The sequence below is a fragment of the Streptomyces sp. NPDC091209 genome, from assembly GCF_044757755.1.
GTDB lineage: Bacteria > Actinomycetota > Actinomycetes > Streptomycetales > Streptomycetaceae > Streptomyces.
In genome coordinates this window covers 118,550-349,235 of sequence record NZ_JBIVVR010000005.1, presented here as the reverse complement: position 1 = coordinate 349,235, position 230,686 = coordinate 118,550, and the positions used below count along the sequence as shown (strand labels likewise).

Below are 230,686 nucleotides of genomic sequence, written 5' to 3'. Positions count from 1 at the left end.
CCCGCAGGGCGACGGGCTCGTCCGGCGCGGCGATCACACTGCGGTTGAAGGTCATGTGCGGTGCGATCGGGGTGAAGACGACCGCGTCCATGTGCGGGGAGAGCACGGGACCGCCGGCGGCGAAACTGTAGGCGGTCGATCCGGTGGGGGTGGCGACGGCGAAGGCGTCCGCCGAGTAGGAGGCCAGCCGCCGTCCGGCGATGTAGACGCCGACGCTGACCTGACGGTCCCGGGCCAGTTTCTCCAGGACGACGTCGTTCAGGGCCGTGACGTCCAGGGCCACCCCCCAGCCGTCTCCCTCCGTCGTCTCGGCTCTGACCTGCGGCGGCGGCAGGGCGGGACCCCGGCCGTAGTGGAGCAGGGCCTCCATTCCCCAGGGAATCTCCAGGGCCCGGGAGGCGCGCATGGTCAGCGTCATCCGTTCCTCGACCGTCACCTTCCCGTCGTGGACCGCCTGCAACGCCCGGGTGACGTCGGCCGCCGGCACCTCGGTGAGGAACCCGACCTTGCCGAGGTCGACGCCCAGCACGGTCGCGCCGCTCTTGACGGCGATCCGGGCGCCGCGCAGGAAGGTGCCGTCGCCGCCGAGCGTGACGACGAGGTCCGGGTTGCCGGCGGCCTCCGCTTCCGCCCGCCCGCCCCGACGCTGCTGGTCCTTGGCCCAGACATCGATCTCGGTGCACCGGATGCCCTGCGCGTCGCACCACACGTGCACGGCGCGGGAGACGTCGCGGGCCGCCGTCCGCCCCTGGTGGACGACCAGGCCGACGCGGTGTACGGACACAGCAACCTCCACGTCCACGTGAACAGGTACCGCAGGACCGGGGCCTGCCACGGACGGACCATGGCACCGCCACGGACGGACCATGGCGGGCCGCTGCCGGACTCGGACCCAGGACTGGACACGATCCTTCCATGAATACGACATTTCGGTACGGAGGGACAGGCCCGCCCGGACACGCCTGGACGGTCGTCACCGTCGGGACCGAGAGAGACCCGTCGCGCCGGGAGACAGCCGCCGAGCTGCCGGTCACCGACGCGTACGAGGCCGCATCACCGGCGAGCACGCCGCCTCCGCCCACGGAGAGCCGACTCCGCCATGCCCCGATCGCGGGGGGAGTTGTCGCCGCGCCCCGTTCCGGCCAACCGTGTCCGCCGGACGGATTCCGGCCGTGTCAGCGCCGCCTCGGGGGCCCCAACATCCGTGCGGGCAAGGCGAGTTCGACTGCGACGGACAGCCGGACACGCGGAGTCCGGGCCGTCCCGCCGACCGAGCAATTTCGGACACTATGGCATCCAGCCGAACACTGAACGACTATCGTCTCGAATTGACGTCTCCTGAGCGACCGACAAGGCTCGGAGATCCCGTCACGGCCGCTTTCATCCGAATTTTGGACTACTCCGATAGCCCCCATGAAAGGTTCCTTTCGTGATCAACAGCAATCACGGGACTGATTACGAGAGCATCCGGCTCGACCGCAGAGGCCAGGCCGAAGCCTTCGACGCCATCGGCGACCGCTACGAGGAAGCCTTCCCGCACAAGGAGGGCCAGGTCACCGCGGGCGAGTGGCTGATCGGATCGCTGGGCGGGGGATCACGGGTTCTGGATCTCGGCTGCGGCACGGGCGTGCCGACCTCGCGCCAGATGACGGAGGCCGGATTCGAGGTCGTGGGGGTGGACCTCTCCGGCGGCATGGTGAAGCTCGCGAGCACTTATGTCCCCGACGCGACGTTCCACCAGTTGGACCTCGCCGACCTGCGGCCGGGGGGCCCGCGCGACCTCGGCCGCTTCGACGCCGTCGCCGCCTTCTTCTCGCTGCTGATGCTGCCGCGCGCGGAGATTCCCCTCGCTCTGCTGACCATCCGTCATCTCCTCGTTCCCCGTGGCCTGTTCGTCCTGTCGATGGTCGAGGCCGATGTGGACGACTTCTCGATCCCCTTCCTCGGGAACACGATCAGGGTCTCGGGCTATCTGCGGGAGGACCTGCACAAGGTCATCGAGGAGGCGGGCTTCGAGATCGTCAAGGAGACCTCGTACACGTACGCCCCCGCGGTGGCGGACGTCCCGCCCGAGGAGCAGGTGTTCCTCTGCTGCAGACGGGCGGACTGAGGAGGCGGAGTCCGAGCCGCGGACCGCGCCACCCACTGGACGGGACAGAACGCGTGACCGAGCACCACACCCCCCACGAGGGCACCGCCCCGCCACAGGGCCTCCCCTCACCAGCCGCGGTGACGGACGGCCGCGTGCCGCAGACCGACCGCCTGCGGTATCTCGATGTGGCGACGCGGCGGATCGCCCGCGGGATGGATCTGGACGAGACACTCCGGGAGCTGCGGCAGGCGGCCGTGCCCGCGTTCGCGGACGCGATATTCATCCACCTCGACGACCCGCTGCCGGTGGGCACGGAACAGTCGGCGGCACCCGTCGTGCTTCAACTGCACAGCTCCGACCGGGCGTTGCCGACACCCCTGCCCACCGACGGATCCCCGCCACCGCCCGCGGTCCCCGAGGTCGCCGAGCGGGTGGAGCCGGCCGGCAGCGGACGGCTCGCGGAACTGCTGCGGGACGGGCGTCCCGCGTTCGGTGACGCGCCGGGCAACGCGCCCGCCGTCGCCGAACTGCTGGTGGCGGGGGCGAACCCACCGGGGACGCTGCCGCCGGGCCACCGCCTGATCATCGCCCCGCTGCACGGCAGCCATCACGTCATGGGCATGGTCGTCCTGCTCCGGGGCGCGGACCGCCCCGTCTTCACCGGCGACGACCTGCTCGTCGCCTCGCAGCTCGCCACGCACACGGCCCTCGGGGTCCAGAAGGCGGTGATGTACGGCCACGAGGCCGCCGTGGCGGACACGCTCCAGCACACCATGCTCCCGTCGTCGCTGCCCGAACCCACCGGCGTCCGGCTGGCCAGCCGCTATCTCCCCGCCTCGAAGACCGCCCAGGTCGGCGGCGACTGGTACGACGCGATCCCGCTTCCCGGCAACCGCGTCGCCCTGATCGTCGGCGATGTCATGGGCCACTCCATGACCTCCGCCGCGATCATGGGCCAGCTCCGCACCATCGTGCAGACCCTCGCCGGTCTCGATCTGCCGCCCGACGAGGTCCTGCACCACCTCGACGAGCAGGCCCAGCGGCTGGGCAGCGACCACATCGCGACCTGCCTCTACGCCATCTACGACCCGATCTCGCACCGCCTGCTGATGGCGAACGCCGGGCACCCGCCCGCGGTACTGCTCCACGAGGACGGCCGCGCCGAGGTCCTCGGGGTCCCGCCCGGTGCTCCGATCGGGGTCGGCGGCGTCGTGTTCGAGTCGGTGGAGATGGCCGCGCCCACCGGGGCGACCCTGGTGCTGTACACCGACGGACTCGTCGAGTCCCGCGACACGGACATCGGAAGCGGCGTCGAGGCGCTCCGGGTCCGTCTCCAGGGCACGGCGAAGGGGCTCGCCTCGCTGGAAGTGCTCTGCGATCACGTCCTGGGCACCCTGAGCCCGGGGACCCGGGACGACGACATCGCCCTGCTCACCGCCCGGTTCGAGGGCTTTCCGCCGGACAGCGTCGGCTACTGGTACCTGGCCCCGCACCCGATGACCGCGGGACAGGCGCGTCGGCTGACCCGCAGGGCCCTGCGCCGCTGGGGTCTCGAATCACTGATCGATCCGACCGAGCTCATGGTCAGCGAGGTCGTGACGAACGCCGTGCGCTTCGCCTCGCGGCCGCTGTCGCTGCGGCTGCTGCGCACCGATGTCCTCCGCTGCGAGGTGACCGACGACTCGCCCCAGGTGCCCAGGATGCGGCACGCCGACCTCGGGGACGAGAGCGGCCGCGGCCTCTTCCTGGTCAATCAACTCGCCCTGCGCTGGGGCGCGACGAGACTGAGCAGCGGCAAGGTCGTCTGGTTCGAGCAGAAGATCCCGGCGAAGTAGCGGCCGCCGGCCGCTCCGCCCGGTGGGGCCGCGCGCGCTACGGGCACGGCAGGACGGACGCCCGGGGTCGACGTCTGCCGCGATGGAGCCGTCGGCGGGAGGCAGCGCGGCCGTACGAGGGGACGGACCGACACGGCGGAGGCTCCCCGACACACCGACGGCACCGCCCGTCCACCGCGTCATCCCGGACTGCACGGGCACGCCCCTCCACCCAGGGTCCGCATCCGGCTGATTCTTGATCGACGGCTACGGGGTACGCATACCCGTACAGGGTATGGTGGCGGTCCTAGCTCGCAGGAAGTGCGGACGCCCCTGATGACGGTACGAGAGTTGCCCTGGGCCCGGTTCGGTGGCGCCGCCCGCCGGGTTCGCGGTCTGGTCGCGACGCTGTGCCCCGTGGTCGCCGTACTGGTTCACCACGAGCTCCCCGACCCGGCCGTCAGCACGACGTCGGCGACTCCCCCGCGCGACGGGTCGGATTCCGTCTCCCGACCTGCCGTCCCTCTCTCGACCGCGCACATAGGCCACGCCCCACGGCTTCCCGCGTCCCTCGACTGCGCCCAGCCGTGTGTGGACCGTTCCCAATGCCTGTCGCGCATCGAGAAGAGGACCTTTCGTGAACAGCATCAACCGCCGCTCCGTCCTCGCCGGACTGGGAGCGGCAGGTGCCGGCCTGCTCGCCGCCTGCGGCAACGACGGCTCCAACAGCCCCTCCCTCCTCAGCCCTTCCGGTTCCCAGGTCGCCCGTGCCCAGAGGAAGCGGAGCGGTACGGGCAGGGTTCAGAGCCTCAACGTCACCGCCGTGCCCGCCACGCTCGACCTGGGCGGCGGTGTCCTGGCCAAGTCCTGGGCCTTCGGCGGCCAGGTTCCCGGCAAGGAGATCCGCGTCTCCACGGGCGACACGCTCGCCGCTGAGCTGTCCAACCAGTTGCCCAGCGGCACCACGACGTCCGTCCACTGGCACGGCATCTCGCTGCGCAGCGACATGGACGGTGTACCGCCGGTCACCCAGACCCCGGTGCGCGCCGGATCCAGCTTCACGTACCGCTTCATCGCCAACACACCCGGCACGTACTTCTTCCACCCGCATGTGGGTGTCCAGGTCGACCGCGGCCTGTACGCGCCGCTGATCGTCGAGGACCCCAGGGAGCCGCTGTCGTACGACGACGAGTGGGTCGTCGTCCTCGACGACTGGCTCGACGGTGTGACCGGTACGCCCGACGACGTCTTCGCCGAACTCAGCCATCAGATGCCCGGCATGGACACGAAGAGGACCGGCCCGACCGGCTCGACCGGCTCGAAGGGGGCCATGTCCTCGCCGTCCCCTTCCTCGTCCGCGCCCTCCGGCGACGGCACGCCGACGAAGTTCAGGCTCAGCGGCGCCTCCAGTCCCTTGCTCGGCAGCGACGCCGGGGACGTCAAGTACCCGTACCACCTGGTCAACGGGCGGGTGCCGACCGACCCGGTCGTCTACGCCGGCAAGCCTGGCAGGCGCGTCCGCCTCCGGATCATCAACGCGGGCGCCGACACCGCGTACCGGGTGGCGCTCGGCGGCCACAAACTGACCGTCACGCACACCGACGGTTTCCCCGTCGAGCACCAGGAGGTCGACGCCGTGCTGATCGCCATGGGCGAGCGGTACGACGTCCTGGTCACCCTTGACGACGGCGTCTTCCCGCTCGTCGCGCTCGCCGAGGGCAAGGACGTCGCAGGTATGGCTCTGGTGCGCACCGGGTCGGGAAGCGCGCCGGAGCCGACCGTGCGGCCGGCCGAACTGGACGGCCTGTTGGTGACCGCCGCACAACTGCGCGCGAGCGACGGCGTACGACTGGAGGCGAAGGACCCCGACCTGGTTCACCGCGTCAACCTGAGCGGCAACATGGACGCGTACAACTGGGCCATCAACGGCAGGCAGTTCGACATGGCCGACCCGACCGCGAACCCGCTGCTCGTCCAGGAGGGTCAGCGTGTCCAGATCGACTTCTTCAACTCCACGAGGATGTGGCACCCGATGCACCTGCACGGCCACACCTACCAGCTCACCGACGGCGGCCCGCGCAAGGACACCACCATCGTGCTGCCCAGGTCGAAGGTGTCCGTCGTCTTCGACGCCGACAATCCCGGACAGTGGATGCTGCACTGCCACAACGCGTATCACAGCGAGGCAGGGATGATGGCGCTCCTGGCCTACGGAACCTGACCCTCCGGAGCCTCGGCGCTCGGTTCCCGGCCGGGTTCGGAGCCGAGGCCACTCGCTCTCCCGGCCGTACGGGCCGTCGGGCCACCGGGCGCACCCTGGTGGCCCGTCCGCTCGCGCAGCCGGCTCTCGAACTCGACGGGTCGGCGCAAATAAATGCGTCGACAGGGCCCGCCGCGCCCGCCAAAGTGGCCTCCCATGACGAGCAGCGAGTTGTGGAGCCGTGCGACCGCCGACCGCTACGACGCCGAGGAGAGCGAGAACTCCTCGGCCGTCGCTCTCGGTCCGGCTCTCACCTTTCTCTCCGAACTCGCCGGAGAAGGCCGGGCACTTGAGTTCGCCATCGGAACCGGACGCGTGGGCGTCCCGCTGCGGGAACGCGGCGTGCCGGTCGCGGGCATCGAACTGTCCGAGCACATGGCGGCGGTCCTGCGGCACAAGGCCGACGAGGACACGCTCCCGGTCGTCATCGGGGACATGGCCACGACCGTCGTCCCCGGCGAGTTCACCTTGGTCTATCTCGTCTACAACACGATCACGAACCTGCTGACGCAGGACGAACAGGTCGAGTGCTTCCGCAACGCCGCGCGTCATCTCACGCCTGGCGGCCGGTTCGTCGTCGAGCTGGGTGTTCCGCCGCTGCGATTCCTGCCTCCCGGGCAGGTCGCGGTGCCGTTCGACGTCTCCGAACGGCACCTCGGCTTCGACACGTTCGACCTCGTCGAGCAGATCCTCGTCTCGCACCACCTCACCCGCGACGGCGACGACGGCCGCTATCGCCGCGACGCCTCCCGGCACCGGTACGCGTGGCCGGCGGAACTCGACCTGATGGCACGGATCGCGGGCCTCGAGCTGGAACGGCGCGTCGCGGACTGGGACGGTACGCCCTTCGCCCAGGACTCCGCGAAGCACATCTCCGTGTGGCGCAAGCCGGCCTGAGGCCGGGAACCGGCCTCGCGGTCCCGGCCGCGCATTCCTGACCCAACAGCCCTGACCCAACAGTCCTGGCCGCGCGGTCCTGGCCGCGCGGTCCACCGACTGGCCGCGCCCAGCTATCCGAGAATCGACAAGCGAACCTCACGGTCGGGATTGTCCCGGTTCGTGTCCGCCAAACTCCGTCAGGGCAACTCCCAGCACAGCCAGGACATTTGGGGCGCGTCGGGGGATCCACGTTCAGGTGCCCTTGACCGGGGCCCCGGAATCGCCACGCACTCCACATGCTTGATCAGGTCAGCCGCGTCCTGTCGAGATCGGTGAAGCGCAACTGGGCGCCGGGGTGCGGTTGTTCCCTACGGACGATCAGCCGCATGGCCTTCGGCCGCGTGCCCAGGTCGGGGATGCCGGTCACCGCGACCCAGGCGCCAGGACGCTCGGTGCCGCCCGGATCGTAGGCCGGTGGCCGCCTTCTTCGGGATCTTCAGCACGGCCCGGGGGATGGCGGCTGTGATGGTCATTCCGACGGAATACGACAGCCACCGGCCCGGCGGGAGAGCCGGTCGAGGAAGGCGTGGGCGCCGTCGGCGGAGCCGGTGCGGATCAGCTGTCCCGCGGGACCTCGCCTCCGGCGGGCCGGGAGGTGTGAGTGGCACGGCCCGTGTACCGAAGTGCCGCTCAAAGTGCCTCTGACAGTGCCGTTTTGGCTGTCACGGCGCACTTAGTGTGACCACACCGATCGATGATCGCCCCCGCCCGGACCGCGCACCCAGCTCGCACACACCCTCCCCCTCCCCTCCCTCCCGGACGTCCGTCCACGTCTGCCCGCAACCGCCGAAGCAGGGCAACCGCGACGACGGACCGGCCACCGGCCGACCACCGGCCGGCCCCCGGTCATCGCCCGCTCCAAGGTCACCGCCCGTCCGTCACCGCCCTCATGGAGAATTCCGTGACACCAGCAGATCCCGGACACTTCCTCGACACCTTCCTGCGCCAGGCAGCCGCGACCCCCGACCTCCCCGCGGCAGAACTCGGCGACCACCACCTGACCTACGCCGAACTCACCGCCCGCGCCACCGCCACCGCCGCCCGCCTGCACTCCCTTGGCGCGGGCCCGGGAACAACGGTCGGCGTGCTTCTGGAACCCTCCCTCGACCTCGTGACCTCGCTCCTGGCCGTCGCCCGCACCGGCGCCGCCTGGCTGCCACTGGACCCCTCCTACCCGGCCGCCCGGCTCTCCCACATGATCCGCGACTCCCACACCACCCTGGTCATCACCGACCTGCCCGCACCCCCGTGGCTGCACGAACTCGGCATCTCCCTGGCAGAGCCCGCCGCCGACACCGCGCCCACCGAAGACCTCCCCATGCCCCGGCTGCACCCGGATTCCGCGGCATACGTGATCTACACCTCCGGCTCCACCGGACGCCCCAAGGGCGTCACCCTCACCCAGCACGGCCTCGCCAACCTGGCCGCCGCACAACGCACCGCGTTCACCGTGCACCCCGGCCACCGCGTCCTGCAGTTCGCCTCACCGAGCTTCGACGCATCCGTCTTCGAACTGACCATGGCCCTGTGCTCGGGCGCCACACTGGTCCTGCCGCCCCGCCGCGACGTCCTCTACGGGCCCGGCCTCGGCGACTTCCTCGCCGACACCCGCATCACCCACATCACCCTGCCCCCCAGCGTCCTCGCGATGCTGCCGCCCCGGGAACTGCCCCATCTGGAGACGATCATCTGTGCCGGGGAAGCCCTGCCCCAGCACCTCGTCGACCGATGGGCCCCCGGCCGTACCATGTTCAACGCCTACGGCCCCACCGAAACCACCGTATGGGCCTCGCTGTCCCGTACCGGGCAGGGAGCCGGCAAACCGAGCATCGGCCACGCCATCGACGGCGTGCGCCTCCACGTCCTCGACGACTCACTGCGCCCGGTAGCACCCGGCCAACCCGGCGAACTGGTCATCGCCGGCGACGGCGTGGCCCGCGGATACATCCGCCGCCCGGCCCTGACCGCCGACCGCTTCGTGCCCGACCCCCACACCCCCGGCCAACGCGCCTACCGCACCGGGGACCTCGTACGGACCACTTCCGACGGCCAGCTCGACTTCCTGGGCCGCATCGACCAACAGATCAAGCTCAACGGCTTCCGCATCGAACCCGACGAGATCGCCAGTGTGCTGCGCGAACATCCCGCCGTCCACGACGTCGCCATCACCATGGACCACCACGGCGACGACAACCGACTCACCGCCTACGTCGCGGCACCCCACACCAGCCCACTGACACTGCGCGAATTCGCCACCGAACACCTCCCACACTTCATGGTCCCCACCATCACCGTCGTCGATCGACTCCCCCTGCTGCCCAACGGAAAACTCGACCGAGCCGCGCTGCCCACCCTCAGCCGCACATCACTGGGCCTCGGCAGCAGCGAAACCCGAGCCCGCACCGCAACCGAACGCCGACTCGCCGAGATCGCCGCCGAGTTCCTCGGTATCGACGGTGTCGGCGTCGACGACGACTTCTTCCTGCTGGGCGGTCACTCGTTGCTCGCGGGGCGCCTCGCGGCGCGGGTGCGTTCGGAGTTCGGCACCGAGTTGCCGATATCGAGCATCTACGAGGAGCGCACGGTGGCCAGGATGGCCGCCGAGCTGGACCGGCTGGGCCGCAGCGCGCCGCCGCTGCCGCCGGTGGTCCGCGTCCCCCGGGACCGTCCGCTGCCACTGTCCTTCCCGCAGGAGCGGATCTGGTTCCTGGAGCAGCTCTCCCCGGGCAACCTCGCCTACAACGCGCAGGCCACCATACGGCTGCGCGGACCGCTCGACGCGCAGGCCCTGAGTGCCACGATCACCGAAGTGGTCCGCCGGCACGAGATCTTCCGTACGGCGTTCTCCACGGTCGACGGCGCCCCGGTGCAGGAGATCCGTCCCCCGATGGCGGTCCGGGTGCCCGTGGTCGACCTCCAGGACGTGCCGGAGGAGGACCGGGAGCGCCGTACCGAGGAGGTCGTACGGGATACGATCCGCCGTCCCTTCGAGCTGACGGACCCACCACTGGCCCGCTGGCTGCTGATCCGGCACGCGCCCGACGACCACACCCTCGTCCAGGTGGAGCACCACTTCGTGCACGACGGTTGGTCGTTCGGCGTGCTCCTCGACGAGATCCGCGCGATCTACCCGGAGCTGGCGGCCGGCCGGCCGTCGCCGCTGCCCGAACCGCCCATCCAGTACGCCGACTTCGCCGCCTGGCAGCGCGCGTGGATGCGCGACGAGGTGCTGGACCGTCATCTGGACTATTGGCAGGGGCATTTGAAGGATGCCCCGCTGGTCCTCGACCTGCCGACGGACCGGCCGCGGCCGCGCGTCCCGTCCTTCCAGGGCGCGGCCCTGCGGGTGGAGCTGCCGGCCGAACTGAGCCGTGCGCTCAGGGAGTCCAGCGAGCGGTCGGGGGTGACGCTGTTCGCCTCCATGCTGTCGGGCTTCGCCGCCCTGCTGAGCCGCTACTCGGGGCAGAGCGACCTGGTGGTGGGCACGGGTGCCGCCAACCGCCGGCTCGCGGAGACGGAGCGCATGCTGGGCATGGTGGTGAACACCCTGCCGTTGCGGCTGGACACCTCGGGTTCCCCGGACTTCGCCGGGCTGCGGCAGCGGGTGCACGAGGTGCTGGTGGAGACCTCGGACTGGCAGGACGTGCCGCTGGACCGACTGGTGGAGGCCGTGGCGCCGCCCCGGGTGCCGTCGATCAACCCGCTGTTCCAGGTGATGTTCAGCTTCCACAACGCCATCGTCCCGGAGCTGGAGTTCGGGGGCGTGCGGGGCACCGTCCTGGAGCGTCACAACGGTTCGTCCAAGATGGACCTCAACATCGTGGTGGTACCACGGGCCCAGCAGCGCGCGGGCCGTGAGGATCACCCGGACCGCGACCGGATCACGTTGATCTGGGAGTACGCCACCTCCCTGTTCGACGAGGACACGATGCGGCGGATGGTCGACCAGTACGTCGCCCTGCTGCAGTCGGCGGTCGCCGAGCCGGACCGGCCGATGGACCGGATCGCGCTGGTGTCCGGGGACACGGCGGACCGCGAGCCTCCGGCGCTCGGCGGTGGGCTCGGCGAACGCGTCGAGTTCTCCGGCGGGCTGCTGACCGATCTGGTGGACGCCGTGGCCGCGGGCACCCCGCAGGCGCCGGCCGTTACCGACTCCGAAGGGACCCTGTCCTACGCCGAGTTGACGGGACGCGCCAACCACCTGGCCGCACGGCTGCGGGCGGTGGGGGTCGGGGCCGACACCCCGGTCGGCCTGTGGATGGACCGGTCCGCGGAGATGGTGGTGACCCTGCTGGCGATCGTGAAGGCGGGCGGTGCGTTCCTGCCGCTGGACCCCGACCTTCCGGTGGGCCGTGTCGTGACGCTCCTGACAGATGCGGGAGCGCCCCTGATCTGTGCGGACGGACAGCGGGCCGAGTCGCTCGCGGGCGGCACTCTCACGGTCCTGGACTGCGGTCCGGGAACGCTGACCGAGTCAGCACCCACCGCGCCCGACAGCGGCGCTTCCGGGGACAACCTGATCTCCGTCTACTACACGTCCGGCTCCACCGGCACCCCCAAGGGCGTCGCCTCCACCCACACCGGCTGGACCAACCGTATCCAGTGGATGCAAGCCCAGTACCCTCTCACCCCCGGCGAGAACGTCCTGCACAAAACCGTCCTCAGCTTCGACGACTCCGCCGTCGAGATCCTCTGGCCCCTCATCGCCGGCGCCACCGTCGTCATGCTGCCGCCCGGACTGCACCGCGACCCCCGCGCCATCGCCGACTGGAGCGCCCGCCACGACATCGTGGCCCTCCACTTCGTCCCCTCCATGCTCACCCTCTTCCTCGACGAGATCACCCCCACCCGACAACCCCTCACCCACCTCCGCCACGTCATCTCCAGCGGCGAAGCCCTCCGCCCCGACCTCGTCACCAAATTCCACCAACACCTCGCCCCCACCCGAGCCCGCCTCCACAACCAATGGGGCGCCACCGAAGTCTCCATCGACTCCACCAGCCACACCTGTGCCACGGAGGACGAGTGGGCGGGTGACGTGTCCCTCGGTGAAGCGATCGCCAACAACCAGGTCCTGGTGCTCGACGAGCACCTCAACCCGGTACCCGACGGTGTCCCCGGCGAGCTCTACCTGGGCGGTGCCGGCCTCGCCCGCGGCTACCTCGGCGACGCCCGCAAGACCGCCGCAGCCTTCGTGCCGCACCCCTTCACCCACAGCGGACGCCTCTACCGGACCGGCGACCGCGGCATACGGCGCCCGGACGGCAGGCTGACATTCCTGGGACGCGCGGACAGCCAGGTCAAGATCCGCGGCATCCGCATCGAACCCGCCGAGATCGAACACACCCTCCGCCGCCACCCCCACATCCACGACGCCGTCGTCACCAAATGGGAACCCACCCCCGGCGACCACCGCCTCGCCGCCTACATCACCACCCACCACGACATCACCGAAGACAACCTCCTCGCCGACCTCAACACCCACCTCAGCGACCAACTCCCCCTCTACATGATCCCCTCCAGCATCACCCTGCTGGACCACATCCCCGTCAACGCCAACGGCAAGACCGACCACCGCGCCCTGCCCCAGCCGCGGTACGAGGCGGACGCGGTCGCGGTGCGGCCGGCCACGGAGGCCGAGCAGCTGATCGACGGCATCTGGGCGGAGGTGCTGGACCGGTCCGAGCTGGACATCCACGCCAACTTCTTCGCCCTGGGCGGGCATTCGCTGCTGGCCACCCGGATCGTCTCCCGACTGCGCTCGGCGCTGTCGGTCGACGTCCCGCTCGCCCTCATCTTCGACAACCCCACCGTCCACACCATGGCCACCGCCCTGGAGAACCTGCTGTTCGACGCGGTAGGCGAGCAGGACGCGCACGCGGCTTCGGCCACCGTCGGGGACGCAACGGCCGAGAGGACCCGATCATGACCACGACCCGGATTCCCGAGGCCGGCCCCGAGGCCGATCCGCAGGCGGCGCGGGGGGCCCAGGTCAGGTCGCTGCTCCAGGGTGCCCGTGCCGCGCAGCGCGGCGACGCGGCGACGACGGCCATCCCGGCGGCCGAGCCGGGCGCGCCCGTGGCGTCGTACTCGCAGGAGCGGATGTGGTTCCTGGAGCAGATGATGCCGGGCTACAACACGTCCACCGTGATCAGGCTCCGGGGCGCCCTCGACGTCGACGTGCTGGCCCGGAGCTTCACGGTGGTCGCCGGGCGGCACGAGGTGCTGCGGACGGTCTTCGACGAGCGGGACGGCGCCCCCGTCCCCCGGGTGCTGCCGGCCGCGCCGGTCCCGGTCCTGGTCCATGAAGCGGCCGGGGACAACGCCGGTGAACGGCACGCGGCGGGCCTGGAGTCGGCGCGTGAACTGATGCGCGAGCCGCTCTCGCTGGCCGCCGGTCCGGTCTTCCGCGTCGCTGTGGTGCGGTTGGCCGAGGACGACGCACTGCTCGTGCTGGTGATCCATCACATCGCGATCGACGGCACATCGATGCGGGTGCTGTGGTCGGAGTTGTCCCGGGCCTACGAGGCTCTGGCGGCCGGCCGGGAGCCGGAACTTCCACCGCTGCCCCTCCAGTACGGGGACTACGCGGCGTGGAGCCGGGTCCACCAGACGCCGGAGCGGCTGCGGCACCAACTGGACCACTGGCGGGAGCGGCTGGCGGGAGCGAGCGCCGACGAACTGCCCACGGACCGGCCCCGGCCGGCCGTACGGACCGGGAACGGCGCGCAGTTCTCCTTCACCGTCGACGGCGAGCTGGGGGCGGCCGTCAACCGCTTCTCGCGGGAGCACAACGCAACCGCGTTCATGACGTTGACCGCCGCGTTCAGCGTGGTCCTCGCCCGGCACTGCGCAACCCGGGAAGTCACCCTGGGCACACCGATCGCCGGCCGGGTGCGTCCCGAACTCGACGGGTTGATCGGCTACTTCGTCAACACCCTGCTGATCCGCACCCAGTTGGCCGACGACCCGTCGTTCGAGGCGCTGCTGGCCCGGACCCGGGCGAACACCATCGCCTCCTACGAGCATCAGGAGCTCCCCTTCGAGGCACTGCTCGAGGAGCTCCAGCCGGAGCGGGACCCCAGCCGCAACCCGCTGTTCCAGGTGCTGTTCTCCCTGGGCGACGAAGAGACGGACGACCTGGTGCTGCCCGGTCTGGCGACCGAGCGGGTGGAACTGATCGACGGCAAGTCGCGGTTCGACCTGACCGTGGCCCTCACCCGGGCCGGTGACACGTTCACAGGTGTCGCGTACTACGAGTCCGACCTCTTCGAGCCCGTGACGATCAGCCGGCTGATGCGGCACTTCGTCACCTTCCTGCGCAACGCGCTGGCCGATCCCGCCCGGCCCGTCTCCCGTGTCGGCATGGTCGACGAGGGCGAACGCGACCGGCTCCTGGCAGCCGGGCTGGGTGAGTCCGTGGTGTTCCCGGAGGGTTCGCTGGGCGATCTGGTGGACGGCGTCGCTGCGGCGGCCCCGAATGCCGCGGCTGTCACAGACTCCGAAACCACCCTGTCCTATGCGGAGTTGACAGGCCGCGCCAATCACCTGGCGGCACAGTTGCAGGCTGCCGGGGTCGCCCCGGACACCCCGGTCGGCCTGTGGATGGACCGGTCCGCGGAGATGGTGGTGACACTCCTGGCGATCGTGAAGGCGGGGGGCGCCTTCCTGCCACTGGACCCCGACCTTCCGGTGGGCCGTGCCATGAGGCTCCTGACAGATGCGGGAGCACCCGTGGTCTGCGCGGACCACCAGCGCGCCCATGCGCTCGAGATCACCGGTGGGAGCGGCACTCTCAGGGTCCTGGACTGCGGTCCGGGAACGCTGACCGAGTCCTCACCGACCGCGCCCGACAGCGGCGCCTCCGGGGACAACCTGATCTCCGTCTACTACACGTCCGGCTCCACCGGCACCCCCAAGGGCGTCGCCTCCACCCACACCGGCTGGACCAACCGTATCCAGTGGATGCAAGCCCAGTACCCTCTCACCCCCGGCGAGAACGTCCTGCACAAAACCGTCCTCAGCTTCGACGACTCCGCCGTCGAGATCCTCTGGCCCCTCATCGCCGGCGCCACCGTCGTCATGCTGCCGCCCGGACTGCACCGCGACCCCCGCGCCATCGCCGACTGGAGCGCCCGCCACGACATCGTGGCCCTCCACTTCGTCCCCTCCATGCTCACCCTCTTCCTCGACGAGATCACCCCCACCCGACAACCCCTCACCCACCTCCGCCACGTCATCTCCAGCGGCGAAGCCCTCCGCCCCGACCTCGTCACCAAATTCCACCAACACCTCGCCCCCACCCGAGCCCGCCTCCACAACCAATGGGGCGCCACCGAAGTCTCCATCGACTCCACCAGCCACACCTGTGCCACGGAGGACGAGTGGGCGGGTGACGTGTCCCTCGGTGAAGCGATCGCCAACAACCAGGTCCTGGTGCTCGACGAGCACCTCAACCCGGTACCCGACGGTGTCCCCGGCGAGCTCTACCTGGGCGGTGCCGGCCTCGCCCGCGGCTACCTCGGCGACGCCCGCAAGACCGCCGCAGCCTTCGTGCCGCACCCCTTCACCCACAGCGGACGCCTCTACCGGACCGGCGACCGCGGCATACGGCGCCCGGACGGCAGGCTGACATTCCTGGGACGCGCGGACAGCCAGGTCAAGATCCGCGGCATCCGCATCGAACCCGCCGAGATCGAACACACCCTCCGCCGCCACCCCCACATCCACGACGCCGTCGTCACCAAATGGGAACCCACCCCCGGCGACCACCGCCTCGCCGCCTACATCACCACCCACCACGACATCACCGAAGACAACCTCCTCGCCGACCTCAACACCCACCTCAGCGACCAACTCCCCCTCTACATGATCCCCTCCAGCATCACCCTGCTGGACCACATCCCCGTCAACGCCAACGGCAAGACCGACCACCGCGCCCTGCCCCAGCCCAAGGCCACCACCCAGAACACCAGCACCCGGGCAAGCGGAGCAGCCGAGCAACTGGTCGCCGGCATCTGGACGGAAGTACTCGACCAACCCGATCTCGACGTCCACGCCAACTTCTTCGCCCTGGGCGGCCATTCACTCCTCGCCACCCGGATCATCTCCCGACTGCGCACAGCGCTCTCCCCCGACATCCCCCTCGCGCTCATCTTCGACAACCCCACCATCCACACCATGGCCGAAGCAGTCGGACACCTCCTGCCCGCGTCCGGTACGGCCGACGGGAGGACGCCCCGATGACGACAAGTCCGATCGTGGAACGCGCGGTGGACACCGTGCGGCGGCAGACCGACTCGGATCCTGCTCTGGACGCGCCGCTCTCCGCGGCGCAGCGACGGGTGTGGCTGCTCGAACACCTCCGTCCCGAACTCGTCGAATACAACATGGCGCAGGTCTTCGAGCTGACCGGACTGCTCGACGCGAACGCGCTCGACGCGGCGCTGGGGCTGGTCGTGGAGCGGCACACCGTCCTGCGGTCCAGGGTGGTGCAGGACGCGACCGGCGGCCCGCGGCTGCGCGTCGGACCGGCGTCGGCGATCCGGCTCCAGCGCACCGATCTGCGGTACCTGACCGTCGGGCCGGCCTACGACGAGGCGTATCGGCTGAGCAACGCGGACATCCAGGGGCGGTTCGACCTCGCCACCGGCCCGTGGTTGCGCGCCCGGCTCACCGAACTGCCCGAGCAGCGCTACCTGTTCACCGTGGTCGTGCACCACATCGCGGTGGACGCGGCATCGATGCAGATCCTGTGGCGGGAACTGTCCGAGGCGTACACGGCGTTGACCGCCGGCAGCCGTCCGGAACTGCCCGATCTGCCGATCCAGTACGGGGACTACGCGGACTGGGCGGCCCGGCGGCTGGAGACGCCGGAGGCGGTCGCCGAGGTGGAGCACTGGAAGCGGACCCTGGCCGGGGCGACCCCGACGGAGCTGCGCGGCGACCGGGCGCGGCCCGCGGTGCGCGGCGGCACGGGCGCCCGGATCTCCCATGTCATCGACGCCGAGGTCGCCGACGGGGTACGGGAGCTGGCCCAGAAATACCGCGTGACGCCGTTCATGGTGCTGTTCTCGGCGTTCGCGGCCCTGGTCTCCCGGCACACCGGGAGCCGGGACGTGACGATCGGCGTGCCGATGTCCGGCCGCACGCTTCAGGAGACGGAGGGCCTGATCGGGTTCTTCGTCAACACGGTCCTGCTGCGCACCGGCCTGGAGGGCAACCCGACCTTCGCCGAACTTCTCTCCCGGGTCCGGGGGACCACGCTGGAGGCGTACGAGCACCAAGGCGTGCCGTTCGACGTGCTGGTCGATGAGTTGCGGCCGGAGCGCGACCTGAGCCGCAACCCGCTGTTCCAGTTGCTGTTCAACCTGGTCGAGGAGCAGACCTCGCAGCTGCGACTGCCCCGGGTGTCGGCCCGGTCGCTGCCGGTCGAGGCGGACACCGCCCGCTTCGACCTGGACGTCACGGTGGTGACACAGGGCCACCGGATGGAGGTGCTGATCTCCTATGCGACCGAGCTCTTCGAGGCCGACACGGTGGGCCGGTTCGCGGAGCACTACCAGCGGATCCTGGCGCACGCGGTGCGGCGCCCCGAGACCCGGATCGGCGATCTGGACCTGCTGACGCCGGGCGAGGAACGGCTGCTGCTCCACGGCTGGAACGACACCGCCGTACCGGAATCTCCACTGCTCGTGCCTGAGCTGGTGGACCGGCAGGCCGAGCTCACCCCGGAGGCGGTGGCCGTGCGGGGTCTGGACGGCACGGAGATCACCTACGCCCAACTGGTGCGCAGAGCAGCAGAGTTGGCGTCCGTGCTGCGGGCCCAGGGCGCGGGACCGAACGCCCCGGTGGGCGTGATGGTCGAGCGGTCCCCGGAGCTGCTGGTCGCGCTGCTCGCGGTCCTCAAGTCGGGCGCGGCCTACCTCCCGCTGGAGTCCGACTATCCACCGGACCGGCTGGCGTACGTACTGGCCGACAGCGGGGCGCGGCTGCTGCTGGGCCGTCCGGAGCTGGTGGCCGGGCTGGACCTGGACGCGGACGTCCGAGTCGTCGACATCGGCGCGCCGCCGCCGCTGCCGCCGGGGGAACCGCCGGAGCCGGTGACGCCGCGGCCGGACGACCTGGCGTACCTCATCTACACCTCCGGTTCGACCGGTCGTCCCAAGGGGGTGATGGTGCCCCACCGGGGCCTGGTGAACTTCGCCCTGCACATCGCCCGTACCCTCGGCCTCACCGGTGACGACGTGCTGTGCACGGTGACCACCGTGGCGTTCGACGCGTCGGTGCTGGAGCTGTTCGTGCCGCTGGTCAGCGGCGCCCGGATGGTCGTCGTGGACCGGGAGACCGCCTCCGACGGCGCCGCCCTGGCCGGCGCTCTGGCAGAATCCGGCGCCACGATCCTGGCGGCGACGCCGGCCACCTGGCACCTGCTGCTGCTCGGCGGCTGGCAGGGCGGCGACCTGCAGGCCGTCACCGGCGGCGAAGCGCTCTCCCCGCAGCTGGCCCGAGAACTGGCGCCACGCGTGTCGCGGCTGTGGAACCTGTACGGGCCGACCGAGACCACCGTCTACTCGACCCTGCACCGGATCGTCCCGGACGATGCGGCGGGGCCGGTCTCCATAGGGCTGCCGATCGCCAACACCCAGGTGCACCTGGTGGACGACCGGATGCGGCTGGTGCCGGTCGGGGCCGTCGGCGAACTGGTCATCGGCGGCGCGGGCGTCACCCGCGGCTACGCCGGGCGACCCGGGCTGACCGCGGAGCGGTTCGTGCCCGACCCGTTCGACGCCGACGGCCGGCTGTACCGCACGGGCGACCTGGCCCGTCGGCGAACCGACGGCACGCTGGAGTTCATCGGCCGGGAGGACTCCCAGGTCAAGATCCGCGGCCACCGGATCGAACTGGGCGAGATCGAGGCGGCTCTCCAGCGGTACCCGGCGGTGGCGCGGGCCGCGGTGATCACCTCGGGCGAGGGTCTGGCCCGGCGGATCATCGGCTACGTCTCCTGGCGGGACGAGCCCGACGAGCCCGGCCTGCGGGGCTTCCTACGCGAGCGGCTGCCGCAGTACATGGTCCCGGCCGCGCTGGTGAACCTGGAACGGATGCCGCTCACCCCGAACGGCAAGGTCGACCGCAAGCGGCTGCCCGAGCCGGCCGCGGAAGGAGGCACTGAGCCTGTCGCGCCCCGGGACTCGCTGGAGCTGCGGGTCACGTCGATCTGCGAGCAGGTCCTCGGCCGATCACCCGTGGGCGTGCGCGACGACTTCTTCGCCGCGGGCGGCAATTCGCTGAGCGCCTTCGAACTGGTCGAGGCGGTACGGCGGGAGCTGGGTGTGAGCGTGCCACTGAGCACGTTCTTCAGGACGCCGACGATCGAGGCGCTGTGCGGGGCGCTGCCCGGGATGTCAGCCGTCTCCGAACGGCTGCTGGTGCCCCTGGCGTCGGCTTCGCCGACCACCGGTTCGCCGCTGTTCCTGGTCCACCCGCACGGCGGCGGCGTCAGTTCCTACATGGGTCTGGCCAGGGAACTGGAGGGCTCCGTCGACCTGTACGGCGTCGAGGCTGTCGGGTACAACACCGACGTGGCGCCGCTGCGCACCGTCGAGGAGATCGCCGAGCGCTATCTGGCCGAGGTCTCCGACGTGGCGCCCGAGGGTCCGGTGCTGCTCGGCGGCTGGTCTTTCGGCGGTGTCGTGGCCTTCGAGATGGCGGCGCGGCTGGAGCGGGCGGGCCGGAAGGTCGCCGCGCTGGTGCTGCTGGACTCGCCGGTGCCGGGGTCCGCGGACCTCGTCGGCGACGAGGACGTGCTCTCGCGCTTCGGTGCCGACGCCGGACTGTCGTCGCAGCAGATGCGCACGCTCGACGACAACGCGCTGATCGCGGCCCTGGTCCGGCGATCCCACCAGGACGGCCGGCTGCCCGACCGGATCGAGTCCACGGCCGTGCGCCGCATGGTGGAGGTGGCCCGCGCCAACGGGGTGGCCGCCGGGCGGTACCGGCCCGGCACCGTGCTCGACGCCGATGTCCACCTCATCACCGTCTCCGAGGCCCACCCGACCCTCAAGAGCCCCGATGTCGACCCGGACGCCTGGCGGGCGCTGACCCGGGGCACGGTCGCCACCGTGCCGGTGCCGGGCAACCACCACGACATGGTGCACCCGCCGCACGTCGGTGAACTGGCCGCGCGGATCGCAGGGATCGTCCGCCCCCACCAGGCCGCGGCGCACGCCGCGCGCCCGTCCGCAGCCACGTGACGGGCAACGACGCCGGCCGGACGCGGGGCCCCTACGGCCCCGTGTCCACGGGCCCGCCCGAAGGGGCGGCCCGCGATACCTCCATTCCCACACCCGTACGTTCGAGGAGGCGTAGGTGAAGAACGGCGTGCAGAGCCAGGACCTGCTGTCCGCACAGGACACGCACGGCCAGGCAGAGACGGAGCTGGTGCCCCCGCACCTGGAGCACGGCGTGCTCATAGGCACCGGAACCGCCCCCAGCCACCACGGCGAACTGCTGCAAGGGGTGTTCGAGGACGACGGCGTACTCCGCCGCGGCCTGGTGACGCTTCCCTGCTCCTTGTTCGCCAGCAACGCGGTGGTGCGGCTGAGCCCATGGCGGCCGGAGCTGACGGTCACCCCGGCGTGGAAGACGAAGGCCCTCGGCGCCGCCCGCACCACACTGGAGGTGCTCGGCCTGAGCGACTACGGCGGCGAGCTGGAGCTGCGGAGCGACGTAGCCGTCGGCCGCGGCCTGGGCTCGTCGACCAGCGATGTGACCGCGGCGATCTTCGCGGTGCTGTCCGCGGTCGGCCGCACCCTCTCACCGGAGCGGATCGCCCGGATCGCGGTCGCCGCCGAGGCGGCCACCGACCCCTTGATCTACTTCGACCGGATGGTGCTGTTCGCGCACCGCGAGGGCCTGGTGATCGAGGACTTCCACCGGCCGGTGCCGCCGCTGGCGGTGGTCGGTTTCTCCGCGGCGGAAAAGGAGATCGACACCCTGGCGCTGCCGCAGGCACGGTACAACGCCTGGGAGATCGAATGCTTCCGCGCGCTGCGCGGCCTGATGCGCCGGGCCGTGGCCCGGGGCGATCACCGGGAACTCGGCCGGATCGCCACGGCGAGCGCCCGCATCAACCAACGGTTCCTGCCGGTACCGCGTTTCGACCGCGTGCTGCAGATCGCCGAGGAGACCGAGGCGCTGGGCGTGCAGGTGGCCCACAGCGGCACGGTCGCCGCCCTGCTCTTCGCACCCCACCAGCCCGGGCTGGAGCAGCGCACGGCGCTGGCCGCCCGCCGGCTCGCCGAACTGCGCATCACCGACCATTGGCGCTACACAGCCGGGAGCGACTCTCATGTCCCGTACGCACACCAGTCGTAGGGCCTTCACCAGCGCGGTCGACGGTCACGCCCTGCCCAAGGTCATCCAGGTCGGACCCAACGTGTACGGGGCCGCCTTCCATCTGATGAAACTGCTGCCCGCGCAGTTCATCCTCACCAGTGCCATCGAGACCGGTGAACTCACCGAGGGCACCACCGTCGTGGAGACCACGTCCGGAACCTTCGGGCTCGGGCTCGCGATGGTGTGCCGGCTCAAGGGCATCCCGTTGACCCTCGTCGGGGACCCGGCGATCGAGCCGCCGCTGCGCCGCCGGCTGGAGGCGCTCGGTGCCCGGGTGAGCATCGTCTCCGGTCCCGAACTGCGCACGCGTGGCGTGCAGCAGGCCCGGCTGGACCGGGTGGCCCGCATCCAGGCGCGGCTGGGCTCCTACTACACACCCGGTCAGTACGACAATCCGCTCAACCCGGTGTCGTACGGTGCCGTCGCCGAACTGCTGCTGGAGAGCATGGGCACGTTCGACGCTCTGGTCTGCCCGGTCGGCTCGGGCGGTTCGTCGTCCGGGATCGGCTCGTTCCTGCGGGCGCTGAACCCGCAGCTGAAGCTGATCGGGGTGGACACGCCGGGCAGTGTGCTGTTCGGCGCCCCGGCCGGGCCCCGGCAGCTGCGCGGGCTGGGAAACGGCCTGGTGCCGCCCGTCCTGGAGCACACACTGTTCGACGAGGTCCACTGGCTGGATGCCGGTACCGCGTTCACCGCGACCCGGCGGCTGCACGCCGAGCACGCCCTGTACATGGGGCCGACCAGCGGCGCCGCGCACCACGTGGCGCGCTGGTACGCCGAGCGCCATCCGGAGCTGCGGGTGATGGCGCTCTTCCCCGACGAGGGCCACCGCTACACCAACACCGTCCACAACGCCGTGTGGCTGCGCCGCAACGGCTTCCTCACATCGCCGCCCGGGGCGCCCCGCACGCTGGACCACCCCTCCCAGGCCGCCGGCAGTTGGTCCCGCTTCTCCTGGCACCGGCGCACACGTGACGAGGTCGTCGCCCTCATGGAAGGAGTGACCGCATGACCCAGGACGTGTTCGTCCTCGTCGAGAGCAACACCACCGGTACGGGCCGGCTGTTCCCCGCGGCGGCCCGCGCGCTCGGCCTGCACCCGGTGCTGCTGGCCGCCGACCCGTCCCGGTACACCTCGGTGGGCGGCGCCGAGGTGATCCGTACCGACACCGACAGTGTGGCCGCGGTGGTCGACGCCTGCCGACGCCTGGCCGTCGGACGGCGCGTCGCGGGCATCGCCACCAGCTCCGACTACTACGTGGAGACGGCAGCCGCCGCGGCCACCGCCCTCGGCCTTCCGGCGAACTCCCCCGAGGACCTCGCCGCTGTCCGCGACAAGGGCACGCAGCGGGCCCGGCTTGCCGCGGCCGGGGTACGCGTGCCCCGGTTCACGGTGGCCGGGACGGTCGAGGAGGTCCTGGCCGCGGCCGAGGAGACCGGTTACCCGGTGGTCGTCAAGCCGGTCACGGGCAGCGGGAGCCTCGGAGTGCTGCTGTGCGCGGACCCCGTGCAGGCGGCCGGGCACGCCCGCGCACTGCTGGCCCGCGGGTTCGACGAGCGCGGCCGGCCGGTACCGCGCCGGGTCACGGTCGAGGAGTTCGTGAGCGGCCCGGAGTACTCGGCGGAGGTCCTCGACGGCACCGTGGCCGGGGTCACCGCCAAGCACCTCGGGGCACCGCCCCTGTTCGTCGAGACCGGGCACGACTTCCCCGCCGCCCTGGCACCGGCCGTGTACGAGGCGGTGACCGAGGCCGCGGAGGCGGCCGTACGAGCCCTGGGTATCGCCCTCGGCCCGGCGCACGTGGAACTGCGCCTCGGCCCCGTCGGGCCGGTCCTGATCGAGGTGAACCCGCGGCTGGCAGGCGGCTGGATCCCCCGGCTGGTGCGGGAGGCGACCGGGGCAGACCTGATCCTGGCCACGGTCGCGGCGTTCAGCGGCCGACCGGCCCCGGTGGCCGCCACGGTGGCCCTGGGCGCGGCGATCCGGTTCGTGGTGGCCGGGGACAGCGGCCGGCTGCGCGACTTCGAAGGGGTGGCACAGGCCTGTGCCGTTCCCGGCGTGGTCGATGTGGAGACCTACCGGGAGCCGGGAGCGGAGATCGTCGTGGGCGGCGACTTCCGGGACCGCATCGGGCATGTGCTGGCCCGGGGCGCTTCCGCCGCCGAGGCCGCGGAAGCCGCCGCCGAGGGTGTGCGCCGCATCAAGCCGTCCCTGACTGCCCGTCAGGAGGTGTCGGCGTGACGGACTCCGGCCGCCTGCGCAGCGCCGCCTCTCCCGAGATCCGCCGCATGCTCCTGGAGCGGCGCGACCCGCCAAGGCTCGCCTGGAAGACCGAACTCGACCGGATCACCCATGTCGACCTCGCGCATGTCGTCATGCTCGCCGAGCAGCAGATCGTCGGCGTACGGACCGCCTCCACCCTGCTGGCGGCGATCACGGAGTTGCGCGAGAGCGACTACCGGCCCCTGGAGACCAGACCCGCCCCGCGCGGTCTCTACCTGGCCTACGAGGCCCATCTGATCGAGACGCTCGGCGACGGGACCGGCGGTGTCCTCCAGACCGGCCGGTCCCGCAACGACCTCGGCGTCACCTGCCTCCAGCTGGCGCTGCGCGAACCGTACCGCCGGCTGTCGGAGGAACTGGGCGAGCTGGGCCGGGTACTGCTGGAACGCGCCCATGAGCACCGCGAGGTGGTCATGCCCGCCTACACCCACTTCCAGGCGGCCGTGCCGGTCACCTACGGCCACTACCTGCTCGGGCTGGCGCAGACCTTCGAGCGGGACGCCCGGGCCCTGGCCCAGGCCGGCGAGGGGCTTGAACTGTGCCCGCTGGGCGCCGGGTCGATCGGCGGGACGACTGTCGCCATCGATCCGCGGCGCACGGCCGAACTCCTCGGCTTCGGCGAGCCGGTGCGCAACTCGGTCGACGCCATCGCCACCCGGGACACCGCGCTGCGGCTGCTGTCGGCGGCCGTGGTGCTGGGGGTCACCCTCGACCGGGCCGCCCTCGACCTGTTGATGTGGTCGAGCGCCGAGTTCGGGCTGGTGTCGATCCCCGACGGGCTGGTCGGGTCGAGTTCGATGATGCCGCAGAAGCGCAACGCGTTCGTCCTGGAGCATGTGCAGGGCAAGTCCGCCGCGGCCCTCGGCGGGCTGACGGCCGCCGTGAGCGCTATGCGGGGCACGCCGTTCACCAACTCCATCGCGGTCGGCACCGAGGCGATGGCCCACGTGATGCCGGCCCTGGACGCCACCATCGACGCAGTGAAGATCCTGCGGCTGGCCTACGACGGGGCCCGGCCGGTCCCCGGCGCCATGGCGGACCGGGCGACCGCGGGGCTGACACACGCGACCGCCACCGCGGAGTGGCTGGTGCGGCAGGGGGTGCCGTTCCGGCGAGCCCACCACCAGGTCGGGGAGGCCGCCCTCGCCGTCGTGGAGGGACGGGCCGGCTCGCTCGGCGCGGCTCTCGACGCACAGGGCCACACGACGGCCGGCGAGTCCGCCGACCTGCGGCCGCAGACCGTGTGGCGGGCGGCCGAGTACGGCGGCGGCCCCGGCCCCGCCTCGTTCCTGCGCTGCCACGGACAGCTCACCCCGCGCTGGGAGGACCACCGCACCCGGCTGGCCGAGGAGACCGCCCGCTGGCGCGACGCCGACGAGCACCTGCGGGACGCGGTGGCCCTGGTACATGGCCAGGGCCAGGACACCGCCCGGCTGCCGGACACGAACCCGAGGAGGAACTTCCATGCCGAGCACTGACCGCGACGCGTTCGCGCCACCCGTCGTCGAACTGCGCAGCGACACCTTCACCCTGCCGACGGCCCGGATGCTGGAGGAGATGACGAAGGCGCCGCTCGGCGACGACGTCTACGGCGAGGACCCCACCGCCCGTGAGCTGGAGGAGCTGGCCGCCCGTCTGCTGGGCATGGAGGACGCCTGCTTCATGCCCAGCGGCACCATGGGCAACCTGGCGGCCCTCCTCGCCCACTGCCCGCGCGGCACCAAGGCCCTCGCGGGCGCCGAGTCCGACATCTACGTCTACGAGGCCGGCGGGGCCTCCTACTGCGGCGGCGTGATCGTCGAACCGGTGGTCAACCGGGCCGACGGCACCATGGCGCTCGCCGACATCGAAGCCGCCTTCCCGGAGGACCCCGAGGACCCGCAGTTCGCGTTGCCCACCCTGCTGTGCGTCGAGAACCCGCAGAACCGCTGCGGCGGGCGGGTGCTGCCGCTGGAGTACCTGGCCGAGGTCCGGGCGCTGGCTCGGGCCCGCGGGGTGGCGATCCATCTGGACGGGGCCCGCCTCTTCAACGCGGCGCTCGTCCTCGGCGTCCCCGTGAAGGTGATCGCCGGATACGCGGACTCAGTGCAGTTCTGTCTGTCGAAGGGGCTGTCCGCGCCGGTCGGCTCGATGGTCGCCGGCAGCGCCGACTTCGTCCGGTCCGTGCGCCGTATCCGCAAGATGCTGGGCGGCGGCATGCGGCAGGCCGGGGTGCTGGCCGCGGCCGGGCTGGTCGCGCTGCGGGAGATGACGCTGCGGCTCGGCGACGACCACGCCACGGCGCGCCGGCTGGCCGAGGGGCTGGCCGCGCTGCCGGGGGTCGTGGTGGAGCCGGTCGAGACCAACATGGTGTTCTTCCGGGTCGACACCCCCGGCCTGACGCAGGCCCGGTTCATCGAGCAGGCCTGGGAGAAGGGCGTACGCCTCGCCGAACTGGGCCGCGGCCGGATCCGGGCGGTCACCCACGCCGGGGTGGACGACGCCGACGCCGACCGCGCCCTCGCGGTCTTCCGGAACATCCTGCTGCCGCAGACCGCCGCCGCCTGATCCCTGTTCCCGACCACGTTGTCCGGACCGACCGATTCCCCTCCCTACGAACCCACTCCCCCTCGAATCCTTTCCACGTCCCGTCCGCACCAGTCGCTCCACACCCATCCCTGAAACAGCTCCACCACACGATCGGAGAATCGTCATGCAGCAGAACTTCCAGCAGTGGCTCGTGGTCGTCAACGACGAGGAGCAGTACTCGATCTGGGCTGCCGACCGCGACATCCCGCAGGGCTGGCGCGGGGTCGGCGTCAGCGGTCCGAAGGAGGACTGCCTCGACCACATCGAGCGCACCTGGACCGACATGCGCCCGCTGAGCCTGCGCTCCGCCACTGCCGCCTAGAGTCCCGCGCCGGGGGTGCCGGCGGGCTTCGGTCCGCCGGCACCCCCTACCGCGGGGCCGCCGGTTTCCGCACGAGACCGGACGTCCGGCCCGAACCGGACCGCTGGGTCGTGGACACCGGGGTGGGGGCCGCCCGGTTCGCGCCGACGCGCTGGGCGTGTGCCGGCGCCGCGGACTGACTGAGACGTTCCCGGCCGCGGTCGACGACATGCCGGAGAACGCGCGTTGCGACACGTCCCTGCAGCTGGGCCGGAACCTCGGCCTGTCGGAGAGCCACGAGCGCGGCCCGGCGACCGGATCGTCGGGACGGGGATGGACCTCCACCTGCTCGACGGGGCCCAACACGCCGAGCACCTCGCCGCCGACCGGCAACGGGGCCGGATGAGCGGCCGGACGCAGCTGCCTCTTCGCCTCGCTGCCGGAGCTCGAAGCGCCGGCCGAGGGCACCGGCCGGCAGGTCGCCGAGGACGAACGGCCGGCCCGGACTACGGCGTCGTCCGCACGGCGCGCTCGCCGACCGCCACCTTCCGGGCGCGGTCCTCGGGGCCGACCCGGTGCGTCACCGCCGCGCGCCAGCGCCGGGGTTCACGGCGCGCCTCGGCGTACAGGTGGCGGACGTGGTTGAGGACCGAGAACCGGGGTTCGTCACCGCCGAGGCTCTCCCGCCGCACCAGGCCGTACGTCAGCAGAGTGAAGACGATGACGGCGGCGTCGGCCCCGGACGTCCCGACGACCGCCGCCGCCTCGGCGACCGACCAACTGAGGTGGTCGCGGGCAACGACGGCGAGGAAGGACACACCGGCCGGGCTGAGCTGGCCCAGGGTGCGGCGCAGCCGGACCACCAAGTCGTGTGAGGTGTCAGCGGTCATCGGCGGCGCGGTCAGGCCGAACGGGCTTCGCTCCACCTCGGCCAGCAACTCCGGCAGGGAGCGTACGAGGGCCCAACTGCCGGCGAATTCCAGGGTCCTGGGCAGTCCGTCGAGGCGCCGGCACAGTTCGGCGACGACCGCGGCGTCGGAGTCGTCCAGCCGAAACAGGGGGTTGCCGGCACGGATGCGGCTGCACAGCAGCTGTACGGACGGCACCTCGGCCAGCAGCGCCGGGTCCGTCTCGGCGCCGGATGCGGGCACCGGCAGCGGGGCGAGGCGCAGGATCTGCTCGCCGGGGACGCCGCACGGGCCGCCCACGGTGAGCAGGATCCGCAGCCGGGGGTGCGCGTGCATCAGCGCGACCAACTGGCCGGCTCCGTCCGCGAACTCGGCGTCGTCCAGCACCAGCACGGTCCGCTCCTCGGGGGCACGGTCGGCGAGTTCACCGGCGGGGATCTCCTCGCCGCGCGCCTGCCACAGGACCCGGGTGCCGTCGGCAGCAGCCCTGCGCACGCCCTCGGCGGCCAGGTGCGACTTCCCGACCCCTCCTATGCCGACGATGGACACCAGCCGTCCGCCCGGCTGTCCCAGCAGGTCGGTGAGGGCGGCCACTTCGGTGTCTCGGCCGATCAGCGGCCCCCGGACGAGCCAGGGCGTGGGGCCGCGGCCCTCACCCTCGGGATGGCCTTCGGTGCCCGGACGGCGCCGGGCCGCGTCCAGCAGCGTCTCGCGCTGGGTGTGGCCGAGCCGCAGTCCGTCCGCCAGGAGCCGGATCGTGTCCAGCCGCGGGGAGAGGACCTTGCCCTGCTCCAGGTTGCCTATGGCGCGCACGCTCACGGTGGTGAGGTCCGCGAGATGCCGCTGGGTGAGTCCGGCGCGCCGGCGGTGGCTTCTCAACAGGGCGCCGAGGTCCGGCTGGGTTCGGATGTCGTTCATGACTCGCTCCGGTGGGCCGTTCCGAGTGCTGGTGGAACCGGTGGCGGGACGCCGTCCGAGTGGGTCTCCCGGTGCCGTTCCCCGCTGTCGTTGCTGGGCATCGCCGGTGGATGCCGAGTGTCTGCCGTGCGCCGACGCGGCCCGGCCGGGCGCCCGCGGCGGCCTCACGGCCCCGCCACGTCGGCGCCCGGCCCCGGCCGGCGCGCCGTCAGCTCCAGGGGTTCGTGTCATCCGTGGAGTTGTTGTCAGCCTGCACGGTGACCGTCCGCTGCGGGTGCACCGCGGCCTCGGCCGCCGCGGAGCCCAGGACAGCGGCCACTGCCGCGATGACGACGAGGGCCTTCACGTGCTTCACGACCGGTGCGACGGTGCTGTTCATGATGACTTCCTGTCTCTCCCCCGGCCCGCTGCCGGACTTCTGGAAGGAAAGTTAGGAGTGGCTGTAATCACGCCACTTTGACGCCGCTATCCCTCGTGGATAGCCATCCTGACCTGCGGATTCGACGTGTCGCGGCTACCGGGTGGCCGCCCCGGGACGGCCGCGAAGGACGGTACGGTGATCTGCGCCGCATACGTCACCTCCTGCTCCCACAGATGCCAGCACACCCGCTCCAGACCGCGTTTCAGATAGCGGCGGTAGGTGCTGAAGGACAGCGCGAGTTCCCGGGCCACCGCCTGCTGGGTGCTGCCACCCTTGACGTACGTCGCCCAGACCGCCGCCCGCTGTCCCTTCGCCTTGGGGTCCTGGTCGATGGACTCGATCGCCCGCACGACGAGTCGGCGCAGGTTCTCCTCCGGGTCACCGGAGCGCCGGGCGACGAACGCGGCGTGCAGCAGCGGGTTGGCGGCCAGCCGCTCGCGCTGATGCCAGACGCGCAGCATGTCGTGGACGGCCTGGTCGAAGGCCGCCCGGGACAGGACGGTCGTGCGGAGCGGTCCGGTGATGCCGGGTGTGCGCAGTCCGAAGAACATCCGGTCGTCGAGCAGGTCGCACCATTCGCTCATTCCCGTGGTCCCCCAGTCGTGTCCGAAGAGCGTGACTCTCTGTGCGGCGAGTTGCGGCCCGCTGGGCAGACGGCGGAAGTCCGCGTACTCCGGCAGGCAGTCGGGGCCATCGCCGCCCCGTACGTGGAAAGTCCAGGCGAGCCGGTCCTGGATGTGCAACTCGCGGGTGACGCGGGCCAGCATGGCGGAGGCGGTGGCCGGGAGGTCGCGCGGGCGCCGACGCAGCAGGGCGAACCGCACCAGGTTCACCCGCTGTCCCGGCCGCAGTTCCCGGTGTGCCTCGACGTGCTCACGCACGACGGCGACCACCGGGTCGATCGCGGTCTCCACGGCGTCCCACCGGTCGAAGGTCAACAGGCCCAGCACGCCGACGACTTCGCCCGTGCGTGCGCTGCGGTAGAGACAGAAACCACGGGGCTGGCGGTGCAGCCAGAAGTCGACGGCGTCGACGCCCTCCACGCCGAGCTGTTCGTGCGCGAGGTCCCGCACGGCGGGCAGGTCCTCGGCGTCGCAGGTGGTCTCGTACACCGCCTCGTGCCCCGGATCGGCGTGCTCGTCCAGGCCGGGATCGGGGAAGCGCCGGCCCCGGGTCTGGATGTGGTTGAAGGCCCTGGCGGCGCGCAGGGAGACCGGCTCGGGGCAGGTGCGGATCAGGGTCTGGAGGTGCGCGCGCAGGGCCTTGTGCAGGGACAGGTAGGCGTCGGGCGCGCGCCAGCGGAGGTCGCGGTCGAGAGCTTCGGCGACCACGGGCAGCAGCCTCAGTCCGGCGCGGCCGCTGGTGGTGTAGGACCGGCGACGCAGCCAGTCGAAGACCTCGTGGACCTGTTCCGGCAGGAAGGCCCGCAGCAGTTCCTCGGTGGTCCCGGGGACGTGCGCGCAGATCTCCAGCGCCTGCCGGTGCAGGAGCGAGGGGACCGGGCCCACCACGTGGTCCAGGAGTTCCGCGACGGCCTCGGGCGTGGGCTGCCAGTCGTCCCCGGGCGGCGCGTCCCGGTCCCGGGCGGCGAGCCGCAGGGCGAGGGGGTGGCCGGCGGCGAAGGCGAGTCGTGCGCCGCGGGCGGTGATCCGGCCGGGTGCGGCGTCCTGCAGGAGCCGCCCCGACTCGGCGCGGGACAGGCGGTCCAGGCGTCCGACGCGCAGGGTGTCGGCCCAGGCCGGGTCGGTGCGCCAGCGCAGGCCGGGCGGTTCGCGGCCGGCGAGCACGACCAGGGAGCCCGGCGGCAGGCCCGTGAGGAAACGGTCCCTGAACCAGTCCTCCAGCGGGCCGAGCCGGTCGGCGCCGTCCACGAGGAGTACCGGCCGCCCGGTGCGGGGGACGTCTGCGGCAGAGGCGAAGGCATCCTCGGTGGGTTCGGTGCATGCCGTGTCCACCTCGATGACGTCCCGTCCGCGCCGCCGGGCCTCAACGGCGAACCGGCGCAGGAGTTGGGTCTTGCCGATGCCGCAGGGCCCGTGCAGCGCCAGCACGGGGACTGTCTCCGGCGGCTGGTCCAACTCCGCTCGGAACAGGGCCAGTTCGTTCTCCCGGCCGACGAAGCCGCGCAGGAACGTCGCTTCTCGGTCGCGGACGGGGGCGTCGATGGCAGACCGCCGGGGCGCCGGGGCGCTGTGCGGGTTCATGTGGGGACTGGTACCTCTGCTCGGGGTCCGTTCCTCGGCACGTGCACGACTGCGGTGTCCGCGTCACCGGCCCACGGCGGTGCCGTTGGCGGTCACCCGGGCGAGCAGTCCGGTGGCGCGTTCCTCTTCCTCGGCCATACCGAGCCGGCCGAACACCTCCAGAGCGTCGGTGAGCAGTCCGCCGGCCTTCAGGGTGTCGTCGCCGCGCAGGGACAGGTCTGCGAGGTCGACGCGGACGGAGGCGGCACCGGCTTGGTCGAGGATGCCCTCGCGCACGGACAGCGCGCGGGCGAAGTAGGAGCCGGCCTCGGTGAGTTCGCCCAGGCGGGTGTGGACCCGGCCGAGGTCGTGGAGGATGTACCCCTCTCCGATCACGTCGCCGTCGTCCCGGACCATGCCGAGAGCCTCGGCCAGTACCTTGCTGGCGTCGTCGAGCTGCCCGCGGTACATGTGCACCTGGCCCGCGCGCTGGAGCACCCGGGCCTGCCCGCCGAGATAGCCGAGGCCGCGCCAGACCTCCAGCGCCTCGTCGAGTTCGGCCTCCACCCGGCGGACGTCGCCGCGCCGCAGCAGGACGACCGCGCGCTGGACGAGGACGGAGGCGCGGGCCCAGGGGTCGCCGGCGCCGAAGTCCCGTTCGGCCTCCTCGAACAGGTCCATCGCAGCGGTCTCGTGGCCCGCGAGCCGTTCCAGGAGGCCGAGGTCGCGGTGGCACAGCCCGAGCCCCTTGGTGTGGCCGAGGTCCTCGAAGAGGCCGACGGCGGCGGTCAGCGCCCGGCGGGCCTCGGGCAGGTTGCGGCGGTTGAGGTGGAGCGATCCCAGGGAGGCCAGCAGCGCGGCCTGGCCGAGCAGGTTGCCGCTGCGGCGCACTGCGGTCAGTGCCTTGCGGTGGGTGCGGGCCCAGTGGTCGAGATAGCCGCGGGCCTCGTAGAACGGGGCGAGGTTGACGGCGAGTTCCCAGGCGTACCCGTCCTCGCCCTCCTGAGCGAGGCTCTCCACGGTCAGGCTGAGGTTCTCGCGTTCGGTGTCGAGCCATTCCAGGGGGCGGCCGAGGATGGCCCTGACGTGGTCGGCGGGCGGGTTCCAGCGATCGGCCGGTCCGCTCATGTACTGGGTGCCGAGTACACGCTGCTGGGCCTCGGCGACCAGGGCGAGCCAGGCGCCGCCGACCCTGCGGATCGCGGCCCGCCGTTCGGTCTCGTCCGACTCGGCGGCCAGCCGGTCCCGGGCGAACAGCCGGATGATGTCGTGGAATCCGTAGCGCAGCTCCCCGGTGACGTCGACCCCGGTGACGTCGAGCATCTGCACGTCGACCAGGGGTTCCATGAGGTCGGACGGGTACGGGTAGGCGCCCGGGGCATCGAGCAGGGCGCCGCCGATCCAGCTGGGGAACGTGGACCCCTTGGTGAGGCTGAGCAGACGCAGCAGGGTGCGGTCGGCGCCGGCCAGTCCGTCGTAGGTGAGGGAGAGACTGGCCCGTACGGTCATCTCACCGTGGGTCAGTTCGTCGAGACGGCGGCGTTCGTCGGCGAGGCGCTGCACCATCGAGGCGAGCGGCCAGTGCGGACGGGCGGCCAGCCGGGCGGCGACGATGCGCAGAGCGAGCGGCAGCCCTCCGACAGTGGCGGCCAGCGCCCTGGCAGCCGCTGGTTCGCCGCTGACACGGTCGGCGCCGACAACGTTGCCTATTAGTTCCAATGACGTCTGCTCGTCGAGAATGCCCAGAGTGATCTGATAAGCCCCGGGGAGGGCGGTCAGCCGTGTCCGGCTGGTGACGAGCACCCCGCAGGAGCGGCTGCCGGGCAGCAGCGGGAAGATCTGCTCCTCGCCGGCGGCGTCGTCGAGGACGACCAGGATGCGCCGGGCGGCGAGCATGCTGCGGTAGACCTCTCCCCGCTCCTCCAGGGAGTCCGGGATGGCGGGCCCGGGCAGGCCCAGCGCGCGCAGGAACCGGCCGAGGACCTCGCGGGGGTCGACGGGATCCGCCCGGCCGCCACGTAACTGGCAGTAGAGCTGGCCGTCGGGGAAGTGGGACTCGGCGAGGCGGTGGGCGACCCGTGCAGCGAAGGTGCTCTTGCCGATGCCGGAGAAGCCGGTGACGACGACGATGCCCGTGGCCCGGTCCGGCGAGGTGTTCGTGAGGACGGCCTCCGCCTGGGCGACGAGATGCCGGTGACCAACGAAGTCGGCGGTGTCGAGCGGGAGTTGGCGGGGGACGACGGCGCGGCCGTCCTCGCCGGGGGCCGGGTCCGGGACGGCGCCCGGCGCGCCCGGCGCCGGTTGGGCGGCGCGCAGTTCGGTGCCGGACGGCTGGTCCAGCCGCAGGGACGCGTCCTCGGTCAGGATGGCCTGCTCCAGGCGACGCAGGTCCTCGCCGGGCTGGAGGCCCAGTTCGTCCATCAGCAGGGTGCGGCCCTGTCGGTAGATCTCCAGGGCCTCGGCCTGTCGGCCGGAGCGGTGCAGGGCGAGCATCAACTGCCCGCGGAAACGCTCCCGTAAGGGGTTCTCGCTCACCAGCCGGGCTGTTTCGGCGGTCAGTTGGTGATGGCGGCCGAGCGCGAGCTCCAGCTCGATGAACGACTCCGTGGCCGCGAGGCGTTCCTCGTCGATGTGCTCGGCGACCCGGGCGAGCTCGTCGCTGGGGATGCCGTTCAGGCAGGGGCCGCGCCACAGGCCGACCGCCATGCGCAGCAGGGCGGCGGCCTCGGCGGTCCGCCCCTCGCCGCCGAGCGCGGCGGCCTCGGTGACCGTGCGCCGGAAGACGTTCAGGTCGAGCGCCGCGTCGTCGATCTGGAGCACATAGCCCGGGGGACGGGTCACGATGGTGGCCTGGCCGGCGGCCGCCGCAAGGGCCCTGCGTATGCGCGAGACACAGATCTGCACCTGGGTGCGGGCGGTCTCCGGCGGGTCCTCGGCCCACAGCAGCCGGATGAGGTGGTCGCAGTTCTGAAGTCTTCCGCTCTCCAGGAGCAGGGCGGCGAGGACGACCTGCTGCCTGCCCGCAGTGACCGGCACGGCGCCCTGGTCGCTGAACACCTTCAGCTCGCCCAGCACTTGAAAGGTGAACCCCACTAATTGGTTGCGCGATTCAAGGTGCACTCCGGCCATGAATCCTCCCGTCACACAGCAGGCCACAGCGCCTGACCACCAACTCTACGGCCCAAACACAGCTGCCTACCGCCCTGAGCATTAGCTGAACAGCGGTGGCCAGGCAGTGGACCAGGACTCCGGCTACGGCCAGGACATGACTGCCCGCCCGGCGTCTGGGAGCACTCGGACCTACCGCGTGGCCAGTCGTGAACAGCATCCGAGCAACGGGTGACCAAGTCACGGGGGCGCGCTGCGCGATACCGCGGTGATAGCGGCGGGTTAACGGGCCGTCGGACGATCGCCCGGTGGGAGCCGTCGGCGTCACCGCGCCCGTCCACCGAGAGCGAGAGGTCGGTCATCCAGTCATGAACAGTGACAAACCCCGTATGTCCCCAGCCAGTTCGAAGGTGACGGCAGCCTGTGTGAAGCATGTGATGCTCGCCTACCACTACTTGGACATCGGAGACATCGACGGGTTCGCGTCCCTGACGGAGCAGGATGTGACGCTGGACCACCCCGGCGCCTCGCCGCACCGGGGCCGCGACGCGGTGCTCAGCGCCCACGCTGCGCAGGCGACGCTGCTCAGGCGGCACGAGCTGGACACCGTCATCGCCGACGAGGAGCGGGTGGTGGTGCTCGGCCGGGTGGTGCACCAGGCACCGGAGGCGGGCAGCCCGGCATCGTACGGCGTGGACTTCGCGGACGTGTTCACCCTGTCCGGGCAGACCCTGGTCCGGGAGTGCCGCCGCTACTACTACGCCGTCCCGCCCGGCGGACTGCCGCCTCGTCCGGAGACGTCCGCCGCGGGGTGAGTCGCCGCGCGGCGCGCGTTCGGCAACGTTCATGGCCACGGCGCCGGTTTCAACGGCGGCCTTGGAGGACCGGGGGCCGGTGATCGGTTCACTGCCGTCGTCATGGCCGGTGTTCTACCGTCCCGTCCCCGGCACTGCCGAAGACCCGAAGTCGATTTCCCGTCCGGGTGCGTAATTCGGCGTCTTTTCCCGGGACTTCACCGCCGTTTTCCGCAAACCGCCGCCGGGCTCCGGTGTTTCGGCCGAGGGCTGTCACCCGGTCCGGGCGGCGAGAGGGCCGCGGGATCGCCCGGCGACCGGGGCCGGAGGAGGCCGCCGTACAGCGGAGGACCTCCCCATCCCCTTCAGTCCGCATCTCCACGTGCGATACACCGTGTTCGCCGAAGACGCGTCCTGGCTGCGAACCGGCAACGCTCCCCGCGCGACTGACATCGCCGCCGCGCCGAAGCCCTGGGGTTCGGGGTCGGATGTCGGCTGCGTTCAGTCGGCACTGGGGCGACTGAATCCGCAGAAGGGACGCATCGCGCTCTCCCGCGTGGGCGGGTCTCTCGGGTTGTCTGTCACGTGATTCCGGGGCCGGGATTCCGGGGCCGGTAATTCGGGGCCGGGAATTCGGGGCCGGGCGACCGTGACCGTGTACATGTGACTTGGGAGTTGCTTCCGAAGAGAGCAGAATCCATGCCAGCGTCCGGCTTAACCGAGCAAAGGATTCTCTTCGTGATAGCTCACACATCGAAATTGCGGATTTCCTGATGCATGCCATGGAAACGGCTCCGGCGGCTTTTTCTCCGGTCGGGGCGCCGTATCCGGTCGATGTTCTCGAAAAACTGGACACGTGGGCCGCCGCCGGCAATCCGGCCCCGTTTCCTTACACCGAGCTGCTCCAGCACCTGCGATCGGTGGGCAAGCACTTCTTGGCGGCCGTACTGCTCAACCGGCTCGCCGCGATCCGCGACGGTCTGCCCGGTGCACCCACCACCGGGTCCACGGCCGTACAGCCCGCCGTTCCCGTCTCCGGTACCGATGACGTGCTCTTCCTGCGCGCGTTCCTCGATGTCGTCCTCGACAAGCATGACGACCGCTACGACTACCCGAGTTACACCGCGCTGCGCCTGTTGACCCACCCGGTGCCGGACGACTGGCGTGCGGCGCTGCGCTCGCGCGACGAGCTGCTGCTGCTCCTGCTCGCCGACCTGGTCCGCTTCGAGCAGGGGGCGCTGACCGACACTCCGACCAACCCGCACGACATGCCGCCCTCGCCCGAACTGGTCGGCAAGCGCGCCCGGTTGGCCGTGCGGGTGATGGAGGCCGCCGCTCTGCGGGTGCTGCCCGCCGGGACAGTGGACCCTGCGGCGGTCGTCGCGGTACCCGGGCGCACTCCTGCCGGCCTCCTTGCCGCGGAGATCCTGCGTGCGGCCACTGCGGAGCAGGAACTGATGCTGTCCGCGAGCGTGCAGCCCGTGTACGTGCTGCACGACGAGTACCTGTTTCTGCGCACCCTGCAGTCCTTCGAGACGACGTTCGGTTTCATGTCGGCCGCACTGGCCGCGGCCGTACGGCAAATGGACGCGGAGCGGGCGCAGGAGGCGGCGGACCTCGTCGGCACCGTGGCGGACGTACTGAGGGAGTCCCTGCCCCTGTTCTCCCTGCTGGCGACCATGCGGCCGCAAGCCTTCCAGACCTTCCGGGAGTTCACCGAAGGGGCCAGCGCCATCCAGTCCGCCGGATACAAGGCCTTCGAGTCCCTGTGTTCCACGCCCGCTCTCGCCCGGCTCGACTCCTCCGCCTACACCTCCGTACCCGGCGTACGCGCCCGTGTACTGGACGGCCAGGCCACCGTCCAGGGCACCTGGCACGACCTGATCGCCCGCAGGCGGCTGAACCCCGCGGACGACGCCGCCCTCCGGGCGGCGGCCGACCGGCTGGAATCGGTCCACCAGCGCTGGAAGCAGACCCACTACCGGATGGCGGTCCGCATGATCGGCGAACGCTCCGGCACCGGCTACACCCAGGGCGTCCCCTACCTCTCGGCGGTCCTGGACAACCGGCTCTTCCCGGCCCCGCACCGGCAGAGCACCCTCGTCGGCTGACCGGTCCGCTCCCCCACCACGCGCCTGGAGGCGTCCACCACGATGAGCAAGCGCACGCAGACCGGCAGGCCGGGCACGGCCCACCGGGTGATGAACCCGGAAGAGAGCAACCGCCTGTTCCTGTACGAGTACGACCGGGGCAGCAACTACGAGGAGGACACCCGACTCACCACCGCGCTGTCCGCGCTGCTGCCCGAGGACAGCCTGGTCCATCCGGACCAGCGGCTGTTCCAGACCGTGCACCTGATCACCGAGTACGCGTGGTGCGAGATGCATTTCGAGATGCGTCGCGCCGCCGCGAAGCTGCGCGAGCGTGACTATCTCCTCGCGGCCCAACTGCTGCAGCGGGCCGCGGCGATGGGCGAGCTGCCGGTGCGGGCCGTGCAATTGCTCATGGACTTCCTGCCGCAGGAGAGCCTGCTGCGGCTGCGCGAGACGTTCCCGGAGAACACCACCGGCCTCGACTCGCCCGGCGCCCGCAACCTGCGCCGCGCTGCCGTCGCACTGTGGCAGGAGACGGAGACCGCCCTCACTCGCGAAGGGCTCACCGCCCGCGGGCTCGTCCAGGCCCAGGGCCGCGATGTCCCGCCCGGCCGGGAGGACCGGGCCCCCGATCTCGCGCTCGTACGCCAGGCACTGTTCCGGCTCGACGGGTCCGTCGGCACCTGGAAGCACATTCATCTGCGGATGGTCTGGTCCCAGCTCGGCGGCCACCCCGAGACCGGCTCGCAGGACGGCCCCGATACCCGCGAGGACCTGCCCAAGAGCCTGCGCGGCCAGTCCACTTCGGGCGTACGCGCCATGGCGGACCGCAGCCTCTTCCCCCGGCTGTGGGACTCCGTCGACGAGACGTACCGGGCGTACGTGCCCGACGAGCAGACACCCGCCTGAGCACGTGAGCGCCCCTGCCCACGCGGCCCACGACCCGGCGAAGAACGAAAGGACATGACAGCTGTGACGGCGACCGAATCCGCGGCACATGGCACCAGCGAACTCACCGCACTGGTGCACCGGGCCTGGGCCGAAGCCCTTGGCCACGACGAGTTCACCGACGAGGACAACTTCTTCCGGGTCGGCGGCCACTCCCTGGGCGCCCTTCAGGTGGTCAGGGACCTCAGCGCGGCGCTGGACCGGCGGATCCCGGTGCGGGTGCTCTTCCGCAGCCCCACCGTGCGCGCACTCGCCGACGTCCTCACGGCCGACACTCCGAAGGACCAGGCGTGAACGGCGCACTGAACGGACTGCCGGTCTCGGCCGCGCAGACGGAGATCTGGCTCGCGGACCGCTGCGAGCCGGAGTCGGGCCGCTACAACGTGCCGGTGGCACTGGAGTTCGTCGGCGCCGTCGACCCTGCCGCCCTGCGTCTGGCTCTGGACGGCCTCCTGGTCCGGTACCCCGTACTGGCCGGTCGCATCGACTCCGAGGACGGGGACCTGCGGTTCCATCCCGAGCCGTCCGCGCCGGTCCCGCTCGGCGCCGTGAGGCGATCCGGTTCCTGCCGTTCCGGGGCGGCCCGCGCGGAGGCACTCCGGGCGGCGCAGCGCCCGCTGGACCCGGGCAGTGCGCCCCTGATCCGTGCCGACCTGCTGCGTCACGACGACGGCGCGCTCCTCGTACTGACGGTGCATCACATGGTCGCCGACGGACGCACCCTGGACGTCCTGGCGTCCGGCCTGGTCGACGGGTATCGAGCCCACGCCCACGGGAGCGCTGCGGTCGAGACGCCCCTTGCCGACGGTCCGTCACTGACGGTCAGCGATTTCGGTGTCGAGGATCTCGGCGACACGGGCCCCTACTGGCGGGAGCTCCTTGCCGGCGAGCCGGTCACGCTCGGTCCGCTGCCCGATCTCGTACGCCCCGAAGACCGGCTGCGGGGAGCGGCGGCCTGGGCCGAGCGCGCGCTGCCCGCCGAACGGCTCGCCGCCGTACGGGAGATCGCCGTCCGCGCATCGGTCTCACCGGCCACCGTGCTGCTCTCCGCGTGGAGCCTGCTGCTGCACGCCTGGTCCGCGGCGGACGACGGCGTGCTCGGGATGCCGTTCGCCGGACGCCATGCGCCCGGCACCGAGGACGCGGTCGGCCTGTTCACCAGGGTGCTGCCGGTCCGCACCCGGGTGCTGCCCGACGACGAGTTCGCTCTGCACGCACAGAAGTTGGGGGAGCAGGTACTCGACTCCATGGAGGCGCTCGCGGTGAGCGGGCCGCCGGCTCCGGCGGACGCGCCCGCGTACCGGGCGGTGTTCCTGCACCAGCCCCGCTCCGACGCGGCGCAGAAAGTACCGGGCGCGACCGTGCGGGTGCTGCCGCTGGACACGGCGTCCGCCAAGTACGACCTCGCCCTCGCCGTCCAGGAGTACCCCGACCGCCTGGTGCTGCGGATCGACTACGACGCCGGTCTGTACACCGCGGTCACAGCGGATTTGTTGGTCCGTCAGCTGGATGCGCTGCTCACCGGCGCCGCCCGGCCCGGCGCCCGGTGCGGTGAGCTGCTTGCCGCACTGGCGGGTACCGCTGTGGCGCCGACGCCCGCCGGCCACGGGGCAACCGCTGAGCAGGGTGCGGACCCCGCCTTCGCGAGCGTGCCGGAGCTGGTCCTGCGCGAGGCCCGCCGCGCTCCCGACTCCGTCGCCGTCGTGCACGGCGAGCACACCCTCACCTATCGCGCGCTGGTCGAGGACGCGGCCCGTGCCGCCCACTGGCTTCGCGACGAAGCCGGTGTGCGGGACGGGGACCTGGTCGCGCTGCTGCTGCGTCCCGGCGCGCACACCGTGACGGCGATGCTCGCCGTCGCCATGGCGGGAGCGGCCTATCTGCCGCTCGACCCGGAGCACCCGCCGGCCCGGCTGGCGCTGGTCCTGGAGGACGCCCGCCCCCGCCTCGTCATCGCCGAGTCCGTTCCGGCCGATGCGATGCCGGACGGCCTGGCGATCCACAGAATGCAGGACATCTCCGCGGCCGCCGCCGAGCGGGCCGTCGATCCGCCCGCCGTGGCCTTCACCGCGGACAGCGTGCTCAACGTCCTGTACACCTCCGGCACCACCGGCCGCCCCAAGGGAGTCCTGCTGCACCACGGCGGCGTGACCCGCCTGATGCACCAGCCGGACTTCCTGCCGCTCGGCCCCGACGACACCGTCTCCCACCTCTCGCCGCTGAACTTCGACGGCGCGACGTACGAGATCTGGGGCGCCCTCACCCATGGAGCCCGGCTCGCCGTCCTGGACAAGGAACTCGTCCTCGACCCACCGGCCCTGCGCACCGCCGTCCGTGAACTGGGCGTGACCACACTGCTGGTCACCACCCCGCTCCTCAACCGCATCATCGAGGACGCCCCCGACCTGCTGCAGACGCTGCGGCGGGTGTACTTCGGCGGCGAGCTCGTGTCGGTGCCCCATCTGCGCAAGGCCCTGCGCTGGGCCCGTCCCGGCACCCTGCTGCACAGCTACGGCCCCACGGAGAATTCGTTCACCTCCACCTGGTGCGCCATCGAGGAGGTGCCGGAGGGCGCCCGCACCCTCCCCATCGGTGATGCCGTCCCCGGCACCCACGTCCACATCGTCTTCGAGGGCACACTCGTGCCCGCCCCGCCGTACATGCCGGGCGAGTTGGTCCTGGGCGGGTCCGGTGTCGCGCTCGGCTACCTCGGGGATCCGACGCTCACCGAGGAGCGGTTCTGCGCCGACCCCTTCGGCCCCGGGACCGGGGGCAGGCTCTACCGCACCGGTGACCGGGTGCGGCGCACCGCCGACGGCCGGCTGGAGTTCATCGGGCGGCAGGACAACCAGATCAAGATCAGGAGCCAGCGGGTCGAGCTGGGCGAGGTCGAATCGGTGCTGCGCGCTCACCCGGACGTCACGGCAGCTTTCGTCACCAGCCGCCGCAACGACCGCGACGAGAAGGAGATCGTCGGCTACGCCGTGCTCGCGCGGCCCGGCAGCCACCCGGAGGTGATGCGCCACCTGCGGGCGAGCCTGCCCGCCTTCGCCGTCCCGACCCACCTCCTGGCCCTGGGCGAACTCCCGCTCACCCCCAACGGGAAGATCGACCGGGCGCGCCTGCCGCAGCCCGGGATCGCCTCCGCACCGGCCCCGGCAGAACCCCCGCCCGCCGCACCGGTACCCGCGCCCCCCTCAGCCGGCCTGCATGCGGCGGTGCACGGCGTGTGGGGCGAGATCCTCGGAGGGCGGGCCTTCGGCCCCGACGACAACTTCTTCGACGTGGGCGGACATTCACTGCTGCTCGTTCGGCTCCAGGCCGCGCTGCGCCGCGCCACCGGTACCCGTCCCTCCATCGGCGACCTGCTGCGGCACACCACGGTCCGCGCCCAGACCCGGCTCCTCGGCGGCGACGAGGCCGGCGCCCGGCCCGCCTCCCCCGCCCCTGCCCGACCCGGCGTCGGCGACCGGTCCGCCGCGAGATCCGCGACCCGGCCGACGCGGGCGAGCGACGACGCGATCGCCGTCGTCGGCATGGCCGCCCGTTTCGCCGGCGCGTCCGACCTGGCCGCCTTCTGGGACAACCTGCGTCAGGACCGTGACAGCTTCGCCGAAGGCCCCGGCCCGGTCGTCACCGAACTGCCGGGCGGGCAACGGCGGGTGGCACGGTGGGGCATGTGCGCCGAAGGTTCGCGCTACGACGCCGACCTCCTCGGCTTCAGCGAGGACGACCTCAGCCACGGCGACCCCCAGCAGGGAGTGCTGCACGAAGCGCTGTGGTCCGCTGTGGAAGACGCCTCCCTGCGGCTGTCCGAGATCGCTTCCCGCACCAGCCTCTACGCCGGCTGCGCCAAGGTCATCGGCACCGACCCCGAGGCCCGCGTCGACGACGTCGTCAACGCGGACCCCACGTTCGTCGCCTCCCGCTTCGCCTACCTGCACGACCTGTGGGGCGAGGCCCTGCTGCTCGACACCGCCTGCTCCACCGGCCTGTACGCGGTCCACCTGGCCTGTCGCAGCCTGCTCGCCCACAGCAGCGACTACGCCCTCGCCGGCGCGGTCTCCCTCGACCCGGCCTTCGACGGCAGCTACCGCTACCGCCCCGGCTTCCTCTACGCGAACGACGGTGTGTGCCGCCCCTTCGACCAAAAGGCGTCCGGCACGGTCGGCGGCTTCGGCGCCGGAGCGGTCCTGCTGCGCCGCCTTGCCGACGCCGAGCGGGACGGCGACCCGGTGTACGCCGTCATCCGCGGCAGCGCCGTCAACAACGACGGCAAGGCCCGCATCGGCTACTCGGCACCCGGCGTCGAGGGCCAGGCGCGCGTCATCCGCGACGCGCTCGCCGCCGCGGGTGTCAGCGGCGCCGACGTCGGCTTCGTGGAGGCGCACGGCACCGGCACCCGGCTCGGCGACGCCATAGAGGCGACCGCTCTGGCCGACGCCCTCGGACCGGACGGACCACCCGTGGCCGTCGGCTCCGTCAAGGCGTCGATCGGGCACTGCAACACCGCGGCGGGCATCGCCGGCTTCATAAAGGCCGTACTCGCCGTGCACCACGGCCGGCTGCCGGGCACTCCGAACGTGGGCGACCCCATCGACGAACTGAGCGGACCCGCTTCGCGGTTGACCCTCCTGAGTGAGGGCCGTCCCTGGACCGAGGAGGCAGGCAGACCGCGCACGGCAGGGGTCAGCTCCTTCGGCGTGGGCGGCACCAACGCACACATCGTGGTGCAGCAGGCGGCCGTCCCGTCGCCCGCCCGCTTCCCCCGACCGAAAGGGATGTGACCCGCGGTGACCGCACCGAAGAACCCTCCGCGCGTACTGGCGCTGTCCGCCCGTGACCCCGGGGCACTGGCCGAACTGCGCGAGAACCTCGCCGTATGGCTGGAGCACACGCCGGACGCCGACCTGGACGGCGTCGCCCTGACCCTGGCGACCGGCCGCGAACGCTTCGCCTGCCGGGACGCCGTGGTCGGCACTTCGCCCGTCGAACTCGCGCTCCTGTTGCGGGAGAAGAAGGCGGCCGAGCCCACCCCCGCACGCGCTCCGGGCGACGGGCCCCTGCTCCTGCTCGACGGAACACCCCTCACGGGTGCCCCCGTCGATCTCCCCGAGGTCGCCGAGGCCCTGCGCCTGGCGGCCGAGTACGGCGACACGGACGCCGCACGGACCGTGGCTGTGCAGTACGGGCTGGCGCAGTGGCTGCGCACCCGCCTCGTCACCCCACGCGCCGTGCACGGCACCGGGGTCGGGGCCGTCGCCGCAGCCGCCGTCCGCGCGGAACACTCCCTCGCCGACGCTCTGCGCACGGCCGCCGGACCCCCCGAGACCACCGAAACCGAGTCCGGCCCGTTCGCCGTGGACGCCGACGCACCGGCCGGTACGGACGCCGTACCCGCCGTGCCGGTGGTGCGGATCGGGGCATCCGGTCCGCTCGGCCTCGACCCCGCCGATCCCCATTCGCCCGCGACCCTGCTCGCCCGGTTGTGGTGCCTCGGCTACGACGTCGACACCACGCTCGGCCGGCCCGGCCGCCGCGTCCGCCTGCCCGGGCACCCCTTCCGCCGCCGTGGCCCCGGTGGACCCGCGGCCGTCGGCGCAGGGCCGTACCGACCCCTGACGCCGTACGAACAGCGCTGGCTGTTCTACGACTTGGTACGGCACGGCTCTTCGGGGGACCACAACGCGGCTGTGGCCGGCGTGCGGGCGGGAGAGCCGCCGGCACCCGAGGTACTGCGTGAGGCGTTCGCCGAACTCCAGCGCCGGCACCCGGCCCTGCGCACCGTTTTCGGCGAACCCGGCGGCCGCTGGCAGGCCCGCATCCTGCCCGACGCAGCCGCCCGTCCCGTGCTCCTCGTCGACGATCCGGACGGCGGCCCCGAGGAGCTGCGGCAGGCGGTGCTCAAGGCGGCCCGGCAGCCGATGCGGCTGCGCGACGAGCCCCTGGTGCGCTGCTGCCTGCGCGGCGGGCCCGCGCACTGGGCGCTGGCCCTGGCCGTCTACGAACCGCTCACCACCACGGCAGACCCGCGGCAGCTCCTCGACGAACTCACCGCTCTTCTCGGCGCCGTCACCCGGCCGCCGCAGGCCCAGCCCGCCTGACCCGCCCCAGAACCGCCCGCATCCACGGCAGATCGGATCACGATGACACTCCTGCACACCCCACCCAGCATCCTGCCCGCCGACTGGTACGGCGGCGCTCCCGCCCCGATCGGAGTCGACCAGGCATTCAACGGCTACGTCGCCGCCACCGTCGTCCACACCCTGGACCGGCTCGGCGCCCTGGACCGACTTGCCGAGCAAGAGACCCTAGATGTACCGGAGTTCATGCGTTCGACCGGGCCCGCGGTGCGCGAGCGCGTCGTCCGTGAGGTGCTGCGGGCCGCCGCCGTGTGCGGCTGGCTGCGTCTGGAGGACGACGGCGACACCGCGGTCCTCACCGACGCGGGACGCGAGACCGTCCGGATGCGCGGCTACTTCACCTGGGCGGTCGGCGGATACAGCGGCCTCTTCTCCGGCGCGGCCCGACTCGCCACCGGCGAGGCCACGTTCGGTGCCGACCTGCTGCGCGACGAGGCGATGGTCGCCCTCGGCTCGGGGCAGAACGACCGCTCCTTCATGGCCGGCACTCTTGACGACGTCCTCCAAGGCGTCGACTTCCACACCATCGCCGACCTCGGCAGCGGTATCTCGGCACGGGTCAGCCGGGTCGTCGGCGGCCGCCCCGGCACCAGGGGCCTGGGCCTGGACATCAGCGGACCGGCCACCGAACTGGGCCACCGCACCATCGCCGACGCGGGACTCGATGACCGGGTCCGGGCGGTCCAGGCCGATGTCCTCGACGTCTGCCACCGTGCCGCCCATCGCGACGCCCTCGCCGAGGTGGACACGGTGATGAGCTTCTTCCTGCTGCACGACCTGCTCGCCGACCCCGAGACCCGGCCGCAGCTGTTCACGCGGATGCGCGAGGCGTTCCCGGCCGCCCGCACCTTCGTCCTCGCCGACACCATGCTGCGGCCCGGCGCCGAGGACTCCGCCACCCTGCCGGTGTTCTCCCTCGGCTACGAACTCGCGCACGCGCTCATGGGCGTTCCGCTGCACACCAAGGAGACGTACGAGGAGCTGTTCGCGGCGGCCGGCCTGCACCCCCTGCGCACGGTCGCGTTCGGCACCCCGCACTCGTGGCTCTACGTGCTGGAGGCCCGATGAGCGCCAACCCGTTCGCGGTAGTGCGGGAGTTCTCCTTCCGGACCCGGGCGGTGCTCGCCGTCAACGCGGTCAATTCCTTCGGCGGCGGCCTGGTCCTGCCGTTCCTGTGGATCTACCTGAGCCAGGTCCGCGGTCTCGCGTCCTGGATCCCCGCCGCCACGCTCGCCGTTCAGGCGGCGACCGCGGTGGCCGGCGGCCTCGTCTGGGGAGCCGTGCTCGACCGCGTCGCCCCCCGGCCGGTCGTCACGCTCGTCATGGGCGTGGCGGGAGTGGGTACCGCGCTGTACGCGGTCGCCACGACCGCACCGCTGGCGCTCACCGCGGCGGTCGTCTACGGCCTCGGCATCAGCGGCGTGGGTACCGTCATGCGCTACCTGTACGCAGGTGCCGCCACGGCCCGCGAGCGCGGCCTCGCCTTCTCCGCCGACTACGCGGTGTTCAACGCGATGACCGGCCTGGGCGTTCTCGTCGGCGGTGTGGCCGCGGCCTCGGGACCCGGTTCGCGCGCGGCCCGGTTCATGGCGCTGTACGTCGCCGACGGCGCCACCTTCCTGGTGGCAGGCGCCGCCTTCCTCCTGCTGCTGCCCCGCATCGAGCGCGCCGGCGGGGCCAAGAAGGCGGCGGAGGGTTCGGTGGGGTACCGGGAGGTGCTGGGGCAGCGCTCCCTCGCGGTGCTGCTGGCCACCCTCACGCTGTGCTCGCTGGTGTCGTACGGGCAGCTCAGGAGCGGTCTGCCCGGCTATCTCACGGCCGGCGGGGCGGTCGGCGCCGAGGGGCTCTCGGGCACGTTCGCCGTCAACATCGTCGTCGCCGTGGTCACCCAGGTTCTCCTCGGCGAACGGGTGCAGCGGGTACGGCGCAGCACGGTGCTCGGCGTGACCGGCGTCCTCTGGGCGGCGGCCTGGGCCCTCGTGCTGGTCGCCGGACGCCAGCACGGAACCGCCGCGACCGTACTGGCCATGGCCGGTGTCCTCCTGCTGTCGGTGGGCGAGGCGCTGGTCTTCCCCGTCGTCACCGGGCTGCTGAACGATCTCGCCGACGACCGCGCCCGCGGCCGGGTCAACGCCATGCTGTCGGTCGCCGTCTCCACCGGCTCGGTAGCCGGCCCCCTGCTCGCCGGCATCGCACTGCCCCATGCCCACGGGCTGCCGCTGGTCGTCCTGCTGGTCGCCGCAAGTGCGGCCGTGGCCCTGGTGGGACCGGCCCTGCGCCGCGTCCTGCCGAGGGACGCGGACCTGCCGGACCCGCACCCGGCGGAGAGCGGAGCCGACGCCGGGACCGTGCTCGATGCCGCCGCCGTGGCCGCCACCCCGTGACCACCGACCACCGACCGCCGACCCAGGAGGTATCCGTCATGCAGCACTGGCCGTTGAGCGGCATCACCGTGCGCACCCCTCTCGTCGAATTGCGCTGGCCGACCCCGCAGGATCTCGAGGCGCTCGCCGACCTGGGCGCTACGGGGGTGCACGCGCCGGGCTTCATGCCCTTCTTCTCGCAGTGGACGGACGGCGATCCGGCCACCGTCGCCCGCCGCGTCCTGCAACGCCACTGGAACGCCATGGCCAACTGGAGCCCCGCGGACTGGACTCTGTACCTGGTCGTGGTGCACGACGGCGAGGTCGTCGGCTCCCAGTCGCTCGGCGCACGGGACTTCGCGGCGACCCGCGAGGTGCTCCTCACCTCCTGGCTCGGCCTGCGCCACCAGGGACTCGGCCTCGGCGGCCACGCCCGCGCCGCGTCCCTGGAGCTCGCCTTCGCCGGGCTGGGCGCGCAGGACGCCTTCTCCGTCGTACGACGTGGCAATGAAGGCTCGCAGGCCGTGTGCCGCAAGTTCGGCTTCACCCGGGACGGCGCCCAGGTCAACGCCGTACGCGGGAAGCGGGTCGTCAGCGACCGCTACCGGCTGCACCGGGACGTCTGGCAGGCGAACCGTCAGATCCACGCGGACATCGCGGGGTTGGCGCCGGCGCTCGCCATGTTCGGCGCCGCGGGCATACCCGGGGACCAGGACGCACCCGCGAGCCCGCAGGCGACTGCCGCGCCCGCCCTGGCGTCCGTGCTGTCCGGCGTGCGCTTCGCAGCCGACCCCGACCACATCGACGCCTGAGGAACCCGGTATGCCTCGCCCCGTCATCGCCGTCGTCTACGACTTCGGTTCCGTCGCGCCCGCGGACATCGTGGACCGGCTCGAACCGCTCGGCGACGTCGTCCTCGCCGTGTGCCGCTCGGCCCACACCGAACAACTCGCCCCGCTGCTCAGGGACCTGGCAGCCGTGGTCCAGCTCGACGGAGACCACGCGGCCGATCTCGACGAGGCCGCGACACGGCTGCGCGCGCACCGTCCGGCCGCCGTGCTCACCTACAGCGAGCGCAGGCTGGCCGTCACGGCGGAACTCGCCGCGCGGCTCGGGCTGCCGTACCACGACGCGGCGACGGTACGACTGCTGACGGACAAGTACGAGCAGCGGCGCAGGCTGCGCGAGCGGGGTGTGGACCCGGTCCGCACGGCGCTGTTGCGCACCCCCCGGGACTGGGCGCCCGCGCTCACCGCGGTCGGTCTCCCGGCCGTCCTCAAACCGGCTCGCGGCGAGGGCAGCCGCAACACCCATCTGGTGCGCGACGCCGCCACCGGCTCCGCGCTTGCCGAGCGCCTGCTCGCGGGCCCCGGTGGCGAGGGGGCCCTCGTACTGGAGGAGTACCTGGCAGGAGCCGACCGCGCGCCGTTCGGCGACCATGTCTCCGTTGAGAGCGCGGTGGTCGAGGGCCGGGTCACGCACTGGGCGGTCACCGGAAAGTTCCCTTTGGCGCCGCCCTTCCGGGAGGTCGGGCACTACTGGCCGGCCCCGCTCGCGGCCGACGAGCAGGCTGCCGTGGCAGACCTCGCCGGCCGTGCGGTCGAGGCGCTCGGTGTGCGCACGGGCGTCACCCACACCGAGGTCAAGCTGACGGCGGACGGCCCGCGGCTGATCGAGGTCAACGGACGCCTGGGCGGCTTCCAGGCCGGGCTCGGGCGGCTCGCCGGCGGGCTGGACCCGGTGGCCCTGGCGGCCGGCCTCGCGCTCGGCGGACCAGCGCCCACGACATGGGTGCCGCAGGACCGGGTGGTGTTCGCCCGCGCCGTGCCGACACCCGCCGACGGCGGTCTGCTGACCCGCGTGGACGGGGTCGCCGACGCACTCGCCCTGCCCGGCCTCGACGGCTACGAGACCCGGGTGCGGCCCGGCACCCTCGTCGAACCAGGTGTCGCCAGTGGCGAGTTGGCGGTCCTGTGGGGCATCGCCGCCACCCACGCCGCGATGGTCGACGTGCTCGACCAGGCCCTCGACGCGCTCACCTACACCTTCGCCCCCGCTCCCGCGGGCCCCGGCGAACGCAGCCTGCGCTCCCACGAGCTCGGCGCCCGCCGACCCTCCGGCCCCCTCGACCGACGAAAGGCCCCCCGATGACCACCGAGACGCCGAACGGCACCGCCCGCCCCCAAGGAGCGGAGGTCCGCACCGACATACCGCGCTTCCTTCCGGTGGCCGGGCATCACGACCCGGCGCCCTTCTACCTCACCGCCGACATGTTCGGCGGCGTCCCGGTCGAGCTCGCGGGCGGCTCCATCACCCACCTCGTCGGCAGGCCTGTGGCCGACCCGCACCGGCACCAGGTCGACGAGATCTACTTCCTCGTCTCGCCCAACGCCGGCGGCGCGCGCATCGAGGTCCTCGTCGACGGCGAGCGGCACGAGCTGACCTCGCCCGCGCTGCTGCGCGTCCCGGCCGGCGCCGAGCACCGCTTCCTCACTCTGGCGGCGGAGCCCGGGAGTTACTGCTTCGGTCTGCTGCTCGGCGGTGCACGGTGACCGCCCCCGCCGTGCCCCGCACGGTGCTGAGGCTGCATCTGTCCGAGAGCCCCTACGGCCCGAGCCCGCATGCCCTGCGCGCGGCCCACGAGGCGATCGATGCCACCGGCGTCTACCCCGACCCCACGCGCGCCGCGCCCGCCGGGGCCATCGCCGAACTGCTGGGCGTACGGGCCGACGAGGTCGCCGTCGCCAATGGCAGCGACGAACTCGTCCTGCTGAGCGCGCTGTCCCTCGGCGACCGGCAGCGCCCCGGGGTCACCACCGCGGGCACCTTCCCCGGCTACCGGATCTGCTTGGAGAACGTCGGACGCGGCTGCCGCGAGGTCCCGTCACCGGACGTCGCCGCTCTGGCCGATGCCCTCGGCACGGCGGGTATCGCCTACGTCTGCAATCCTCACAACCCCACCGGCGGCGTCCTGGACCGGGGCGCGTTCGACCTGCTGGTCGAGCGCGCCGGCGCCACCGGCACCCCGCTCGTGGTGGACGAGGCCTATCTGGACTTCGCCCCGCCCGGCACCCCGCAGGTCCTGGACTATCTCGACAGCGGCGCACCGGTGCTGGCCCTGCGCACCTTCTCCAAGGCGCACGGTCTGGCCGGGCTGCGTATCGGCTACGCCGTCGGCCGTGCCGATCTGGTCGCACGGCTGCGTGACGTCCAGGGCACCATGCCGTTCAGCGTCAACCGGGCCGCGCAGGCCGCCGCGGTCGCCGCGCTCGCCGACCGCGGCCACCTGGAGCGCGTACGGCGGGACAACGCGGTGGCCCGCGAGCGGTTCCGTGCCGGCCTCGCCGCGCGCGGCCGGCCTGCCCTGCCCTCCGTGACCAACTTCCTCGCCGTGCCGGTGTCCGACTCCGCGGCCGCCGAACGGCTGCTGGAACAGGACCACGGGATCCTCGTCCGCGACGCCGGCCGCTTCGGTCTCGCCGGTCATCTGCGGATCTCCGTCGGCGAAGCGCCGCAGCAGCGCCGCCTGCTGGACGCGCTCGATGCCGTCGCACCTCTCGCCGTACCCCTCAACATCCCTCAGGAGAACCAGTGATCAAGCCCACCGCCCTCGCCACCGACCGTCTTCGGCTGCGCGAGGTGCAGCCCGCCGAGGCCGAAGAGCTGAAGGAGGGGCGCGCCGCCGGCCTGGACTGGCTCGGCGGCACGCCCGGAGAGGGCTCCCAGGAGGCTGCGGGTCTGCTCGTGCGAGCCCACGCGGCCGGGCTGCACCGCCCCGGCTGGGGCATGTACGCGCTTATCCGGCAGGAGGACGGCCTCGTCGTCGGCGGCATGGGCTTCCACGGCCCGCCGCAGGACGGGTCGGTCGAGATCGGCTTCGACCTGCACCCCGACGCCCGCGGCCGGGGCTATGCCACCGAGGCCCTGGCGGCGCTCGCCCACCGGGCGCTCGGCGACCCGGGTGTCGACACCGTTTTCGCCACCACCACCGCCGACAACGTTCCCTCCCAACGGGTCATGGAACGAGCCGGGTTCGACCGCCGCCCGGACCGCGACGGCACGCTCGTGTACGCCCTCACCGACTGACGGGTCATCAGTCCACGACTTACCGGTGGCGCCGCACACCCGCGTGCGCCACCGCCCGGCGGCGCACGGCGCCCGCCCCCGATCCACCCGCCGCCCGCGGCCGGGAGAAACCGAGGCATCCGTGAGAACCGCATCCCCGCCGCTCGCCCTGGAGGCGGTCGACGCACCGACCCAGCCCTACGGCTACCGGCGCCACGAGGCGATCGAACCCGACTGGCGCCGTTTCCCCGCCTGGCGGCACGTCACGGCCGCGCAATGGCGCGACCCGCAATGGCAACGCGCGCACTGCGTGAAGGGAGTACGACAGTTGCGCGAGGTGGCTGGAGCCGGACTGGACGACACCTTCTATGCCGATCTCGCCACCGACCAGCAGCAGTTCGCGACGATGCCGATCCTGCTCACCCCGCAGGTCCTCAACACCGTCGCCCCGCTCACCGCACCCGACGCGGCCGCCTGGTACGCCGACCCCGTCCGCCGCTACATGCTGCCCGTCGCCAGCGACCGGCACCCCCGGTGGCCCAGCCATCCGCTCGCCTCCCGCGACTCCCTGCACGAGGCCGAGATGTGGGTCGTCGAGGGGCTCACCCACCGCTATCCGACCAAGGTCCTCGCCGAACTCGTCACCACCTGCCCCCAGTACTGCGGGCACTGCACCCGCATGGACCTGGTCGGCACCTCCACCCCACAGGTCGACAAGTACCGCTTCGTACTGCGCCCCACCGACCGCCTCGACCGGATGATCGCCTATCTCAAGGCCACCCCCGCGGTCCGCGACGTCGTCGTCTCCGGCGGGGACGTCGCCAACGTGCCCTGGCCGCGGCTGCGTTCGTTCGTCGACCGGCTGCTCGACCTGGACAACGTGCGCGACATCCGGCTCGCCAGCAAGGGCCTGATCGGACTGCCCCAGCACTGGCTCGCCCCCGATGTCCTCGACGGCATGGCCGAACTCACCGCCAAGGCGTCCGTGCGCGGTGTCTCCCTGGCCATGCACACCCACGCCAACAACGTCCAGCAGGTCACCCCCCTGGTCGCCGAGGCGTCCCGCGCACTGCTCGCGGCCGGACTGCGCGACGTACGCAACCAGGGCGTCCTCCTGCACGGCGTCAACCACACGCCCGAGGCCCTGCTCGACCTGTGCTTCGCGCTCCTCGACAGTGCCCAGATCACGCCGTACTACTTCTACCTCTGCGACATCGTGCCGTCCGCCGAGCACTGGCGGCTCCCACTCGCCGAGGCCCAGCGCCTGCAGCACGCCATCATGGGCTACCTGCCCGGTTTCGCCACCCCCCGCCTGGTCTGCGACGTGCCCTATGTCGGCAAGCGCTGGGTGCACCAGGCCGAGGGCTACGACCGCGAACTCGGCATCTCCGACTGGTCGAAGAACTACCTGACCTCGGTCGAGCACGGCGACCCGCAGGCACTGCGCCGCGTCCACCACTACTACGACCCGCTGCACACCCTGCCCGAGGCGGGGCAGGCGCACTGGGCGCAGTGGCAGCCGGGGGACGACCGGTGAACGGCGCCGCTCGCGAGCCGAGCTCGCCCCTCGGACTGCACCGGGTCGTGGAACCGGCCGGGGTGCTGCCCCAGGCCGCCCGCCGGCTCGACCCCGACGCCCCGCTGCACGAGGACGAGGTGCGCGTCGACGTCGAGCACCTCAACCTCGACGCGGCCTCCTACCGCCAGCTCCACGAGGCCCACGGCGGTGACGGGGAGGCCGTGCGCGAGGCGGTGTGCCGCATCGTGCGCGAACGCGGCAAGATGCACAACCCGGTGACCGGCTCCGGCGGAATGCTGATCGGCACCGTGGCCGAGACCGGACCGCGCTCCCCGCTGGGCCTCAAGCCGGGCGACCGGGTGGCGAGCCTGGTCTCGCTCACCCTGACCCCGCTGACGCTCACCGACGGGCTGCGCGACTGGGACGGGCTGAGCGAGCGGGCACCGGCCCGCGGACACGCCGTCCTCTTCGGCCGTTCGATCGCCGCCGCGCTCCCCGCCGACCTGCCCGACGAACTGTCCCTCGCGGTCCTGGACGTGTGCGGAGCACCCGCGCTGACCGCCCGAACCGTCGCCGACCACACCGCCCGCACCGGTGTCACGCCCACGGTCGCGGTACTCGGCGCGGCCGGCAAGTCCGGCAGCCTGGCCCTCGCGGCGGCCCGCCGGGCCGGTGCCCGCCGTCTCGTGGGGGTCGTGCCCGACGCGGCCGAAGAGGCCGCGCTCACCCGCTCCGACCTCGCCGACACGGTCGTGCGGGCCGATGCCCGCGACGCGGTCGCGCTCGGCGAGCGCCTGGCGGACTGTGGCGGCCCGGTCGACATCACCGTGGTCTGCACCGATGTCCCCGGCTGCGAACACGCGGCGATTCTCGCCACCCGCGACGGCGGCACCGTGATCTTCTTCTCCATGGCGACGTCCTTCCCTGCCGCCGCGCTCGGCGCCGAGGGCCTGCGGGCCGACGTCACCATGCTCATCGGCAACGGCTACCAGCCCGGACACGCCCAGCAGGCGCTGGACCTCGTGCGCACGAACCCGGGTGTGCGGGGGCTGTTCGACCGGCGGCTGCGCCGCGAGGACACCTCGGTCGGGGCCCCGGCCGTGTCCCGGTCCGCTGAGTCCCGCTCCGCCCTCGACTCCGTCGCCCACCGGCCCGCCACCCCCACCGGCAAGCTCGGGCTCGATCCTCAGCTGGTGAGCCGTGCACGGGAGTTGGCGGTTCGCGCCGGGCGCCCGGTGGTGGACCTCGCACGGTCCCACACCACCGTCGCCGTCGAACGGGCCGCGCTGCGCCTGGCGGGGCTCTCCGGCGCCGATGCCGAGGGCATCCCCTGGGCCAACCGCCTGGTGGACGCCGTACGCGACCAGGTCGGTCTCGAACACGGTGTCGCCCTGCCGGTGTGGCACGCGCTGCGCACCGGCGCGGGCCGTGACCTCACCGACCTCGCCGCCCGAGCCACCGCCCGGGACGTGTCCTTCCGGCTGCCCGAGGGGGCCGAGGCCACCGCGGCCGTGCGGACCGCCCACCGGGCCATGGCCGGCGGACTGAGCGTCATCGACACCCGCCGCCGGGAACGCGAACGCCTGGTGAGTCGATGGGGCGGGGCCCGCGGACCGCTCGTCTACCTGATCGTGGCCACCGGCGACATCTACGAGGACATCCGCCAGGCGGCCGCCGCGGCCCGCGGCGGCGCCGACGTCATCGCGGTCATCCGCTCCACGGGGCAGTCGCTGCTCGACTACGTGCCCCACGGCGCCACCCGCGAGGGCTACGCCGGCACCTACGCCACCCAGGAGAACTTCCGCCTGATGCGGGCCGCGCTCGACGAGGTCTCCGCCGAACTCGGCCGCTACATCCGCCTGACCAACTACGCGTCGGGGCTGTGCATGCCGGAGATCGCCGTCCTGGCGGGTTTCGAACGCCTCGACATGATGCTCAACGACTCGATGTACGGCATCCTCTTCCGCGACATCAACCCCGTCCGCACCTTCGTCGACCAACGCTTCTCCCGCCAACTGCACGCACGCGCGGGCATCGTGATCAACACCGGCGAGGACAACTACCTCACCACCGCCGACGCCGTACAGGCCGCACACACCGTGACGGCCAGTCAGCTACTGAACGAGTACTTCGGCAAGGAGGCCGGGCTCAGCGATGCCCAACTCGGCCTCGGCCACGCCTTCGAGATCGATCCGGACCTGCCGGACTCGTTCCGCATGGAGTTGTCCCACGCCCTGCTGGCCCGTGAGCTGTTCCCCGACGCCCCCTTGAAGTGGATGCCGCCGACCCGGCACATGACGGGCGACGTCTTCCGCGGCTACCTGCTCAACGGGTTCTTCAACCTGGCCGGTGCGCTGACCCGGCAGGACATCCTGCTCGTCGGCATGATGACCGAGGCGGTCGTCACACCGTTCCTCTCCGACCGGGACCTGGCGCTGCAGAACGTCCGCTATGTGAGGGAGGCCGCCGGCGCCCTGGAGGAGGACTTCCGCCCCGCCCCCGGCGGGATGATCGCCCGCCGTGCCGACCACGTGCTGCGCGAGGCCGTCGACCTGCTGGAGCGGATCTGCGACCGCGGCCTGCTGGACGCCATCGCCGCGGGCACCTTCGGCGGCATGCGCCGGCCCGTCGACGGCGGCCGCGGCCGGGACGGAGTCGCCGAACGGGCCCCGGGATACCGCAATCCCGCTACCGAACTGCTGGAGAAGTCCGCGGACTTCGACTGTGAAGGCGAAGGAGAAGACCAGCCATGACCACACCCGCCGGTCCACCGCTCGCGGTCCGCCCCTACGGCGACACGACCGACGACGGCATGGTTCAGCTCTCGTTCACCCTCCCGCTGCCGCACGGGCCGCTCGCCGAGGCGACCGCTCTCCAACTGGCCCGCCGGATGGGCCTGGAGCGCCCGCTGCTGGTGCACGCCCGCCCGGTCGGCGCCGAGTTCACCTTCTTCGTCGTCTACGGCCCCGTCGTGCACCGGGTGGAACTGGACTCGGTGGACGTCATGGAGCGGGAGTACCCGCTGTTGTCCGCCCAGGAGGTCGACGAGACGCTGCACGGGCGCCTGGGCCGAGAACTGGTCGTGGTGGGCGCCTGTATCGGCACCGACGCCCACACCGTCGGCATCGACGCCATCCTCAACATCAAGGGCTTCGCGGGCCAGAAGGGCCTTGAGTACTACCACTCGATGCGCGTGGTGAACCTCGGCGCGCAGGTCGCGGTCGCCGACCTGGCGCGCCGGGCGGTGAGCGAGGGCGCCGACGCCGTCCTGGTCTCCCAGGCCGTCACCCAGCGCGACGCCCACCTGGCCAATGTGCGCGAACTCGGCGCGGAACTGGACGTGGCCTTCGCGGGCCGCACCCGGCCGCTGCTCGTGGTCGGCGGACCGCGCTTCGATCCGGCGATGGCCGCCGAGATAGGCGCGGACCGGGTCTTCGGCCGCGGAACGACCCCCGACGACGTTGCCAGCTATCTCACCCACGCCCTCACCGCGGCCCGTGACGGCCAGGCCGCCGCGGGCACGCGTGCCCGGATCGGAGACGCCGTATGACCCCGCCCCGCCGCGCAGGCGGCCCCGCCCCCACCGACCGCCTCGACTCCCGTTTCCGGGCGGTGGCCGCCCGCGGACCCGCCCGTACCGCCGTTACGGACGCCTACGGCCCGCTCACCTACGGCGAGTTGGCCGAGCAGGCCGCCATCGTCACCCGTGCCCTGCGCGACCGGGTGGCTCCCGGGCAGCCGGTTGCGCTGCGCGCGGGCCGCTCCCGGCACGCCCTGGCCGCGCTCCTCGGCATCCTGGGGGCCGGAGCGTCCTATCTGCCGATAGACCCCGGCTACCCGGAACAACGGCGGCGCCACCTCCTGGAGGACTCCGGCACCCAACTCGTCGTCACCGACGGGGCGTTGGCACCCGACGAGACACCGTTGGCGGAACTGGGACCGCTCCGGCTCGCCGCCCGGCCGCCCGTGCCCGGCTCCGCAGTGCTCCCACCCGACACGGCCTACATCATCTACACCTCCGGCTCCACCGGCGTCCCCAAGGGGTGCGTCGTCGGGCACGCCCAGGTCCTCGCCCTGCTGGACGCGGCCGTGCCGCTCTTCGGCAGCGGGGCCGACGACGTGTGGTCCCTGTTCCACTCGTGGAGCTTCGACTTCAGTGTCTGGGAGATCTGGGGCGCCCTGCTGTACGGCGGCCGGGCGGTCGTGGTCGACCAGGAGACTGCCACGGATCCGGACGCCTTCGCGGCCCTGCTGGCGGCCGAACGGGTCACCGTGCTCGACCAGGTGCCCTCCGCGTTCGGCAACCTGGTCACCGAGGCCACCGCGAGCGGTCTGCGGCTGCCCGCGCTGCGCCATGTCGTCCTCGGCGGCGAGGCGTTGGTCCCCGACGACATCCGCCGCTGGTGGGCGGCCGGCGTCGCACCCGGCGCGGCGGTGACCAACATGTACGGGATCACCGAGACCACGGTGCACGTCACCCACTGTCGGCTGACCCCGGAGATACTCCGCGAGGCCGGTCCCGGACGCACCCCGATCGGACGACCGTTGGGACATCTGGACGTCCAACTCCGTGACGAGACCGGCCGTCCGGTCCCACCGGGAGAGCGTGGCGAGTTGTGGGTGGGCGGTGCCGGCGTGAGCCACGGCTATCTCGGCCGGCCCGAACTGACCGCGGAGCGCTTCCCCCAGGACCCCGAGGGCGGCGGTCGCCGCTACCGCAGCGGCGACTGGGCGGTCGCCGACGCCGAGGGCTTCCTCCACTACGTCGGCCGGATGGACGGCCAGGTGAAACTGCGCGGCTTCCGCATCGAACTCGGCGAGGTGGAAGCCGCGTTGCGGGCGCTGCCCGGGGTGCTCGGAGCCGCCTGCCTGGTCGACGACGCCGGCCGCACACCCGCACTCGCCGCCTTCGTCGTCGCGGACCGCGACACGCTCCCTCCGGCGCGGGTACGAGAGTTGCTCGCCGGGCGGCTGCCCGTCCACATGCTGCCGCAGGCGTTGCACTATCTCGATCGGCTCCCGGTCACCCCGCACGGCAAGCTCGACCGGACCGCCCTCGTGGCGGCGCGCACCGGCGGCCGGGACCCGGGCGCCGCCCGGGTCTCCATCCCCTGACAACCCCACCACACGAAGTGGAGACCCTCATGCCTATCGAATTCATCGGAATGATCGGAGCCAAGGACTCCGAGAGCGGTCCGCACGGGCCCGACGTGGACCCGGAGTTCACGCTGCGCTCTGCACGCGTGCACGAGGACGCCGGGTTCGACCGCGTGCTCATCGGCCACAGCTCCAGCTCGCCCGACGGCGCGCAGATCGCCGCCTATGTGGCGGCCCGCACCGAGCGCCTCGGTCTGCTGCTGGCCCACCGTCCGGGTGTGGTGGAGCCCACCATGGCCGCCCGGTCCTTCGCCACTCTGGACCACTTCAGCGGCGGCCGGCTCGCCGTTCACGTCATCTCCGGCGGAAACGACGCCGAACAGCGGCGCGACGGGGACTATTTGGACAAGGACGACCGCTACGCCCGTACGGACGAGTTCCTCGACGTGCTGAAGGGCGCGTGGGGCGAGCCGGACGGCTTCGGCCACGAGGGCCGCTTCTACCGCTTCGACGACTTCCGTTCCGAGGTCCGGCCCCTGCAACGGCCGCGTGTGCCGCTGTACTTCGGGGGCTCGTCGGCCGCTGCCCTGCGCGTCGGCGGCCGGCACGCGGATGTGTTCGCGCTGTGGGGCGAGCCGTTGGCGCAGACCGCCGAGCAGATCGCCGCCGTACAGGCCGCGGCCCGGGCGGCCGGACGTGCCGAGCCGCCCAGGATCAGTGTGTCGTTCCGGCCGATCCTCGGCCGGACCGAGGACGAGGCCTGGGAGCGGGCCTACGGCATTCTGGACACCATCCGGCAGCGGGGGACCGCGGGTTCCTTCTTCGACCGCAGCCGTCCGCCGCTGCCGCTCGGCCCGTCGGCGAGCCCGGAGAACACCGGATCACAGCGGCTGCTGGCCGCTGCCGCGATGGGCGAGCGGCACGATCGCGCCCTGTGGACGGCGCCTGCGGCCGCCACCGGAGCGGCCGGCAACTCCACCGCCCTGGTGGGCACTCCGGAGACCGTGGCGCAGGCGTTGCTGGACTACGTCGACATCGGCGTGACCACATTCCTGCTGCGTGGTTACGAACCGCTGCGGGACGCCGAGGAGTTCGGGAGGTCGCTGCTGCCGTTGGTGCGCCAGGAGGTCGAACGGAGGGGACGGCCGGCGCTGGTGGCCGGCTGAGATCGTGTCACCCGGGGGACGCGCTGTAGGAAGGCCGGGGGCGGTGACGGTGAACACCGCCTACGCCCCCGGCCTTCCTACAGGTGGAGAGACTCAGATCTGTGTGAGACCGAACTCGTGGAGCCGGGTGGCCTGCAGGGCCAGCAGCATCAGGTGCGCCCGGTTGCTGACGCCCGCCTTGCCGCGGATACGGCGCAAATAGGTGTCCACCGTGTGCGGACTCAGGTTCATCCGGCGCGCGATGGAGGTGTAGGTGTGTCCCTCGGCGAGATGGCCGAGCACTTCCAGCTCGCGGTCGCTGAGGAGGTTCAGGGTGTCGGTGGCGAACGGTCTCACAGGGGTGCCTTTCATGGGTGAGGAGGACCGCGCGGCCGGGCGCTCACGCAGGCTCACGGGGCGGGCGCTGCCGGCCTCGCCGTCCGCGAGCCGCTGACGCGGGCGGTGAATTCGGCGTGGGTCAGGTGGTGGTCGCCGAGTTCTGCCGCGGGGAGGTCGGGGGTCGCGGCTGCCTGGCGCAGGAAGGTGTCGAGGAAATGTCCGGGATCTGCTGGTGTCACGGAAATCTCCATGAGGGCGGTGACGGACGGGCGATGACCACAGAGCCGGCAGGGAGCCGGTCTGTCGTCCCGGTCTCCCTGCTTCGGCGGTTGCGGACGGACATGGGTGGACGTGGGCGGACGTCCCGGGGGGAGGGTGTGTGCGAGGGCGATCATCGATCGGTGTGGTCACACTAACCACGCGAGGACAGCCAGAACGGCACTGTCACAGGCACTCTGAGCGGCACTTCGGGACACGGGTCGCGCCACTCACACCTCCCGGCCCGCTGCAGGCAAGGTCCTGCGGGACAGTGGCGAGGGCAGGATCCACAGGCAGGCGGTGAGCGCCCCGGCCGCCGCGATCCACAGCGTGGCCCGTAGTCCCAGTGGTCCGGCGAGAGCACCCGAGAGCAGCGCGGCGAGTGGCCGCATACCGAGGTTCACGCCCTGGTAGGCGCCGAACACACTGGACCGCATGGCATCCGGGACCAGCGAGGTCAGCAGGGTGGCTGCGGTGACGTCGATCCAGATGACGCCCATCGCCGAGCCGAACTGGGCGCCGACGAGCATGAGCAGGACCGCGGGTCCGGACCCGTGGGCCGCGGGGATCAACAGCAGTGGAGCGGGGGTCGCCAGGCAGCCGAGCAGAAGGGTCCGGCCCACCCCGAGACGGCGGGTGAGCGGGGTCGCGGAGACGGCCCCCACCACCGCGCCGACGGCTCCCGCGCCCAGCACCGTGCCAAGGAGCCCCGCGCCGAGGCCCAGGGTGGTGGTGGCGTACAGGACGAAGAGGGTGGTGGTGACGAAGCAGAAGAAGTTGAGCGTGGCCGTGGCGGCCAGCGCCGCCCGGATGGCCCGGGAGCGGACAATGAACCGGCCTGCTGTCCGCAGTCGTACGCGGTTCTGCGAGGGCGGCGCCTCCTGCGGGGCGATACGGGCCAGGAAGACCGCCGAGACGAGGTACGACAGCGCGTCCACGAGCAGAGCGATCGGCGCGGAAGACAGCTGTACCAGAAAGCCACCGGCGCTGGGCCCGACGACCTTCGCCATGGCCCGGCTGCCGCTGCCGAGCGCGTTGCCGGCCACGTAATCGCCCGGCGGCACCAGCGCCTTGAACAGCGGCGGATTGCACACCTCGAAAAGTACCGACAGCAGGCCGACGCCGAAGGCCACCGTGAAGAGGACGGTGAACGTCAGCGTGCCGAGGGCGTACACGAGGGGCAGACCGAGGAGCAGGGTGAAGCGGCCCAGGTCGGCGGCGATCATGACACGGCGGCGGTGCCTGCGACCGTCCGCCCACAGTCCGGCGCAGGGCCCGAACAGGAGGTGCGGCAGCCAGACCGCGGCACCGAGATAGCCGATCTGGGCCGCGTCGGCGTGCACGACGGTGACGGCGATGAGGGGGATGGCGAGGGCGGACACCTGGTCGCCGAGGTACGACACCGTCTGCGCCGTCCAGTAGCGGCGGAACGCGGTGTCGTACAGCAGTCCGGGGATCCAGGACAGGAAGCGAGAGCGAGTAGCCGGCCGGGGTGCGGGGGCGACGGTCTCCTCAGGGGCGGAGGCGTGCACGGGAGGGCCTTCCTGTGGTCGTCGGGCATGACATGCGGAGAGATGCCCGTGGACGCACGGCATGCCGAGACCGGAGAGAACCGCCGGCGCGAGGACGCAGGCAGCTCCGCAACACGGCATGGCGCACGGCCACGACCGTTCGATGACCCAGGTCCCCCGGCAGCCGGAGGACGACCCCGGAGGTGGTCCGCGCGGAGCGCGTGACCCGGCCGGGGTTACGGTGCGGACCGCCCGTCCCACCCGCCCAGCCGAGCCCTCACGATAGCGCGGCCGTCTTCACCCGTCGCCCCCCACCCGCTGAACCACGCCTCCCCGCACCGGACTTCGGCGGTTCCGGGACGGGGGCCGCCGCACGGAATCGGTGGCTCCCGGGACCTCCCAGTCGTCCGCCCAGCCGATGATGTCCCCCGACCGCTTCCGCAGCCGTGAGAACGTCGTCACGCTGCCGCTCAAGGGAGGACGTGGCGCCTTCCACCGCGACAGCCGACGCACTCCCAGCAGCCGACGGCCACCCCCAGGACGATCCAGCTCATCCCAGGAAGCTCAACCGCACGTGACGGTTGGGGTTGTCCCTGTTCGTGTCCACGAGGCACACCGACTGCCAAGTCCCCAGCTCCAGGCTTCCGTCCACCACCGGCAGGGTCGCGTGCGGCGGGACGAAGGCGGGCAGGACGTGGTCGCGGCCGTGGCCGGGGCTGCCGTGCCGGTGTTGCCAGCGGTCGTCCGCGGGGAGCAGGGAGTGCAGCGCGGTGAGGAGGTCGTCGTCGCTGCCGGCGCCCGTCTCGATGATGGCGATTCCGGCGGTGGCGTGGGGGACGAAGACGTTCAGGAGACCGTCGCGGCCCGCCGCGACCTCGCGGAGGAAGGCCTCGCAGTCGCGGGTGAGGTCGACGACCGTCTCCGACGTACCGGAGGAGATGTTCAGGACCTGCGTGGTGAAGGCATCGGACATGCCTCAATCCTCTCCCATACGCCGGATTCCGCGCGATCGAGGCCGCCGCGGGGTGGTGCGGTTCCCGTGCACCCCGCAGGTGTTGCGGGCGCGACGGGCTCTCGCGCACGGTGACGTCGGGGACCGGATCCCGACCCGCCGTGACGGTGTCGGCGGCCGGTCGCGGGCGGCCACCCGGGCGGCTTCGTCGGGTGGCTCACAGTGCGGCGTCCGACGGGAAGATCCCGGAACCCGGCCGGGTTGGTAGAAGCGTGAACGACACCGGAGTAAGCGCGCGAGCGGTCGATGTGGTCGTCATCGGCGCAGGTCAGGCCGGTCTGGCCGCCGCCTATCACCTGCGGCGCACCGGCTTCGAGCCCGAGCGGGACTTCGTCGTGCTCGACCACGCGCCGTACCCCGGCGGAGCCTGGCAGTTCCGCTGGCCGTCCCTGACGTACGGCAAGGTGCACGGGATGCACTCCCTGCCCGGCATGGATCTCACGGGCGCCGACCCCGCCCGCCCGTCCTCCGAGGTCGTCTCGGAGTACTTCGACACCTACGAGCGCACCTTCGACCTGCGGGTACGAAGGCCGGTCGATGTCAGGGCGGTACGGGAGGGGCCCGCCGGGCGACTGCTCGTGGAGACCGGCGACGGAATGTGGTCGACCCGGGCGCTGATCAACGCGACGGGCACCTGGGACCGCCCGTTCTGGCCCCGCTATCCGGGCCAGGAGACCTTCCGCGGACGGCAGTTGCACACGGCACAGTATCCGGGCCCCGAGTGGTTCGCCGGGCGGCGCGTGATCGTCGTGGGCGGCGGCGCCTCCGGCACCCAGCATCTGATGGAGATCGCCGGCCACGCGGCGGAGACCACCTGGGTCACCCGGCGCCCCCCGGTCTTCCGCGAGGGCCCCTTCACCGAGGAGTTCGGCCGGGCCGCCGTCGCGCTCGTCGAGGAACGGGTCCGGCAGGGGCTTCCGCCCCGGAGCGTGGTCTCGGTCACCGGGCTGCCGCTGAACGACGCGATCCGGCAGGCGCTGGCCGACGGCGTGCTGGACCGGCGGCCGATGTTCGACCGGATCGTCCCGGACGGCGTGGAGTGGGCGGACGGGCGGCGCGTGGACGCCGACGTGATCCTGTGGGCGACCGGTTTCCGGGCCGCCATCGACCATCTGGCGCCGCTGCGGCTGCGCGAGCGGGGCGGCGGCATCCGCGTCGAGGGGACGCGTGCGGTCGCCGATCCGCGGGTCCACCTGGTCGGCTACGGGCCGTCGGCGAGCACCATAGGAGCCAACCGGGCCGGACGGGCCGCCGTACGGGACATCAGGCGCCTGCTGGCGGACGCGCCGGACGTACCGGCCGCGTCTGACGCACCACTCACCCGTGACGCGCCGGTCGCCGTGTGAGCCCCCGGACGCCACTCAGTTCGTGGTGGTGACCGCAGGTGTGACGGGGACCGCCGGAGTGACGGGCACCTCCGGAGTGACAGGGACCGCCGGGGTGACGGGGACCGACGGAATGACCGCCGGAGACTCGGCGGGAGGGATCGTGGGAGAAGCCGCCGGAGGGACCGTGACCGGCGGCGCGGAAGGGAGCGTGGCCGAGGGCGGGGCCATGGAAGGGGCCGCGGACGACTTCGTGGGGGACGCGGAGGACGCGCTCCGGTGGTTCCGGTTGAACTCGGCGACGTTGCGCTGGTGCTCCTCGTAGCTGGCCGTGAAGCGCGTGTCGCCCGGCTTGACCGTGACGAAGTACAACCAGTCGCCCGGGGGCGGGTTGATCGCGACCTTCATCGCGTCCTCGCCGGGGTTGGCGATCGGCGTGGGCGGCAGGCCCATGCGCCGATAGGAGTTGTACGGGCTGTTGAGCCTCGTGTCGGCCTGGCTGGTGCTCAAGGTGGAGCGGTTCATCGCGTAATTGATGGTGGAGTCCATCTGCAACGGCATCCCGCGCTCCAGGCGGTTGTAGATGACCCGGGCCACCTTGCCCATGTCCGCCCTGGTCGCGGCCTCGGCCTGCACGATGCTCGCGATGGTGACCGCCTGGTAGACGTTCATCGCGTTGCGCTGCGCGCCCGCGGCGATCGGCGCTCCGTTGAACTTCTTGTTCGCGGTGTCGACCATGAACGTCAGCAACGACTCCGGAGTCGCCTTCTCACCGATCGGATACGTCGCCGGGAAAAGATAGCCCTCGGGGTTGCCCCGGGCGTCGTTCGGGAGCTTCAGGCCGGCTTTGGCCAGGGACTTCTTGGTGGTGCCGGCGGGCACCCGGAGGGCCTTGTCGACAGCCGCGTAGACCTGTCCGGAGCGCCAGCCCTCCGGAACGACGAGCGACGTCGGGCGCGCGTCGTTCCCGATGCTCAGCAGCGGCACCGCCACGGCGGTGGCCGCCACGACGGCTCCGGTCGCGATGAGGGCGACCCGGCCCCGGCGCGTCAGTCGAATCGTGCTCCGTGGCGGAGTGTTCATCTGCATAACGGGCACGGTAACCCGCTAATGCATGCAAACCCGGCATATCGTCATCTTGTCGGCTCCAGTTGGGCGTCCCGGTGGACAAGGGCGGCATAGCGCCCCTCCTGGGCCAGCAGTTCCTCGTGCGTGCCGCGCTCGACCGCACGGCCCGAGTCGAGGACGACGATCTGGTCGGCGCTCCGGATCGTGGACAGCCGGTGCGCGATCGTGAGCGTGGTGCGGTTGGCCGACAGGGCGTCGATGGCCTCCTGGACGGCATGCTCCGTGCGGGTGTCCAGGGCGCTGGTCGCCTCGTCCAGGATGAGCACGGGCGGGTCGCGCAGGATCGTGCGGGCGATGGCGAGGCGCTGCTTCTCGCCGCCGGAGAACCGGTGGCCGCGCTCGCCGACGACCGTGTCGTACCCGTCGGGCAGTGACGCGATGTGGTCGTGGATCTGGGCCGCCCGCGCCGCCGTGTGGAGTTCCTCGTCGGTGGCGTCCGGCTTGGCGAAGCGCAGGTTCTCGGCGACCGAGGCGTGGAAGAGGTACGTCTCCTGGGAGACGACGCCGACCGCGCGCGCGAGGGTGTCGAAGTCCAGGTCGCGGACATCGACCCCGTCGAGGGTCACGCGCCCGCCCGTGACGTCGTACAGCCGCGGCACCAGATAGCTGAGCGTGGACTTGCCGGAGCCGGTCGGTCCGACGACGGCGAGGCTGCCGCCGGCCGGGACGGTGATGTCGATGCCGTCGAGGATCGGGGCACCCTTGTCGTCGTAGCGGAACTCGACGTCCTCGAAGCGGATCTCGCCCTTGACCTGGTCGAGATGGACGGGGTTCTCGGGCTCGGTGATGTCGATGGGCAGGTCGAGGTATTCGAAGATGCGCTGGAACAGCGCGAGCGAGGTCTGGATCTGCACACCGGTGGACAGCAGGCTGACCGTCGGCCGGAACAGGCCCTGCTGGAGGGAGACGAAGGCGACGAGCGTGCCGATCGATATCGTGGGGCCGCCGAGCTGGAGCGCGACGCCCGCGGTCCAGTAGATGACGGCGGGCATGGCGGCCATGACGATGCCGATGACCGACATACGCCAGCGTCCCGCCATGTTCGACCGCACTTCGAGGTCGACGAGGCCCTCGGACTCCTCCGCGAAGGACTTGGTCAGCGAGTCGGCCCGGCCCATCGTGCGCCCGAGCAGGATGCCGCTGACGGAGAGCGATTCGGTGACGGTGGCGGCCATCGCCGCCATCTGCTTCTGACGCTGGGTGGTGATCTTCTTGCGTTCGTTGCCGACCCGGCGACTGATCCACACGAACACCGGCAGCAGGAGCAGGGAGACGACGGTCAGGCGCCAGTCCAGGGCCACCATCGCGATGATCGTGGCGACCACACTGGTGAGGTTGGAGACCAGCGAGGTGGCGGTCGAGGTGACGGTCGCCTGCATGCCGCCGATGTCGTTGGCGATGCGGGACTGGACCTCGCCCGTGCGCGTTCTGGTGAAGAAGGCCAGGGACATGCGCTGCAGGCGGCCGTAGACCGCCGTGCGCAGATCGTGCATCACGCGCTGGCCGACGGTCGTGGAGATCAGCGTCTGCAGGACGCCGAAGACGCCGCTCAGCACGGCGCTGGCGATCATGCCGAGCGCGAGCAGGGTCAGCAGACCCGTACGCCCCTGGGGGATCGCGGTGTCCAGGATCGCCTTCAGCAGGAAGGGGGTGGCAACGCCCACGAGGGACGCGGCACCCACCAGCAGGCCGACGATCGCGAGACGGCCGCGGTAGGGCCGGAAGAGACTCAGGATGCGGCGCACCTGCCGTGGCTGTTCCTTGTCGGCAGGTGGGGGGCTCCAGGTTGACTGTTCGGGGCGCAATGGACTCCTAGGGAAACGGGACGACGGGGACATCTGTGAGGATCCGACGACTGGCGGAGCCTAGCTCATTGTTACCTATACTCACAATGAACGGCATCCTGATATTGTTCCCGCATGACCACCCCCGATGCCGACGGCCTGCTCGCCGAGCAGCTGCTGCGTCTGACGCGCCGCGTGCACCGCATCCAGAAGCGCCATCTGGAGCAGCGCGAGCTGGGCATCACCCCCGCCCAGTCTCGGCTGTTGCGCACGCTCGCGCACTACAGCTCACCGCCCCGCATGGCCGACCTCGCGGAACGCCTCGAAGTGGTGCCGCGGGCCGTGACCACACTGGTCGACGGTCTGGAGGCGAGCGGCAAGGTGCGCCGGGCACCCGATCCCACCAACCGCCGGGTGATCCGTATCGAGGTCACGGAGGAGGGGCGCAAGGCGCTGCGGGCACTGCGCGCCGCGCGCCGCGGCGCCGCGGAGGAGATCCTGGCTCCATTGACGGACGAGCAGCGCGAGGTGCTCGGCGGGCTGCTGGACACCTTGGTGGACGGCATGCCGAGGGTGGAACACCGCTGCTGAGACGGCCCGGGGCGGAACGCCGCCGCTGAGCCGGCCAGGCGCGGAGCACCGCCCGCTGTGACGACTCGGGGCGATGCGTGGCCGCTGAAGCGGTTCAGGGCGGAGTGGCCGCCGCTGGGGCTTCGCGTCACCGCCGGACCGATGGGGCACGGGGCTTCGCCGCCGGCCAGTGACCGGTGACCTAATCGGACGCCCGCCGCCCGCCGCCCGCCGCCGGTCGCCGGTCGCCGGTCGTCCGTGGCAGGCAGCCGACCGGGCAGCGCTGCTCGGTGAGCCCGTGAGGAGTGGTGCGCGATGCCTCTGCTGAAGCCCGACCCCGACGCGCTGCGGCCTGACGGACGTCCCGGGGTCCCCGCGGCCGACCGGGTCCCCGAGGACCGGGCCGGGGGCACCCCCGAGCCACTGCGCGGCGACCTGACCGCGCTGCTCGGCGCCGACAAGGTGCTGACCGGGGTCTCCGACCTCGTGCGCTACGCCTCCGACGCCAGTCCCTACCGCTTCGTGCCGCGGGTCGTCGTGGTCCCCGAGGACATCGACGACGTCTCGGCCGTGCTCTCGTACGCGCACGGCAAGCGGCGTGGGGTGGTGTTCCGCGCGGCGGGGACCTCCCTCAACGGCCAGGCGCAGGGCGAGGACATCCTCGTCGACGTACGCCGCCACTGGACGGGGGTCGAGGTCCTCGACGGCGGCACCCGGGTCCGTATCGCCCCGGGCACGACTGTCGCCCGCGCCAACGCCGCGCTCGCCCGGCACGGGCGCGTGCTCGGTCCCGATCCGGCCAGCGCGATCGCCTGCACGGTCGGCGGCGTCGTCGCGAACAACGCCTCCGGCATGACGGCGGGCACCACCCGCAACGCGTACGTCACTCTCGCCTCGCTCACCTTCGTGCTGCCGACGGGCACCGTCGTGGACACGGCGGAACCGGACGCGGACGAGCGGCTGGCGCACGCGGAACCGGCCCTGTGCGCCGGGCTCATGGAACTCAAGGCGGAGATCGAGGCGGATGCCGGACTGGTCGACCGCATCCAGGCCAAGTACGCGATCAAGAACACCAACGGCTACCGCCTGGACGCCTTCCTCGACGGTGCGACACCCGTCGAGATCCTGCGCGGTCTGATGGTCGGCTCACAGGGCACCTTCGGCTTCATCTCGGAGGTCGTCTTCGACACCCTGCCGCTGGACCGCCGGGTCTCCGCCGCGCTGCTCTTCTTCGGCTCGCTGCCGGCCGCGGCCGCCGCCGTGCCCCTGTTCACCGCCGCGGGCGCCTCGGCCGTCGAGCTCATGGACGGCAACACGCTGCGCGCCTCGGTGAGCGTCGAGGGCGTGCCCGGGGACTGGGCCGGGCTGCCCGGTCCGACGACCGCGCTGCTCGTCGAGTTCCGCGCTCCGGACGAGGCCGCGCAGGAGGCGTACGAGGAAAGGGCCCGCGCGGTGCTGGAGGGGCTCACCCTGGTGTCGCCCGTGCCCTCGGTGACGAACTCCCTCACCCGCGATCAGCGGACCGTCGCCGGCTACTGGAAGGCCCGCAAGGCGTTCGTCACGGCGGTCGGCAGTGCGCGTCCGTCCGGCACGACGCTGATCACGGAGGACTTCGCGGTGCCGCCCGGGCGGCTCGCCGAGGCCTGCGAGGCGCTGCTGGAACTCCAGGCCCGGCACGGTTTCGACGCCGCCGTCGCGGGCCACGCCGCGCACGGCAACCTGCACTTCCTGCTGGCCTTCGACGCGTCCAGGCCGGCCGACGTCGAGCGGTACGCCGCCTTCATGGACGCGTTCTGCCGGCTCACCGTCGAGCGCTTCGACGGCTCGCTGAAGGCCGAACACGCCACCGGGCGCAACATCGCTCCCTTCCTGGAGCTCGAATGGGGGCCCAGGGCGACGGAGTTGATGTGGCGCACGAAACGGCTGATCGATCCGGACGGAGTGCTCGCTCCGCGCATCGTGCTCGACCGTGACCCGCGCGCGCACGTGCGGGGCCTGAAGACGATCCCGCGCGTCGAGCCGATCGCCGACCCCTGCATCGAGTGCGGCTTCTGCGAACCGACCTGCCCCAGCCAGGACGTGACGACCACACCGCGCCAACGGATCCTGCTGCGCCGGGAGATGATGCGCCAGCCCGACGGATCCCCGGTTCAGGAAGGGCTCCTGGAAGCGTACGGGTACGACGCGGTGGACAGCTGCGCGGGCGACTCGACCTGCAAGCTCGCCTGTCCGGTCGGCATCGACACGGGCGCACTGATGAAGAAGTTCCGGCACGCCCGGCACTCGCCGCGCGAGGAGAAGGCGGCGGCGCTGGCCGCGCGGCACTTCCGCGCGCTCGAGGGCTCCGCACGGCTGGCCGTCGCTGCCGTGGACCGGATCGGCGACCGGCGGGTGAACGCCGTGACGCGGGCGGTGCGCAAGGCCGTACGCCCGGATCTCGTGCCCGAGTGGCTGCCGCGGATGCCGGGAGCCGCCGGCTCCGCCATGCCCGGCACCGCGCGCGTGGGAGCGGTGGCTGTCTACTACCCGGCCTGCGTCAACCGCATCTTCGGCGGTCCCGGAGACGTGTCGCTCGCGCAGGCCGTCGTCGCGGTCTCCGCGCGCGCGGGAAAGCCGGTGTGGATCCCGGACGATGTGAAGGGGACGTGCTGCGCGACGATCTGGCACTCCAAGGGGTACGACGCGGGCAACGCGGTGATGGCCAACCGTATCGTCGAGGCGGCCTGGGGCTGGACGGCCGGGGGCCGGCTGCCGTTCGTCGTGGACGCCTCGTCCTGCACGCTCGGCATCGCGCGGGAGGTCGTCCCGTATCTGACCGCCGACAACCGGGAGTTGCATGCCGCGCTGCTGGTCGTCGACTCGCTGGTGTGGGCCGCGGAGGAGTTGCTCCCCCACCTCACCGTGCACCGTACCCTCGGCTCCGCGGTGCTCCATCCGACCTGCTCCATGCGGCACTTGGACGACGAGGCACAACTGCGCGCGGTGGCCGAGGCGTGTGCCGACGAGGTGGTGGTGCCCGACGACGCCGGGTGCTGCGCGTTCGCGGGCGACCGGGGCATGCTCCACAGGGAGCTCACCGAGTCGGCCACCCGCGAGGAGGCGGCGTTCGTGGCCTCCCGCGACTTCGACGCGCACCTGTCGGCCAACCGCATGTGCGAGGTCGGAATGGATCACGCGACAGGCCGCGGCTACTACTCCGCGCTGCTGGCGCTGGAGCAAGCGACCCGCCCCGGGACCCGGGAGGCCGACCGGTCCGGATGACCCGGTCGGCCCGCCGGGTCGCCCCGCCCGGTCGGCCCGCCATGCCGGACGCCGGGACGGGCGCTTGGACGGACGCCGGGACGGACGCCTGCGTGCGCTTCCCGTCCCCGCCCCGGACGGCGGTGTTCGCGCGACCCGTCGTCACGAACGTCCGACGTCCGCGCTGTCCAACGGGCGGCCGACGTCCACGACCGCCTGTGCACCGCGGACGACCGTGCTCAGCAGCCGGCGCGGTCCTCCGTGAGCACCCCCTGCACGGTGCCCAGGGTGCGGTCGTAGCAGCCGGACGAGCCGTACAGCCGATAGCGCTCGCTCGTCGTGGCGACCGCGTGACGCTGGTCGCGCGGGACGTTCGCCGTGTACGTCGCGTCGCCCGTGTAGGTGTCGTCGAGCCGTGACCACGCGGTCCGTCGGCCACCCGACGCCTCGGCCACGGCGGCCCGGTCGCCCAGCGTGAGCACGGTCCGCAGCCGGTCGTCAGCGCCGAGGGCCGTCGTGCCGTCCATCCAGTACGTCCGCCGCGTGCGCGTCGTCGTGGCGGGTCCACGTCCGTCGACGGTCACCGTCTCGTCGTCGGTCCACGTCGCCTTGAGGCCGTCCGTGTTCTCTCCGTCCGTCCAGCGGTGCACGGAGCTGTCCGCGAGGGAGCGGCTGACGGTGGTCAGCACCCGGCCGTGCGAGGTGTCGAGGTATCCGGCGACCGTCAGCCGGTGCCTTCCCGTGGTGTCGACCCGGTTCTCCGAACCTGGCGTGTACGTGGAGGAGTTGGCAAGGGCGCCCGCCTCGGTCCGGGTGAGGGCACCGCTCACGTGGGCGCGCCGCGCGTCCTGCCAGACGAGCACGTTCACCGGCAGACTCCAGCCCGTCTGCCCCTCGGGAACGCCCAGGACGGAGACGTCGATCCGGTGCGGACGCCCGTCGTTGAGCAGTCCCGCGAACGGGGTCAGGTCGTACTCGACGGGTCTGACGTCGAAGGCGCGGGGCCCCGGGATCACGTACCAGAGGAAGGGGTTGGACCAGCCGCCGGTCCACACCGTCGGGAACGGCTCGGCGATTCCCGCGAGTCGGCCGTCCACCTTGATCTGCACCTCCCGGTAGGGGCCGTTGTCCGCCTTGCAGGAATACGGTGCCGCGCCCGGGACGGTCAGATACCAGAACTCCTCGCAGCCGCCACCGGACCCGGTCGCGTACACCTCGGCGATCACGCGCTCGCTGTTGCGCGGGGTGGTCAGCGTGCCGTCCTGGAGGGTCAGGACACGGTCGGGCGCCGCGACGGGCCTGCCCGCGTAGAACGTCAGCGTTGCCTTGACGTCGAGCACGCCGGTGTACGTGTCGTCCACGACGTTCCCGATCAGCATCTCGACGTCGCGGCTCTGCCGGAACGTGTCGCTGTAGCGCGTCACGTCCTTCTCCACGGACCACGCGATCCCGTCGGGCGAGGGTTCCGGAGTGGACGTACGGAGTATCTCCACCCCTCCGACATGCAGATACCCGAGGCGGTCGAACTGGCGCCCCTTGACCTTGCCTTCGAGCCGGAGCACGACCCTGCTCCAGCGGTCGCCGCAGCCCTTCGGCGGGGTGTACGTCCCCGTGTAGGGCGTGAAGTCGCGGAACTGGGCCTCGGCGAGGGTTACTTCACAGGACGGTGCCGCGGGCCTGCCGACGGGCGGAGCAGCGGTGACAGGGTCGTTCCAGTCGCTGCCGAACTCTGCGGGCACGTCGACTGATCGAGCGGCGGCGGGAGCGGGTGCCGCGGACACAGGACCCGCGACGGGCACGCCGGCCGCCGGAGCCGGGCCCGCCCCGATGAGGGCACTCGCCACGAGGATCACTCCGGCGAGCATGGACATGATGACCGGTCTACTCATGTGCGGTGTTCTACGGGGCAGTTGGGCTGACCGCAATGGTGCACCGGGGTTCCGGCCACCGCCCCCGCGCCCGGGGTTGGACTCCGGACTCCGGCTCCGGGCCCAGGGTTTGGGGCCCCAGCTCGGAGCCAGGGGCTTGAGCCTCCCGCCCGGGATCCGGGTGGCGGGACGGCCAGGACACCGGGGGCCGGACGGGGGCCTGGACCGCCGGGTGCCCCGCCTCCCGCCTGCGCCGGAGTTCCGGCACGGACAGCGGCCCGCTAGGCCTCCAGGTCGGCCTTGTCCCCCATCACCACGACGGGGTGCTGCTCCGGGTCGAGGGTGCGGAGCAGGTACTCCATGGCGGGCTTGGGCAGGCTCACGCACGCCGACGTGCCGCTGCCGTGGTCCATGTGCAGCCAAATACCGCCGCCCTTGTCGTCGCCCCAAGGACGGCTCGGGTCGTCCGGCGGACTGCCCTTGAGGCGGTTGTAGTCGATGGCGATGACGTAGTCGAAGTCGTGCCAGTACGACTTCCCCCAGTCGTGCGGCGCCTGGAAGGTCTCCGACTGCGTGTACGGCAGCCGGGCGCCGGGGTCGTCGAGCACACCACCGGCGTCGCTGAGCGTGAACACCCCGACAGGGCTGCGCTTGTCGCCCTCGTGATGGTCGGCGGTCCAGCCCCTCGTCCCGTTGTGCGCGGCCCAGCTGCGCGTCTTCTCCCAGGTCGTGCCGGACTTCGTGTACAGCACGGCCGTGGAGTCCGCGGAGTCCTTGCCCTCGCCGTAGACCGCGAGGACCTGACGGGAGTCGGAGGGGATCCGCCGCTGGATCCGGTCACCCACGTCGGGGATACGTTTCGGATCGACCGCGGGCGCACTCGTACGAGCGACCTCACCGCCGGCTCCAGCGCGCCCCTTCGTACCGCTCCCGGTCCCGCTTCCGCCCTCCGGGCCCCCGCAGGCCGAGAGGGTGACGGCGACGGCCCCGCAGACCATGGCGGCGAGCCACGTACGCATCGCACCGTTCTTTCGCATGCCGCCCATCCTCGCATCACGTATCGGGCGAATCACCCTCCCCTGGATCCCGGCCCGTCGCGGTCGCACCGGGCCGGTTCCTTGCCCCGGAGCGGAAAATCGTTTGCTTTCGACCACGCAGCGAAGCGAACCTTTCACGGTTTGCTGCCGGCCCCCGCGGCCGGACGGTTGCCGAAATCCGCGGCTCCCTCCATCCCTGACACGAGCCACTGGGACGTCATGCAGATCCAAGACCTTCCGTATCCCGACCCGGGTGTGCCCGACGCGCGCTCAGGTTCCCGATTCCTGTGGTGGCTCGGGCGGAACCAGCTCGGCGGACAGTTCAAGGCCCTCGCCTGGGGTCTGCTGCACTTCCTGGCCGTCTCCGCGCTCCCGTTCTGCGTCGGCCTGGCCGTCCAGTCCGTCGTCGACCACTCCGGCACCCGGCTGGCCCTGACGGGCGCACTGATGGTGCTGTGCGGCGTGTGCATCGCCCTGGGCGACACCATGCTGCACCGCACCGCGGTCACCAACTGGATCACCGCGGCCGCGCGCGTGCAGCAACTGCTGGCCCGCAGAACCGCGCTGCTGGGCTCCGCGCTCACGCGGCGCGTCGCGGCGGGTGAGGTGGTCGCGGTCTCCACCGGCGACGTCGAGAAGATCGGCTGGTTCGTGGAGGGCATGTCCCGGTTCACGGCGGCGGCCGTGACGGTGGTGCTGGTCTGTGTGGCCCTGGTCGTCTACCAGCCGGCACTGGGTGTGATCGTCGCCGTGGGCGTGCCGGTACTCGCGGTGGCCGTGCTGCCGCTGCTGCCCCGCGCCACCCGCCGCGCCGACTTCCAGCGGGAGAAGGCGGGCCGCGCCACCGAGCTGGCCTCCGACACTGTCGCCGGCCTGCGGGTGCTGCGCGGCATCGGCGGCGAGGATCTCTTCCTCGACCGCTATCGCCGCGCCTCCCAGGAGGTCCGCCGGGCCGCCGTGCGCAGCGCCCGTATGTGGTCGCTGATCTCGGCGATCCAGGTGCTGCTGCCCGGTCTGCTGATGATCGCCGTCGTCTGGCGCGGTGTGCAACTGGCCCGCGACGGCCGGATCACGGTCGGTGAACTGGTCACCGTGTACAGCGCGGTCATGCTGCTCGCATACCCCTTGCGGCATTTCGAAGAGATTGCCATGGCCTACTCCTTCTCGCGTCCGTCGGCCAGGCGAGCCGCCCGGGTCCTGTCCCTGGAGCGGGCCATGGACAGCACCGGATCGCTCGCCGCGGAGATTCCGTGCGGTGATCTGTACGACCCCGCGACCGGGCTGCTGGCTCCCGCGGGCAGGCTCACCGCGGTGGTGTGCGGCGACCCGGACGCGGCGGGGCTGCTGGCCGAGCGGCTCGGCGGCCATCCCAGCGAGCGGGGCGCGGAGACGCTCGTCGAGAGCGTGCGGACGAGCGACTCGGTGGTCCTCGGGGGCGTACCGCTGGACGAACTGCCCCTGGACTGCGCCCGTACCGCCGTCCTCGTCCAGGACAAGGACCCGGTGCTGCTGTCCGGCTCTCTGCGCGATCTGCTCGACGTGCCCGCGTCGGGTCTCGTGAGCGCCGAGGCGGCCCTGTCCGCCGCGCAGTGCGGCGACGTGCTGGACGCGCTCACCCAGGGCTCGCCTGCCGCCGAGGACCCGATGGAGGCCCGCATCACCGAACGCGGGCGCTCGTTGTCCGGCGGACAGCGCCAGCGGCTCGCGCTGGCCCGGTCCCTGATCACGGACCCGGAGGTGCTCGTCCTGGACGAGCCGACGTCCGCGGTCGACTCGCACACCGAGGCCCGGATCGCCGACGGGCTGCGCTCCCTGCGCGCCGGGCGCACGACCGTTGTCTTCACCTCCTCACCGCTGCTCCTGGACCACGCGGACCGCGTCGTCCTGGTCCACGAGGGCGAGGTCGTCGCGGTCGGCGCGCACCGCGAACTGGTCCACAGCGAACCGCGATACCGCGCCGTGGTGACCCGGGAGACCGAGGAGGAGGCCGCCGGCGAAGCCGCGGTCCGAACAGCTCCCGGCGGCCTGACCGTGGACGACGAAGCCGTTCTCGGCGGCGTGAGCGCGGACGGCGAAGCCGTTCTGGACGGCGTACTGGAAGAAATCGAGGAGACCGCATGATCGGCGTGGCGCCACCGGCGTACGACCCGGCCGCCCCGACAACGGCGAACACGCTGCCCGTCGGCGCGCCCGCGACCGTACGCGCCTACGTGACCGAACTGTTCCGACGGCACCGCACGGCCTTCCTGCTGCTGGTCGCCGTCAACACCGTGGCCGTCGTGGCCTCGATGGCCGGGCCCTATCTGCTGGGCTCGGTCGTCGAACGCGTCTCGGACCACACGCGCGAACTCCATCTGGAGGCCACCGCCGCCTTCTTCGTCGTCGCGCTCGTCGTCCAGGCCGTGTTCGTCCGGCAGGTGCGACTGCGCGGTGCCATGCTCGGCGAGCGGATGCTGGCCGATCTGCGCGAGGACTTCCTCGTACGGTCGGTCGGTCTGCCGCCCGGCATCCTGGAACGGGCCGGGACGGGCGACCTGCTGTCCCGCATCACCACCGACATCGACCGGCTCGCCAACGCGATGCGCGAGGCCGTGCCGCAGCTCGCCATCGGTGTGGTGTGGGCGGCACTCCTGCTCGGCGGGCTCGCCGTGACCGCCCCGGCGCTCGCCCCCGCCGTGCTGGTCGCCGTTCCCGTGCTGGTGGTGGGCTGCCGCTGGTACTTCAAGCGCGCGCCGGCCGCCTACCGATCGGAGGCGGCCGGATACGCCGCCGTCGCCGCCGTCCTCGCCGAGACGGTCGACGCCGGGCGCACGGTCGAGGCGCACCGTCTGGGCCGGCGCCGCATCGAACTGTCGGACCGCCGGGTCCGGGAATGGACGGCGTGGGAGCGGTACACGCTCTGGCTGCGGTCGGTCCTCTTCCCGGTCGTCAACGTCACACATGTGACGGTGCTCTGCTCGGTCCTGATGATCGGCGGGTTCTTCGCCCTCCAGAGCTGGATCGGGGTGGGCCAGCTGACGACGGGCGCCCTGATCGCCCAGATGCTCGTCGACCCCGTGGGACTGATCCTGCGCTGGTACGACGAGCTGCAGGTCGCCCAGGTCTCGCTGGCGCGGCTGGTCGGTGTCCGGGACATCGAGCCGGACGCGGGCGACCCGGCCGTGGCGCCGGACGGACGCGACGTTCACGCGGACCGGGTGCACTTCGGCTACCGCGCGGGCGTGGACGTACTCCGGGAGGTCTCGTTGGCGGTGGCGCCCGGCACCCGACTCGCCCTGGTCGGCCCGTCCGGCGCGGGCAAGTCCACGCTGGGCAGGCTGCTCGCCGGTATCTACGCGCCCCGGGACGGCCGGATCACGCTCGGCGGTGCCGAACTGTCCCGGATGCCGGCGGAGGAGGTCCGCTCGCACGTGGCCCTGGTGAACCAGGAGCACCATGTCTTCGTGGGCTCCCTGCGCGACAACCTGCTGCTCGCCGTCCCCCTCGCCCGGCAGCGCATGGACGCCGAAGCGTCGGCCGAGACCCGGACCACGGCGCCGGCGGAAGGCGTCGAATCCGTCGATGCCCAGCTCTGGGCGGCTCTCGGCGCGGTCGACGCGGACGGCTGGGCCCGGGCGCTGGACGACGGTCTGGACACCGAGGTCGGCTCGGGCGGGTTCGCGCTCACTCCGGCCCAGGCCCAGCAGATCGCGCTGGCCCGGCTGGTACTGGCCGACCCGCACACCCTGGTCCTGGACGAGGCGACCTCGCTCCTGGATCCGCGGGCTGCGCGCCACCTGGAACGCTCGCTGGCCCGCGTTCTCGACGGCCGAACCGTCGTCGCCATCGCCCATCGCCTCCACACCGCCCATGACGCGGACGTCATCGCCGTCGTCGAGAACGGCCGCATCAGCGAACTCGGCAGCCACGAGGAACTGGTCGCCGCGGACGGCGCGTACGCGTCGCTGTGGAGGTCCTGGCACGGGTGAGCGGGGCGTCCGTCCAGGGCTGACCGCGAGGAGTGAGCGGGGAAGCGAGCAGGGCCGCCCGGCCCTCGTGGGTGAGCCGAGGGCGTCGCGCGGCACCTGACCGCCGCACGCACCGCGGGCGCCGGCCGGGGCCACCTGGTCAGCCCCCATGAGCGGGGTACCGACCGAGCCAGCCGGGCCAGCCCCCATGAGTGGCCTACCGACCGAGCCAGCCGGGCCAGCCCCCATGAGTGGCCTACCGACCGAGCCAGCCGGATCAGCCCCCATGAGCGCGGAGCCGACCGAGGCCGCCAGGCCATGCGGCCGGGGCTGTCGGTCCGGTGCCGCCCTCACGCCGGTGCGAACCGGCGCGGAACCGTTCGCCCGGCGCGGCGAGCCGGTGCCCTCCCGCAGCTCAGCGGCGTGGGTCGACGGTGGCCGGCGCCCGCGTCGGGCACGGCCGGTGCCGTCGCACCGCCCGCCGGGAGCGGGGTCGCGGCCGCCCTCGGCACACCCCGCAAGAGGCCGGGCGGGCCGGACGTCGGCCCTTGCGGCGCGACGGGTCAGCCCCTGTGGCGTTGCGCGGTGCCGAAGGGGGGTGGAAGTCTGGACGTGGGCACCCGCTCGGGGGACTCCCGGGAACCACCCGGTTCGCGCGGGGCGACGCCTGTGTCCTCGGGCCCGCGCGCCCGCCGTCGAACACGGCGGCTCCGGTCCCGTCCGCACCCCCTGGAGGTACCCGTGGACAGCGCCGACGGATGGGGAGACGACGTCTACCAGCCCGACGGATCCGAGGTACAGGACGACGCGGGGCTGCTCGACGCCGAGGACACACTGGTCACCGACGGCGTCAGTGACCCCCTCGACCGTGGCTGGTCCCCACCGGATCGGCCGTGGGCGGTGGAGCACCGCGGGGTGACGGCCTCGGAACGCCGGGCGGGCGAGAGCCTGGACCAGCGCCTCGCCGACGAGCTGCCCGACATCGCCGAACCCGACGGAGACGGCATCGGCGACTGCCAGGGCACCGACGGAGAGCCCCTCGACAACGAGGTGGGCGCCCTGCGCTCGGGTCGTCTGGTTGCCCCGAACGAAGGCGCGCACGAGGACGAGGAGAGCGGGCTCATCGCCACGGACATCGGCATCGACGGCGCCGCGGCCTCGGCGGAGGAAGCCGCGATGCACATCGTCGACGAGGACGCCGTGCCCGGCTGACCGGCACCCGTCCCGCGTCTGCCTCAAGGAGTTCCCATGCAGCAGGACAAGCAGCCCGACTACCACCCCGTGGTCTTCCGCGACCGCGCCGCGGGCTACGCCTTCCTCACGCGATCGACCGCGACGAGCGACCGGACCATCGATTGGGACGACGGCGAGACCTACCCGGTCGTGGATGTCGAGATCTCCTCGGAGAGCCACCCCTTCTACACGGGCAAGGCCCGCACGGTGGACTCGGAGGGCCGCATCGCCCAGTTCGAGCGACGGTTCGGAGGCGGGGAGCAGGGAGCGGGCGCCGGGGAGAACGGCTGAGCGCGACGGGCGCCCGCCCTTGAGCCAAAGGCGTCCCGCCACCGCCCGAACCCCACACCGGGACGGGCCACCGCTCCCGCCGCCGCACACGGCCACCGCGGTCACGAGCCGTCCGGCGCCGGTCCTGAGGACCGGCAAAACCGAGCGCCGGGGCGGCTGGAGAGGCACCGGGCACCGGCGTCGTGGCCAGGCAGGAGCCGAGCGCCTGCCTGGCCCAGCGGCAGCGGCAGCGGAGCGCTGGTGCCACTCGGGAGCCGCCGAACTCAGATGAAGTTCAGCGCGGCCGCACAGCCCACGGCACCCAGCAGCATGAACACCGGCGTCAGCACCTTGAGCTCGACCCAGCTGCCCGCGCGGAAGCGCATCACCTTGGGCGGGCCTATCGGGTACCAGCGCTTGCGGCCGACCGGGATCGGCCACAGGATCGGGCAGCCGGACACCGTCAGCGCGTCCCCGATGCAGTGCACCAGGGCGCCGAGGACGACCGGCAGGCCGAGCCACAGGTACTCCTGGCCCGGCGCCGTGAACAGCCAGTCCGCGCCGTTGCCCGGCTTGTCCAGGGTCTGCGCGAGGATCCACGAGGTCGTCGCGGCGAGCAGCCAGACCAGGATGTCGCTGCTGGAACCGCGGGCCGCCCGCCACAGCAGACCCTCGATGGCGAGCACCATGTGCACGAAGAGGATGGCCAGGACCGCCCAGCGGCCGCAGGTGATCGCCAGCACGGCCGTACCCGATCCGATCATCACCGCCCACAGCCACGTGTGGGTCAGCGTGCGGTGACCGCCGTTGCGCCGGGGGTCGCCCGGCTTCCTGGTCCCCTTGTAGGCGGCGTAGGAGAGTTTGTCGACGATCTCGCAGAGCCTTCGGGACACCGGTCCGAAGGCGTTCGAGATGGTGGCGGCCTTGTGGTCCAGGTCCGGGGCGAGTGCGGCGCCGGCGCAGATCAGGGCGCCTACGAGCAGGACCGGCCAGGGCATGGTGTGGCCGGCCGCCGCGGCCGCCGCTCCGACGCCCAGCCAGGCCGCAGCCCCCGACAGTGAGTGTGCTGGTCCCATCATGGCCGTTCCCCGCCCCATTCCTCTTGTACCGCTGTCCAGTTGTCCGTGCGCGCTGACGCGTCGCCGGCGCCACAGCGTAGCGGTCGTGATCTTCCCCCGAGCAGCCGATTCCCCCATCACGTGTATCGACAGGCAAGATGGGGGCGTGACCCTTATCGATCAGCTGCCGCAGACCGCAGACCCCGACGCCCTCTACGAAGCCTTCGAGTCGTGGGCCGGGGAACGCGGTCTCACGCTCTACCCCCATCAGGAGGAGGCGCTGATCGAGGTGGTCTCGGGTGCGAACGTGATCGTCTCGACGCCCACCGGCTCGGGCAAGAGCATGATCGCCGCGGGGGCGCACTTCGCCGCGCTCGCCCGGGACGAGGTCACTTTCTACACAGCGCCGATCAAGGCACTGGTCTCGGAGAAGTTCTTCGAGCTGTGCAAGATGTTCGGCACCGAGAACGTCGGCATGCTGACCGGCGACGCCTCCGTGAACGCCGACGCACCGGTGATCTGCTGCACCGCCGAGGTTCTGGCGTCCATCGCGCTGCGGGACGGCAGGCACGCCGACGTCGGTCAGGTCGTCATGGACGAGTTCCACTTCTACGCCGAGGGCGACCGGGGCTGGGCCTGGCAGATCCCGATCCTGGAACTTCCCCAGGCGCAGTTCATCCTGATGTCGGCGACGCTCGGCGATGTCTCGATGTTCGAGAAGGACCTCACGCGGCGCACGGGCCGCCCCACGGCGGTGGTGCGCTCGGCGACCCGGCCCGTCCCGCTGTCCTACGAGTACATGCTCACTCCGCTGACGGAGACGCTCACCGAACTGCTCGCCACCAAGCAGGCTCCGGTCTACATCGTGCACTTCACCCAGGCGCAGGCCGTGGAGCGGGCGCAGGCGCTGATGAGCATCAACATGTGCACGCGTGAGGAGAAGGACCAGATCGCCGAGCTGATCGGCAACTTCCGGTTCACCACCAAGTTCGGTCAAAATCTCTCCCGTTACGTACGCCATGGAATCGGTGTGCACCACGCCGGCATGCTGCCCAAGTACCGCCGACTGGTGGAGAAGCTGGCCCAGGCCGGTCTCCTGAAAGTCATCTGCGGCACGGACACCCTCGGTGTCGGCGTCAACGTGCCCATCCGCACGGTGCTGTTCACCGCGCTGACGAAGTACGACGGGACGCGGGTGCGCACGCTGCGCGCCCGCGAGTTCCACCAGATCGCCGGCCGGGCCGGGCGCGCGGGGTTCGACACGGCGGGCTACGTCGTCGCTCAGGCGCCGGAGCACGTCATCGAGAACGAGAAGTCGCTGGCCAAGGCGGGCGACGACCCGAAGAAGCGCCGCAAGGTGGTGCGCAAGAAAGCCCCCGAGGGCTTCGTCGGCTGGACGGAGAGCACCTTCGACAAGCTCATCACCTCCGACCCCGAGCCGCTGACCTCGCGCTTCCGCGTGACGCACACCATGCTGCTCTCGGTGATCGCCCGGCCCGGGAACGCCTTCGAGGCGATGCGGCACCTGCTGGAGGACAATCACGAGCCGCGCAAGCAGCAGTTGCGGCACATCCGGCGGGCCATCGCGATCTACCGCTCGCTTCTCGACGGCGGGGTCGTGGAGAAGCTCGACGAGCCGGACCCGACCGGCCGCATCGTGCGGCTCACCGTCGATCTCCAGCAGGACTTCGCGCTCAACCAGCCCCTGTCGACGTTCGCGCTCGCGGCGTTCGAGCTGCTGGACCCCGAGTCCCCGTCGTACGCCTTGGACATGGTGTCCGTGGTGGAGTCCACGCTGGACGAGCCGCGGCAGATCCTCGCGGCCCAGCAGAACAAGGCCCGTGGCGAGGCCGTGGCCGCGATGAAGTCCGACGGCGTCGAGTACGAGGAGCGCATGGAGCGGCTCCAGGACGTGTCGTACCCCAAGCCGCTGGAGGAACTGCTCTTCCACGCGTACAACACCTACCGCATGAGCCATCCGTGGGTCGGCGACCACCCCTTGTCGCCCAAGTCCATCATCCGTGACATGTACGAACGAGCCATGTCCTTCACGGAGTTCGTCTCCCTCTACGAGCTCGCCCGCACCGAGGGCATCGTCCTGCGCTACTTGGCCAGTGCGTACAAGGCCCTTGAGCACACCGTCCCGGACGACCTCAAGTCCGAGGACCTGGAGGACCTGATCGCCTGGCTGGCCGAGATGGTGCGACAGGTCGACTCCAGCCTCCTCGACGAGTGGGAACAGCTCGCCAACCCCGAGGTGATGACGGCCGAGGAGGCCCAGGAGAAGGCCGACCAGGTCAAGCCGGTCACGTCGAACGCCCGCGCCTTCCGTGTCCTCGTGCGCAACGCGATGTTCCGCAGGGTCGAGCTCGCCGCACTGGACAACGTCGACGAACTCGGCGAGATGGACGGCGAATCCGGCTGGGACGCCGATGCGTGGGGCGAGGCGATGGACAAGTACTGGGACGAGTACGAGGACCTCGGTACCGGCCCCGACGCCCGTGGCCCGAAGCTGCTGTCGATCGTGGAGGAGCCGCAGAACGCACTGTGGCGCGTCCGGCAGACGTTCGCCGACCCGAACGGCGATCACGACTGGGGCATCAGCGCGGAGGTCGACCTCGCGGCCTCCGACGCCGAGGGCCGTGCCATCGTCAGGGTCACCGACGTCGGACAGCTGTGAGCACAGGAGAATCCCACCCATGACGAACCCAGCCGAGAGGCTCGTCGACCTGCTCGACCTGGAGCAGATCGAGGTCAACATCTTCCGGGGCCGCAGCCCGCAGGAGTCCCTGCAGCGCGTCTTCGGTGGCCAGGTGGCCGGCCAGGCGCTGGTCGCCGCCGGCCGCACCACCGAGGGCGACCGGCCGGTGCACTCGTTGCACGCGTACTTCCTGCGTCCGGGCCGGCCGGGCGTCCCGATCGTGTACGAGGTCGAACGGGTGCGGGACGGACGGTCGTTCACCACGCGCCGCGTCACCGCTGTGCAGCAGGGCCGCACGATCTTCAATCTGACCGCCTCCTTTCACAAGCCCGAGGAAGGGAGCTTCGAGCACCAGCTGCCGCCGGCGCGTGAGGTGCCGGACCCCGAGTCCCTGCCGACGTTGACGCAGGAGATCGAGGAACATCTCGGCGTGCTTCCCGAAGCGCTGGAGCGCATGGCGCGACGCCAGCCTTTCGACATCCGTTATGTGGACCGGCTGCGCTGGACGCCCGAGGAGACCAAGGACGCCGAGCCGCGCAGCGCGGTGTGGATGCGCGCCGTCGGACCGCTGGGCGACGACCCGCTCGTGCACACATGTGCGCTCACCTACGCGAGCGACATGACTCTGCTCGACGCCGTCCGCATTCCGGTGGAACCGCTCTGGGGTCAGCGCGGTTTCGACATGGCGTCGCTGGATCACGCCATGTGGTTCCATCGGCCGTTCCGCGCGGACGAGTGGTTCCTGTACGACCAGGAGTCACCGATCGCGACGGGCGGCCGCGGCCTTGCCCGCGGACGCATCTACGACCTGAAGGGACGCCTGCTCGTCTCGGTCGTGCAGGAGGGCCTTTTCAGGGCGCTGTAGGCGGACGCGCGTCCAGGTTCCTTCGGCGCAGCCATCCGAGCAGCCGCCGTGAACGCGCGCACTCCGGCGGCATGAACGGGGCGTCCACGGCCGCGTGCCCTTGGCGCGCGGCGCGCGAAGCGGTGATCGGTGACGGCGGGGCCGCTGACGGTGATGCTCCCGCCGATCGCCCCGCCGACGATGTGGCGGCCGGCCTCCGGGCTGTGCCGGATGAGGCGTCCACGGCCGGGCGGGGCGCCGGGCGAGCTTCTCTGGCTTCGGACACGCTCTGCCCCAGGTCGGCCCTGAGCCAGCTGATCTCGTCGGGGTCGTCCGCCGTCGTGATGCGCTCGGCGATCCGGGCTCCGGGCGAGTCCGGGGCGGCTTGTGAAACAGGCGCGGGCCGGAGGCGGTTGAGATGGGCGCGCTCGTAGGGATCCTTGACAGTCTCAGCCACTTGGACGGGGTCGAGCAAGGACGCCACCACCGCGGCGCGGGCCCAGGGATCCTCCGTCTGCCTCAACAGGAACCCCAGGTGACGGCCACGCCAGTTGCGAGGACGGAGGTCGAGGCCTTCGTCCAACTGATCGCGGAGTCCTTCGGGCGTCCGGCCGCTCAGCAGCGGCGTGTTCTGCTGGTCAGTGGCGAACTGCCTTAGTTCCTCGGCGAGGTAGAGCCAGACAACGACCCTGTAACGGCTCAGATAGAACTTTACCGGCACCACCAGTCCCAGGCGGGCGAGGCGGGTGAACCGGGTGGTCGTGACACCCAGGAGAGCGGCGCCCTCCGTGGTGCCGACGGTCTTCACCCGCTCGCGGAGCGCTTCCGGGAAGCCCGCTTCGGCACGCACCCGGTCGATCTCGGCACGTGCGACCCGGCGTCCCCCGCCTCCCTCGTCAGGAACCGAGCGCACGCAGCCGAGGTGCAGGGCGAGGTCGAACTCGCCGCGCCTGAGTTCCAGTTCTCGTGCGGCTCGACCGAGTGATGAGGTGGCGGACTGCGTGATGGTGCTGCCGGGCATGGCGGTCTCCCCTGTGGTGTAGGAGGCTCGCGCCGGTGTGCGCTCGCCTCGGGAAAAACCGTATCCGGCTCGTCGGACATCGTGGCGAGCCTGTGGATAACTCCAGCCGCGACGACATACCGTCAGGTCAGAGGTCTGAAGCGGGCTTGCCTTCCGGCTGTCGCGCATCCACGCGGAGGTGTTCGCCGACGCGGTTCACGAGCAAGGTCATCTCGTAGGCGACCTGGCCGATGTCCGCCTCCGCACCGCTGAGGACGGACAGACAACTGCCCGCGCCGGCCGCGGTGACGAAGAGCACCGCTTCGTCGAACTCGACCATCGTCTGCCGTACTTGCCCGGCACCGAAGTGCCGGCCGGAGCCCTTGGCCAGGCTGTGCAGTCCCGATGACACCGCGGCGAGGTGTTCGGCGTCCTCGCGTCGAAGTCCCGTGCTCGCGCCCGTCACCAGCCCGTCGTTGGACAGCACCAGCGCGTGCCGAACGTGCGGGACGCGTTCGGTGAGGTCGTCCAGCAACCAGCCAAGTCCCGTTTTCTGCTCCATGATCCGGTCTCCCCGTGTGTCGCTCCTCCCTGGCCGGAGGATTCGACCAGCAAGCCTTCCCCACAGCAGCCGTCCGGGCAAGGCGGACGGGTGGCATGGCAGAGAAGATGGCCGACGAGCAGGTGCGAGCGGCCGGGCCGCGGGGAGCCGTGCCATGGTGCCGGGGCAGGACAGTGCCTCAAGAGGCGTCGATGAGCGGGCTCAGCCGACGGACTCGAGCAGCCGGGCGGTGTGTACCCTCCCGGCGTATTCGACGAGCCGGATCAGCACCTCCTTCCCGGAGTCGCGGTCACGGGCGTCGCAGAGGACGACCGGCGTACCGCGGTCGAGGTCGAGGGCGCGGGACACGTCCTGGGCCCCGTACGCGCGAGCGTCCGCGAAGCAGTTGACGGCCACGACGAACGGGATGCTCCGGTGCTCGAAGTAGTCCACCGCGGGGAAGCAGTCCTCGAGTCTGCGGGTGTCCGCCAGGACGACAGCGCCCAGCGCCCCCGTCGACAGTTCGTCCCACAGGAACCAGAAGCGGTCCTGGCCGGGCGTTCCGAAGAGATACAGCGAGAGGCCGGACCTGATGGTGATGCGTCCGAAGTCCATCGCCACGGTCGTGGTGACCTTCTGGCCCACTCCGTCGGTGTCGTCCACCGACTGACCGGCCTCGCTCAGCAGTTCCTCGGTGCGCAGGGGCCGGATCTCGCTGACCGCGCCCACCAAGGTGGTCTTTCCCACGCCGAACCCGCCGGCGACCAATATCTTCAACGCCAGGGCGGTCGGGTCGCCACCCGAGGCATCGGAGTTCTCGGAGACCATCGATCACTTCTCTCGGGAGTGCCGACAAGCGTCGGCATCGGGGCGTCTGTACGGGTGCTCGAAGCCAGAAGTCAGCATCATGACAACTGCGGCTCCGACGGGCGGCGTTGGACCGCACATTGCCCATTGCGACCGGAACACGCCCGTTCCGCACCCTGGAGTGAACGCGAGCGGCCGTCGCGCCGACCGACGTGGATCGGCTAGAGCGCCCTCAGTCCCTCGATCACCTCGCGGAGGATTCGCTCGTCAGGCAGTTGCGCGGGCGGCACCGGGCGGCTGACGGTGACGCAGCTCCGCTCCAGGAGGTCACCCACGAGTACCCTGACCACACCCACGGGAAGATCGGCGCCCGCGGCCAGTTCGGCGACCGACTGCGTCTCGGTACGGCACAGTTCGATCAGGGTCCGGTGCTCCGGACCGAGCGAGGTGTCCTCGTCTGCTCCTGGCGCTGCCTTGTCGAGCGTGACCAGGGCGATCAGATCGAAGTGCATCCCGGTCGGACCGGCTTTGGTGCGGCCGCCCGTCACCGCGTAGGGGCGGACGAGGGGTCCCGCCTCCCGGTCGTACCACTGGCTGCCCGGCTGCGGCGGGGCGCCCGTTGTGTCCTCGGTCATCTGCACGGGCCGTCCTCGGTCATCCGGCCGCGGGCGGCTGTGCGGCGACGCGCGGCGGGGCGTGGAGATGCTCGCCGACGCGCTTGACCAGGAGCGCCATCTCGTACGCCACGAGGCCGATGTCAGCGGTGACGGCGGTCAGGACGGCGAGGCACGAACCGTCTCCCGCCGCGGCGACGAACAGGAAGCCCTCGTCCATCTCCACCATCGTCTGGCGTACCCCGCCCGCGCCGAAGTGGCGGCCCGCTCCCTTGGCCAGGCTGTGGAATCCGGAGGCGACGGCCGCGAGGTGTTCGGCGTCCTCGCGTCGCAGGGCGGTGGACGCGCCCACCGCCAGTCCGTCGTTCGACAGCACCACGGCGTGCCGTACTTCGGTCACGCGCAGCACCATGTCGTCCAGCAGCCAGTCGAGTTCACCGGACCGCTGGGCGCTTCCTGTGCTCGGGTCCTGGATCATGCGGGGTCCCTAAGAATGTTGGCGGTCCGGGAGGACCGGGTGTGGCTGATGCGGAGTTGCCGTTGATGGCTCAAGGAGAATGGCCGCCCGGTCCTCCGGGACGCTCCGACCACTGATTGAGAACTGCGGTCATCGCTGGTTAGGGACCTGTCGGCGGAGTGTTCTTCGGACCATGAAGTGCTGGTCACGAGAGACACGGAGCGACAGGCTTGAGCACGGGTTACGAGCGGATATGGGTCGGCGTCGATGCCGGCAAGGGGCATCACTGGGCGGTCGCGGTCGACGCCGACGGCGAGACGCTGTTCTCGACGAAGGTCATCAACGACGAGGCCCGGATCCTCACCCTCATCGACACGGCCCGCTCGCGGGCCAGTGAGGTGCGGTGGGCAGTGGACATCTCCGGCCGGGCCTCCACCCTGCTGCTGGCCCTGCTGGTCGCTCACGGCCAACAGGTGGTTTACGTCCCCGGCCGCACCGTCAACCGGATGACCGGCGCCTACAAGGGCGAGGGAAAGACCGATGCGAAGGACGCCCGGGTCATCGCTGACCAGGCCCGCATGCGCAGGGACTTCGCCGCGCTGGACGCACCCCCGGAACTGGTCTCCAGCCTTCGGGTGCTGACGAACTACCGGGCCGATCTGATCGCCGACCGGGTCAGGCTGATCAACCGGCTCCGCGACCTGCTGGTCGGCATCTGCCCCGCACTGGAGCGGGCTTTCGACTACTCCGCAGCCAAGGGCCCGGTCGTCCTGCTGACCGAGTACCAGACCCCGGCCGCCCTGCGCCGGATCGGCGTCAAGCGGCTGACGACCTGGCTGGAGCGCCGCAAAGTCCGCGGCGCCGACACCGTCGCGGCCAAGGCCGTCGAGGCTGCCCAGTGCCAGCAGATCGCGCTTGCCGGGGAAAAGCGGGCCGCGAAACTGGTCTGCGACCTGGCCCACCAGCTCCTCGCCCTGGACGAGCGGATCAAGGACAACGACCGGGAAATCCGCGACACCTTCCGCACCGACGTGCGCGCCGAGATCATCGAGTCCATGCCCGGCATGGGCCCCATCCTCGGCGCCGAGTTCATCTCCATCGTGGGTGACCTGTCCGGCTACCTCGATGCCGGGCGTCTGGCCTCCCACGCGGGACTGGCCCCAGTCGCCCGAGACTCCGGCCGGCGGACCGGCAACTACCACCGGCCCAAGCGCTACAACCGGCGCCTGCGGCACATCTTCTACATGGCCGCACAGACTGCGATGATGCGGCCCGGCCCCTCCCGGGACTACTACCTCAAGAAGCGATCCGAGGGCCTGCTGCATACCCAGGCCCTGCTCTCGCTCGCCCGCCGCCGGGTCGACGTGCTCTGGGCGATGCTGCGTGACAAGAGGCTGTTCACCTCCACCCCGCCGGTCACGCAGACGGCTTGACACGGTCATTGAGATTCTCCTTCGCTGCTGTCGCTGCCCGCTTCGGGGCCGGGGGTGGCACCGATGCCGGGTGACCGGCCGCCGCCGCGTACCCAGCCGGCCCGGTACGCGGCCATACGTGCTCGTACCAGTTCGGGTGTGCGGTCGTCGTCCGCCGTGGATGCCGGGGACTCCGCCGGTTCGTCGGAACGCTGTCCACGCAGTTGGGGGGCGAGGTTCGCCTGTCGGACACGGCGTGGGAGTTCGTCGGCGCCCGCGGAGTCGTCAGGGGGACGGTGCAGACGGAGTGCCGTGACTCCCGAAGGCGCGGTCTCCCGGGCGCCGTGCGGCGGATGTGCGGTCTCTTTCTGACCGTTCTCCGGAGGCAAGGTCTCCCGTGAACCGTTCGCCGCGGCTTCGGAGGCCATCGGCCTCGGGGAGACCAGGGCGGGCCGCTCGGTGGTGGGCTGGACGGCGTCGTGTTCGGGAGCGGCCGACACACGCGCGTACTGCCTCTCCAACGGCCTGTCCGTGTCGGCCTTGCGGAGGGAACGTTCCGCCGGGCCGTCGTGCAGCAGCGCCGTGGGAAGGAGGACGACCGCCGTGGTGCCCCCGTAGGGCGAGGTCTGCAGGTGCACCCTGATGCCGTGCCGGGCCGAGAGCCTGCTGACGACGAAGAGGCCGAGACGGTCGCTGTCGAACAGGTCGAGCGCCTCGGACTGCTCGATACGCCGGTTGGCCTCGGCGATCCTCTCCTTGCCCATGCCCAGGCCCCGGTCCTCGACCTCGATCACGTAGCCGTTTCCGACCGGTTCGCCGGTGATCCGCACTCTGGTGTGCGGGGGCGAGAACTGGGCGGCGTTCTCGACGACTTCCGCCAGAAGATGGGTGAGGTCGGCGACCGCTCCCCCGACCACGGCCGCCTCGGGGAGTTGCCGTACCTCCACGCGCGCGTAGTCCTCGACTTCGGAAACCGCCGCCCGGACCACGTTCGTCAACGAGACGGGCCTTCGCCAGGCCCGTCCGGGCGCGGCTCCGGAAAGGATGATCAGGCTCTCAGCGTGGCGCCGCATCCGTGTGGTGAGGTGGTCGAGCCGGAACAGGTCGCTCAGCTCGTCCGGGTCCTCGGACCTGCGCTCCATGGCGTCCAGGAGATTCAGTTGGCGGTGCACGAGCACCTGGCTGCGCCGGGCGAGATTGACGAAGACCCCGGAGATGCCACCGGCCAGCTCGGCACGCTCGACCGCGGCGCGCAGGGCGGCCCGGTGCACGGTGTTCAGTGCCTGGGCGACCTGTCCGGTCTCGTCCTCCGAGGGCCGTCCCAGCGGGGCCTCGTCGTCCACGTCGACCGCCTCGCCCGCGCGCAGCCTGCGCATGGCCGCCGGGAGCTTTCGGCGGGCCACGTCCAGGGCGCTGTCGCGCAGGCCGACGAGCTCGACGACGAGGTCACGTCCGATGCGTACGGAGATGATCAGCGAGGCGACGACGGCGGCGAGGCCGAAGAGAACCGCGGCGCCGGCGGGGGTGAGCAGGGCGCGCCCGAGCGGGTCGGTCCCGTCCGCGGCACCGCGGCCCGCGTCGGCCTCGACCGAGCGCATCCCGTCGCTCACGCGCTCATGAGCGATGTTCCAGACGGCCTCCGGCGCGGCTTCGAGGGCCTTGGGGCCGGGGCGCGCGTCGAGCACCTTGTCCTCGACGGCGCGCACGTCGTCGTACGCGCTCCCCTCCACGAGGTCGTTCCAGGCAGTTCGTTCGGGCCCGCCGAGATCCGGCGCGGCGGCGTCCGTCAGGGTGCGGCGGGTGTCGACGGCCCCCGTGAACAGCCGTAGCCGCTCGCCGTCGAGGGTCCTGGCGATCCGGGCCCCGCCGAGTACGGCGTCCTCCTGGGCGAGCGCCTCCCCAGCCCGGGAGAATTCGAGAAGGACGCGCGCGTCGGAGCGCAGGCCCGCGCCGGAGATGCCGGTGAGCGCTCCGTCGACACCGAAGGCCGTCGAAATGGTCCTGGTGTACTCGCCGTACGCCTCGACCCATCCGGTACGGCGGTCCAGAACGGCGGTGCGCAGCGACCGCAGCCGCTCCGCCTCGGCGACGAAAGCGGTGAGCCGCCCGGCGGCTCCGGCAGGCAGGTCGGCGCCGTCGGCGACGGTGTTGTGGTCCCCCAGGCGCAGTTTCGCGACGGCGCGGTCGGTGAGCCGTGCGAGGTCCTTGAAGTCGCTCGGCGGCACGGTGGCGGGGTCGGTCGCGTAGCGGACCGCTTCCGCCCGTTCGGCCTGGAGCGCGGCGACCGCCGCGTCGACGGGGGCCCGGACCGTCGAGTCCACGCGTTGCTGCTGGCGCAGCCGCGCGACGTCCTGTGCCGTACTCACCGTGGCGTAGGCCCACAGCGCGAGCAGGGAGACGATCGGCACCATCAGCAGGCTGACGATCTTGGCCCGGACTGTGCGGGGCCGGATGTGCCACTGCACCGCGCGCGCGAGTGCTTCCGGCGAAGGCCCGGCGACGGGCTCGCCGAGGTCCGCGCCCTCGTCCGCCGGCGGGCCCGCGTGCGCGCGCCGACCACGCACCGGGGGCGGTGGCTGGGCGCCGGTTCTGGTGGTCCTACGGGGTGTACGCATGGCCTCCTCGATCGGAGAGGTTCAGGGCGTGCCGTCCGGGCCGCGCGGGACGGGCCGTCAGCGAGCGACGCCCTGGACCGGCCGCTGGGCCGACGCGGACGCCTCGGTTCGGCCGGACATCGGGGACAGCGCGACGAAGGCCGCCGTCAAGAAGAGGTAGGACCCGAGACCGACGGCGAGGGGGAAGATGAACTGCATCGCCGTGGCCCCGGGCAGCGCACTGCCGGATGGGGTCACGCGTACGGTCACCGCCATCATTCCGGTGTAGTGCATGCTGCTCACCGCGCCGCCCATGACGAGGGAGGCGACGGCAACCGCCACGGGGGACCTGATGGAGATCGCGGCCCACAGGGCAGCGGTCGCCGCGATCACGCCGATCACGACGGAGAGCCCCACGAGTGCCGGGTCGTAGCGCACCTGGCCGTGCAGCCGCAGCGCCGCCATTCCCAGGTAGTGCATGCTCGCGACACCGAACCCCGTGGTGAGCCCGCCGAGGACGAGTGCGCGGTGCCGGTCGCGGCCGTAGCCGACGGCGAAGAGACCCGCGCCGACGACGGCCATGGCGACCAGCAGGCTGAACACGGTCAGGGGTACGTTGTAGCGGATCTCCGTGCCGGTGACGCCGAAGCCGAGCATCGCCACGAAGTGCATCGTCCAGATACCGGTGCCGATCGCGGAGGCTGCGGCGAGGAGCCAGTTGCGGCGCGACCGGCCTGTGGCGTCGAGTGCGCGGACCGTACAGCGCAGCCCCAGGGCGGAGCCTGTGCAGGCCATCGCGTACGACAGTACGGGGGTCAGCCAGCCGAAGGCGGCGTGGTCCAGGTGTCCCATGACCCAGGGACGCTAGTGCGCGCTGGGGCGCACAACTGGGGCGCATTTCGAAAGCTGTTGCAAAGTGACGAAGAGGTGCGCCCGAGCGATCGCGTCGGGCTCGAACGTGTGCGCCGCGTTGTCCTTCGTGTCGGTGAGAGATCATGCGGCACATGAGCGACGACCACACACACGTCCAGGAGTTCTTCGGCTCGCGTGCCGCCGACTGGGACAGCCGGTTCCACGACGACGGGCCCGCCTACGAGGCCGCGGTGGCACGCATGGGGTTGCGCGCGGGTGACCGCGTGCTCGACGCGGGCTGCGGCACCGGGCGCGCCCTGACTCCCCTGCGAGCGGCCGTGGGCGGCGCCGGCGTGGTCGTCGGAGCCGATCTCACGTCGGCCATGCTGGAGGCCGCGGTTCGGGCCGGACGGGACCGCGAGGGACAGCTGCTGCTGGCCGATGTCACCGGGCTGCCACTGCTTACGGAGTCGCTGGACGCGGTGTTCGCGGCCGGACTCGTCGCGCATCTGCCGAACCCGGGCGAGAATCTGCGGGAGTTGGCCCGGGTGGTGCGGCCCGGCGGCACGCTGGCCCTCTTCCACCCGATCGGCCGAGCGGCGCTCGCCGCCCGCCAGGGCCGGCAGATCACTCCGGACGACCTGCGTGCCGAGGCCAACCTGGGTCCACTGCTGGCCGGTTCGGGCTGGGCCATGACCTCGTACGTGGACGAGGACTCCCGCTTCCTCGCGCTGGCGGTGCGCCGGGGACGGCCGCAGGCCTGATCCGGTGATCGGCCGTCAGGCGGTACCGGCGACGGCTGCGGCGAACGCGTCGGGGTTGTCCAACATGATGTTGTGTCCGGCACCGGGCACGGTCGGACGTCTGCGGGACCCGAGGCGCAGGCCGCCGCGCTACGGCACAGGCCGGCCTTCCTGGAGGAACCCGCGAGCTTCTTCTGCGACGGTGACCGGCCGCTCCGGGCCGAGGAGCTGGACGATCCCTTCCGGCGCGGCACCCTCACCATCGCTCGGGCCACCATCCAGGCCCAACCGACCCTGGCTTTCGGACCACGCTCGACTCCCTCGACGCGGCCGGCCGCTGAGGCGGCGCAGAGCTTCACCGCGCCGTCCCTCTTCTGTCGCCGCGACTCCATCTCTACGTTGAGTAGCAGCAACCGCACGATCAGCGATCGAACAGGGGGATGGTGACCTGATGTCCGGCATATTCGGCAGGCTCCGCACGCTGGGGCGCGGAAAGACGGCCGAACGGCCCGAGGGGCGCCCGCGGAAGACGACACCGAAAGAGAGAAAGCGCACATACAACCTTTTCGAGGCTGCCGCTGTGTACGTGTCCGCGCGTGCGGAGGGCAACCAGGAGCAGATCGACGAGGCGGCCACCTGGGTGTCGCCGGAGGCACTGTCCTTCGGGGTGAACGAGCTTGCCTGCCGGGCTGTTGTCGCCCTCGCCCGCGAACGCGACGAGTCGCCCCAAGCGGTCGCCCGTACACTGCTCGGACTGCCGGTGGCCTGACCTGGGCGGGCCCGGGAGGGCGTTTCGCCCCTGTCCAGCCGGATAGCTGCAGCTCCGCATGCGTTTCGGACCCGTGACAAGCGCCTTCCGGTCGCTTAGGGTGCGCCGACAGATGGAGCGATCGGGAGGCTGGAATGGCCGGGACGGACGAAGACGCCGTCGCCACCGGGGACGACGACGCGCTGTATGTGCTGACGGCGGTGCTGCTGACACCGGCGAAGTTCCCCAGCGTTCTCGGCGACGACTACCCGGAGGCCTGCGCGACGCTCGACCTCGCACCCCTCGCGGAGGGGTACGGACTGGTGCTGGGCCAGGACGGTGAGGGCGCGCGTTGGACCGTCGTCATCGACGACGTCTCCCTGGTCGCCGTCGCCATCGCGTCCTGGGACTGCGGGATGGAACACGAGCTGTCGCCGGACGAGCGGACGGTTGTCGCCGCACTGCCCGGCTGGCCTCTCGAGGTAGCCGTGTCGGCCCCCGGGGTGCCGGCTCCGCACGATCCCTCGACCGAGCTCACGGACCGGCCCCCGCTCAGCCCGCCGGACACCACGACCTGGGGACCGGCCCAGCGACGCCTCGGAGCGGACGAGATCGCGCTCCAGTGGGCGACGTGGCGCGACCAGATCGACGACGACGAGTTCGCCCCCTCGGACGGTGCCGGGCAGGCTTCGGACGACACCGAGGACTCTCCGGACGAGGACGGCGAGACCGGGAACCGCGTCGGCGTCCGCCGTGTTCTCGCCGAGGCGCGCTCGTACGTGGACACACCGCCCCCGTTGGGCCGTGTCCGCTCGTCCTTCGCCACCGGCGACGCTCGCACCCTGCGCGCCGACGGCCCCGGCTGGTCTCTCGTCGCCAGGACCGATGACATCGCGTTCGTCCTGCTCGACGAGGAACCCGGCGAGGTCCTGCCCGTAGGCCGCGGACCGGAACTGCCCGGGCTCCTGGAGGCCCTGGACAAGATGGCGGTCCGCCCCAGCTGAGTGACCGCGTCACGCGGAGTTCCGGGTGACGCGGCCCTTGATCAGCCCCCTGTGCCGGACCCTCCGGCCCTCACCGGTCGCGGCGAGCGGAGGGACGGCCGACGGACGGGCGGTCGCTCCTCAGCGGCCGAGCTCCTTGCGGGTGGCACGGCGCAGCCTGCGCCGCTGCGAGGGGTCCAGCGCCAGATACGCGGCCGCCGGAACTCCCAGCACGATCAGGAAGGCGGCCCACCAGGGCAGCCAGATCAACAGAATCAGGCCGACCGCCACACCTCCTGCGGCGATCTTCGCGTTCTTCGACATGTGTCGCCTCCTCCGCGGCTGCTGCCGCTCTCTGTCCTGAGAACGGGTCTCCGCGTCCCACGGTTCCGGACGGCGACCCTGATACGTCCCTGACGCGTGCCCCCTACTCGACCCTGAGCCGCTCCCCGGCCTCACGCGCAGGGCCCGGGTCCTGCCGTCAGGACTCGACGAGCCCGGTCTCCGCACAGGAACTACCCAACTCCGGAGAGTGCACGCGCACCAGGGGGTAGTCAGCCGTGGGCGCCGACGGGTGGGGGCAGCGGCGGGCTTCCGGGTGGAGCGGGTCCGCTCGAAACCCGTACGAGACACGCTGTGAGGACCCGTCAACTTCCCTCCGCGCAACCGAAGGAGACCCGATGATTGCTTGACGCGCTGTGTTCACCCTCAGGTCGTGATTCGTTCGGTGCCAGGGCCAACTCTGGCCGCTGGCAAAGAACTTGTGACTATGGAGGCCTGATGTCCCCGCATGCCGTCGGTCGGCGCCACATCCACCGATCCGTCGCCCTGGGCGTGCCGCTCGCCGTGCTGGCCGCCTTCGTGGTGGGCGGCAGCGCGAGCGCGACGTCCGGACCCGCGCAGTCACAGGTGACGCACACCGCGACACTCGGCGACCTCCCCCCTGGGCGCGTTCAGCAACGCACTGCTGCCCGGCACGGTGGACAACGACCGCGGTGTCGACCTCGGCGGCATCGGCAGCGACATCTACCCGGCCGGCCGCAGGGGCGAGTTCTGGACGGTCACCGACCGGGGGCCCAACGGCCAGATCAAGGTGGACGGCAAGAAGCGCCGGACGTTCCCGGTACCGGGCTTCGACCCTGCCATCGTGAAGATCCGGGTGTGCGGTGACAGCGTGAAGGTGATCGATTCGATCCCGATCACCACCTCCTCGGGGAAGCCGGTCACCGGCCTGTCCAACCAGGCGGGACGCGACGAGGCGCCGTACTCCTACGACGCCCAGACCCCGCTCGCGTACAACCCGAGCGGCCTGGACACCGAGGGCATCGTGCGGGCGAAGGACGGTTCCTTCTGGCTCGTCGACGAATACAGCCCGAGCCTGGTCCATGTCTCCGCGCGCGGGAAGGTGCTCACGCGCTATGTGCCCAAGGGTCTCAACCTGACCGGCACGGACTACCCGGTCGTCGAGGCGCTGCCCGCCGTCCTGCTCCACCGCAAGATCAACCGCGGCCTCGAAGGCCTCGCCGAACTCCCCGACGGTGACCTGGTGATGGCCCTCCAGAGCCCGCTCTCACTTCCGGACGGAAACGCGGGAGACGCCTCGCGCAACACGCGGCTGCTGCGCTTCTCGCCCAAGAAGCGCGCCGTGACCGCCGAGTACGCGTACCGCTTCGACCCGGTGAACGTGGTCGACCCGAGCCAGAACGACACGTCCGAGCTGAAGATCTCCTCCGTGGTGGCTGTCGGCGGCGACCGGCTGCTCGTCGAGGAGCGCACCGACAAGGCGGCCCGTCTGCAGTCGGTACGGCTCACGCGCGAGGCGAACATCCTCGGCGGCCCCTGGGACAGCGACACCACGTCGCCTTCCCTGGAGCAGCTGGACGACCCGGCGGCGGCCGGCGTTCCAGTGCTGGACAAGCGTCTGGTCGTCGACCTGGGCACCGTCGCGGGGGTGCCCGGCAAGATCGAGGGTGTCGCACGCGTTGACCACGGCACTCTCGCCCTCATCAACGACAACGACTTCGGGATGACCGACGGATCGGGCGCCTTCGACGCGCAGGGCCGCCTGGTGGACAGCGGTATCGAGACGACCGTCACCTGCGTGCGGCTGCCGCGCGGGATCTGATCCCGGAGCCGCATGAGCCCGGCACGCGTGTGTGGACGATGGACAGCGGCCACACACGCGTGCCGCTCACTTCAGCGGCCTGGTGAGCTTGTGGGTGCCCTTGCCGACGCCCGCGGACAAGCTGCACGCGACCTTGTCGATCCCCGTCCTGTAGCCGACGGTGTCCGGGTACTGCACGACGGTGTCGCGCACGGTACCGGCGGCCTGGTCGGCCGCCTTTCGCTCCAGAGCGGCCTTGCACAGCGCGGACGCGGCCTTCTTGAGTGCCGTGTCGGTCGTGTAGGTGCCGTTGATTTCCGAGACCTTCACGACTTCGGCGTCGTGCGGTTGTGTACACCGCCGCTTGGCGGCCTGTCCGGGCAGGCTGTCGTCCGCGTCGAAACAATCGCCCTTCCGGAGCATGTAGTACGGCACCTCGTCGTCCGCGAGTGACGGGAACAGCGATTGAAGGCCGGTGGGCACCAGCCCGGTGGGCAGGTCCGAGGGCAGCGACGGCACGACACTGGGCAGGTCCGAGGGCAGTGACGGCAGTTCGGAGGGGATGCTCAGCGAGGGACTGGGCGACCGTCCGCCGCTGTCCGTAGGGGACTTCTTGTCCTTCGCGCCGCCACCTGTGGCCGCCACGGCCACGGCGACAATGACGCCGAGACCGACGATCGCGGCGATGACAAGGAGCAGGGTGTTACGGCGCCGCCCTCCGCGGTGACCGCCGGGCCCGTCCGGCGGTCCGGGTGGAGCAGGAGGCGGCGGCGACCATCCCCCGCCGCTCTGCCCGGGAGGCCAATCGCCCCCTTGTGACGCCGATCCGTGATCTCCGGGAGGGCCGTTACCCCCCGGAGGGGGACCATAGCCACCTGGAGGCGGACCGTAGCCGCCAGAAGAGGGCGGGCCGTAACCGCCGGAGGACGGAGGACCGTAACCGCCGGAGCGCGGGCCCTGGACATCACCCCCAGGAGGGCGTGTATCTCCCTGCGACTGTGGAGGCTGAGGCGGTTCGGGCGGCATGGCCATACCGCCAAGAGTCGCCTCGAATCCGGTCATCGCGCGACCCTTGTGCGGAAGTTGATACGGACTCATGCCATGGATCGCATGATTCCGGGAAATTCCACGCGCGGATCAGCCGTCGCGCAGGGCGGGCCGGACCCGCCTGAAGGCGGGTCCGTGCCCTTGGGAGCCCCCGATCAGCCCCGCGCGCCCAGGAGATGGTCCATCGCCAGCTGGTCCAGCTGCTCGAAGGCCATCCCGCGCGCGGCCGCGGCGTCGACGTCGAAGTCCTCGAAGGCTGCACGGTCGGCGAGCAGCGCCGCCAGACCGTCCGCCGCGGTGGGCTGGGCCAGTTCGTCCAGACGCGAGGCGCGCAGAGCGGCCTGGACCTCGGGATCGGCCCGGAACGCCGCCGCGCGCTCGCGCAGGATCAGATAGTTGCGCATGCAGCCCTCCGCCGACGCCCAGACGCCGTCGAAGTCCTCGGTCCGCGGCGGCTTGAAGTCGAAGTGCTTCGGGCCCGCGTAACCGGCGCTCTCCAGGAGGTCGACCAGCCAGAAGGCGGCCCGCAGATCGCCGGCTCCGAACCGCAGGTCCTGGTCGTACTTGATGCCGGACTGGCCGTTGAGGTCGATGTGGAAGAGCTTGCCCGCCCACAGGGCCTGCGCGATGCCGTGCGGGAAGTTCAGCCCGGCCATCTGCTCGTGACCGACCTCCGGGTTGACGCCGTACATCTCCGGGCGCTCCAGGCGCTCGATGAACGCGAGGGCGTGGCCGACGGTGGGGAGCAGGATGTCGCCGCGGGGCTCGTTCGGCTTGGGCTCGATCGCGAACTTCAGGTCGTAACCCTGGGAGATCACGTACTCACCGAGGAGGTCGAAGGCCTCCTTCATGCGGTCGAGGGCGACGCGTACGTCCTTGGCCGCGCCGGACTCCGCTCCCTCACGGCCGCCCCAGGCGACATACGTCTCGGCGCCGAGTTCGACCGCCAGGTCGACGTTGCGGATCGTCTTGCGCAGTGCGTAGCGGCGCACGTCGCGGTCGTTCGAGGTGAACGCGCCGTCCTTGAAGACGGGGTGCGTGAACAGGTTGGTGGTGGCCATCGGCACCTTGAGGCCCGTGGCGTCCAGGGTCTGCCTGAAGCGCTTGATGTGCGCCTCGCGCTCGCTGTCCGAGGATCCGAAGGGAATCAGGTCGTCGTCGTGGAAGGTCACTCCGTAGGCACCGAGCTCGGCCAGGCGCTGCACCGTCTCGACCGGGTCGAGGGCGCGCCGCGTGGCGTCGCCGAACGGGTCCCTTCCCTGCCAGCCGACGGTCCACAGACCGAAGGTGAACCTGTCGTCGGGGGTGGGCTGGTAGTTCATGTCGCGGCTCCTTGCTAGCTCCGACTATTTCGTCATGGCAGTTTACAAATTAGTATGCGGACGCGACTCTGGGAAGAGACGAAGTAGGAAACCCTGGTCACATGGGTCCAGGGACGAAGCGCGGGACCCGGGCCGTGGCGGTCCGGAGAGCCCCGTGACCAGCACAGATTCCGCAGAGCCGCGGAAGAGGGAGAGCCCGATGTCAGCAGCCGAGGGTCCGCTCGTCGTCGGGGTGGACACGTCCACCCAGTCCACCAAGGCCTTGGTCGTCGACGCGTCGACCGGACTGGTGGTGGCCAGCGGACAGGCGCCGCACACCGTCTCGACGGGGGCGGGCCGGGAGAGCGACCCCCGCCAGTGGTGGGACGCGCTGTGCGAAGCGCTGCGCCAGTGCGGCGACGCCGCGCACGAAGCCGCGGCGGTGTCGATCGGCGGGCAGCAGCACGGGCTCGTGACGCTCGACGCCCGGGGCGAACCCGTACGGCCCGCCCTGCTGTGGAACGACGTGCGCTCGGCGCCGCAGGCACGTCGCCTGGTCGAGGAGCTCGGCGGCCCGAAATCCTGGGCGGAACGGACCGGCAGCGTGCCGGGGGCGTCCTTCACGGCCACGAAGTGGGCCTGGCTGGCCGAGCACGAGCCGGACGCCGTCCGGGCGACGGCGGCGGTCCGGCTGCCCCACGACTACCTCACCGAACGGCTCACCGGGCAGGGCACCACGGACCGCGGCGATGCCTCCGGCACCGGCTGGTGGGCCTCCGGGACTGAGGCGTACGACGAGGAGGTCCTCGCGCACATCGGTCTCGACCCCGCTCTGCTCCCCCGCGTCGCCCGGCCGGGCGAGGTGGCCGGAACGGTGCACGCGAGGGGTGAGTTGCCGTTCTCCAGGGGCACCCTGGTGGCGGCCGGTACCGGGGACAACGCGGCGGCAGCACTCGGCCTCGGGCTGCGCCCCGGCACCCCGGTGCTGAGCCTCGGCACCTCGGGCACGGTGTACGCCGTCTCGACACACCGCCCGGCCGACCCGACCGGCACGGTGGCCGGGTTCGCGGACGCGCGCGGCGACTGGCTCCCGCTGGCCTGCACGCTGAACTGCACGCTGGCCGTCGACCGGATCGCCGCGCTGCTCGGCCTCGACCGTGAGGCCGTCGAGCCCGGCTCCTCGGTGACGCTGCTGCCCTATCTGGACGGCGAGCGCACACCGAACCTGCCGCACTCAGCGGGACTGCTGCAGGGACTCCGGCACGACACGACGGGCGGGCAACTGCTCCAGGCCGCGTACGACGGCGCCGTGCACTCGCTGCTGGGCGCCCTCGACCTGGTTCTGGACGCGGACGCCGATCGCTCGGCGCCGTTGCTGCTGATCGGCGGCGGGGCGCGGGGCAAGGCCTGGCAGCAGACCGTACGCCGGCTCTCGGGCCGGCCCGTTCAGGTGCCCGAGGCCAGGGAACTGGTCGCGCTCGGCGCCGCCGCCCAGGCGGCGGGCCTGCTGACGGGCGAGGACCCGGCGGCGGTCGCCCGCCGCTGGGGCACCGCCCGCGGGCCGGTGCTCGACGCCGTGGAGCGGGACGAGGAGACGCTCGCGAGGATCACCGGGGTACTCTCCGACGCGGCCCCGCTGCTCGAACGGGAGCCGAACAGGAGCTGACCAGGACCGACCTGACCGGACCGCCTCCCCCGCACGGCGTCCCGCGCGGGCGGTGCCGACGGGGCCGCACGGTTGGCCCCGCACGATGCGGGACCGCCTGGCGCGGACTGGCACCGAGAGAGGCCGACGGAACCGGCCGGACGAGGATTGACGCAGGCATGACCGCACCGCTGCACGAGTCCCACCCGACCGGTTCCGGCCGGCGACTGCCCGACACCCAGCAGGGCATGCGCCGCCGCAACCTCTCCCGGGTCATGCACACGGTCAGCGATGAGGGACCGCTGTCGCGTGCCGCCGTCGCCTCCCACATAGGCCTGACCCGGGCGGCCGTGTCCACCCTGGTCGACGAGTTGATCCGGGCGGGGCTCCTCGAAGAGCTCGGGCCCGAGCGGCCGGGCACGGTGGGGCGGCCCGGCTCCGCCCTCGCCGTCAGCGGACACGGCCCCGCCGGGATCGGCGCGGAGGTGGGCGTCGACCATCTCGCGGTGTGCGCGGTCGATCTCCGCGGTGCCGTGCGAGTCCGCGCCGTACGCCACGGCACGAACCGCGGCCGGGCTGCCGGGCCGGTGATCCGGGAGCTGACGGCGCTGGTGCGTCAGGTGGTCGCCGAGGCCGACCGGGAGGGACTGTGGCCCGCGGGCCTCGCCGTCGCCGTCCCGGGCCTCGTGGCACGCGACGCCCGGACCGTGGTCCGGGCCCCGAACCTCGAGTGGCACGACACGGACCTCGGTGAGCTGCTGCCCTCCGAGCTGCCGCTGACCGTGGACAACGAAGCGAACTTCGGCGGTCTCGCGGAGCTCTGGCTCGGTGACGCGACCCCACGAGACTTCCTGCACGTGTCCGCGGAGATCGGCATCGGTGCCGCGGTGCTCGTGGACGGGCGACTGCTGCGCGGGACCCGCGGTTTCGCGGGCGAGCTGGGGCATGTGCCGGTGCGTCCGGAAGGACCGGAATGCCCGTGCGGCGGACGCGGATGCCTCGAACAGTACGCGGGCGAGGAGGCGGTTCTGCGTGCCGCCGGACTGGAACCGGGCGACGACCGGGTCGGGCTGCTGTCCCGGCGCGCCGCCGAAGGCGATCCGGACGTACGACGTGCCCTGCGCGACGCCGGAACCGCGCTCGGCATCGCCCTGACCGGGGCGGTCAATCTGCTGGACCCGGAGACGGTCGTGCTGGGCGGGGCCCTCGCCGGTCTCGCACCCTGGCTGCTGCCTTCGCTGGAGGGCGAGTTGGCGCGCCGCACGGCGGGTCCCGCCTGCCCCGTGTCCGTCTCCCGGCTGGGATCCGAGGGGCCGCTGCTGGGTGCGGCGCATTCGGTGGTGCGGGGGGTGCTGGACGACCCGGCGGCGGTGGCCGGACGGTCGTAGGCGGAACGGTCCTGGACGCGGTCCGGGCTGTTGAGCGGGGCGAAGCGCTGCTGCCCGGCACCGGCGCCGCCGCGGCCGTCGCTGATGCGGTAGGTGCCCGGTGCCGGACGGTCACGGGCGGAGCCGGACCGGATGCCGGAGCCGAACAGAGGGGGACGTCTCGGCGGAACAGGACCGGACGTCGAGGGCGGGACAGGGGCGGGGCCAGGGGCTCGTGGCCGCTGCTTCGACGTCAGGCGCCGAGGCTCCCGCAGCGCAGGCAGGTCGTTCCCTCTTGCGGGTGATCGTCTTGTCCACAATCCGCGGGCTGTCCACGGAATCGCGCCTCGCTCTTCCTGCCCAACAGGCAAGCGCCGTACCGTAATTCACGCGAGGCGCAGCCGTCCTGCCGATGGCTGTATGCCGGTCGAATCGGGGGGTTCAGATGTCGGAGGGGGCGGTTCCGGGGCTGCGGCGTGAGGCGATCGGCCTGCGCGAGGTCCTGTTCCAGAGCATCACGGCCATGGCGCCGGCCGCGGCGGTCGCCGCGTCGATTCCGTCCGGTGCGGCGTTCGCGGGCGGCAGTCTGCCGCTGTCCGTACTGATCGCCCTGGTGGCCTGTCTGTTCACCGCGTCGTGCGTGGCGGAGCTGGCACGGGAAATGCCCGCCGCTGGCTCGGTGGCCACCTACACCGCGCAGGGGCTGCATCCGTCCGTCGGATTCCTCGTGGGCTGGGGCTATGTGTTCGTCGAAGCCCTGGTGCCGCCGCTGCTCCTTCTTCAGCTCGGGTTCACCACGGCGGGCACACTGCACCAGGAATGGTCCTCGTATCCGGACGACCTCTGGTGGCCGTGGTCGCTCGCGGGCGCGGCGGTCATCGCGGTGGCGGGCTATCTGGGAGTGCGTGCCTCGGCGCGCTTCGGTACCGTCCTCGGCGTCTTCGAGGTGCTGGTCTTCCTCGTCTTCGCGGTATGGCTGATCGCCAAGGCCGGCGGGAACAACACGCTGTCGGTGTTCGGGACCTCCCACACCGCGGCGGGGTACGAGGGGATCAGTGGTGTGTTCGCCGGGTCGGTGTACACCGTGCTCGCCTTCGCCGGGTTCGAGGCGGCGGCCCCGCTCGCGGAGGAGACCAAGGACCCACGGCGCACGATGCACCGGGCCGTCCTCGGAGCGGCGCTCGCGATCGGTCTCGTCTACGTCCTGACGACGTACGCCATGTCTGTGTACTTCGGTCCCGACCGGTTCGCGGGGTTCGGGGCCTCCGGCGCCGCCTCGTGGGAAGGCGTGGCACGCGCTTCGTTCGGGCTGTTCTGGGTGCTCGTGTTCCTGGCGGTGGTCAATTCGACGATCGCCAACGCCAACGCGTGCGCCACCGTCTCCACGCGAACGGCCTTCGCCCTGGCTCGGATTCGGATCTTCCCCGCCCTCTTCGCCCGCGTGCACCCGAGACACCGGTCCCCCGCTGCCGGGGTGGCCGTACAGTGCGCCGTGGCGGTGGCGGCCATGCTGGGACTCGGTCTCGCGTACGACCCCGTGACCGCGTTCCTGCTCCTCGCGACAGTCATCGTCACCGTGGTGGTCGGCGTCTACATCGTGGTCAATCTCGCCTGCGCGGGCTACTTCCTCCGCCGCAGACGCGAGTTGTTCAAGCCTGTGCGGCATCTGGTGTTCCCGCTGCTCGGCATCATCGCCTTCGTCCCCGCGCTGCTCACGGCGGCGGGTCTGCCGGTCTTCGATTTCGTGACCGAGCTGACCGCGCCCGTGTCGTACGCCGGGCCGGTCGTGGGTGTCTGGATGTCGGCCGGTGTCGTGATATTGATCTTCCTGCTGCGCCGCCACCCGGGGCGCATAGCCGAGACCGCCCGTGTCCACCTCGACGAGACCTCCACCCCCGCCCCCTCGCAGAGCGGAGCCGTGCAGCCATGAGCGACCCCCGGATCCTGACCGTGCGCCCCGCGCCGGGCGAGTTCGCCTGGACGTTCGGCGGTGCACCGCCCGTGGCACGCATCGCGCCGGGCACGGTGCTCGACCTCTACACCGAGGACTGCTTCGCCGGACGGGTGCGCTCCGAGAAGGACCTGGTGTCCGAGGTGTGCGAGTTCCCGTTCCTCAATCCGCAGACCGGTCCCTTCCACGTCGAGGGAGCGGAGCCGGGTGACACGGTCGCGGTCCACTTCGTCTCGATCGAGCCGGCCCGTGACTGGGCGGCATCCACGACGGTCCCGCTCTTCGGCGCCCTGACCTCGACGCACACCACCGCGTCCCTGCAGCCGCCGCTGCCGGAGACCGTGTGGATCTGGCAGCTCGACCGGGAGCGGCGGACCGCGCTCTTCAGCGCGCGGGACAGCGACATCCGGATCGAACTGCCGATGGATCCGATGCACGGCACCGTCGGCGTGGCGCCCGCCAATCTGGAGGTGCGCTCCGCTCTGGTCCCCGACGCGCACGGCGGGAACATGGACACGCCGGAGATGCGAGCCGGGGTGACCTGCTACCTCGGGGTGAACGTCGAAGGGGCTCTGCTCAGTCTCGGCGACGGGCACGCGCGGCAGGGTGAGGGCGAGACCTGCGGAGTCGCCGTCGAGTGCGCGATGAACACGGTGGTGATCGTGGAACTCCTCAAGGGAATCGCGACCCCGTGGCCTCGCATCGAGTCCGACACCCACATCATCTCGACCGGCTCGGCACGCCCTCTGGAGGACGCGTTCCGTATATCCCAGCTCGACCTCGTGCAGTGGCTCGTGCGCGACTACGGGTTCAGCGAGCTGGACGCCTACCAGTTCGCGACGCAGACGGTCGAGTCCCCCATCGCCAACGTCTGCGACACCAACTACACGTGTGTCGCCAAGCTGCGTAAGGACTGGCTGCCCGCGCGTGAGACGCATCGCGGCCTGCACGCCCGACTGCGCGAGACCGCCGCGTCGCTCCGGCACTGATCGCACGGCCCGCTCACGACACGCCTCGGACCGACGCCGCTCCCGAACCCCACTCCAGGTTCCCGACTCCCGACCGCGGGATCCCGACTCCGGACCCCGCCCACAACTCCCGGCTCCGGATCCCAAATCCCCGGGTCCGGGGTCCGGGACTCCTGGGCCCGAGTCGGGTTCAGGGGCCCGGGGTCCAGGGCGGCCCAGGTCAAGACCCCACCCCCACCGACGAAAGGCCAACTCTCCATGGAGCGAGCACGGTCGTTCCCGAGCCGGCGGATGCTGCTCAAGGGCGCAGCCCTCGCGGCCCTCCCCTACGCGTTGCTACCCGATGCCAAAGCGACGGCGCAAGCGGCGGTCGTCGACTATCCGGGTGCCGAGTGGACACCGGCGACGAGCTCCAACTACACGGCGTCCGACCGCCCCGACAGCTACGAACTCGACTATGTGATCATCCACGTCACCCAGGCGACGTACACCAACACCCTGTCCATCTTCCAGAATCCGCAGAAGCAGGTGTCCGCCCACTACGTCGTGCGCTCGGCCGACGGCCATGTCGCCCAGTGTGTGAGGGAGCACGACGTCGCCTGGCACGCGGGGAACTGGGACTACAACACGAGAAGCATCGGCATCGAGCACGAGGGCTGGGTGGACCAACCCGCCTACTTCACCAACGCCCTCTACGAGGAGTCGGCCAAGCTCACCGCCACGATCTGCGACGACTACGGGATCCCCAAGGACCGCGCCCACATCCTCGGTCACTACGAGGTGCCGGGCACCGATCACACCGATCCCGGGCTGAACTGGGACTGGACGCGCTACATCAGGCTCGTCAACTTCGCCTGACCAGGGGTGCCTCGCGGTGGCCCGGGGGGCACGCCGCGAGGCCCCGAACGGAAGGGGAGCGTCACACGGGTTGTCGAGGCCCGCACCGGGAGTGACGATGGACCCATTCGCATCGCCTTCCGGGAGGCCGAGTTGACCGATCCTTGGGTAGCCCTGGAACCGGGGACCGACCCCGCCGAGCGGGTTCGGCTGCTGCGCCGCGCGTACGAGTCGTTCACCGAGGCCGGGACGGTGCCGCGGCCGGTGCGAGCCGTGGTGGCGGAGTCGTGGCGGCGTTCGGCGCGGGCGGGCGTCGTGCCGGAGGGCACCGCGAGGGTGGAACTCATGGACGGGGAACTCGGTTCCTACCGGGCGGAGCATCCGCTCGCGCGGGTGATGCCGCTGTTCCGGGAACTGATGGGAACGTTCGCGGCGGACGGGGAGCACCTTCTGGCGGTGTGCGACGCGCAGGGCAGGCTCCTGTGGGTCGAGGGCCATCCGGGGACGCGGCGGCAGGCCGGACGGATGAACTTCGTGCCGGGCGCACGGTGGTCGGAGACGGCGGTCGGTACGAACGCGCCGGGAACGGCGGTCGCCGTCGACCGTCCGGTGCAGGTGTTCGCGGCGGAGCACTTCATCCGGCGGGTGCAGCCCTGGACCTGTGCGGCGGCACCGGTGCACGATCCGCGCACCGGGCGGGTGCTCGGCGCGGTCGACATCACCGGCGGGGACGGGCTGGCGCATCCTCATAGTCTGGGCTTCGTACAGGCGGTGGCGCGGGCCGCCGAGGCCCATCTCGCGCTGCTCGCACCGCCGAGGGCCATGGCGGGCGCCCTCGAGCTGACGGCGCTGGGGCGCGACGAGGCTCAACTCGTGGCGGACGGAAGGAAGATCAGGCTCAGCCCGAGGCACAGCGAGATCCTGGTGCTGCTGGCGCGGCATCCGGAAGGCCTGACGGGCGACGAGTTGCAGTGCGCGTTGTACGAGGACGAGTCGGTGACACCGGTGACCCTGCGGGCCGAGTTGGCGCGGCTGCGCAGAATCCTCGGGCCGGGCCTGCTGGGTTCGCGTCCCTACCGGCTCACCCGGCCGGTCGAGTCCGATGTGGCCGTGGTGGAACGGCGGCTCGGTACCGGCGCGGTGACGGCTGCCGCGGCGGTGTACGCCGGTCCGCTGCTGCCGGGTTCGACGGCGCCGGCGGTGGTCCGGCTGCGGCGGAGGCTCGCCGACGGGCTGCGCACGGCGATCATCGCCCGGCGGGACCCCGATCTGCTGGCCGACTGGGCTCGTGCGCCCTGGGGCGAGGACGATCTCGACGTCTGGCGGGCGCTGTCCGCGCTGCGCCCGGCCGCGGCCGTCCACGCGCGCCTGGCCGAGCTGGAGTCCGAGCAGGCCGCACCGGCCGGATGGGCGCACTCCGCGCGCAACGTCCGTATGCGACCGCAGGCGCGCTGACGGAGCGGGGACGGCCCCCGCCTGCGGGGCGGGACGGCGGTTCCGTGACCGCGCAACGTCGTTGCAACGTCCGGGTTCCTAGCCTCGCGGCGAGAGCTGCCCAACGGCGGGCAGCGCTTCTCCGGGAGGCAACCAGCATGACCCGTTACGCGGCGCCCGGCAGTGAAGGCGCGATCGTCTCCTACCAGGCGCGTTACGACCACTTCATCGGCGGGGAGTACGTCGCGCCGGCTCGCGGACAGTACTTCGAGAACCCGAGCCCGTTGAACGGGCAGCCGTTCACTGAGGTCGCGCGAGGCACCGCCGAGGACGTGGAACGCGCACTGGACGCGGCACACGCGGCGGCACCCGCCTGGGGACGCACCTCCGTGACCGCGCGCGCCGACATCCTGCTCAAGATCGCCGACCGGATGGAGGCGAACCTGGAGAAGCTGGCGGTCGCCGAGAGCTGGGAGAACGGCAAGCCGGTACGCGAGACGCTGGCCGCCGACATCCCGCTCGCGATCGACCACTTCCGCTACTTCGCGGGGGCGATCCGCGCCCAGGAGGGTTCGCTCGGCGAGGTCGACGACGACACCGTCGCGTACCACTTCCACGAGCCGCTCGGTGTGGTCGCGCAGATCATTCCCTGGAACTTCCCCATTCTCATGGCGGTGTGGAAGCTCGCTCCGGCGCTGGCGGCGGGCAACGCGGTCGTCATCAAGCCGGCCGAGCAGACACCGGCGTCCATCCACTACTGGATGAGCCTGATCTCGGATCTGATCCCGCCGGGTGTGGTGAACATCGTCAACGGTTTCGGCGTGGAGGCGGGCAAGCCCCTGGCGTCCAGCCCGCGGGTGGCGAAGGTCGCGTTCACGGGTGAGACCACCACGGGGCGGCTGATCATGCAGTACGCCTCGGAGAACATCAAGCCCGTCACGCTGGAGCTCGGCGGCAAGTCCCCGAACATCTTCTTCGACGACGTCTGGGCGCAGAACGACGACTTCCGCGACAAGGCGCTCGAAGGCTTCACGATGTTCGCGCTCAACCAGGGCGAGGTGTGCACCTGCCCCTCGCGCGCCCTCGTCCAGCGCGGCCACTACCGCGAGTTCATGGAGGCGGCGGTCGCCCGCACCGAGCTCATCAAGCCCGGCAACCCGCTCGACACCGACACCATGATCGGCGCGCAGGCGTCCAACGACCAGCTGGAGAAAATTCTCTCCTATCTCGACATCGGCCGGCAGGAGGGCGCCAAGGTGCTCACCGGCGGCGAACGCATCGAACACGACGGGGAGTTGAAGGGCGGCTACTACGTCCAGCCGACGATCTTCGAGGGCGACAACCGGATGCGGATCTTCCAGGAGGAGATCTTCGGGCCGGTCGTCTCGGTGACGTCGTTCGACGACTTCGACGACGCCATCAAGATCGCGAACGACACGCTGTACGGGCTCGGCGCCGGCGTGTGGACGCGGGACATCAACACCGCCTACCGGGCGGGCCGCGCCATCCAGGCCGGCCGGGTCTGGACGAACTGCTACCACGCCTATCCGGCACACGCGGCATTCGGCGGATACAAGCAGTCCGGCATCGGCCGCGAGAACCACAAGATGATGCTTGAGCACTACCAGCAGACGAAGAATCTTCTGGTGTCGTACTCGGCGAAGAAGTTGGGCTTCTTCTAGGCCGAGAAAGAAGGGCGCCTGACCAGGGCGGATGCCCGACAGGCGCCCTTCTTGGCCCACATCTGGGCCGCGGAGCGAGATATAGGGTTCCTCCCGATATCTCCCACTCCGGTCCCACCCCTGACCAGCTGTTCCGGGGCATTTCCGGGCCGGGGCGCGGCTCACATGTCCTGCTTTGGGGCATCGGGCCCATCCCACCGCCTCATCGAGTCCTCTATCAAGGTGCCTGCGTGGCGCAGGTCGTAGGGGCGTCTCCAACTCAAGGGCGTGCTCGTCGAGAGTGAGCGCGGCCTCACGCGCCCGTCCCCAGGTGATGCCGTACGCGGAAGGATCGATGCGGTTTCCCGCAGCATTGCGGAACAGGCGTCCGTCATGTGCGACACCGAAACTCTCTACGCGGGGTAGGCGCGGGGCATGTCCGGCAGCCTTTCGTGAAGGCCGTCAGTTAGCCGGCAGAACTGGAACCTGAGAGGTGGGGCAGGTCAACCTGTCACCCAACCCTGCAGCAGACCCGTTCGCGAAGGCGACCTCCGGTTCCGTGAACGCCGTGCACAGAGCTTTGAACTCATCGCCTTCAGGGCGAAGTCGGGACTCGCCCCGGCCAAGGTGCCCTGGTCATCGTAGATCGCGGCCCTCTCCACCACTCCCGTGCTCATAAGAGAGTCTGCGTAAGCCTGCCAGGACGACGTGGGAAGTCCTCGATGCAGACGGGGCACACCAATGGCAGCCTCGTAACGCATCGTCAAGAGACACTCACGGGAAGCTTGCCGATCACATCCCGGACCGGCAGCGGCGGTTCCGCCGTCGGGGTCGCTGAGGGCGAGAAGACCGGTGGGTTCGGCGATCCCAGGCAGAGTGCTGCCACCGCGCCGCCCGGCGGAAGGCGGAGTACTTGGCCCCTGCCGTCCGGAGAGTTGTGTTCCGTCAGTTGATCGGGGGACGCGGTGCCGACCTGTCGGTCATCCGGGTGGCGATCGGAGAGCGCTGCGTCGGAGACCCGTGGCGGATCGATTCGCCGGGGCGCGGCACGGTCAGCAGGCGAGCGACCGGCTCCACGTCCGCCCGGTTCGCTGCGACGAGCCCGTCTAGGACCCGCTCGCGGCCGACCGGCCATCGATGAATACCAACGGGATATCCCGCGGTCACGCGGGCTGGCAGTCGTCGAAGAGCGGCAACAGCGCCGGCATCGCCTCTCGTTGCGCCTCCCGCCCGCCGGACGCCTGCCCGAAAACGTCGGCGCCCACCTGGAGGCGGACCTCCGGGTGGGCGGTGAGGTCGCTGCACCAGGTGGGGTGGCGAGGCCACCCCCGGAGGACAGCGAGGACGGCCGTCGAGGGGACGGGCCGTGACCTCTCTGGAACCGGGCTCAAGCCCTCGACTGTCGGCAGGACTCGGGCTGGCCGCAGCGGCGTCGCGAGTGACCGCCGAGCTCCGCGAGAAGAAGCGTCGGGTCAACGAAGTCGAGTACCTGAAGCCGACGTCGCGCCTCAGGCACCCGGCTGCCATGGACCGGATTCGATCTCGCGATCACCCGAGATCGACGCAGGGTCGAGACCATGAAGGCCGACGGCGCGTACGTCCCGCCGGCTCGACACCGACGTGGAGAGCGTGCGCCACCCCGAACCCGCGGCACCAGAGCCTCGCCTGGCCCATGGTCAACCAACGCGAGGGGGTACCGAGACCTCGGACGCCTGGGCGAACCCCCTGACACTGGGTGCCCACAGCCGCCCTCACAGAGCGGGCTCTTCCGCGTGGTAGCGGTTGGCCGGCACCGCCAGCCCGTAGTGCTCGCGAAGGGTGGTGCCTTCATACTCCTCACGGAACAGGCCCTTGTCGCGAAGGATCGGCAGGACGTGCTCGATGAAGGTTTCCAGGCCGGACGGCAGGGCCGGCGCCATGATGTTGAACCCGTCCGCGGCACCGCCCTCGAACCAGGTGACGATCGTGTCCGCCACCTGTTCCGGCGTGCCGATGTACTCGAAGTGACCGCGGCCGCCGCCGAGCCGCGAGATGATCTGGCGAACCGTCAGCTTCTCGCGTACGGCGAGCTCGATGATGAGGTCGGATCGGCTCTGCGAGCCCTCCAGCTTCGGTCTCGCGAGGATGAAGTCCGGCAGTGACTCGTCGAGTTCGAACACCGACGGCTCGGTCTCGAAGACCGCGGCCAGTTGACGCAGCCCGTACTCCGCAAGGCGCAGATCGTCGAACTGCTTCGCCAGCGCGCGGGCCTCCGCCTCGGTCGACCCGATGTAGGGGACGATGCCCGGGAGCACGATCACACCGTCCGGGTCACGCCCTGCGGCCCTGGTCCTGGCCTTGATGTCGGCGTAGAAGCCGGCCGCGCGCTCGTACGTCTGGTGGGCGGTGAAGATCGCCTCGGCGTGGTGTGCCGCGAAGTCCTTGCCGTCCTCGGAGGAGCCGGCCTGCACGAGCAGGGGGTGACCCTGCGGCGGACGCTCGACGTTGAGCGGGCCGGCCACCGAGAAGTGCTTGCCCCGGTGGCCGAGCCTGTGGAGCCGGGCGGGGTCGGCGTAGCGCCCCGTGGTCTTGTCGGCGACGACGGCCTCGGACTCCCAGCTGTCCCACAGCGCCTTGGCGATGTGCAGGAACTCATCGGCCCGGGCGTACCGTTCGGCGTGGTCGGGACGGTCGACGAGGCCGAAGTTGGCCGCCTCGTCGGCGCCCGCCGAGGTGACGATGTTCCAGCCGGCCCGGCCGCCGCTGACGTGGTCGACCGACGCGAGGCGACGGGCAAGGTTGTAGGGCTCGTTGTAGGTCGACGAGACGGTCGCGATGAGTCCGATCCTGCTGGTCGCCTGCGACAGCGCGGTCAGGAGGGTGAGCGGCTCGAGCTGGCCCGGCGGCCGGAACTCGCCCGTGCCGGTGATCGCCGGGCCGTCCGCGAGGAACAGTGAGTCGAACTTGGCGTTCTCCGCCAGTTGAGCCAGTTCGATCCAGTGCCGCAGGTCGAAGTCCGCCCTCGGGTTGCTCTGCGGGAGCCGCCACGCCGCCTCGTGGTGGCCCGCCTCCATGAGGAAGGCGTTGAGGTGGAGTCGGCGTCTTCTCTGATCGCTCACGAGTGTTCTCCAGTCCGTTCGTGGTGTGGTGAATCAGCCGACCGACAGCTTCGAGCTGTCGTATCCGGCCGGGAGGAGGTTGTCGGTGATCGACGCGACGTCGACCTTCCTGGTGATCTGGCCCGCTTCCAGAAAGGCGTCGGCGAGCTTCTGCTCCGCCGCTATGTCCGGCTTCACCACCGGGGTCACCCGGGTCTCGAAGGCCTTCAGGGACGCCTTGGCGTCGTCCAGGGGGATGCCCTCCTCCTTGGAGATCGCCTCCGCGTACTTGCCCTCGTGCTTGATCGCCCACGCGAACTCGTGGGCGAGCCGCTGCAGGACGTCGGTGAGAGCCGCCCGCTTGGTCTTGTCGTTCAGGGAACTCTCGCTCGCAACGTAATAGCTGCTCGTCTGGTCGATCGGCGGGAGCCCCTTCGCCAGGATCCGCGCGCCGTTCTTGACCGCGATCGCCGACTGCGGGTTCCAGATGGACCAGGCGTCCACCTTGCCGGTGTTGAACGCCGTGGCGCCGGCCGCCGGGTCGAGGAAGGCCAGCTTCACGTCCTTGGGGGTGAGGCCCACGCTCTTGAGCGCGTTCAGCGCCAGCCCGTGAGCCGAACTGCCCTGCGGCACAGCGATCTTCTTACCCTTGAGGTCCGCGAGCGTCTTCAGCGTCGAGCCCTTCGGCACGATGATGTTCTCGTTCGCCTGGGTGGGCCTGAGGGAACGGTTGACGGCGACGACCTTGAAGCCGTACTCCTTCGCGGCGCCGGTGATCGGCGGCACGTCACCGACGCTGCCCAGGTCGATGTCACCCGACGCGGCCGCCTGCACGAGCGGCGGGCCGTAGGTGAAGCGGGCGAACTTCACCTTGTAGGGCGCGTTGTCGAACACGCCGGTGATCTTCGCCAGCTCCTGGCTGCCGTCACCGCCGTTGTCGCCGATAGTGAAGGTGTACTTCTTCCACTCGGGGTGGCTTCCGGCGCCCGATCCGCTGGAACTGCTCAGGGGCGCGGCGGCCTCCGACGTCGATGCGCAGGCGACGAGGGAACTTCCCAGGGCGAACAGGCCGACGGCTGCGACGATGCGGGAGGTGCTTCTGGACATGGGATTCTCACGTGCTTTCTGTGCTGGGGCGGGAGAAGTCGGCGGGTGTGCTGGGAGAAGTCGGGGGCGTGAAGAGGGAAGTCAGTGGTGCGTCGGGCGAAATCAGTGGTGCGGCGCGGCAAATCAGTGGTGTGGCGGGAGAGTTCAGCGCTGGTTGGCCAGGCCGAGGTCGTCCAGGAGCGCGGAGCGCAGTTCCTCTCGCGCGATGCTCGCCTCGCGGTCCGCGGCCGACAGCTCGACACGGTGCGAGGTGCCGATGCGTCCGTCACTCATGACGACGACACGGTCGGCCAGCGCGATCGCCTCGTCGACGTCGTGGGTCACGAGCAGCATCGCCGCATGGTGTCTGCTCCGCAGCGCCCGCACGAGGTCGTGCATACGCAGCCGCGTGATCGCGTCGAGCGCCGCGAACGGTTCGTCGAGCAGAACGAGTTCGGGCTCCGAGACCAGCGCCCGCGCCAGTGACACCCGCTGGGCCTCGCCACCGGAGAGCTCCTTGGGCCAGGCCTTCTCACGGCCCGAGAGCCCGACCTCGGCGAGCACGTCGAGGGCCCGCCGGTCGGCGTCCGGTCCGTGCAGGCCGAGGGTGACGTTGCGCAGCACCCGCTGCCACGGCAGCAGACGGTCGGCCTGGAACACGATCGCCCGCTTCGCCGGGACCTCCACCCGCCCGCCGTCCGGCCGGTCCAGTCCGGCCAGCAGCCTGAGGAGGGTGCTCTTGCCGCAGCCGGAAGGGCCCAGCAGGACCACGAGCTCCTCGTCGGCGATGGTGAGGTCCAGTCGGTCGAGGACGACCCGGTCCCCGAACCGGCGGACGACGTTCTCGACGACGGCGCCCGCCTGCCGCCGGGGCTGTGTGCCGCGCGGAGAGACCGTGGTGCTCATGCTGCCTCATAACTGGGACGCCACCGCAGCAGCACCCGCTCGAGAGCCCGGACGAACTGGTCGGCGAGCAGACCGAGGAGCGAGTAGATGACCAGCCCGACGAAGACCTGGTTGGTCTGGAGGTAGGTCTGCCCTTGCGTTATGAGGAAGCCGAGACCCTTGTCGGCGTTGACCGTCTCGGCGGCGACGAGGCCCAGAACGCTGTACGCGAGAGAGAACCGGAGGCCGACCAGGAACCCCGGCAGGGCTCCGGGCACCAGCACACGGGTCACCAGGCGCCAGGTGCCGGCACCCGTCGTCCGCGCCATCTCGATCAGCCGCTGGTCGACACCCCGGATCGCGGCGAACAGGTTGAGATACATGGGGACGCCCGCACCGAACGAGATCAGCAGTACCTTCGTGAGCTCGTCGATCCCGAACCACACGATCATCAGCGGCAGCACCGCCAGCAGCGGGATGGTGTTCAGCACCTGCACGAGGCCGTTGAACAGATACTCGCCGCTGCGCAGCAGCCCACCGAGCACGCCGGTGACGACGCCCACGGTCAGACCGATCACGAGACCGATGCCGGCCCGTTGCAGCGAGATGGCCAAGTCCGGCCCGAGGACGCCCTGTTGCCACAGGTCGACAGCGGACCTGACGATGGACGTCGGTGCCGGGGCGTAGGCCTTCTTCAGTACTCCCGCCCTGGCGAGGATCTCCCAGGCGATGAGGATCACGACCGGAGTGGTGTAGATCCCCAACGGCCAGCGCAGCCGCTCGCGCAGTGCGCGGAGCGAGGTCTGCCGACGGGCGTCGCGCGGCAGGAAGACCTCGCGTCGCGGGGCACTCGCCGTCTCGGCCGCCGACAGGACGACGGCCGGCCTGTCGAGGCTGACCTCGGTCATCGGGCAGCCACCTCCAGCACCTTGCCGTAGTGCGAGGCGTCACCGACGAGTTGCTCGCTGCGCCGGCCTTCGACACCGACCGGCACGTCTCCCGCGACCGTCACCCGGTTGAGGCGGCGCGGGTGGTCGCCGTAGTTGTCCACCCCGTTCGCGATGGGCGTCCGGCCGCCGTACGGCGTGGTCACGCTGGACCGGAGCGTGGTGAGCTGCGGCGGGTTGACCACGAAGGTGACGTCCGTGTGCCACTCGTTGGCCTTGGACGTCTCGCTGTCGACTGCGAGCAGGTTCGTGGTGCCCTCGGCGGCCGGGACGTTCGGGTGCGCGGTGGTGAGTTCGCCGAACCACCCGGCGATGCGCTCCTGGCCGGCGTCGTCAAGGTGCACCTGGTCGAACACGATGGCCTTGTGCTCGTCGAGGGCCTGTCGGAGTGTCGTGATCGACGAGCGATCGGGGGGCGCCGTGAGGTCGACGCCCTCTACGACCGCGCCGATGCGGCCCCTGAGTTTGTGGATGGAAACAGGCATGAGGGTGTCCCTCTCGAGGAGTCAGCGGACGGCCGGATGCTGAGAGTCGGAGTGGGTGATGGCGGCGATGAACGGCTACGAAGCCCGTACTCGGTCCGCTCGCGATACGAGGGCCTCGCCGACTACGCAGGAGGTACCGGACGAAGGTCGGACTGTGTGGTGAAGGTCGTGCCACCACACCGGTTGGCGCTCACTGCCCGGGCTGTCCTGCGGAAATCCCGCTGGGGTTACGCCACTTGCACGACGCGCCCTCGGCCCGTAGCCGAGGGCACATCCCCTCGCCGGCCTCGCGTCGTGCCGCACCTGCTTCTCCCAGGGAGAGAACAGGAGCGCGGAGAGGGCGGAGAGAGGAAGGCAGTCATGCGGTGGGTACCGCGGTCCCGCGGGAGAAACCGCCGAGGCGGCCGCGCCCAGCACCTGCCGGAGTTACGCCGTCGGGCGCACACCGGCCGCTGCCGTGGACCGCTTCGTGGATCAGCGACACGCCTTGGGGATCAACGACAACAGAACGCGCTGGAGACGTGCGCCAGGTCGATGTGGCGCCTCCGGGTCAAATCCACGCGCGGGGTCATGGAACGTGAGTTGAGCAGACGAGCATGCCGTCGGTCAATGAGTTTCGGACAGGTCTCACATGGCGGAAGCCTGGACCTTCTCCGCCCTGGAGGATTCCACCACCTGACCCGGCTTCCCGCGGACCTGCCGGTCCCCGAGGACGACGGAGCGGCCGCTCACCTACCGGGCCACCACCGACGGCCCCGCGTCCCATCACCGACAGCCGCGCGTCGCCTCACCCACGGACTGAGCGGCGACCGGCCCGATCCAGTTGGCGGGCGGGGGTACAACCGCCATGGTGAAGGCCGTCGTCGTCCTTCACCATGTCTCGACCCGAGTCGGAAAAGGCTCGGTCCGGAGTCTCTGTCGAACCCGGAACGGTTCACTCCGCAGCGATCGTCTTTTTGCGCCACGCCTGTGAACGTGGTCTACCCCTCCGCCACACCGCCTTGTGATCTCTGATCATATTGTTCGCGGAGGACGGCGGTTCGGGCACGCCATCGTCTGTCTCCCACGGTGGGGCGAATGTCTGCCAGCGACTCCGACACACGCGGCCTGCCTGCGATCGCAGCACCCGGCCTGGTCGGACGCGAGCGTGAACTCGCCGCCTTGCGAGCGGCGTTGTCCGACCCGCCGGTGGTCGTGCTGATCGAGGGCGAGGCCGGGATCGGTAAGAGCCGACTCGTCCAGGAGTTACTCGCGGGGCACGCCCCGGCCCCGCAGCGGGTGCTGCTGGCGGCATGTCCGGCTGTTCGACAGTCCTTCACGCTCGGGCAGGTGGTGGACGCGATCCGACCGGCGACCGAGGACATCGCCGGGCTCGGCCTGAACGGGCTGGCGGGGGCGCTCCGGCCGCTGTTCCCCGAGTGGGCATCGGCGTTGCCGCCCGCACTCGACCCGGCCGAAGACGCAGCTGCGGCACGACACCGACTGTTCCGGGCATCGAGGAGGTCCTCGAGCGGCTCGAGATCGGGCTGCTCGCGGTTGAGGAGGTGCACTGGGCGGATGAGGCCACCCTGGAGTTTCTGCTGTTCCTGGCATCACGTCAGCGCCAGCACGTCAGTCTGCTGGTGAGCTACCGCCCGGAGGAGGTCGCGCCGGAATCCCTGTTGTTACGGTTGTCGTCGCGGCAACCGGCGGGTGCGGCGCGACTGCGGCTGTCGCTGGAGCCGTTGGATGTCCCCGGTACTGCCGCGATGATGACCTCGATGCTGGACGGGGAACGGGTTTCCGACGAGTGCGCGACCATCCTGCACGACCGGACCGGCGGTCTTCCGCTCGCGGTCGAGGAGTCCGTCCGGCTGATGTGGAACGGCGCCGGCCCGACCCGGCGGGGTGGCTCCTGGGTGCGGCAGCGGCTGAGTGAGATCGACGTACCGCCGACGGTGCGGGACGTCGTACTGGAACGCAACGCACGGCTCGGCCCGGCGGCGCAAGCGGCGTTGCGCGCGGCCGCCGTACTCACCGACCCTGCCCCCGAGGGCGCCGTCGTCGAAGTCATGGCTCCGGAGGGCGATCCGGCCAGCAGGCTCGCAGGCCTGGCCGAGGCGGTGGGTTCGGGGCTGCTGAGAGAAGACCCGCGCGGGCTGGTCTCGTTCCGGCACATGCTGGCGTGCCGCGCGGTGTACGAGGCGATTCCCGGGCCGCAGCGGCGGGCGATGCACCTGTGTGCTGCGCACGTCCTCGAAAGCGCCACCCCGTGCCCGGTCGCCCAACTCGCGCGCCATTTCCGGGAGGCCGGCGACACGACGGCATGGTGCCGGTACGCGGAACGGTCCGCCGACCTTGCCCTCGCCTCGGGTGACGACGCGACGGCGGTCGTCCTGGTGCACGATCTGCTCACCAACGCGTGAACACCTCCGCGGCGGACACCACGCTGTCGCTCCGCCTGTTCACCGTCGGAGAGAACGCGCCCCCAGTGGACGGCACGTTCACGCTCAGCGCCACCGGCGTGACGGTCCCGGCGAACTCCACCGCCGACGTGCCGGTGGCCTACCACCCCGAACTCGGCGCCATGGGCGACTACACCGGCGTCATCACCGCCACCGCGACCGACGGCACCACTGTCCACACCACCCTCGGCGCGACGAAGGACGTACCCACCGTCGACACGATCGACCGGCACGGTGAGCCGGCGAGCCGGCGAGCGGCGAACTCTCGGTGTTCAACCTGGACACGGGTGTTCTCAGCACGGCCTACCCCGACAACGGGACCACGACCGTCACGGTGCCGCAGGGCCGCTACTCCGTCATGGGCCTCGTACACAGCCCGGAATCGGGCTACGTATCGCTGCGCGTCAAGGCGTGGGACGCCGGCGGCAGCCGGATCGAACAGACCCTGATCAGGGCCTACGCCGTACGCTGACCCTCACGGCAGACCCTGACTTGTCCGACCGCGCCCCTGGCACGAGGCTCGTCCTTGTGCCAGGGGCGCCCCCGCTCCGGTCGAACCGAGCACGTCGGCACGAATCCGAGCCCATGGTGCGCAGTGACTCCGCACCGTGATTGCCGGAGTCGCTCTCCTGCGATCTTTCGGGACGACGCACAGGTTTACGACGCCACCAGCACGGCCGTCACACCAGTTCTGTCACCCAAGGCGAATCACATGTACCGATTCACGCCATTTTCCCATGAAGCGCTTCGCTGACAGCGTGAAGAGGTGACGATTTGAATGAATTCTCCGTTCGAATCGGACAGATGGAGCGCCTCGTGACGCGAACCGGTTCCCGTTCACCCGTGCTCATAGAAAACCCCTCCGCGAAGTTCTCCAGTGCTCCACAGCGCCCACCGCTGCGGCACCTGGGCAGGCCCTCCCTGCGGACGTCGCAGTCCGGCACCCGGCGGCGGGCCCTCGGGGAGGCGCCCCGTGTACTGCTCCTCGTGCCCTCGTACACCCGGGTCGTGGAGCCGTCCCCGCAGAGGAGCAGCTTCCGGGCGCTCGGCCTGGACACTTTCGAGGTCATGAAGCGGGCGGGCACCCCGATCGGCCTGTTGCGCATCGCGGCGAACGCCCGCCTCTCCGGCTTCGACGTCCGCATCGTCGACTCGCCCTTCGCCGGCTGGGAGCAGGAACGCCGGCTCATCGACCTCGGGAGCGGCAGCACCCTGGTCCGCTACGGCCTCGACGACTCACAACTGCGCGCCGTCATCGAGGAGTTCGATCCGGATGTCGTCGGCGTCCAGTGCATCTACACCGTCCAGTGGGGCAATGCGCGCGCCCTCGCCGACCTGGTCAAGGACATCGACCCGGCGATCGTGACCATCACCGGCGGCGCCCACCCCAGCGGTGACTGGCAGTACGCCGTGCCGGACTCTCCCTTCGATCACGTGGTCATCAACGAGGCGGACCAGACCTTCACCGCTCTCCTGCAGGCGCTGACCGAGGAGGACGGTGACATCGACGCCGTACCCGGCATCGCCTACCGGCGCGCCGACGGGGCCCTGGTCCGGACGACCGCCATGTCGCCGTACATGCGGATCCTGCCCAAACGGCAGGGGCTGGACCAGCGGCTCGGCATGATGCCGCTGCCCGACTTCGGGATGCTGGACATGCGCCAGTACGAGCAGAGCTACCACTCCTCGGGCAAGCGGGTGCGCGACCACGGCTCCTGGGCACAGATCTTCTCGACCATCGGCTGCAACGTCGGCTGCGACTTCTGCTACATCCCGATGGTGAACGGCCCGTGGCGGGCACTCGGGACCGACTGGTTCGATCTGCACCTCGCCGAGATACGCAAGCAGGGCGTGACCGAGGTCCTCATCGAGGACGACCACCTGCTGCACGACCCGCTGTACGCGATGCGGATCTTCAAACTCTTACGCAAGCACGACCTGCCGTGGGTCGAGGAAGGCGGTCTGAGCCTGTTCAACCTCGTCCTGCTGCACCTGGGCACCGAGTTCGCAGACGGCATGGACGAAACCGATCGGCGCAACCCCAACTTCCGCAACGTCCTCGCGGCGATGCGGTCCGGGCTCACCTGCCGAGACCTGATCAAGGCCATGGCCGACGGTGGCTGCTACAGCGTCTACCTCGCGGTGGAGAGCGCCAACGAGGACAGTCTGGTCGAGTCGGGCAAACCCCGGCTCAACGCCTTCCAGAAGGCAACCGGTGAGATCGTGGAGATGTTCACCGAGTACGGCATCCAGGTCACCGGCGGTTTCATGCTCGGCTTCGTCAACCCGCCCGAGCGGTCCGGGGACGAGCCGTACATCGAGTCGCTGGAACAGATCGAGAAGACCATCGACTACGCGGTCGCACTCATGGGCCACGGCATGGCGTACGCCAACCCCTTCATCGTCACCCCCCTGCCGGGTACGAAGATGTGGGACTTCCAGAAGGACTACGTCGTACGCCACTACGACAACGGCTGGTCGCACGAGAAGGCGACCATGGCCACCGGCAAGTGGAGCGCCGAGGACATCGAGTGCATGCGACTGGAGCTGCTGGTGCGCGCCAACGGCGCTGAGAAGGTGATCGAAATGGTCCGCCGGGGGACCTGGCCGGTGGATGCCTGATCCGGCCGGGCTCAGCCCCTTCGTCGGGGCCTGAACCCGGCTCAGCCCGGACGGCGCGCTGAGCGCAGGGCGTCCGCCGAGGCCAGCATGGCGCCGCCGGCGATCAGCGCGCCCGCGGCGGCGACGGGCCAGCTCGCGTCAGCCCGCCCGGTCGCGACCAGCAGCGCGGTGGACAGGAGCGGAGCGAAGTACGAGAAGGTGCCCAGGAGCCGGAGGTCGCCGTGCTTGGTGCCGTGGTCCCAGACGTAGAAGGCGCCGCCGACCGGGCCGAGCCCCAGGGCGAGCACGGCGAGCCACTGCCGGCCGTCGGGTCGGACCGTGGTTTCGAACAGCAGGTGACAGGCGGCCGCGAGCGCCGCGGTGGCCAGGCAGAAGAAGGCGACCATGTCCGTGGAGACGTGCGGATACCGGCGGTTGGCGACCGAGTACGCCGACCACACCAGCGCGCAGACGGCGGCTGCCGCGTACCCGAGCAGGTACTCACTGCGCAGATGCACACCCTGACCGCCGGTGACCAGCAGGAAGGTACCGCCGAGCCCGAGCACCGCACCCGCCGTGTGCCACCAGCGCAGCCGCTCGCCGGGCAGAAGCGCGGAGCACACGACGATCAGCAGCGGCCACAGGTAGGCGATGAGGCCGGCGTCGACCGCGGGGGCGTTGCGCAGGGCCAGGAAGTAGAAGAAGTGGTAGCCGAACAGACCGCCGATGCCGAGCGCCCAGGCGCCGCCGGGCAGCCCGCGGGCGAGCCCCCCGCCGCGGACGGCCCGGGGCAGCCCGACGATCCCGCCGACCGTGAACGCCATCGCGGTGAGCTGGAAGGGCGGTATCCGCCCGGTCAGCGTGGTGAACAACGCCAGCGACGCCCACAGCAGTACGGCCACCGCACCGATCCCGGTGGCCCTCAGCTGTCGCGCCGGGTGCACCGCTTCGCCATGCTCGTTCCCCGACGCGATGGCGTCGGCTCGAGCGTCCCGTGCGTCCCGTGCGTCCATCCGTCCTCCAGTCCGCGGCGTCCGGTAACGGCGCGTGAGCCCATGACTACCGGGGCATCGTAATGACGTACGCCGAAGGCACCCGTGCTTTCCGGACAGCCGCTGGGACGCGGAGGCAGGCGGCTTCCGTGTCGCCGGCATCCCGTTCGCCCGGCCTCGGTCACCGCGTCGGACCGGCCAAGTGCCGCGAGGCTGCTGGCTACTCGCCGAAGAAGCTGGGCTTCTTCTAGAACCTCAAGTCGGTTGCCTGGAGGCTTGTTCGGGCTCCAGGCAACCGGCAAAGCACCCGCGCTCCGCAATCGAAGCAACGCCATGTGCCACTGCGCAGGCTCCAAGTGCACCCGCCTCGGGGCACCCTCGGGCCAAGCAGCGACGGCCGCGGCGGCCTTGGCGTTCTTGTCGACGGGGTGCTTGGCCGTCGGCTTCGTCACGCCGGACCGTCGAGGCGTTCGCCACGGCGGGGCCGCCACCGACGAGGACCACACCGGCGGCCACGCCCGCGACGCCTCGCCACACCCGGCGGCGATGCCGGCCGTACCGGAGTCGCGAGGACACCGCCACCTCGTGCGGCGGCACTGGTGATCCCTGCGTCGCGCTCCCTAAGATGAGGGCCACCACATCACCGGGGGGGGCTGATGACCACGCTGGGCGAAGCGAGTTCGGGCACCGCGCACGGTCCGGAATCCCTGGGCGGCGACCGGCTCAAGCATCTGGAGTTCCTCCAGGCCGTCATCACCCGGCTGTCGAACCAGTCGTTTCTCGTCAAGGGGTGGGCGCTGACCCTGGCGGCCGGGGTCTTCGCCGTCGCCTCCAGCCAGCAGAGCTGGCAGGTGGCCGTGAGTGGGCTGGTGCCGCTGGCGTGCTTCTGGTCCCTGGACGGAATGTTCCTGCGCCAGGAGCGTCTCTTCCGGTATCTGTACGACGACGTGCGGCGCCCCGAGAGCCAGGTGGAGGCGCTCTCGATGGATGTGGGGCCCTACCTGGGGCGAATCAGCTGGTCGGGCGCGACGTTCTCCACGACACTTCAGCTTTTCTACGGCGCCCTTCTGGTCGCCGACGCCGCGCTGGCCGCCGTCAGCCTGTGACCTCGTTCGCGGGGAGTTTGCGTCGGCCGGGAGTCGGCCGCCCTCAGGAGACCTCGTTCTTGATGTAGCGGACCAGTTGCCCCAGGTCTCCCTCACCGGTCTCGGGATCCAGGGTGTAGAGCGTCACACCGGTCAGGAAGTCGGGCACGCACTCCCTTCCGTGCTCGGGGAAGGACACCAGCAGGATGCGCCGGTACCAGCGGCGGTCCCTCGTTCGCTCCTCAAGGATGTAGTCCGCCTCGAATCCCACCCCGTCCCCCTCGCCGCGGACCTCCTCATGCTCCGCACGGCGCTTGTAGCCCGGTGAGGCGACAACGACGACGAAGTCCGCCTCGGTGTAGTGCTTGCGCATCCATCTCGCCCAGTGCTGGGGCGCTCTTTCGTGCGCTGCCGTGTCCATGTCCGCGTCGATCTCCTCGGCGTGCAGCCGCTGGTACAAGGAGTTGACCCTCTTCTGATGGACGCCGCCGTCTTCCTCATGGGCGTACGAGAGGAACACGCGCGGTCTGTGCGGAACCTCCTGCTGCGCCCGCGGGGCCGGCACCTTGGCCCGCGGGCCGTGGCCGCCGCGCGGGAACGGGAGCACCAGACGCGGCAGTTCGCCGACCGCCAGGACGGGCGGGCTGCCGGCCTGTCCGGCGCAGACAGTGCCGGCGATCTCCCCGAGGGCGTCGCGATAGGCCGCGGAGCTGAAGCCCTCCTCCCGGAGAATGCCGTAGACGCCCTTGCAGGCGTAGCTGTCGGTGACCTCGCCGCTCATGATCGGGGCGAGCGGGATTCCCCTGGGCGGGGTGACCGGCTGCCAGCGCACCAGGACGCGGGCCGGCGGGACAGCCGGGCGGAACTGGACCGGCACCAGGCTCAGCCGGTGGTCGAAGACCGCCCAGTCGCCGCCGCAGCCGGGGTCGGCGTAGTAGGCCGTCGAGCACAGGGCGACAAGGACCTGAGCCTGGGCGATCAGCGGGTGGTTGGCGACACCCTGCCCGCCGCAGCACATGGCCGCCTCGATCGCGCGTCCCTTTTGCCGCGCCACGGCGGCTACGAGGTCTTGATGGAATCGTGCCGCATAGGTCGGGTTCTCTTCGGCTGCGTAACTCGTGACGAAGTCGTCGGCCATGCGTAACTCCTCTGTACCCCGCGCCCCGCAGCGGTCGGAGTCACGCCAACGAAGTCCTGACGTTGGCCAGTTGACCGCTCATGGAACACCGGCTGCTCCTCGTAAGCTGCACGGGGGACATTCGCATCGCCACGCCGTCCGTGCCTTCGGCGTGGTGCCGAGCCGACCCCCTGGGCGACGAACGGGGGTCGGATGCAGGCAGCCTCACCGAGATTTGACAGTACGTCATCGAGGGCCGCCCGGAACAGGCGTCAGGGGCCCACTTGGGACGATTCCACACCACCCCCCAATCATTGGCCGGAGCCCCATATCTCGGTCAGCGAGGACGGCAGGGCGACGCTGCGGGCGTTCGACCAGTTCATCGTCAAGCTGAGCAGCCGGTGCAACCTCTCCTGCGACTATTGCTACGTATACGAGTTGCGCGACTCGGGATGGCGGACCCGCCCCCGGATCATGCCCGCCCGGGTCCGGGAGCGCCTCGTGTCACGCATCGCGGAACATGTATGGGGCCACCGTCCGGAGCGAGTCCGCGTCCTTCTGCACGGCGGGGAACCGCTACTCGCCGGCGCCCGTGTGATCACCGAGTTCACCACGGCCGTCCGCCGGGCCGTGCGCGAGGCGGGAGCCGAGGCGGACTTCGCCGTCCAGACCAACGGGGTGCTGCTCACCGAGGAACTCCTGGACCTGCTCCTGGGACTGGACGTGCGGGTGGGAGTGAGTCTGGACGGCTACGCCGAGGCGCACGACCGGCACCGGCACGGGCCGGGCACCCGTTCGGACCGGGGCAGCCACGCGAGGGTGAGCGCCGCGCTCGGCCTGCTCGGGGGCGCGCGCTACCGGCCGCTGTTCGGTGGCCTGTTGTGCACCATCGACCCGGCGAACGATCCGGTGCGCACCTTCGACGCCCTTGCCGCGCATCGGCCACCCGCCGCCGACTTCCTTCTTCCACACGGGACTTGGGACCACCCCCCGCCCGGAACGGGCGACGGTGCGACGCAGTACGGAAGCTGGCTGCGCGCCGTCCACGACCGGTGGCGGGAGACCGGACGGCCGATGCGCATCCGGCTCTTCGAGTCGGTCGATTCCCTGTGCCGCTACGACGACGGAAGCAGCAGCGAGGTGCTGGGCACCCTGCCGGCGGCGGCCGTGGCGATCGAGACGGACGGAACGCTCACCTGGACGGAGTCGCTCAACGCGGTCGCGGAGGGGGCGGGCGCCACAGGCGGCACGATATTCAGCCACACCTTCGACGGCGTGCTGGGACTCGGCTGTGCGCCGGAGTACGGCGTGGGGTCACTGTGCCGCGAGTGCCAGGAGTGCCCTCTGGTGCATGTCTGCGGCGGTGGACTGCGCGCTCACCGCTTCGGGCGCGGGCGGGGCTTCGACAACCCCTCCGTCTATTGCGGGGACATCTCGTCCCTCATCCGGCACGTCGAGGTTTGGACGGATCACCGACCGTGATTTACCGGAGAGGACGACCGGAAAGCGGCGGCTACCAGCGCACATGTCGTGCAGCGCGCACTCTTTCAGGTGAGAGAACGGCCAATGTCGGGTTTTCGGGGGCGCCGGAAGGGCAAAGCCTCCTAGCATAGGGGTAATTGGCGTGGGGGAACGCACAACGGAATCCTGCCTGTGCACTTCACGTCGAAGTGGGTCTATGGGCGGAGTTCAAGCCGTGGTTGCAGCAGGAGGCAGGCCCTTGGGGGGATGCGATGGGGCCGTTGTTCTTCATCAGCTACGCAAGTTCGACCGGTGACAGAGGACCGGTCCAGCGGTTCCACATCGACGTCCAGAACGAGATCTACAGTGTGCTGGGCCGCACGGCTTCCGCCGAGGGCCGCCTGAAGCATCCCGAGCCTGCCGCGGGGCCTGACCCCGCGGTTCTGGACTGCCGAGCCCTCCTGGTCCTCTACTCCGCGCAGTACGTGGACGATTCGCAGTGCGCCACCGAGTGGTCCGTCTTCGCCGAACGCGTGGAGCGCCGTATGCGGCGTACCGGCGAGCGCCCCGACTCGCTGGTCGGCGTCGTGTGGCGTCCGGACGGACTGGTACTGCCCCGTCCCGTCAGCGCTGTACGACATATCGTCGACGAGGAGTACCAAGGACCCGGCGTGCTGGGCCTCCAGCAGGACCCGGACGGACGGGACCGCTACCAAGGGATCGTCCGTCGTGTCGCCGCGCGTCTGATGCGGGCCGCCGCATCGCCGCCACCGGTCATGTCGGAGGCGGAAGGACACGACGTGGTCGCGCGCTTCGGCCCGGACCACGCGGCGGTTCGCACGCGGCCGCCTGCCCCGAAACCACCGCGGTCAGCGGGACAGGTGCCGGCTTCCGACCGTGCCGACCGGAACGTCACGCTCTTACTGATGACCGGCACGGCGGACCGGATGCGGAATCTTCGCGAGCGGGTCGACGGCTACGGACAGTCCGCCGAGGAGTGGCGTCCCTTTCGCCCGCACAGCGAGGAGACCGTGGCATCCACCGTCGGGTGGGCGCTGCGGGCCTGCGGGGGCGGAAGGTTGGCGGTGACGGCGCCCCGGCCGGGGGACCCGCTTCCCCACGGGATCGACGCATCCACGACGGTCCTTCTCGTGGTCGACCCCTGGCTGACAGGCGATCCGGCGTTCCGCGCGCTGTGGGAGCGGATCGCGCGCTCTCGGGCCCGGGTGGCCGCCGTCGTCGTCGTGCTCGCCCGATGCGACGAGGAGAGCATGGTCCACGCCGGGCGGTTACGGGAGGCCGTGTCCCGGACACCGGCACGGATGCTCGGCGCGGCCCATCACGAGGCAGGCAGCCGGGACGCGCTCGCGCACATCGTGGTGGCCGTCATGGCCGATTCCCGCACGCGCACCCAGGACGACACCGGAGGAACCTGGGCCAGAACAGGTGAGCTGACGATCGAGAGCCCGGACGACCGGCGCAGCCGCAGACAGCGGGAGCGGGTCGGCTGGCTCAGACGCGCAGCGAACTCCTGGCCCCCAATACTGAGCACAACGCCCGGCGAGTCGCTGGGCCCGAGCTGAGGGCACGAGGCGGGGGATGAGTACCACAGGTTCTACAGGGAAACCGGGTTCGTCCGACCCGAGAGGATCGGAGGATGCCCCGGGCTCGTCGCGTCCCGCGAAGATCGTCACCTTCTACTCGTTCAAGGGTGGGGCCGGCCGCACCATGGCCCTGGCGAACGCCGCCTGGATCATCGCCAGCAAGGGCAAGTCGGTGTTGGTCATCGACTGGGACCTGGAGGCGCCTGACCTGCATCTCTATTACGGCGCGTTCCTCCCGTTCTCCGACCTCGGCCAGTCCAACGGCGTACTGGAGATGTTCTCCGCCTTCGCCGGCGCGGCCACCGCCGCCACACCGGACGAGATCCAGGACGATCTGAGATCACTGCACCCGCAGCACACCGACTTCGAGCGCTATCAGGTCGATCTGGACCATCGGTTCCCCAACGGCGGCCGGCTCCACTACATGGGTCCGGGGCGGATGGACGAGGGCTACGCCGACCGGCTGGCCGCCTTCAACTGGAGCGCGTTCCACACCAGCGACGACGGCAAGGACTTCCTGGAGGCGCTCCGCACGCGTCTGCGGGACAGCGACTACGACTACATCCTGATCGACAGCCGCACCGGCTTCTCCGACGGCGCCAGGATCTGCACGCTCGCTCTGCCCGATGAGGTCGTCATCGCCCTCACCATGAACCCCCAGGCCATCCAAGGTGCGCGCAGGATCGCCGAGCTGATCCGCCGTCAGGGCCGGGACACCAAGCTGCACTTCGTCCAGATGCGGGTCGACCAGAACGAACGGGACAGACTGGACCAGCGCTTCCGCGAAGCGCGACAGACCCTCGACACGTATGTCGGCATCGGGAACGAGGACGAGCTCGCCGCCTACTGGGGTCAGATGAGAGTGCCGTACGTGCCGTACTACACGTACGGCGAGGAGCTCGCGGTGATGCGCGAGGACCCGCGGGTCAGCGGCAGCATCGTCGAGGCGTACGTGCGTCTCGTCGACCGCATCACCGACGGTGAGATAGGCGACCTCCAGCCGCCGTCGCGCACCGAGTCCCGCTCCTACCGCCGACTCCTGGAACAACACGAGCGTTCCCAGGCCGAGTTGGACGCTGAGCCCGGCACGGTCACCCTGCTGCACGCACCCAACGACCAGCTGTGGGCCGACTGGATCGGCGAGTTGCTGCGGCCGACCCGGATGCAGATCGTCCCGCCCGCGGAGCGGCCCGACGACACACTGCCCGACACCACCTACGTCCTCGGCCTGCTCTCCCCGCACCTGGCGGGGACGCAGGTCGGCGATACCGTGGCGCGCCTGGCCACCGGCGCACACGTGGGCCGGGGGCCCGGGGACCAGCGGGTCATCGGCGTCCGGGTCAGCCCGGCGCGGCTCGCGCCGCACTTCGAGTTCGCCCCCCAGGACACCGTCACGCTGGACGGCCAGAACGAGGATGCGGCCCGCCAGGAACTGCTCGGCCACTTCGGGCTGCTCGCCGGCACCGAACCGGAATCCTCCTGGTCCGGGCCGCGCTTCCCCGGCCTCCAGCCCGCGGTCTGGAACATGCCCAGGAGCAACGCCGGGTTCGTCGGGCGGACCGAGCACCTCGACGCGCTGCGCCAAGGCTTCGACTGCTCCGGCGCGAGCTACTCCTCGCCCCAGGTGCTCTGCGGGCTGATCGGCACCGGCAAGCGGCAGATCGCCCTGGAGTACGCCCACCAGTTCGCCTCACAGTACGACCTCGTGTGGCGGGTACCGGCCACGTCCGCGGCGAGCATCCAGGACTCCCTCGCCGAGCTGGCTCAGGCTCTCGACGTGAGCGGCGACGGCTCACCCACGGGTGGGGACTGGCGCGCGCTGCTCGAGGATCTGCGGGTGGGCCGGCATCCCCGATTGCGCCGGTGGCTGCTCGTCTTCGAAGGCGCAGCGAACCAGCAGGCAGTCGAGGAGTACATCCCGACCGGCGGCACGGGCCATGTCCTGATCACCTCGAACACCATGGACTGGACCTCGGAGTACACGACGCACGACGTCATGGCCTTCACTCCCGAGGAGAGCTTGGCTCTGCTCGGCCAGCGGCTGCCCGGACTCGCCAACGGACAGCTGCAGCGGCTCGCCGAACGGCTGGGGCACCTGCCGATCGCGGAGCAAGCGGCCGCGGCGGCGCTGCGGACCTGCCCCGAGGACATCGACCTGTACATCGATGCGCTCGACAGTGTCCTGACCGCTCCCTCGAAGTCGCTACCACCCGACTATCAGGCTTTCATCCAGGTCTGCCGGATCGCCTACGACGACTTGCGGGACAGGTCCCCGGCCGCCGCCCGACTCCTGGAACTGTGCGCCTTCCTGTCACCGAACGGCGTGGGTATGGACGTCGTCCGGTCGAAGGACATGGTGGAACTGCTGAAGCCGCTCGACCCCGATCTCAGCGGCTCCGCCTTCACTCTGTTCCACCATCTCAACCTCCTCCGCGAAAAGGCGCTCGCGGTCCAGGACTTGTCCTCCCGGACACTGCGCATCCACCGAGTCGTCCAGGACCTGGTACGTGGCTGGATGCCGGAGGAGAAGCGGATCTCCACCCGCTCCGAAGCACAGCAGGTCCTCGCCTCGATGGTCCCCAGCGACCTGGAACGACACCTGCCGAAGCACCATGACACCTTCGCGGAGCTCGACCGGCATGTCATCGTCTCCGGTGCTGTGGACAGCACCGAGCCGAAGGTCCACGCCTGGCTGGTGAGCCAGGTGTACCACCGCTGGATGTCGAACGACCTGAGGGGCGCCCGCGAACTCGGCGAACACGTCCTGGAGCGCTGGCGGGAGACTCTGGGCCCCGAGCACCTCATGGTGCTGCGCATGGAGTCACAACTGGGCGCGGCCTGTCGGCTCCTCGGCGACCACCGTACGGCGCTCGCACTCACCCGTCACGCCGTCACCCATCTGGTCAGGGAGAACCACACCGCGGCTGACATCCTGCTGGCGCGCCGCGGTTACGCCGCGGACCTACGCGCCGCGGGCCAGTTCAAGGAGGCGTTCGAGGAGGACCAGAAGACCTTCTCGAGGTTGCGGGCAGCCATCGGTGAAGACGCCAACGGAACGCTGGCGGCCTCCCACAACCTCGCCCTGTCCAAGTTCTACGTCGAGTCGGTCCCGGCCGCCATCCGCCAGGAACGGGACGCCCACGAACGGCGTGAGGGCGCGCCCGACAGGGCCTCCGACCCCAAGCGGTGGGTGTCGTACGCCCACCTCGGCACCTACCACCGGGAGTTGGGTGAACTGGCCCAGTCCGAGCTGTATCTGACCAGGGCCCGCGATCAGCTGCACCGACTCCTGGACCCCGGCGCCCAGCACGTGTTGGGCGCGGTCGCCAGCCTGAGCATGACCATGGTGCGCCAAGGAGACGTGCAGCACGGTCTGCCGCTGCTCAAGGACGCGTACGTCGCCTACCGCGACCAGTGGGGGGAGAAACACCCCCGGACGATGGCCTGCAGGCTGTCGCTGGCCATCGGTCTGCACGCCCAGGACAGAACCGCCGACGCCATAGCGTACGCCCGGGACGTCCTGGGCCATTACGTCGACGTGTACGACGAGGACCACCCCTTCACCGCCATCTGCCGCAACAACCTCGCCCTTTACCTGCTCGTCGGCGGAGAACCGGACGAGGCCAAGGAACATGCGGTCAAGGCGGTCGTCCAGTTGAAGGCCGCGTTCCACCGCAAGCACCGGTACACCCTGGTCGCGCGGATGAACCAGAACAACTGCCTGGCGGCGCTCGGTGAGCTGCCCGACGCCGAGGTGACCGCCGAGGACCAGGACATCTACGACAGCTGCAAGGAGGAGTCCGCGTGGGGTCGGAACCACCCGGTCACGCTGACCGCCCTGGCGAACCTGTGCTCCTCCCCTCTGCCGGTCGACGGCGAACTGGCGCCGATCCTCAAGCGCAAGGTCGCCGAACACCTGCCGAGGGACCACGGGCTCGCCAGGGCTCTGCTGGCCGAGCCCTACCAGCGGGTCGGTGCCGATCTGGAGGTGCAGGGTGTCTGATCCTTCCACGGCATCGCAGCGCAATCCGGACGGGGGGCGGCAGAGGATGAGCGAATTCGACACGCAGCTCAGGCAGATACGGGAGTCGTGCGGTCTGACGCATCTCGCCTTCTACCATCGGGACCGGGCGAGGATGTTCAGCGCCGAGATACCGGAACCGCAGGATGAGTCCCCGACCGAGGCGGCATCGCGCCGGCTTGAACGCTCTGGCCGTCAGCTCTTCTACATACTTGAGGAACTGGCTTCGGATTTCGCCGAGCTTCGGACCGGTTCGCCCATACGCACGGTGGTCCATGTGCCCACTGGAGCGCTCCTCTATCATTCCGTCGCGGCGGAAAGCCATCTGTGCTGCGTCACGCGCGCGGACCTGCTGGGCGAACTGATTCCCCGCCTGGCCGAAGGGATCGTCGATCTGCGGCCGGCCCTGAGTCACCACCTGGGTGCCCAGCGCTCCTTTCCGAGCAGGTACACCCGGCCCGAACCGCCGTCCGCCGACCGGACGCCGTCGCCCGTGCACGAGGTGCCGGACACGGACCGGCCGAACACTTCCGGGAAGGCCACCGAAGGCACCGCGTACACGGTCGACCAAACCGCGGGTGCGGACGACGTCCCCACCGCCACCAGGGACCTGCTGTGCGAGGCTCTCGGTGTCCACGGGCTGCATTATCTGGCCTACTACACCGGTGGAGCGCCGACCTGCAGGGTCGACCTCTTCGCCCACTCTGCCGTGCAGAGCTTCCTCGGCTCCTCCACCGCTGAGCAACGCCGGGACAGGTACTCCCTGCTGGGCCAGCTGCTGCCGGGAGTCACGGGCCGGATGAACACGTCTCTCAACGCCCTGCTCGAAGGGGAGATGCGCCAGATCGTCCTGAACATCGAGCGCGGGGCCGTGTACTTCCAGCAGCTGCCTGAACACTGCTATCTCCTGGGCGTGTCACTGGACCAGTCGCACCTCGCGGAGGCGGACCGGCACATCGAGCGGCTCAGCAGGGAGCTGGCGAGCGAATGACGGCGTCCGCCGCGTTCGTCCTCTTCGCGGTCCCTCCCTTCCCGTCGCACTGGGCTTTGTCGGTGGTGGCAGGCATGGGGCCTTCCGGGCGATGAGCCGGGCGGGTCGAAATCGAGTACGTTCACGCCGGTCCGGTCGGCGGGTGCGGGGTGTTCGCGCCGGGCGTCATGGGTCTCGCCGGTACGCAGCAGGGCTGCCGGGCGGGGGGCGTGGGGGTGGGCGTCGCCCGACGGGCACTGCCGGGGCGGTGGCGAAGGTGCGTGGGGGCGATAGGGCCCGTTCGCACTTACCGGCGGCGCTCCTGGGCGGTAACCATGGGAAAGGCTGTTTTGGCCAGCTATGACCTGAATGAGCTGATTCCCTGGAGGGCTCATGAACGCCCCGACCGCCACGACGGCCGACCCCGTCGCGCAGGACGACGCACAGGAGGACCCGACCGTCCACATTCTCTGGATCAACGCGGGGCTGAGCTGCGACGGGGACTCGGTCTCGCTGACCGCCGCCACCCAGCCCAGCATCGAGGAGCTGGCGCTCGGCGCCCTGCCGGGACTGCCCAAGGTGGCGGTCCACTGGCCCCTGATCGACTTCGAGTGCGGGCCCGTGCAGGGCGCGGACAATTTCGTCGAATGGTTCTTCAAGGCCGACCGGGGCGAGCTGGAGCCCTTCGTGCTGGTCGTCGAGGGATCCATACCGAACGAGCGGGTCAAGCCGGAGGGCTACTGGTGCGGCTTCGGGGACGACCCGGAGACGGGTCAGCCGATCACCACCAGTGAGTGGCTCGACCGGCTCACCCCCAAGGCACTCGCCGTGGTCGCCATCGGCACCTGTGCGACGTACGGCGGTATCCACGCGATGGCCGGGAACCCGACCGGCGCGATGGGAGTGCCGGACTATCTGGGCTGGGAGTGGAAGTCCAAGGCGGGCATTCCGATCGTCTGCATCCCGGGCTGCCCCGTGCACCCGGACAACGCCTCCGAGACCCTGCTCTACCTGCTGTACCAGGCTGCGGGCGCGGCGCCCATGATCCCGCTGGACGAGGAGCTGCGGCCGACCTGGCTGTTCGGTGCCACGGTGCACGAGGGCTGCGACCGTGCGGGCTACTACGAGCAGGGGCAGTTCGCGAGCGAGTACGGATCACCGGAGTGTCTGGTCAAGCTCGGATGCTGGGGTCCGGTGGTCAAGTGCAACGTGCCCAAGCGCGGCTGGATCAACGGAGTGGGCGGCTGCCCGAACGTCGGCGGCATCTGCATCGCCTGCACCATGCCGGGCTTCCCCGACAAGTTCATGCCGTTCATGGACGAGCCGCCCGGCGGGCATGTGTCCGCGACGGCGAGCGGTATCTACGGATCCGTCATACGACGACTGCGGAACATCACCGCGAAGACCGTCGACAAGGAACCGAAGTGGCGCGGCAAGGGCGAGGAGCTCACGACCGGCTACAAGGCCCCGTGGTGACCACGGTTACCCACCCGCTGAGCAGGACACTCGACAGGAAGGTGGCGTGGCACCATGGCGACGGCGACGAACAAGCCGGCCGGTGACGGCCTCACGGAGATGTCGTGGGACCCGATCACCCGCATCGTGGGCAGTCTCGGCATCCACACCAAGATCGACTTCAAGGCGAAGCGGGTCGCGGAGTGCTACAGCACCTCGTCCGTCTTCCGCGGGTACAGCGTGTTCATGCGCGGCAAGGACCCGCGTGACGCGCACTTCATCACCAGCCGGATCTGCGGCATCTGCGGCGACAACCACGCGACCTGCTCGGTCTACGCCCAGAACATGGCGTACGGCGTGGCACCCCCGCACCTCGGCGAGTGGATCATCAACCTCGGCGAGGCCGCGGAGTACATGTTCGACCACAACATCTTCCAGGAGAACCTGGTCGGCGTGGACTACTGCGAGCGGATGGTCCGCGAGACCAACCCCGGCGTGCTCGAACTCGCCGAGCGCACCGAGGCCCCGCACGCGGCCGACCACGGCTACCGCACCATCGCCGACATCATGCGCTCGCTCAACCCGCTGGAGGGCGAGTTCTACCGTGAGGCTCTCCAAGTGAGCCGCTACACACGGGAGATGTTCTGTCTGATGGAGGGCCGCCATGTGCACCCCTCCACGCTCTATCCGGGCGGCGTCGGCACGGTCGCGACCATCCAGCTCTTCACCGACTACCTGACGCGGCTCACCCGCTACGTGGAGTTCATGAAGCGGGTCGTCCCGCTCCACGACGACCTCTTCGACTTCTTCTACGAGGCGCTGCCCGGGTACGAGGAAGTGGGCAGGCGCCGGGTGCTGCTGGGGTGCTGGGGCGCGCTGAACGACCCGGAGTACTGCGACTTCCAGTACGCCAACATGGAGAACTGGGGCCGGCGGATGTTCGTCACCCCGGGTGTCGTCGTGGACGGCAAGCTGGTCACCAACAGCCTCGTCGACATCAACCTCGGCATCCGCATCCTGCTCGGCAGTTCGTACTACGAGGACTGGTCGGGCATGGAGAAGTTCGTCGAACGGGACCCGCTCGGCAACCCCGTCGACGAACGGCACCCGTGGAACCAGCACACCATCCCGGCCCCGCAGAAGCGGGACTTCGACGACAAGTACAGCTGGGTGATGTCACCGCGCTGGTTCGACGGCACCGACCATCTGGCCCTGGACACCGGCGGCGGCCCGATCGCCCGGCTGTGGTCCACGGCGCTGTCCGGACTCGTCGACATCGGCTACATCAAGGCCACCGGGCACAGCGTGCAGATCAACCTGCCGCGCACGATGACCAAGCCGGAGATGGCGCTGGAGTGGAAGATCCCGCAGTGGAGCAACGCCCTCGAACGCAACCGGGCCCGCACCTACTTCCAGGCGTACGCCGCCGCGGCCGCTCTCTACTTCACCGAGCAGGCGATGGAGGAGGTACGCGCCGGACGCACCCAGACCTGGGAGAAGTTCGACGTGCCGGACGAGTCGATCGGCTGCGGCTTCACCGAGGCGGTCCGGGGTGTGCTCTCGCACCACATGGTGATCAGGGACGGCAAGATCGCCAACTACCACCCGTACCCGCCGACCCCGTGGAACGGCAGTGTGCGGGACAGCTACGGCACACCGGGCCCGTACGAGGACGCGGTGCAGAACACGCCCATCTTCGAGGAGAACCCGCCCGACACCTTCAAGGGCATCGACATCATGCGGGCCGTCCGCAGCTTCGATCCGTGTCTGCCGTGCGGCGTGCACATGTACGTCGGCGGTGGGAAGACCGTCCAGCAGACGCACATGCCGACCGGGCTCAGCGGACTGGCGGTCTGACCCTCCCCAGGTTCTGACCTTCCCAGGATCTGGACCTTCCCCAGGATCTGACCTCCCGCAGGATCTGACCTTTCTCAGCAGAGAGGCTTGCCGATGGCCGGACAGGAGACGGGCGAGCGGATAGGCGCACTGCTCGACGAGCTGGCGCAGCAGGCGGGACCGGAGGCGCGCGACACCGCGGACGAACTCGTGCGCTGCCTCATGGAGTTCTACGGCGAGGGCCTGGCCCGGACCGTACGCCTGCTGCGCTCCGCACCGGACGGCGCGGATCCCCTCGCCGTCCTCACCGCCGACGAACTCGTCAGTGATCTGCTGATCCTGCACGATGTGCATCCCGAGGACACCGCGACCCGGGTGGGCCGGGCCCTCGACAAGGTCCGTCCCTATCTCGGCTCGCACGCGGGCGACGTCGAGGTGGCCGGGCTCGACCTGGAGGCGGCCGACGGCCCGACCCTGCGCCTGAGGCTGCGCGGGAGCTGTGACGGCTGCCCGTCCTCCACCCAGACCGTGCGCTGGACCATCGAGGAGGCGGTCGCCCGCATCGCTCCCGAGGTCGCGCACATCGAGGTCGAGGGGATGGCCGAGGAGAGCCCGCAGCCGGCACTGCTCCAGATCCTGCCGCACCGTCCGGACGACGCTCCGGGCGAGGCGGCGCCGTCCGCGGAGCCGGGTGATCCGGCGCGCTGGTACACCCTCGGCGCGCACGCTCTGCCCGTGGGCGACCGGGCCACGGGGGTCACCGAGGTCGCCGGCCGCACCCTGCTGCTGGTCCGGCTGCCGGGGCAGCTCTACGCCTATCGCGACCGCTGCCCGGTGTGTGCGGCGAGCCTCGCTCCGGCGGTCCTGGACGGCGAGTCGCTGCGGTGCGCGGGCTGCGCCGCCGAGTTCGACGTGCACCGGGCGGGCCGGGGCGGCCAGGGGCATCTGGAGCCCGTACCGCTGCTGGAGGAGGACGGGTCGGTGCGGGTGGCACTTCCCGGTGAGCTGCTGGGGGCGGGGCCATGACCACCGACGTCCTCAAGCAGTTCACCCGTAGGCCGCCGCCCAAGGGCGAACGCTGCGACCTTTGCGGGGAGCCGCTGCCCGCCGCGCACCGGCATCTCGTCGACACCTCCCGACGGTCCCTCAAATGCGCCTGTCCGCCCTGCCATCTGCTCTTCACCCGGCCGGGCGCCGGGCAGGGCCGCTTCCGGGGCGTCCCGGACCGGTATCTCACCGATCCCGGGTTCGAGCTGGACGAGGCGGACTGGAACCGGCTGCAGATCCCGGTCGCGCTCGCTTTCTTCTTCCGCAACTCCGAGCTCGACCGGCTCGCGGCCTTCTATCCGAGTCCGGCGGGCGCCACCGAGAGCGAACTCGACCCTGGGACGTGGGACGCGGTGCTCGGGCGCAGCCGGCTCGCGGAGCTGCTGGAGCCCGATGTGGAGGCGCTGCTGCTGCACCGCGGACGGGGCGGCTCGGTGACGTGCACGCTCGTCCCGGTCGACGTCTGCTACGAGCTGGTCGGCCGGATGCGGCTGCACTGGAAGGGCTTCGACGGCGGTGCCGAGGCGCGCGCGGACATCGCGGAGTTCTTCGAGCGGATCACGGCCGCGGCCCGGCCGCTGGACCCGGCCCCCGGGCCCAGCGGCGCGTCGACCCACCGCGGGCCCCCCACCGCACCGCCGGAACCCGAGAACACCACCACATCGACGCACCCCGAGCCCCCCACCGCACCGCCAGAACCCGAGAACCCCGCCGCACCGCCGGAACCCGAGAACCCCGCCGCAGCGGCGGAGGGCGGGCGCTCCGCCAGGTCGACGGAATCGGAGGCCCTGGCCGCGCCGGCGGAGAGCGAGGACTCCGCCGCACCGGCGGAGGCCGGTCTCGCCGCCGCACCCGAGGAACGTGGGACGCCCGCCGCGGCGGCTGAAACCGGGCCCTCCCCCGCACGGGCGGAACCCGAGGCCCCCGCCGCGTCGGCGGAAGGCGGTGGCTCCGCGGCTTCCGGGGAATCCCGCGGACCGGCCAGAGACCTCGGGGGCGCCCCGTGACCGATCTCCAGTTCACCTGTACCGGTGTGCGCCCCGAGCCGTACGGGGCCGGGCCCACGCTGTTGTTCGGGCTGCGCATCGAGGAGGCCGACCACCAGCCGGTGCACGCCCTCGCGCTGCGCTGCCAGATCCGTATCGAGCCCGCCGGGCGGACCTACGAGCCGGAGGAGGTCGGCATGCTGGGCGACCTGTTCGGCGAGCCGAGCCGCTGGAGCAGCACGCTCAAGCCGTTGCAGTTCGCCCACGCCTCCATCACCGTCCCCGGGTTCACCGGTTCGACCGAGGTGGATCTCCCGGTGCCCTGCACCTATGACACCGAGGTCGCGTCCGCGTCGTACTTCCGGGCCCTGTCCCGCGGCGAGGTCCCGCTGCTCCTGCTCTTCTCCGGCACGGTGTTCACCGGCCGGGACGGCTTCCGGGCCGAACCGGTGCCCTGGCACAAGGAGACGTCGTACCGCATGCCCGTGGACGTGTGGCGGAACATGATCGAGCAGTACTTCCCCAACTCGGGCTGGCTGCGCGTCCGGCTGGACGTGCTGGACGCGCTGCGCCGCTACCGCTCCTCGCGCGCCCTGCCGTCCTGGGAGCGGGTCTTCGACGAACTCCTCGCCGGCGCCGACGCGAAGAAGGGGGCCGACTGAGATGAGCAATCCCCTGGAGAACCGATTCGAGCAGGCCCGCACGGTTGCCGACGCCGTCCTGTTCGAGGGATACGTCCTCTACCCCTACCGCGCCTCGGCCGCGAAGAACCAACTGCGCTGGCAGTTCGGCGTGCTGGTGCCGCCCGCCTGGACCGCCACGACCGGAGAACACTCCGTCCAGCGCACCGAATGCCTGCTGGAGCCCCGCGACGGCGACCGGCTGCACGCCGAACTGCGCTTCCTGCATGTGCGGCGGCGCACGGTCGAACGGCTCGATGCCGACGGCGGCTACACGGAGGTGCCGGAACTGGACCTTCCCGACCGGGTGTTGGTGCCGTGGGACGAAGGGCACGAGGAACGCGTCCTGATCCATGAGACGTTCGCCGAGCTGACGGGTGATCAGGCCGCGGGTCACGCCGTGCGGTTCGACCTGCCGGACTCCGTCGAGTACGAGCCGGTGACCGACACCGAGGGCCGGACGCTGGGCCGTCTGGTACGGCGCAGACTGCGGCTGACGGGCGAACTGCGCCCGCGCGTCGACGAGTTGCCGGGCCCCTACCGAGCGCTCCGGCTCACGGTGAGCGTGCACAACACCACCACCGTCCCGGAGGGCGCGGGCACCGACCGCGAGACCGCCCTCGCCCACAGCCTGATCGGCACCCATCTGTTGCTCGGCGTGCCCGGGGGACGGTTCCTGTCGCTGACCGACCCTCCCGAGTGGGCCCGCCCGGCCGCCGCGAGCTGCCGGAACGACCACACCTGGCCCGTCCTCGCCGGACCGCCCGGCACGGACGACGTCATGCTGTCCTCGCCGATCATCCTGGAGGACCACCCCTCCGTCGCCGAGGAGAGCCCGGGGCCCCTCTACGACGCCACCGAGATCGACGAGATCCTCTCGCTGCGCACGGCCGCGCTCACCGAACGGGAGAAGCGCGAGGCCCGCGGTACGGACGCCCGCGCCGCCGGGGTCATCGACCTGGTCGACGACATGCCGGAGGCGGTCCGCGAACGGCTGCACGGGGCGATCCGGGGGCTGCGCGAGATCACCGGTGAGAACCTCACGGGCGAGCCGCTCCCCCCTGCTCCCGATGCCGGGCTGAGTCTGCCTCAGGGCCCCGGACACCCCTGGTGGGACCCGGCGCAGGACGCGGAAGCCACCGAGGTGCCGGGCGTCGTCGTCATCGACGGCGCGACCGTACGGGCCGGCAGCCGGGTCCTGCTGACCCCCGGCGCACGGCGCTCCGACGCCCAGGACGCCTTCCTCCACGGCCGGCACGCCACGGTCGAGGCCGTGGTCGGCGACCTCGACGGCGAGACGCATCTCGCCGTCGTCGTGGACGACGATCCCGGCACCGACGTACGCCGTGCCCAGGGCCGCTTCCTGTACTTCAAGCCCGACGAGGTGACCCCGTTGAAGGAGGGGGCGACATGACGACCGGACCTGATCGCACCGAGGCGTCCGGCACCAGCGGCCCGGACGCGACCCGCCGTGTTCTGGTCGCCGGAGTCGGCAACGTGTTCCTCCAGGACGACGGGTTCGGGGTGGAGACCGTACGGCGGCTCGCCGTCCGCACGCCCGAACTGCCGCCCGGCGTCGAGCTGATGGACACCGGTATCCGCGGAGTCCACCTCGCCTACCGGCTGTTGGAGGGCTATCAGGCCCTCGTGCTGGTGGACATCGTCAGCCGCGGAGGCCCGCCGGGCACGCTCTACACGATCGACGTGGGCCCCGAACCCCCCGCGGCACGGCCCGAGCCGGGGCCGCTGGACACGCACGCCATGGACCCCGCCACCGTGCTGGCCCTGCTGCACGATCTGCACGCCGGAGCGGGCGGCACCCTCCCTGAGGAGGTGTACGTCATCGGCTGCGAACCCCTCGACACGAACGAGGGGATGGGGCTGTCACCCCCGGTGGCCGACGCCGTGGGGGCCGCCGCCGACCTGGTGCTCGACCTGGTACGCCGCGCTACCTCTGTACCCCAGAGGAGCTGACCATGATGGAGGCAAGGATGGAATGGCAATGGGTGGGCCTGGCCGCGGGCCTCGTAGTGGCCTACGGAGTCGCGAGGAACCTGTCGGACATCCGCCGCTACTTGCGCATGCGGCGCATGTGATCGGGCGGCCGCGCATGATCCGGTGGACGCGGGCCGGCGCCGGGCCCCGCGCCCTCGCGCCGGCCCGCGCGGCCACCGACGTCCTCGAGCTGCACATAGCGTTCGAGGAAGAGATGCAGCGTGCTGTGGAGTTCACCCAGGCGGACGAACCACAGGGCGAGGTTCATGGCGCCCTGCTGGGTGATCGCGTAGACGCGGCGCGCGGGACCGCTCTCCGACGCGTGCCAGTGCGAGGTGACCTCGCCGCCGCTCTCCATGCCCCGCAGCAGCCGGTACACATGCGCCTGGTCCGCGTCGCCGCAGCCGAAAGCGCCCAGGCGCTGCACCAGTTCGTAGCCATGACCTTGGCGTTCGGCCAGCAACAGGAGCAGCACCGGGGTGAGCAGAGCGCGTCGCTCGACTTCGTGCCCGGTCATCGTCTTCTCAGAGTAACCAGGCATGCGCGCGCCCCACATCCGGGCGCCGCGGCGTCCGCCGGCTGCTCGGCGGCGGGAGGTGAGCACCGTGCATGAGCTGTCCATCGCCGTGGCGGTCGTCGAACAGGTCGAGGAAGCCGTGCGGGAACAGGGGCGCGGGGTGGCGTCGCTGACCCTGCGGATCGGCGAGCTCGCGGGAGTGGTGCCCGAGGCGCTGGACTTCTCGTTCGGGCTGGCGACGGAGGGCACCGCGCTGGCGGGGGCCCGTCTGCTGATCGAGACTGTCGATGCGCGGGGCCGCTGCGACGGCTGCGGCCGCGAGGCGCCGACCGGGATGCCTCCGGTGCTGTGGTGCGCCGCGTGCGGGGCCACGCTGACCCTGCTCAGCGGCCGGGAACTGGAGATCGTCCGGGTGACGCTGACCGACGGGCCCCCGGACGGGAAGAGCGCGGGCGACCGGCCACGGGCCGCGCCGTCCGGGCTGCCGGTACGCGACGAGGAGGCGAGCCATGTGCCGCACCGTTGACCTGCATCAGGCCGTGCTCGCCAAGAACGACGAGAACGCGCTGGCCCTGCGGGGCTATCTGGGTGACCGCGGCACGGTGGCGGTCAATCTGCTGTCCAGTCCGGGCAGCGGCAAGACGGCCCTGCTCGAACTGTTGCTGGCGCGCGCCGTCGCGGGCGGCACCCCGGCCGCCGCGGTCACCGCCGACCTGGCGACCGAGAACGACGCGACCCGGCTGGCACGCTCCGGCGCTCCGGTGCGGCAGATCCTCACCGACGGGCTGTGCCATCTGGAGGCGGGCATGCTCCAGCGGCGGCTGGAGGGCTGGCTGCCCGAGGGCACCCGGCTGCTGTTCGTCGAGAACGTCGGCAATCTCGTCTGCCCCGCCTCCTACGACCTCGGGGAGACCCTGCGCATCGCGCTCGCGTCGGTGACCGAGGGCGAGGACAAGCCGGTCAAGTACCCGACGGCCTTCGGACTCGCGCACCTGGTCGTGATCACCAAGACCGACATCGCGGACGCCGTCGGCTTCGACCGGGAGGCGTTCCTGCGGGGTGTCGGGCAGGTGAATCCCGGGGTGCCGGTCCTGGAGACCTCGGCCCGCACCGGTCAGGGCGTCGACGCGTTGCTGGCCCACGTCCTGCGCTGCGCGGCCGGCGACGAGACGCACGTGCCCGTCCTGGCGCGGCAGCACGAGCGGTACCTGCACAGCCACGAGGACGGCAACGGGCACCCGCACGGCCACACCGGAGGACACGCCCACACGGATGGACACGCCCACACCGACGGCCGGCCGCACGAGCGGGGAGCTGGGGCCGACCCCAGCCGGGAACAGGCGCAGGGGCATCCGCGGTGAACGGGACCCCGGGGCGCGAGCGCAGGCACATCATCGTCACGGGGGTCGTCCAGGGAGTGGGGTTCCGGCCCTTCGTGTACACCCTCGCGGAGGAACTCGGGCTGACCGGCTGGGTCACCAACAACGCGCGGGGCGTCGAGGCCGAGGTGGAGGGACCGGCCGCCGACGTGGCCGCGTTCTGCGCGCGGATCGGGACCGGGCCGCCGCCGCTCGCCGTCGTCGAGTCCGTCGACCACCGTGCCGTGCCCCTGGAGAACGACGGTTCGGTGTTCACCATCCGCCCCTCCTCCGGCGGCCCGGGCCGCACGCTGGTCTCCCCGGACACCGCCACCTGCGACGCCTGTCTGAGCGAACTCGCGGACCCCGCCGACCGGCGGTACCGGCACCCGTTCATCACCTGTACGCACTGCGGGCCGCGGTTCACCATCGTGACCTCGCTGCCGTACGACCGGGACAGCACGACCATGGCGGGCTTCCCGATGTGCCCGGACTGCGCACGTGAGTACGCGGACCCTGCCGACCGGCGCTTCCACGCCCAGCCGATCGCCTGCCCCGCCTGCGGTCCCCGGCTCACCCTGCGCACGGGTCCGGACGATCCGGGCGAACTGTGCGACGGGCAGGCGCTCGCCGAGGCCCGCCGGCTGCTGGCCGAGGGCGCCGTGGTGGCGGTCAAGGGGATCGGCGGCTACCACCTGGCGTGCGACGCGGGCGATCCCGCGGCGGTCCGTACCCTGCGCAAGCGCAAGAACCGGGGCGGCAAGCCCTTCGCGGTGCTGGCCGGCTCGCTGGAGACGGTCCGGCGGCTGGCCCATGTCGGCCCGGCGGAGCGGGAGTTGCTGCTCGGGCCGCGCAAGCCGGTGGTCCTGCTGCGGCGGCGCGCGGAGGCGGGCGGCGAGATCGCGGCGGGGGTCGCGCCCGGCAGCCCCGACCTCGGCTTCATGCTCCCGTACACGCCGGTGCACCGGCTGCTGCTCGGTCTGCCCGGAGATCCGCCGGGTCCGGCCGTCCTCGTCATGACCAGCGGAAACCGCTCGGGCGAGCCCATCACCACGGACGACGCCGAGGCGCTGACCCGGCTGGCGGGCCTCGCCGACGCCTGGCTCGCCCACGACCGCCCCATCCATGTGCCCTGTGACGACTCGGTGGTCCGGGTGTGCGCCGGCGCCGAGCTTCCGGTGCGCCGGTCGCGCGGCTACGCCCCCTTCCCGATCGCGCTGCCGGTGCCGGTGGTCCCGGCGCTGGCCGTGGGCGGGGACCTCAAGAACACGTTCTGCGCCGGGGACGGCCGTTACGCCTGGCTGTCCGCGCATGTCGGGGACATGGACGACCTGGCCACCCTGACTGCCTTCGAGCGGGCCACCGGCCATCTGACGGACCTCACGGCCGTCGCACCGCGGCTGCTGGTCGCCGACCGGCATCCCGGCTATCGCGCCACCCAGTGGGCGCGGCGCGCCGCCGAGGCCCGCGGCCTGACGCTGCGCCAGGTGCAGCACCACCACGCTCATGTCGCCTCCGCGATGGCCGAGCACGGTCTGGACGGCTCGGCGCCGGTGATCGGGGTCGCGTTCGACGGGACCGGCTACGGCGACGACGGGGCCGTGTGGGGCGGTGAGGTGCTGCTCGCCGACTACGACGGATACCGGCGGTTCGCCCATCTGGGCTATGTGCCGCTGCCGGGCGGCGACGCGGCCGTACGCAACCCGTACCGGATGGCGTTGTCGCATCTGCGGGCGGCGGGACTGCCCTGGCGGGACGAACTGCCGTGCGCCGCGGCCGCCACTCCCGAGGAGCGACGGCTGCTCGAAAGGCAGCTCGAACGGGGGCTCAACTGCGTTCCCACGTCCAGCATGGGACGCCTTTTCGACGCGGTGTCCTCGCTCGCGGGGGTCTGCCACCGGGTGGAGTACGAGGCGCAGGCGGCGATGGAGCTGGAGAACGCGGCGCTGGACGACCTGACGGGGCCGCTGGCCGACGACGAGCGGAACGACGCGTACCGGTTCATGCTGAGAGCGGTCCGTCAGGACCCCGAGGCGCCGCTGATCGCCGATCCGGCGCCGGTCCTGGCCGCCGCCGTCGCGGACGTCCGGGCCGGTGTCACGGCCGGGCCGGTGGCCCGTCGGTTCCATCGGGCCGTCGTCGGTCTGGTCCTGGAGGTGTGCACGGTGGCGCGAGAGAGGACCGGCATCCGAACGGTCGCCCTCAGCGGCGGGGTGTTCTGCAACGCCCTGCTCACCGAGGGCTGCGGCGCCGTCCTGGAACGTGACGGCTTCACCGTACTGAGGCACCACAAGGTTCCACCCAATGACGGCGGTCTGGCCCTCGGGCAGTTGATCGTCGCCGCCCGAGCACGGGACTAGCGCGCAACAGGAGCGCTGGAGCGAGTCAGGAGCGAGTCATGTGTCTGGCCGTACCCGGCCGAGTGCTGGAGATCGAGGAACGCGACGCGACGCGGATGGCCAAGGTGGACTTCGGCGGTGTCGTCAAGGACGTGTGTCTGGAGTACGTGCCGGACATGAAGGTCGGTGACTACGCCATCGTCCATGTGGGATTCGCGTTGCAGCGGCTGGACGAGGAGTCGGCGAAGCAGACCCTGGAGCTCTTCGAGAACCTCGGGGTGCTGGAGGAGGAGTTCGGCGACGCCTGGGGCAAGGCCGCCCGGGACGCGGGCGCCGAACGCCCCGCAGGAACCGGACTCCCGCCCCTGGAGGGCGTCGAGAAGGAGGCGCGGTCATGAAGTACCTGGACGAGTTCAGCGACCCGGTCCTCGCCAAGCGGCTCTTCGACGACATCAGGGCGGTCACCACACAGCCCTGGTCGCTCATGGAGGTCTGCGGCGGCCAGACGCACTCGATCATCCGCCACGGCATCGACCAACTCCTCCCCGAGGAGATCCAGTTGATCCACGGGCCGGGCTGCCCGGTCTGTGTCACCCCGCTGGAGATCATCGACAAGGCGCTGGAGATCGCCTCCCGTCCGGACGTGATCTTCTGCTCCTTCGGCGACATGCTGCGCGTGCCCGGCAGCGGACGCGACCTGTTCAAGGTGAAGAGCGAAGGCGCGGACGTACGCGTCGTCTATTCGCCGCTGGACGCGCTGAAGATCGCGCAGGAGAACCCCGACCGGCAGGTCGTGTTCTTCGGCATCGGCTTCGAGACCACCGCGCCGCCCAACGCGATGACCGTCTATCAGGCCAAGAAGCTGGGCATCGCCAACTTCAGCCTGCTGGTCTCGCACGTCAAGGTGCCCCCGGCCATCGACGCGATCATGAACTCGCCGGACTGCCGGGTGCAGGCGTTCCTCGCCGCCGGGCACGTCTGCACGGTGATGGGCATGGGCGAGTATCCCGAACTGGCCGAGCGCCACCGGGTGCCGATCGTGGTGACCGGCTTCGAGCCCCTCGACATCCTGGAGGGCATCCGCCGCGCGGTACGCCAGCTGGAGGCCGGACAGCACACCGTGGAGAACGCCTATCCGCGCGCGGTGCAGGCCGAGGGAAGCCCCGCGGCCCGCGCCATGCTCTCCGACGTCTTCGAGGTGACCGACCGGGCCTGGCGCGGGATCGGCATGATTCCGCGGAGCGGCTGGCGGCTGTCGCCCAAGTACCGCGAGTACGACGCCGAGCACCGCTTCTCGGTGACCGGCATCGACACCCAGGAGTCGTCCGTCTGCCGCAGCGGCGAGGTGCTCCAGGGCCTCATCAAGCCGCACGAGTGCGCCGCGTTCGGCAAGGAGTGCACCCCGCGCAATCCGCTGGGCGCGACCATGGTCTCCAGCGAGGGCGCGTGCGCCGCCTACTACCTCTACCGGCGGCTGGAGACCCCCGACAAGGAGGCGAGCTCCGTTGGCTGACTCCGCATACGCTCCCGCCGACTTCTCCTCCTGGACCTGCCCGGCGCCGCTGCGCGACCACGACAGGATCGTCATGGGGCACGGCGGTGGCGGCACGCTGTCCGCGGAACTGGTGGAGCACCTGTTCGCGCCCGCCTTCGGCAGCGACGTGCTGGCCGAGCTCGGCGACTCCGCCCATCTGCTGATGGGCGGCGCCCGGCTCGCCTTCTCCACCGACTCCTTCGTCGTACGGCCGCTGTTCTTCCCCGGTGGCAGCATCGGGGACCTCGCGGTCAACGGCACGGTCAACGACCTGGCCATGGCGGGGGCCGTACCGGCCTACCTCTCCTGCGGATTCATCCTGGAGGAGGGCGTCGAGCTCTCCGTGGTGGGGCGCGTGGCCGAGGCACTGGGCGAGGCGGCCCGGACGGCCGGGGTGGTGATCGCGACCGGTGACACCAAGGTCGTCGACGCCGGCCACGGCGACGGCATCTTCATCAACACCGCCGGGATCGGCCTGATCCCGGACGGCGTCGACATCCGCCCGCAGCGCGCGGCCCCCGGTGACGTGGTGCTGGTCAGCGGGCCGATCGGCGTGCACGGGGTGGCCATCATGAGCGTGCGGGAGGGGCTGGAGTTCGGCGTCGAGATCCAGAGCGACACCGCGTCGCTGGCCGGTCTGGTCGCGGACATGCTGGCCGCCTGCCCCGACATCCATGTGCTGCGCGACCCGACCCGCGGCGGTCTGGCCACCTCCCTGAACGAGATCGCCGCGGCGGCGCGGGTCGGCATCGCGCTCGACGAGCGTTCCCTGCCCGTCCCGGAGACGGTCGCCAACGCCTGCGCCTTCCTCGGTCTCGACCCGCTGTACGTGGCCAACGAGGGCAAGCTGGTGGCGTTCGTCGCGGCCGAGCACGCGGACGCCGTGCTCGCGGCGATGCGCGCCCACCCGCTGGGCAAGGAGTCCGTGGCGATCGGCCACTGCGTCCCCGAGCATCCCGGCATGGTGGTCGCGGCCACCGGCCTGGGCGGCACCCGGGTGGTGGACATGCCGCTCGGCGAGCAACTCCCCCGCATCTGCTGACCCACCGCGCCGACGGCTGCTGCGGCCACTGCGGCTGCTGCTGAAGCCGCGTCCGCCGGCGGCGAGATTTCCCCGAGGCCGGTCCCCGTTGACAACCCGCATCACGCGGGCGTCACCGGGGACCGGCCTCTTCCTGTGCCCGGCGGGTGCAACCCTCTCGCAACGTCCGGGATGGTGGGCTGTTCCGCGACAGCCGTGACACCCGAGGGGGAGAACCGATGGACGTCGTCCCGCGCGTGGAGCTGACGCCCGTGGCCGCCGAGCTGCTGCGGCGGCTGCGCACCCAGCACGGACCGCTGATGTTCCATCAGTCGGGCGGCTGCTGCGACGGCAGCGCGCCGATGTGCTACCCGGAGGGCGAGTTCCGCACCGGTGGCTCCGACGTACTGCTGGCCGAGCTGGAGGTCGAGGGCGTCGACGAGCCGATCACCTTCTGGATCTCGAAGAGCCAGTACGCGCTGTGGAGCCACACGCGGCTGATCGTGGACGTCGTGCCGGGCCGGGGCAGCGGCTTCTCCCTCGAAGCACCCGAAGGAGTGCGTTTTCTGATCCGTTCCCGCGTCGTCGGCGCCTAGCCACCGGCCGGGGCACCAACCTCTGGTGCAATTCCCCTGAGTCCTGGGAAAGTTGACGAGACATCAGGGGGCACGGTGACACGTCGCGGCAGACGGTTCAGAACGGCACTGACGGTCTTCACGGCAAGCGGAGCGCTGGCCGGTGCGGCCCTGACGGGGGCGGCACCGGCCAGCGGCGCGGAGAGCGCGACGGACATCGCGCCCGGCGTCGAGTACACGCAGCTGGACATCCCGGCGGCCAAGGGAGTCGCTCACGCGCACGTATTGAACGTCGATCTGCGCAATCCCCACGTGCGCGTCGACCTCCTCTACCCCGGCGCCGTGGCGTCGAGGGAGCCCGTGTCCGAGCTGGCCGACTCCCGGGGTGCGGTCGCCGGAGTCAACGGCGACTTCTTCAACATCACGGAGACCCAGCATCCGGGCGTCGAGGCGACGGGCGCGACCGTGGGGCCGGCGATCGCGAGCGGCCGCGGGCTCAAGGCCGCGGTCCCCGACGGCCAGCGGTTCGGGCCGGCGCTGCCGCCCGGCACGACCACCGAGGACGTGTTCGGCGTGGGCGTCGACCGCCGGGCCCGGCTGGACAGCGTGGCCCTGGACGGGTCCGTCCGCAGTCCCGACGGCACCTGGCCGCTCGGCGGGTTCAACCAGTACGCGCTTCCGGTCGGCTCCGTCGGCGCGTTCACCGCGGACTGGGGCAGCGTCTCGCGGGTGCGCGCGACCTGCGGCACGGACACGAACCGGGCAGCGCCCTGCAGCACCGACACCTACGAGGTGACGGTCCGCCACGGCCGGGTCGTGTCCGCCGCGGACGCTCCGGGCAGCGGACCCATCGCCCCGGACACCACCGTGCTCGTAGGCCGCGAGGCGGGCGCCCAGGAACTGCGGAAGCTGTCCGTGGGCGAATGGGTCGGGGTCCGGCACCGGCTGGTGGCGAAGACCTCGCGGGTGCCGTACCGCTTCGCGGTCGGCGGCTATCCGATGATGACCGACGGTGTGCCGCTGCCGGGTCTGGACGACAGGACCGCTGCCGTACGGACCGCGGTGGGCTTCTCCGACCACGGGCGCCGGATGCAGCTCCTCGCCCTGGACGGCGCCCCGGAGTACCGCAACGGGCTCACCATCGCCGAAGTGACGGCGGCGATGAAGGAGTTGGGGTCGCAGGACGCCTTCAGCCTGGACGGCGGTGGATCCACGACCATGGTCGCCCGGCAGGCGGGGGAGGACTCCGTCAGTGTCCTCAACCACCCGAGCGGTGGCGCCGAGCGTCCCGTCCCGAACGGTATCGGGGTGTTCGCGGGTCCCGTGACCCGGCGGCAGGTCATGGCGTCAGGCTGCCCACGATGTCAGCCGTCGCGGTGAGACCGCTGTGGATGGTCGGAGCCATACTCGTACTGGCCAGCAGGAACCCGAGCAGGGCGCAGACCAGCGCGTGGGACATCTTCAGACCTCCGTTGCGGAGGAAGATCACCGCCAGCAGCAGGAGCAGCAGTACCGCAGAGATGGAAATGGCCATCGTCAACCTCCTCCGCCACGTCCACTTCGCGGCGTTCGGCCGTCAGTGTGGCGTAGCGGAGGGTGCGTCCGAGCTGCTGACGTGTCCCCCGAACGGGTGGTCTTCTCCCGTCGGTCGCGGGCGTCCAGGAACTCTTCGAGACCGCCCAGGTCACCGGTGTTGAGGTAGTCGACGTCGGCGGCGAGAAGTTCGCGCCGGAGCGCCTCGCGTGTCGGACCCGCCAGGTCGGGGGTGGCCCAGAGCCGGACCTTCTGTGGCCCAGAGCCGGACCTTCTGCCGGCGCGCGTGCGCGGCCGCCATGATGCTCCGCAGCTTCTCGCGCTCGACGTCCGGGCGGCCCCGGGTGTACCGCCCGCCCGTCTCCGGTATCCGAAGAAAGCCCGCCCCCAGTGGGGCGGGCTTCACTCGGAAACGGTGTCAGGGCGCCTGGAGATCGACCAGTTCGGCCAGGGCCGCGCGATGCGCGCCCGCCGTGCCGTAGGCGATCGAGTCGGCCTTGGCGCGCTTCAGATACAGGTGCGCCGGGTGCTCCCATGTCATGCCGATGCCGCCGTGGAGCTGAAGCGCCTCCTCGGCCGCGTGCACGGCGACGGGTGCCGCGTACGCCTGGGCGACGGCGACGGCCAGGTCGCTGTCGGCGCTGCCGGTGGCCAGCGCGTCGGCTGCGTTCCGGGCGGCGGCGCGGGTGTTGACGACCTCCAACCAGACCTGGGCCAGCCGGTGCTTGAGCGCCTGGAATCCGCCGACCGGCCGGTTGAACTGCTTGCGCTCCTTGAGGTAGCGGACCGTCTCGGTCAACGACCAGTCGGCGAGCCCGAGTTGCTCGGAGGCGAGCAGTCCGGCGCCGGCCCGCAGCGCACGCCGTACGGCGTTCCGGGCGTCCTCGGTGAGCAGCCGCGCGGGCGCCGAGTCGAAGGTGATCCGGGCGAGCGGCCGGGTCTGGTCGAGACAGATCTGCGGGACGATCGTGACGGCGCCCGCGTCGACGGCGTACAGCCCGCCGTCCTCGGCCGGGACCAGCAGGACGTCGGCGGCGGCCGCGTCCGCGATGCCGGTCAACTCCCCGTGCAGGGAACCGTTCTCCAGCCGTACGAGCTGGTGGGCGGCGCCCGGTCCGACGTTCAGCGGGACGGCGAGGGCGCCCACCGTGCGGCCGGAGGCGAGCGCGGCGAGCAGCTCCGCCGCGGCCGGTCCCTCGCAGGCCAGCAGCGCCTCGGTCGCGACCACGGCGCTCGTCAGATAGGGCACGGGAGCGACCGCGCGGCCCAGCTCCTCCAGGACCACGGCGGCTTCGCGGTGAGTGGCGCCCTGGCCGCCGCGCTCCTCGGGCACCAGCAGGCCCGCGAGGCCCATGCCCTCCGAGAGGGCCTTCCACAGCTCGGGGTCGTGCGGAGTGCCCGACTCGGTGCGGGTGATGACGTCGGCCGCGGCGCAGCGGTCGGTGAGGAGGTCGCGGACGGCGGCGCGCAGCGCCTCCTCCTCCTCGGTGTAGAGCAGATCGGGCTCGGTGCTCACCTGGCTCATCGGGCGAGGTCCTTCCATGCGACGTCCTTGTCGGTGCGCGGCTCGGACGGCAGGCCCAGGACGCGTTCGGCGACGATGTTCAGCAGGACCTCGCTGGTCCCGCCCTCGATGCTGTTGCCCTTGGAGCGCAGGTAGCGGTACCCGGCGTCCCGGCCGGTGAAGTCGACCAGTTCCGGCCGGCGCATCGTCCAGTCCTCGTACAAGAGGCCTTCCTCGCCGAGGAGTTCGACCTCAAGGCCGCTGATCTCCTGGTTCAGGCGGGCGAAGCCGAGCTTCATGCCGGAGCCCTCGTGGCCGGGCTGGCCCGCCACGAGCTGCTGGCGCAGCCGCTCGCCGGAGAGCCGGGCGACCTCGGCCTCGACCCACAGCCTCAGCAGCCGCTGGTGGGTGTCGTGGGTGCGCAGTTCGGGCCGCTCGCGCCAGGTCTTGGCGACCGGGCCGATCATGCCGCCCTCGCGCGGGATGCGCATGCCGCCGATGGAGACGCGTTCGTTCATCAGCGTGGTCTGCGCGACCCGCCAGCCGTCGCCGACCTCGCCGAGGCGGTGCGCGTCCGGAATGCGCACGTCGGTGAGGAAGACCTCGTTGAACTCGGCCTCGCCGGTGATCTGGCGCAGCGGCCGTACCTCGACACCCGGGTCGGTCATGTCGCAGATGAAGTAGGTGATGCCGCGGTGCTTGGGCACGTCCGGGTCGGTGCGGGCGATGAGGATGGCCCAGCGGGCGAGGTGGGCGCTGGAGGTCCACACCTTCTGCCCGTTGATCACCCAGTCGCCGCCGCCCCCCGGCGCGTCCCCGTCCGCGCGGACCGCGCGGGTGCCGAGCGCGGCGAGGTCCGAACCGGCGCCGGGCTCGCTGAAGAGCTGGCACCACACCTCCTCGCCGACCCACAGGGGCCGCAGGAAGCGCCGCTTCTGCTCCTCGGTGCCGAAGCCGAGGATCGTCGGCGCCGCCATGCCGAGGCCGATGCCGATGCGCCGCGGGTCGTTGTCGGGCGCGCCCGCGGCCGCCAGTTCGGCGTCCACGACGGCCTGGAGGCTGCGCGGGGCACCGAGGCCGCCGAGGCCCTCGGGGTAGTGCACCCAGGCGAGTCCGGCGTCGAAGCGTGCCTTCAGGAAGTCCACGCGATCGGTTTCCAGCGGAGGATGCGCTGCGAGCAACTCCTGGGTGCGGCGGCGCAGTTCGGCTGCGTCGGTCATGCGGCGGCTCCGTTCTCCAGTGTGGGCACCACGGCGATCCGCCCGGTGGTGACTCCGTCGGCGACCCGCTGCACGGCGGCGGCCGCCCCGCTCAGCGGCACCCGCTCGCTCACCAGCGGCTTGATCGCGCCCCGTGCGGCGAGCTCGGTGAGCTGCTCGTGGCAGTGCAGGACCAGCTTCGGGTTCTTGGTGTTGTACAGGCCCCAGTGCAGGCCGAGGATCCCGTAGTTCTTGACGAGGGCGTGGTTCAGCGCGGCGCTCGGGATGGAGCCGCTCGCGAAGCCGACGACCACGATCCGGCCCTCGAAGGCGACGACCTTCGTGGACTGGGTGTAGGCCTCACCGCCGACCGGGTCGTAGATCACGTCCGCGCCGCGTCCGCCGGTGGCTTCCTTGACGGCGCCGATGACGTCCTCGGCGCGCCGGTCGATGACGACGTCGCAGCCCAGTTCGCGTGCCACGGCGGCCTTGTCGGCGCCGCCCACGACGCCGATGACGGTCGCGCCCGCCGCCTTTCCGAGCTGCACGGCGGCGCTGCCGACCCCACCGGCCGCCGCGTGCACGAGCAGGGTCTCGCCGACCTCCAGGCGGGCCCGGCGGTGCAGGCCGAACCAGCCGGTCTGGTAGCCGATGTGCAGGGCCGCGGCCTCGGCGTCGTCGAGGGCTTCGGGTGCCGGGAGCAGGGCGGCGGCGTCCGCGACCGCGTACTCGGCGAATCCTCCGTGCGGCAGCGCCGGGGTGGCGATCACCCGGCGTCCGTCCTCGGTCTCACCGCAGATCTCCACGCCGGGGGTGAACGGCAGCGGCGGCCTGACCTGGTACTGGCCGCGGCACATCAGCGCGTCCGGGAAGTTGATGTTCGCGGCGCGCACCTTGAGCAGGACCTGGCCGTCACCGGGTGTCGGCCGATCCACCTCCTGGAGGCGCATCGCCTCTGCGGGCTCGCCGTTCTGGTGCACTTGCCATGCCTGCATGCGGGGCCTCCAGGGGACTGCGTCGTCTGACCGGGGTCGATCGCATACTAAGCGGTCGCTTGCCACCCTGGGAACAGTCGGCGGCCGTCGTCTTCGCCACGCCCGGCCCCAGGGCCCCCGCCGTGCCCGCCGCAAGCGTCTTGCCACGCCCGGCCCGAACGCCTTCGCCATGCCCGACGCGAGCCGCCCCGCCGCCCGCTCTCACAGCTCCTTGCCCCGCACCTTGGGCCGCGCCCGTACGTGCATCCGCTCCCCCTGCGGACCGAACAGACTCAGGAACTCCACGGGCCCCTCGCCCGTCGACCCGAACCAGTGCGGAACCCGGGTGTCGAACTCCGCCGCCTCCCCCGCCCCGAGCACGACGTCGTGCTCGCCGAGCACCAGCCGCAGCCGCCCGGACAGCACGTACAGCCACTCGTAGCCCTCGTGCGTCCGCGGGTCGGGTTCCATGGTCCGCCGCGGTTCGACCATCTTGTACGCCTGGAGTCCGCCTGGCTGGCGGGTCAGCGGCCAGTACGTCCGGCCGCCCCGCACGATCGGCTCGGCGCGGACCCGGGGGTCGCCGACCGGCGGGGCGCCGACCAGTTCGTCCAGCGGGACCTGATGGGCCCGCGCGATGGGCAGCAGCAGTTCCAGGCTGGGTTTGCGCAGCCCCGACTCCAGTCGCGAGAGCGTGCTCACCGAGATGCCGGTCGCCTCGGACAGTCCGGCCAGCGTCGCGCCGCGCTCCTTCCTGATGCGCCGCAGCCGCGGACCGACCTCGGCGAGAACCTCGTCCGTCGCCGCGTCGCCGGTCGCCCGCTGCCCGGCTCCGTCACTGACACCCGCAGGGCCCGCGTCACTCATCCCGCCACTCGTCCCGTCACTCGTCCCACCTCTCATCCCTTCATTGCAGAATCGGCAAAGCCATTTGTCAATCCGGCGCCGACGGGGCGACCTTCTGCGTGGAGGTGGTCACCATGACCGGGACATACGAAGTGGTCGTCGTCGGCGGCGGCACGGCGGGGCTCTCCGCGGCGCTGGTGCTCGGCCGGGCGCGGCGCCGCACGCTCGTCGTCGACGCCGGCGAGCCGCGCAACGCCCCCGCCGCGCACCTGCAGGGCTATCTGACCCGGGACGGCATGCCGCCCGCCGAGTTCCTCGCCGAGGGCCGACGGGAGGTCGAGGGTTACGGGGTGGAGATCGCCCGGGACCGGGTGGTGGACGTGGTCCGGGACTGCACCGGGGAGTTCGACGTCACCCTCGGGGCCGGGCAGACGGTCCACGCGCGCCGGCTGATCGTCACCACGGGCCTGGTGGACGAGCTGCCCTCGGTGCCGGGCGTCGCCGAGCGTTTCGGACGCGATGTGCTGCACTGCCCGTACTGCCACGGCTGGGAGGTCCGCGACGAGGCGTTCGGTGTGCTCGCCAGTACGCCGTTGTCCGTGCACCAGGCGCTGATGGTCGGCCAGTGGTCGAAGGACGTCACGCTGTTCCTGCACACGGTGACCGAGGACGGGCTCTCCGACGAGGACCTGCGCCGGCTCGCCGCCGCCGGGGTCGCCGTGGTGCCGGGCGAGGTCGCGGAACTGCTGGTCGACGGCGACCGGCTCACCGGTGTGCGGCTCGCGGACGGAACGAGGTACGACCGCTCGGTGCTGTTCGTGGCGCCGCGCCCGGTGCCGCGGACCGGGCTGCTCGACCGGCTGGGCGCGGAGCTGCGGGAGACGCCGTTCGGCGCCTACCCGGTCGTCGACCCGACGGGGCTGACGAGCGTGCCCGGCGTCTGGGCGGCGGGCAACGCCGTCGGTTTCGCGGAGCAGGTCGTGAACGCGGCGAGCGGCGGATACCGCGCGGCGGCCACCCTCAACGGCGAACTCCTCTTCACCGACCTCGACGCGACCGTGGCACGGGGCTAGGCCGGGACCAGGCCGCCGGGCGGCGGGCGGCTCTCGCCTCCGGGCGCCGGGAGGGCCGGGCCACACGGAGGACGAAGCCGGGCGCCCCACCGCGGGAGGCCGCCCGATCGCGGGAGGCCGCCCGATCGCGGGAGGCCGCCCGATCGCGCCGGACGGCGGACTCGGCGGCGTGCATCGGCCGGCCTGCATCGCACGAGGGCGCCGCCGCCGTCCAAGCGTTCCGCGGCCCCCCTCCGGCGAGCCCCGCCGCCGTCTCCGCGCTCCCGTGGAGCCCCCGGGCCGCCGCGGGAGCCGTAGGGTCGCGCCCGGCCCGTACGGGTGTGAACCCCGCGTCCGCGTTGCACCATGGCTGCATGCTGCTGAGCCGGCTCGCCCATGTGTCCCAGGAGGTCGCCGCCACCTCGGCGCGGTCCCGGAAGACCGCTCTGCTCGCGGAGCTGTTCCGTGACGCCGACGCGGACGACGTGCCGGTCGTGATCCCGTATCTGGCGGGGCGGCTTCCGCAGGGCCGGCTCGGGATCGGCTGGAAGGTGCTGAGCGAGCGGGTCGCCCCCGCCGCCGGACCCACCCTCACCGTGCGCGAGGTGGACGCCCGCCTCACCGCGCTCGGCCAGGTCTCCGGAACCGGCTCCCAAGCGGAACGGGCGCGCCTGGTGGGCGAGTTGATGGGGGCGGCCACCGAGGACGAGCAGCGGTTCCTGTTCGGGCTGCTGACCGGCGAGGTGCGCCAGGGCGCGCTGGACGCGGTCGCGGTCGAGGGGCTCGCCGAGGCGACCGGCGCGCCCGCGGGGGACGTACGACGGGCAGTGATGCTCGCCGGTTCGCTGCAGGCCGTCGCGCGGGCCCTCCTCGCGGACGGCCCGGGGGCCCTGGACGGCTTCCGGCTCACCGTCGGCCGGCCGGTGCTGCCGATGCTGGCGCACACCGCCGCCTCCGTCTCCGAGGCGGTCGGCAAGCTCGGCGCGTGCGCGGTGGAGGAGAAGCTCGACGGCATCCGGGTACAGCTGCACCGCGACGGCGAGGACGTCCGTGTCTACACCCGCACTCTCGATGACATCACCGACCGGCTCCCCGAACTCACCGCTGCCGCAAGGGAATTGCGGGGCGAGCGGTTCATCCTGGACGGCGAGGTGATCGCGCTGGACGAACAGGGGCGGCCGCGTTCCTTCCAGGAGACGGCCGGCCGGGTGGGGTCCCGCGTCGACGTGGCGACGGCCGCGGAGACCGTGCCCGTCTCCCCCGTCTTCTTCGACGCCCTCTCCGTCGACGGTCGGGAGCTGCTGGACCTGCCGTTCACCGAGCGGCACGCGGAACTTGCCCGGCTGGTGCCCGAGCCGATGCGGGTCAGGCGGACGCTGGTGCCGGGGCCCGACGGTGCGGCGGAGGCCGAGACGTTCCTCGCCGACACCCTGGCCCGGGGGCACGAGGGCGTCGTGGTGAAGGCCCTCGACGCCCCGTACAGCGCGGGCCGGCGCGGTGCCGCCTGGCTGAAGGTCAAGCCCGTACACACGCTCGACCTGGTGGTCCTCGCGGCCGAATGGGGACACGGACGGCGCACCGGCAAGCTCTCCAACCTGCACCTGGGCGCCCGGACCGGCGACGGCTCCTTCGCCATGCTCGGCAAGACGTTCAAGGGCATGACCGACGCGATGCTCACCTGGCAGACCGAACGGCTGCGGGAGCTGGCCGTCGAGGACGACGGCCACGTGGTGACCGTACGGCCCGAGCTCGTCGTCGAGATCGCCTACGACGGTCTGCAGCGGTCCACCCGCTACCCGGCCGGCGTCACCCTCCGCTTCGCCCGGGTCGTGCGCTATCGCGAGGACAAACCACCGGCCGAGGCCGACACGGTGGACACCCTGCTGGCCGCCCACCCGGAGGTGACCCGATGAGCGGCGGGCAGCACGGGAAGAGGAGCGCGGGACTGCTGTTGTTCCGGCACACCGACAACGGCGTGGAGGTATTGCTCGGCCATATGGGCGGCCCGTTCTTCGCCCGGCGGGACGCCGGGGCCTGGACCCTCCCGAAGGGCGAGTACGAGCCCGACGAGACGGCCTGGGACGCGGCCCGCCGCGAGTTCCGGGAGGAGCTCGGGCTGCCGCCGCCCGACGGGGAGGCCATCGCGCTCGGCGAGGTCACGCAGACGAACGGCAAGGTCGTCACGGCCTGGGCGATCGAGGCGGATCTCGATCCGGCGGCCATGGTCCCGGGCACGTTCACGATGGAATGGCCGCCGAGGTCGGGACAGCGGCAGGAGTTCCCCGAGCTGGACCGGGTGGAGTGGATGGCCCCGGAACGGGCCCGGACACTGCTCGTGAAGGCGCAGACGATGTTTCTCGACCGGCTGGCGGAGCACTCGGCCTGAGAGTCGGCGTTCGGCCAGAAGCGCCGGCTCACCCCGGGAGTCCTCCGCGTTGCGCCGCGCCGCCCCACGCGGGAGGGTCGGGGAACAGCCCGCTTTCAGGAGGTCGGCCATGCCCATCGCGACGGTGAACCCGGCGAACGGCGAGACGCTCAAGACGTACGACGCCCTCGGCGCCGAGGAGATCGAGCGCAGGCTCGCTGCCGCCGAGGCCACGTTCCGCACGTATCGCACCACCCCGTTCGCCGAGCGGGCGCGGCTCATGCACCGGGCCGCCGATCTCCTGGACGAGGACCTAGACGACATCGGCCGGGTGATGACCACCGAGATGGGCAAGCCGGTCAAGCAGGCCCGCGCGGAGGCCGCCAAGTGTGCCAAGGCGATGCGCTGGTACGCCGACCACGCCGAGGATCTGCTCGCCGACGAACTCGCCGCCCCCGCCGACGCCGCGGACTCCGGGGCCTCCCGGGTCCTCGCGCGCTACCGGCCGCTCGGCCCCGTGCTCGCCGTGATGCCGTGGAACTTCCCGCTCTGGCAGGTGGTCCGGTTCGCCGCGCCCGCGCTGATGGCGGGCAATGTGGGCCTGCTCAAGCACGCCTCGAACGTCCCGCAGACCGCGCTGTACCTGGAGGACCTGTTCCGCCGGGCGGGTTTCCCCGAGGGCTGCTTCCAGACGCTGCTGATCGGCTCGGGGGCGGTCGAGGGCATCCTGCGCGACCCGCGCGTCAAGGCGGCCACCCTCACCGGCAGTGAACCGGCCGGCCGGGCTGTCGCCTCGGTCGCCGGGGACGAGGTGAAGAAGACGGTGCTGGAGCTCGGCGGCAGCGACCCGTATGTCGTGATGCCGTCCGCCGACGTCGAACGCGCCGCGCGGATCGCCGTGACGGCGCGTGCGCAGAACAACGGGCAGTCGTGCATCGCCGCCAAGCGGTTCATCGTGCACACCGACGTGTTCGACGCCTTCGCGGAGCGGTTCGCGGCGGGCATGCGGGCCCTCAAGGTCGGCGACCCGCTCGACGAGGACACCGAGATCGGCCCGCTCTCCACCGAGCAGGGCCGCGCCGACCTGGAGGAACTCGTCGACGACGCCGTGGAGAACGGCGCGACGGTGCTGTGCGGCGGCGGACGCCCCGACGGCTTCGGGGACGGCTGGTACTACGCGCCGACCGTGCTCACCGACATCACCGCCACGATGCGCGTCCACCAGGAGGAGACGTTCGGGCCGGTCGCCACGCTGTACCGGGCCGCCGACCTGGACGAGGCCCTGGCGCTCGCCAACGACACGCCCTTCGGGCTCAGCTCGAACGTGTGGACCCGTGACCAGGCCGAGGTGGAGCGGTTCGTACGTGATTCGGAGGCGGGCGGCGTGTTCGTCAACGGGATGACGGCCTCGCACCCGGCGTTCCCCTTCGGCGGGGAGAAGCGGTCGGGCTACGGACGTGAACTGTCGGGTCACGGAATCCGCGAGTTCTGCAACATCACCACCGTATGGCACGGAGCGTGAGCGTTCCGCAGTTACGATCCCCTGTGTGAACCGCGAAGTGACCCTCCCCCTGATCGTCGACGACCGCGGCACGTTGCAGGTGGCGGCCGCCGACGTCAGCAAGCTGCTGCGTACGGTGGGCGGCCGGTGGCTGCATCTGGTGGAGGCCGGCCAGGACGGCCTCGACGAGGACACGGTGGCCGCGCTCACGATCGAACTGGCCAAGCTGGCCGACCGGATCGACGTGGCCTGCATCGCGCACAGCAGCGGGACGAGCGGTCGCTGAAGCGACAGCGCCCGGCCTGGCACCGGCCCCGCCTCCGTACACCGGCCTCTGTCCGGTGTACGGCCCTGTCGGGCGCGCTGTCTCTGCCGGGTGTGCGGTTCATGGCCGAGCATGCGGACCGGCCGGACGTACGCCCTCTACCCCGCCCGGCGCCGGACGGCCTGCTGGGTGGATGCCGGACTCCCCCGCCCCGGCCGGTCCCGACCGGGGCGCCCCGCCGTTCCCGGACTCAGACGACCCGCTGGTCCAGTTCCCACAGGGCGTGCCAGAACTTCGCCTCGTAGGCCTGGAGCAGCCGTCCGTGGCGGTGGACGTCGTCCCCCGGGATCCATCCGGCGTCGAGCCCGGCCTGTACGGCGGCCAGTGCCCTGTTCTCCAGTTCGGGCGCGGGCGCGGCGAAGAGGTCGAAGAACCCGCAGGCCTCGTCGTCCAGGCCGTAGTGCCGGCGCAGGGCCTCGGCGATCGTCTCGCAATAGCCGCCCCACGCGGCGAAGTTGGCGCCCAGGGCGAGGACCACGTCGGTCGGCTCCCCGTTCAGGGCGAGCCAGGCGACGTACGCGGGATAGGCCTGGCAGTCGGCGAGCGGTTCGTACTCCGCCGCCTGTGCCTCGTCGGCTCCGACCGCGGCGGCGAAGGCGGCGAGCCGGTCCCCGGCCAGCGCCTCGCCCTGCGCGAGCATCTCGAAGAAGGCGGCGCTCGCCGGGTCGGCGGCCGACGTGTCCGTGCCCGCCGCCGAGCGTTCGGCCAGATGAAGGAACGCTCGGTGGTCGGCGGCGATCACATGGCGTTGTTCGAGGGCGAGGGCCGCGAGCGTGGACCGCTGGGCGGCGCCCCGGTCGATCAGGGGCAGCAGCCGGTTGGCATGGGGGTCCGGGGCGAGTTTCCCGGTGATGTCCTCCAGGACTTCCCTGGCCGTCCGCGTCATCGCACGCTCCTTCGGTCCGGCAGACTCCGAGCCCCTTCGACCAGGGTGCCATGCCCGGCCGCGGCACCCCGGTTCCGCCGGGCCGCCGCGATGTCGCAGGTCCGGCCGGTGACGGTCGCATCGAAGGCGAGGCGGACGTGTTCGTTCCCCGCGCCGCGCGGGCACTCCGCGCGACGCCCGGGACACCCGTGCTCCGCGTGCCTCGTCGGGGGTGCGGGGAACACGACGGGGGCCGTGAAACCGGCCCCCGGAGCGCGCGGAGGCCTCAGCGGATCGGCATCCCGGACAGGGTGCGGGCGATCACCAGTCGCTGGATCTCACTGGTGCCCTCGAAGATCGTGTAGATGGCCGCGTCGCGGTGCATCCGCTCCACCGGGTACTCCCGCGTGTAGCCGTTGCCGCCCAGGATCTGGATCGCCTGGCCGGTGACCTTCTTCGCCGTCTCGCTGGCGAAGAGCTTCGACATCGATCCCTCGGCGGCCGTGAACGGCTTGCCGTTGACCGCCATCCAGGACGCCCGCCACACCAGCAGCCGCGCCGCGTCGATCGAGGTGGCCATGTCGACGAGCTGGAAGGCGACACCCTGGTTGTCGATGATCGGGCGGCCGAACTGCTCACGCGTCTTCGCGTAGTCGAGGGCGACCTCGTACGCGGCGCGCGCGGTGCCCACCGCCATGGCGCCGACGGCCGGACGGGATGCCTCGAAGGTGGCCATCGCGGCGTTCTTCACCCTCTCGCCGCCACCCGCCTTCGCGCGCTCACGGGCACGGGCGAGGCGCTCGTCGAGCTTCGCCTTGCCGCCGAGCAGGCAGGAGGCGGGGATGCGCACGTTCTCCAGGACGACCTCGGCGGTGTGCGAGGCGCGGATGCCGTGCTTCTTGAACTTCTGGCCCTGGGACAGGCCGGGCGTGTTCGGCGGGACGATGAAGGAGGCGTGGCCCTTGGAGCCGAGCTCGGCGTCGACGACCGCGACGACGACATGGACGTTGGCGATGCCGCCGTTGGTCGCCCAGGTCTTCGTGCCGTTCAGGACCCACTCGTCCTTGGCCTCGTCGTAGACGGCACGCGTACGCATCGAGGCGACGTCGGAGCCGGCGTCGGGCTCGGAGGAGCAGAAAGCCGCGACCTTGACATCGTTGGCATCGCCGTACATCTGGGGGATCCAGGTGCCGATCTGCTCCTCGGTGCCGTTGGCGAGGACGCCCACGGCGGCGAGGCCGGTGCCGACGATGGACAGGGCGATGCCCGCGTCGCCCCAGAACAGCTCCTCCATGGCCATCGGTATGCCGAGACCGGTGGGATCGAAGTACTGCTGGGCGTAGAAGTCCAGGGAATAGATGCCGACCTTCGCGGCTTCCTGGATGACCGGCCAAGGAGTCTCTTCGCGCTCGTCCCATTCGGCGGCCGCGGGACGGATGACATCGGCGGCGAAGCCGTGCAGCCAGTCCCGGACCTCCTTCTGTTCGTCGTTGAGCTCCATGGTGAACTCGGCCATGTCCCCTCCAGCGCTGCACTAAACTGTTACTTGCGGTAACTGGAGTCTGTTACCGGCTAGTAGAGAAAGTCAACTCCCGAGCTCCGCTCGGCAGCCCGTTCGATACCCATACGGCGATCAGTGTTAGTTTGCGCAGGCGTCACCGAATCACCACGGGTGGGGAGAGCACATGGACACCACACAGCGGACCGATCAGCAGAGGTCCGCCGACCGCCGCCGGCGCGAACTGCTGGAAGCCGCCGACAGAGTGGTGCTCCGCGACGGCCCCGGGGCCTCCATGAACGCCATCGCCGCCGAGGCGGGCATCACCAAGCCCATCCTGTACCGCCACTTCGGCGACAAGGGCGGCCTGTACGCCGCGCTCGCCAAGCGGCACACCGACGCACTCCTCGAAGCGCTGCGGGCGGCCCTGGACGCCCCGGCCGAACGGCGTGAGCGCGTCGAGGCGACGCTCGATACGTACTTGGCCGCCATCGAGGCCCGGCCGCAGGTCTACCGTTTCCTGATGCATCCGGCGGAGGGCGGCCAGCCCGGCGACCCCGGCTTCGACGTGGGCAAGTACTCCGCGCCGGTACTGCGCCGCATGGGCGAGGAGCTGGCCGAGGTCATCGAGGAGCGGGTGGACCTCGGGCCGGGCAGCCAGCAGCTCGCGCGGGTGTGGGGCCACGGCATCGTCGGCATGATGCACGCCGCCGGTGACTGGTGGCTCGGCGAACGGCCGTGCACGCGCGCCGAGTTGGTACGCAGCCTCGCCGACCTGCTGTGGGGCCGCCTCGCGGCGGCGGGAGACCGAGTCGGCGGACCGGGGTTCTGATCAGGGTTCCGACCAGGGTTTCCGACCCCGAGGCCTGGCCCATGCACCCGATCCGGGTCTCTCCGGGCTCCCTGACCAGGGATCAGGCGGACAGCCCGTCAGGGACCCGCCGGAGGCAGGGAGCAGCGCGCCACCGGCGGCCGGATGCGCCGACGGCGCGGGACCGCCCTCAGCCGCTCCAGGAAGCCCGCGCCACCTGCCGCAGCAGGCGCCGTCGGCGCCACCCCGTCAGCCGGTCCGCGTACACCCCGCCGTCGAGGTGGTCGCACTCGTGCTGGAGGCACCGCGCGAACCAGCCGGTGCCGTGCACGGTGACCGGCTCGCCGGTCACCGTGCACCCCTCGACGATCGCGTGGTCGTACCGCTCGGTGCCGGCCTCCAGTCCGGGCAGCGAGAGACAGCCTTCCGGTCCGCGCAGGACCACACCGTCCGCCTCGACGAGACGGGGGTTCACCATATGTCCGACATGACGGACATCATCGTCGTCCGGGCAGTCGTACACGAAGACCCGGAGGCCGACGCCGACCTGGTTCGCGGCGAGGCCGACGCCCTCGGCCGCGTACATCGTCGCGAACATGTCCTCGACGAGTGCGGCGAGTTGGGGGCCGAAGTCGGTGACGTCCTCGCAGGCCGCGCGGAGGACGGGGTCGCCGAGCAGGGTGAGGGGCCGGACATGCCCGTGGGTGCCCGGGATGGAACCGTGTCGCATGGCGGCAAGGGTACGGTCCTGGTAGGCGCGCGCATGTCGCGCCGGCACCGAGGTGGTGCCGCGATTCGGGCCCGTGAGTGGATCTCGATAGGCTGAGCCCCCAACGGTGCCGGGGGCAGGGGCGCGGCGCGTACGCAAGGAGGATCGAGAAACGATGTCAGGCAACTCGGACCCGCTGTCGCCGCGGGCCAAGCTGGCCGTGACGGCGGGCAAGGCGGCGGCGGCCGTCTCGCGGGCCGCCGGACGCGGCAGCGGATCGGTGATCGGCGGCCGGGTGGCGCTCAAGCTCGACCCCGACCTGCTGGCGAGGCTCGCCACGCACCTGGACGTGATCCTGGTGTCGGCCACCAACGGCAAGACCACGACGACCCGGCTGATCGCGGAGGCCCTGGGCGCCGCGGGCCCCGTCGTGTCCAACGCGCTCGGCGCCAACATGCCCGCGGGCATCACCTCGGCGCTGGCCGGAGGCTCGGACGCCAAGTTCGCGGTCATCGAGGTCGACGAGAAGTACCTCGCCGGTGTGGCACGTGACACCGACCCGAAGTGCATCGCGCTGCTGAACCTCTCGCGCGACCAGCTCGACCGGGCCGCCGAGACGCGGATGATGGCCGAGCACTGGCGCGAGGGTCTGGCCGGTTCCAAGGCCGTCGTGGTCGCCAACGCGGACGACCCGCTGGTGGTCTGGGCGGCGTCCTCCTCGCCGAACGTCATGTGGGTGGCGGCCGGTCAGATGTGGAAGGACGACGCCTGGTCCTGCCCGTCCTGCGGCGGTGTGATGCAGCGCCCCGGCGACGACTGGTTCTGCGGCGACTGCGGCTTCCGCCGTCCCAGCCCGACCTGGGCCCTGTCCGGGGACCACGTCCTCGACCCGCACGGTTCCGCGTGGCCGATCCACCTCCAGCTGCCGGGCCGCGCCAACAAGGCCAACGCCGCCTCCTCGGCCGCCGTGGCAGCCGTCTTCGGCGTGCCGCCGCAGGTCGCCCTGGAGCGCATGTACCAGGTGCAGGCGGTGGCCGGACGCTACGACGTGGTGCAGTTCATGCAGCGCGACCTGCGTCTGCTGCTCGCCAAGAACCCCGCGGGCTGGCTGGAGACCTTCTCCCTGATCGACCCGCCGCCGACCCCGGTCATCCTGTCGGTGAACGCGCGCGGCGCCGACGGCACCGACACCTCCTGGCTGTGGGACGTCGACTACACCCGCCTGACCGGACACCCGATCTTCGTCCTCGGCGACCGCAAGCTCGACCTCGCCGTACGTCTCGAAGTCGCGAACCAGCAGTTCCAGGTCTGCGAGAACCTCGACCAGGCCGTGCAGCAGGCACCGCCCGGACGCATCGAGGTCATCGCGAACTACACCGCTTTCCAGGACTTGAGGCGTCGTGTCGGCAACTGAGCCACGGAGGACGAAGAGAATGAGTGACAACAGCCTGCGTCTGGTGTGGATCTATCCGGACCTGCTGAGCACCTACGGCGACCAGGGCAACGCGCTCGTCGTGGAGCGCCGGGCGCGTCAGCGCGGCCTCGACGTGGCCCGCGTCGACGTGCGCAGCGACCAGCCGATCCCGACCTCCGGCGACATCTACCTGATCGGGGGCGGCGAGGACCGGCCGCAGCGGCTCGCCGCGGAGCGGCTGCGCCGCGACGGCGGTCTGGACCGTGCGGTCGGCAACGGCGCGATCGTGTTCTCCGTCTGCGCCGGCTACCAGATCCTCGGGCACGAGTTCATCAACGACCTCGGCCAGCGCGAGCCGGGCCTCGGTCTGCTCGACGTGGTCTCGGTGCGCGGTGAGGGCGAACGGTGCGTCGGTGACGTCCTCGGGGACATCGACCCGCGGCTCGGTCTGCCCCCGCTGACCGGCTTCGAGAACCACCAGGGTGTCACCCACCTCGGGCCCACCGCCCGCCCGTTCGCGAACGTGCGGCTCGGCAAGGGCAACGGCACGGGCGACGGTACCGAGGGCGCGTACAACGACACGGTCTTCGGTACGTACATGCACGGGCCCGTCCTCGCCCGCAATCCGCAGATCGCGGACCTGCTGCTGAAGCTGGCCCTCGACGTCAACGCGCTGCCGCCGATCGACGACCGCTGGTACGAGGCGCTGCGCTCCGAGCGCATCGCGTCCGCCCAGCAGCCCGCGTAGGACAGGCCCGCCCGGCGGGACAGAGGAACCGTTTCTCAAGGAGGAACGGTTCCTCTTCGCTTTTCCCGGAGGAACCGTTTCGGCCCCGGAAACGACCCGTCCAGCCTCGTCCGGAGCCCGTCTGAAACCGTATCCGCACAGGTGAGCGGGGCCGTCCAGCAGGCGGACGCACAGTGCGGACGGGCCCCCTCCCGCCGGTAGGGTGGCGGGGATCCTCGCCGGACAACGTGGTCCGGTCCCCGGACCACGTTGAGAAGGTATTTCGGGCTATGCGCATTGGTGTCCTCACGTCCGGCGGCGACTGCCCCGGCCTGAACGCCGTCATCCGGTCGGTCGTACACCGTGCCGTCGTCGACCACGGCGACGAGGTCATCGGCTTCCGGGACGGCTGGAAGGGTCTCCTGGAGTGCGACTACCTCAAGCTCGACCTCGACGCGGTGAGCGGAATCCTCGCTCGCGGCGGCACCATGCTCGGCTCGTCCCGGGTCCAGCCCGCGCACCTGCGTGACGGTGTGGAGCGGGCCAAGGGCCACGTCGCGGAACTCGGGCTCGACGCGATCATCCCGATCGGCGGCGAGGGCACGCTGAAGGCGGCCCGCCTGCTCTCGGACGGCGGCCTGCCCATCGTCGGCGTGCCGAAGACCATCGACAACGACATCGCGGTCACGGACGTCACCTTCGGCTTCGACACGGCCGTGGGCGTCGCGACCGAGGCCCTCGACCGGCTGAAGACCACCGCCGAGTCCCACCAGCGTGTGCTGATCGTGGAGGTCATGGGCCGCCATACCGGCTGGATCGCGCTGCACTCCGGCATGGCCGCCGGCGCCCACGCCATCGTCGTCCCGGAGCGCCCCTTCGACATCGAGGAGCTGGCCGCGCGGGTCGGCGAGCGGTTCGAGGCGGGCAAGCGGTTCGCCATCGTCGTCGCCGCCGAGGGCGCGAAGCCCCGCGAGGGCTCGATGGTGTACGACGAGGGCGGCAAGGACATCTACGGCCACGAGCGCTTCGCGGGCATCGCCCGGCAGCTCTCCATCGAGCTGGAGGAGCGGCTCGGCAAGGAGGCCCGGCCGGTCATCCTCGGGCATGTGCAGCGCGGCGGCACGCCGACCGCCTACGACCGCGTGCTCGCGACCCGGTTCGGCTGGCATGCCGTGGAGGCCGTGCACCGCGGCGAGTTCGGGAAGATGACCGCGCTGCGCGGCACCGACATCGTGATGGTGTCGCTCGCGGAGGCGGTCGAGACCCTGAAGACGGTTCCGGACGAGCGCTACGCCGAGGCGGAGTGCGTGCTCTGAGACGTACGCGGTCGGAACCGCCCCCGGTCGCGGCGGCGGCCGGGGGCGGTTCTACTCTGGTGCGGACAGACAGCGCACAACCTCCCCCACTGCCTTAAAAGGGCCTGGGAGGTACCCCAGAAACAGGAGCCGGCGGATGGATCACAGCGGGCACGGCATGACCACGGATCTGCCGCCGTTCACGCTGGGGCGGGGGCTCGAGTGGTCCCCGGACCCGTTCTTCCTCGTCGCGTGCCTGCTCGGGCTCGGGCTGTACGGCTGGGGAGTCGTGCGGCTGGCGCGGCGCGGCGATGCCTGGTCATGGGGCCGTACGGCCTCCTTCGTCGTCGGCGTACTGACCGTACTGATCATCACCTGCACCCGGCTGAACGACTACGGCATGCTCATGTTCAGCGTGCACATGGTCCAGCACATGGTGATCAGCATGCTGTCGCCGATCCTGATCCTGCTCGGGGCGCCGATCACGCTGGCGCTGCGGGCGCTGCCGGTGGCGGCGACGCGGGGCAACAAGGGGCCGCGTGAACTGCTGCTGATGTTCCTGCACAGCCGTTACATGCGGATCATCACCCACCCGGCCTTCACCATCCCGCTGTTCATCGCGAGCCTGTACGCGCTGTACTTCTCCCCCGTCTTCGACTTCCTGATGGGTTCCAGTACGGGCCACATCGTGATGATGTGCCACTTCCTCGCGGTCGGCCTGGTCTTCTTCTGGCCGATCATGGGCGTGGACCCGGGTCCGCACCGCCCGGGTTATCTGATGCGGATGCTGGAACTGTTCGCGGGCATGCCGTTCCACGCGTTCTTCGGCATCGCGCTGATGATGGCCTCGCAGCCGATGGTCGAGTCGTACAAGAATCCTCCGGCCTCCCTGGGCATCGACGCCCTCGCGGACCAGACCGCCGCGGGCGGCATCGCCTGGGCGTTCAGCGAGATCCCCTCCGTGCTCGTCCTGCTCGCGCTGCTCTTCCAGTGGTACAGCTCCGAGCAGCGGCAGGCCAAGCGCCAGGACCGGGCCGCGGACCGGGACGGCGACAAGGAACTCGAGGCGTACAACGCCTATCTGGCCTCACTCAACGCACGCGGCCGCTGAATTAACCGTGTCATTCGCGCTTGCGCGAAAGGCATTTCCCTTCAGTAGCATGGAGGCGAAGCTCCGCGTCCCGTCTCCGGTTCGCGGGGTCCAGGGGGAACCGCGAGGGGGAGCGGTCATGACATTTCGCGCGTCCATGCGAAGGACCGGATTATCGGCGGTGCGCCGGACGGCTTTACTGCTGGTTTCCGTACTGGTCGTCAGCGGGTGCGGTAAATCCGATCAATTGTTCGTCGTTCGTGCCGTGGCCGCGGGGGTGACACAGGCCAACCCCTTCTTCGAGGAGGACGGCACCCTCGGCAAGGACACCACCGGCACACCACGGGCCCGGCCGATCGGCGGGGTGCAGGCCAGCAACAGTCCGGGGCTGTACGGCGGCACACCCGCCGGTGAGTCCGGAGGTGAACCCGGCGGCCACAGCGGCACCCCGGGGCAGGGCGGGAACCACGGCACACCCGGACCGGGCGAGTCCGGTGCGCCCACCCCCGATTTCGGCGGCTCGACGCGACCCGGCACCTGCGTTGTCGGGAAGCTCAAGCAATTTCTCACCGACCCCAAGAACTCCGCCAGGGCGCGGGAATGGGCACGCGTCCTGAATATCCGGCCGGATGAGATTCCCGGATATATCGATCGGCTCACACCCGTTGTCCTGCGTCACGACACCCTCGTGACGAATCACGCGTACGAACACGGCAAGGCCGTCCCCTTCGACGCCTTGCTCCAGGCCGGAATCGCCGTTCTGGTGGACGATCAGGGGCTGCCCGCGGTGAAGTGCTCGTGCGGTAATCCGCTGCGCCCGTCCAGGGTGGACATCGAAAAATCCTCGGTGGGTTTCGAGGGCGGGAACAGGAAATGGTCCGGCTATCGGCAGGACCGGATCGTCCTCGTCGAGCCGCCGCCCGGGAAGGCGCCCATCGAGCGGCTCCGGCTGGTGGACGTCGACAACCCCGACCGGGGGATCACGCGGCCGCTCGGCACGGAGGGGGAGCACGACACGTCCTTCGACCCCCATGCGGGGACGGCCGTTCCACAGGTCACGGGTCTGACGTTCGCCGAGGCGAGCGGGCGACTGGCCGACGTGGGGCTGGCCCTCTCCCACGAGGGCGGCTCCCTGCCGCCGGACGACGCCCGGGTCACCTCGTCCCGGCCCGTCGCGGGCAGCGCCCTGGAGTGGGGCAGCCAGGTGACGCTGTCCGTGTCCGACCCGGGCGGCGGCGGGGACGCGGGCACTCCCCCGGACACCGGCGGCCTGACCCCGGGCCCGGACCAGTCCAGCACGGGCGGCTCCACGGGTGAAACCGGCTCGGGCGCCGCGACAGGCGAGACCGGCACGGGGACCGGTCCGGGCGAGACCGGCACCGGCCAGACCTCGGCGGGCGAGACCGGTACGGGAGCCACGGCGGGCGAGACCGGCCCAAGCCCGGCCACCACGGGCGAGACCACGACAGGTGCCGCGACCGGTGCCACGACCACGGGCCCGACCTCCATCGGTGGCACGACCGGAGAGACCACGACGGGGGCCGCGACAGGCGAGACCACGACGGGCCACACCACATCGGGCGCCGCCACGGGCAGTGCCACCACCGGTGCCGCCACCGCAGGGCAGACCACGACCGGCGCCACCAGCGGCGCCGGCACCACCGGGCAGACCACCACCGGCGCCACCACCACCGGGCTGACCACCACCGGCGCGACCACTGCGGGTGCCGGCACGGGGCGAAGCAGCGCCGGGCAAACCGGAGACGGTGCGACCACCGGCTCCGGCGGCTCCGGCTCCGACTCCGGGGCCACCGGCCCGACCACCACCGGTGCCACGGGCGAGACCACCACAGGCACCGGCGACACCGCCTCCGGTGGCACCGGCCCGGCCGACTCCGGCGGTGTCGGTGACTCCGTCGGGCCGTCCTCCTCCCCGGGCGGGACGACCTGATGGCGCCGGGGTCACCGCAGTCGGGGGTGGGCCGGATCATCGCCGACCGGTATGTGCTCGTGGACCAGGTCGGGTCGGGCGGGATGGGGCATGTGTGGCTCGCGCACGACCAGCGGCTCGACTGCGAGGTCGCGCTGAAGGAGATCAGGTTCCGCGACGTCCCGGAGAGCGGCGCGGAGCACGAGTCCCGGATAGCGCGGGCCCGCGCCGAGGCCCGGCACGCGGCGGTGCTGCGCGGGCACCCGCACGTCGTGACGGTGCACGACGTCCTGGAGCACGAGGGCCTGCCCTGGATCGTGATGGAGTACGTGGCGGGTGCCGAGGACCTCCGCGACCGGCTCGCCCGGCACGGTCCCCTCGCGCCCGACGCCTGTGCCCGTATCGGCATCGCCGTCCTCGACGCCCTGACCGCCGGGCACGAGCGCGGCATCATGCACCGGGACGTGAAGCCCGCCAACATCCTCCTCGCCCCGGACCGCGCCGGGAACCCGGGAGCCCGCATCCTGCTCACCGACTACGGGATCTCGGTCCAGCCCGACTCCCTGGAGACCCGCTGGACCCAGACGTCCGTGCTGGTGGGAACGGCCGGCTATCTGGCCCCGGAGCGGGCGACGGGCGGTCCGCCGACCGCGGCGGCCGACCTGTTCTCGCTGGGCTGCACCCTCTACTTCGGGGTGGAGGGCCACGGACCCTTCGACCGGGACACCGATCTCGCGGCGATCACCGCCGTGGTCCTGGAGGAGGCGCCGCCACCCCTGCGGGCCGGCGCCCTGCGGCCGGTCGTCGAGGCCCTGCTGGTCAAGGATCCCGCCCTGCGGCTCGGCGCCGAGGACACCGCGTCGGCGCTGGCCCGGATCCTCACGCCGCAGCCCCATCCGCCGACCCGTCTCGACCCGGGCTCGCAGCCACCGTGGACGGGGCTCGTCACCTCCGACGGGCCTTTGGGCACGTCCGGCCCGGTGGGAGACCGGAGCCGGGCCCTACCGGGCGGGTATCCGGCGACGGAGGGTGCCACCGCGTACGGTCCGGCCCAGGACCAGGGGGCGGCCGTACCGGGTGGTGGCCCGCCCGCCGCCCCCGCCGCGGGCCCGTACCCGGCGGCGGCCGGGGGACCGGGTCCGTACGCGCCCACCGGTCACGCGCAGGGTGTGTACACGCCGCCGTCACGGCAGGGGTCGGACCGTCCGGCGCCGGGCGGACAGCGGCCGGAACACGGGCAGGTCTTCGGGCCGCCCCGGCACGGAGGGCCGCCGGTCTCGGTCCCCTGGCCACCGGGGCGGCGACGGCGAAAGCCGCCGCACGCCCTGCGTACTGTGGCCGCCGTGCTGCTCGCGCTCGGCCTGGCGGCCGGTGTGGTCTGGTACGCGGGGGCCCACCGGGCCGCCCGGCTGCCGTACGGCGACACGGTCGGGCTCGTCGAACCGCTGCACCGGGGCGACTGCGTCTACGGAGAGCCCTCCCTGTGGAAGACGGCCACCGTGTCACGGCTGTGGCTGGATCTCAGCTGTCACGACAAGAGCCCCGACGCACAGGTCATGGCGGTGTACAGGGCGCCCTCGTTCGACGCGGCCCGCCGCGAGGGCTCGCGCCGGTGCGAGGAGCGGACCGAGGACACCGCCCGCAAGCTCGCCTGGAACGTCAAGAGCATGGCCGTCGTGCCCACCCGGGACGGCTTCGACACCACGGGCGGCACCGTCGCCTGTCTGCTCGCGGGCGTGCACGGCCCGGTGTTCGGTCCGCTCGGGGACCTCCGTCGGTACGGGATGACGTTCGCGGACGCGACCCAGATGCAGCGGGGCGACTGTCTGGGCCATGTGGGCGGCGACCACCGGGTGAGTACGCACTTCGAACTGGTCGCCTGCGACAAGGCTCCCGTGGGAAAGGTCGTCGAGATCACCCACCTCCGCCGCTACCGGCCCGGAACGGACCCGTTGGAACAGGCGAACGACCAGTGCGCGGCCGACGCGCCACCGGACCTGTACGGCAAGGACCCCGCTACGCACTGGAGTCATGGTGTGCGCAGTACCGGCGTGTGGGCGCAGCCGTACTACCTGGTGGTCTGCTTCATCGACAGGGGGCAGCGGCCGGCGCCGGGGGCTCGGTAGTCCGCGCGGCTCTGGCGGACCTCCCCCCTCCGGGTGAAAATGGCCCCAAAGGCCACGGCCCGCGCCGCGGACCCGCCTGGAGGAGGGTGCCGCCATGCCCGGTTCGACGAAGACGATGGGGGTGCTCACCGTGGGCGGGCTCGTCGTGGTGACGGCCTACACGGTGGCGCTGGGCAGTAACGGCTGGCTGTGGTTCGGCTGGGTCGTGCTCGGCCTGATAACCCTGGGGATGGTGGTCTCCCACAGCACCTGACCGTCTCCCCCGGCTCCCGCAGCACCTGGCCCTCTCCCCCGGTACCGGACCGTCGGCCGCGCACGTCACCTTCAGGGGAGCCGTGCCGCCGGGTGCACGCCGGGCTGGTATTTGGGGAGCCGGGCGGTGATCTTCATTCCCGCTCCCACCGCGGTCTCGATGACGAGGCCGTGATCGTCGCCGTAGACCTGGCGCAGCCGTTCGTCGACGTTGGAGAGGCCGATCCCCCCGGAGGGACTGGCCTCGCCGGACAGGATGCGGCGCAGCCGGTCGGGGTCCATGCCGATGCCGTTGTCCTCGATGACGACGAGCGCCTCGGCGCCGGCGTCCTGCGCCGTGATGCTGATGTGGCTCTTGTCGGTCTTGCCCTCGAGTCCGTGTTTGACGGCGTTCTCCACCAGCGGCTGAAGACAGAGGAAGGGCAGCGCGACCGGCAGTACCTCGGGTGCGATCTGCAGGGTGACGGACAGCCGATCACCGAAGCGGGCCCGGACGAGCGCCAAGTAGTGGTCGATGGCGTGGAGTTCGTCGGCGAGGGTGGTGAACTCGCCGTGCCTGCGGAACGAGTAGCGGGTGAAGTCGGCGAACTCCAGCAGGAGTTCGCGGGCGCGCTCCGGGTCGGTACGCACGAACGAGGCGATCACCGCGAGCGAGTTGAAGATGAAGTGCGGCGATATCTGGGCGCGAAGTGCCTTGATCTCGGCCTCGATCAGCCGGGTTCGGGACTGGTCGAGGTCGGCCAACTCCAGTTGGACCGAGACCCAGCGGGCGACCTCGCCGACGGCCCGTACGAGGACCGCGGACTCGCGGGGCGCGCAGGCGACGAGCGCTCCGTGCACCCGTTCGTCGACGGTGAGCGGTGCGACGACGGCCCAGCGCAGGGGGCAGTCGGGTTCTTCGCAGGCCAGCCGGAAGGCCTCGCCGCGGCCGGTCTCCAGCGGGCCGCCGAGGCGTTCCATGACCTCGGTGCGGTGGTGGGCGCCGGCGCCGTCCCAGGCGAGGACCGTCTCCTGGTCGGTGAGGCACAGCGCGTCGGTGCCGAGCAGGGTGCGCAGCCGTCGGGCGGACCGGCGCGCCGTCTCCTCGGTGAGTCCGGCGCGCAGCGGGGGCGCGGCCAGCGAGGCGGTGTGCAGGGTCTGGAAGGTGGCGTGCTCGACCGGGGTGCCGAGCCCCCCGAGGTTCTCGGGCCGCGCGGTCCGCCTGCCGAGCCAGAACCCGGCCGCCAGCAACGGGAGTACGGCCACGCACAGCCCGGCGATGAACCCGCTCACCGGCTCACCGCCCCACCCGCGGGGCCGCGTCCGCGAGGCCGCCCCCGTACAGAGGCCGCGTCCGCGAAGCCCCACCCGCACAGCCGCCCCGGCGACCGGGGCCCCGGCAGCATCCCGGTAAGGCCCGCTCCTCGTACCGCCGCCATCGCTCCACTCGCGAGGCCGCGCCCGTACGACCGCCTCGGCGACCACCGATCCGAGAGCTTCCCCGGCATGGACACCTCATCTCGCGCCCAGGCCACCAGCCCACCCGCGGGGCCGAGTCCGCGCGGCGGGACCGGCGGCCGCCGGTCCCGCCGCGACCCCGGCGAAGACCCCTCATCTCGCGGCCCGTCGGCCGACACCCTCACCGTTCGGACTCCTTCGCTTCCGTTGTCGCGCCGGCCGTTCCGCCGGCCGCCGCGCGGACCTGGCCGTCCGTGAGTTCCTCCGGGAGGTGGAATCGGGCGAGGATGGCCGCCGTCCCGGCGGGTACGCGGCCGGCGGTGGCCAGGGACACCAGCACCATGGTCACGAAGCCGAGCGGCACCGACCAGAGCGCCGGCCAGGCGAGCAGCGCGTGCAGGGACCCCGTCGTCCCCGGATAGCCGGCCATGGTCGCGCCGACGGCGAGGAGTGCCGCGCCACCGCCCCCGAGCATCCCGGCCGCCGCCCCCGGCGGGGTGAGCCGGCGCCACCAGATGCCGAGCACCAGCAGCGGGCAGAAGGAGGACGCGGACACGGCGAACGCGAGCCCCACCGCGTCGGCGACGGGCAGCCCGCCCACCAGCACGCTCGCGACGAGCGGCACGGCCATCGCCAGGACGGTGCCGAGCCGGAAGTGCCGTACCCCGCGGGAGGGCAGCACGTCCTGGGTGAGCACACCCGCGACCGCCATGGTGAGTCCGGACGCCGTCGACAGGAACGCGGCGAAGGCGCCGCCCGCGACGAGCGCCCCGAGGAGGTCCGCGCCGGCTCCGCCGATCATGCGGTCGGGCAGCAGGAGTACGGCGGCGTCCGCGTCGCCGGTGAGGCTGAGTTCGGGGGCGTAGAGCCGGCCGAGCGCCCCGTAGACGGGCGGGAGGAGGTAGAAGGCGCCGATCAGGCCGAGGACGGCGACGGTGGTGCGGCGGGCGGCGACACCGTGCGGGCTGGTGTAGAAGCGGACGACGACGTGGGGCAGGCCCATCGTGCCGAGGAAGGTGGCGAGGATCAGTCCGTAGGTGGCGTACAGCGGGCGTTGCTCGTGCCCGGCGGCCAGGGAGGTCGACATGGACCCGTCAGTGCCGCGTTCGGCCGCCGGGACCGGGTCGCCCCGGCCGAAGGTCAGCCGGGTGCCGCTCTCGATGTGGTGGGCGCCCTGCGGGAGCCGGACGCGCGCGTTCTCGTACCGGCGGCCGTCGACGGTGCCGGTCGCCGTGACGGTGAGCGGCCCGGACAGCTTGAGGTCGAGCGTGGAGTCGACCTGGACGAGGCGCTGTTCGCGGAAGGTCGGCGGTTCGTCGAAGGCGTTGCGGGGGGCGCCGTGGGACTGCCAGGCGAGGGCCAGGAAGACCGCGGGGACCAGCAGGGCGGTGAGCTTGAGCCAGTACTGGAAGGCCTGTACGAAGGTGATGCTGCGCATGCCGCCCGCGGCGACCGTGGCCACCACGACGACGGCGACGAGCACTCCGCCGAACCAGTCGGGCGCGTCGGTCAGCACCGCCAACGTCAGCCCCGCACCTTGGAGTTGGGGCAGCAGATAGAGCCAGCCGACACCGACGACGAACGCCCCGGCGAGCCGTCGCACCGCCTGGGAGCCGAGCCGCGCCTCGGCGAAGTCGGGCAGCGTGTAGGCGCCGGAGCGGCGCAGCGGTGCCGCGACGAAGAGCAGCAGGACGAGATAGCCGGCGGTGTAACCGACCGGGTACCAGAGCATGTCGGGTCCCTGGACGAGCACCAGGCCGGCGATGCCGAGGAAGGAGGCGGCGGAGAGGTATTCGCCGCTGATCGCGGCCGCGTTGAGCCGGGGTCCGACGGTACGTGAGGCGACGTAGAAGTCGGAGGTGGTCCGGGAGATGCGCAGCCCGAACGCGCCGACCAGGACGGTCGCGACGACGACGAGGGCGACGGCGGGAACGGAGTAGTTCTCGTTCACGGTTCAGCGGTCCTCGACCAGGCGCACGAGGTCCTTCTCGTTGCGCTCCGCCCGCCGTACGTACCAGCGGGCGAGCAGAACGAGCGGCGGGTAGAGGCAGAAGCCGAGGACGGCCCATTCCAGGGTGGCGCCGCCCGGCATCGCGGCGAAGAGCAGCGGCAGTGGCCCGACGAGCAGTACCAGGACGGCCAACGTCACGCCGGCGGCGCGGAACTGGCTGCGCATCAGAGAGCGGACGTAGGTGTGTCCGAGTGTGGTCTGTTCGTCGATCTCGGTCCGTGGCCGGTAGGAGCCGGACGCATGGGGGTACCTCCCGCGCGAGCGGAGCCGAGCGGGGGGAAGGGTGCGCCGGGGCGCTCCGGTGACGACCACACGGCGTTCGGTGGGGTCCTGCGGCACGCGGTGCTCCTCAGCTCGTGGTCCGGCGCAGCAGCAGATCGCGCAGTTGGCGTGCGTGCCGGCGGCTCACCTGGAGTTCGACGGAGTCGACGAGGACGCTCACCGTGCCCGCGTCCAGGCGGAGTTCGCCGATGTGGCGCAGTGCGACGAGGTGGCGCCGGTGGATGCGGACGAAGCCGCGGGAGCGCCAGCGCTCCTCCAGGGTGGACAGCGGGATGCGCACCAGGTGGCTGCCCTGCCCGGTGTGCAGCCGGGCGTAGTCGCCGTGGGCCTCGACGTGGGTGATGTCCTCGACGGCCACGAAGCGGGTCACCCCGCCGAGTTCGACGGATATGTGGTCGGGGTCGGGCTCGTGGACGGGGATCAGGGGTGCGGTGTCCCGCAGTTGGACGGCCCGGCGGACCGCCTCGGCGAGCCGTTCGCGGCGTACGGGCTTCAGGACGTAGTCGACGGCCTTGAGATCGAAGGCCTGGACGGCGAAACCCTCGTGGGCGGTCACGAACACGACGAGCGGAGGCTGCGCGAAGCCGCCGAGCAGCCGGGCCAGGTCGAGCCCGTCCAGGCCGGGCATGTGGATGTCGAGGAAGACGACGTCGATCGCCTCGGGTCCGCCGGGTCCCGACTCCAGGGCCCGGTTGATCCTGCGCAGCGCCTCGGTCGCGTCGCTCGCGCCCTCGGCGCTGCCGACCCGGGGATCGGCGTTCAGCAGATACAGGAGTTCCTCGAGGGAGGGTTGTTCGTCGTCGACGGCGAGCACGCGCAGCATGACAGTGGAGTCTAGGAGCGATCGGCATGGCTGGACATGTGCGGGACGTGGCCGTTGTCCCCGGCCGGCCGGCGGTCGTCGCTGGATACAGTGCGGCCATGAACAGCAAGCCCGCGATGTTCGACGAGCTCGACCGCAAGATCATCACGGCCCTGATGGCCAATGCCAGGACGAGCTTCGCGGAGATCGGCGCGGCGATCGGACTGTCCGCGACGGCCGTCAAGCGCCGCGTCGACCGGCTGCGCGAGACGGGCGTGATCACCGGGTTCACGGCCACGGTGAAGCCCGCGGCGCTCGGCTGGCGCACGGAGGCGTACGTGGAGGTGTACTGCGAGGGCGCGGCGCCGCCCCGGCGGCTGGCGGAGGTGGTGCGCAACCATCCGGAGATCACCGCGGCGATGACGGTGACCGGGGGCGCGGACGCGCTGCTGCATGTGCGGGCCGTCGACGTGGAGCACTTCGAGGAGATCCTGGAGCGCATCCGGGTGGAGCCGTTCATCCGGAAGACGATCAGCTACATGGTGCTGTCCCATCTGCTGCCCGAGGCCCCGGAGGCCGGGGCGACATACGCGGCCCCGGACGACGCAGGAAACGTGCGCTGACCCGGCCGATCACGCAGCAGTACTGCGTATACGCGCAGCTCTCGTCGCTTGTCGTCCGTATCCCCTCCTTCTTACCGTGGAGGCATCCCACCAGTCGACACCGCAGGAAGCGGAGGGAACCTCTTCGTGCCTGACAACCGTGTGCCGCGCCCCCGGCGCTTTCTCGTCTGCGAACCCAGACACTTCGCCGTGCAGTACGCGATCAACCCCTGGATGCGTCCCGACACCCCCGTGGACGTCGATCTCGCGCGTGATCAGTGGCAGGCGCTGATCAGCGCCTATCGCGCGCACGGCCACACCGTCGACTCCGTCGAACCGGTCGCGGGCCTTCCCGACATGGTGTTCGCCGCGAACTGCGCGCTCGTCCTGGAGGGCCGTGTCTTCGGCTCGTCCTTCCACGCACCCGAGCGCCGCCCCGAGTCCACCGCGTACGACACCTGGTTCAAGACGGCCGGTTTCGACGTCTACCGCCCCGAGTCGGTGTGTGAGGGCGAGGGCGATCTCGTCCCGACACGCCGCTACGTTCTCGCCGGTACCGGGTTCCGCACCACACGTGAGGCCCATCGCGAGGTCCAGGAGTTCTTCGGGGTCCCGGTGATCAGCCTCCAGCTCGTGGACCCGCACTTCTACCATCTGGACACCGCGCTCTTCGTCCTCGACGACGACAACGTCGCGTACTACCCGGAGGCCTTCTCGCCGGGCAGCCGCGAGGTGCTGGGCCGGCTGTTCCCGGACGCGGTGCTCGCGACCCGCGAGGACGCCCTCGCCTTCGGCCTCAACTCCGTCTCCGACGGCCGTCATGTCTTCATCGCGCCGCGCGCCGAGGCCCTCGCCGACCAGCTCGTCCGCCACGGCTACGTTCCCGTCCCCGTCGACCTGTCGGAGTTCCACAAGGCCGGCGGCGGCATCAAGTGCTGCACTCAGGAGATCCGTTCATGACCGCTCCCGCCCGTACGACCGCGTCCGCCGACGCCGGCGCGCGCAGTTCCGCCGAACTGATCCGAGCCGAGGAACCCGTCCTGGCGCACAACTACCACCCGCTGCCCGTGGTCGTCGCGCGCGCCGAGGGCACCTGGGTGGAGGACGTCGAGGGCCGCCGCTACCTCGACATGCTGGCGGGCTACTCGGCCCTCAACTTCGGTCACCGCAACCCTGTGTTGATCGAGGCGGCGCACCGGCAGCTCGACCGGCTCACGCTCACCTCGCGGGCCTTCCACAACGACCGGCTGGCCGAATTCGCCGAGTCACTGGCCGCGTTGACCGGCCTGGACATGGTCCTGCCGATGAACACGGGCGCCGAGGCGGTGGAGAGCGCCATCAAGGTGGCCCGCAAATGGGCGTACGAGGTCAAGGGCGTCGAGCCCGACCGGGCCACCATCGTGGTGGCGGCCGACAACTTCCACGGCCGGACGACCACGATCGTCAGCTTCTCCACCGACGAGACGGCCCGCTCCGGCTTCGGCCCCTTCACGCCCGGCTTCCGGGTCGTTCCGTACAACGACCTGGCCGCGCTCGAAGCGGCGATCGACGAGACGACGGCCGCGGTGCTGCTCGAACCCATCCAGGGCGAGGCGGGCGTGGTCATCCCGGACGACGGGTATCTCGCCGGGGTCCGCGAACTCACCCGCCGCGCCGGCTGTCTGTTCGTCGCGGACGAGATCCAGTCGGGCCTCGGCCGCACCGGCACCACGCTGGCGGTGGAGCACGAGTCGGTCGTCCCCGATCTGCTGCTGCTCGGCAAGGCGCTCGGCGGCGGCATCGTGCCGGTCTCCGCGGTCGTCGGACGCCGGGACGTGCTGGAGGTGCTGCGTCCCGGTGAGCACGGCTCGACCTTCGGCGGCAACCCGCTGGCCGCGGCGGTCGGTTCGGCGGTCGTCGGCCTGCTGGAGACCGGTGAGTACCAGCGCAGGGCGGCCGAGCTGGGCGTCCTGCTGCGGGACGGGCTGACGGCCCTGGTGGGCCGGGGCGTCGAGGGCTTCCGCGCGCGCGGGCTGTGGGCGGGCGTCGACATCGACCCGTCCATCGGCACGGGCCGCGAGATCAGCCGGGGCCTCATGGACGAGGGGATCCTGGTCAAGGACACGCACGGTTCGACCATCCGGCTGGCACCGCCGCTCACCATCACGGCCGAGGAACTCCAGTCGGCCCTCGGGTCCCTGGAGAAGGTGCTGACGCAAGGGGTCTGATACCGGCCCAGTGGCCACCGGAGGGGACACCGGCCCCTCGACCGCGGGCGGGCGCCGAGGCGCCCGCCCGTCGCGGTGCGAGGACCGTCCTCCCGTCTCCGGGACGCCAGCCGCCCGGGGCAGCAACGGCCCGGGACACCGCTCGGGTTCCCGGTCCAGCGACTCCATCAGGCAGTTCACGACCCCGGTGGAGCAGCCGGCCGTGATGAGCTGCCCCGATGCCGCCGCCGCGACCGCCTCGACCGTCTCGTACAGCGACGGCCTCGACCGTCTCGTACGGCGGCTGCCAGGGCAGCAGCTCGCGTGCCGGCACACCGACCGCGAGGCATTCCGACCGGCATCCGCCGGATCTCCCACGGGGCGGCGCCCGCGGTGGCGTCCAGCCCAGCCTCGGCCGGGTGGACGCCGGGCCGCTGACCCTGGACGGGACCGCCGTCCGCCGCGCAGCCTGCGCAGCCGAGGGCGCCGCGCATGGCGGGCCGCCCTTCGTGTTCGCAGATCCCGCAGCGGTCGGTGGGCGCGGGCGCCTCGCGGACGGCGACCGGACTGACGGTGGTACGCGGGGTCGCCACGTCCACCCCAGCGGACGGGCGTCCGCAAGGCGTGGCACCACCGGTACTTCCCCGTACCTCGGCTCGGACAGAGGTCGGTACAGGCGAGGCGCTCAGCTCTGTCGACGCGCTGCGTCTCGCTGTGTGGAGCTGAAGCCGGGAGGGGCAGGCGCCGTCATGTCCAGCAGAAGCAGCGCATCGTGGTCGGGGCTACCGGGTTCGGCGGTATAGACGCCGATGCGCTGGCCCGGCGTGCCTTCCACGTGCAGGGACTGTGCCGTGAGCGTGACCGTCCCGACCTGGGGGTGGTGGAACGTCTTGTGAGCAGGTTTGCGTCCGGTCACTTCGTAGCGTTCCCACAGCCGTGCGAAGTCGGGGCTTTTGAGGAGGAGTTCGCCAACGAGGTTGGTGAGGTCGGGGGCGTCGGGTGCGGTGCCGGCGACGGCGCGCAGGCGAGCGACGCAGGCGGTGATCTGCCGGTCCCAGTCGGTGAAGAGGTCGCGCGCCGCAGGGTGGAGGAAGAGGTAGCGGGCGAGGTTGCGCTGCTTGGCCGGCCAGTCGTCCAGGCCCGCGTAGAGGGCGAGGCCGCCGGGGTTCCAGGCCAGTACATCCATGCTGCGGCTGATGACGTAGGCCGGGTTCGGCCGCAGCGATTCGAGCAGCAGCTTCAGGTGGGGGCGTACGGTGCGGCTGGGCGCGGGCGGCGGCTCGGGGGCGTAGCGGGCGGCGCGGGCGGCGAGCTCGCGCAGGTGCTGGTGTTCTTGGTCGTCCATGAGCAGGGCGCGGGCGAGGGAGTCGAGGACAGCGGGGCTGGGGCGGGTCTCCTTGCCGCGTTCCAGGCGCACGTAGTAGTCGATGCTGATGCCGGCGAGGGTGGCCAGTTCCTCGCGGCGGAGCCCGGGGGTGCGGCGGATGCCGGTGCCGACGGTGAGGCCGACGTGTTCGGGACTGGTCTGGGTGCGGCGGGCGCGCAGGTAGCGGCCCAGCTCGGCGCCCTCGCTGTGCGCGCTCATCGATGCCATGACTCCAGTCTCACCCGCCGGGCACCCGCTGAGCGGGCGGGAGGGGGGCCCTGTCGTTACCCCCGAAGAGCCCGCCCTGCCACACCAGAGCAATCCGGGCGAAGGTGAATGAGGAAGACGCCGGCCCCTCGCGCCGCCCGGCTTCAACCGGCACGAGCTGCCGGGCCGGGGCGAGAGTGGAGACCAGGTAACACCTTGATCGGAAGAGGGCGAGATGCGCTACATCAAACTGCGTGACCTGGAGGTTTCCCGGATCGGTCTGGGTGCGATGGGCATGTCCCACGGCTATACCGGCTCGGGCACCGATGACGCGGAGTCGATCAGGACCGTGCACCGGGCGCTGGAGCTGGGCGTCACGCTCATCGACACCGCCGAGATCTACGGCCCCTATACCAACGAGGAGCTGCTCGGGCGGGCGTTGAAGGGGCGCCGGGACAAGGTGGTGCTGGCCACCAAGTTCGGCCTGGTCTCCCACGCCGGTGACGGCGCCTGGAACCTGGACTCCAGCCCGGCCAACATCCGCACCGCGGTCGAGGGCTCTCTCAAGCGTCTGGGCACCGACCACATCGACCTGTACTACCAGCACCGGGTGGACCCGAACACGCCGATCGAGGAGACCGCCGGAGCCGTCGGTGAACTGATCGCCGACGGCAAGGTGCGTGCTTTCGGGCTTTCGGAGGCCGGCCCGGACACGATCCGCCGCGCCCACGCCGTCCAGCCGGTCACCGCGGTGCAGTCCGAGTACTCCCTGTTCACCCGCGGCATCGAGGACCGTGTCCTGCCAGTCCTGCGGGAGCTGAACATCGGCCTCGTGCCCTTCTCTCCGCTGGGCCGTGGCGTCCTGACCGGCACCGTCCGCTCCACCGACCAGTTCGACGAGAACGACTTCCGGCGCGGCAACCCGCGCTTCACCGGCGAGAACTTCCAGCACAACCTGGCGCTCGCCGACGAGGTCAAGGCCCTGGCCGACGAGGCCGGTGCCACGCCCGGTCAGGTGGCACTGGCCTGGCTGCTCGCCCAGGGCGACGACATCGCTCCCATCCCCGGCACCAAGCGCGTCAGCCGGGTCGAGGAGAACGCCGCCGCCGATGCCGTCACGCTGACCGCCGAGCAGCTCGACAGGCTCTCCAGCCTGCCGCCCGCCGCCGGCGACACCCACACCGAGGCCCAGGCGAGGATGCTCGAACGCTGACCCCGCCCCGGCACGCCGCGCTTCGCGTGGCGCCCCCTCCCTCGTTCGGAGTAACACCTTTCATGCATGCAGCAGTGATGTACGGAGCCGGAGACGTCCGCGTCGAGGACCGGCCCGACCCGAAGATCGTCCAGCCCACCGACGCCGTGGTCCGCGTCGTCGCATCCTGTGTGTGCGGCAGCGACCTGTGGCCCTACCAGTCGATGCCCGCCACCGACACCGGCCGCCCCATGGGCCACGAGTTCCTCGGCGTCATCGAGGAGATCGGCGCGGACGTGACCGGCCTGAACACCGGTGATCTGGTCGTCGCCCCGTTCACCTACAGCGACAACACCTGCGACTACTGCGCCAAAGGCCTGCACATCTCGTGCCGCAACGGCGGCCGGTACGGCTTCGACGGCGTGGATGGCGGGCAGGGCGAAGCGGTCCGTGTCCCGTACGCAGACGGCACTCTGGTGAAGCTTCCGGTGGCCGCGGACTCCGCGCTGCTGCCGTCGCTGCTGGCACTGTCGGACGTGATGACCACCGGCCAACACGGCGCGGTCACCGCAGGGATCGGCCGCGGCGACGCGGTGCCGGTCGTCGGGGACGGCGCGGTCGGCCTGTGCGCGGTGATCGCCGCGAAGCGGCTGGGTGCCGAGCGGATCGTGCTTGCCGGCCGTCCCGAAGCCCGCACCGGCTTGGGCCGGGAGTTCGGCGCCACCGACGTGGTCGCCGAGCGCGGTGAGGAGGGCATCGCCCGCATCCGCGAGCTGACCGGCGGCGTGGACAAGGTCATCGAGGCCGTCGGCACCCGACAGGCCCTGGACACCGCGCTCGGCGCGGTCCTGGACGGCGGCACCATCAGCCGCCTGGGCGTTCCCCAGTACGAGCAGGGCCCGATCGGCCCGGCCGACTTCATGCGCGACATCACCCTGACCGGCGGCGCCAGCCCCGCCCGCGCCCATATTCCGGAACTGCTGGCCGACGTCCTGGACGGCACCATCGCCCCCCGCCGCGTCTTCGACGAGGCCTTCCCCCTCGACCGGACTCCGGACGCCTACCGGGCCATGGCCGACCGCCAGGTCCTCAAGGCCCTCATCCGCCCCTGACCTCCCCCACCCGTACAGCGAAGGACATTCCGCCCATGCAGACCGTTACCCTCAACAACGGCGTCGAGATGCCGCTCCTCGGCTTCGGCGTCTACCAGATCCCCGCCGAGGACACCGAGCGCGCTGTCTCCGAGGCCCTGGCCGCCGGCTACCGCCTGCTGGACACCGCCGCCGCGTACGGCAACGAAGAAGCCGTCGGCCGCGCCATCAAGTCCAGCGGCATCCCGCGCGAGGAACTGTTCGTCACCACCAAGCTGTGGGTCCAGGACGCCCCCGCCCAGGACAACACCCGCCGTGCTTTCGAGACGTCCCTGAGCAAGCTGGGCCTGGACCACCTCGACCTGTACCTGATGCACCAGCCCTTCGGCGACGTCTACGGCCAGTGGCGCGCCATGGAGGCGATCAACCGCGAGGGCGCGGCCAAGGCGATCGGTGTCGCCAACTTCTACCCCGACCGGCTGATCGACCTGATCGTCAACAACGAGAGCACCCCGCAGGTCAACCAGGTCGAGACCCACCCGTTCTTCCAGCGCGCCGACTATCAGGACCTCATGCGCGAGCACGGGGTGCAGATCCAGTCCTGGGGCGGCTTCGCCGAGGGCAAGAACGACCTGTTCACCAACCCGCTGCTCGCCGAGATCGGCAAGGAGTACGGCAAGTCCGTCGCCCAGGTCGTGCTGCGCTGGCTGACCCAGCGCGGCGTCATCGCCATCCCCAAGTCCGTGCGCGCCGAGCGCATGGCCGAGAACATCGACGTCTTCGACTTCCAGCTCACCGACGAGCAGATGACCCGGATCGCTGCCCTCGACACCGGCAGCTCGCTGTTCTTCGACCACCACGACCCCGAGATGGTCACCTGGCTTGCCAAGCGCCGTCTGGACAGCTGAGCGACGCCCCTTGCCGGCGGCGGGTGCCCTCAAGCCGACGTCCGGGGCGCCCGCCCGGCCTCCACTCCGCCAACGGTTCACCGGGAGCCGTCCACCGTGATCGCCCCACAGCACCACGCCGCCCTGCCGAGCCGGCGCACCGTTCTGCGCCGCGCACGGGCGACCGCAACCGCGGCTTGGAGCGCTGTCCAGGCCGCCGACCCCTACTCGACCGACTACGACGCGCCCGTCCAGCGCAACGTCCGCGAGCAGGAAGCCGACGCCCGCCCGACCGTCGAAGGCGGACCGCCCTCCCTCGACGGCTACGACACCATCCTTCTGGCCAGCCCCGTCTGGAACGTCCGAGGCCCGCGCGGCCGCACCTGGGCCGAACACGTGGCACCGGGGCACGACGGACGAGGGGATTCCGGTGAAGCGCCCGCGTGGCTCGGCCATCCGGCCGACGCCGCCGTCGGCGTCACGGCCGCGGAACTCCCGCAGCTTCCAGTGGCCCCTGCGGTCGGCAGTGGCGCAAGGGATCCGATACCGGCCAAGTGGCCACAGAGGGTGACACCGCACCGGTTACGTCCGGCGACGGCCGCGCCTACACTGATCGCTCCCCGGGGGAAAAGAGGAGCGCCCCAGTGTTTTATTACGTGCTCAAATATGTGCTTCTGGGTCCACTGTTGAGACTGGTCTTCCGGCCTCGGATCGAGGGCCTTGAGCACATCCCGTCCTCGGGTCCGGCGATCGTGGCCGGCAACCACCTGTCCTTCGCGGACCACTTCCTGATGCCGGCGATCCTGAAGCGCCGGATCACCTTCCTCGCGAAGGCCGAGTACTTCACCGGGCCCGGCATCAAAGGGCGGCTGACGGCGGCCTTCTTCCGCAGCGTCGGACAGATTCCGGTGGACCGTTCCGGCAAGGAGGCGGGGCAGGCCGCGATCCGCGAGGGACTCGGCGTGCTGCGCAGGGACGAGTTGCTCGGCATCTACCCCGAGGGCACCCGCTCGCACGACGGACGGCTCTACAAGGGCAAGGTCGGTGTCGCGGTGATGGCCCTGCGGGCCCAGGCCCCGGTCATCCCCTGCGCGATGATCGGCACCTTCGAGGCGCAACCCCCGGGCCGCAAGCTCCCGCGGATCCATCCCGTGGTGATCCGCTTCGGCAAGCCTCTCGACTTCTCGCGCTATGCCGGGATGGAAGGCGAGAAGGCGATCCTGCGCGCCATCACCGACGAGATCATGTACGCCATCCTGACCCTCTCCGAGCAGGAGTACGTCGACCGGTACGCGGCCGTCGTGAAGGCCGAGGAGGCCGCGGAGAAGGCCGAGGCGGGACGCAAGTTCCCCCGGATGCCGATGAGTTGAGACGACGGCCGGGCCGGGCCTACGACAGGGACGCGTGAGGGGGCGGCCGGTCGGACCGGCCGCCCCCTCATGCTGCGAGGACTACGGCTGCGGCGTGGCGTGCGGCGCGCACGTCACGTCGGCGGCGTCCGTGGCGCCGGTGAGCAGGTAGGAGTCCACCCGCCCGTTGATGCACGGGTTGACCAGACCGGTCACACCGTGTGAGCCCGCGCCCTGCTCGGTGATCAGGCGGGAGCCCTTGAACCGCTTGTGCAGCTCGACGGCGCCGGGGTACGGAGTGGCGGCGTCGTTCGTGGACTGCACGATGAGGACGGCCGGCAGACCCTTGCCCGTCTTCACCTCGACCGGGGACTGCTGCTTGACGCCCCAACTCGCACAGGGCAGGTTCATCCACGCGTTCGCCCAGGTCATGAAGGGATACTGCGTGTTGAGCCGCGTGTTGTCCCGGTCCCACTTCCGCCAGCTCGTGGGCCACTGCGCGTCGGTGCACTCGACGGCCGTGTAGACGGCGTTGCTGTTCTCCGAGGTGATGTTGCCCGCCGTGTCGGTCAGATCCGGGGCCGCGGCGTCGACGAGCGCCTGGGTGTTACCGGCGGCGTACTTGCTGAACACCGAGGCGACCGGCACCCACGACGAGTCGTAGTACGGGGCGCTCTGGAAGAAGGAGATCAGCTCGGCGGGGCCGACGACCCCACCCAGCGGGCTCTTCTTCGCGGCGGCCCGCAGCTTCAGCCACTGGTCCTGCACCTTGGCGCGGGTGTCACCGAGGTGGAAGGCCGCGTCGTTCTTGGCGACCCAGTCCTCCCAGTCCTTCCAGCGGCCCTCGAACGCGATGTCCTGCTCCAGGTTGGCCTGGTACCAGATGTTCTCGCGCGAGGGGTTGACGACGCTGTCGACGACCATGCGTCGCACATGCCCCGGGAAGAGCGTGCCGTACACGGCCCCGAGGTACGTGCCGTACGAGACGCCCAGGTAGTTCAGCTTCTTCTCGCCGAGCCCGGCCCGGATGACGTCGAGGTCGCGTGCCGTGTTGGGCGTGGTCATCTGCTCCAGCACGGCCTTGCCGGTGCGCTCGGCACAGCCGTCCGCGTACTCCGCCGCCAGCTTGCGCTGGACGCGCTTGTCCGCCTCGGAGTCCGGGACCGGGTCCGCCTTGGGCGCCTTCACGAACTCCTGCGGGTCGATGCAGGAGATGGGCGCCGAGTGGCCGACACCACGCGGGTCGAAGCCCACGAAGTCGTACGCCTTCGCGGTGTTCGCCCACAGGGGGCTCTTGGTGGTGACCCGGCGCGGGAAGCGCATGCCCGAACCACCGGGGCCGCCCGGGTTGTAGACGAGCGCGCCCTGGCGCTCCTCCTTGGTACCGGTGTTCCCGATGCGGTCCACGGCCAGCTTGATCTGCTTGCCGTAGGGGTGGGCGTAGTCCAGCGGCACGCTGACCCAGCCGCACTGGATCGGCTTCTCGAAGCCCCAGTCCGCCGGGCAGTCCTGCCAGTCGATCCCGGCTTTGGCGGCCCGCTCCGCGGCGATGGCCGCTCCGCGCTGCTCGCGGCTCTGCCCGTAACCCTGGCCGTGGCTCCGGCCCTGTCGCGAGTCGGCGGTGGCCGACGGGGCCGCGACGGCTCCGGCTATCAGGGTCGCGGTGACGAGCGCTCCGGCCGAACCGAGCGCTGCCACCCGTTTCGTCGGTCTCTTGGACCTCAAGTGTGACCTCCCCGTACATCGTTGCGATGGATACGGGGATCCTTTCTGCTGTGAGGTCCCTGGCAACAGACGTGACCGGTGTTCTTTACCAATCCGATAGCCGGTATGCCGTGTTCCGTTGAGCGGTGACTCTGGCGCGAATCCGCCTTCTCTCCAAGACAATTGACGTCACGTGAGATCGTGCAGCGCCTCGCCCAGCACCCGCCGCAGCAGCAGCGCGTCGGGGGCGAGCGCGGTCACGAGCACGGCGGGCCCGGCGAGCGGAGTGAGCGCCGCGTACTCGCCCAGCAGCCGCGCCGCGGGCATCTGCCGCTCGAACTCAGGCCGTACGACGACGAGTTGCCCGAGAGCCCGATGTCCCGCGAGGACAGCGGGGCCGTCCCAGCCGCCGGGTGCGCCCGGGCCGCACGCCAACTCCTGGTCGAGCAGGGCCCGTCCGTCGCGCCGCACGGTGAGACGGCTGGTCAGTCGCCCGGGTTCCTCTCCCACCCGCCCGAGCACCTGCTCCTCCCGGAAGACCAGCCGGGCACCGCCCCGCAGGTCGACGCGCGAGGACACACACAGTTCACTGCCACCGGCGGAGATCAACTGCTCCGGCAGCCAGACGAGTTCACCTCCGTCGGCGACGTCGAGGCGTACGTCGTAGCGGGCCTCACCCTTGGCCTGTCCGGGCAGGGCGATGGTGGCGGCGGCCGAACCGACCCGCAGCCGCGCGCCCGGGCCGACCCGGGCCTCGACGGCGAGGTGGTCGCCGCCGAGCGGTCCGCTCATCGCCCCGACCAGCATCACGCGTGCCTCGGATCCCGTGCTCCGGATCCGGCGCAGGGCGAGCGGCCCCTCTCCGTCCAGCACGGGCAGCGAGGTCCCGCCCCGGCCGTCGTCCCTGGCCTCGATCCGCGCGGTGGCGCGTACTCCCGCCGTCGTCATGCCGTCCACGCCGCGAGCCGTTCCCGCACCCAGCCGGCGACCTCCGTGACACCGCTCTCGGTCCTGAGCGACTGGAAGACCACGGGCAGTTCGGCCCGCTGGGCCTTGGCGTCGGTCGCCATTCGCCCCAGGTCGGAGCCGACATACGGAGCCAGATCGGTCTTGTTCACGACGAGCAGGTCGGCCGTCGTGACCCCGGGACCGCCCTTGCGCGGGATGTCGTCCCCGCCCGCGACGTCGATCACGAAGATCTGCGCGTCGACGAGCCCCTTGGAGAAGGTCGCGGTGAGGTTGTCGCCGCCGGACTCCACGAGGATCAGATCCAGCGGCCCGATCTCGTCCTCCAGGTCCTCGACGGCTTCGAGGTTCGCCGAGATGTCGTCCCGGATCGCGGTGTGCGGGCACGCGCCCGTCTCGACTGCGGTGATCCGCTCGGGCGGCAATACCGCTTCCCGCAGGAGGAATTCGGCGTCCTCACGGGTGTAGATGTCATTGGTGACGACGGCGAGGGAGAGCTCGTCGCGCAGCGCCCGGCAGAGCGCGGCGACGGTGGCTGTCTTCCCCGAACCGACGGGTCCACCGAGCCCTATGCGCAGGGCGCGGCGCCTGCCGTCGGGCCGGTGGGCATCGGCGCTGATCGCGGACGGCCCGTCGTGAGTGTGGTCGAGATGCACGGTACGGCTCCAGCTTCGTTCGGCCCGCGCCGGCCGCGAGGCGGCCTGTCCGTCGTTGACGGACCAGCCCCTTCGGGGCCGGCGAGGGGGTTCTGAGGACGATTGCCCCGGAGGCTGTGGGTCCCCCGACGAATCGAGCGGAACCGACACCTCCGGGAAGGTTGGCGGGCCCAGGGACGACCGCACCCGACGGCGCCCACCCCACAGACTTGCTGTGATGCGGAGCCCCACGAAATCCCCGCGCCGCGAGAAGCCCGTGGACTCCCCGCGACACGAAGGCCGCGGACCCTGCGACGCGAAGGCCGGGAACTCGCCGCGCCGCGAAGACCGCGGACCCCCTGCGACGCGAGGCCCCGCGAAGTCCGCGCGCCGCGAAGGCCGCGCACTTCCCGCAAACGCGAAGTCCCGCGGAGTCCCACGCCTCGAAGACCCGCAGGCTTCCCCGCGCCGTGAAGACCCGTGAACCCCCGCGCCGCGAAGCCCTGGGACTCCCCGCGACGCGAAGGTCGCGAACTTCCTGCGACGCGGAGCCCCAAGACCTCCCGGCAATCCGAGAGATCCGATGCGCCCGGCGAGCCGAGGGGCCACGGACTCCCGGCCCGCGTCCCGTGGCTCCCGTGGCTCCCGTGGCTCCCGGGCCCCCGGGCCCCCGGCGACATGGAGGCCCACGCTCGTTACGACGCGAAGAGGCGTACCGGCCAGGCCGCGTGCGCCTCCGCGCTGATCTCCAGGAGCGGCGCCGACGCCGCGGGAAGCGCCTCGACCCCGTCGTCGAGGACCCGCCGCGCCGCACTCGCCGCCGCGTGGGCCACGACATCCAGTTCCGGCGCGAGCCGGGCCAGCGCGGCCGTCGCGTCGAACGGGTCGAGGCTCAGCAGCCGCACCGTCGCCGAGGCCGGCCCGCTGACACACTCGTACGCCGAGCAGTACGCGGCGTCCTCGGGCCCCAGGCCGGCAGCCCGGGCCGCCACGCCCAGCACCACCGGCTGATGGGCGCCCTTGGGGAACTCCCGTGCCAGTGCGTCGAGTTCGTCGGACGGCCAGGTCGCCCTGGCAGCCCGCATGAGCTGCCGTCCCAGCCGCCGCGCGGCGGCCCGCAGCGCGAGGGAGGGCGTGCGCGCGTCGGCGGCCGCGTCCAGGGCCGACGGATCGACCCCGAGCGCCCCCGCCGCCGCCAGCGCGGCCGAGACGAGTCCGGTCGTGTGCAGCCGGCCCCTGCAGAAGTCCTCCAGTGTCGCCGCTCCGGTGATCCGCCCGGCCTTGACGGCCGCCTCGGCCCCGCCGGAGTGCGCGTGCCCTCCGGCGGGAAAGCGGCCGTCTGCCAGGACGAGAAGCGCTGCCCGGGACATCAGAAGAGGAAGTAACGCTGGGCCATGGGCAGTTCGGCGGCCGGAGTCGCCTCGACGAGCTCCCCGTCGATGTGCACGGCGAAGCTGTCGGGGTCGATCCGCACCTCGGGCCGTGCGTCGTTCTCCCGCATGTCGGCCTTGGTCACCGCCCGCGTCGACTCGATGGCGACGAACCGCTTGCCGAGCGAGAGCCGTTCCGGCAGTCCGTCCTCGATCGCGAGCGGTGCCACGAAGTTGAAGGAGTTCGAGGCCGGGGCTCTCCCGATCGCCCCGAACATCGGCCGGGGCAGCACCGGTTGCGGCGTCGGGATGGACGCGTTGGCGTCGCCCATCTGCGCGTACGCGATCATTCCGCCCTTGATGACGAGGTGCGGTTTGACCCCGAAGAACGCGGGCTCCCACAGCACCAGGTCGGCGAGCTTGCCGGTCTCCACGGAGCCGATCTCGCGGGCCAGCCCTTGCGCCAGCGCCGGGTTGATCGTGTATTTGGCGACATAGCGACGTACACGATGGTTGTCCGCGCGTCCGTCGCCCGGCAGCGCACCCCGGCGCCGCTTCATCACATGGGCCGTCTGCCAGGTCCGCATGATGACCTCGCCGACACGGCCCATGGCCTGGGAGTCGGAGGAGATGATCGAGATGGCGCCGAGGTCGTGGAGTATGTCCTCGGCCCCGATCGTCGACGGCCGGATACGGGACTCGGCGAAGGCCAGGTCCTCCGGCACCGCCGGGTTCAGGTGGTGGCAGACCATCAGCATGTCGAGGTGTTCCTCGGCGGTGTTGACGGTGTAGGGCCGGGTCGGGTTGGTGGAACTGGGCAGCACGTACGACTCGGAGACCACGGACATGATGTCCGGCGCGTGCCCGCCGCCCGCACCCTCCGTGTGGTAGGCGTGGATGCCCCGGCCCGCGATGGCGGCGAGGGTGTCGGCGACGAACCCGGCCTCGTTGAGCGTGTCGGTGTGGATGGCGACCTGGATGCCCGTGCGGTCGGCGACGGTGAGCGCGGCGTCGATCGCGGCGGGCGTCGAGCCCCAGTCCTCGTGGATCTTCAGGCCGAGCGCGCCGCCCCGGATCTGCGACAGCATCGCGTCGTGCGAGACGGTGTTGCCCTTGCCGAGCAGACCGAAGTTGAGCGGGTACCCCTCCATCGACTCCAGCATCCGGGCCAGATGCCAGGGCCCGGGCGTGACGGTGGTCGCCTTGGAGCCCTCGGCGGGGCCCGTGCCACCGCCGACGAGCGTCGTGATGCCGGAGGCGAGCGCCTCGTCGGCGATCTGCGGACAGATCAGATGGACGTGCGCGTCGATGGCGCCCGCGGTCACGATCCGCCCGTTGCCCGCGATGATCTCGGTCTCGGGGCCGATCACCAGGTCGGGATGGACCCCGTCCATCGTGTCCGGGTTGCCGGCCTTGCCGATACCGGAGATCCGGCCGTCGCGGATCCCGACGTCGGCCTTGACGATCCCCCAGTGGTCGATGATCACGACACCGGTGATGACCGTGTCCGGGGTGCCTTCCGCCCGCGTGGCGCGTGCCTGGCCCATGGATTCGCGGATGACCTTGCCACCGCCGAACACCGCTTCGTCGCCGGCGAGTCCTGGCCCGCCGGAACGGTCCTCCTCGATCTCGATCAGCAGATCGGTGTCGGCGAGGCGGATCCGGTCGCCGGTGGTGGGGCCGAACAGGTCGGCGTACGCGGCACGGGAGATCTCAGGCATCGAGGGCACCTCCGGTCTCCCCGCGGAGTCCGGGCACCACACGGGCGCCGGCGAGCGGGACGAGTTCGACGTCGACGGGGATCCCGGGCTCGAAGCGCACGGCGGTGCCGGCGGCGACGTTGAGCCGCTTGCCGCGCGCGGCGCCGCGGTCGAAGTCCAGACCGGGATTGGCCTCGGCGAAGTGGTAGTGGGAGCCGACCTGGACGGGGCGGTCGGCGGCGTTGAGGACGGTCAGCCGGGTGACCGCACGGCCCTCGTTGAAGACGACGGGCTCCTCGGCGAAGAGGATCTCTCCGGGAATCATGGCGCTCGCTCCCCCGTCAGACGATCGGATCGTGGACGGTGACGAGTTTGGTGCCGTCGGGAAAGGTCGCCTCGACCTGGACGTCGTGGATCATCTCGGGGATGCCCGTCATGACGTCGTCCCGGGTGAGGATCTTGCGTCCGGAGGACATCAGCTCGGCGACGGTACGGCCGTCACGGGCACCTTCGAGGATGTGCGACGTGATCAGGGCGACGGCCTCGGGGTGGTTCAGTTTCAGTCCGCGGGCCCGGCGCTTCTCGGCGACATCGGCTGCCACATGGATCAGCAGCCTCTCCTGCTCGTGCGGGGTCAGTTGCACGGCGTCCCACCTCACATCCTCGCTCCGGACCGTGCGGGGCCCGGTGGCCGCAGCCACCAAAACCCCTGGTGGCATGGATGGGCACGCTAGTTGGCCGGAGTTTCGAGGACGTTAACCAGCCGGTGATCCCTCCAGGGCCGGGCGGCAGGATCCCGTCAGGTCGGCAAGGCCTCCCCGCTTCCCCGGTTTCACGCCATCGGGCCGCGTAGGCACCCCGGACAGCCGCGACACCATCGGCGAACGGACCGTATACGGCATACCGCGCGGTCGCGGGGGCGGTACCGGGAACGAGGTCGTGGCCGCGGGGGCGGTCCCGGAACGCGGCAGGGGCAGCGGGGGCGGTCCCCTGGCACGGCAGGGGCAGCGGGGGGGGTCCGGTGCGGTGGCTAGGACGCGCTGGGCCCCCGGTGCTCCGCGGCGATCCCGAACCGCTGGCGTTCGCGGGGCGCGGACGCCACGTCGCGGACGCTGGACAGAGCGCTGATCACCTGCTCCTCCGCGGGCTCCTGGAGTTCTTCGAGGCGCTCCAGGTCGGCGGCGGAGACCAGGGCGACGAGGGGCTTCCCGTGCCGCGTCACGACGACGCGCTCACCGCCGTACACGACGCGGTTGATCAGTTCGGCGAGCTCAGCCCTGGCTTGCGTCACCGGAATCTCGTAGGCCATGACGTCCAGCTTAGACCGGGCCCCCGGCACTCCGCGGGGCGCGAGATCCCGTCGGCGGGCGGTGCGTGGTGACCCTCGGCCGGCTCCCGGTGCGGGGATACGGCCCTTTTCGCTCTGAGCGTGGCCCCTTCCACAGAGGCGTACGTCCTGTACATTTTTTACAGACGTCGACCTGAGGAGGCGCGCGCCATGGACAACCCGTCGGCCCGCTATGTCCTGCCCGAATTCACCGAACGCACCAGCGCGGGGCACCAGACGCTGGATCCGTACTCGAAGCTGCTCAGTGAGCGGATCGTTTTCCTCGGGACGCCGATCGACGACACCTCGGCGAACGATGTGATGGCGCAGTTCATGTACCTCGAACACCAGGCGCCCGAGCAGGACATCTCGCTCTACATCAACTCCCCGGGCGGCTCCTTCAGCGCGATGACCGCGATCTACGACACGATGCGGTTCGTCACCTGCGACGTCGAGACGATCTGCCTCGGCCAGGCGGCGTCGGCCGCGGCCGTCCTGCTGGCCGGCGGCACTCGGGGCAAGCGACTCGCCCTCCCGGGAGCGCGCGTCCTCCTCCACCAGCCGTCGGCGCCGGAGCCGATCCAGGGACAGACGAGCGATCTGGTCATCCAGGCCGAGGAGTTGCTGCGCACCCGCGAGCTCCTTGAGCGGATGCTCGTACGGCACACGGGGCGGAGCCCGGAGCAGGTCTCCGCGGACATCGAGCGGGACAAGATCCTCGACGCGCCGGCGGCGCTGGCCTACGGACTGATCGACCGCGTCGTCCCGAGCCGCAGGGCCTCGCGCGCGACTCCCGGCGCGAGGTGAGCGGCCGATGATCCCGGACCTCCCCCCGCTGCCGGCGCTGACCCGCGCCGAGTCCGAGCTGATCGACCGCTACCTCGACGTGGTCGACCTGGTCGGCCGTATCAACCCGTCCCGTCCCGGGGACACCTATCGCGGTCTGAGGGCGGCTCAGGCACTGGTCGGCCAGGCGGTGGCCCTGCGGGACGCCCTCACACTGATGCATCAGCGGGGCGAGAGCGAGGTGCACGCCCCGACACTGGCTCAGGCGCTGCGGGTTCTCGGCGGCGAGCGGCGGGCGGCCCGGGTCACCGTGCCGCCCGAGTCCGGCAGTTGACGGACCCCCACCCCGGAGCCGGTACGCGCCGCGGTGCCGCGGTGTCCGGACCGGGACTCAAACGGACCGGATGGTGTACCCCCCGATGGCGTAGTGAACGATCCTTTCTGCGACCCCTCCAAGTTGCGCAACACGCGGACCAGAAAGGCGGGATGAGGCCCTTCACCGCAGGTGCGGGCCTCGTCGATGTCTCCAACACCCCCTCGAACAGAGGGGTGTCCACCCGAACGGGTGAGTGGTGAGTAAGCCCACAAAACGCCGGTTCAGCTCGGCATTTCCGACACTCATGAGTGAAGATCCCTTCCGACGACAAGCCCCCGCCACAGCGGCGGGGCGGTCCGGGCGGACGCCGAGTCCTGCCGCCGCCCGGATGACCGGTCGACAGATGTGCATCGGCAGGAGTGGAGGACCCAGCTAGACGGGTCGCCGGAACAGTTCCGGGCGGTCCTTGGGGTGAAGCCGCAGCTGCGGCCGGGCAACTTCGCCAGCCCGAATCCGACAGGTCATCCTTCACAGGCGGCTGACGAAGGGTTGCGCATGACTGCGCTCAATCGTGTCCCGTCGCTGTGGACCCGGGCCGGTACGGCCTCGGCGCTCACCCTTGCCGCCGTGGGCGGCAGCCTCGTGGTCCCCGGCGCCGCACCCGCCGCCGAGGCGGCCACCCCTGCGACGAGGGCACTCCAGGTCGCGGCGTCGAAGCACGGCTCCCCTTACCAGTGGGGCGCCACGGGACCGCACCGTTTCGACTGCTCCGGGCTCACGCTCTACTCGTACAAGAAGGCGGGCAAGAAGCTGCCTCGTACGGCCGCGGCGCAGTACAACAAGACGCACCATGTCTCGGCCTCGCACCGCAAGGCCGGTGACCTCGTGTTCTTCCACTCGGGCCGGAACGTGTACCACGTCGGCATCTACGCCGGGAAGGGAAAGATCTGGCACTCCCCGAAGACCGGGGAAGTGGTGAAGCTCGAGAGGATCTGGACGAGAAGCGTCTGGTACGGCAGGGTCAGCTGACCCTGTCCCCCGGGCGGGCGGCACGTGACGCGTGCCGCCCGCCCGGGGGACACGCGGCGCGTGAATCGTGTGCAACACGGGCCGGAGTGGTTACTCGTTCCCCATGACCGCCGACCCGGCCCACGCGTCCCGGAACGAGACGTCCGCGCGAAGCGAGCCGTCCCCGGACGAGCGGACGTCCGGCCGCGACGAGACACGCCTCGAACGGGCGGACCGCAACTTCGCCGAGCTGCTCCAGGAGCTGCGCGTCACCCAGACCGGGGTGCAGATCCTCTTCGCCTTTCTGCTGACGCTCGCCTTCACCCAGCGTTTCCCGACCCTGGACACCGTGCAGCGCGCGACCTACGTGGTCACGCTGTTGCTGGCGGTGCTGGCCGCCGCCCTTTTCACGGCCCCCGCCGCCCTGCACCGGTCGCTGTTCCAGCGGAACGCCAAACCCACCATCGTGCGGGTCTCCTCGCTGCTGGCGACCATCGGCCTGTACGTCCTGACGCTGGCGTTCGCCGGTTCGGTGCTGCTGGTCGTCGACGTGACGCTGGGGCGCGCCGCAGGCATCGCGGCAGGGTCGGGCACCCTGGCCGTCTGTCTGGCGCTGTGGGGGCTGCTGCCCCGGCTCGTGCAGCGCCGTCTCAGCTCCTCAGAGGCTCCAGCAGGAGGACGAGGCCCAGAACGGTGAGGGCGCCGCCCGTGACCGCCTCCACGGCGCGTGCGGCACGCGGCTCGCGCAGCCATCGTCCGAGCCGGTCCACCAGCAGCGCGACCGCCGGGAACCACACCAGGGCGAGAACGACCACGATCAGCGCCAGCAGCAGCGTCCGCGGCATCGCGGGGCTGCCCGCGGGCACGAACTGCGGCAGCAGGCTGAGGAAGGTGACGGGCGCCTTCGGGTTGAGCGCGTTGGTGACGAAGCCCTGCCGCAGCGGACGCGCGCCCGGGCCCGCCGCCCCGGCCACCACGGCTCCACCCGGACGCGTTCCCGCCCCCTCCGCCATCAGGGTGCCCGGAAGCGGGCCGGCCCCCACCGCCACCACCGCGGCTCCCGGAAGCGGGCCGACTCCGTGGGCCGCCGGTCCACGCGGACGGCCCAGGGCGCGGAGCGTGCGCAGGCCCAGGTACAGCACGTAGACACCGCCGAGCAGTTGGAGCGTCCGGAACAGCGCGGGCACGGCGGTGAGGACCGCGGCGACCCCGGCGACGGCGAGCGCGGTGTGGAGCAGCAGCCCGCCCGCGATGCCGAGGGCGCACGCGACCCCGGCCCGGCGTGAGACGAGGGCGTTGCGTACGACGACGGTGAAGTCCGCGCCCGGCATGGCGACCATGCCCGCGGCGACTCCGGTGAAGGCGATGAGCTGTGCGTCCATGCCCCCAGGCTGCCCGGCCCGGGCCTTCAGCAGGTATGTCGAATATCCTGGGCAGGCCTTAAGCAATCGTTTAGACCCGGCAGAGTGCCGCCGGGCCCGGGAGGGGTGCGATGTACGACCCGACGCGGCTCGCGGCGCTGGTGGCGGTCGCCGAGGCGGGGTCGATCACCCGGGCCGCCGAACGCCTCGGATACACCCCGCCGGCCCTGTCCCAGCAGGTGGCGAAACTGGAGCGGGAGGCGGGGGCGACTCTGCTGGTGCGCTCCCATCGCGGGACACGGCTCACCGGCGCGGGTGAACTGCTGGTCGTGCGGGCCCGCAGGGTCCTCGACGAGATGGAGCTGGCCCGGCACGAACTGGCCCGTCTGACGGGACTGTCGGGCGGCACACTGCGGCTCGGCACCTTCCAGACGGCCGGCATCCATCTGCTGCCGCCCGTGCTCAGCGCCTTCCGGCGGGCCCACCCGGACGTGGCCCTCGCGGTCGCCGACTACGAACCTCCGCACGGGATCGCGGCGGTCGCGGCCGGCGAGGTCGACCTGGCGCTCACGCACACCTACCAGCCCGCCCCGCCGGTCCCGCTCCCGTCGTCCGTGGCCGTCGAGCCGGTCCTGGTCGAGGAACTGGTGCTGGTGACCGCTCCCGGTCACCTCCTCGCGGGCGGTTCGGCCCGGCTCCCGCTCGCCGAGCTGGCCGGGCAGCCGCTGATCAGCATGGCGCCGGACCACCCTCCCCGGCAGGGCGTGGAGGCCGCGCTCGCCCGGGCGGGGGCCACTCCGGCGGTGCTCGTCGAGACCCCGGGATACGCCCTGGTGTGCGCGCTGGTCAGCGCCGGGCTCGGGATCGCGGTCGTGCCGGAGATGGTGGCGGCGACCGCGGCGACACCGGTGGGAACGCGGCTCCTGGAGCCGGGGGATCTGCGCCGTACGATCTCGGTCGTCCACCGGACGGATGTGACGGCACCCGCGGCCGACGCGTTCCGTGCCCTGCTGCGCGGCGCCTTCGGGCGGGCCGGACAACACCGGCCCGGCAACCGCCCGGACGTCTGAGAGCCGGACCGATCGGCCCGTTCGAGCACGGTGGCCGACCGGCCCGCCCGAACGGTCCGAACGGCTTGTCCGAACGGTCGGTCCGCGCGGTCCTCGGCACAACCTGTCCGCTCGGCCTGTCCGCACGGTGTGCCCCCACGGCCTGTCCGCACGATGTACCCGCACGGCGGGTTCTCAAGGCTCCTGAGGCCCCCCGGCCGGAACCGGCTGGATCGGCACCGTCCACGGGAGTTCGATGGAGACCGTCTTGCCGCCCTCGGCGGTCGGCCGGACACTGAGTCCGCCGCCGCATTCGGCGGTCAGCCAGCGGATGATCACCATGCCCCGGCCGTTGTCCTGCTGGACAGCCGCGGGCAGCCGCTTCGGAAAGCGCGGATGACTGTCGGTGACACCGATGCGCAGGCGCTCCTCCCGGTCGAGACGAACGCCGACCGTGAAGGTGGGCGACTGCCCGAAGGTGTGCTGGACGGCGTTGGTGGCCAGTTCGGACACGATCAGGCGCACGGTCTCGGCGACTTCGCAGTCGCGTGGCAGGCCCCATTCGGCCAGCACTTCGGCGACGAATTTACGGGCCACGGAAACCGAGGCCGGTTCGCTCGGCAGCGTGACGGATGCTTCCTGGTGATCTGCCATGGCGACGTCGTCCCTTTCCCACCGGACCGGAGCCCGACACCGAGCGGACGGTTCGAGTACGGTCCCGGACTGGTGCTTGCGCCAGACTGCCATTACCGGGCCGGTCGCGGGTGCGATCCACCGAGTAATGCATATATCTGTCGCTCGATGCGGTGAACTCTGCGTCGGCAGAGCGTATTCGGGCGACTTGGAAGGAGTAAGGAGAACAGCCATGCAGCACGGTCCCGCGGTACGCCGCCGCAAGCTCGGCGCCGAACTGCGCGCACTGCGCGCGGGCTCGGGCCTCACGAGCGGCGAGGCTGCCCGCCTGCTCGGCTGGCACCAGTCGAAGGTGAGCCGCATCGAAACCGGCACCAGCGGGGTGAAACCGGCCGACGTGGAACGCCTTCTGAACGCGTACGGCGTCGAGGATCCGGAACTGCGCGAACTCCTCGTCGTGTTGGCGGGGTCCGAGGGCAACGGCCGCCATCACTGGTGGCACGCGTACCGCGGGGTGCTCCCGCCGACGTACCGCGACTTCATCAGTCTGGAGTCGGGAGCCAGCGGTATGCGCACCTTGGAGACCTCTGTCGTACCCGGACTGCTGCAGACGCCGGAGTACGCCCGCGCGGTGACGCGGGCCGCCGTGGACGGACTGGAGGAGAGCAAGCTCGACGCCTTGGTCGAGGTGCGCCTGGCCCGGCAGGACGTGCTGCGTTCGGACCCGCCGCTGGAACTGTCCGCCGTCCTGGACGAAGCGGTGTTACGACGGGAGGTGGGCGGCCCCGATGTGATGGCACGTCAGCTACGCCGACTGACGGAAGCGGCCGCCTTGCCTCAAGTGCGGCTCCAGGTACTGCCGTTCGCCGCCGGGGCACACATCGGAATCACCGGCCCTTTCGTTATTTTCTCATTTCCGAACACAACTGATCTGGACGTGGTTGTTCTCGACCACTTGACGAGTAGCCTCTATCTCGAACGGAAAGAAGACCTCCAGGCCTACGCCGAGGCCTTCAACGCCCTTCAGTTCCACGCCCTTTCGCCCGATGACTCGTTGGACTACATCGCCGGGATAGGTGACGGCGCGTAAGGAGGCACCTCATGTCTGCAATGCCTCGGTACGTACCCTCCAGCACTTCACTGCACGATGTGCGATGGCTGCGCAGCAGCCGCAGTACCGGAATGAACAACTGCGTCGAGACAGCGCGCCCGGGCTCCGGACCCTGGTCCGGAATGGTCGCGGTGCGCGATTCCAAGAACACGGCGGGCCCAGCCCTGATGTTCACCCCCGGCGTCTGGGAGGGGTTCATCACCGGGCTGAACTGACCCCGCACGGTTCACCGCACCACCGCTCCAGAGGTTCACGGCTCCACCGGTTCACCGGTTTTGACTGATCACGTCCACCGCGTGCTCGATCTGCTCCTCGGTGAGGTCCGCGCGGGCCGTCAGCCGCAGCCGCGAAACACCGTCGGGCACCGACGGGGGACGGAAACAGCCGACGGCGAGGCCCGCCTCGCGGCAGTCGGCCGCCCATCGCACCGCCCGTTCGGGGGACGGTGCCCGCACGGAGACGACCGCGGCGTCGGGTCGTACCGCGGAGAGACCCTCCGCCGTCAGCCGGGTGTGCAGCGCCGTGGCCACCTCGCGCGCCCGCGCCGCCCGCTGCGGTTCGCGGCGCAGCAACCGCAGCGCCGCCAGCGCCGCGCCCGCCGCCGCCGGCGCCAGGCCGGTGTCGAAGATGAAGGTGCGCGCCGCGTTGACGAGATGGTCGATGACCGCCGCCGGGCCGAGGACCGCGCCGCCCTGGCTGCCCAGCGACTTGGAGAGCGTGAGCGTCACGACGACGTCCGGGTCCCCCGCGAGCCCCGCCGCGTGCGGAGCGCCCCTGCCGCCGTCGCCCAGGACGCCGAGTCCGTGCGCGTCGTCGACGATCAGTCCGGCGCCGAACTCCCGGCTGGCGAGGGCGAGTTCGCGAAGCGGTGCCGCGTCGCCGTCCACCGAGAAGACCGTGTCGGAGACGGTGACGGCGGGTCCGTCGTGGGTGCCGAGCGCCTTGCGCACGCCGTCGGGGTCCGCGTGACCGACCACCTGGGTGGTGCCGCGGGCCAGCCGGCAGCCGTCGATCAGGGAGGCGTGATTGCCCGCGTCCGAGACGACCAGTGAGCCGTGCGGCGCGAGCGCGGTGACGGCGGCGAGGTTGGCCGCGTAGCCCGAGGACAGGACGAGCGCGGATTCGAAGCCGCAGAAGTCGGCCAGCTCGCGTTCCAGCTCACCGTGCAGTTCGGTGGTGCCGGTGACGAGCCGCGAACCCGTCGCGCCGCCGCCCCAGGTGCGCGCGGCACGGGCCGCGCCCTCGATGACCTCCGGGTGCCGGGCGAGCCCGAGGTAGTCGTTGCTCGCGAGATCGAGCAGCGGCGAGTCGGCGGGACGCGGGCGCAGCGTACGCACCAGTCCGGCCCGGCGGCGCGCCTCGGCCTGCTCGTCGATCCAGCCGAATGCCATGGGTCCTCCGGGGCTCGCCGCGGGTGCGGTGACGGTGTTTTGTAGGCAGTGAACAGACCCTAGCGGTCGCTCCAGCGGGCCAGGATGTGGCAATACCCACACGTCGAACCATCTCTGTTGTGCAAACTCTCCTTGGCCGAGAGCGGTCGCATGGTCCAGGATCGGACCTCATGGACCTGCTGAACACGCTGGTGGACAAGGGGCTTCGGCGCGAGCTGCCGACCCGCGAAGAGGCGCTGGCCGTACTGGCCACCTCCGACGACGACGTGCTGGACGTGGTGGCCGCGGCCGGCAAGGTACGCCGGCACTGGTTCGGCCGACGGGTGAAGCTGAACTACCTCGTCAACCTGAAGTCGGGCCTGTGCCCGGAGGACTGCTCGTACTGCTCGCAGCGACTCGGCTCCACGGCCGGGATCCTCAAGTACAGCTGGCTGAAGCCCGACGAGGCCTCCCGGGCCGCGGCGGCCGGGCTGGCCGGGGGCGCCAAGCGGGTCTGCCTGGTGGCCAGTGGGCGCGGCCCGACGGACCGTGACGTGGACCGGGTCTCCGACACCATCAAGGCGATCAAGGACCAGAACGAGAACGTCGAGGTGTGCGCCTGTCTCGGCCTGCTCTCCGACGGCCAGGCCGAGCGGCTGCGCTCGGCGGGCGCGGACGCCTACAACCACAACCTGAACACGTCCGAGGGGACGTACGGGGAGATCACGACCACCCACACGTACGCCGACCGGGTGGACACCGTCCAGAAGGCGCACGCGGCGGGGCTGTCCGCCTGCTCGGGTCTGATCGCGGGCATGGGCGAGTCGGACGAGGACCTCGTCGACGTCGTGTACGCGCTGCGCGAGCTCGACCCCGACTCCGTTCCGGTGAACTTCCTGATCCCGTTCGAGGGCACCCCGCTCGCCAAGGAGTGGAACCTCACCCCGCAGCGCTGTCTGCGCATTCTCGCCATGGTCCGGTTCGTCTGCCCGGACGTCGAGGTCCGTATCGCCGGTGGCCGCGAGGTGCATCTGCGCACCCTCCAGCCGCTCGCCCTGCACCTCGCCAACTCGATCTTCCTCGGTGACTACCTCACCAGTGAGGGCCAGGCGGGCAAGGCCGACCTGGAGATGATCGCGGACGCCGGTTTCGAGGTGGAGAACGCGGGCGAGGTGACGCTGCCCGAGCACCGCGCGCCGGCCGGCGGCGGGTGCGGCTCACACGCCGAGGCCGGGTGCGGCGCGCACGGCGGCGCGGGATGCGGCTCGCACGCCGAGGCCGGCTGCGGGTCCCAGGAGGGCGGCGGCGGGGTGTGCGGTTCGGCCTCCGCGGCTCCGGCCGAGGCACCCGCGACTGCGGCCACGGTGCCCGCGGCTGCGGCCGAGCTGCCCGCCGACGCCCGTACGGACCTCGTCTCCGTGCGTCGCCGCGGTGCCGGAACGGATCTCGCGCCCAATGCCTGACCTGTCCGCGCCCGAGCTGTCCGTGCGGGAACTGCTCGACCTCGACCGACGGCACGTCTGGCACCCGTACGGGCCGATGCCCGGCCGCCAGGATCCGCTGGTCGTGGAGTCGGCGAGCGGGGTCCGGCTGCGGCTGGCCGACGGCACGGGCGAGCTGATCGACGGCATGTCGTCCTGGTGGTCGGCGATCCACGGCTACAACCACCCGGTTCTGAACGAGGCGGCACGCGGCCAGTTGGACCGCATGAGCCATGTGATGTTCGGCGGGCTCACCCACGAGCCCGCCGTGCGGCTGGCGAAGCGGCTGGTCGACATCTCGCCGGAGGGTCTGGAGCACGTCTTCCTCGCCGACTCCGGCTCGGTCTCCGTCGAGGTCGCGGTCAAGATGTGCCTCCAGCACTGGCGCTCGCTCGGCCGTCCGGGCAAGCAGCGGCTGCTGACCTGGCGGGGCGGCTATCACGGGGACACCTGGCAGCCCATGTCGGTGTGCGACCCCGAGGGCGGGATGCACGAGCTGTGGCAGGGCGTGCTCCAGCGGCAGGTGTTCGCCGACGCGCCGCCTGCCGGGTACGAGGAGTCGTACGCCGACCATCTGCGCGAGCTGATCGGGCGGCACGCCGACGAGCTCGCCGCCGTCATCGTGGAGCCGGTGGTCCAGGGTGCGGGCGGGATGCGGTTCCACTCCCCCGCGTATCTGCGGGTGCTGCGCGAGGCCTGCGACGCGCACGACGTGCTGCTGGTCCTCGACGAGATCGCGACCGGTTTCGGCCGTACGGGTGAGCTGTTCGCGGCGGACCACGCGGGTGTGACCCCGGACGTGATGTGTGTCGGCAAGGCGCTGACCGGCGGGTATCTGACGATGGCGGCGACGCTGTGCACCGCGCGGGTGGCGGACGGCATCTCGCGCGGCGAGGTCCCGGTGCTCGCGCACGGCCCGACCTTCATGGGCAACCCGCTCGCCGCCGCGGTGGCGTGCGCGTCCATCGACCTGCTGCTCGGTCAGGACTGGCGGACCGAGGTGAAGCGGATCGAGGCGGGTCTGCGGGACGGTCTCGCGGAGGCCGCCGCCCTGCCGGGTGTCCGGGAGGTGCGTGTGCTCGGCGCTATCGGAGTCGTCCAGCTCGACCACGAGGTGGACATGAGGGCGGCGACGGCGGCTGCGGTGCGCGAGGGCGTGTGGCTGCGGCCGTTCCGCGACCTCGTCTACACGATGCCGCCGTACGTCACGGGCGACAGGGACCTGGCACGGATCACCCGCGCGGTCTGCGCGGCGGCACGGGAGGGCTGAGATGGCGGTACTGGTGATCACGGGGACGGGCACGGAGGTCGGCAAGACGGTCGTCACGGCCGCCGTCGCCGCCACGGCGCTCGCGGCCGGGCGGTCCGTGGCCGTCCTGAAACCCGCCCAGACGGGGGTAGGTCCGCACGAGCGCGGCGACGCCGACGAGGTGGCCCGGCTCGCGGGGGCCGTCACGACACTCGAACTGGGCCGCTACCCGGAGCCGTTGGCGCCCGCGACGGCGGCCCGGCGTGCCGGACTGGCGGCGGTGTCCCCGCAGTCGGCGGCGGAGGCCGCGGCCAAACTGGCCACCGAGCACGATCTGGTCCTCGTCGAGGGCGCCGGCGGTCTGCTCGTCCGGTTCGACGACGAGGACGGGACGCTGGCGGACGTGGCCCGGCTGCTGGACGCGCCCGTGCTGGTCGTCGCCTCGGCGGGACTGGGCACGCTCAACACGACGGAGCTGACGTCCCGTGAACTGCGGTCGCGGGAGCTGGACTTCGCGGGTGTGGTGATCGGCAGCTGGCCGGACTCCCCCGATCTGGCGATGCGGTGCAATCTCGGGGATCTTCCGGCGGTGTCCGGGGCGCCGCTGCTGGGCGCGGTTCCGGCGGGCGCGGGCTCGCACTCGCCCGCGGACTTCCGTGCGGGGGCGCCGAGTTGGCTGGACCACCGGCTGGGCGGGCGCTGGAACGCGGACGCCTTCGCGGCGGAACACAGGATCTGACGGACACCCCCCTGCGGGCCACCCCGGGTGTGAACCACTCCGTTCCGCACCCCGGGCCCTGCACTCCCGCACCCCGGGCTCTGCACTCCCGGACTCCGGACTCCGGGCTCCCAGCTCCCAGCAGGCGTACCCGGACGCGTGGGGCAGCACGGCGCGCCCTCACCCGTCCGGACGAGCATCGGTGTCGGGCCCTTTGACGTAGAGGGGGCCCCGCACGCGGGGCGCGTGCGGCGGACGTCCCGGGGGGACAATCTCGGTAAGCCCTGTCCCCCGGGAGGTCCGTCATGCCGTTCACGCCGCTCCGGTCGGCCGGCTCGGGCAAGGTCTCTCCGGAGGCCGTGCACCATCCGGTGTTCGCCCGCTACTACGCCCGCTTCAGCGGCGGCGCGGAGACCCGCATGGGGATGGGCCGGGTGCGCGAACGGCTGCTCACCGGACTGTCCGGACGGGTCATCGAGATCGGCGCGGGCAACGGCCTGAACTTCGCGCACTATCCGGGCGCCGTCTCGGAGGTCGTCGCCATCGAACCCGAGCGCCTGCTCCGCCAGCTGGCGGTGGAGGCGGCGCTGCGCTGCGAGGTGCCCGTCGATGTGGCGCCCGGCGCCGCGGAGGCGCTCCCGGTCAAGAGCGAGGCGTACGACGCCGCCGTGCTCTCGCTGGTGCTGTGCAGCGTGCGGGACGTGCCGAGGGCGCTCGCCGAGGTACGACGGGTGCTGCGCCCCGGTGGCACGGTGCGGTTCTTCGAGCACGGCAGGGGTGGCGGACGGCTGATGGGGTCCGTTCAGCGGGGCCTGGACGCCACGGTGTGGCCGCGGCTGTGCGGCGGCTGCCACGTGGCCCGCGACCCGATCGCCGCACTGCGTGAGGCGGGGTTCGAACTGGGCCCTTACCGCAGGCTGTTGATGCCCGAGAAGGGACCGCGCCTGCCCACCTCGTACTGCGTTCTGGGCTCGGCCCGCCGACCGCCGGGCTAGGACGATGTCGGGGCGGTCAGGGGAACCGCGTCACAGGCTCCAGCGGCGCAGCTCGTGCGCGATGTCGTGCACGGTGGCCTCCCCGTTCTTCACCAGGCGGGCCAGCTCCCGCACCTGTTCGGGTGAGGTGACGACCTTCAGGCCGCTGGCGACGAGATAGGCGTACGCGACGGCCGAGGCGAACATCGCGTTGGAGCGTTCGAGCGCCGGGACGTGCAGCAGGAGCTGGAGCAGCGCGGCGGCGCGGGCGTGCGGGCTGTCGTAGACGGGGATGCCGAAGATCTCCGCCTCGTGCCGGCTCACGGCGGCGACGAGGGCTCCCCAGTCGGTGACCTGGGGATCTCCGGGCGTTTTCTGTTCGGCGATCATGAGGAGCCAGGCAAGATCGACTCTGAGACTGCTCAAGGGATCAACGACGACCTTCGCGGGTGCCTTCACGGTCCGAGCCGAATTCCTCGGCGAACACGGACTCGTACTGCTTCATGAAATCGGCGGCGGCCTCCACGAAGGTGTGGCCGACTTCCCCGGTGTCCTGCCGGACCAGCTCCTCGATGTAGCGGTTCACGCTCATCCCCCGTTCCAGGGCTCGCTCCCGGGCGGCCCGCGCCGTGCCTTCGTCCACCCGGACGTTCAGCTGAGTCTTCGCCATCCTTCGAAGCTAGCGCGATATCGCTAGCACAGGCAAGAGGGCCTGGCCCAGGGGTGGAGGACGGCGGTGGAGAACCGCGGTGGAGATTGCCCCTTACATCGACCTCGGGGGCACACCCTGGGGCGGAGACCGTGCGGGACCTAGGGGGGATACCAGGTGTGCCCCGGATCACACTACGCTCGGGCCGGACGAGGAGTCAGGACATCCATCACAGAGGAGGCGGTCTTGTCCACAGCTGCTGCGGAGCAGGTTCCCGGCCGCGCGGAGGGGGACGGGATCGCCGCCCGCGCCCGCGGCCTGACCAAGGCGTACGGATCCGGCGAGACCACGGTGCTGGCCCTCGACTCGGTCGACGTCGACATCGCGCGCGGCCGGTTCACCGCCGTCATGGGCCCCTCGGGCTCGGGAAAGTCCACCCTCATGCACCTCCTTGCGGGCCTCGACACCGTCTCGGCCGGGCAGGTGTGGCTGGGTGACACCGAGATCACCGGGCTGAAGGACCGCGAGCTGACCCGGCTGCGGCGGGACCGGATCGGCTTCATGTTCCAGTCCTTCAATCTGATCCCCACCTTGAACGCGGCGGAGAACATCACGCTGCCCATGGACATCGCGGGCCAGAAGCCCGACCAGAAGTGGCTGGACCAGGTCATCGACACCCTCGGGCTGCGCGACCGGCTGAAGCACCGGCCCGCCCAGCTCTCGGGAGGGCAGCAGCAGCGGGTCGCTTGCGCCCGGGCGCTCGCCTCCCGGCCCGAGCTGATCTTCGCGGACGAGCCGACCGGCAACCTCGACTCCCGCGCGGGCCTCGAAGTCCTCGGCTTCCTGCGCGAGGCCGTCGACGAGCTGGGCCAGACCGTCGTCATGGTGACGCACGATCCGGGCGCCGCCGCCCACTCCGACCTGGTGCTCTTCCTCGCGGACGGGCGGATCGTGGACGAGATGGAGCGGCCCTCGGCAGAAGCCGTGCTGGAGCGGATGAAGCGTTTCGACACGACGCGGGTGACCTTCGACGGCGGGCGCGGCGCGCCCGGCGAAGCGGTGCCCGCCGGCGGCTCCGGCGCCGCACCGCGCGCCGAGGCCGACTCCGGTGACACGGCCCCCGTCCCTGCCGACTCCGGTGCTACGGCCCCCGCCGAGGTCGACTCCGCCGCTACGGCCCCCGCCGACGGCGCGAGTGACACGGCCCAGGCCGGATCCGGTGGCATCGCTCCCGGCCGCGACTCCGGTGACGTAACCCTCGACAAGGACTGAGGCGGTCGTGCTCAAGGCGACACTGCGAAGTTTTCTCGCGCACAAAGGCCGGCTGCTGCTCTCGGCGCTGGCCATCGTGCTGTCCGTGGCCTTCGTCGCGGGCAGTCTCATCTTCTCGGACACGGTGACCCGCACGTTCGACCGGCTCTTCGCCTCCACCGCGGCCGATGTGACCGTGGAGCCGAAGAACGACCTGAAGTCGCAACTGCCGACCGGAGCCACCGAGACCGTGCCGGCCTCGCTCGCGGACCGGCTCGCCAAGGTCGACGGAGTCGCCGCCACCCATGTCGACGCGTCGGTGGAGAACGCCCCGGTCGTCGACAGCGCGAACAAGTCGGTCGGACCGACCACAGGCGCCCCCACCATCGTCACCAACTGGCAGATCACCGAACGCAGTCCGGTGAAACTGACCTCCGGGCACGAGCCGCGGGGCAGCGGCGAGGCCCTGCTCGACGCGGACACCGCCGACAAGAAGCACCTCGGCATCGGCGACACCCTGACGGTGCAGGCGCAGCCCGGCTCGTTCGAGGTGCGCATCGTCGGGATCGCCACCTTCACGACCACCAACCCGGGTGCCGCACTGATCTTCCTCGACACCCCGACCGCGCAGACCAAGCTGCTCGGCCGCCCCGACGTCGCCACGAGCGTCTCCGTGGACGCGGCACCGGGCGTCGACGACGCCGTGCTCAAGCAGCGCGTCTCCGCCGAACTCGGCGCCAGGACCTACGACGTGAAGACCGCCGAGGAGCAGGCGAAGTCCTCCGCCGCCCAGCTCGGCGGATTCCTCGACGTCATCAAGTACGTGATGCTCGGCTTCGCCGGGATCGCGGTGCTCGTCGGCATATTCCTCATCGTCAACACCTTCTCCATGCTGATCGCCCAGCGCACCCGGGAACTCGGGCTGCTGCGGGCGCTCGGCGCCGACCGCCGCCAGGTGCGCCGGTCGGTGCTCACCGAGGCGCTGCTCCTCGGGCTGGTCGGTTCGACCCTCGGCCTGGCGGCCGGGATCGGGCTGGCGGTCGGGCTGATCAAGCTGATGACCGCGTTCGGCATGAACCTCAAGTCCACGGAGATGGTGATCGGTTGGCCGACACCCGTGGCGGCGTACGTCGTCGGGGTCGGCGTCACCTACGTCGCGGCCTATCTCCCGGCCAGGCGCGCGGCGACCGTCTCCCCCATGGCGGCCCTCTCGGACGCCGAAGTCACGGGCGTGGGAAGGCCGTTGCGGGTACGGGCCGTGGTGGGCGCAGTCGTCGGCGCGGCCGGGGCCGCTGCTCTCGCGGGATGCGCGGCCTCGACGAAGACCTCGACCGCGGCCTCCCTGCTGGGACTCGGGGTCGTCCTGACGCTGATCGCCACGGTGATCGCGGGGCCGCTGCTCGTCCGGCCGGTGATCCGCGTCCTCGGGGGCGCGTTCCCCGCGCTCTTCGGTCCGGTGGGCCGGATGAGTCAGCGCAACGCGCTGCGCAATCCGCGGCGCACGGGTGCCACCGCGGCCGCACTGATGGTCGGACTCGCCCTGGTCGGCGGGATGTCCGTGGCCAGCGCGTCCATGAGCAAGTCCTTCGACCAACAGATCGACAAAACCCTCGGCGCCGACTTCGTGCTCCAGAACGCCAACTTCGTGCCGTTCTCGCACGAGGTCACGGACAAGGTCCGCGCCACCGAGGGCGTCGGGCTCGTGGTCCGCCAGCGGTTCACCCCGGTCGCGGTCCGGCTGCCCGACGGCAAGCGGGTCGAGACGACCGCCTCGGCCTACGATCCGCAGCTCGACGACGTCGCCCACATCACCTATGCGCGGGGCGACACCGCCGCGGCGCTCGGCGACGGTCGCATCGCCATGGACGCGAAGTTCGCCGAGGACCACGGCGTGCGGGTCGGCGCCACGATTCCCGTCGAGTTCCCCGCCGGCCGCAGGGCCGATCTGACGGTGGGCGCGCTCACCGACCAGGCCGGCAGCGGAGGGTTCGGGATGCAGGGCGGGCTCGTCATCGGCTTCGGCACGATCGAGAAGTACGTGCCCGGCGGGCAGGACTCGGCGCTGTACGTGAACGCGGCCCCGGGCACCGCCCCGGACCGGCTGCGCCCCCGTCTGGAGCAGACCCTCACCCCGTATCCCCAGGTCCAGGTCCGTGACCAGGCCGACTACAAGAAGCTGGTCCACGACCAGATCGCCGTGCTGCTCTACCTCGTGTACGCGCTGCTCGGGCTCGCGATCGTCATCGCGGTGCTCGGCGTGGTCAACACCCTCGCCCTGTCGGTCGTCGAGCGCACCCGCGAGATCGGACTCCTGCGTGCCATCGGGCTCGGCAGGCGCCAGCTGCGCCGGATGATCCGTCTGGAGTCGGTGGTGATCGCCGTGTTCGGCGCGGTGCTCGGTCTGGCGCTGGGGATCGTCTGGGGTGTCTGCGTCCAACAGGTGCTCGCGCTGCAGGGCATGAAGGCGCTCGCGATCCCCTGGACGACGATCGTCGCGGTCGTGATCGGCTCGGCCGTCGTCGGGATCGTCGCGGCGCTGCTCCCGGCGCTGCGCGCGTCGCGCATGAATGTCCTCGCGGCCATCGCGCACGAGTGACCGCCGGCTCGCCCCGGTCCGGCGGACCGGGGCGAGCCGCCCATAGCCGGGACAAGTTCGCCAAGTCCGGGGCGAGTCCCCGGGAGAAGGGATGGTTCATGCCGCGCCCGTTCCGTTTCGGCGTCAGCCTGATCGAAGCCGCGCCCGGCGCCGAGTGGGCCGCCAAGTGCCGCCGTGCCGAGGAGCTCGGCTACGACGTGATCACCGTGGCGGACCATCTGGGCATGCCCGCGCCGTTCCCCTCGCTGGTCGCCGCCGCCGGGGCCACCGAACGGCCCCGGCTCGGTACCTTCGTGCTCAACGCGGGCTTCTGGAACCCCGCGCTGCTGGCCCGTGAGGTGGCCACCACGGACGCGCTGACAGGCGGTCGCCTCGAACTCGGCCTCGGCACCGGGTACGTACCGGCGGAGCACGAGGCGGCGGGCCTGCCCTGGGGCACCGCGCGCGAGCGGGTCGACCATCTCCTGTGCACGGTCGAGGAGTTGGAGCGGCTCCGCGGCTCGGACCAACTCACCCGCGGCACTCCGCGGCCGGGCGGGAAGGCTCCCGGAGCGCCGCCCGGCGGGCCGCCGCGGGTGCCGTTGCTGATCGGGGCCAACGGCGACCGGATGCTCCGTATCGCCGCGGAACACGCGGACATCGCCGCGTTCACCGGGGCGCGGACCCGGCCGAACGGCGCCCTGGAGCCGGTCACGGCCGCCGAACTCGACGAACGCGTCGCCCTCTACCGGAGCGCGGCCGCCGCGCGCGAGGTGCCCGCCGAGCTCAACCTGCTGATTCAGATCGTCGCCGTCACCGACGACCGCCGTGCCGCGATCGGCCCGTGGCTGCCCCGGATCCCGCGTCTGACCGAAGGGCAGGTCCTTGAGCTGCCCATCGTCCTGGTGGGCACCGTGGAGCAGATCGTCGGACAGGTGCGGGCCCAGCGGGAGCGCTACGGATTCTCGTATCTGACGGTGCTGGAACCGAACCTGGAGGCCTTCGCTCCCGTGGTCCGCGCGCTGCGCGGCCGGTGACCGTCCGCATGACGGAAACGCCGTTGCGGCGCGCGGTCCGCGTGATGGGATCGGACCATGAAGGACTTGCGGTTACGGGCCGCGCAACCGGACGACCTCGACGCCGTTCTCGCCTTCTGGAAGGCGGCCGCCGAGGGCACGAGCATCAGTGACGACCGGGACGGCGTGGAGCGGCTGGTCGCCCGGGATCCCGGGGCGCTGCTGCTGGCGGAACACGCCGGGGAACTGGTCGGCACGGTGATCGCCGGCTTCGACGGCTGGCGCTGCCATCTGTACCGGCTGGCGGTCCACCCCGGGCGACGCCGCCTCGGTATCGGCTCGGCACTGCTCGCCGCCGCGGAGGAACGTTTCGTTCGGCTCGGAGGGCGGCGCGGGGACGCGATGGTGCTGGAGCGGAACGAGACCGCGCACCATGCCTGGCGCGCCGCGGGGTATGTGCCCGAGGAGCACTGGCGACGCTGGGTGAAGCCGCTCACCGACTAGGACTCCAGGGCGCCGACCGGCGGCAGGGGCACCGAGGAGATCCCTTTGCCTGTCCTTTACCCTTGTTGGACCGTCATTCCTTCCACGAAAGGTGTGAGCGTCCGCCCATGGGCGAGCCTCCCAGTACCCTCAGCCGTGATCCTCACGGTGGCCGCGGACATCGCGCGATCCCCCCGCCCCTGGCCGATCATGGGACGGAGGTGACCCGATGACCGAAGTGTTCCTGCTGCTGGTGGCGGTTCTGCTGTCGCTGGCCTGCGGCGGCTTCGTGGCGGCGGAGTTCTCGCTGACCACGGTCGAACGCAGCGAGCTGGAGCGTGCCGTGGAGCGCGGCGAGCGGGGTGCCTCCGGCGCCCTCAAGGCCGTACGGAACCTCACCTTCCAGCTCTCCGGCGCCCAGCTCGGCATCACCGTGACGAACCTGGTCGTCGGCATGCTCTCCGAGGCCTCGATCGCCAAGCTCATCGCGGGTCCCCTGGAGTCGGTCGGCGTCCCGCCCTCGGCCTCGAACTCGGTGGCCCTGATCATCGGCACGGCGCTCTCGACGCTGTTCCTGATGGTCGTCGGCGAGCTGGTGCCCAAGAACTGGGCGATCTCCGCACCGCTGGCCGTGGCCAAGCGGGTGGCGATGCCGCAGCGCTGGTTCAGCGCCGCGTTCCGTCCGTTCATCGCCCACCTCAACAACACGGCGAACCGCGTCGTGCGCCGCTTCGGCCTCGAACCCGCCGAGGAGCTGGCCTCCGCCCGCGGGCCCCAGGAGCTGGTGGCGCTCGCCCGGCACTCCGCCAAGGAGGGCGCGCTGGCGGCGGACACCGCCGAACTGTTCGTACGCACCCTGAACCTCGCCGACCTGACCTCGGAGAACGTGATGACACCGCGCGTCCAGGTCATCGCCCTGGACGTCCAGGCGACCTGCGAGGACGTGGCGAACGCGACCCGGGCGACCGGCCTGTCCCGCTTCCCCGTCTACCAGGGAACCCTCGACGAGGTCGTCGGCGTCGCGCACATCAAGGACGTGCTGACCGTGCGCGCCGCGAGCCGGACGCAGACACCCGTCTCGCAGATCATGCGCGAGCCGCTGCTCGTACCGGAGTCGCTGACCGTCGACCGACTGCTGGACCGTCTCGCCGACAGGCGCACCATGGCCGTGGTCATCGACGAGTACGGCGGTACGGCCGGGGTCGCCACCCTGGAGGACATCGTCGAGGAGGTCGTCGGAGAGGTACGCGACGAGCACGACCCGCACGAGACACCCGACCTCGCCCCGGTCGGCACGGACGCCGAGGGCCGGGCGCTGTACTCGGCCGACGGGTCCGCCCGGACCGACCAGCTCGCCCGGGTCGGGCTGCGGGTGCCGGACGGGCCGTACGAGACGCTGGCCGGTTTCGTCGCGGCCGAACTCGGCCGCATCCCCGCCGAGGGGGACACGGTCGAGGTCGCCGGGTGGCGGCTCGACGTGGTGGACGCCTCGGGACGGCGCGCCGCGCGCGTTCTGCTGCACGCACCGCACGACGCCGAGGAGGGCACGCGATGACCGCCGTACAACTGCTGATCGGGCTCGCGACGCTCGTCGTGAACGGCTTCTTCGTGGGCGCCGAGTTCGGGCTGATCTCGGTGCGCCGCAGCCAGATCGAACCGCACGCCGAGCGGGGCGACCGGCGGGCGCGCAGCGTGCTCTGGGGCCTCGAACACGTCTCGGTGCTGCTCGCGACCGCGCAACTGGGCATCACGCTGTGCACCCTGGTGCTCGGCATCGTCGCCGAACCCGCGATCGCGCACCTGCTGGAGCCGGTGTTCCACGCGCTGGGCGTCCCCTCCGGGGCCGGCCACGCGGTCTCCTTCGTCATCGCGCTCACCCTGGCGACGTATCTGCACATGCTGCTCGGCGAGATGGTGCCGAAGAACGTCGCCCTCGCGGAACCCGTGCGGACGGCGCTGACCCTCGGACCGCCGCTGGTCACGCTCTCCCGCGCGCTGCGCCCGGTGATCTTCATGGTCAACGCCTTCGCCAACGGGCTGCTGAAGCTGTTGCGGGTCGAGACGAAGGACGAGGTCTCGGCGACCTTCTCCGACGACGAACTGGCCCGGCTCGTCCAGGACTCCAGTGCCGCGGGGCTGATCGACCACCGCGCCCAGGAACGGCTGCACGACGCCCTGGAGCTGGGCCGCCGTCCCGTGCACGACGTCGTGCTCCCGGTGGAACGCGTCGTCTACGCGCGCGTGGGCGTCACTCCCGAGGAGCTGGAGCGGCTGTCGGCCGAGTCGGGCTTCTCCCGCTTCCCGGTCGTCGACGAGGGTCGCCGCATCGTCGGCTATCTGCACGTCAAGGACGCCCTGGACGCGACCCCGCGCGAGGTGCCGTTCCGCGTGGAGGACATGCGGCCCATCGCCCGCGTCCGGGAGAGCACCCCCTTGGACGACGTCCTGACGGCGATGCGCCGCAGCCGTACGCATCTCGCGGGCGTCATGGGCAGCGACGGACGGCTCACGGGGCTGGTGACGATGGAGGACGTCCTGAGAGAGCTGTTCGGTCAGCCGGCGTAGGAGAGTCGTACGAGCCGCGGGCCGTAGGAGGGCCCGCACGGAGTCGCGGGCAAGGCGTACCCGCCGTACGAGTTGCAGGAGCCCAGTCACCGGCCTGGCCGGGCAGGCGGGTCCCGGTCGGGCAGGCGGGTCCCGGTCGGGCAGGCGGGTCCCGGTCGGGCAGGCGGGTCCCGGTCGGGCAGGCGGGTCCCGGTCGGGCAGGCCGGTCCCGGTCGGGCAGGCGGGTCCCGGTCGGGCAGGCCGGTCCCGGTCGGGCAGGGGACCGCACGGGAGCCGCTCGGCTTCGTCATGGTTCACCGGCGGGACAGCCCGACCGACCGATGAGTATGTGTTCGGGTTACCATCTTTCCCGCCATGCAGATGAATGCCACCTACACCAGCCTCGTCGCGGTCGGCGACTCCTTCACCGAGGGCATGTCGGACCTGTTGCCCGACGGCTCGTACCGAGGTTGGGCCGACCTCCTCGCGAACCGGATGGCGGCCCGTACGCCCGGTTTCCGCTACGCCAACCTCGCCGTGCGCGGCAAGCTGATCGGACAGATCGTCGCCGAACAGGTGGACGTGGCCGTCGCCATGCGACCCGACGTGATCACATTGGTGGGCGGACTCAACGACACCCTGCGGCCCAAGGTCGACATGGGACGTGTCCGCGGTCTCCTGGAGGAGGCGGTGGAACGGCTCGCCCCCGCCTGCGAGCGGCTCGTCCTGATGCGCAGCCCCGGCCGCAACGGTCCGGTCCTCGAACGCTTCCGGCCCCGCATGGAGGAGCTCTTCACCGTCGTCGACGAGCTCGCCGCGCGGCACGACGCGCTGGTGGTCGACCTGTACGGGGCGCCCTCGCTCGCCGACCCGCGCGTGTGGGACGTCGACCGGCTGCACCTGTCCGCCGAGGGGCACCGCCGGGTCGCGGAGGCCGTGTGGCAGACCCTCGGCTACGAGCCCGAGGACCCCGAGTGGCGCACCCCGATGGCACCCACGCCGCCGCCCAACTGGGTCGCCCGCCGCGGCGCCGACGCCCGCTTCGCCCAGCGGCATCTGCTGCCCTGGATCGGACGACGGCTGACGGGGCGCTCGTCCGGCGACGGACGTCCGGCGAAACGGCCGGAGCTGCTTCCCTACGAGGGTCCTGTCGGGGGCGGCCACGGCGGCTGAGTCCGTCGCTCGTCGAGCCGACTCCACGATGCCCTGACCGGGTCCGTGTGCGGTGAAGACCGCCTGTGGTGAAGGCCGGGCGCGGTGGCCACGAAGGGTGACACGCGGGCCGAGAGGAGCGCCGGCTGACGGCTTCCGCCGTGCCCCTCTCTCGAGTGACACGGCGGCCCATGCTCCGCATGAAGAGGACGCTACCGGTTCGCCCCTCGGCCGCCACAGGGCGCACGGGGGGCGCTCGACAGCGCGAGAGTGCGTTGATGCGCTCACTCACGCGCCCCGGAACTACGGCCGGGCCCGGCGCGTACGCCGGGCCCGGCCGACGGCCCCTCCAGCTTTGCGGAGCATGGAGAGGAGCCGTCTCGCCACCCTGGAGGGGATGGCAAGTAACAGGCCAGCCGGGAAACCCCGCTGGAATCAACATCAAAGCACTCATGCGTGGGCCTGAGAAGTACGCCCCTGAGCACGGCCCGAGGAACTTCCTGGCGCCTGTCTGTGGGCGTGGCCGGGGCAAAGGCGCGTGCGTACCTTTTGGCACCGACACGCCATCGGTGGACGGATCAGGGCCGATGTGCCCCATCGGCACCCTTGCGGCGAGCTGTCGGCAGGGTGGGAAACCAGCCACGTCGAGCGACCGCGCCTACTGCTGGTCAGGGTTGTTCTGCGCCAGGTGCATTACACGACCCGGGAACATCCGTGGACGCCGGGCCCTGGTTCGTCTCGTGCAGAGGTGCGGGTCGCCACGGGTGAGAAACAGCCAGCGGAAGCGGCGGCCCCCGATGGCGGTCACGCACTGTCCCCGGCCATTCCGCCGGAGGGGAGGGGGGTCGCCGTCAGCGGACCGTGCGCCATGACGATCGAAGCCAGCGGATAGGGGGGGCCGTCCGTGCCGCGCAGGATCAGCAGAGGCATCCCGCGCTCGTCCTGTCGCCGGCCGAGGGACAGCCAGATACGGTCGGTCCGGTCGATCTGCCCCATCCCGAGGTCGTAGATCCGTCCCCAGAGGTAGAAGGGGTCGGCGGCGGCGTCGCTCGCCTCCTGGAGGAGTTCGGGGACGCCGTGCGCGGTGAGGTGGACCGCGACTCCGTCCAGGGTTCCCGCGGCCACCTGTGCGTGGCCGGCCGTCCTGGTCCGGACGTTGCGAGCAGCCCCGATGGCGTCGAGCCAGTACTCCCAGTCGGCCAGACACGTGGCCTTGATGGCCACCGTGACCCGCTCGCCGTCGGCCGAGATCTGCATGGCTTCCAGGCGGGCGAGGTGGTCGGACTGCAGTCCGGCGGCGACGGAGACCGCGCGGGCGGAGGCACTGCCCCAGCCGACCGCACGTGAGCGGGCGGCGGCCGGCCGCACCCGCGGAACCTGCCCCTCGATGCGTTTCGGCACCGACGCCGGACCGTAGTCCGCCATGGCCCGGCCGGCGCCGCGGTCGGCGAGGTGCAGCACGATCGCACCGCGCGCGGCCGGTACGAGCGGCTCGGACGCGGAGGCGGGGTCGTGCCGCGGCTCCGGGCCGTCGCCACCGAGGGCCGGTCCCTCACGGTCCGGCGTCGACGCGGGAGCGTGATCGGGCCTGGGTTCGGGGCCCTCGCCACCGAGGAGCGGTCCCTTGCGGTCCGGCCCCGTGCGCTGCGGCCCGGCCACGGGCGCGTGATCGTGCCGGGGCTCGGGTTCCTCACCACCGAGAGCGGGCCCCGAGCGGTTCGGCGTCGACGCCGGGCCGGCGTCGCGCCGCGGCTCCGGTTCGTCGCCGCCGGGGATCAGCCCCTTGCGGTTCAGCGCGGTGGCGATCCGCATCGCGACCTCGCTCGGGTAACCGCAGTCCTCCACGATCGTGTCGACGGCCGCGTGGTAGGCCTCCGGGCAGTTCTGCCAGGTCTCGACCTGTGTCCGCAGCCGTTCGAGAACGCCGGCCCCACCCACCTCCACCAGGCGCCCCTGCGCCTCCAGTTCGGCGACGAACTCCCGCGCGAACGTGCCGAGTTGCTCGGCGAGGTCCGCTTCGACGGCCGTACGGATCCCGGGCACGGTGGTCATGCCGCCACCCCCAGGTACTCACTGCGCAACTTGGCCAGGGCCCTGAACTGAAGGGTCTTCACCGCTCCTTCGGACCGCTCCATCTGACGTGCCGTCTCCAGAACCGAGAGCTCCATCAGGAACCGGCGCGTCAGGACCTCGCGTTGTGGCGGCCGCAGTTGCTCCAGAGCCTGGAGCAACAACTCCTCGTCCAGGTTGATCAGTACGGTGTCCTCGGTGCTGACCGTGAGGTCCTCGTCGAAGCCGAGCATGTCCTCGACGACGAACTCGCGGCGCTGCGCGCTCTTACAGTGGTCGATGACCTTGTTCCGGGCGATGGTGATCAGCCACCCGACGAAGCCGATACCGCGATAGGTGAAAGTTCCGCGTTTCATCCAGGCGTTGAGAAAGGTCTCGCCGGTGATGTCCTCGGCGACCTGCCGATTGCGTACGCGGCGCTGTACGTAAGCCAGCACCGCGGGGTGGTGCAGAGCGTAGAGCTCCCCGAACGCGTCCCGGTCGCCCGCGAGTGCACGGGCGATAAGGGCCGGTTCTCTAGTGTCGAACCGCGGTGTGGCGGCGTTAGCCTCGGCGATCAAGGCCTACTCCGTTCATGAGTGGATGAACTGTGGTGGGCAGGTGCTGCGACGGTCCGCTCCAGCCATGGCCGGGCTCGGGCGCCGGATGACCGGGTCGTGGTGTCCGAAGGGTTTCGAGGTGCCCTCCGCAGATGCCTCGCAGCTCCGGAGCCTGGTCGAGCTGATGCCGAGGCGGTGCAAATAGGGTCCCCTCAAAGGGACTTGCATACGTGCGACTAACTCACAGTCATGCAACATATGCAACTTGCGTACACGTACGCAAGTTGCTTCGCCGGTATGACGACGAGACTTTTTGTTGGGAACTGGAGTGCGAGCCGTCCCCCTTGGCCTGCCACGACACCCACAAGCCTGTTGACCTGCGAAGATGCACGCATGCAAGTCGCGTGCAAGTTGCATACACGCGCGCTACTCTCCGGGCATGCGGAGCATGGAAGAGTCCCCCCACGAGTCCCGCGGTGAGCGACAAGCTCTCGCAAGGAGGGTTGGCGAGTACCTGACGAACGCTGCGACAGCGGCCGGGTACGACGTCCGCCCACGAGCCGGTGGCCGGGCTCAGCTGGCCATCTCGATTGGAGTGAGCCTGACGACGATCAGCAGAACGCTGGAAGGAAAGACCCTCCCCCTCCCCTCGCAACTGACCACATGGGCGTCAGTACTTGGCCTCGACCAGCGAGAGATGTTGGTCAACAGCGGCATGCTTCCGCCGGAACACGGGCCTCAGCCTGCGGTTCGGAGGGTAGCCTCAGCAACACTCACCCCGGAGGAGGCCATGGACGCATGGGGAATCACTGATCTCAGAATCCGCACAATGCTCAGCGGGAACATCGTCCAAGCGATCGAGCTCCAAAAGGACCTCGATGCCGACGACAACCGGGGGGCCACTGCAAGGGGGTAACGAAACGTGGCGTACAGACTGGCATTCGCGTCCACCGCCAGCTGCACAGCCGGCTGGACATTCGTGGGCGAGGGCGTCTGGCACCATACATGGGAGTTTGCGGCAGTCGGGGTCGGCCTGTTAATCGTGGGCGTGACCGGGGCACTTGCGGCCCTGCTCCGCCACACGGTCAACAAGGTCGACGCCCGCACACGGCATGACCTCAGCGTCCTGGCGGAGCACCGACGACGTCTCGAGCTGGACATGCACAAGCGCGAGCTGGAACTGTCCCAGCGAGAGAAAGCCATGGCCCGCAGGGCCACCATCACAGCCATCAGACTCGGCAGTCATGCCAGAGCCCTCGACGAGGCGCGGAACGCGAACACGGCACTCCGAGCCAAGAACTCCCAGCTCATGCAGGAGATCGAGGAAGTCAACGACGAGCGCAACCAGCTGATCACGGCGGAGCTCACGCTCGCCCACGACCGGTTCACCTCGAAGGCGTACGGGGGTCTGCGCGCTGTGGTCGGCAGCGAGCAGTCCCACCCGGATCCCCATGCGCAGGCCGGCTACGGAAGCCGCCCCCCGCGTTCGGGCTCCTGAGCGACCCTGCGAAAACGGTCCACCAAAATACCTCTCCCCTACATACGATGAACAACTGCCTTCTACTCAAAGGAAGTTGAGCGTATTTCGCCGGGACCACCGGCGGACGGCAGGAGCGACGACGTGGTCTGTGGTGTCCGCTGCGCACGGCACCCCGGTCCCGTCCCCGCACCTCTCACGCACACCCCGGTCCGCCGGGGGGTGCTGCTCCGCCCCGACCTGCGCATTCGGGACGCGGCGGACCTGACAGGCCCCGCGCCTGGCAGCCGGTATGCTCCATACACGTGACTCCCGCGCCTGCAAAGCCCCGTATCCCCAACGTTCTCGCCGGACGCTACGCCTCCGCCGAGCTCGCCACGCTCTGGTCCCCCGAGCAGAAGGTCAAGCTGGAGCGTCAGCTCTGGCTCGCCGTCCTGCGCGCCCAGAAGGACCTGGGGATCGAGGTGCCGGACGCCGCCATCGCCGACTACGAGCGCGTCCTCGACCAGGTCGACCTCGCCTCCATCGCCGAGCGCGAGAAGGTCACCCGGCACGACGTGAAGGCACGGATCGAGGAGTTCAACGACCTCGCCGGGCACGAGCACGTGCACAAGGGCATGACGTCCCGCGACCTCACCGAGAACGTCGAGCAGCTCCAGATCCGGCTCTCCCTGGAGCTGATGCGCGACCGCACGGTGGCCGTCCTGGCCCGGCTGGCCAAGCTGGCCGGCGAGTACGCGGAGCTGGTCATGGCCGGCCGCTCGCACAACGTGGCCGCACAGGCCACCACCCTGGGCAAGCGCTTCGCGACGGCCGCCGACGAAATGCTCGTCGCGTACGGCCGCCTCGAGGAACTGCTGGAGCGCTACCCGCTGCGCGGCATCAAGGGCCCGGTCGGCACGGCGCAGGACATGCTCGACCTGCTGGGCGGGGACGCGGCCAAGCTCGCGGACCTGGAGCGGCGGATCGCCGGGCACCTCGGCTTCTCGCAGGCCTTCACCTCCGTCGGCCAGGTCTACCCGCGCTCCCTGGACTACGACGTCGTCACCGCCCTGGTGCAGCTCGCGGCCGCGCCGTCCTCGACGGCCAAGACCATCCGGCTGATGGCCGGGCACGAGCTGGTCACCGAGGGCTTCAAGCCCGGCCAGGTCGGCTCCTCCGCGATGCCTCACAAGATGAACACCCGCTCCTGCGAGCGCGTCAACGGCCTGATGGTCATCCTGCGCGGCTACGCGTCGATGACCGGCGAGCTGGCGGGCGACCAGTGGAACGAGGGCGACGTGTCCTGCTCGGTGGTGCGCCGGGTCGCGCTGCCGGACGCCTTCTTCGCGCTGGACGGTCTGCTGGAGACCTTCCTGACCGTCCTCGACGAGTTCGGCGCCTTCCCCGCCGTCGTCGCCCGCGAGCTGGACCGCTACCTGCCGTTCCTCGCGACGACCAAGGTCCTGATGGGCGCGGTGCGCGCGGGTGTCGGCCGTGAGGTCGCCCACGAGGCGATCAAGGAGAACGCCGTCGCCTCCGCCCTCGCCATGCGCGAGCAGGGCGCCGAGCGCAACGAACTGCTCGACAAGCTCGCCGCGGACGAGCGGATCCCGCTGGACCGCGCACAGCTCGACGAGCTGATGGCCGACAAGCTGTCCTTCACGGGCGCCGCCGCCGACCAGGTGGCCGTCGTCGTCGGCCGTGTCGAGGAGATCGTGAAGCAGCACCCGGAGGCCGCCGGCTACACGCCCGGGGCGATCCTCTGACCCGGCTCACCCCAGCGGACCTGGAGGCCGCCCGCGACCGGCTCGTGCCGGATGTCGTCGCGGACGGCCTCTCGGTGCTTTTCTGCGGGATCAATCCAGGCCTGATGACGGCGGCCACCGGCCATCACTTCGCCCGGCCCGGCAACCGGTTCTGGCCCGTGCTGCACCTCTCCGGGTTCACTCCACGGCTCATGAAGCCGTCCGAGCAGGACGAACTGCTCTCCTACGGACTCGGCATCACCAACGTGGTGGCGCGGGCCACGGCCCGCGCCGACGAGCTGAGTGCCGAGGAGTACCGCGAGGGCGGGCGGCTGCTCGGCGAGAAGGTGGAGCGGCTGCGCCCGAGGTGGCTGGCGGTGGTGGGGGTGACCGCGTACCGAGCGGCGTTCGACGACCGCAAGGCCCGCATCGGCGCGCAGGAGCGGACGATCGGGTCGAGCCGGGTATGGGTCCTGCCCAACCCCAGTGGGCTCAACGCGCATTGGACCGCGGCGACGATGGCCGAGGAGTTCGGCCGCCTGCGGGCGGCGGCACAGACCCCCTGAGTCAGGGCGGGTCTTTTTCCGTGATCACCGCGAGCAGCTGGAACGGCGGTTCGCTGTCCCACTGCGCGATACCGAGGGCGACCCAGCGGTCGTGCCCCTCCGGCTTCCAGAGGTGCACGTCGGGCACGTGCGAACTCAGGACGCCCCAGGGCTCGGGTATGTCCTCGCCGTCCATCACCCGGTCGAGGACGCTCGACAGGCTGAAGACGTCCGGGCTCCCCCAGCGGCGGGTGAGCACCTCCGAGAGACCGTCCCGGTCGGCCTCGAACTGCTCCTCCGTCTCCTCACGTGCCACGCCGTCGGCTTCCCGGAAGTCCTCGCTCGTCACTAACTCGGCTATGTGGTAGCCGGGTCCACCCGTGCCGGTGTCCGAACGGCCGCGCTCCGCGGGGAAGTCCTCGGAGCACAGCCGGTCGATCACGGCGAGCTGCTGCGCGATGGTCATGACGTCCAGTAAAGCGGCCGCCACTGACAATGGGTGAGGCCTCAGGAGGCCGGTGCGGTCAGGCGTCCCGGCGCCGGACGCACCACGCGCCCGCGCCCAGTGCCGCGGCGGTCCACAGCGCGGTCACCGCGAGCCCGCTCCAGGGACCCAGCGCGCCGTCCGGCGCCTCGTGCAGGACCGTCTGCCCCGCCTTGTCCGGCAGGAAGTCCGCCACGCTCCCCGACCCTCCTCCGACGACGAAGGACACGATCAGGAGGAAGGGGATCAGGATGCTCAGCGTGGCCACCCCGCTGCGCAGGACGGCCGCCAGCCCCGCCGCGAACAGCGCCATCAGGGTCAGGTAGAGCGCGCAGCCGACCACTCCCCGGAGTTCTTCCGCCCAGGTCAGCCCGTTCGCCCGGGAACCGAGCACGGACGTCCCCACGACCAAAGTGGCCACTCCCGTGACCAGGCCGATGACCAGGGCCGGTCCGCCGATCGCCACCGCCTTCGCCAGGAACCAGCGACCCCGGTCGGGAACCGCCGACAGCGAGACGCGCAGGGCACCGCCCTGGTACTCGGCGGAGACCGCCTGCGCTCCGAAGGTGATGGCGGCGATCTGGCCGAAACTGACACCGAGGAAGGTCGAGAAGAGCGCGTCGAAGTCCGGCGCGCCGGAGTCGTCGAGTCCGGCGAGCGCCGAGAACGCCACCGTCGCCGCCAGGACGGCGAGCAGGCCCCAGAGAAGCGAGCGCAGGGTTCGGATCTTGAGCAGTTCCGCGCGGAGTGCGGGTGCGAAGGACACGGTCAGACCTCCTGAGGCTGGGCCGGGGCGGCGGCGAACTCGGTCTCGGTGGCTGTCAGATCCAGGTATGCCTGCTCCAACGTGCCTTCCTCCGCGGCGAGTTCGAGGATGGGGAGCCCGGCGGCCGAGGTGAGGCGCCCGATGTCCTCCAGCCGCGCGTCGAGGGCGGTCCAGCGGCCGTCCGCGCCCTCGACGGCCTCGATGCCGTGCTCCACGAACAGGCCCGCCAACGCGCCGCTGTCCGTGCTGCGTACCCGGACGCGAGGCTGCACGCGTGCGTGGATGAACTCGCGCATGGGCATGTCGGCGAGAAGCCGGCCGCGGCCGAGGACGACGAGGTGGTCGGCGAAGGACGCGGTCTCGTTCATGAGGTGGCTGGAGACGAGGACGGTGCGCCCTTCCCGGGCCAGTCGGCGCAGCAGCTCCCGGATCCAGATGATTCCCTCCGGATCGAGGCCGTTCGACGGTTCGTCGAGGAGCACGACGGGCGGATCACCGAGGAGTGCGGCCGCGATGCCCAGCCGCTGGCGCATGCCCAGGGAGTACGTCGTCACGCGGCGCCGGGCCACCGGGGCGAGCCCGGTCTCGTCCAGGACGTCGTCCACCCGGCGTTCGGGGATGCGGTTCGTGGCGGCGAGCACCCGCAGATGGTCCCGGGCGGTCCGCGATCCGTGCGCGGCCCCGGCGTCGAGCAGGGCGCCCACCTTCCGGAGCGGCTCGTCGAGGGTGGCGTAGGCACGGCCCCCGACGGTGGCGGTGCCGGAAGTGGGCCGGTCCAGGCCCAGCACGAGCCGCATGGTGGTGGACTTCCCGGCGCCGTTCGGGCCGAGGAATCCGGTGACGCGGCCCGGGAGAACGCTGAAGGTCAGGCCGTCCACGGCGCGCCTGCTGCCGTACTCCTTGGTCAGGTCTTGGACGTCGATGCTGGTCATGGCCCCAGCGTGGCCGCCGACGACGGGTCCTCGCCTCCCCCGCCGGTGGGGATCCTCTCCCCCGCCCGGGGGAGGCCCGTTGTCAGTGCCGGCTGGCACGATGACGCGATGGCCCGGTTTCTGCGCCCGCTGCTGTGGGGGACGACGTACACGCGTTTGCTGCACCTGTGGGTGCCGATGCTGTTCGTCAGTGTGTGGCTGTACATCGACAGTACGAGGCCGTGGGTGCCCGCGCTGATGCTCGCCCCGCTGGGGCTGATCCCGGCCGTGCGGCGGGGCGAGGGTGTGCAGGCGCGGTTCATGCTGGCACCGGGAGAGCGAAGCGGCGAGGACACGGCGTTCTCGATCACTCCTTCGGCCGGCCGACGGGACCGGTGGCGGACCGTGCTCTGGCTGGAAGCCCGCCTCCTGCTGAGCGTGGTGACGTCCATGGCCACCATCTGGCTGCCCATGTTCGCCGTCGATCTCACCAGGGCGGCCCTCGGCTACTGGCCGTCCAACGACCCTGTGGTGAGGCTCCTGGACCCGCACTGGAGCTGCGCGCTGCTCATCCCCTTGCCCCTGCTCGCCCTGTACGGCGCGGTGGTCGGACTCGGTGAGCTGACCACCGCGCTGGCGCGGCGACTCCTCGGCCCCTCCCCCACCGAGCGGCTCGCCGCGTTGGAGGAGCGCACCGAACAACTCCTGGAGCGCAACCGCATCGCCCGTGAGCTCCACGACTCCATCGGCCACGCGCTCACTGTCGCGGTGGTGCAGGCCGGCGCCGCGCGGGCGGCCGGCGACCCGGCGTTCACCGGCCGCGCCCTGGTCGCCATCGAGGAGACCGGACGGGCCGCCCTGGAGGACCTGGAGCGGGTGCTGGGTGTGCTGCGCGAGGCGCGGCGTCCGGTGAGCGGCCGTCCTACGCTGACCGACGCCGACCGACTGCTGGAGTCGGCGCGCACCTCGGGAGCCAAGGTGGACGCCGAGGTGACGGGCCCGCTCGAGACCGTGCCCGGTCCGGTCTCCAGGGAGGGCTACCGCATCCTCCAGGAGTCGCTCACCAATGTGCTGCGGCACGCCGGGAGCGTCCCGGTGCGCGTCCGTATCGAGGTCAGGGACGGCACGCTCGCCCTGGAGATCCGCAATCCGCTGCCGGACGGCAGAGCGGGAACCGGACGCGGCAGCGGCCTGCGCGGCATACGGGAGCGGGCCGCGCTGCTCGGCGGCAGCGCCCGGACGGGCCCGCACGAAGGTGATTGGCAGGTGCACGCAGAGCTCCCGTTGAGTTGATCTACGCTGGCCGGATGCCGGTCACCGTTCTGCTCGTCGACGACGAACCCCTCGTACGCGCGGGGCTGCGCGCCGTTCTGGAGGCGCAGCCCGACATCGAGGTGGTCGGCGAGGCGGCCGACGGCGCCGCGGTGATCCCCCTGGTCCGGCGGTTGCGGCCGGACGTGGTCGCCATGGATGTCCGGATGCCGCTGATGGACGGCATCGAGGCCACCCGCGCGGTGCTGCGGACCGTCACCGATCCGCCGAAGATCCTCGTGGTGACGACGTTCGAGAACGACGAATACGTCTACGAGGCGCTGCGCGCGGGTGCCGACGGCTTCCTGCTGAAGCGGGCTCGGCCGGCCGAGATCGTGCACGCGGTGCGACTGGTGGCCGAGGGCGAGTCCTTGCTGTTCCCCGCCTCCGTACGGCAGTTGGCGGCCGAGTACGGGGACAGCGGGGGCAATCGGGCGGCGCGGGCGGCCATGGAGCGGGCCGCGCTGACCGAGCGGGAGGCGGACGTGCTGCGGCTGATGGCCCGGGGCCTGTCGAACGCCGAGATCGCCGCGCGACTGGTCGTCGGGACGGAGACGGTGAAGTCGCATGTCAGCTCCGTCCTGGCGAAGCTCGGGGCCCGGGACCGTACGCAGGCGGTCATCGCGGCCTACGAGTCGGGGTTCGTGGCGCCGGGCTGACGGCAACCCGCGCGCGGGAAAGGGTCCCCGGCTCTCGCCGGGGTCCTCCGCGACGAGTACGATCCGGCCAACACGCGTACAAGCTGGGAGGACGGACGTTGGGGCAGTTGACCGGCGGGGATCCCTCTCTGCTGCGACGGATCAATTCCGCGGTGGTGCTGCACGCCTTGCGTGCCACGGACTGCGCGACCCTCACCGAGATCACCCGGGTGACCGGATTGTCACGGCCGACGGTCGAAGGGGTCGTCGAGGGGCTGATCGAGAACGGGCTCGTCGTCGAGAAGGCGGCCGAGGAGGGCGCCACACGGCGCCAGGGGCGTCCGGCGCGCAGGTTCCGGTTCCGTGCCGAGGCGGGGCATCTGCTGGGCCTGGAGATCGGCCCGCACCGTGTCGCGGCGCTGCTCGCGGACCTGGACGGGCGCGTGATGGGCGCGATGGCCAAGGACGTGGAGGAGACGGCGTCCGCCGACGAGCGGCTGGAACGGTTGCGGGTGGCGGTCGCCGAGCTGCTGCGCAGGGCCGGTGTCGCCCGCAGCTCCCTGCGGGCGGTGGGCGTGGGAAGCCCCGGCATCGTGGAGGCGGACGGCACGGTACGCCTGGGAACGGCGCTCCCGGAGTGGACGGGCCTGCCGCTGGGCGAGCGGCTGAGCCGTTCCTTCAAGTGCCCGGTGCTCGTGGAGAACGACGCCAACGCCGCGGCGGTCGCCGAGCACTGGAAGGGTGCGGCGACCGAGTCCGACGACGTGGTGTTCGTCCTGGCGGGGCTGAGCCCGGGCGCCGGATCGCTGATCGGCGGGCGGCTGCACCGGGGATACGGCGGGGCGGCCGGCGAGATCGGCGCGCTGCATCTGCTGGGCCGCGACGTCACGCCCGAGACGCTGCTGTCGACCACGGACGAGCCGTTGCACCCGCTCGACGAGCAGGCGGTCGCCAAGGTCTTCGCGCTGGCCAAGGGGGGCGACCAGCGGGCACGCGCGGCGGTCGACCGCTTCATCCAGCGGCTGGTGCACGACGTGGCGGCCCTGGTCCTCGCCCTCGATCCGGAGCTGGTCGTCGTCGGCGGCTGGGCGGCCGGACTGGACGGCGTACTGGAGCCGCTGCGGCGGGAGTTGGCGCGCTACTGCCTGCGCCCGCCCAAGGTGGCCCTCTCGATGCTCGGGGAAGCGGCCGTGGCGACCGGGGCGCTTCGGCTGGCCCTCGACCATGTGGAGGAGGAGCTGTTCGCGGTGGAGGGGACCGTGACGGCGCGCCGCTGAAGCCAGAGCGACGCGGCGGCCGGCGCCAGGCGCCGGCGAACAGCCACAGCCACAGCCACAGCCACAGCCACAGCCACAAAATACGGCGCGCCCCGGAGTGTTCCGGGGCGCGCCGGGTGTTGTCCGGGGACCGGCTCAAGAGAGCTGCGGGTCCGGGCAGGGCGGCTCAGGAGGCGCGACGCTCCGGGTCGTGGGTGATCTCCACGCCGCCCGAGTCGCCGAAGGTGAGCCGGCAGGTGTCCGCCCGGTACGTCGCCACGGACACCGCGGCGGTGCGCCCCTCGGTGAAGAAACGGGTCGTGACGACCAGAACGGGCGCCCCGGGAAGGCGGTCGAGCTCCTTGGCGTCGTCCGCACGGGCCGAGCCCAGCTCGACGGCACGGTCCTGGCCTTCCAGTTCCAGTCGCTGAAGCTCCCGCAGCACGGCACGCGCGCGTGCCGCACCCGAGGGCGCGTCGATCGCCGAGAGGTCCGGCACCGAGGACGCCGGGATGTACAGCAGCTCGGCGGCCACGGGCTGACCGTGCGTCACCCGCGAACGGCGCACGGTGTGCACCAGCTCGCCGACGGCCGTCTCCAGGATGCCGGCCACGGACGCGGGCGGCGCCGCCACGGCGCAGTCCGCGGCGTGCCAGGCGTCGCCCGCCGCCCCCGGCCACACCTGCTGTTCGGTTCCGACGGCCACGCCCATACGCGGCGGGGCGACCGTGGTGCCCACGCCGCGACGGCGCTGCAGCCGGCCTTCCAGTTCGAGCTGTTCGAGTGCTTGGCGCAGGGTGGCCCGGGCGACACCGAAGCGGGCCGCCAGATCACGTTCGTTGGGCAGGATCTCGCCCACGGTGAATTCGGAGTCCAGTGCCTCACTGAGCACGGTCTTGAGATGCCAGTACTTAGGTTCCGGCACCGATTCCAACTGCGTGGTCCCCACCCTGTCCTCCGCAATCGCCGTGGCCCGGCGGCGTTTTAACGCCCTTGTTTATTAAAGGTTCCTGCACTATCCCTGCGACGATAGGGCCGCCCCCACCCTTGGTCAAGACCAATCCTCGATCCCTTATGGATTGCACAGGTGTCCCGCCGCGGAGCGTTCACGGGGTGTTCTCGCCCGGAGATGTCCGTGACACAACGCCGAAAGCCCCCGTCCAAAGACGGGGGCTTTCGCTGTCCTGCGGTACCTCGGGCGGAGGCGTTCGGAAGGGGTCAGCCGGCGGAGAGCGACACCAGCTTCTCGGGGTTGCGCACGATGTAGACACACTGGACACGGCCGTCCGCGACGTCCAGTTGGATGATGCTGTCCGGTTTGCCGTCGGAGAGCGCGAGCACCGCCACACCGCCGTTGACCTCGAGGAAGCGGAACGACAGGCCGGGCACACCCTTCCTGCTGACGCCGATGACGAACCGTCCGACCTTGTCGGCGGAGTCGAGGACGCGCAGCGGCGCCTGGGTCAGGCCTCCGCTGTCGCCGATGAGCCGTGCCTCCGGTGCCAGCAGGGACATGAGTCCCTCCAGATCGCCTTCTCCCGCCGCGGCGAGGAACCGTTCGGTGAGGTCACGGCGTTCGTCCGGGTCGACCTCGTAGCGCGGCCGCCGTTCCTCCACGTGCTTGCGCGCCCGCCCGGCGAGTTGACGCACCGCCGGTTCACCGCGGTCGAGGACCACGGCGATGTCGGCGTAGGGAAATCCGAACGCCTCTCTCAGGACGAACACGGCGCGTTCCAGCGGTGACAGGGACTCCAGGACGACGAGGACGGCGAGGGAGACGGAGTCCGCGAGGACGGCCCGGTCTGCGCTGTCCGGAACGGTGTCGCCGAAGTCGGTGACGTAGGGCTCCGGGAGCCACGGTCCGACGTAGGCCTCACGGCGCGACTGGACCTGGCGCAGCCGGTCGATGGCGAGCCGGGTGGTGACGCGGACCAGATAGCCGCGCGGTTCGCGCACGTCCGTCCGGTCGTCGGCGGACCAGCGCAGCCACGCCTCCTGGACGATGTCCTCCGCGTCGGCCACCCGGCCGAGCATGCGGTACGCCACGCCCATCAGGACGGGGCGATGTTCTTCGAACACATCGGTCACGGTGTCGATTGCCACCGCACCATCCCACCCGACACCTTCCCTCGTGTCCAGGCGAAATCGCCGCCTCGGTACCAGAATGGCCGCGGGGCCGCCGGTGGCCCGCGGTCTCGACACGGGAGGAACGACGATGCGATACGGGGTTCTGGGCACGGGCGACGTGGGGCGCTCGCTCGCCGGCAAACTGGTCGAACTGGGCCACGAGGTCTCCTTGGGCTCGCGCACGAAGGACAACCCGGCGGCCGTCGAGTGGGCCGGCGGTTCGGGTCCCACGGCACGTCACGGCACGTTCGCGGAGGCCGCGGCGTTCGGGGAGGTGGTCGTGAACGCGGTGGGCGGGCGGGTCGCCCTCACCGTGCTGCGGTCGGCGGGCGAGGAACATCTGGACGGCAAGGTGCTGCTCGACGTCTCCAACCCGCTGGCGTTCGAGGACGGCGAGATGCGCCTCTCCCCCGTCGGGTCGGACAGCGTGGGCGAGCAGATCCAGCGCGCGTTCCCGCAGGCCCGCGTGGTGAAGAGCCTCAACACCGTCAACTGCCAAGTGATGGTCGACCCCGCCAGGGTGCCGGGCGAGCACCAGATCTTCGTCTCCGGTGACGACGGGGGCGCCAAGGAGCAGGTGACGTCGCTCCTGGGCGAGTTCGGCTGGCCCGCGCACCGGGTGCTCGACCTCGGGGGCATCCGGACGGCCCGGGCCGCGGAAATGTATCTGCCGTTGTGGATGAGCCTTTTCCAGGGCATCGGGCACGCGGATTTCAATGTGGAGGTGCACAGGGCGCGATAGCGGGCGCCGAGGACGGGGCGGGATCCGGAGACGGGGGCTACCCGTCGGTAGCAGTTGCTGACAAGCTGTCTACGAGTTGGTTCGTCACGGCGTCCAGACGAGGAGCAGTCCCATGTCCGACACGGTCACCGTCAGCCTCCCCTCCCCGCGCGGCCCGAGGGCGGTCACCCTGTCCTACGCGCGCGTGGGCACCGGTGAACCGCTGCTCCTGCTGCACGGGATCGGCCACCACCGGCAGGCCTGGGACCCGGTCGTCCCCATCCTCGCGGCCGAACGCGACGTCATAGCGGTCGACCTCCCGGGCTTCGGAGAGTCCCCGGCGCTGCCCGAAGGACTCACCCACGATCTGCCGACGGTGGTTCCCGTGCTCGGCGCTCTGTGCGAGGCGCTCGACATCGAGCGGCCCCATGTGGCCGGCAATTCGCTCGGTGGGCTGCTGGCCCTGGAACTGGGCCGCGAGAAGCTCGTACGGTCCGTCACGGCGCTCTCGCCCGCCGGTTTCTGGTCACCGGTGGAGCGGCGCTACGCCTTCGGTCTGCTGATCGCCATGCGAGCGGCGGCCCGGCGCATGCCGGTCCCGGTCATCGAGCGGCTCTCCCGCTCGGCGGCCGGACGGACGGTGCTGACCAGCACCATCTACGCGCGGCCCGGCCGCCGTTCACCGGACGCGGTCGTCGCCGAGACCCTCGCGCTCGCCCACGCCGAGGGATTCGCCGAGACCCTCCGGTCGGGCACGGACGTCCAGTTCACGGACGACATCCCGGCACTGCCCGTCACCGTGGCCTGGGGCACCCGCGACCGGCTGCTGATGCGCCGCCAGGGCGTCCGGGCCAAGCAGATCATTCCGCGGGCGCGGCTGGTGCGGCTGCCCGGCTGCGGCCACGTCCCGATGAACGACGACCCGGCGCTCGTCGCCCGCGTCATCCTCGACGGCAGCCGCTGAGGCGTCCCCCGCGGCAGCCCGTGAACCGCGTCCGCCGACGCGACTCAACGCGCCTGATCCGAGGGCGACGCCGGCGCAGACGAGGGCGCTTCCCACGGCCTGCGCGGGCCCGTAGGCGCCCGTGCCCACGAGCGGCGCGGTACAGGCGGCGGCGACGGGGACGAGACCCGAGAAGAGCGTGGCGCGCTCCGCGCCGATGCGCTGGACACCCATGTACCAGCAGACGAAGCCGACGACCGTGACGACCGCCGCCTGCCACAGCAGCGCGGTCGCCTCGGTGGCGTCCGGCACCCGCAGCCACGCTCCGCGGCCGGTGACCACCCCGGCCACCGCCGATTCCGCCGCGGCGAGCCCGCACACGGTGGCCGACAGCAGCCGGGGACCGAGCGGCCGCAGTACCGGTACGGCGAGTACGGCGAACCCGGCCTCCCCGGCCAGCGCGCCCAGGGAGTACGCGATCCCGGCCCCGTCGGTGCGGCCCCACCCCTGAACGGCCAGGGCTCCCAGTGCGACGAGCAACGCCCCGTACAGGACACGGCGTCGTGGACGACGGCTCTCCTGAAGAGGCACGAGCACGGCCACGAGGACCGGGGCGCAGCCCACGAACACTCCGGGGACCGCCGGCTCGGCCGTCCGCTCGGCGGCGAGTACCGCGAGGTTGAAGCCGAGCATGCCGACGGCCGCGATCAACGCGAGGCGCCCCCACTGGCCTGCCCTGAGTCGGCGCAGCGGGGCGCCGCCGCCCCGGCCGACGAGGGGCAGCAGGAGGACACAGGCGAGGCCGTAGCGCAGGAACTGACCGCCCGCGTACGGGTAGTGGCCAAGGACACTGTTGGCGGAGAAGGAACCTCCGACGAGGACACAGGCGAGGGCGGCGAGCAGCGTCCCCCGGGTGGTGGTGGCGTTCATGAAGGTGACGCTACGAACGGACGTGGTCCGGCTTAAGGTCCACTTCCATGACGTCATCGGGGACCAATCGAGGCGGCCCGCCGAATCCCGCTCCAGTCGGCGCGGCACCCTGGACGGCCGCCTGGGAGCTGCTCCTGCCGGCCGCGGCGACTCCACCCCGCGCGCGTGGACGCACACTTCAGACCGCGCTGCGCGAGGCGGTCCGGTCCGGGCGGCTCGCTCCCGGCACCCGGCTGCCGTCCAGCCGTGAGCTGGCCGGTGATCTCGGCGTGTCGCGGGGGCTGGTCACTGAGGCGTACGAGCAGCTGACGGCGGAGGGGTATCTGCGCAGCGACCGCGGTGCGGGTACCTGGGTCGGCGGCGCGGTGCGCGCGGTCGGCCCGCTCGCGCGTGACCGTGCCCCGCGGCCGGCCGGGGTGCGGGCCGACTTCGTCGCGGGAACCCCCGACCTGGCCCTCTTTCCGCGTGCGGCGTGGGCCGCCGCGCACCGCGGGGTACTGGCCGAACTGCCCCACCATGCGCTGGGGTACCCCGATCCGCGTGGTCTGCCGAGGCTGCGGACCGCTCTCGCCGAACTGCTCGTCCGCCGCCGGGGGGTGGTCGCGGACGCGGAACGCGTCATCGTGGTCTCCGGGGTCGCGCAGGCGATGGCACTGCTCGGATTCGTGCTCCACGCGCGCGGGACACCTGGCGTGGGCGTCGAGAATCCGGGCAGCCCGGAGCACGGCTCGTTGTTCGCCTCGGCCGGCATCGGCACCGTACCGCTGCCGTTGGACGACGAGGGCCTCGCCCTGGCTCCGCTCCAGGCCTCGGGTGTACACGCCGTGGTGACGACGCCCGCTCACCAGTTCCCCACGGGGATCGCGTACTCGGCGCGGCGCCGCACGGAACTCCTCGGTTGGGCCCGGTCCGTGGACGGGCTGGTGATCGAGGACGACTACGACGGCGAATTCCGCTACGACCGAGCCCCGGTGGGTGCCCTCCAGGGGCTCGACCCCGAGCAGGTCGCGTACACGGGCTCGGTCAGCAAGTCGCTCGCCCCGGGGCTGCGGCTCGGCTGGCTGCTCGTCCCCGCGTCCCTCGTCGAAGAGGTCGTCGAACGCAAACGCACCATGGACCTCGGCAACCCGGTTCTCGACCAGGCGCTGCTGGCCCGTTTCGTCGAGCGTGGCGACTACGACCGTCACCTCCGTCGCTGCCGGCGCGCCTACCGGGAGCGGCGTGACGTCCTCGTCGCGGCCCTGGAGGAGCACTTTCCCGGCGCGAGGGTGTCCGGGATCGCGGCGGGCCTGCACGTCGTCGCCGCGCTGCCCGACCGGTACGGGCCGGAGGACCGCTTCCTGGGACGGGCAGCGGCGGCGGGCGTGGTGGTCCGGTCCTCCGCGCACTACGGAGAGACGGCCGTGGACGGCGTACGGCTGGTACTGGGATACGCCCATCTGCCGCCCGCGCGGATACGGGACGGCGTGCGCCTGATGGCGGACGCCGTGCGCGACCACGGCGCCCGGCGGGAGCCCTCGGCGCCCTGAGGCCCGCCGGCGAACGGGGACATCACACGGGCGGCGGCACCACACCCGCGCGCGTAGCCGGGGACGTCCGCTCCGGGCCAGGCCGGTTCGCCGGGCCAGGCCGGTTCGCCGGGCCAGGCCGGTTCGCCGGGCCAGGCCGGTTCGCCGGGCCAGGCCGGTTCGCCGGGCCAGGCCGGTTCGCCGGG

Annotated in this window: 190 protein-coding genes, 7 pseudogenes and 1 riboswitch (1 of these 198 only partly in view); of the genes and pseudogenes, 126 read left to right on the top strand and 71 right to left on the bottom strand. The window is 71.4% G+C overall.

Features of this window, described 5'->3' with window-relative positions; genetic code table 11:
- Positions 1-784: the 5' portion of an NAD(+)/NADH kinase gene (locus tag ACIQRL_RS17090; RefSeq protein ID WP_401332021.1), read on the bottom strand. The gene continues 281 nt to the left of window position 1, outside the view; the window shows 784 of its 1,065 coding nt (coding positions 1-784); the start codon lies at positions 782-784; its stop codon lies off the left edge, out of view.
- Positions 785-1,429: 645 nt separating this feature from the next.
- Here ACIQRL_RS17090 and ACIQRL_RS17085 point away from each other — a divergent pair.
- The 4 genes from ACIQRL_RS17085 to ACIQRL_RS17070 all read left to right on the top strand — a co-directional run bounded on the left by ACIQRL_RS17085 (position 1,430) and on the right by ACIQRL_RS17070 (position 7,063).
- Complete coding sequence (locus ACIQRL_RS17085) at positions 1,430-2,110, top strand: class I SAM-dependent DNA methyltransferase (protein WP_401332020.1); 681 nt, start codon at positions 1,430-1,432, stop codon at positions 2,108-2,110.
- A 53-nt stretch (positions 2,111-2,163) separates the two neighbouring features.
- A complete protein-coding gene (locus ACIQRL_RS17080; protein WP_401332019.1) occupies positions 2,164-3,927 on the top strand; it encodes a SpoIIE family protein phosphatase in 1,764 nt (587 codons plus the stop codon).
- A 616-nt stretch (positions 3,928-4,543) separates the two neighbouring features.
- On the top strand, positions 4,544-6,127 hold the full coding sequence (locus tag ACIQRL_RS17075; RefSeq protein ID WP_401332018.1) for a multicopper oxidase family protein: 1,584 nt from the start codon (positions 4,544-4,546) through the stop codon (positions 6,125-6,127).
- Between the two features lie 195 nt (positions 6,128-6,322).
- The gene (locus ACIQRL_RS17070; protein ID WP_401332017.1) at positions 6,323-7,063 is read left to right on the top strand and encodes a class I SAM-dependent DNA methyltransferase; all 741 of its coding nucleotides are present in this window, start codon (positions 6,323-6,325) and stop codon (positions 7,061-7,063) included.
- A 286-nt stretch (positions 7,064-7,349) separates the two neighbouring features.
- Here ACIQRL_RS17070 and ACIQRL_RS17065 read toward each other — a convergent pair whose 3' ends face one another.
- A complete protein-coding gene (locus ACIQRL_RS17065; RefSeq protein ID WP_401332016.1) occupies positions 7,350-7,472 on the bottom strand; it encodes a hypothetical protein in 123 nt (40 codons plus the stop codon).
- Between the two features lie 534 nt (positions 7,473-8,006).
- Between ACIQRL_RS17065 and ACIQRL_RS17060 the strand changes: the two genes are divergently transcribed.
- From ACIQRL_RS17060 to ACIQRL_RS17020, 9 genes are all read left to right on the top strand, one after another.
- Positions 8,007-13,034: an amino acid adenylation domain-containing protein gene (locus ACIQRL_RS17060; RefSeq protein WP_401332015.1), complete on the top strand. Its 5,028-nt coding sequence runs from the start codon at positions 8,007-8,009 to the stop codon at positions 13,032-13,034.
- A complete protein-coding gene (locus ACIQRL_RS17055; RefSeq protein ID WP_401332014.1) occupies positions 13,031-16,351 on the top strand; it encodes an amino acid adenylation domain-containing protein in 3,321 nt (1,106 codons plus the stop codon). The genes ACIQRL_RS17060 and ACIQRL_RS17055 overlap by 4 nt, the downstream gene beginning before the upstream one ends.
- The gene (locus ACIQRL_RS17050) at positions 16,348-20,361 is read left to right on the top strand and encodes an amino acid adenylation domain-containing protein (RefSeq protein ID WP_401332013.1); all 4,014 of its coding nucleotides are present in this window, start codon (positions 16,348-16,350) and stop codon (positions 20,359-20,361) included. Before ACIQRL_RS17055 ends, ACIQRL_RS17050 begins: the two co-directional genes overlap by 4 nt.
- 115 nt (positions 20,362-20,476) lie before the next feature.
- Positions 20,477-21,484, top strand: coding sequence for a GHMP kinase (locus ACIQRL_RS17045; protein WP_401332012.1), 1,008 nt, complete (start codon positions 20,477-20,479; stop codon positions 21,482-21,484).
- On the top strand, positions 21,459-22,517 hold the full coding sequence (locus ACIQRL_RS17040; RefSeq protein WP_401332011.1) for a pyridoxal-phosphate dependent enzyme: 1,059 nt from the start codon (positions 21,459-21,461) through the stop codon (positions 22,515-22,517). The genes ACIQRL_RS17045 and ACIQRL_RS17040 overlap by 26 nt, the downstream gene beginning before the upstream one ends.
- Positions 22,514-23,746, top strand: a complete 1,233-nt coding sequence (locus tag ACIQRL_RS17035) for an ATP-grasp domain-containing protein (protein WP_401332010.1) — start codon at positions 22,514-22,516, stop codon at positions 23,744-23,746. Before ACIQRL_RS17040 ends, ACIQRL_RS17035 begins: the two co-directional genes overlap by 4 nt.
- The gene (gene argH, locus ACIQRL_RS17030) at positions 23,743-25,266 is read left to right on the top strand and encodes an argininosuccinate lyase (RefSeq protein WP_401332009.1); all 1,524 of its coding nucleotides are present in this window, start codon (positions 23,743-23,745) and stop codon (positions 25,264-25,266) included. The genes ACIQRL_RS17035 and argH overlap by 4 nt, the downstream gene beginning before the upstream one ends.
- A complete protein-coding gene (locus ACIQRL_RS17025) occupies positions 25,253-26,335 on the top strand; it encodes a GntG family PLP-dependent aldolase (RefSeq protein WP_401332008.1) in 1,083 nt (360 codons plus the stop codon). The genes argH and ACIQRL_RS17025 overlap by 14 nt, the downstream gene beginning before the upstream one ends.
- A gap of 145 nt (positions 26,336-26,480) precedes the next feature.
- Entirely contained in the window at positions 26,481-26,678 is a 198-nt protein-coding gene (locus ACIQRL_RS17020) for an MbtH family protein (RefSeq protein ID WP_401332007.1), read from the top strand.
- Positions 26,679-27,163: 485 nt separating this feature from the next.
- Here ACIQRL_RS17020 and ACIQRL_RS17015 read toward each other — a convergent pair whose 3' ends face one another.
- From ACIQRL_RS17015 to ACIQRL_RS17000, 4 genes are all read right to left on the bottom strand, one after another.
- The gene (locus ACIQRL_RS17015) at positions 27,164-28,483 is read right to left on the bottom strand and encodes a helix-turn-helix domain-containing protein (RefSeq protein ID WP_401332006.1); all 1,320 of its coding nucleotides are present in this window, start codon (positions 28,481-28,483) and stop codon (positions 27,164-27,166) included.
- A 208-nt stretch (positions 28,484-28,691) separates the two neighbouring features.
- Positions 28,692-28,862, bottom strand: a complete 171-nt coding sequence (locus tag ACIQRL_RS17010) for a hypothetical protein (protein ID WP_401332005.1) — start codon at positions 28,860-28,862, stop codon at positions 28,692-28,694.
- Between the two features lie 86 nt (positions 28,863-28,948).
- Entirely contained in the window at positions 28,949-31,108 is a 2,160-nt protein-coding gene (locus ACIQRL_RS17005) for a hypothetical protein (RefSeq protein WP_401332004.1), read from the bottom strand.
- Positions 31,109-31,171: 63 nt separating this feature from the next.
- On the bottom strand, positions 31,172-34,216 hold the full coding sequence (locus tag ACIQRL_RS17000) for a BTAD domain-containing putative transcriptional regulator (protein ID WP_401332003.1): 3,045 nt from the start codon (positions 34,214-34,216) through the stop codon (positions 31,172-31,174).
- Between the two features lie 368 nt (positions 34,217-34,584).
- Between ACIQRL_RS17000 and ACIQRL_RS16995 the strand changes: the two genes are divergently transcribed.
- The gene (locus ACIQRL_RS16995; RefSeq protein ID WP_401332002.1) at positions 34,585-35,010 is read left to right on the top strand and encodes a nuclear transport factor 2 family protein; all 426 of its coding nucleotides are present in this window, start codon (positions 34,585-34,587) and stop codon (positions 35,008-35,010) included.
- A 725-nt stretch (positions 35,011-35,735) separates the two neighbouring features.
- Here the strand turns inward: ACIQRL_RS16995 and ACIQRL_RS16990 are convergent.
- Positions 35,736-35,900, bottom strand: coding sequence for a hypothetical protein (locus tag ACIQRL_RS16990; RefSeq protein WP_401332001.1), 165 nt, complete (start codon positions 35,898-35,900; stop codon positions 35,736-35,738).
- A 9-nt stretch (positions 35,901-35,909) separates the two neighbouring features.
- Here ACIQRL_RS16990 and ACIQRL_RS16985 point away from each other — a divergent pair, with 9 nt between their 5' ends.
- The 17 genes from ACIQRL_RS16985 (at position 35,910) to ACIQRL_RS16905 (ending at position 58,383) form a co-directional block, all read left to right on the top strand.
- Complete coding sequence (locus tag ACIQRL_RS16985) at positions 35,910-37,100, top strand: tryptophan 2,3-dioxygenase (RefSeq protein WP_401332000.1); 1,191 nt, start codon at positions 35,910-35,912, stop codon at positions 37,098-37,100.
- A gap of 42 nt (positions 37,101-37,142) precedes the next feature.
- Entirely contained in the window at positions 37,143-37,991 is an 849-nt protein-coding gene (locus ACIQRL_RS16980; RefSeq protein WP_401331999.1) for a hypothetical protein, read from the top strand.
- A 54-nt stretch (positions 37,992-38,045) separates the two neighbouring features.
- A complete protein-coding gene (locus tag ACIQRL_RS16975; protein WP_401331998.1) occupies positions 38,046-38,324 on the top strand; it encodes a phosphopantetheine-binding protein in 279 nt (92 codons plus the stop codon).
- The gene (locus tag ACIQRL_RS16970) at positions 38,321-42,817 is read left to right on the top strand and encodes an amino acid adenylation domain-containing protein (RefSeq protein WP_401331997.1); all 4,497 of its coding nucleotides are present in this window, start codon (positions 38,321-38,323) and stop codon (positions 42,815-42,817) included. Before ACIQRL_RS16975 ends, ACIQRL_RS16970 begins: the two co-directional genes overlap by 4 nt.
- Positions 42,818-42,823: 6 nt before the next feature.
- Entirely contained in the window at positions 42,824-44,134 is a 1,311-nt protein-coding gene (locus tag ACIQRL_RS16965; RefSeq protein WP_401331996.1) for a hypothetical protein, read from the top strand.
- A 42-nt stretch (positions 44,135-44,176) separates the two neighbouring features.
- Positions 44,177-45,241, top strand: coding sequence for an SAM-dependent methyltransferase (locus ACIQRL_RS16960; protein WP_401331995.1), 1,065 nt, complete (start codon positions 44,177-44,179; stop codon positions 45,239-45,241).
- The gene (locus ACIQRL_RS16955) at positions 45,238-46,557 is read left to right on the top strand and encodes an MFS transporter (protein ID WP_401331994.1); all 1,320 of its coding nucleotides are present in this window, start codon (positions 45,238-45,240) and stop codon (positions 46,555-46,557) included. The genes ACIQRL_RS16960 and ACIQRL_RS16955 overlap by 4 nt, the downstream gene beginning before the upstream one ends.
- A 38-nt stretch (positions 46,558-46,595) precedes the next feature.
- Positions 46,596-47,348 (top strand): GNAT family N-acetyltransferase, encoded by a 753-nt coding sequence (locus ACIQRL_RS16950; protein ID WP_401331993.1) that lies wholly within the window; start codon positions 46,596-46,598, stop codon positions 47,346-47,348.
- Positions 47,349-47,358: 10 nt separating this feature from the next.
- Entirely contained in the window at positions 47,359-48,687 is a 1,329-nt protein-coding gene (locus ACIQRL_RS16945) for an ATP-grasp domain-containing protein (RefSeq protein ID WP_401331992.1), read from the top strand.
- Entirely contained in the window at positions 48,684-49,088 is a 405-nt protein-coding gene (locus ACIQRL_RS16940; protein WP_401331991.1) for a cupin domain-containing protein, read from the top strand. Before ACIQRL_RS16945 ends, ACIQRL_RS16940 begins: the two co-directional genes overlap by 4 nt.
- Positions 49,085-50,131, top strand: a complete 1,047-nt coding sequence (locus tag ACIQRL_RS16935; protein ID WP_401331990.1) for a pyridoxal phosphate-dependent aminotransferase — start codon at positions 49,085-49,087, stop codon at positions 50,129-50,131. Before ACIQRL_RS16940 ends, ACIQRL_RS16935 begins: the two co-directional genes overlap by 4 nt.
- Entirely contained in the window at positions 50,128-50,622 is a 495-nt protein-coding gene (locus tag ACIQRL_RS16930; RefSeq protein WP_401331989.1) for a GNAT family N-acetyltransferase, read from the top strand. The genes ACIQRL_RS16935 and ACIQRL_RS16930 overlap by 4 nt, the downstream gene beginning before the upstream one ends.
- Before the next feature lie 121 nt (positions 50,623-50,743).
- Entirely contained in the window at positions 50,744-52,138 is a 1,395-nt protein-coding gene (locus tag ACIQRL_RS16925; protein ID WP_401331988.1) for a KamA family radical SAM protein, read from the top strand.
- Complete coding sequence (locus ACIQRL_RS16920; RefSeq protein WP_401331987.1) at positions 52,135-54,873, top strand: lysine 5,6-aminomutase subunit alpha TIM-barrel domain-containing protein; 2,739 nt, start codon at positions 52,135-52,137, stop codon at positions 54,871-54,873. Before ACIQRL_RS16925 ends, ACIQRL_RS16920 begins: the two co-directional genes overlap by 4 nt.
- Positions 54,870-55,670, top strand: coding sequence for an OAM dimerization domain-containing protein (locus ACIQRL_RS16915; protein ID WP_401331986.1), 801 nt, complete (start codon positions 54,870-54,872; stop codon positions 55,668-55,670). The genes ACIQRL_RS16920 and ACIQRL_RS16915 overlap by 4 nt, the downstream gene beginning before the upstream one ends.
- Positions 55,667-57,235, top strand: coding sequence for an amino acid adenylation domain-containing protein (locus ACIQRL_RS16910; RefSeq protein WP_401331985.1), 1,569 nt, complete (start codon positions 55,667-55,669; stop codon positions 57,233-57,235). The genes ACIQRL_RS16915 and ACIQRL_RS16910 overlap by 4 nt, the downstream gene beginning before the upstream one ends.
- Before the next feature lie 29 nt (positions 57,236-57,264).
- Positions 57,265-58,383, top strand: coding sequence for an LLM class flavin-dependent oxidoreductase (locus ACIQRL_RS16905; RefSeq protein ID WP_401331984.1), 1,119 nt, complete (start codon positions 57,265-57,267; stop codon positions 58,381-58,383).
- Between the two features lie 93 nt (positions 58,384-58,476).
- On the opposite strand, the gene ACIQRL_RS16900 is transcribed toward ACIQRL_RS16905, so the two are convergent.
- The 4 genes from ACIQRL_RS16900 to ACIQRL_RS16885 form a co-directional block, all read right to left on the bottom strand.
- Positions 58,477-58,719, bottom strand: a complete 243-nt coding sequence (locus ACIQRL_RS16900; protein ID WP_401331983.1) for a response regulator transcription factor — start codon at positions 58,717-58,719, stop codon at positions 58,477-58,479.
- Between the two features lie 53 nt (positions 58,720-58,772).
- Positions 58,773-58,940 carry a hypothetical protein gene (locus ACIQRL_RS16895; protein WP_401331982.1) on the bottom strand — a complete coding sequence of 56 codons (168 nt, stop codon included), beginning with the start codon at positions 58,938-58,940 and terminating at the stop codon, positions 58,773-58,775.
- A gap of 249 nt (positions 58,941-59,189) precedes the next feature.
- Positions 59,190-60,491, bottom strand: a complete 1,302-nt coding sequence (locus ACIQRL_RS16890; protein ID WP_401331981.1) for an MFS transporter — start codon at positions 60,489-60,491, stop codon at positions 59,190-59,192.
- A gap of 529 nt (positions 60,492-61,020) precedes the next feature.
- Positions 61,021-61,443, bottom strand: coding sequence for a secondary thiamine-phosphate synthase enzyme YjbQ (locus ACIQRL_RS16885; RefSeq protein ID WP_401331980.1), 423 nt, complete (start codon positions 61,441-61,443; stop codon positions 61,021-61,023).
- Positions 61,444-61,694: 251 nt separating this feature from the next.
- Here ACIQRL_RS16885 and ACIQRL_RS16880 point away from each other — a divergent pair, with 251 nt between their 5' ends.
- A complete protein-coding gene (locus tag ACIQRL_RS16880) occupies positions 61,695-62,828 on the top strand; it encodes an NAD(P)-binding domain-containing protein (RefSeq protein WP_401331979.1) in 1,134 nt (377 codons plus the stop codon).
- Positions 62,829-63,068: 240 nt separating this feature from the next.
- Here ACIQRL_RS16880 and mltG read toward each other — a convergent pair.
- Positions 63,069-63,896: pseudogene (gene mltG / locus ACIQRL_RS16875) on the bottom strand (endolytic transglycosylase MltG); the annotation flags it as partial.
- Positions 63,897-63,940: 44 nt separating this feature from the next.
- Positions 63,941-65,773, bottom strand: coding sequence for an ABC transporter ATP-binding protein (locus tag ACIQRL_RS16870; RefSeq protein WP_401331978.1), 1,833 nt, complete (start codon positions 65,771-65,773; stop codon positions 63,941-63,943).
- A gap of 81 nt (positions 65,774-65,854) precedes the next feature.
- Here ACIQRL_RS16870 and ACIQRL_RS16865 point away from each other — a divergent pair, with 81 nt between their 5' ends.
- Complete coding sequence (locus tag ACIQRL_RS16865) at positions 65,855-66,310, top strand: MarR family winged helix-turn-helix transcriptional regulator (protein WP_401331977.1); 456 nt, start codon at positions 65,855-65,857, stop codon at positions 66,308-66,310.
- A 294-nt stretch (positions 66,311-66,604) separates the two neighbouring features.
- Positions 66,605-69,550: an FAD-binding and (Fe-S)-binding domain-containing protein gene (locus ACIQRL_RS16860; protein ID WP_401331976.1), complete on the top strand. Its 2,946-nt coding sequence runs from the start codon at positions 66,605-66,607 to the stop codon at positions 69,548-69,550.
- 218 nt (positions 69,551-69,768) lie between these two features.
- On the opposite strand, the gene ACIQRL_RS16855 is transcribed toward ACIQRL_RS16860, so the two are convergent.
- Together ACIQRL_RS16855 and ACIQRL_RS16850 are read right to left on the bottom strand one after the other, a co-directional pair.
- Positions 69,769-71,418, bottom strand: a complete 1,650-nt coding sequence (locus tag ACIQRL_RS16855) for a peptide-N4-asparagine amidase (RefSeq protein ID WP_401331975.1) — start codon at positions 71,416-71,418, stop codon at positions 69,769-69,771.
- A gap of 260 nt (positions 71,419-71,678) precedes the next feature.
- Entirely contained in the window at positions 71,679-72,434 is a 756-nt protein-coding gene (locus ACIQRL_RS16850) for a L,D-transpeptidase family protein (RefSeq protein ID WP_401331974.1), read from the bottom strand.
- Positions 72,435-72,653: 219 nt separating this feature from the next.
- Between ACIQRL_RS16850 and ACIQRL_RS16845 the strand changes: the two genes are divergently transcribed.
- The 4 genes from ACIQRL_RS16845 to ACIQRL_RS16830 all read left to right on the top strand — a co-directional run bounded on the left by ACIQRL_RS16845 (position 72,654) and on the right by ACIQRL_RS16830 (position 77,905).
- Positions 72,654-74,555: an ABC transporter transmembrane domain-containing protein gene (locus ACIQRL_RS16845; protein WP_401331973.1), complete on the top strand. Its 1,902-nt coding sequence runs from the start codon at positions 72,654-72,656 to the stop codon at positions 74,553-74,555.
- Positions 74,552-76,402: an ABC transporter ATP-binding protein gene (locus ACIQRL_RS16840; protein ID WP_401331972.1), complete on the top strand. Its 1,851-nt coding sequence runs from the start codon at positions 74,552-74,554 to the stop codon at positions 76,400-76,402. The genes ACIQRL_RS16845 and ACIQRL_RS16840 overlap by 4 nt, the downstream gene beginning before the upstream one ends.
- A gap of 720 nt (positions 76,403-77,122) precedes the next feature.
- Positions 77,123-77,593: a DUF5709 domain-containing protein gene (locus ACIQRL_RS16835; protein WP_401331971.1), complete on the top strand. Its 471-nt coding sequence runs from the start codon at positions 77,123-77,125 to the stop codon at positions 77,591-77,593.
- Positions 77,594-77,629: 36 nt separating this feature from the next.
- A complete protein-coding gene (locus ACIQRL_RS16830) occupies positions 77,630-77,905 on the top strand; it encodes a type B 50S ribosomal protein L31 (RefSeq protein WP_401331970.1) in 276 nt (91 codons plus the stop codon).
- A gap of 263 nt (positions 77,906-78,168) precedes the next feature.
- On the opposite strand, the gene ACIQRL_RS16825 is transcribed toward ACIQRL_RS16830, so the two are convergent.
- Entirely contained in the window at positions 78,169-78,963 is a 795-nt protein-coding gene (locus ACIQRL_RS16825; protein ID WP_401331969.1) for a metal-dependent hydrolase, read from the bottom strand.
- A gap of 145 nt (positions 78,964-79,108) precedes the next feature.
- On the opposite strand from ACIQRL_RS16825, the gene ACIQRL_RS16820 reads away from it, so the two are divergent.
- Together ACIQRL_RS16820 and ACIQRL_RS16815 are read left to right on the top strand one after the other, a co-directional pair.
- Complete coding sequence (locus ACIQRL_RS16820) at positions 79,109-81,622, top strand: DEAD/DEAH box helicase (RefSeq protein ID WP_401331968.1); 2,514 nt, start codon at positions 79,109-79,111, stop codon at positions 81,620-81,622.
- A gap of 19 nt (positions 81,623-81,641) precedes the next feature.
- A complete protein-coding gene (locus tag ACIQRL_RS16815; RefSeq protein WP_401331967.1) occupies positions 81,642-82,508 on the top strand; it encodes an acyl-CoA thioesterase in 867 nt (288 codons plus the stop codon).
- Here ACIQRL_RS16815 and ACIQRL_RS16810 read toward each other — a convergent pair.
- The 5 genes from ACIQRL_RS16810 to ACIQRL_RS16790 form a co-directional block, all read right to left on the bottom strand.
- The gene (locus tag ACIQRL_RS16810; protein WP_401331966.1) at positions 82,495-83,508 is read right to left on the bottom strand and encodes a DUF6397 family protein; all 1,014 of its coding nucleotides are present in this window, start codon (positions 83,506-83,508) and stop codon (positions 82,495-82,497) included. The two genes, ACIQRL_RS16815 and ACIQRL_RS16810, sit on opposite strands and share 14 nt — an antisense overlap.
- Positions 83,509-83,635: 127 nt before the next feature.
- The gene (locus tag ACIQRL_RS16805; protein ID WP_401331965.1) at positions 83,636-84,049 is read right to left on the bottom strand and encodes a roadblock/LC7 domain-containing protein; all 414 of its coding nucleotides are present in this window, start codon (positions 84,047-84,049) and stop codon (positions 83,636-83,638) included.
- A 201-nt stretch (positions 84,050-84,250) separates the two neighbouring features.
- Positions 84,251-84,856, bottom strand: a complete 606-nt coding sequence (locus tag ACIQRL_RS16800) for a GTP-binding protein (RefSeq protein ID WP_401331964.1) — start codon at positions 84,854-84,856, stop codon at positions 84,251-84,253.
- A gap of 200 nt (positions 84,857-85,056) precedes the next feature.
- Positions 85,057-85,470, bottom strand: coding sequence for a DUF742 domain-containing protein (locus tag ACIQRL_RS16795; RefSeq protein ID WP_401331963.1), 414 nt, complete (start codon positions 85,468-85,470; stop codon positions 85,057-85,059).
- 19 nt (positions 85,471-85,489) lie between these two features.
- The gene (locus ACIQRL_RS16790; RefSeq protein WP_401331962.1) at positions 85,490-85,927 is read right to left on the bottom strand and encodes a roadblock/LC7 domain-containing protein; all 438 of its coding nucleotides are present in this window, start codon (positions 85,925-85,927) and stop codon (positions 85,490-85,492) included.
- 209 nt (positions 85,928-86,136) lie between these two features.
- Here ACIQRL_RS16790 and ACIQRL_RS16785 point away from each other — a divergent pair, with 209 nt between their 5' ends.
- Positions 86,137-87,339, top strand: coding sequence for an IS110 family transposase (locus tag ACIQRL_RS16785; protein WP_401331961.1), 1,203 nt, complete (start codon positions 86,137-86,139; stop codon positions 87,337-87,339).
- A 5-nt stretch (positions 87,340-87,344) separates the two neighbouring features.
- On the opposite strand, the gene ACIQRL_RS16780 is transcribed toward ACIQRL_RS16785, so the two are convergent.
- Positions 87,345-89,933 carry a nitrate- and nitrite sensing domain-containing protein gene (locus ACIQRL_RS16780; RefSeq protein WP_401331960.1) on the bottom strand — a complete coding sequence of 863 codons (2,589 nt, stop codon included), beginning with the start codon at positions 89,931-89,933 and terminating at the stop codon, positions 87,345-87,347.
- Positions 89,934-89,990: 57 nt separating this feature from the next.
- Complete coding sequence (locus ACIQRL_RS16775) at positions 89,991-90,764, bottom strand: MHYT domain-containing protein (protein WP_401331959.1); 774 nt, start codon at positions 90,762-90,764, stop codon at positions 89,991-89,993.
- 152 nt (positions 90,765-90,916) lie between these two features.
- On the opposite strand from ACIQRL_RS16775, the gene ACIQRL_RS16770 reads away from it, so the two are divergent.
- From ACIQRL_RS16770 to ACIQRL_RS16755, 4 genes and pseudogenes are all read left to right on the top strand, one after another.
- Entirely contained in the window at positions 90,917-91,528 is a 612-nt protein-coding gene (locus ACIQRL_RS16770; protein ID WP_401331958.1) for a class I SAM-dependent methyltransferase, read from the top strand.
- A 108-nt stretch (positions 91,529-91,636) separates the two neighbouring features.
- Positions 91,637-91,848 (top strand): annotated as a pseudogene (locus ACIQRL_RS16765) (PadR family transcriptional regulator); the annotation flags it as partial.
- Between the two features lie 110 nt (positions 91,849-91,958).
- Positions 91,959-92,276 (top strand): hypothetical protein, encoded by a 318-nt coding sequence (locus ACIQRL_RS16760; RefSeq protein WP_401331957.1) that lies wholly within the window; start codon positions 91,959-91,961, stop codon positions 92,274-92,276.
- A 134-nt stretch (positions 92,277-92,410) separates the two neighbouring features.
- A complete protein-coding gene (locus ACIQRL_RS16755; protein ID WP_401331956.1) occupies positions 92,411-93,259 on the top strand; it encodes a hypothetical protein in 849 nt (282 codons plus the stop codon).
- 120 nt (positions 93,260-93,379) lie between these two features.
- On the opposite strand, the gene ACIQRL_RS16750 is transcribed toward ACIQRL_RS16755, so the two are convergent.
- The gene (locus ACIQRL_RS16750; protein WP_261703155.1) at positions 93,380-93,562 is read right to left on the bottom strand and encodes a hypothetical protein; all 183 of its coding nucleotides are present in this window, start codon (positions 93,560-93,562) and stop codon (positions 93,380-93,382) included.
- Between the two features lie 456 nt (positions 93,563-94,018).
- Between ACIQRL_RS16750 and ACIQRL_RS16745 the strand changes: the two are divergent.
- Positions 94,019-95,363: pseudogene (locus ACIQRL_RS16745) on the top strand (esterase-like activity of phytase family protein).
- 66 nt (positions 95,364-95,429) lie between these two features.
- On the opposite strand, the gene ACIQRL_RS16740 reads toward ACIQRL_RS16745, so the two are convergent.
- Positions 95,430-95,987: a hypothetical protein gene (locus tag ACIQRL_RS16740; RefSeq protein WP_401331955.1), complete on the bottom strand. Its 558-nt coding sequence runs from the start codon at positions 95,985-95,987 to the stop codon at positions 95,430-95,432.
- Positions 95,988-96,544: 557 nt separating this feature from the next.
- Positions 96,545-97,711 carry a xylose isomerase gene (gene xylA, locus ACIQRL_RS16735; protein ID WP_401331954.1) on the bottom strand — a complete coding sequence of 389 codons (1,167 nt, stop codon included), beginning with the start codon at positions 97,709-97,711 and terminating at the stop codon, positions 96,545-96,547.
- Between the two features lie 199 nt (positions 97,712-97,910).
- Here xylA and xylB point away from each other — a divergent pair, with 199 nt between their 5' ends.
- The 7 genes from xylB to ACIQRL_RS16700 all read left to right on the top strand — a co-directional run bounded on the left by xylB (position 97,911) and on the right by ACIQRL_RS16700 (position 107,574).
- Positions 97,911-99,356 carry a xylulokinase gene (gene xylB / locus ACIQRL_RS16730; RefSeq protein WP_401331953.1) on the top strand — a complete coding sequence of 482 codons (1,446 nt, stop codon included), beginning with the start codon at positions 97,911-97,913 and terminating at the stop codon, positions 99,354-99,356.
- 158 nt (positions 99,357-99,514) lie between these two features.
- The gene (locus ACIQRL_RS16725) at positions 99,515-100,723 is read left to right on the top strand and encodes an ROK family protein (protein WP_401331952.1); all 1,209 of its coding nucleotides are present in this window, start codon (positions 99,515-99,517) and stop codon (positions 100,721-100,723) included.
- Positions 100,724-101,147: 424 nt separating this feature from the next.
- Complete coding sequence (locus ACIQRL_RS16720; protein WP_401331951.1) at positions 101,148-102,632, top strand: APC family permease; 1,485 nt, start codon at positions 101,148-101,150, stop codon at positions 102,630-102,632.
- Positions 102,629-103,642 (top strand): acetamidase/formamidase family protein, encoded by a 1,014-nt coding sequence (locus ACIQRL_RS16715; protein WP_401331950.1) that lies wholly within the window; start codon positions 102,629-102,631, stop codon positions 103,640-103,642. Before ACIQRL_RS16720 ends, ACIQRL_RS16715 begins: the two co-directional genes overlap by 4 nt.
- A gap of 237 nt (positions 103,643-103,879) precedes the next feature.
- Entirely contained in the window at positions 103,880-104,479 is a 600-nt protein-coding gene (locus tag ACIQRL_RS16710) for an N-acetylmuramoyl-L-alanine amidase (RefSeq protein WP_401331949.1), read from the top strand.
- A 132-nt stretch (positions 104,480-104,611) separates the two neighbouring features.
- Entirely contained in the window at positions 104,612-105,913 is a 1,302-nt protein-coding gene (locus tag ACIQRL_RS16705; RefSeq protein ID WP_401331948.1) for a GAF domain-containing protein, read from the top strand.
- Between the two features lie 137 nt (positions 105,914-106,050).
- On the top strand, positions 106,051-107,574 hold the full coding sequence (locus ACIQRL_RS16700; protein WP_401331947.1) for an aldehyde dehydrogenase family protein: 1,524 nt from the start codon (positions 106,051-106,053) through the stop codon (positions 107,572-107,574).
- A gap of 482 nt (positions 107,575-108,056) precedes the next feature.
- Here ACIQRL_RS16700 and ACIQRL_RS16695 read toward each other — a convergent pair whose 3' ends face one another.
- The 7 genes from ACIQRL_RS16695 to ACIQRL_RS16665 all read right to left on the bottom strand — a co-directional run bounded on the left by ACIQRL_RS16695 (position 108,057) and on the right by ACIQRL_RS16665 (position 114,033).
- Positions 108,057-108,314, bottom strand: coding sequence for a profilin family protein (locus ACIQRL_RS16695; protein ID WP_401332402.1), 258 nt, complete (start codon positions 108,312-108,314; stop codon positions 108,057-108,059).
- Between the two features lie 402 nt (positions 108,315-108,716).
- A complete protein-coding gene (locus tag ACIQRL_RS16690) occupies positions 108,717-108,944 on the bottom strand; it encodes a nitroreductase/quinone reductase family protein (RefSeq protein WP_401331946.1) in 228 nt (75 codons plus the stop codon).
- A gap of 360 nt (positions 108,945-109,304) precedes the next feature.
- Entirely contained in the window at positions 109,305-110,651 is a 1,347-nt protein-coding gene (locus tag ACIQRL_RS16685) for an LLM class flavin-dependent oxidoreductase (RefSeq protein ID WP_401331945.1), read from the bottom strand.
- 33 nt (positions 110,652-110,684) lie between these two features.
- Positions 110,685-111,737, bottom strand: a complete 1,053-nt coding sequence (locus tag ACIQRL_RS16680) for an aliphatic sulfonate ABC transporter substrate-binding protein (RefSeq protein ID WP_401331944.1) — start codon at positions 111,735-111,737, stop codon at positions 110,685-110,687.
- 144 nt (positions 111,738-111,881) lie between these two features.
- Positions 111,882-112,622, bottom strand: coding sequence for an ABC transporter ATP-binding protein (locus ACIQRL_RS16675; RefSeq protein ID WP_401331943.1), 741 nt, complete (start codon positions 112,620-112,622; stop codon positions 111,882-111,884).
- Complete coding sequence (locus ACIQRL_RS16670) at positions 112,619-113,509, bottom strand: ABC transporter permease (RefSeq protein ID WP_401331942.1); 891 nt, start codon at positions 113,507-113,509, stop codon at positions 112,619-112,621. Before ACIQRL_RS16670 ends, ACIQRL_RS16675 begins: the two co-directional genes overlap by 4 nt.
- Positions 113,506-114,033 carry a TauD/TfdA dioxygenase family protein gene (locus ACIQRL_RS16665; RefSeq protein ID WP_401331941.1) on the bottom strand — a complete coding sequence of 176 codons (528 nt, stop codon included), beginning with the start codon at positions 114,031-114,033 and terminating at the stop codon, positions 113,506-113,508. The genes ACIQRL_RS16670 and ACIQRL_RS16665 overlap by 4 nt, the downstream gene beginning before the upstream one ends.
- Positions 114,034-115,110: 1,077 nt before the next feature.
- Here ACIQRL_RS16665 and ACIQRL_RS16660 point away from each other — a divergent pair.
- From ACIQRL_RS16660 to ACIQRL_RS16645, 4 genes are all read left to right on the top strand, one after another.
- Positions 115,111-115,659: an ATP-binding protein gene (locus ACIQRL_RS16660; protein WP_401331940.1), complete on the top strand. Its 549-nt coding sequence runs from the start codon at positions 115,111-115,113 to the stop codon at positions 115,657-115,659.
- Positions 115,578-116,438: a hypothetical protein gene (locus ACIQRL_RS16655; protein WP_401331939.1), complete on the top strand. Its 861-nt coding sequence runs from the start codon at positions 115,578-115,580 to the stop codon at positions 116,436-116,438. The genes ACIQRL_RS16660 and ACIQRL_RS16655 overlap by 82 nt, the downstream gene beginning before the upstream one ends.
- A 307-nt stretch (positions 116,439-116,745) precedes the next feature.
- Positions 116,746-116,949 carry a hypothetical protein gene (locus tag ACIQRL_RS16650; protein WP_401331938.1) on the top strand — a complete coding sequence of 68 codons (204 nt, stop codon included), beginning with the start codon at positions 116,746-116,748 and terminating at the stop codon, positions 116,947-116,949.
- Between the two features lie 344 nt (positions 116,950-117,293).
- Positions 117,294-119,099, top strand: a complete 1,806-nt coding sequence (locus ACIQRL_RS16645; RefSeq protein WP_401331937.1) for a B12-binding domain-containing radical SAM protein — start codon at positions 117,294-117,296, stop codon at positions 119,097-119,099.
- 41 nt (positions 119,100-119,140) lie between these two features.
- Here the strand turns inward: ACIQRL_RS16645 and ACIQRL_RS16640 are convergent, their stop codons facing one another.
- On the bottom strand, positions 119,141-120,091 hold the full coding sequence (locus ACIQRL_RS16640) for a DMT family transporter (protein WP_401331936.1): 951 nt from the start codon (positions 120,089-120,091) through the stop codon (positions 119,141-119,143).
- A gap of 635 nt (positions 120,092-120,726) precedes the next feature.
- On the opposite strand from ACIQRL_RS16640, the gene ACIQRL_RS16635 reads away from it, so the two are divergent.
- Positions 120,727-121,176, top strand: a complete 450-nt coding sequence (locus ACIQRL_RS16635) for a hypothetical protein (protein WP_401331935.1) — start codon at positions 120,727-120,729, stop codon at positions 121,174-121,176.
- A 43-nt stretch (positions 121,177-121,219) separates the two neighbouring features.
- On the opposite strand, the gene ACIQRL_RS16630 is transcribed toward ACIQRL_RS16635, so the two are convergent.
- Positions 121,220-122,293 carry a toll/interleukin-1 receptor domain-containing protein gene (locus tag ACIQRL_RS16630; RefSeq protein WP_401331934.1) on the bottom strand — a complete coding sequence of 358 codons (1,074 nt, stop codon included), beginning with the start codon at positions 122,291-122,293 and terminating at the stop codon, positions 121,220-121,222.
- 309 nt (positions 122,294-122,602) lie between these two features.
- On the opposite strand from ACIQRL_RS16630, the gene ACIQRL_RS16625 reads away from it, so the two are divergent.
- The 12 genes and pseudogenes from ACIQRL_RS16625 (at position 122,603) to ACIQRL_RS16570 (ending at position 138,428) form a co-directional block, all read left to right on the top strand.
- Positions 122,603-123,754: an FxsB family cyclophane-forming radical SAM/SPASM peptide maturase gene (locus ACIQRL_RS16625; RefSeq protein WP_401332400.1), complete on the top strand. Its 1,152-nt coding sequence runs from the start codon at positions 122,603-122,605 to the stop codon at positions 123,752-123,754.
- Positions 123,755-124,005: 251 nt separating this feature from the next.
- Positions 124,006-125,316, top strand: coding sequence for an FxsC protein (gene fsxC, locus ACIQRL_RS16620; protein WP_401331933.1), 1,311 nt, complete (start codon positions 124,006-124,008; stop codon positions 125,314-125,316).
- 16 nt (positions 125,317-125,332) lie between these two features.
- A complete protein-coding gene (fxsT, locus tag ACIQRL_RS16615) occupies positions 125,333-129,340 on the top strand; it encodes an FxSxx-COOH system tetratricopeptide repeat protein (protein ID WP_401331932.1) in 4,008 nt (1,335 codons plus the stop codon).
- A gap of 295 nt (positions 129,341-129,635) precedes the next feature.
- The gene (locus tag ACIQRL_RS16610) at positions 129,636-130,349 is read left to right on the top strand and encodes a hypothetical protein (protein WP_401331931.1); all 714 of its coding nucleotides are present in this window, start codon (positions 129,636-129,638) and stop codon (positions 130,347-130,349) included.
- Between the two features lie 372 nt (positions 130,350-130,721).
- Entirely contained in the window at positions 130,722-131,804 is a 1,083-nt protein-coding gene (locus ACIQRL_RS16605; RefSeq protein ID WP_401331930.1) for a hydrogenase expression protein HypE, read from the top strand.
- A 54-nt stretch (positions 131,805-131,858) separates the two neighbouring features.
- Positions 131,859-133,640: a nickel-dependent hydrogenase large subunit gene (locus tag ACIQRL_RS16600; protein ID WP_401331929.1), complete on the top strand. Its 1,782-nt coding sequence runs from the start codon at positions 131,859-131,861 to the stop codon at positions 133,638-133,640.
- A 93-nt stretch (positions 133,641-133,733) separates the two neighbouring features.
- The gene (locus ACIQRL_RS16595) at positions 133,734-134,645 is read left to right on the top strand and encodes a NifU family protein (protein WP_401331928.1); all 912 of its coding nucleotides are present in this window, start codon (positions 133,734-133,736) and stop codon (positions 134,643-134,645) included.
- Positions 134,642-135,250, top strand: a pseudogene (locus tag ACIQRL_RS16590) (DUF5947 family protein); the annotation flags it as partial. The gene ACIQRL_RS16595 and the pseudogene ACIQRL_RS16590, both read left to right, overlap by 4 nt.
- 419 nt (positions 135,251-135,669) lie before the next feature.
- A complete protein-coding gene (locus tag ACIQRL_RS16585; protein ID WP_365870526.1) occupies positions 135,670-136,314 on the top strand; it encodes a DUF6084 family protein in 645 nt (214 codons plus the stop codon).
- Between the two features lies 1 nt (position 136,315).
- Positions 136,316-137,746 carry a hypothetical protein gene (locus tag ACIQRL_RS16580; protein WP_401331927.1) on the top strand — a complete coding sequence of 477 codons (1,431 nt, stop codon included), beginning with the start codon at positions 136,316-136,318 and terminating at the stop codon, positions 137,744-137,746.
- Positions 137,743-138,306 carry a hydrogenase maturation protease gene (locus ACIQRL_RS16575; RefSeq protein WP_401331926.1) on the top strand — a complete coding sequence of 188 codons (564 nt, stop codon included), beginning with the start codon at positions 137,743-137,745 and terminating at the stop codon, positions 138,304-138,306. Before ACIQRL_RS16580 ends, ACIQRL_RS16575 begins: the two co-directional genes overlap by 4 nt.
- Positions 138,307-138,308: 2 nt before the next feature.
- Positions 138,309-138,428 (top strand): DUF6893 family small protein, encoded by a 120-nt coding sequence (locus ACIQRL_RS16570; protein ID WP_401331925.1) that lies wholly within the window; start codon positions 138,309-138,311, stop codon positions 138,426-138,428.
- Here ACIQRL_RS16570 and ACIQRL_RS16565 read toward each other — a convergent pair.
- Positions 138,404-138,868: a helix-turn-helix transcriptional regulator gene (locus tag ACIQRL_RS16565; RefSeq protein ID WP_401331924.1), complete on the bottom strand. Its 465-nt coding sequence runs from the start codon at positions 138,866-138,868 to the stop codon at positions 138,404-138,406. The genes ACIQRL_RS16570 and ACIQRL_RS16565 overlap by 25 nt on opposite strands.
- A gap of 64 nt (positions 138,869-138,932) precedes the next feature.
- On the opposite strand from ACIQRL_RS16565, the gene ACIQRL_RS16560 reads away from it, so the two are divergent.
- The 8 genes from ACIQRL_RS16560 to ACIQRL_RS16525 all read left to right on the top strand — a co-directional run bounded on the left by ACIQRL_RS16560 (position 138,933) and on the right by ACIQRL_RS16525 (position 147,051).
- Positions 138,933-139,370: a hydrogenase maturation nickel metallochaperone HypA gene (locus ACIQRL_RS16560; protein WP_401331923.1), complete on the top strand. Its 438-nt coding sequence runs from the start codon at positions 138,933-138,935 to the stop codon at positions 139,368-139,370.
- Entirely contained in the window at positions 139,354-140,205 is an 852-nt protein-coding gene (hypB, locus tag ACIQRL_RS16555) for a hydrogenase nickel incorporation protein HypB (protein ID WP_401331922.1), read from the top strand. The genes ACIQRL_RS16560 and hypB overlap by 17 nt, the downstream gene beginning before the upstream one ends.
- Positions 140,202-142,562 carry a carbamoyltransferase HypF gene (gene hypF / locus ACIQRL_RS16550; RefSeq protein WP_401331921.1) on the top strand — a complete coding sequence of 787 codons (2,361 nt, stop codon included), beginning with the start codon at positions 140,202-140,204 and terminating at the stop codon, positions 142,560-142,562. Before hypB ends, hypF begins: the two co-directional genes overlap by 4 nt.
- 38 nt (positions 142,563-142,600) lie before the next feature.
- A complete protein-coding gene (locus ACIQRL_RS16545) occupies positions 142,601-142,939 on the top strand; it encodes a HypC/HybG/HupF family hydrogenase formation chaperone (protein ID WP_401331920.1) in 339 nt (112 codons plus the stop codon).
- Complete coding sequence (gene hypD / locus ACIQRL_RS16540; RefSeq protein WP_401331919.1) at positions 142,936-144,054, top strand: hydrogenase formation protein HypD; 1,119 nt, start codon at positions 142,936-142,938, stop codon at positions 144,052-144,054. Before ACIQRL_RS16545 ends, hypD begins: the two co-directional genes overlap by 4 nt.
- 73 nt (positions 144,055-144,127) lie before the next feature.
- Entirely contained in the window at positions 144,128-145,117 is a 990-nt protein-coding gene (gene hypE, locus ACIQRL_RS16535) for a hydrogenase expression/formation protein HypE (protein WP_401332398.1), read from the top strand.
- A gap of 218 nt (positions 145,118-145,335) precedes the next feature.
- Positions 145,336-145,692: a DUF779 domain-containing protein gene (locus ACIQRL_RS16530; RefSeq protein WP_401331918.1), complete on the top strand. Its 357-nt coding sequence runs from the start codon at positions 145,336-145,338 to the stop codon at positions 145,690-145,692.
- Between the two features lie 75 nt (positions 145,693-145,767).
- On the top strand, positions 145,768-147,051 hold the full coding sequence (locus ACIQRL_RS16525; protein WP_401331917.1) for a phosphodiester glycosidase family protein: 1,284 nt from the start codon (positions 145,768-145,770) through the stop codon (positions 147,049-147,051).
- Here ACIQRL_RS16525 and ACIQRL_RS16520 read toward each other — a convergent pair.
- The 6 genes and pseudogenes from ACIQRL_RS16520 to ACIQRL_RS16495 form a co-directional block, all read right to left on the bottom strand.
- On the bottom strand, positions 147,011-147,205 hold the full coding sequence (locus ACIQRL_RS16520; protein WP_351865708.1) for a hypothetical protein: 195 nt from the start codon (positions 147,203-147,205) through the stop codon (positions 147,011-147,013). The genes ACIQRL_RS16525 and ACIQRL_RS16520 overlap by 41 nt on opposite strands.
- Before the next feature lie 116 nt (positions 147,206-147,321).
- Positions 147,322-147,538 (bottom strand): annotated as a pseudogene (locus ACIQRL_RS16515) (hypothetical protein); the annotation flags it as partial.
- Positions 147,539-147,622: 84 nt separating this feature from the next.
- Entirely contained in the window at positions 147,623-148,729 is a 1,107-nt protein-coding gene (locus ACIQRL_RS16510) for an acyl-CoA dehydrogenase family protein (protein WP_401331916.1), read from the bottom strand.
- Complete coding sequence (locus ACIQRL_RS16505) at positions 148,726-149,928, bottom strand: acyl-CoA dehydrogenase family protein (RefSeq protein ID WP_401331915.1); 1,203 nt, start codon at positions 149,926-149,928, stop codon at positions 148,726-148,728. Before ACIQRL_RS16505 ends, ACIQRL_RS16510 begins: the two co-directional genes overlap by 4 nt.
- Positions 149,925-150,902, bottom strand: coding sequence for an NADPH:quinone oxidoreductase family protein (locus ACIQRL_RS16500; protein ID WP_401331914.1), 978 nt, complete (start codon positions 150,900-150,902; stop codon positions 149,925-149,927). Before ACIQRL_RS16500 ends, ACIQRL_RS16505 begins: the two co-directional genes overlap by 4 nt.
- A gap of 201 nt (positions 150,903-151,103) precedes the next feature.
- The gene (locus ACIQRL_RS16495; RefSeq protein WP_401331913.1) at positions 151,104-151,748 is read right to left on the bottom strand and encodes a helix-turn-helix domain-containing protein; all 645 of its coding nucleotides are present in this window, start codon (positions 151,746-151,748) and stop codon (positions 151,104-151,106) included.
- Between the two features lie 113 nt (positions 151,749-151,861).
- On the opposite strand from ACIQRL_RS16495, the gene ACIQRL_RS16490 reads away from it, so the two are divergent.
- The 5 genes from ACIQRL_RS16490 (at position 151,862) to ACIQRL_RS16470 (ending at position 156,931) form a co-directional block, all read left to right on the top strand.
- Entirely contained in the window at positions 151,862-152,800 is a 939-nt protein-coding gene (locus ACIQRL_RS16490; RefSeq protein ID WP_401331912.1) for an NAD(P)/FAD-dependent oxidoreductase, read from the top strand.
- A gap of 353 nt (positions 152,801-153,153) precedes the next feature.
- On the top strand, positions 153,154-154,692 hold the full coding sequence (locus tag ACIQRL_RS16485; protein ID WP_401331911.1) for an ATP-dependent DNA ligase: 1,539 nt from the start codon (positions 153,154-153,156) through the stop codon (positions 154,690-154,692).
- Positions 154,689-155,165: an NUDIX domain-containing protein gene (locus tag ACIQRL_RS16480; protein ID WP_401331910.1), complete on the top strand. Its 477-nt coding sequence runs from the start codon at positions 154,689-154,691 to the stop codon at positions 155,163-155,165. The genes ACIQRL_RS16485 and ACIQRL_RS16480 overlap by 4 nt, the downstream gene beginning before the upstream one ends.
- Positions 155,166-155,274: 109 nt before the next feature.
- Positions 155,275-156,666, top strand: coding sequence for an NADP-dependent succinic semialdehyde dehydrogenase (locus ACIQRL_RS16475; RefSeq protein ID WP_401331909.1), 1,392 nt, complete (start codon positions 155,275-155,277; stop codon positions 156,664-156,666).
- Between the two features lie 25 nt (positions 156,667-156,691).
- The gene (locus tag ACIQRL_RS16470) at positions 156,692-156,931 is read left to right on the top strand and encodes a DUF6213 family protein (RefSeq protein ID WP_261704260.1); all 240 of its coding nucleotides are present in this window, start codon (positions 156,692-156,694) and stop codon (positions 156,929-156,931) included.
- Positions 156,932-157,160: 229 nt separating this feature from the next.
- Here ACIQRL_RS16470 and ACIQRL_RS16465 read toward each other — a convergent pair whose 3' ends face one another.
- Positions 157,161-157,856, bottom strand: a complete 696-nt coding sequence (locus tag ACIQRL_RS16465; RefSeq protein WP_401331908.1) for a transcriptional regulator — start codon at positions 157,854-157,856, stop codon at positions 157,161-157,163.
- A gap of 265 nt (positions 157,857-158,121) precedes the next feature.
- Entirely contained in the window at positions 158,122-159,351 is a 1,230-nt protein-coding gene (locus tag ACIQRL_RS16460; protein ID WP_401331907.1) for an acyl-CoA dehydrogenase family protein, read from the bottom strand.
- A 169-nt stretch (positions 159,352-159,520) separates the two neighbouring features.
- Here ACIQRL_RS16460 and ACIQRL_RS16455 point away from each other — a divergent pair, with 169 nt between their 5' ends.
- A complete protein-coding gene (locus ACIQRL_RS16455; protein ID WP_328556921.1) occupies positions 159,521-160,165 on the top strand; it encodes a TetR family transcriptional regulator in 645 nt (214 codons plus the stop codon).
- Between the two features lie 169 nt (positions 160,166-160,334).
- On the opposite strand, the gene def is transcribed toward ACIQRL_RS16455, so the two are convergent.
- Positions 160,335-160,874, bottom strand: a complete 540-nt coding sequence (gene def, locus ACIQRL_RS16450; RefSeq protein WP_401331906.1) for a peptide deformylase — start codon at positions 160,872-160,874, stop codon at positions 160,335-160,337.
- Between the two features lie 154 nt (positions 160,875-161,028).
- Between def and ACIQRL_RS16445 the strand changes: the two genes are divergently transcribed.
- The 7 genes from ACIQRL_RS16445 to ACIQRL_RS16415 all read left to right on the top strand — a co-directional run bounded on the left by ACIQRL_RS16445 (position 161,029) and on the right by ACIQRL_RS16415 (position 169,688).
- The gene (locus tag ACIQRL_RS16445; RefSeq protein WP_401331905.1) at positions 161,029-162,267 is read left to right on the top strand and encodes a MurT ligase domain-containing protein; all 1,239 of its coding nucleotides are present in this window, start codon (positions 161,029-161,031) and stop codon (positions 162,265-162,267) included.
- Between the two features lie 19 nt (positions 162,268-162,286).
- Positions 162,287-163,015, top strand: coding sequence for a glutamine amidotransferase (locus ACIQRL_RS16440; RefSeq protein ID WP_328556918.1), 729 nt, complete (start codon positions 162,287-162,289; stop codon positions 163,013-163,015).
- 269 nt (positions 163,016-163,284) lie between these two features.
- Positions 163,285-164,310, top strand: coding sequence for a 6-phosphofructokinase (locus ACIQRL_RS16435; protein ID WP_401331904.1), 1,026 nt, complete (start codon positions 163,285-163,287; stop codon positions 164,308-164,310).
- Between the two features lie 136 nt (positions 164,311-164,446).
- A complete protein-coding gene (locus ACIQRL_RS16430; protein ID WP_401331903.1) occupies positions 164,447-165,400 on the top strand; it encodes a cytochrome c oxidase assembly protein in 954 nt (317 codons plus the stop codon).
- 226 nt (positions 165,401-165,626) lie between these two features.
- Entirely contained in the window at positions 165,627-167,330 is a 1,704-nt protein-coding gene (locus tag ACIQRL_RS16425; protein ID WP_401331902.1) for a DUF6777 domain-containing protein, read from the top strand.
- Complete coding sequence (locus tag ACIQRL_RS16420) at positions 167,330-169,435, top strand: serine/threonine-protein kinase (protein WP_401331901.1); 2,106 nt, start codon at positions 167,330-167,332, stop codon at positions 169,433-169,435. Before ACIQRL_RS16425 ends, ACIQRL_RS16420 begins: the two co-directional genes overlap by 1 nt.
- Before the next feature lie 94 nt (positions 169,436-169,529).
- Positions 169,530-169,688 (top strand): hypothetical protein, encoded by a 159-nt coding sequence (locus ACIQRL_RS16415; RefSeq protein ID WP_401331900.1) that lies wholly within the window; start codon positions 169,530-169,532, stop codon positions 169,686-169,688.
- A gap of 71 nt (positions 169,689-169,759) precedes the next feature.
- Here ACIQRL_RS16415 and ACIQRL_RS16410 read toward each other — a convergent pair whose 3' ends face one another.
- From ACIQRL_RS16410 to ACIQRL_RS16395, 4 genes are all read right to left on the bottom strand, one after another.
- Entirely contained in the window at positions 169,760-170,959 is a 1,200-nt protein-coding gene (locus ACIQRL_RS16410; protein ID WP_401331899.1) for a sensor histidine kinase, read from the bottom strand.
- 346 nt (positions 170,960-171,305) lie between these two features.
- On the bottom strand, positions 171,306-173,075 hold the full coding sequence (locus tag ACIQRL_RS16405) for a cation acetate symporter (protein WP_401331898.1): 1,770 nt from the start codon (positions 173,073-173,075) through the stop codon (positions 171,306-171,308).
- A 3-nt stretch (positions 173,076-173,078) separates the two neighbouring features.
- The gene (locus tag ACIQRL_RS16400; RefSeq protein ID WP_401331897.1) at positions 173,079-173,474 is read right to left on the bottom strand and encodes a hypothetical protein; all 396 of its coding nucleotides are present in this window, start codon (positions 173,472-173,474) and stop codon (positions 173,079-173,081) included.
- A 10-nt stretch (positions 173,475-173,484) separates the two neighbouring features.
- Positions 173,485-174,240 carry a LytR/AlgR family response regulator transcription factor gene (locus ACIQRL_RS16395; RefSeq protein WP_401331896.1) on the bottom strand — a complete coding sequence of 252 codons (756 nt, stop codon included), beginning with the start codon at positions 174,238-174,240 and terminating at the stop codon, positions 173,485-173,487.
- Between the two features lie 98 nt (positions 174,241-174,338).
- On the opposite strand from ACIQRL_RS16395, the gene ACIQRL_RS16390 reads away from it, so the two are divergent.
- The 3 genes from ACIQRL_RS16390 to rocD all read left to right on the top strand — a co-directional run bounded on the left by ACIQRL_RS16390 (position 174,339) and on the right by rocD (position 177,028).
- On the top strand, positions 174,339-174,842 hold the full coding sequence (locus tag ACIQRL_RS16390) for an Lrp/AsnC family transcriptional regulator (protein WP_401331895.1): 504 nt from the start codon (positions 174,339-174,341) through the stop codon (positions 174,840-174,842).
- 126 nt (positions 174,843-174,968) lie between these two features.
- Positions 174,969-175,781, top strand: coding sequence for a dimethylargininase (gene ddaH / locus ACIQRL_RS16385; protein WP_401331894.1), 813 nt, complete (start codon positions 174,969-174,971; stop codon positions 175,779-175,781).
- Positions 175,778-177,028, top strand: a complete 1,251-nt coding sequence (gene rocD / locus ACIQRL_RS16380) for an ornithine--oxo-acid transaminase (RefSeq protein WP_401331893.1) — start codon at positions 175,778-175,780, stop codon at positions 177,026-177,028. The genes ddaH and rocD overlap by 4 nt, the downstream gene beginning before the upstream one ends.
- A gap of 664 nt (positions 177,029-177,692) precedes the next feature.
- Here rocD and ACIQRL_RS16375 read toward each other — a convergent pair.
- Positions 177,693-178,601 carry a helix-turn-helix transcriptional regulator gene (locus ACIQRL_RS16375; RefSeq protein WP_401331892.1) on the bottom strand — a complete coding sequence of 303 codons (909 nt, stop codon included), beginning with the start codon at positions 178,599-178,601 and terminating at the stop codon, positions 177,693-177,695.
- Positions 178,602-178,815: 214 nt separating this feature from the next.
- On the opposite strand from ACIQRL_RS16375, the gene ACIQRL_RS16370 reads away from it, so the two are divergent.
- The 4 genes from ACIQRL_RS16370 (at position 178,816) to ACIQRL_RS16355 (ending at position 183,120) form a co-directional block, all read left to right on the top strand.
- Complete coding sequence (locus tag ACIQRL_RS16370) at positions 178,816-179,793, top strand: aldo/keto reductase (protein WP_401331891.1); 978 nt, start codon at positions 178,816-178,818, stop codon at positions 179,791-179,793.
- Positions 179,794-179,855: 62 nt separating this feature from the next.
- Positions 179,856-180,884, top strand: a complete 1,029-nt coding sequence (locus tag ACIQRL_RS16365; protein ID WP_401331890.1) for a zinc-binding dehydrogenase — start codon at positions 179,856-179,858, stop codon at positions 180,882-180,884.
- Between the two features lie 35 nt (positions 180,885-180,919).
- Positions 180,920-181,771: an aldo/keto reductase gene (locus tag ACIQRL_RS16360; protein WP_401331889.1), complete on the top strand. Its 852-nt coding sequence runs from the start codon at positions 180,920-180,922 to the stop codon at positions 181,769-181,771.
- 623 nt (positions 181,772-182,394) lie between these two features.
- Complete coding sequence (locus tag ACIQRL_RS16355; RefSeq protein ID WP_401331888.1) at positions 182,395-183,120, top strand: lysophospholipid acyltransferase family protein; 726 nt, start codon at positions 182,395-182,397, stop codon at positions 183,118-183,120.
- Positions 183,121-183,201: 81 nt separating this feature from the next.
- Here ACIQRL_RS16355 and ACIQRL_RS16350 read toward each other — a convergent pair whose 3' ends face one another.
- The 8 genes from ACIQRL_RS16350 to ACIQRL_RS16315 form a co-directional block, all read right to left on the bottom strand.
- Positions 183,202-184,824: an alpha/beta hydrolase gene (locus ACIQRL_RS16350; RefSeq protein ID WP_401331887.1), complete on the bottom strand. Its 1,623-nt coding sequence runs from the start codon at positions 184,822-184,824 to the stop codon at positions 183,202-183,204.
- Positions 184,825-184,992: 168 nt separating this feature from the next.
- On the bottom strand, positions 184,993-185,751 hold the full coding sequence (locus ACIQRL_RS16345; RefSeq protein ID WP_401331886.1) for an urease accessory protein UreD: 759 nt from the start codon (positions 185,749-185,751) through the stop codon (positions 184,993-184,995).
- Positions 185,748-186,425, bottom strand: coding sequence for an urease accessory protein UreG (ureG, locus tag ACIQRL_RS16340; RefSeq protein ID WP_401331885.1), 678 nt, complete (start codon positions 186,423-186,425; stop codon positions 185,748-185,750). The genes ACIQRL_RS16345 and ureG overlap by 4 nt, the downstream gene beginning before the upstream one ends.
- Before the next feature lie 674 nt (positions 186,426-187,099).
- Positions 187,100-187,774, bottom strand: coding sequence for an urease accessory protein UreF (locus ACIQRL_RS16335; protein ID WP_401331884.1), 675 nt, complete (start codon positions 187,772-187,774; stop codon positions 187,100-187,102).
- On the bottom strand, positions 187,774-189,495 hold the full coding sequence (locus tag ACIQRL_RS16330) for an urease subunit alpha (protein WP_401331883.1): 1,722 nt from the start codon (positions 189,493-189,495) through the stop codon (positions 187,774-187,776). The genes ACIQRL_RS16335 and ACIQRL_RS16330 overlap by 1 nt, the downstream gene beginning before the upstream one ends.
- Positions 189,488-189,799 (bottom strand): urease subunit beta, encoded by a 312-nt coding sequence (locus ACIQRL_RS16325; protein WP_401331882.1) that lies wholly within the window; start codon positions 189,797-189,799, stop codon positions 189,488-189,490. The genes ACIQRL_RS16330 and ACIQRL_RS16325 overlap by 8 nt, the downstream gene beginning before the upstream one ends.
- 16 nt (positions 189,800-189,815) lie before the next feature.
- Positions 189,816-190,118 (bottom strand): urease subunit gamma, encoded by a 303-nt coding sequence (locus ACIQRL_RS16320; RefSeq protein WP_326789136.1) that lies wholly within the window; start codon positions 190,116-190,118, stop codon positions 189,816-189,818.
- 386 nt (positions 190,119-190,504) lie between these two features.
- A complete protein-coding gene (locus ACIQRL_RS16315; protein ID WP_401331881.1) occupies positions 190,505-190,783 on the bottom strand; it encodes a type II toxin-antitoxin system Phd/YefM family antitoxin in 279 nt (92 codons plus the stop codon).
- A gap of 189 nt (positions 190,784-190,972) precedes the next feature.
- On the opposite strand from ACIQRL_RS16315, the gene ACIQRL_RS16310 reads away from it, so the two are divergent.
- The 4 genes from ACIQRL_RS16310 (at position 190,973) to ACIQRL_RS16295 (ending at position 193,608) form a co-directional block, all read left to right on the top strand.
- The gene (locus ACIQRL_RS16310; protein WP_401331880.1) at positions 190,973-191,608 is read left to right on the top strand and encodes an ATP-dependent Clp protease proteolytic subunit; all 636 of its coding nucleotides are present in this window, start codon (positions 190,973-190,975) and stop codon (positions 191,606-191,608) included.
- A 7-nt stretch (positions 191,609-191,615) separates the two neighbouring features.
- On the top strand, positions 191,616-191,921 hold the full coding sequence (locus tag ACIQRL_RS16305; protein WP_401331879.1) for a hypothetical protein: 306 nt from the start codon (positions 191,616-191,618) through the stop codon (positions 191,919-191,921).
- Between the two features lie 347 nt (positions 191,922-192,268).
- Positions 192,269-192,455: riboswitch (cyclic di-AMP (ydaO/yuaA leader) on the top strand.
- A gap of 3 nt (positions 192,456-192,458) precedes the next feature.
- Positions 192,459-192,932, top strand: a complete 474-nt coding sequence (locus ACIQRL_RS16300; RefSeq protein WP_401331878.1) for a C40 family peptidase — start codon at positions 192,459-192,461, stop codon at positions 192,930-192,932.
- Between the two features lie 103 nt (positions 192,933-193,035).
- Complete coding sequence (locus tag ACIQRL_RS16295) at positions 193,036-193,608, top strand: DUF6328 family protein (protein ID WP_401331877.1); 573 nt, start codon at positions 193,036-193,038, stop codon at positions 193,606-193,608.
- Here ACIQRL_RS16295 and ACIQRL_RS16290 read toward each other — a convergent pair.
- On the bottom strand, positions 193,562-194,293 hold the full coding sequence (locus ACIQRL_RS16290) for a LysE family translocator (protein ID WP_401331876.1): 732 nt from the start codon (positions 194,291-194,293) through the stop codon (positions 193,562-193,564). The two genes, ACIQRL_RS16295 and ACIQRL_RS16290, sit on opposite strands and share 47 nt — an antisense overlap.
- A 110-nt stretch (positions 194,294-194,403) precedes the next feature.
- Between ACIQRL_RS16290 and ACIQRL_RS16285 the strand changes: the two genes are divergently transcribed.
- Positions 194,404-195,342, top strand: a complete 939-nt coding sequence (locus ACIQRL_RS16285; protein ID WP_401331875.1) for a LysR family transcriptional regulator — start codon at positions 194,404-194,406, stop codon at positions 195,340-195,342.
- 174 nt (positions 195,343-195,516) lie between these two features.
- On the opposite strand, the gene ACIQRL_RS16280 is transcribed toward ACIQRL_RS16285, so the two are convergent.
- Positions 195,517-195,975, bottom strand: a complete 459-nt coding sequence (locus ACIQRL_RS16280; protein WP_401331874.1) for an ATP-binding protein — start codon at positions 195,973-195,975, stop codon at positions 195,517-195,519.
- Positions 195,976-196,186: 211 nt separating this feature from the next.
- Here ACIQRL_RS16280 and ACIQRL_RS16275 point away from each other — a divergent pair, with 211 nt between their 5' ends.
- Together ACIQRL_RS16275 and ACIQRL_RS16270 are read left to right on the top strand one after the other, a co-directional pair.
- Entirely contained in the window at positions 196,187-197,044 is an 858-nt protein-coding gene (locus ACIQRL_RS16275) for a helix-turn-helix domain-containing protein (protein ID WP_401331873.1), read from the top strand.
- Positions 197,045-197,055: 11 nt separating this feature from the next.
- Entirely contained in the window at positions 197,056-197,280 is a 225-nt protein-coding gene (locus tag ACIQRL_RS16270; protein WP_401331872.1) for a DUF397 domain-containing protein, read from the top strand.
- Between the two features lie 51 nt (positions 197,281-197,331).
- Here the strand turns inward: ACIQRL_RS16270 and ACIQRL_RS16265 are convergent, their stop codons facing one another.
- Positions 197,332-198,456, bottom strand: coding sequence for an 8-amino-7-oxononanoate synthase (locus ACIQRL_RS16265; protein ID WP_401331871.1), 1,125 nt, complete (start codon positions 198,454-198,456; stop codon positions 197,332-197,334).
- A gap of 170 nt (positions 198,457-198,626) precedes the next feature.
- Between ACIQRL_RS16265 and bioB the strand changes: the two genes are divergently transcribed.
- From bioB to ACIQRL_RS16245, 4 genes are all read left to right on the top strand, one after another.
- Positions 198,627-199,898 (top strand): biotin synthase BioB, encoded by a 1,272-nt coding sequence (gene bioB / locus ACIQRL_RS16260; RefSeq protein ID WP_401331870.1) that lies wholly within the window; start codon positions 198,627-198,629, stop codon positions 199,896-199,898.
- A complete protein-coding gene (locus ACIQRL_RS16255; RefSeq protein WP_401331869.1) occupies positions 199,891-201,186 on the top strand; it encodes an adenosylmethionine--8-amino-7-oxononanoate transaminase in 1,296 nt (431 codons plus the stop codon). Before bioB ends, ACIQRL_RS16255 begins: the two co-directional genes overlap by 8 nt.
- A gap of 1 nt (position 201,187) precedes the next feature.
- On the top strand, positions 201,188-201,904 hold the full coding sequence (bioD, locus tag ACIQRL_RS16250) for a dethiobiotin synthase (RefSeq protein ID WP_401331868.1): 717 nt from the start codon (positions 201,188-201,190) through the stop codon (positions 201,902-201,904).
- Positions 201,905-202,188: 284 nt separating this feature from the next.
- Positions 202,189-202,878, top strand: a complete 690-nt coding sequence (locus tag ACIQRL_RS16245; protein WP_401331867.1) for a class I SAM-dependent methyltransferase — start codon at positions 202,189-202,191, stop codon at positions 202,876-202,878.
- 30 nt (positions 202,879-202,908) lie between these two features.
- Here ACIQRL_RS16245 and ACIQRL_RS16240 read toward each other — a convergent pair whose 3' ends face one another.
- Together ACIQRL_RS16240 and ACIQRL_RS16235 are read right to left on the bottom strand one after the other, a co-directional pair.
- Positions 202,909-203,283: a fic family toxin-antitoxin system, toxin component gene (locus tag ACIQRL_RS16240; RefSeq protein WP_355838583.1), complete on the bottom strand. Its 375-nt coding sequence runs from the start codon at positions 203,281-203,283 to the stop codon at positions 202,909-202,911.
- Between the two features lie 4 nt (positions 203,284-203,287).
- Positions 203,288-203,527 (bottom strand): toxin-antitoxin system HicB family antitoxin, encoded by a 240-nt coding sequence (locus ACIQRL_RS16235; RefSeq protein ID WP_401331866.1) that lies wholly within the window; start codon positions 203,525-203,527, stop codon positions 203,288-203,290.
- Positions 203,528-203,752: 225 nt separating this feature from the next.
- Here ACIQRL_RS16235 and ACIQRL_RS16230 point away from each other — a divergent pair.
- From ACIQRL_RS16230 to ACIQRL_RS16200, 7 genes and pseudogenes are all read left to right on the top strand, one after another.
- Positions 203,753-204,541, top strand: a pseudogene (locus tag ACIQRL_RS16230) (ABC transporter ATP-binding protein); the annotation flags it as partial.
- Positions 204,542-204,785: 244 nt separating this feature from the next.
- A complete protein-coding gene (locus ACIQRL_RS16225) occupies positions 204,786-207,353 on the top strand; it encodes an ABC transporter permease (RefSeq protein WP_401331865.1) in 2,568 nt (855 codons plus the stop codon).
- Positions 207,354-207,451: 98 nt separating this feature from the next.
- Complete coding sequence (locus ACIQRL_RS16220) at positions 207,452-208,369, top strand: LLM class F420-dependent oxidoreductase (RefSeq protein WP_401331864.1); 918 nt, start codon at positions 207,452-207,454, stop codon at positions 208,367-208,369.
- Positions 208,370-208,426: 57 nt separating this feature from the next.
- Complete coding sequence (locus ACIQRL_RS16215; RefSeq protein WP_401331863.1) at positions 208,427-208,852, top strand: GNAT family N-acetyltransferase; 426 nt, start codon at positions 208,427-208,429, stop codon at positions 208,850-208,852.
- 208 nt (positions 208,853-209,060) lie between these two features.
- Entirely contained in the window at positions 209,061-210,386 is a 1,326-nt protein-coding gene (locus ACIQRL_RS16210; RefSeq protein WP_401331862.1) for a hemolysin family protein, read from the top strand.
- The gene (locus tag ACIQRL_RS16205) at positions 210,383-211,396 is read left to right on the top strand and encodes a hemolysin family protein (RefSeq protein WP_401331861.1); all 1,014 of its coding nucleotides are present in this window, start codon (positions 210,383-210,385) and stop codon (positions 211,394-211,396) included. The genes ACIQRL_RS16210 and ACIQRL_RS16205 overlap by 4 nt, the downstream gene beginning before the upstream one ends.
- 354 nt (positions 211,397-211,750) lie before the next feature.
- A complete protein-coding gene (locus ACIQRL_RS16200; protein WP_401331860.1) occupies positions 211,751-212,548 on the top strand; it encodes an SGNH/GDSL hydrolase family protein in 798 nt (265 codons plus the stop codon).
- A 783-nt stretch (positions 212,549-213,331) separates the two neighbouring features.
- Here ACIQRL_RS16200 and ACIQRL_RS16195 read toward each other — a convergent pair.
- Both ACIQRL_RS16195 and ACIQRL_RS16190 read right to left on the bottom strand, forming a co-directional pair.
- Positions 213,332-214,579 (bottom strand): BN159_2729 family protein, encoded by a 1,248-nt coding sequence (locus ACIQRL_RS16195; protein ID WP_401331859.1) that lies wholly within the window; start codon positions 214,577-214,579, stop codon positions 213,332-213,334.
- Positions 214,576-215,157, bottom strand: a complete 582-nt coding sequence (locus ACIQRL_RS16190) for an RNA polymerase sigma factor (RefSeq protein WP_261704212.1) — start codon at positions 215,155-215,157, stop codon at positions 214,576-214,578. The genes ACIQRL_RS16195 and ACIQRL_RS16190 overlap by 4 nt, the downstream gene beginning before the upstream one ends.
- Before the next feature lie 418 nt (positions 215,158-215,575).
- Here ACIQRL_RS16190 and ACIQRL_RS16185 point away from each other — a divergent pair, with 418 nt between their 5' ends.
- The 4 genes from ACIQRL_RS16185 (at position 215,576) to mug (ending at position 218,906) form a co-directional block, all read left to right on the top strand.
- The gene (locus tag ACIQRL_RS16185) at positions 215,576-216,052 is read left to right on the top strand and encodes a transcriptional regulator (protein WP_355838551.1); all 477 of its coding nucleotides are present in this window, start codon (positions 215,576-215,578) and stop codon (positions 216,050-216,052) included.
- 132 nt (positions 216,053-216,184) lie between these two features.
- Positions 216,185-216,634: a hypothetical protein gene (locus ACIQRL_RS16180; protein ID WP_401331858.1), complete on the top strand. Its 450-nt coding sequence runs from the start codon at positions 216,185-216,187 to the stop codon at positions 216,632-216,634.
- Positions 216,635-216,918: 284 nt separating this feature from the next.
- Positions 216,919-218,361: an adenylosuccinate lyase gene (purB, locus tag ACIQRL_RS16175; protein WP_401331857.1), complete on the top strand. Its 1,443-nt coding sequence runs from the start codon at positions 216,919-216,921 to the stop codon at positions 218,359-218,361.
- Complete coding sequence (gene mug, locus ACIQRL_RS16170) at positions 218,358-218,906, top strand: G/U mismatch-specific DNA glycosylase (RefSeq protein WP_401332397.1); 549 nt, start codon at positions 218,358-218,360, stop codon at positions 218,904-218,906. The genes purB and mug overlap by 4 nt, the downstream gene beginning before the upstream one ends.
- A gap of 1 nt (position 218,907) precedes the next feature.
- Here the strand turns inward: mug and ACIQRL_RS16165 are convergent, their stop codons facing one another.
- The 3 genes from ACIQRL_RS16165 to ACIQRL_RS16155 are packed head-to-tail and all read right to left on the bottom strand — an operon-like array spanning position 218,908 to position 221,067.
- On the bottom strand, positions 218,908-219,351 hold the full coding sequence (locus ACIQRL_RS16165) for a hypothetical protein (RefSeq protein WP_401331856.1): 444 nt from the start codon (positions 219,349-219,351) through the stop codon (positions 218,908-218,910).
- A gap of 58 nt (positions 219,352-219,409) precedes the next feature.
- Positions 219,410-220,135: an ABC transporter permease subunit gene (locus ACIQRL_RS16160; protein ID WP_401331855.1), complete on the bottom strand. Its 726-nt coding sequence runs from the start codon at positions 220,133-220,135 to the stop codon at positions 219,410-219,412.
- Positions 220,136-220,137: 2 nt separating this feature from the next.
- Entirely contained in the window at positions 220,138-221,067 is a 930-nt protein-coding gene (locus tag ACIQRL_RS16155; RefSeq protein ID WP_401331854.1) for an ABC transporter ATP-binding protein, read from the bottom strand.
- Positions 221,068-221,175: 108 nt separating this feature from the next.
- Here ACIQRL_RS16155 and ACIQRL_RS16150 point away from each other — a divergent pair, with 108 nt between their 5' ends.
- The 3 genes from ACIQRL_RS16150 (at position 221,176) to ACIQRL_RS16140 (ending at position 224,272) form a co-directional block, all read left to right on the top strand.
- Positions 221,176-222,339, top strand: a complete 1,164-nt coding sequence (locus tag ACIQRL_RS16150) for a sensor histidine kinase (protein WP_401331853.1) — start codon at positions 221,176-221,178, stop codon at positions 222,337-222,339.
- Positions 222,340-222,353: 14 nt separating this feature from the next.
- On the top strand, positions 222,354-223,016 hold the full coding sequence (locus ACIQRL_RS16145; protein WP_401331852.1) for a response regulator: 663 nt from the start codon (positions 222,354-222,356) through the stop codon (positions 223,014-223,016).
- Positions 223,017-223,114: 98 nt separating this feature from the next.
- Positions 223,115-224,272 (top strand): ROK family transcriptional regulator, encoded by a 1,158-nt coding sequence (locus ACIQRL_RS16140; RefSeq protein ID WP_401331851.1) that lies wholly within the window; start codon positions 223,115-223,117, stop codon positions 224,270-224,272.
- Between the two features lie 166 nt (positions 224,273-224,438).
- On the opposite strand, the gene ACIQRL_RS16135 is transcribed toward ACIQRL_RS16140, so the two are convergent.
- Positions 224,439-225,200 (bottom strand): GntR family transcriptional regulator, encoded by a 762-nt coding sequence (locus ACIQRL_RS16135; protein WP_401331850.1) that lies wholly within the window; start codon positions 225,198-225,200, stop codon positions 224,439-224,441.
- A gap of 269 nt (positions 225,201-225,469) precedes the next feature.
- Positions 225,470-226,354 (bottom strand): RNA polymerase sigma-70 factor, encoded by an 885-nt coding sequence (locus ACIQRL_RS16130; protein ID WP_401331849.1) that lies wholly within the window; start codon positions 226,352-226,354, stop codon positions 225,470-225,472.
- A gap of 112 nt (positions 226,355-226,466) precedes the next feature.
- Here ACIQRL_RS16130 and ACIQRL_RS16125 point away from each other — a divergent pair, with 112 nt between their 5' ends.
- The gene (locus tag ACIQRL_RS16125) at positions 226,467-227,120 is read left to right on the top strand and encodes an NADPH-dependent F420 reductase (protein WP_401331848.1); all 654 of its coding nucleotides are present in this window, start codon (positions 226,467-226,469) and stop codon (positions 227,118-227,120) included.
- A 112-nt stretch (positions 227,121-227,232) separates the two neighbouring features.
- Entirely contained in the window at positions 227,233-228,063 is an 831-nt protein-coding gene (locus ACIQRL_RS16120; protein WP_401331847.1) for an alpha/beta fold hydrolase, read from the top strand.
- 120 nt (positions 228,064-228,183) lie between these two features.
- On the opposite strand, the pseudogene ACIQRL_RS16115 reads toward ACIQRL_RS16120, so the two are convergent.
- A pseudogene (locus ACIQRL_RS16115) lies at positions 228,184-228,972 on the bottom strand (DMT family transporter); the annotation flags it as partial.
- 47 nt (positions 228,973-229,019) lie between these two features.
- Here ACIQRL_RS16115 and ACIQRL_RS16110 point away from each other — a divergent pair.
- Positions 229,020-230,501, top strand: coding sequence for a PLP-dependent aminotransferase family protein (locus ACIQRL_RS16110; protein ID WP_401331846.1), 1,482 nt, complete (start codon positions 229,020-229,022; stop codon positions 230,499-230,501).
- Positions 230,502-230,686 lie beyond the last annotated feature (185 nt).

Bases quoted from the DNA above. Each gene is read 5' to 3' on its own strand.
- ACIQRL_RS17070 (WP_401332017.1), top strand. From the start codon at position 6,323: ATGACGAGCAGCGAGTTGTGGAGCCGTGCGACCGCCGACCGCTACGAC.
- ACIQRL_RS17055 (WP_401332014.1), top strand. From the start codon at position 13,031: ATGACCACGACCCGGATTCCCGAGGCCGGCCCCGAGGCCGATCCGCAG.
- ACIQRL_RS17050 (WP_401332013.1), top strand. From the start codon at position 16,348: ATGACGACAAGTCCGATCGTGGAACGCGCGGTGGACACCGTGCGGCGG.
- ACIQRL_RS17040 (WP_401332011.1), top strand. From the start codon at position 21,459: ATGTCCCGTACGCACACCAGTCGTAGGGCCTTCACCAGCGCGGTCGAC.
- ACIQRL_RS17035 (WP_401332010.1), top strand. From the start codon at position 22,514: ATGACCCAGGACGTGTTCGTCCTCGTCGAGAGCAACACCACCGGTACG.
- ACIQRL_RS17025 (WP_401332008.1), top strand. From the start codon at position 25,253: ATGCCGAGCACTGACCGCGACGCGTTCGCGCCACCCGTCGTCGAACTG.
- ACIQRL_RS17020 (WP_401332007.1), top strand. From the start codon at position 26,481: ATGCAGCAGAACTTCCAGCAGTGGCTCGTGGTCGTCAACGACGAGGAG.
- ACIQRL_RS17015 (WP_401332006.1), bottom strand. From the start codon at position 28,483: ATGAACGACATCCGAACCCAGCCGGACCTCGGCGCCCTGTTGAGAAGC.
- ACIQRL_RS17010 (WP_401332005.1), bottom strand. From the start codon at position 28,862: ATGAACAGCACCGTCGCACCGGTCGTGAAGCACGTGAAGGCCCTCGTC.
- ACIQRL_RS17005 (WP_401332004.1), bottom strand. From the start codon at position 31,108: ATGAACCCGCACAGCGCCCCGGCGCCCCGGCGGTCTGCCATCGACGCC.
- ACIQRL_RS17000 (WP_401332003.1), bottom strand. From the start codon at position 34,216: ATGGCCGGAGTGCACCTTGAATCGCGCAACCAATTAGTGGGGTTCACC.
- ACIQRL_RS16995 (WP_401332002.1), top strand. From the start codon at position 34,585: ATGTCCCCAGCCAGTTCGAAGGTGACGGCAGCCTGTGTGAAGCATGTG.
- ACIQRL_RS16980 (WP_401331999.1), top strand. From the start codon at position 37,143: ATGAGCAAGCGCACGCAGACCGGCAGGCCGGGCACGGCCCACCGGGTG.
- ACIQRL_RS16975 (WP_401331998.1), top strand. From the start codon at position 38,046: ATGACAGCTGTGACGGCGACCGAATCCGCGGCACATGGCACCAGCGAA.
- ACIQRL_RS16960 (WP_401331995.1), top strand. From the start codon at position 44,177: ATGACACTCCTGCACACCCCACCCAGCATCCTGCCCGCCGACTGGTAC.
- ACIQRL_RS16955 (WP_401331994.1), top strand. From the start codon at position 45,238: ATGAGCGCCAACCCGTTCGCGGTAGTGCGGGAGTTCTCCTTCCGGACC.
- ACIQRL_RS16950 (WP_401331993.1), top strand. From the start codon at position 46,596: ATGCAGCACTGGCCGTTGAGCGGCATCACCGTGCGCACCCCTCTCGTC.
- ACIQRL_RS16945 (WP_401331992.1), top strand. From the start codon at position 47,359: ATGCCTCGCCCCGTCATCGCCGTCGTCTACGACTTCGGTTCCGTCGCG.
- ACIQRL_RS16940 (WP_401331991.1), top strand. From the start codon at position 48,684: ATGACCACCGAGACGCCGAACGGCACCGCCCGCCCCCAAGGAGCGGAG.
- ACIQRL_RS16915 (WP_401331986.1), top strand. From the start codon at position 54,870: ATGACCACACCCGCCGGTCCACCGCTCGCGGTCCGCCCCTACGGCGAC.
- ACIQRL_RS16910 (WP_401331985.1), top strand. From the start codon at position 55,667: ATGACCCCGCCCCGCCGCGCAGGCGGCCCCGCCCCCACCGACCGCCTC.
- ACIQRL_RS16905 (WP_401331984.1), top strand. From the start codon at position 57,265: ATGCCTATCGAATTCATCGGAATGATCGGAGCCAAGGACTCCGAGAGC.
- ACIQRL_RS16885 (WP_401331980.1), bottom strand. From the start codon at position 61,443: ATGTCCGATGCCTTCACCACGCAGGTCCTGAACATCTCCTCCGGTACG.
- ACIQRL_RS16870 (WP_401331978.1), bottom strand. From the start codon at position 65,773: ATGTCCCCGTCGTCCCGTTTCCCTAGGAGTCCATTGCGCCCCGAACAG.
- ACIQRL_RS16865 (WP_401331977.1), top strand. From the start codon at position 65,855: ATGACCACCCCCGATGCCGACGGCCTGCTCGCCGAGCAGCTGCTGCGT.
- ACIQRL_RS16860 (WP_401331976.1), top strand. From the start codon at position 66,605: ATGCCTCTGCTGAAGCCCGACCCCGACGCGCTGCGGCCTGACGGACGT.
- ACIQRL_RS16855 (WP_401331975.1), bottom strand. From the start codon at position 71,418: ATGAGTAGACCGGTCATCATGTCCATGCTCGCCGGAGTGATCCTCGTG.
- ACIQRL_RS16850 (WP_401331974.1), bottom strand. From the start codon at position 72,434: ATGCGAAAGAACGGTGCGATGCGTACGTGGCTCGCCGCCATGGTCTGC.
- ACIQRL_RS16845 (WP_401331973.1), top strand. From the start codon at position 72,654: ATGCAGATCCAAGACCTTCCGTATCCCGACCCGGGTGTGCCCGACGCG.
- ACIQRL_RS16840 (WP_401331972.1), top strand. From the start codon at position 74,552: ATGATCGGCGTGGCGCCACCGGCGTACGACCCGGCCGCCCCGACAACG.
- ACIQRL_RS16830 (WP_401331970.1), top strand. From the start codon at position 77,630: ATGCAGCAGGACAAGCAGCCCGACTACCACCCCGTGGTCTTCCGCGAC.
- ACIQRL_RS16825 (WP_401331969.1), bottom strand. From the start codon at position 78,963: ATGATGGGACCAGCACACTCACTGTCGGGGGCTGCGGCCTGGCTGGGC.
- ACIQRL_RS16815 (WP_401331967.1), top strand. From the start codon at position 81,642: ATGACGAACCCAGCCGAGAGGCTCGTCGACCTGCTCGACCTGGAGCAG.
- ACIQRL_RS16810 (WP_401331966.1), bottom strand. From the start codon at position 83,508: ATGCCCGGCAGCACCATCACGCAGTCCGCCACCTCATCACTCGGTCGA.
- ACIQRL_RS16805 (WP_401331965.1), bottom strand. From the start codon at position 84,049: ATGGAGCAGAAAACGGGACTTGGCTGGTTGCTGGACGACCTCACCGAA.
- ACIQRL_RS16800 (WP_401331964.1), bottom strand. From the start codon at position 84,856: ATGGTCTCCGAGAACTCCGATGCCTCGGGTGGCGACCCGACCGCCCTG.
- ACIQRL_RS16795 (WP_401331963.1), bottom strand. From the start codon at position 85,470: ATGACCGAGGACACAACGGGCGCCCCGCCGCAGCCGGGCAGCCAGTGG.
- ACIQRL_RS16790 (WP_401331962.1), bottom strand. From the start codon at position 85,927: ATGATCCAGGACCCGAGCACAGGAAGCGCCCAGCGGTCCGGTGAACTC.
- ACIQRL_RS16780 (WP_401331960.1), bottom strand. From the start codon at position 89,933: ATGCGTACACCCCGTAGGACCACCAGAACCGGCGCCCAGCCACCGCCC.
- ACIQRL_RS16775 (WP_401331959.1), bottom strand. From the start codon at position 90,764: ATGGGACACCTGGACCACGCCGCCTTCGGCTGGCTGACCCCCGTACTG.
- ACIQRL_RS16770 (WP_401331958.1), top strand. From the start codon at position 90,917: ATGAGCGACGACCACACACACGTCCAGGAGTTCTTCGGCTCGCGTGCC.
- ACIQRL_RS16760 (WP_401331957.1), top strand. From the start codon at position 91,959: ATGTCCGGCATATTCGGCAGGCTCCGCACGCTGGGGCGCGGAAAGACG.
- ACIQRL_RS16755 (WP_401331956.1), top strand. From the start codon at position 92,411: ATGGCCGGGACGGACGAAGACGCCGTCGCCACCGGGGACGACGACGCG.
- ACIQRL_RS16750 (WP_261703155.1), bottom strand. From the start codon at position 93,562: ATGTCGAAGAACGCGAAGATCGCCGCAGGAGGTGTGGCGGTCGGCCTG.
- xylA (WP_401331954.1), bottom strand. From the start codon at position 97,711: ATGAACTACCAGCCCACCCCCGACGACAGGTTCACCTTCGGTCTGTGG.
- xylB (WP_401331953.1), top strand. From the start codon at position 97,911: ATGTCAGCAGCCGAGGGTCCGCTCGTCGTCGGGGTGGACACGTCCACC.
- ACIQRL_RS16725 (WP_401331952.1), top strand. From the start codon at position 99,515: ATGACCGCACCGCTGCACGAGTCCCACCCGACCGGTTCCGGCCGGCGA.
- ACIQRL_RS16720 (WP_401331951.1), top strand. From the start codon at position 101,148: ATGTCGGAGGGGGCGGTTCCGGGGCTGCGGCGTGAGGCGATCGGCCTG.
- ACIQRL_RS16715 (WP_401331950.1), top strand. From the start codon at position 102,629: ATGAGCGACCCCCGGATCCTGACCGTGCGCCCCGCGCCGGGCGAGTTC.
- ACIQRL_RS16710 (WP_401331949.1), top strand. From the start codon at position 103,880: ATGGAGCGAGCACGGTCGTTCCCGAGCCGGCGGATGCTGCTCAAGGGC.
- ACIQRL_RS16700 (WP_401331947.1), top strand. From the start codon at position 106,051: ATGACCCGTTACGCGGCGCCCGGCAGTGAAGGCGCGATCGTCTCCTAC.
- ACIQRL_RS16695 (WP_401332402.1), bottom strand. From the start codon at position 108,314: ATGCGTTACGAGGCTGCCATTGGTGTGCCCCGTCTGCATCGAGGACTT.
- ACIQRL_RS16680 (WP_401331944.1), bottom strand. From the start codon at position 111,737: ATGTCCAGAAGCACCTCCCGCATCGTCGCAGCCGTCGGCCTGTTCGCC.
- ACIQRL_RS16675 (WP_401331943.1), bottom strand. From the start codon at position 112,622: ATGAGCACCACGGTCTCTCCGCGCGGCACACAGCCCCGGCGGCAGGCG.
- ACIQRL_RS16670 (WP_401331942.1), bottom strand. From the start codon at position 113,509: ATGACCGAGGTCAGCCTCGACAGGCCGGCCGTCGTCCTGTCGGCGGCC.
- ACIQRL_RS16665 (WP_401331941.1), bottom strand. From the start codon at position 114,033: ATGCCTGTTTCCATCCACAAACTCAGGGGCCGCATCGGCGCGGTCGTA.
- ACIQRL_RS16660 (WP_401331940.1), top strand. From the start codon at position 115,111: ATGTCTGCCAGCGACTCCGACACACGCGGCCTGCCTGCGATCGCAGCA.
- ACIQRL_RS16640 (WP_401331936.1), bottom strand. From the start codon at position 120,091: ATGGACGCACGGGACGCACGGGACGCTCGAGCCGACGCCATCGCGTCG.
- ACIQRL_RS16635 (WP_401331935.1), top strand. From the start codon at position 120,727: ATGACCACGCTGGGCGAAGCGAGTTCGGGCACCGCGCACGGTCCGGAA.
- ACIQRL_RS16630 (WP_401331934.1), bottom strand. From the start codon at position 122,293: ATGGCCGACGACTTCGTCACGAGTTACGCAGCCGAAGAGAACCCGACC.
- fsxC (WP_401331933.1), top strand. From the start codon at position 124,006: ATGGGGCCGTTGTTCTTCATCAGCTACGCAAGTTCGACCGGTGACAGA.
- fxsT (WP_401331932.1), top strand. From the start codon at position 125,333: ATGAGTACCACAGGTTCTACAGGGAAACCGGGTTCGTCCGACCCGAGA.
- ACIQRL_RS16605 (WP_401331930.1), top strand. From the start codon at position 130,722: ATGAACGCCCCGACCGCCACGACGGCCGACCCCGTCGCGCAGGACGAC.
- ACIQRL_RS16600 (WP_401331929.1), top strand. From the start codon at position 131,859: ATGGCGACGGCGACGAACAAGCCGGCCGGTGACGGCCTCACGGAGATG.
- ACIQRL_RS16595 (WP_401331928.1), top strand. From the start codon at position 133,734: ATGGCCGGACAGGAGACGGGCGAGCGGATAGGCGCACTGCTCGACGAG.
- ACIQRL_RS16580 (WP_401331927.1), top strand. From the start codon at position 136,316: ATGAGCAATCCCCTGGAGAACCGATTCGAGCAGGCCCGCACGGTTGCC.
- ACIQRL_RS16575 (WP_401331926.1), top strand. From the start codon at position 137,743: ATGACGACCGGACCTGATCGCACCGAGGCGTCCGGCACCAGCGGCCCG.
- ACIQRL_RS16570 (WP_401331925.1), top strand. From the start codon at position 138,309: ATGATGGAGGCAAGGATGGAATGGCAATGGGTGGGCCTGGCCGCGGGC.
- ACIQRL_RS16565 (WP_401331924.1), bottom strand. From the start codon at position 138,868: ATGCCTGGTTACTCTGAGAAGACGATGACCGGGCACGAAGTCGAGCGA.
- hypB (WP_401331922.1), top strand. From the start codon at position 139,354: ATGTGCCGCACCGTTGACCTGCATCAGGCCGTGCTCGCCAAGAACGAC.
- ACIQRL_RS16545 (WP_401331920.1), top strand. From the start codon at position 142,601: ATGTGTCTGGCCGTACCCGGCCGAGTGCTGGAGATCGAGGAACGCGAC.
- hypD (WP_401331919.1), top strand. From the start codon at position 142,936: ATGAAGTACCTGGACGAGTTCAGCGACCCGGTCCTCGCCAAGCGGCTC.
- hypE (WP_401332398.1), top strand. From the start codon at position 144,128: ATGGGGCACGGCGGTGGCGGCACGCTGTCCGCGGAACTGGTGGAGCAC.
- ACIQRL_RS16530 (WP_401331918.1), top strand. From the start codon at position 145,336: ATGGACGTCGTCCCGCGCGTGGAGCTGACGCCCGTGGCCGCCGAGCTG.
- ACIQRL_RS16520 (WP_351865708.1), bottom strand. From the start codon at position 147,205: ATGGCCATTTCCATCTCTGCGGTACTGCTGCTCCTGCTGCTGGCGGTG.
- ACIQRL_RS16510 (WP_401331916.1), bottom strand. From the start codon at position 148,729: ATGAGCCAGGTGAGCACCGAGCCCGATCTGCTCTACACCGAGGAGGAG.
- ACIQRL_RS16505 (WP_401331915.1), bottom strand. From the start codon at position 149,928: ATGACCGACGCAGCCGAACTGCGCCGCCGCACCCAGGAGTTGCTCGCA.
- ACIQRL_RS16500 (WP_401331914.1), bottom strand. From the start codon at position 150,902: ATGCAGGCATGGCAAGTGCACCAGAACGGCGAGCCCGCAGAGGCGATG.
- ACIQRL_RS16495 (WP_401331913.1), bottom strand. From the start codon at position 151,748: ATGAGTGACGCGGGCCCTGCGGGTGTCAGTGACGGAGCCGGGCAGCGG.
- ACIQRL_RS16490 (WP_401331912.1), top strand. From the start codon at position 151,862: ATGACCGGGACATACGAAGTGGTCGTCGTCGGCGGCGGCACGGCGGGG.
- ACIQRL_RS16485 (WP_401331911.1), top strand. From the start codon at position 153,154: ATGCTGCTGAGCCGGCTCGCCCATGTGTCCCAGGAGGTCGCCGCCACC.
- ACIQRL_RS16480 (WP_401331910.1), top strand. From the start codon at position 154,689: ATGAGCGGCGGGCAGCACGGGAAGAGGAGCGCGGGACTGCTGTTGTTC.
- ACIQRL_RS16475 (WP_401331909.1), top strand. From the start codon at position 155,275: ATGCCCATCGCGACGGTGAACCCGGCGAACGGCGAGACGCTCAAGACG.
- ACIQRL_RS16465 (WP_401331908.1), bottom strand. From the start codon at position 157,856: ATGACGCGGACGGCCAGGGAAGTCCTGGAGGACATCACCGGGAAACTC.
- ACIQRL_RS16460 (WP_401331907.1), bottom strand. From the start codon at position 159,351: ATGGCCGAGTTCACCATGGAGCTCAACGACGAACAGAAGGAGGTCCGG.
- ACIQRL_RS16455 (WP_328556921.1), top strand. From the start codon at position 159,521: ATGGACACCACACAGCGGACCGATCAGCAGAGGTCCGCCGACCGCCGC.
- def (WP_401331906.1), bottom strand. From the start codon at position 160,874: ATGCGACACGGTTCCATCCCGGGCACCCACGGGCATGTCCGGCCCCTC.
- ACIQRL_RS16445 (WP_401331905.1), top strand. From the start codon at position 161,029: ATGTCAGGCAACTCGGACCCGCTGTCGCCGCGGGCCAAGCTGGCCGTG.
- ACIQRL_RS16440 (WP_328556918.1), top strand. From the start codon at position 162,287: ATGAGTGACAACAGCCTGCGTCTGGTGTGGATCTATCCGGACCTGCTG.
- ACIQRL_RS16435 (WP_401331904.1), top strand. From the start codon at position 163,285: ATGCGCATTGGTGTCCTCACGTCCGGCGGCGACTGCCCCGGCCTGAAC.
- ACIQRL_RS16430 (WP_401331903.1), top strand. From the start codon at position 164,447: ATGGATCACAGCGGGCACGGCATGACCACGGATCTGCCGCCGTTCACG.
- ACIQRL_RS16420 (WP_401331901.1), top strand. From the start codon at position 167,330: ATGGCGCCGGGGTCACCGCAGTCGGGGGTGGGCCGGATCATCGCCGAC.
- ACIQRL_RS16415 (WP_401331900.1), top strand. From the start codon at position 169,530: ATGCCCGGTTCGACGAAGACGATGGGGGTGCTCACCGTGGGCGGGCTC.
- ACIQRL_RS16395 (WP_401331896.1), bottom strand. From the start codon at position 174,240: ATGCTGCGCGTGCTCGCCGTCGACGACGAACAACCCTCCCTCGAGGAA.
- ACIQRL_RS16390 (WP_401331895.1), top strand. From the start codon at position 174,339: ATGAACAGCAAGCCCGCGATGTTCGACGAGCTCGACCGCAAGATCATC.
- rocD (WP_401331893.1), top strand. From the start codon at position 175,778: ATGACCGCTCCCGCCCGTACGACCGCGTCCGCCGACGCCGGCGCGCGC.
- ACIQRL_RS16375 (WP_401331892.1), bottom strand. From the start codon at position 178,601: ATGGCATCGATGAGCGCGCACAGCGAGGGCGCCGAGCTGGGCCGCTAC.
- ACIQRL_RS16370 (WP_401331891.1), top strand. From the start codon at position 178,816: ATGCGCTACATCAAACTGCGTGACCTGGAGGTTTCCCGGATCGGTCTG.
- ACIQRL_RS16365 (WP_401331890.1), top strand. From the start codon at position 179,856: ATGCATGCAGCAGTGATGTACGGAGCCGGAGACGTCCGCGTCGAGGAC.
- ACIQRL_RS16360 (WP_401331889.1), top strand. From the start codon at position 180,920: ATGCAGACCGTTACCCTCAACAACGGCGTCGAGATGCCGCTCCTCGGC.
- ACIQRL_RS16345 (WP_401331886.1), bottom strand. From the start codon at position 185,751: ATGACGACGGCGGGAGTACGCGCCACCGCGCGGATCGAGGCCAGGGAC.
- ACIQRL_RS16335 (WP_401331884.1), bottom strand. From the start codon at position 187,774: ATGTCCCGGGCAGCGCTTCTCGTCCTGGCAGACGGCCGCTTTCCCGCC.
- ACIQRL_RS16330 (WP_401331883.1), bottom strand. From the start codon at position 189,495: ATGCCTGAGATCTCCCGTGCCGCGTACGCCGACCTGTTCGGCCCCACC.
- ACIQRL_RS16325 (WP_401331882.1), bottom strand. From the start codon at position 189,799: ATGATTCCCGGAGAGATCCTCTTCGCCGAGGAGCCCGTCGTCTTCAAC.
- ACIQRL_RS16315 (WP_401331881.1), bottom strand. From the start codon at position 190,783: ATGGCCTACGAGATTCCGGTGACGCAAGCCAGGGCTGAGCTCGCCGAA.
- ACIQRL_RS16310 (WP_401331880.1), top strand. From the start codon at position 190,973: ATGGACAACCCGTCGGCCCGCTATGTCCTGCCCGAATTCACCGAACGC.
- ACIQRL_RS16305 (WP_401331879.1), top strand. From the start codon at position 191,616: ATGATCCCGGACCTCCCCCCGCTGCCGGCGCTGACCCGCGCCGAGTCC.
- ACIQRL_RS16300 (WP_401331878.1), top strand. From the start codon at position 192,459: ATGACTGCGCTCAATCGTGTCCCGTCGCTGTGGACCCGGGCCGGTACG.
- ACIQRL_RS16295 (WP_401331877.1), top strand. From the start codon at position 193,036: ATGACCGCCGACCCGGCCCACGCGTCCCGGAACGAGACGTCCGCGCGA.
- ACIQRL_RS16290 (WP_401331876.1), bottom strand. From the start codon at position 194,293: ATGGACGCACAGCTCATCGCCTTCACCGGAGTCGCCGCGGGCATGGTC.
- ACIQRL_RS16285 (WP_401331875.1), top strand. From the start codon at position 194,404: ATGTACGACCCGACGCGGCTCGCGGCGCTGGTGGCGGTCGCCGAGGCG.
- ACIQRL_RS16280 (WP_401331874.1), bottom strand. From the start codon at position 195,975: ATGGCAGATCACCAGGAAGCATCCGTCACGCTGCCGAGCGAACCGGCC.
- ACIQRL_RS16275 (WP_401331873.1), top strand. From the start codon at position 196,187: ATGCAGCACGGTCCCGCGGTACGCCGCCGCAAGCTCGGCGCCGAACTG.
- ACIQRL_RS16270 (WP_401331872.1), top strand. From the start codon at position 197,056: ATGTCTGCAATGCCTCGGTACGTACCCTCCAGCACTTCACTGCACGAT.
- ACIQRL_RS16265 (WP_401331871.1), bottom strand. From the start codon at position 198,456: ATGGCATTCGGCTGGATCGACGAGCAGGCCGAGGCGCGCCGCCGGGCC.
- bioB (WP_401331870.1), top strand. From the start codon at position 198,627: ATGGACCTGCTGAACACGCTGGTGGACAAGGGGCTTCGGCGCGAGCTG.
- ACIQRL_RS16255 (WP_401331869.1), top strand. From the start codon at position 199,891: ATGCCTGACCTGTCCGCGCCCGAGCTGTCCGTGCGGGAACTGCTCGAC.
- bioD (WP_401331868.1), top strand. From the start codon at position 201,188: ATGGCGGTACTGGTGATCACGGGGACGGGCACGGAGGTCGGCAAGACG.
- ACIQRL_RS16245 (WP_401331867.1), top strand. From the start codon at position 202,189: ATGCCGTTCACGCCGCTCCGGTCGGCCGGCTCGGGCAAGGTCTCTCCG.
- ACIQRL_RS16235 (WP_401331866.1), bottom strand. From the start codon at position 203,527: ATGGCGAAGACTCAGCTGAACGTCCGGGTGGACGAAGGCACGGCGCGG.
- ACIQRL_RS16220 (WP_401331864.1), top strand. From the start codon at position 207,452: ATGCCGCGCCCGTTCCGTTTCGGCGTCAGCCTGATCGAAGCCGCGCCC.
- ACIQRL_RS16215 (WP_401331863.1), top strand. From the start codon at position 208,427: ATGAAGGACTTGCGGTTACGGGCCGCGCAACCGGACGACCTCGACGCC.
- ACIQRL_RS16210 (WP_401331862.1), top strand. From the start codon at position 209,061: ATGACCGAAGTGTTCCTGCTGCTGGTGGCGGTTCTGCTGTCGCTGGCC.
- ACIQRL_RS16205 (WP_401331861.1), top strand. From the start codon at position 210,383: ATGACCGCCGTACAACTGCTGATCGGGCTCGCGACGCTCGTCGTGAAC.
- ACIQRL_RS16200 (WP_401331860.1), top strand. From the start codon at position 211,751: ATGCAGATGAATGCCACCTACACCAGCCTCGTCGCGGTCGGCGACTCC.
- ACIQRL_RS16195 (WP_401331859.1), bottom strand. From the start codon at position 214,579: ATGACCACCGTGCCCGGGATCCGTACGGCCGTCGAAGCGGACCTCGCC.
- ACIQRL_RS16185 (WP_355838551.1), top strand. From the start codon at position 215,576: ATGCGGAGCATGGAAGAGTCCCCCCACGAGTCCCGCGGTGAGCGACAA.
- ACIQRL_RS16165 (WP_401331856.1), bottom strand. From the start codon at position 219,351: ATGACCATCGCGCAGCAGCTCGCCGTGATCGACCGGCTGTGCTCCGAG.
- ACIQRL_RS16155 (WP_401331854.1), bottom strand. From the start codon at position 221,067: ATGACCAGCATCGACGTCCAAGACCTGACCAAGGAGTACGGCAGCAGG.
- ACIQRL_RS16150 (WP_401331853.1), top strand. From the start codon at position 221,176: ATGGCCCGGTTTCTGCGCCCGCTGCTGTGGGGGACGACGTACACGCGT.
- ACIQRL_RS16145 (WP_401331852.1), top strand. From the start codon at position 222,354: ATGCCGGTCACCGTTCTGCTCGTCGACGACGAACCCCTCGTACGCGCG.
- ACIQRL_RS16125 (WP_401331848.1), top strand. From the start codon at position 226,467: ATGCGATACGGGGTTCTGGGCACGGGCGACGTGGGGCGCTCGCTCGCC.
- ACIQRL_RS16120 (WP_401331847.1), top strand. From the start codon at position 227,233: ATGTCCGACACGGTCACCGTCAGCCTCCCCTCCCCGCGCGGCCCGAGG.
- ACIQRL_RS16110 (WP_401331846.1), top strand. From the start codon at position 229,020: ATGACGTCATCGGGGACCAATCGAGGCGGCCCGCCGAATCCCGCTCCA.